The 225,256-nt window shown below is 59.6% G+C and carries 218 protein-coding genes and 6 pseudogenes (1 of these 224 cut by a window edge); 113 read left to right on the forward strand and 111 right to left on the reverse strand.

Annotated features, from left to right (window positions below; all coding sequences use genetic code 11):
* Window positions 1–63 precede the first annotated feature (63 nt).
* Window positions 64–1,326 carry a sigma-54-dependent response regulator transcription factor AlgB gene (gene algB, locus AAEZ06_RS14740; protein ID WP_502948035.1) on the forward strand — a complete coding sequence of 421 codons (1,263 nt, stop codon included), beginning with the start codon at window positions 64–66 and terminating at the stop codon, window positions 1,324–1,326.
* A gap of 10 nt (window positions 1,327–1,336) precedes the next feature.
* Window positions 1,337–3,124 carry a KinB sensor domain-containing domain gene (locus tag AAEZ06_RS14745; protein WP_149412748.1) on the forward strand — a complete coding sequence of 596 codons (1,788 nt, stop codon included), beginning with the start codon at window positions 1,337–1,339 and terminating at the stop codon, window positions 3,122–3,124.
* A 22-nt stretch (window positions 3,125–3,146) separates the two neighbouring features.
* Here the strand turns inward: AAEZ06_RS14745 and AAEZ06_RS14750 are convergent, their stop codons facing one another.
* The 6 genes from AAEZ06_RS14750 to AAEZ06_RS14775 all read right to left on the reverse strand — a co-directional run bounded on the left by AAEZ06_RS14750 (window position 3,147) and on the right by AAEZ06_RS14775 (window position 8,828).
* Window positions 3,147–3,950, reverse strand: a complete 804-nt coding sequence (locus tag AAEZ06_RS14750) for an N-acetylmuramoyl-L-alanine amidase (RefSeq protein ID WP_149412749.1) — start codon at window positions 3,948–3,950, stop codon at window positions 3,147–3,149.
* 99 nt (window positions 3,951–4,049) lie between these two features.
* Entirely contained in the window at window positions 4,050–6,155 is a 2,106-nt protein-coding gene (locus AAEZ06_RS14755; RefSeq protein WP_149412750.1) for a GGDEF domain-containing protein, read from the reverse strand.
* Window positions 6,152–7,030, reverse strand: a complete 879-nt coding sequence (locus tag AAEZ06_RS14760) for an endonuclease/exonuclease/phosphatase family protein (protein ID WP_149412751.1) — start codon at window positions 7,028–7,030, stop codon at window positions 6,152–6,154. Before AAEZ06_RS14760 ends, AAEZ06_RS14755 begins: the two co-directional genes overlap by 4 nt.
* A gap of 10 nt (window positions 7,031–7,040) precedes the next feature.
* Window positions 7,041–7,676 (reverse strand): thiol:disulfide interchange protein DsbA/DsbL, encoded by a 636-nt coding sequence (locus AAEZ06_RS14765; RefSeq protein ID WP_149412752.1) that lies wholly within the window; start codon window positions 7,674–7,676, stop codon window positions 7,041–7,043.
* A 200-nt stretch (window positions 7,677–7,876) separates the two neighbouring features.
* Entirely contained in the window at window positions 7,877–8,491 is a 615-nt protein-coding gene (locus tag AAEZ06_RS14770) for a c-type cytochrome (protein ID WP_149412753.1), read from the reverse strand.
* Window positions 8,492–8,537: 46 nt separating this feature from the next.
* Window positions 8,538–8,828: a c-type cytochrome gene (locus AAEZ06_RS14775; RefSeq protein ID WP_133100558.1), complete on the reverse strand. Its 291-nt coding sequence runs from the start codon at window positions 8,826–8,828 to the stop codon at window positions 8,538–8,540.
* 192 nt (window positions 8,829–9,020) lie between these two features.
* Between AAEZ06_RS14775 and yihA the strand changes: the two genes are divergently transcribed.
* The gene (gene yihA, locus AAEZ06_RS14780; RefSeq protein WP_149412754.1) at window positions 9,021–9,665 is read left to right on the forward strand and encodes a ribosome biogenesis GTP-binding protein YihA/YsxC; all 645 of its coding nucleotides are present in this window, start codon (window positions 9,021–9,023) and stop codon (window positions 9,663–9,665) included.
* 288 nt (window positions 9,666–9,953) lie between these two features.
* Here yihA and polA read toward each other — a convergent pair whose 3' ends face one another.
* Entirely contained in the window at window positions 9,954–12,725 is a 2,772-nt protein-coding gene (gene polA, locus AAEZ06_RS14785) for a DNA polymerase I (RefSeq protein ID WP_350614991.1), read from the reverse strand.
* 74 nt (window positions 12,726–12,799) lie between these two features.
* Between polA and AAEZ06_RS14790 the strand changes: the two genes are divergently transcribed.
* Both AAEZ06_RS14790 and AAEZ06_RS14795 read left to right on the forward strand, forming a co-directional pair.
* Window positions 12,800–13,090, forward strand: a complete 291-nt coding sequence (locus AAEZ06_RS14790; RefSeq protein ID WP_350614993.1) for a DUF2782 domain-containing protein — start codon at window positions 12,800–12,802, stop codon at window positions 13,088–13,090.
* 56 nt (window positions 13,091–13,146) lie between these two features.
* A complete protein-coding gene (locus tag AAEZ06_RS14795) occupies window positions 13,147–14,097 on the forward strand; it encodes a homoserine kinase (protein WP_149412757.1) in 951 nt (316 codons plus the stop codon).
* A gap of 31 nt (window positions 14,098–14,128) precedes the next feature.
* On the opposite strand, the gene AAEZ06_RS14800 is transcribed toward AAEZ06_RS14795, so the two are convergent.
* Window positions 14,129–15,058, reverse strand: coding sequence for a zinc ABC transporter substrate-binding protein (locus AAEZ06_RS14800; RefSeq protein ID WP_350614996.1), 930 nt, complete (start codon window positions 15,056–15,058; stop codon window positions 14,129–14,131).
* A 58-nt stretch (window positions 15,059–15,116) separates the two neighbouring features.
* Between AAEZ06_RS14800 and zur the strand changes: the two genes are divergently transcribed.
* From zur to AAEZ06_RS14820, 4 genes are read left to right on the forward strand one after another with little or no spacing between them, the layout of a single operon-like run.
* Window positions 15,117–15,599: a zinc uptake transcriptional repressor Zur gene (zur, locus tag AAEZ06_RS14805; RefSeq protein ID WP_149412759.1), complete on the forward strand. Its 483-nt coding sequence runs from the start codon at window positions 15,117–15,119 to the stop codon at window positions 15,597–15,599.
* On the forward strand, window positions 15,599–16,384 hold the full coding sequence (gene znuC / locus AAEZ06_RS14810) for a zinc ABC transporter ATP-binding protein ZnuC (protein ID WP_149412760.1): 786 nt from the start codon (window positions 15,599–15,601) through the stop codon (window positions 16,382–16,384). Before zur ends, znuC begins: the two co-directional genes overlap by 1 nt.
* Window positions 16,377–17,165: a zinc ABC transporter permease subunit ZnuB gene (gene znuB, locus AAEZ06_RS14815; RefSeq protein WP_149412761.1), complete on the forward strand. Its 789-nt coding sequence runs from the start codon at window positions 16,377–16,379 to the stop codon at window positions 17,163–17,165. Before znuC ends, znuB begins: the two co-directional genes overlap by 8 nt.
* Before the next feature lie 37 nt (window positions 17,166–17,202).
* On the forward strand, window positions 17,203–17,922 hold the full coding sequence (locus AAEZ06_RS14820; protein ID WP_350614999.1) for a PA5502 family lipoprotein: 720 nt from the start codon (window positions 17,203–17,205) through the stop codon (window positions 17,920–17,922).
* A 52-nt stretch (window positions 17,923–17,974) separates the two neighbouring features.
* Here AAEZ06_RS14820 and katE read toward each other — a convergent pair whose 3' ends face one another.
* On the reverse strand, window positions 17,975–20,116 hold the full coding sequence (gene katE, locus AAEZ06_RS14825) for a catalase HPII (RefSeq protein WP_149412763.1): 2,142 nt from the start codon (window positions 20,114–20,116) through the stop codon (window positions 17,975–17,977).
* A gap of 268 nt (window positions 20,117–20,384) precedes the next feature.
* Between katE and AAEZ06_RS14830 the strand changes: the two genes are divergently transcribed.
* The 3 genes from AAEZ06_RS14830 to AAEZ06_RS14840 are packed head-to-tail and all read left to right on the forward strand — an operon-like array spanning window position 20,385 to window position 22,891.
* Window positions 20,385–21,392, forward strand: a complete 1,008-nt coding sequence (locus AAEZ06_RS14830; RefSeq protein WP_149412764.1) for a methionine ABC transporter ATP-binding protein — start codon at window positions 20,385–20,387, stop codon at window positions 21,390–21,392.
* Entirely contained in the window at window positions 21,392–22,066 is a 675-nt protein-coding gene (locus AAEZ06_RS14835; RefSeq protein ID WP_149412765.1) for a methionine ABC transporter permease, read from the forward strand. Before AAEZ06_RS14830 ends, AAEZ06_RS14835 begins: the two co-directional genes overlap by 1 nt.
* A 51-nt stretch (window positions 22,067–22,117) precedes the next feature.
* On the forward strand, window positions 22,118–22,891 hold the full coding sequence (locus AAEZ06_RS14840; protein WP_149412766.1) for a MetQ/NlpA family ABC transporter substrate-binding protein: 774 nt from the start codon (window positions 22,118–22,120) through the stop codon (window positions 22,889–22,891).
* A gap of 54 nt (window positions 22,892–22,945) precedes the next feature.
* Here the strand turns inward: AAEZ06_RS14840 and AAEZ06_RS14845 are convergent, their stop codons facing one another.
* Genes AAEZ06_RS14845 through AAEZ06_RS14865 form a run of 5 tightly spaced genes read right to left on the reverse strand, consistent with a single transcriptional unit; the run spans window position 22,946 to window position 26,860 of the window.
* Entirely contained in the window at window positions 22,946–23,581 is a 636-nt protein-coding gene (locus tag AAEZ06_RS14845; RefSeq protein WP_350615002.1) for an SCO family protein, read from the reverse strand.
* Window positions 23,578–24,477, reverse strand: coding sequence for a heme o synthase (cyoE, locus tag AAEZ06_RS14850; protein ID WP_133100573.1), 900 nt, complete (start codon window positions 24,475–24,477; stop codon window positions 23,578–23,580). Before cyoE ends, AAEZ06_RS14845 begins: the two co-directional genes overlap by 4 nt.
* Window positions 24,465–25,544, reverse strand: a complete 1,080-nt coding sequence (locus AAEZ06_RS14855; protein ID WP_149412768.1) for a COX15/CtaA family protein — start codon at window positions 25,542–25,544, stop codon at window positions 24,465–24,467. Before AAEZ06_RS14855 ends, cyoE begins: the two co-directional genes overlap by 13 nt.
* A 10-nt stretch (window positions 25,545–25,554) precedes the next feature.
* Entirely contained in the window at window positions 25,555–26,154 is a 600-nt protein-coding gene (locus tag AAEZ06_RS14860; RefSeq protein ID WP_149412769.1) for a PA_0111/PP_0108 family redox-active disulfide protein, read from the reverse strand.
* Window positions 26,120–26,860, reverse strand: a complete 741-nt coding sequence (locus AAEZ06_RS14865) for an SURF1 family protein (protein WP_149412770.1) — start codon at window positions 26,858–26,860, stop codon at window positions 26,120–26,122. Before AAEZ06_RS14865 ends, AAEZ06_RS14860 begins: the two co-directional genes overlap by 35 nt.
* Window positions 26,861–26,945: 85 nt before the next feature.
* Here AAEZ06_RS14865 and AAEZ06_RS14870 point away from each other — a divergent pair, with 85 nt between their 5' ends.
* Window positions 26,946–27,149: a twin transmembrane helix small protein gene (locus tag AAEZ06_RS14870; protein ID WP_133100577.1), complete on the forward strand. Its 204-nt coding sequence runs from the start codon at window positions 26,946–26,948 to the stop codon at window positions 27,147–27,149.
* Window positions 27,150–27,155: 6 nt separating this feature from the next.
* On the opposite strand, the gene AAEZ06_RS14875 is transcribed toward AAEZ06_RS14870, so the two are convergent.
* The 4 genes from AAEZ06_RS14875 to coxB form a co-directional block, all read right to left on the reverse strand.
* Entirely contained in the window at window positions 27,156–28,043 is an 888-nt protein-coding gene (locus AAEZ06_RS14875; protein WP_149412772.1) for a cytochrome c oxidase subunit 3, read from the reverse strand.
* A gap of 34 nt (window positions 28,044–28,077) precedes the next feature.
* Window positions 28,078–28,629: a cytochrome c oxidase assembly protein gene (locus tag AAEZ06_RS14880; RefSeq protein ID WP_133100579.1), complete on the reverse strand. Its 552-nt coding sequence runs from the start codon at window positions 28,627–28,629 to the stop codon at window positions 28,078–28,080.
* A gap of 27 nt (window positions 28,630–28,656) precedes the next feature.
* A complete protein-coding gene (gene ctaD / locus AAEZ06_RS14885; RefSeq protein ID WP_149412773.1) occupies window positions 28,657–30,246 on the reverse strand; it encodes a cytochrome c oxidase subunit I in 1,590 nt (529 codons plus the stop codon).
* Between the two features lie 70 nt (window positions 30,247–30,316).
* Complete coding sequence (gene coxB, locus AAEZ06_RS14890; RefSeq protein WP_350615006.1) at window positions 30,317–31,444, reverse strand: cytochrome c oxidase subunit II; 1,128 nt, start codon at window positions 31,442–31,444, stop codon at window positions 30,317–30,319.
* 367 nt (window positions 31,445–31,811) lie between these two features.
* On the opposite strand from coxB, the gene AAEZ06_RS14895 reads away from it, so the two are divergent.
* The gene (locus AAEZ06_RS14895; RefSeq protein ID WP_149412775.1) at window positions 31,812–32,459 is read left to right on the forward strand and encodes a hypothetical protein; all 648 of its coding nucleotides are present in this window, start codon (window positions 31,812–31,814) and stop codon (window positions 32,457–32,459) included.
* A gap of 54 nt (window positions 32,460–32,513) precedes the next feature.
* On the opposite strand, the gene AAEZ06_RS14900 is transcribed toward AAEZ06_RS14895, so the two are convergent.
* The 6 genes from AAEZ06_RS14900 to AAEZ06_RS14925 all read right to left on the reverse strand — a co-directional run bounded on the left by AAEZ06_RS14900 (window position 32,514) and on the right by AAEZ06_RS14925 (window position 40,091).
* Window positions 32,514–34,055: a SulP family inorganic anion transporter gene (locus tag AAEZ06_RS14900; RefSeq protein WP_350615009.1), complete on the reverse strand. Its 1,542-nt coding sequence runs from the start codon at window positions 34,053–34,055 to the stop codon at window positions 32,514–32,516.
* A gap of 86 nt (window positions 34,056–34,141) precedes the next feature.
* Complete coding sequence (locus AAEZ06_RS14905; RefSeq protein WP_350615011.1) at window positions 34,142–34,873, reverse strand: carbonic anhydrase; 732 nt, start codon at window positions 34,871–34,873, stop codon at window positions 34,142–34,144.
* Between the two features lie 228 nt (window positions 34,874–35,101).
* Window positions 35,102–36,160, reverse strand: coding sequence for a PA0069 family radical SAM protein (locus AAEZ06_RS14910; RefSeq protein ID WP_149412778.1), 1,059 nt, complete (start codon window positions 36,158–36,160; stop codon window positions 35,102–35,104).
* 80 nt (window positions 36,161–36,240) lie between these two features.
* Complete coding sequence (locus tag AAEZ06_RS14915) at window positions 36,241–37,539, reverse strand: cytochrome c (RefSeq protein WP_149412779.1); 1,299 nt, start codon at window positions 37,537–37,539, stop codon at window positions 36,241–36,243.
* A gap of 12 nt (window positions 37,540–37,551) precedes the next feature.
* Entirely contained in the window at window positions 37,552–39,324 is a 1,773-nt protein-coding gene (locus tag AAEZ06_RS14920) for a GMC family oxidoreductase (RefSeq protein WP_502948034.1), read from the reverse strand.
* A gap of 14 nt (window positions 39,325–39,338) precedes the next feature.
* Window positions 39,339–40,091 (reverse strand): gluconate 2-dehydrogenase subunit 3 family protein, encoded by a 753-nt coding sequence (locus AAEZ06_RS14925; protein WP_149412781.1) that lies wholly within the window; start codon window positions 40,089–40,091, stop codon window positions 39,339–39,341.
* Between the two features lie 274 nt (window positions 40,092–40,365).
* Between AAEZ06_RS14925 and AAEZ06_RS14930 the strand changes: the two genes are divergently transcribed.
* Window positions 40,366–41,022: a dual specificity protein phosphatase family protein gene (locus AAEZ06_RS14930; RefSeq protein WP_149412782.1), complete on the forward strand. Its 657-nt coding sequence runs from the start codon at window positions 40,366–40,368 to the stop codon at window positions 41,020–41,022.
* 44 nt (window positions 41,023–41,066) lie between these two features.
* Here the strand turns inward: AAEZ06_RS14930 and AAEZ06_RS14935 are convergent, their stop codons facing one another.
* Window positions 41,067–41,339, reverse strand: a complete 273-nt coding sequence (locus AAEZ06_RS14935; protein ID WP_133100587.1) for a YheV family putative zinc ribbon protein — start codon at window positions 41,337–41,339, stop codon at window positions 41,067–41,069.
* On the reverse strand, window positions 41,336–43,387 hold the full coding sequence (prlC, locus tag AAEZ06_RS14940; RefSeq protein ID WP_149412783.1) for an oligopeptidase A: 2,052 nt from the start codon (window positions 43,385–43,387) through the stop codon (window positions 41,336–41,338). The genes AAEZ06_RS14935 and prlC overlap by 4 nt, the downstream gene beginning before the upstream one ends.
* A 102-nt stretch (window positions 43,388–43,489) precedes the next feature.
* Here prlC and AAEZ06_RS14945 point away from each other — a divergent pair, with 102 nt between their 5' ends.
* Entirely contained in the window at window positions 43,490–44,035 is a 546-nt protein-coding gene (locus AAEZ06_RS14945; RefSeq protein ID WP_149412784.1) for a gamma carbonic anhydrase family protein, read from the forward strand.
* Between the two features lie 8 nt (window positions 44,036–44,043).
* Window positions 44,044–44,697: an HAD family hydrolase gene (locus tag AAEZ06_RS14950; protein WP_149412785.1), complete on the forward strand. Its 654-nt coding sequence runs from the start codon at window positions 44,044–44,046 to the stop codon at window positions 44,695–44,697.
* Between the two features lie 118 nt (window positions 44,698–44,815).
* On the opposite strand, the gene AAEZ06_RS14955 is transcribed toward AAEZ06_RS14950, so the two are convergent.
* Complete coding sequence (locus AAEZ06_RS14955; RefSeq protein ID WP_350615018.1) at window positions 44,816–45,895, reverse strand: aminopeptidase; 1,080 nt, start codon at window positions 45,893–45,895, stop codon at window positions 44,816–44,818.
* Between the two features lie 59 nt (window positions 45,896–45,954).
* Here AAEZ06_RS14955 and AAEZ06_RS14960 point away from each other — a divergent pair, with 59 nt between their 5' ends.
* Both AAEZ06_RS14960 and AAEZ06_RS14965 read left to right on the forward strand, forming a co-directional pair.
* Window positions 45,955–46,368, forward strand: coding sequence for a PA0061/PA0062 family lipoprotein (locus AAEZ06_RS14960; RefSeq protein ID WP_149412787.1), 414 nt, complete (start codon window positions 45,955–45,957; stop codon window positions 46,366–46,368).
* Window positions 46,369–46,410: 42 nt separating this feature from the next.
* On the forward strand, window positions 46,411–46,839 hold the full coding sequence (locus AAEZ06_RS14965; protein WP_149412788.1) for a PA0061/PA0062 family lipoprotein: 429 nt from the start codon (window positions 46,411–46,413) through the stop codon (window positions 46,837–46,839).
* Here AAEZ06_RS14965 and AAEZ06_RS14970 read toward each other — a convergent pair whose 3' ends face one another.
* Entirely contained in the window at window positions 46,840–47,079 is a 240-nt protein-coding gene (locus AAEZ06_RS14970; RefSeq protein ID WP_149412789.1) for a DUF1161 domain-containing protein, read from the reverse strand.
* Between the two features lie 141 nt (window positions 47,080–47,220).
* On the reverse strand, window positions 47,221–47,652 hold the full coding sequence (locus tag AAEZ06_RS14975; RefSeq protein ID WP_149412790.1) for an OsmC family protein: 432 nt from the start codon (window positions 47,650–47,652) through the stop codon (window positions 47,221–47,223).
* A 221-nt stretch (window positions 47,653–47,873) separates the two neighbouring features.
* On the opposite strand from AAEZ06_RS14975, the gene AAEZ06_RS14980 reads away from it, so the two are divergent.
* The gene (locus tag AAEZ06_RS14980) at window positions 47,874–48,875 is read left to right on the forward strand and encodes an LLM class flavin-dependent oxidoreductase (protein ID WP_133100596.1); all 1,002 of its coding nucleotides are present in this window, start codon (window positions 47,874–47,876) and stop codon (window positions 48,873–48,875) included.
* A 62-nt stretch (window positions 48,876–48,937) separates the two neighbouring features.
* On the opposite strand, the gene AAEZ06_RS14985 is transcribed toward AAEZ06_RS14980, so the two are convergent.
* Complete coding sequence (locus tag AAEZ06_RS14985; RefSeq protein ID WP_133100597.1) at window positions 48,938–49,162, reverse strand: DUF1161 domain-containing protein; 225 nt, start codon at window positions 49,160–49,162, stop codon at window positions 48,938–48,940.
* Between the two features lie 118 nt (window positions 49,163–49,280).
* A complete protein-coding gene (locus tag AAEZ06_RS14990) occupies window positions 49,281–49,496 on the reverse strand; it encodes a dodecin (RefSeq protein ID WP_149412791.1) in 216 nt (71 codons plus the stop codon).
* A gap of 156 nt (window positions 49,497–49,652) precedes the next feature.
* On the opposite strand from AAEZ06_RS14990, the gene AAEZ06_RS14995 reads away from it, so the two are divergent.
* Window positions 49,653–49,979, forward strand: a complete 327-nt coding sequence (locus AAEZ06_RS14995) for an ElaB/YgaM/YqjD family protein (RefSeq protein ID WP_149412792.1) — start codon at window positions 49,653–49,655, stop codon at window positions 49,977–49,979.
* Here AAEZ06_RS14995 and AAEZ06_RS15000 read toward each other — a convergent pair.
* Window positions 49,976–50,872, reverse strand: a complete 897-nt coding sequence (locus AAEZ06_RS15000; protein WP_350615023.1) for a LysR family transcriptional regulator — start codon at window positions 50,870–50,872, stop codon at window positions 49,976–49,978. The genes AAEZ06_RS14995 and AAEZ06_RS15000 overlap by 4 nt on opposite strands.
* 114 nt (window positions 50,873–50,986) lie before the next feature.
* Between AAEZ06_RS15000 and trpB the strand changes: the two genes are divergently transcribed.
* From trpB to AAEZ06_RS15015, 3 genes are all read left to right on the forward strand, one after another.
* Window positions 50,987–52,228 carry a tryptophan synthase subunit beta gene (gene trpB, locus AAEZ06_RS15005; protein ID WP_133100601.1) on the forward strand — a complete coding sequence of 414 codons (1,242 nt, stop codon included), beginning with the start codon at window positions 50,987–50,989 and terminating at the stop codon, window positions 52,226–52,228.
* Window positions 52,228–53,037 (forward strand): tryptophan synthase subunit alpha, encoded by an 810-nt coding sequence (trpA, locus tag AAEZ06_RS15010; RefSeq protein WP_149412794.1) that lies wholly within the window; start codon window positions 52,228–52,230, stop codon window positions 53,035–53,037. Before trpB ends, trpA begins: the two co-directional genes overlap by 1 nt.
* A gap of 135 nt (window positions 53,038–53,172) precedes the next feature.
* The gene (locus AAEZ06_RS15015; RefSeq protein WP_149412795.1) at window positions 53,173–53,616 is read left to right on the forward strand and encodes an anti-virulence regulator CigR family protein; all 444 of its coding nucleotides are present in this window, start codon (window positions 53,173–53,175) and stop codon (window positions 53,614–53,616) included.
* A 60-nt stretch (window positions 53,617–53,676) separates the two neighbouring features.
* Here AAEZ06_RS15015 and AAEZ06_RS15020 read toward each other — a convergent pair whose 3' ends face one another.
* The 6 genes from AAEZ06_RS15020 to AAEZ06_RS15045 form a co-directional block, all read right to left on the reverse strand.
* Window positions 53,677–54,987 (reverse strand): MFS transporter, encoded by a 1,311-nt coding sequence (locus AAEZ06_RS15020; protein WP_350615026.1) that lies wholly within the window; start codon window positions 54,985–54,987, stop codon window positions 53,677–53,679.
* Between the two features lie 125 nt (window positions 54,988–55,112).
* Window positions 55,113–56,261 (reverse strand): galactonate dehydratase, encoded by a 1,149-nt coding sequence (gene dgoD / locus AAEZ06_RS15025; protein WP_149412796.1) that lies wholly within the window; start codon window positions 56,259–56,261, stop codon window positions 55,113–55,115.
* A gap of 46 nt (window positions 56,262–56,307) precedes the next feature.
* Window positions 56,308–56,928 (reverse strand): 2-dehydro-3-deoxy-6-phosphogalactonate aldolase, encoded by a 621-nt coding sequence (locus AAEZ06_RS15030; RefSeq protein WP_133100605.1) that lies wholly within the window; start codon window positions 56,926–56,928, stop codon window positions 56,308–56,310.
* A 1-nt stretch (window position 56,929) separates the two neighbouring features.
* The gene (locus AAEZ06_RS15035) at window positions 56,930–57,907 is read right to left on the reverse strand and encodes a 2-dehydro-3-deoxygalactonokinase (RefSeq protein ID WP_149412797.1); all 978 of its coding nucleotides are present in this window, start codon (window positions 57,905–57,907) and stop codon (window positions 56,930–56,932) included.
* A 177-nt stretch (window positions 57,908–58,084) separates the two neighbouring features.
* Entirely contained in the window at window positions 58,085–58,411 is a 327-nt protein-coding gene (locus AAEZ06_RS15040; RefSeq protein WP_149412798.1) for a DOPA 4,5-dioxygenase family protein, read from the reverse strand.
* Between the two features lie 31 nt (window positions 58,412–58,442).
* Window positions 58,443–59,393: a choline sulfate utilization transcriptional regulator gene (locus AAEZ06_RS15045; protein ID WP_350615029.1), complete on the reverse strand. Its 951-nt coding sequence runs from the start codon at window positions 59,391–59,393 to the stop codon at window positions 58,443–58,445.
* 103 nt (window positions 59,394–59,496) lie between these two features.
* Here AAEZ06_RS15045 and betC point away from each other — a divergent pair, with 103 nt between their 5' ends.
* From betC to AAEZ06_RS15060, 3 genes are all read left to right on the forward strand, one after another.
* Window positions 59,497–61,011, forward strand: coding sequence for a choline-sulfatase (betC, locus tag AAEZ06_RS15050; RefSeq protein ID WP_350615031.1), 1,515 nt, complete (start codon window positions 59,497–59,499; stop codon window positions 61,009–61,011).
* A gap of 15 nt (window positions 61,012–61,026) precedes the next feature.
* Entirely contained in the window at window positions 61,027–61,962 is a 936-nt protein-coding gene (gene choX, locus AAEZ06_RS15055) for a choline ABC transporter substrate-binding protein (RefSeq protein ID WP_350615033.1), read from the forward strand.
* Window positions 61,963–62,099: 137 nt separating this feature from the next.
* Window positions 62,100–63,668, forward strand: a complete 1,569-nt coding sequence (locus AAEZ06_RS15060) for a SulP family inorganic anion transporter (RefSeq protein ID WP_350615035.1) — start codon at window positions 62,100–62,102, stop codon at window positions 63,666–63,668.
* Between the two features lie 37 nt (window positions 63,669–63,705).
* On the opposite strand, the gene aroE is transcribed toward AAEZ06_RS15060, so the two are convergent.
* Entirely contained in the window at window positions 63,706–64,530 is an 825-nt protein-coding gene (gene aroE / locus AAEZ06_RS15065; protein ID WP_350615037.1) for a shikimate dehydrogenase, read from the reverse strand.
* Window positions 64,530–65,462 (reverse strand): oxygen-dependent coproporphyrinogen oxidase, encoded by a 933-nt coding sequence (gene hemF, locus AAEZ06_RS15070; RefSeq protein WP_350615039.1) that lies wholly within the window; start codon window positions 65,460–65,462, stop codon window positions 64,530–64,532. The genes aroE and hemF overlap by 1 nt, the downstream gene beginning before the upstream one ends.
* 157 nt (window positions 65,463–65,619) lie before the next feature.
* Here hemF and AAEZ06_RS15075 point away from each other — a divergent pair, with 157 nt between their 5' ends.
* Window positions 65,620–66,597: an NADPH:quinone reductase gene (locus AAEZ06_RS15075; RefSeq protein ID WP_350615040.1), complete on the forward strand. Its 978-nt coding sequence runs from the start codon at window positions 65,620–65,622 to the stop codon at window positions 66,595–66,597.
* Between the two features lie 105 nt (window positions 66,598–66,702).
* Here the strand turns inward: AAEZ06_RS15075 and tsaC are convergent, their stop codons facing one another.
* From tsaC to AAEZ06_RS15090, 3 genes are all read right to left on the reverse strand, one after another.
* Window positions 66,703–67,260: an L-threonylcarbamoyladenylate synthase type 1 TsaC gene (tsaC, locus tag AAEZ06_RS15080; RefSeq protein ID WP_350615042.1), complete on the reverse strand. Its 558-nt coding sequence runs from the start codon at window positions 67,258–67,260 to the stop codon at window positions 66,703–66,705.
* A 54-nt stretch (window positions 67,261–67,314) separates the two neighbouring features.
* Window positions 67,315–68,409 (reverse strand): DNA-processing protein DprA, encoded by a 1,095-nt coding sequence (gene dprA, locus AAEZ06_RS15085; RefSeq protein ID WP_350615044.1) that lies wholly within the window; start codon window positions 68,407–68,409, stop codon window positions 67,315–67,317.
* A gap of 64 nt (window positions 68,410–68,473) precedes the next feature.
* Complete coding sequence (locus AAEZ06_RS15090; protein ID WP_350615046.1) at window positions 68,474–69,274, reverse strand: peptidoglycan-binding protein; 801 nt, start codon at window positions 69,272–69,274, stop codon at window positions 68,474–68,476.
* A 134-nt stretch (window positions 69,275–69,408) separates the two neighbouring features.
* Between AAEZ06_RS15090 and def the strand changes: the two genes are divergently transcribed.
* From def to AAEZ06_RS15115, 5 genes are read left to right on the forward strand one after another with little or no spacing between them, the layout of a single operon-like run.
* A complete protein-coding gene (gene def, locus AAEZ06_RS15095) occupies window positions 69,409–69,915 on the forward strand; it encodes a peptide deformylase (RefSeq protein WP_149412811.1) in 507 nt (168 codons plus the stop codon).
* Between the two features lie 57 nt (window positions 69,916–69,972).
* A complete protein-coding gene (gene fmt, locus AAEZ06_RS15100) occupies window positions 69,973–70,932 on the forward strand; it encodes a methionyl-tRNA formyltransferase (protein WP_350615048.1) in 960 nt (319 codons plus the stop codon).
* Entirely contained in the window at window positions 70,929–72,239 is a 1,311-nt protein-coding gene (rsmB, locus tag AAEZ06_RS15105; RefSeq protein WP_350615050.1) for a 16S rRNA (cytosine(967)-C(5))-methyltransferase RsmB, read from the forward strand. The genes fmt and rsmB overlap by 4 nt, the downstream gene beginning before the upstream one ends.
* Before the next feature lie 23 nt (window positions 72,240–72,262).
* Window positions 72,263–73,636, forward strand: a complete 1,374-nt coding sequence (gene trkA / locus AAEZ06_RS15110; RefSeq protein ID WP_149412814.1) for a Trk system potassium transporter TrkA — start codon at window positions 72,263–72,265, stop codon at window positions 73,634–73,636.
* A gap of 18 nt (window positions 73,637–73,654) precedes the next feature.
* Window positions 73,655–73,966, forward strand: coding sequence for a hypothetical protein (locus AAEZ06_RS15115; protein ID WP_149412815.1), 312 nt, complete (start codon window positions 73,655–73,657; stop codon window positions 73,964–73,966).
* 73 nt (window positions 73,967–74,039) lie between these two features.
* Here AAEZ06_RS15115 and AAEZ06_RS15120 read toward each other — a convergent pair whose 3' ends face one another.
* Window positions 74,040–74,927, reverse strand: a complete 888-nt coding sequence (locus tag AAEZ06_RS15120) for a lysophospholipid acyltransferase (RefSeq protein ID WP_149412816.1) — start codon at window positions 74,925–74,927, stop codon at window positions 74,040–74,042.
* A 40-nt stretch (window positions 74,928–74,967) separates the two neighbouring features.
* The gene (locus AAEZ06_RS15125) at window positions 74,968–75,525 is read right to left on the reverse strand and encodes a DNA-3-methyladenine glycosylase I (RefSeq protein WP_350615053.1); all 558 of its coding nucleotides are present in this window, start codon (window positions 75,523–75,525) and stop codon (window positions 74,968–74,970) included.
* A gap of 81 nt (window positions 75,526–75,606) precedes the next feature.
* Between AAEZ06_RS15125 and glyQ the strand changes: the two genes are divergently transcribed.
* From glyQ to AAEZ06_RS15145, 4 genes are all read left to right on the forward strand, one after another.
* Window positions 75,607–76,560: a glycine--tRNA ligase subunit alpha gene (glyQ, locus tag AAEZ06_RS15130; protein WP_133100625.1), complete on the forward strand. Its 954-nt coding sequence runs from the start codon at window positions 75,607–75,609 to the stop codon at window positions 76,558–76,560.
* On the forward strand, window positions 76,557–78,611 hold the full coding sequence (gene glyS, locus AAEZ06_RS15135) for a glycine--tRNA ligase subunit beta (protein WP_149412817.1): 2,055 nt from the start codon (window positions 76,557–76,559) through the stop codon (window positions 78,609–78,611). Before glyQ ends, glyS begins: the two co-directional genes overlap by 4 nt.
* Window positions 78,611–79,150 (forward strand): D-glycero-beta-D-manno-heptose 1,7-bisphosphate 7-phosphatase, encoded by a 540-nt coding sequence (gene gmhB / locus AAEZ06_RS15140; RefSeq protein ID WP_350615174.1) that lies wholly within the window; start codon window positions 78,611–78,613, stop codon window positions 79,148–79,150. The genes glyS and gmhB overlap by 1 nt, the downstream gene beginning before the upstream one ends.
* A gap of 84 nt (window positions 79,151–79,234) precedes the next feature.
* Window positions 79,235–80,005 carry a lysophospholipid acyltransferase family protein gene (locus AAEZ06_RS15145; RefSeq protein ID WP_350615056.1) on the forward strand — a complete coding sequence of 257 codons (771 nt, stop codon included), beginning with the start codon at window positions 79,235–79,237 and terminating at the stop codon, window positions 80,003–80,005.
* Window positions 80,006–80,186: 181 nt separating this feature from the next.
* Here the strand turns inward: AAEZ06_RS15145 and AAEZ06_RS15150 are convergent, their stop codons facing one another.
* From AAEZ06_RS15150 to AAEZ06_RS15160, 3 genes are all read right to left on the reverse strand, one after another.
* Window positions 80,187–82,490 carry a CHASE2 domain-containing protein gene (locus AAEZ06_RS15150; RefSeq protein ID WP_149412819.1) on the reverse strand — a complete coding sequence of 768 codons (2,304 nt, stop codon included), beginning with the start codon at window positions 82,488–82,490 and terminating at the stop codon, window positions 80,187–80,189.
* Between the two features lie 18 nt (window positions 82,491–82,508).
* Window positions 82,509–83,495, reverse strand: coding sequence for a FecR family protein (locus tag AAEZ06_RS15155; RefSeq protein WP_502948036.1), 987 nt, complete (start codon window positions 83,493–83,495; stop codon window positions 82,509–82,511).
* Between the two features lie 404 nt (window positions 83,496–83,899).
* Window positions 83,900–84,151: a hypothetical protein gene (locus AAEZ06_RS15160; RefSeq protein ID WP_350615058.1), complete on the reverse strand. Its 252-nt coding sequence runs from the start codon at window positions 84,149–84,151 to the stop codon at window positions 83,900–83,902.
* 243 nt (window positions 84,152–84,394) lie between these two features.
* Between AAEZ06_RS15160 and AAEZ06_RS15165 the strand changes: the two genes are divergently transcribed.
* Window positions 84,395–85,114 (forward strand): response regulator transcription factor, encoded by a 720-nt coding sequence (locus tag AAEZ06_RS15165; protein WP_149412821.1) that lies wholly within the window; start codon window positions 84,395–84,397, stop codon window positions 85,112–85,114.
* A gap of 118 nt (window positions 85,115–85,232) precedes the next feature.
* On the opposite strand, the gene gyrB is transcribed toward AAEZ06_RS15165, so the two are convergent.
* From gyrB to dnaA, 4 genes are read right to left on the reverse strand one after another with little or no spacing between them, the layout of a single operon-like run.
* The gene (gyrB, locus tag AAEZ06_RS15170; RefSeq protein WP_149412822.1) at window positions 85,233–87,650 is read right to left on the reverse strand and encodes a DNA topoisomerase (ATP-hydrolyzing) subunit B; all 2,418 of its coding nucleotides are present in this window, start codon (window positions 87,648–87,650) and stop codon (window positions 85,233–85,235) included.
* Between the two features lie 3 nt (window positions 87,651–87,653).
* Entirely contained in the window at window positions 87,654–88,757 is a 1,104-nt protein-coding gene (gene recF / locus AAEZ06_RS15175; RefSeq protein ID WP_133100632.1) for a DNA replication/repair protein RecF, read from the reverse strand.
* A gap of 20 nt (window positions 88,758–88,777) precedes the next feature.
* Window positions 88,778–89,881 (reverse strand): DNA polymerase III subunit beta, encoded by a 1,104-nt coding sequence (gene dnaN, locus AAEZ06_RS15180; protein WP_149412823.1) that lies wholly within the window; start codon window positions 89,879–89,881, stop codon window positions 88,778–88,780.
* A 39-nt stretch (window positions 89,882–89,920) separates the two neighbouring features.
* Entirely contained in the window at window positions 89,921–91,441 is a 1,521-nt protein-coding gene (gene dnaA, locus AAEZ06_RS15185; RefSeq protein WP_149412824.1) for a chromosomal replication initiator protein DnaA, read from the reverse strand.
* A 585-nt stretch (window positions 91,442–92,026) separates the two neighbouring features.
* Here dnaA and rpmH point away from each other — a divergent pair.
* The 21 genes from rpmH to glmS all read left to right on the forward strand — a co-directional run bounded on the left by rpmH (window position 92,027) and on the right by glmS (window position 112,245).
* The gene (gene rpmH / locus AAEZ06_RS15190; RefSeq protein WP_003213577.1) at window positions 92,027–92,161 is read left to right on the forward strand and encodes a 50S ribosomal protein L34; all 135 of its coding nucleotides are present in this window, start codon (window positions 92,027–92,029) and stop codon (window positions 92,159–92,161) included.
* Window positions 92,162–92,174: 13 nt separating this feature from the next.
* The gene (rnpA, locus tag AAEZ06_RS15195; protein ID WP_371923895.1) at window positions 92,175–92,582 is read left to right on the forward strand and encodes a ribonuclease P protein component; all 408 of its coding nucleotides are present in this window, start codon (window positions 92,175–92,177) and stop codon (window positions 92,580–92,582) included.
* Window positions 92,575–92,820, forward strand: coding sequence for a membrane protein insertion efficiency factor YidD (gene yidD, locus AAEZ06_RS15200; protein ID WP_010465488.1), 246 nt, complete (start codon window positions 92,575–92,577; stop codon window positions 92,818–92,820). Before rnpA ends, yidD begins: the two co-directional genes overlap by 8 nt.
* 2 nt (window positions 92,821–92,822) lie before the next feature.
* The gene (gene yidC, locus AAEZ06_RS15205) at window positions 92,823–94,505 is read left to right on the forward strand and encodes a membrane protein insertase YidC (RefSeq protein WP_350615062.1); all 1,683 of its coding nucleotides are present in this window, start codon (window positions 92,823–92,825) and stop codon (window positions 94,503–94,505) included.
* A 79-nt stretch (window positions 94,506–94,584) separates the two neighbouring features.
* Window positions 94,585–95,955 (forward strand): tRNA uridine-5-carboxymethylaminomethyl(34) synthesis GTPase MnmE, encoded by a 1,371-nt coding sequence (gene mnmE / locus AAEZ06_RS15210; RefSeq protein WP_350615064.1) that lies wholly within the window; start codon window positions 94,585–94,587, stop codon window positions 95,953–95,955.
* 551 nt (window positions 95,956–96,506) lie between these two features.
* Window positions 96,507–98,399, forward strand: coding sequence for a tRNA uridine-5-carboxymethylaminomethyl(34) synthesis enzyme MnmG (gene mnmG, locus AAEZ06_RS15215; protein WP_350615066.1), 1,893 nt, complete (start codon window positions 96,507–96,509; stop codon window positions 98,397–98,399).
* Window positions 98,396–99,040, forward strand: coding sequence for a 16S rRNA (guanine(527)-N(7))-methyltransferase RsmG (gene rsmG, locus AAEZ06_RS15220; protein ID WP_350615068.1), 645 nt, complete (start codon window positions 98,396–98,398; stop codon window positions 99,038–99,040). Before mnmG ends, rsmG begins: the two co-directional genes overlap by 4 nt.
* Before the next feature lie 18 nt (window positions 99,041–99,058).
* Complete coding sequence (locus tag AAEZ06_RS15225; RefSeq protein ID WP_133100640.1) at window positions 99,059–99,856, forward strand: ParA family protein; 798 nt, start codon at window positions 99,059–99,061, stop codon at window positions 99,854–99,856.
* Window positions 99,857–99,865: 9 nt separating this feature from the next.
* Window positions 99,866–100,738, forward strand: a complete 873-nt coding sequence (locus AAEZ06_RS15230) for a ParB/RepB/Spo0J family partition protein (protein WP_149412830.1) — start codon at window positions 99,866–99,868, stop codon at window positions 100,736–100,738.
* A gap of 147 nt (window positions 100,739–100,885) precedes the next feature.
* Window positions 100,886–101,293, forward strand: a complete 408-nt coding sequence (locus AAEZ06_RS15235) for a F0F1 ATP synthase subunit I (protein ID WP_149412831.1) — start codon at window positions 100,886–100,888, stop codon at window positions 101,291–101,293.
* Window positions 101,294–101,309: 16 nt separating this feature from the next.
* Window positions 101,310–102,179 (forward strand): F0F1 ATP synthase subunit A, encoded by an 870-nt coding sequence (atpB, locus tag AAEZ06_RS15240; protein WP_149412832.1) that lies wholly within the window; start codon window positions 101,310–101,312, stop codon window positions 102,177–102,179.
* A gap of 133 nt (window positions 102,180–102,312) precedes the next feature.
* Entirely contained in the window at window positions 102,313–102,570 is a 258-nt protein-coding gene (gene atpE, locus AAEZ06_RS15245; RefSeq protein ID WP_002555987.1) for a F0F1 ATP synthase subunit C, read from the forward strand.
* A 57-nt stretch (window positions 102,571–102,627) separates the two neighbouring features.
* Window positions 102,628–103,098: a F0F1 ATP synthase subunit B gene (locus tag AAEZ06_RS15250; protein ID WP_149412833.1), complete on the forward strand. Its 471-nt coding sequence runs from the start codon at window positions 102,628–102,630 to the stop codon at window positions 103,096–103,098.
* Between the two features lie 12 nt (window positions 103,099–103,110).
* On the forward strand, window positions 103,111–103,647 hold the full coding sequence (locus AAEZ06_RS15255; protein ID WP_149412834.1) for a F0F1 ATP synthase subunit delta: 537 nt from the start codon (window positions 103,111–103,113) through the stop codon (window positions 103,645–103,647).
* Between the two features lie 21 nt (window positions 103,648–103,668).
* Window positions 103,669–105,213, forward strand: a complete 1,545-nt coding sequence (atpA, locus tag AAEZ06_RS15260) for a F0F1 ATP synthase subunit alpha (RefSeq protein ID WP_133100646.1) — start codon at window positions 103,669–103,671, stop codon at window positions 105,211–105,213.
* A gap of 50 nt (window positions 105,214–105,263) precedes the next feature.
* A complete protein-coding gene (atpG, locus tag AAEZ06_RS15265) occupies window positions 105,264–106,124 on the forward strand; it encodes a F0F1 ATP synthase subunit gamma (RefSeq protein WP_149412835.1) in 861 nt (286 codons plus the stop codon).
* A 27-nt stretch (window positions 106,125–106,151) separates the two neighbouring features.
* Window positions 106,152–107,531, forward strand: coding sequence for a F0F1 ATP synthase subunit beta (gene atpD / locus AAEZ06_RS15270; RefSeq protein ID WP_149412836.1), 1,380 nt, complete (start codon window positions 106,152–106,154; stop codon window positions 107,529–107,531).
* Window positions 107,532–107,575: 44 nt separating this feature from the next.
* On the forward strand, window positions 107,576–108,001 hold the full coding sequence (locus AAEZ06_RS15275; RefSeq protein WP_149412837.1) for a F0F1 ATP synthase subunit epsilon: 426 nt from the start codon (window positions 107,576–107,578) through the stop codon (window positions 107,999–108,001).
* Window positions 108,002–108,116: 115 nt separating this feature from the next.
* Window positions 108,117–109,484 carry a bifunctional UDP-N-acetylglucosamine diphosphorylase/glucosamine-1-phosphate N-acetyltransferase GlmU gene (glmU, locus tag AAEZ06_RS15280; protein ID WP_350615073.1) on the forward strand — a complete coding sequence of 456 codons (1,368 nt, stop codon included), beginning with the start codon at window positions 108,117–108,119 and terminating at the stop codon, window positions 109,482–109,484.
* 135 nt (window positions 109,485–109,619) lie between these two features.
* Window positions 109,620–110,387, forward strand: a complete 768-nt coding sequence (locus AAEZ06_RS15285) for a DeoR/GlpR family DNA-binding transcription regulator (protein WP_133100651.1) — start codon at window positions 109,620–109,622, stop codon at window positions 110,385–110,387.
* A 10-nt stretch (window positions 110,388–110,397) separates the two neighbouring features.
* The gene (glmS, locus tag AAEZ06_RS15290; RefSeq protein ID WP_149412839.1) at window positions 110,398–112,245 is read left to right on the forward strand and encodes a glutamine--fructose-6-phosphate transaminase (isomerizing); all 1,848 of its coding nucleotides are present in this window, start codon (window positions 110,398–110,400) and stop codon (window positions 112,243–112,245) included.
* A gap of 209 nt (window positions 112,246–112,454) precedes the next feature.
* Here glmS and AAEZ06_RS15295 read toward each other — a convergent pair whose 3' ends face one another.
* Window positions 112,455–113,417, reverse strand: a complete 963-nt coding sequence (locus AAEZ06_RS15295; RefSeq protein WP_350615075.1) for a bifunctional GNAT family N-acetyltransferase/nucleoside diphosphate kinase regulator — start codon at window positions 113,415–113,417, stop codon at window positions 112,455–112,457.
* Here AAEZ06_RS15295 and AAEZ06_RS15300 point away from each other — a divergent pair.
* Window positions 113,404–113,811 (forward strand): hypothetical protein, encoded by a 408-nt coding sequence (locus tag AAEZ06_RS15300; RefSeq protein ID WP_350615077.1) that lies wholly within the window; start codon window positions 113,404–113,406, stop codon window positions 113,809–113,811. The two genes, AAEZ06_RS15295 and AAEZ06_RS15300, sit on opposite strands and share 14 nt — an antisense overlap.
* 9 nt (window positions 113,812–113,820) lie before the next feature.
* Here AAEZ06_RS15300 and AAEZ06_RS15305 read toward each other — a convergent pair whose 3' ends face one another.
* The 6 genes and pseudogenes from AAEZ06_RS15305 to AAEZ06_RS15330 all read right to left on the reverse strand — a co-directional run bounded on the left by AAEZ06_RS15305 (window position 113,821) and on the right by AAEZ06_RS15330 (window position 119,549).
* Window positions 113,821–114,753: a phosphatidate cytidylyltransferase gene (locus AAEZ06_RS15305; protein ID WP_133100653.1), complete on the reverse strand. Its 933-nt coding sequence runs from the start codon at window positions 114,751–114,753 to the stop codon at window positions 113,821–113,823.
* 1 nt (window position 114,754) lies between these two features.
* Window positions 114,755–115,375: a lysophospholipid acyltransferase family protein gene (locus AAEZ06_RS15310; protein WP_149412492.1), complete on the reverse strand. Its 621-nt coding sequence runs from the start codon at window positions 115,373–115,375 to the stop codon at window positions 114,755–114,757.
* Between the two features lie 9 nt (window positions 115,376–115,384).
* Window positions 115,385–115,828 carry a hypothetical protein gene (locus tag AAEZ06_RS15315; protein WP_149412493.1) on the reverse strand — a complete coding sequence of 148 codons (444 nt, stop codon included), beginning with the start codon at window positions 115,826–115,828 and terminating at the stop codon, window positions 115,385–115,387.
* Entirely contained in the window at window positions 115,818–117,158 is a 1,341-nt protein-coding gene (locus AAEZ06_RS15320) for a phosphatase PAP2/dual specificity phosphatase family protein (RefSeq protein ID WP_350615080.1), read from the reverse strand. The genes AAEZ06_RS15315 and AAEZ06_RS15320 overlap by 11 nt, the downstream gene beginning before the upstream one ends.
* A gap of 2 nt (window positions 117,159–117,160) precedes the next feature.
* A pseudogene (locus AAEZ06_RS15325) lies at window positions 117,161–118,915 on the reverse strand (bifunctional alpha/beta hydrolase/class I SAM-dependent methyltransferase).
* Window positions 118,916–118,925: 10 nt separating this feature from the next.
* On the reverse strand, window positions 118,926–119,549 hold the full coding sequence (locus AAEZ06_RS15330; protein WP_149412496.1) for a CDP-alcohol phosphatidyltransferase family protein: 624 nt from the start codon (window positions 119,547–119,549) through the stop codon (window positions 118,926–118,928).
* Window positions 119,550–119,733: 184 nt separating this feature from the next.
* Here AAEZ06_RS15330 and hflK point away from each other — a divergent pair, with 184 nt between their 5' ends.
* The 8 genes from hflK to cfaB all read left to right on the forward strand — a co-directional run bounded on the left by hflK (window position 119,734) and on the right by cfaB (window position 128,937).
* On the forward strand, window positions 119,734–121,674 hold the full coding sequence (gene hflK / locus AAEZ06_RS15335; protein WP_350615082.1) for a protease modulator HflK: 1,941 nt from the start codon (window positions 119,734–119,736) through the stop codon (window positions 121,672–121,674).
* A gap of 9 nt (window positions 121,675–121,683) precedes the next feature.
* Entirely contained in the window at window positions 121,684–122,673 is a 990-nt protein-coding gene (gene hflC / locus AAEZ06_RS15340; protein ID WP_178114377.1) for a protease modulator HflC, read from the forward strand.
* The gene (locus tag AAEZ06_RS15345) at window positions 122,670–123,704 is read left to right on the forward strand and encodes an SPFH domain-containing protein (RefSeq protein WP_350615084.1); all 1,035 of its coding nucleotides are present in this window, start codon (window positions 122,670–122,672) and stop codon (window positions 123,702–123,704) included. The genes hflC and AAEZ06_RS15345 overlap by 4 nt, the downstream gene beginning before the upstream one ends.
* Window positions 123,701–125,611, forward strand: coding sequence for a cation-translocating P-type ATPase (locus AAEZ06_RS15350; protein WP_149412500.1), 1,911 nt, complete (start codon window positions 123,701–123,703; stop codon window positions 125,609–125,611). The genes AAEZ06_RS15345 and AAEZ06_RS15350 overlap by 4 nt, the downstream gene beginning before the upstream one ends.
* Before the next feature lie 117 nt (window positions 125,612–125,728).
* Window positions 125,729–125,983: a BufA2 family periplasmic bufferin-type metallophore gene (gene bufA2, locus AAEZ06_RS15355; protein WP_149412501.1), complete on the forward strand. Its 255-nt coding sequence runs from the start codon at window positions 125,729–125,731 to the stop codon at window positions 125,981–125,983.
* A gap of 62 nt (window positions 125,984–126,045) precedes the next feature.
* Window positions 126,046–126,891 carry an MNIO family bufferin maturase gene (gene bufB / locus AAEZ06_RS15360; protein WP_350615086.1) on the forward strand — a complete coding sequence of 282 codons (846 nt, stop codon included), beginning with the start codon at window positions 126,046–126,048 and terminating at the stop codon, window positions 126,889–126,891.
* Window positions 126,882–127,667 (forward strand): HvfC/BufC N-terminal domain-containing protein, encoded by a 786-nt coding sequence (locus AAEZ06_RS15365; protein ID WP_149412503.1) that lies wholly within the window; start codon window positions 126,882–126,884, stop codon window positions 127,665–127,667. Before bufB ends, AAEZ06_RS15365 begins: the two co-directional genes overlap by 10 nt.
* An 85-nt stretch (window positions 127,668–127,752) precedes the next feature.
* Entirely contained in the window at window positions 127,753–128,937 is a 1,185-nt protein-coding gene (gene cfaB / locus AAEZ06_RS15370) for a C17 cyclopropane fatty acid synthase CfaB (protein ID WP_149412504.1), read from the forward strand.
* A gap of 5 nt (window positions 128,938–128,942) precedes the next feature.
* On the opposite strand, the gene cls is transcribed toward cfaB, so the two are convergent.
* On the reverse strand, window positions 128,943–130,382 hold the full coding sequence (gene cls, locus AAEZ06_RS15375) for a cardiolipin synthase (RefSeq protein WP_350615089.1): 1,440 nt from the start codon (window positions 130,380–130,382) through the stop codon (window positions 128,943–128,945).
* Between the two features lie 130 nt (window positions 130,383–130,512).
* Between cls and AAEZ06_RS15380 the strand changes: the two genes are divergently transcribed.
* Complete coding sequence (locus AAEZ06_RS15380; protein WP_149412506.1) at window positions 130,513–131,034, forward strand: DUF3617 domain-containing protein; 522 nt, start codon at window positions 130,513–130,515, stop codon at window positions 131,032–131,034.
* On the opposite strand, the gene AAEZ06_RS15385 is transcribed toward AAEZ06_RS15380, so the two are convergent.
* From AAEZ06_RS15385 to folE2, 7 genes are read right to left on the reverse strand one after another with little or no spacing between them, the layout of a single operon-like run.
* Entirely contained in the window at window positions 131,031–132,368 is a 1,338-nt protein-coding gene (locus AAEZ06_RS15385) for a dihydroorotase (protein ID WP_149412507.1), read from the reverse strand. The two genes, AAEZ06_RS15380 and AAEZ06_RS15385, sit on opposite strands and share 4 nt — an antisense overlap.
* A 2-nt stretch (window positions 132,369–132,370) precedes the next feature.
* On the reverse strand, window positions 132,371–132,931 hold the full coding sequence (locus AAEZ06_RS15390) for a gamma carbonic anhydrase family protein (protein WP_149412508.1): 561 nt from the start codon (window positions 132,929–132,931) through the stop codon (window positions 132,371–132,373).
* Entirely contained in the window at window positions 132,928–133,350 is a 423-nt protein-coding gene (gene hisI, locus AAEZ06_RS15395) for a phosphoribosyl-AMP cyclohydrolase (protein ID WP_149412509.1), read from the reverse strand. The genes AAEZ06_RS15390 and hisI overlap by 4 nt, the downstream gene beginning before the upstream one ends.
* The gene (locus tag AAEZ06_RS15400) at window positions 133,347–134,231 is read right to left on the reverse strand and encodes a metal ABC transporter substrate-binding protein (RefSeq protein ID WP_350615092.1); all 885 of its coding nucleotides are present in this window, start codon (window positions 134,229–134,231) and stop codon (window positions 133,347–133,349) included. The genes hisI and AAEZ06_RS15400 overlap by 4 nt, the downstream gene beginning before the upstream one ends.
* An 11-nt stretch (window positions 134,232–134,242) precedes the next feature.
* Window positions 134,243–135,109, reverse strand: coding sequence for a metal ABC transporter permease (locus AAEZ06_RS15405; RefSeq protein WP_350615093.1), 867 nt, complete (start codon window positions 135,107–135,109; stop codon window positions 134,243–134,245).
* Window positions 135,109–135,777, reverse strand: a complete 669-nt coding sequence (locus tag AAEZ06_RS15410) for a metal ABC transporter ATP-binding protein (RefSeq protein ID WP_350615095.1) — start codon at window positions 135,775–135,777, stop codon at window positions 135,109–135,111. Before AAEZ06_RS15410 ends, AAEZ06_RS15405 begins: the two co-directional genes overlap by 1 nt.
* The gene (gene folE2, locus AAEZ06_RS15415; protein WP_350615097.1) at window positions 135,774–136,670 is read right to left on the reverse strand and encodes a GTP cyclohydrolase FolE2; all 897 of its coding nucleotides are present in this window, start codon (window positions 136,668–136,670) and stop codon (window positions 135,774–135,776) included. The genes AAEZ06_RS15410 and folE2 overlap by 4 nt, the downstream gene beginning before the upstream one ends.
* Window positions 136,671–136,799: 129 nt before the next feature.
* Here folE2 and AAEZ06_RS15420 point away from each other — a divergent pair, with 129 nt between their 5' ends.
* Window positions 136,800–138,011 (forward strand): N-acetylmuramoyl-L-alanine amidase, encoded by a 1,212-nt coding sequence (locus AAEZ06_RS15420; RefSeq protein ID WP_350615099.1) that lies wholly within the window; start codon window positions 136,800–136,802, stop codon window positions 138,009–138,011.
* Here AAEZ06_RS15420 and AAEZ06_RS15425 read toward each other — a convergent pair.
* Window positions 138,008–138,091: pseudogene (locus AAEZ06_RS15425) on the reverse strand (glutamine synthetase); the annotation flags it as partial. The gene AAEZ06_RS15420 and the pseudogene AAEZ06_RS15425 sit on opposite strands and share 4 nt — an antisense overlap.
* A 152-nt stretch (window positions 138,092–138,243) precedes the next feature.
* On the opposite strand from AAEZ06_RS15425, the gene dksA reads away from it, so the two are divergent.
* From dksA to AAEZ06_RS15445, 4 genes are read left to right on the forward strand one after another with little or no spacing between them, the layout of a single operon-like run.
* A complete protein-coding gene (gene dksA / locus AAEZ06_RS15430) occupies window positions 138,244–138,648 on the forward strand; it encodes an RNA polymerase-binding protein DksA (protein ID WP_149412515.1) in 405 nt (134 codons plus the stop codon).
* Between the two features lie 26 nt (window positions 138,649–138,674).
* Window positions 138,675–139,883 carry a zinc metallochaperone GTPase ZigA gene (gene zigA, locus AAEZ06_RS15435; protein WP_149412516.1) on the forward strand — a complete coding sequence of 403 codons (1,209 nt, stop codon included), beginning with the start codon at window positions 138,675–138,677 and terminating at the stop codon, window positions 139,881–139,883.
* Window positions 139,883–140,527: a DUF1826 domain-containing protein gene (locus AAEZ06_RS15440; RefSeq protein ID WP_149412517.1), complete on the forward strand. Its 645-nt coding sequence runs from the start codon at window positions 139,883–139,885 to the stop codon at window positions 140,525–140,527. Before zigA ends, AAEZ06_RS15440 begins: the two co-directional genes overlap by 1 nt.
* 45 nt (window positions 140,528–140,572) lie before the next feature.
* The gene (locus tag AAEZ06_RS15445; RefSeq protein ID WP_350615102.1) at window positions 140,573–141,535 is read left to right on the forward strand and encodes a CobW family GTP-binding protein; all 963 of its coding nucleotides are present in this window, start codon (window positions 140,573–140,575) and stop codon (window positions 141,533–141,535) included.
* Here AAEZ06_RS15445 and AAEZ06_RS15450 read toward each other — a convergent pair.
* Window positions 141,529–141,921: a DUF3301 domain-containing protein gene (locus AAEZ06_RS15450; protein ID WP_133100682.1), complete on the reverse strand. Its 393-nt coding sequence runs from the start codon at window positions 141,919–141,921 to the stop codon at window positions 141,529–141,531. The two genes, AAEZ06_RS15445 and AAEZ06_RS15450, sit on opposite strands and share 7 nt — an antisense overlap.
* A gap of 117 nt (window positions 141,922–142,038) precedes the next feature.
* Here AAEZ06_RS15450 and pdxY point away from each other — a divergent pair, with 117 nt between their 5' ends.
* The gene (gene pdxY, locus AAEZ06_RS15455; RefSeq protein ID WP_149412519.1) at window positions 142,039–142,911 is read left to right on the forward strand and encodes a pyridoxal kinase PdxY; all 873 of its coding nucleotides are present in this window, start codon (window positions 142,039–142,041) and stop codon (window positions 142,909–142,911) included.
* Window positions 142,912–142,973: 62 nt separating this feature from the next.
* On the opposite strand, the gene AAEZ06_RS15460 is transcribed toward pdxY, so the two are convergent.
* Complete coding sequence (locus AAEZ06_RS15460) at window positions 142,974–143,459, reverse strand: acyl-CoA thioesterase (protein WP_149412520.1); 486 nt, start codon at window positions 143,457–143,459, stop codon at window positions 142,974–142,976.
* A gap of 293 nt (window positions 143,460–143,752) precedes the next feature.
* Between AAEZ06_RS15460 and AAEZ06_RS15465 the strand changes: the two genes are divergently transcribed.
* Window positions 143,753–145,510 carry a cation:proton antiporter gene (locus tag AAEZ06_RS15465; RefSeq protein WP_149412521.1) on the forward strand — a complete coding sequence of 586 codons (1,758 nt, stop codon included), beginning with the start codon at window positions 143,753–143,755 and terminating at the stop codon, window positions 145,508–145,510.
* Between the two features lie 9 nt (window positions 145,511–145,519).
* On the opposite strand, the gene AAEZ06_RS15470 is transcribed toward AAEZ06_RS15465, so the two are convergent.
* The 3 genes from AAEZ06_RS15470 to uvrD all read right to left on the reverse strand — a co-directional run bounded on the left by AAEZ06_RS15470 (window position 145,520) and on the right by uvrD (window position 149,326).
* Window positions 145,520–145,927, reverse strand: a complete 408-nt coding sequence (locus tag AAEZ06_RS15470) for an SMI1/KNR4 family protein (protein WP_133100686.1) — start codon at window positions 145,925–145,927, stop codon at window positions 145,520–145,522.
* Between the two features lie 136 nt (window positions 145,928–146,063).
* Entirely contained in the window at window positions 146,064–146,933 is an 870-nt protein-coding gene (locus AAEZ06_RS15475) for a Tim44 domain-containing protein (protein WP_350615105.1), read from the reverse strand.
* A 209-nt stretch (window positions 146,934–147,142) separates the two neighbouring features.
* Complete coding sequence (gene uvrD / locus AAEZ06_RS15480) at window positions 147,143–149,326, reverse strand: DNA helicase II (RefSeq protein ID WP_350615107.1); 2,184 nt, start codon at window positions 149,324–149,326, stop codon at window positions 147,143–147,145.
* A gap of 278 nt (window positions 149,327–149,604) precedes the next feature.
* Between uvrD and AAEZ06_RS15485 the strand changes: the two genes are divergently transcribed.
* From AAEZ06_RS15485 to AAEZ06_RS15495, 3 genes are all read left to right on the forward strand, one after another.
* Window positions 149,605–152,478, forward strand: a complete 2,874-nt coding sequence (locus tag AAEZ06_RS15485) for an EAL domain-containing protein (protein ID WP_149412524.1) — start codon at window positions 149,605–149,607, stop codon at window positions 152,476–152,478.
* Window positions 152,479–152,640: 162 nt separating this feature from the next.
* A complete protein-coding gene (gene hexR, locus AAEZ06_RS15490) occupies window positions 152,641–153,507 on the forward strand; it encodes a transcriptional regulator HexR (protein ID WP_133100690.1) in 867 nt (288 codons plus the stop codon).
* Between the two features lie 177 nt (window positions 153,508–153,684).
* A complete protein-coding gene (locus AAEZ06_RS15495; protein WP_149412525.1) occupies window positions 153,685–153,879 on the forward strand; it encodes a PA3496 family putative envelope integrity protein in 195 nt (64 codons plus the stop codon).
* Here the strand turns inward: AAEZ06_RS15495 and AAEZ06_RS15500 are convergent.
* On the reverse strand, window positions 153,809–154,768 hold the full coding sequence (locus AAEZ06_RS15500) for a LysR family transcriptional regulator (RefSeq protein WP_178114376.1): 960 nt from the start codon (window positions 154,766–154,768) through the stop codon (window positions 153,809–153,811). The genes AAEZ06_RS15495 and AAEZ06_RS15500 overlap by 71 nt on opposite strands.
* 207 nt (window positions 154,769–154,975) lie before the next feature.
* Here AAEZ06_RS15500 and AAEZ06_RS15505 point away from each other — a divergent pair, with 207 nt between their 5' ends.
* Both AAEZ06_RS15505 and oadA read left to right on the forward strand, forming a co-directional pair.
* Window positions 154,976–156,391, forward strand: a complete 1,416-nt coding sequence (locus AAEZ06_RS15505; RefSeq protein WP_133100693.1) for an acetyl-CoA carboxylase biotin carboxylase subunit — start codon at window positions 154,976–154,978, stop codon at window positions 156,389–156,391.
* Between the two features lie 11 nt (window positions 156,392–156,402).
* Window positions 156,403–158,226: a sodium-extruding oxaloacetate decarboxylase subunit alpha gene (gene oadA / locus AAEZ06_RS15510; RefSeq protein WP_350615110.1), complete on the forward strand. Its 1,824-nt coding sequence runs from the start codon at window positions 156,403–156,405 to the stop codon at window positions 158,224–158,226.
* A gap of 75 nt (window positions 158,227–158,301) precedes the next feature.
* On the opposite strand, the gene AAEZ06_RS15515 is transcribed toward oadA, so the two are convergent.
* Window positions 158,302–161,274 (reverse strand): autotransporter outer membrane beta-barrel domain-containing protein, encoded by a 2,973-nt coding sequence (locus AAEZ06_RS15515; protein ID WP_350615112.1) that lies wholly within the window; start codon window positions 161,272–161,274, stop codon window positions 158,302–158,304.
* Window positions 161,275–161,502: 228 nt separating this feature from the next.
* Between AAEZ06_RS15515 and AAEZ06_RS15520 the strand changes: the two genes are divergently transcribed.
* The gene (locus AAEZ06_RS15520) at window positions 161,503–162,837 is read left to right on the forward strand and encodes a HipA domain-containing protein (RefSeq protein WP_350615179.1); all 1,335 of its coding nucleotides are present in this window, start codon (window positions 161,503–161,505) and stop codon (window positions 162,835–162,837) included.
* The gene (locus AAEZ06_RS15525; protein WP_149412530.1) at window positions 162,834–163,109 is read left to right on the forward strand and encodes a helix-turn-helix domain-containing protein; all 276 of its coding nucleotides are present in this window, start codon (window positions 162,834–162,836) and stop codon (window positions 163,107–163,109) included. The genes AAEZ06_RS15520 and AAEZ06_RS15525 overlap by 4 nt, the downstream gene beginning before the upstream one ends.
* 40 nt (window positions 163,110–163,149) lie before the next feature.
* Here AAEZ06_RS15525 and AAEZ06_RS15530 read toward each other — a convergent pair whose 3' ends face one another.
* The 3 genes from AAEZ06_RS15530 to AAEZ06_RS15540 are packed head-to-tail and all read right to left on the reverse strand — an operon-like array spanning window position 163,150 to window position 164,913.
* Entirely contained in the window at window positions 163,150–163,821 is a 672-nt protein-coding gene (locus tag AAEZ06_RS15530; protein WP_350615114.1) for a GNAT family N-acetyltransferase, read from the reverse strand.
* A gap of 10 nt (window positions 163,822–163,831) precedes the next feature.
* Window positions 163,832–164,278 (reverse strand): GNAT family N-acetyltransferase, encoded by a 447-nt coding sequence (locus AAEZ06_RS15535; RefSeq protein WP_350615116.1) that lies wholly within the window; start codon window positions 164,276–164,278, stop codon window positions 163,832–163,834.
* Between the two features lie 11 nt (window positions 164,279–164,289).
* Entirely contained in the window at window positions 164,290–164,913 is a 624-nt protein-coding gene (locus tag AAEZ06_RS15540) for an FMN-binding negative transcriptional regulator (protein ID WP_149412533.1), read from the reverse strand.
* 104 nt (window positions 164,914–165,017) lie between these two features.
* Here AAEZ06_RS15540 and pdxR point away from each other — a divergent pair, with 104 nt between their 5' ends.
* Entirely contained in the window at window positions 165,018–166,571 is a 1,554-nt protein-coding gene (pdxR, locus tag AAEZ06_RS15545; RefSeq protein ID WP_149412534.1) for a MocR-like pyridoxine biosynthesis transcription factor PdxR, read from the forward strand.
* A 33-nt stretch (window positions 166,572–166,604) separates the two neighbouring features.
* On the opposite strand, the gene AAEZ06_RS15550 is transcribed toward pdxR, so the two are convergent.
* The 6 genes from AAEZ06_RS15550 to aspA all read right to left on the reverse strand — a co-directional run bounded on the left by AAEZ06_RS15550 (window position 166,605) and on the right by aspA (window position 174,209).
* On the reverse strand, window positions 166,605–167,696 hold the full coding sequence (locus AAEZ06_RS15550) for a polyamine ABC transporter substrate-binding protein (protein ID WP_350615118.1): 1,092 nt from the start codon (window positions 167,694–167,696) through the stop codon (window positions 166,605–166,607).
* On the reverse strand, window positions 167,693–168,733 hold the full coding sequence (locus tag AAEZ06_RS15555; protein WP_149412536.1) for a histone deacetylase family protein: 1,041 nt from the start codon (window positions 168,731–168,733) through the stop codon (window positions 167,693–167,695). Before AAEZ06_RS15555 ends, AAEZ06_RS15550 begins: the two co-directional genes overlap by 4 nt.
* 156 nt (window positions 168,734–168,889) lie before the next feature.
* Window positions 168,890–169,882 carry an AraC family transcriptional regulator gene (locus AAEZ06_RS15560; RefSeq protein WP_149412537.1) on the reverse strand — a complete coding sequence of 331 codons (993 nt, stop codon included), beginning with the start codon at window positions 169,880–169,882 and terminating at the stop codon, window positions 168,890–168,892.
* Window positions 169,883–169,943: 61 nt separating this feature from the next.
* Window positions 169,944–170,930, reverse strand: coding sequence for an asparaginase (locus AAEZ06_RS15565; protein ID WP_149412538.1), 987 nt, complete (start codon window positions 170,928–170,930; stop codon window positions 169,944–169,946).
* A 69-nt stretch (window positions 170,931–170,999) separates the two neighbouring features.
* Window positions 171,000–172,451, reverse strand: a complete 1,452-nt coding sequence (locus AAEZ06_RS15570) for an alanine/glycine:cation symporter family protein (RefSeq protein ID WP_149412593.1) — start codon at window positions 172,449–172,451, stop codon at window positions 171,000–171,002.
* A gap of 333 nt (window positions 172,452–172,784) precedes the next feature.
* A complete protein-coding gene (gene aspA / locus AAEZ06_RS15575) occupies window positions 172,785–174,209 on the reverse strand; it encodes an aspartate ammonia-lyase (RefSeq protein WP_133100705.1) in 1,425 nt (474 codons plus the stop codon).
* 181 nt (window positions 174,210–174,390) lie between these two features.
* On the opposite strand from aspA, the gene AAEZ06_RS15580 reads away from it, so the two are divergent.
* From AAEZ06_RS15580 to AAEZ06_RS15600, 5 genes are all read left to right on the forward strand, one after another.
* The gene (locus tag AAEZ06_RS15580; RefSeq protein WP_149412539.1) at window positions 174,391–175,314 is read left to right on the forward strand and encodes a LysR substrate-binding domain-containing protein; all 924 of its coding nucleotides are present in this window, start codon (window positions 174,391–174,393) and stop codon (window positions 175,312–175,314) included.
* 255 nt (window positions 175,315–175,569) lie between these two features.
* On the forward strand, window positions 175,570–176,061 hold the full coding sequence (purE, locus tag AAEZ06_RS15585; protein ID WP_149412540.1) for a 5-(carboxyamino)imidazole ribonucleotide mutase: 492 nt from the start codon (window positions 175,570–175,572) through the stop codon (window positions 176,059–176,061).
* A 12-nt stretch (window positions 176,062–176,073) separates the two neighbouring features.
* Window positions 176,074–177,159: a 5-(carboxyamino)imidazole ribonucleotide synthase gene (locus AAEZ06_RS15590; protein ID WP_149412541.1), complete on the forward strand. Its 1,086-nt coding sequence runs from the start codon at window positions 176,074–176,076 to the stop codon at window positions 177,157–177,159.
* A 99-nt stretch (window positions 177,160–177,258) separates the two neighbouring features.
* Window positions 177,259–177,504, forward strand: coding sequence for a GlsB/YeaQ/YmgE family stress response membrane protein (locus AAEZ06_RS15595; RefSeq protein ID WP_149412542.1), 246 nt, complete (start codon window positions 177,259–177,261; stop codon window positions 177,502–177,504).
* 86 nt (window positions 177,505–177,590) lie between these two features.
* Entirely contained in the window at window positions 177,591–178,127 is a 537-nt protein-coding gene (locus AAEZ06_RS15600) for a DUF3299 domain-containing protein (protein WP_149412543.1), read from the forward strand.
* Between the two features lie 7 nt (window positions 178,128–178,134).
* Here the strand turns inward: AAEZ06_RS15600 and AAEZ06_RS15605 are convergent, their stop codons facing one another.
* Complete coding sequence (locus AAEZ06_RS15605) at window positions 178,135–179,034, reverse strand: D-hexose-6-phosphate mutarotase (RefSeq protein ID WP_149412544.1); 900 nt, start codon at window positions 179,032–179,034, stop codon at window positions 178,135–178,137.
* Window positions 179,035–179,109: 75 nt separating this feature from the next.
* Window positions 179,110–179,514 (reverse strand): acyl-CoA thioesterase, encoded by a 405-nt coding sequence (locus tag AAEZ06_RS15610; protein ID WP_149412545.1) that lies wholly within the window; start codon window positions 179,512–179,514, stop codon window positions 179,110–179,112.
* A 481-nt stretch (window positions 179,515–179,995) separates the two neighbouring features.
* Here AAEZ06_RS15610 and AAEZ06_RS15615 point away from each other — a divergent pair, with 481 nt between their 5' ends.
* From AAEZ06_RS15615 to AAEZ06_RS15655, 9 genes and pseudogenes are all read left to right on the forward strand, one after another.
* The gene (locus AAEZ06_RS15615) at window positions 179,996–181,285 is read left to right on the forward strand and encodes an MFS transporter (protein ID WP_149412546.1); all 1,290 of its coding nucleotides are present in this window, start codon (window positions 179,996–179,998) and stop codon (window positions 181,283–181,285) included.
* A gap of 217 nt (window positions 181,286–181,502) precedes the next feature.
* Window positions 181,503–182,492 (forward strand): phosphate ABC transporter substrate-binding protein PstS, encoded by a 990-nt coding sequence (locus AAEZ06_RS15620; protein ID WP_133100714.1) that lies wholly within the window; start codon window positions 181,503–181,505, stop codon window positions 182,490–182,492.
* 178 nt (window positions 182,493–182,670) lie between these two features.
* Complete coding sequence (locus tag AAEZ06_RS15625) at window positions 182,671–184,956, forward strand: ABC transporter permease subunit (RefSeq protein WP_350615125.1); 2,286 nt, start codon at window positions 182,671–182,673, stop codon at window positions 184,954–184,956.
* Between the two features lie 15 nt (window positions 184,957–184,971).
* Window positions 184,972–186,642, forward strand: coding sequence for a phosphate ABC transporter permease PstA (gene pstA / locus AAEZ06_RS15630; protein ID WP_149412548.1), 1,671 nt, complete (start codon window positions 184,972–184,974; stop codon window positions 186,640–186,642).
* A gap of 91 nt (window positions 186,643–186,733) precedes the next feature.
* Window positions 186,734–187,567 (forward strand): phosphate ABC transporter ATP-binding protein PstB, encoded by an 834-nt coding sequence (gene pstB / locus AAEZ06_RS15635; protein WP_065883786.1) that lies wholly within the window; start codon window positions 186,734–186,736, stop codon window positions 187,565–187,567.
* A 115-nt stretch (window positions 187,568–187,682) separates the two neighbouring features.
* Window positions 187,683–188,444: a phosphate signaling complex protein PhoU gene (phoU, locus tag AAEZ06_RS15640; protein WP_133100717.1), complete on the forward strand. Its 762-nt coding sequence runs from the start codon at window positions 187,683–187,685 to the stop codon at window positions 188,442–188,444.
* A gap of 167 nt (window positions 188,445–188,611) precedes the next feature.
* Window positions 188,612–189,511 carry a response regulator gene (locus tag AAEZ06_RS15645; RefSeq protein ID WP_149412549.1) on the forward strand — a complete coding sequence of 300 codons (900 nt, stop codon included), beginning with the start codon at window positions 188,612–188,614 and terminating at the stop codon, window positions 189,509–189,511.
* A 79-nt stretch (window positions 189,512–189,590) separates the two neighbouring features.
* Window positions 189,591–190,286, forward strand: a complete 696-nt coding sequence (locus tag AAEZ06_RS15650; RefSeq protein WP_149412550.1) for a M23 family metallopeptidase — start codon at window positions 189,591–189,593, stop codon at window positions 190,284–190,286.
* 25 nt (window positions 190,287–190,311) lie between these two features.
* Window positions 190,312–190,392: pseudogene (locus tag AAEZ06_RS15655) on the forward strand (outer membrane lipoprotein carrier protein LolA); the annotation flags it as partial.
* Here the strand turns inward: AAEZ06_RS15655 and AAEZ06_RS15660 are convergent.
* The 3 genes from AAEZ06_RS15660 to phoB form a co-directional block, all read right to left on the reverse strand.
* Window positions 190,391–191,731, reverse strand: a complete 1,341-nt coding sequence (locus AAEZ06_RS15660) for a hemolysin family protein (protein ID WP_149412551.1) — start codon at window positions 191,729–191,731, stop codon at window positions 190,391–190,393. The pseudogene AAEZ06_RS15655 and the gene AAEZ06_RS15660 sit on opposite strands and share 2 nt — an antisense overlap.
* 122 nt (window positions 191,732–191,853) lie before the next feature.
* Window positions 191,854–193,140 carry a phosphate regulon sensor histidine kinase PhoR gene (gene phoR / locus AAEZ06_RS15665; RefSeq protein WP_256666174.1) on the reverse strand — a complete coding sequence of 429 codons (1,287 nt, stop codon included), beginning with the start codon at window positions 193,138–193,140 and terminating at the stop codon, window positions 191,854–191,856.
* A gap of 140 nt (window positions 193,141–193,280) precedes the next feature.
* A complete protein-coding gene (gene phoB, locus AAEZ06_RS15670; protein WP_133100722.1) occupies window positions 193,281–193,970 on the reverse strand; it encodes a phosphate regulon transcriptional regulator PhoB in 690 nt (229 codons plus the stop codon).
* Between the two features lie 152 nt (window positions 193,971–194,122).
* On the opposite strand from phoB, the gene AAEZ06_RS15675 reads away from it, so the two are divergent.
* A complete protein-coding gene (locus tag AAEZ06_RS15675; RefSeq protein WP_149412553.1) occupies window positions 194,123–194,503 on the forward strand; it encodes a COG4315 family predicted lipoprotein in 381 nt (126 codons plus the stop codon).
* 74 nt (window positions 194,504–194,577) lie between these two features.
* Here AAEZ06_RS15675 and ubiA read toward each other — a convergent pair whose 3' ends face one another.
* Together ubiA and AAEZ06_RS15685 are read right to left on the reverse strand one after the other, a co-directional pair.
* On the reverse strand, window positions 194,578–195,468 hold the full coding sequence (gene ubiA, locus AAEZ06_RS15680; RefSeq protein WP_149412554.1) for a 4-hydroxybenzoate octaprenyltransferase: 891 nt from the start codon (window positions 195,466–195,468) through the stop codon (window positions 194,578–194,580).
* The gene (locus AAEZ06_RS15685) at window positions 195,468–196,031 is read right to left on the reverse strand and encodes a chorismate--pyruvate lyase family protein (RefSeq protein ID WP_149412555.1); all 564 of its coding nucleotides are present in this window, start codon (window positions 196,029–196,031) and stop codon (window positions 195,468–195,470) included. The genes ubiA and AAEZ06_RS15685 overlap by 1 nt, the downstream gene beginning before the upstream one ends.
* Window positions 196,032–196,227: 196 nt before the next feature.
* Here AAEZ06_RS15685 and AAEZ06_RS15690 point away from each other — a divergent pair, with 196 nt between their 5' ends.
* The 4 genes from AAEZ06_RS15690 to AAEZ06_RS15705 all read left to right on the forward strand — a co-directional run bounded on the left by AAEZ06_RS15690 (window position 196,228) and on the right by AAEZ06_RS15705 (window position 198,718).
* Window positions 196,228–196,395, forward strand: coding sequence for a rubredoxin (locus AAEZ06_RS15690; protein ID WP_032856748.1), 168 nt, complete (start codon window positions 196,228–196,230; stop codon window positions 196,393–196,395).
* 52 nt (window positions 196,396–196,447) lie between these two features.
* Window positions 196,448–197,596 carry an NAD(P)/FAD-dependent oxidoreductase gene (locus tag AAEZ06_RS15695; RefSeq protein WP_149412556.1) on the forward strand — a complete coding sequence of 383 codons (1,149 nt, stop codon included), beginning with the start codon at window positions 196,448–196,450 and terminating at the stop codon, window positions 197,594–197,596.
* Window positions 197,597–197,787: 191 nt separating this feature from the next.
* On the forward strand, window positions 197,788–198,063 hold the full coding sequence (locus AAEZ06_RS15700) for an HU family DNA-binding protein (protein WP_003177201.1): 276 nt from the start codon (window positions 197,788–197,790) through the stop codon (window positions 198,061–198,063).
* 274 nt (window positions 198,064–198,337) lie between these two features.
* Complete coding sequence (locus tag AAEZ06_RS15705; RefSeq protein WP_350615131.1) at window positions 198,338–198,718, forward strand: helicase; 381 nt, start codon at window positions 198,338–198,340, stop codon at window positions 198,716–198,718.
* Window positions 198,719–198,799: 81 nt separating this feature from the next.
* On the opposite strand, the gene AAEZ06_RS15710 is transcribed toward AAEZ06_RS15705, so the two are convergent.
* From AAEZ06_RS15710 to exbB, 6 genes are all read right to left on the reverse strand, one after another.
* Window positions 198,800–200,194, reverse strand: a complete 1,395-nt coding sequence (locus tag AAEZ06_RS15710) for an aminoacyl-tRNA deacylase and HDOD domain-containing protein (protein ID WP_350615133.1) — start codon at window positions 200,192–200,194, stop codon at window positions 198,800–198,802.
* Between the two features lie 77 nt (window positions 200,195–200,271).
* Window positions 200,272–202,347, reverse strand: coding sequence for an ATP-dependent DNA helicase RecG (gene recG / locus AAEZ06_RS15715; RefSeq protein ID WP_149412559.1), 2,076 nt, complete (start codon window positions 202,345–202,347; stop codon window positions 200,272–200,274).
* 7 nt (window positions 202,348–202,354) lie between these two features.
* Window positions 202,355–203,275, reverse strand: coding sequence for a hydrogen peroxide-inducible genes activator (locus tag AAEZ06_RS15720; RefSeq protein ID WP_149412560.1), 921 nt, complete (start codon window positions 203,273–203,275; stop codon window positions 202,355–202,357).
* Between the two features lie 127 nt (window positions 203,276–203,402).
* Window positions 203,403–204,149, reverse strand: coding sequence for an energy transducer TonB family protein (locus tag AAEZ06_RS15725; RefSeq protein WP_133100756.1), 747 nt, complete (start codon window positions 204,147–204,149; stop codon window positions 203,403–203,405).
* On the reverse strand, window positions 204,146–204,571 hold the full coding sequence (gene exbD, locus AAEZ06_RS15730; protein WP_133100757.1) for a TonB system transport protein ExbD: 426 nt from the start codon (window positions 204,569–204,571) through the stop codon (window positions 204,146–204,148). The genes AAEZ06_RS15725 and exbD overlap by 4 nt, the downstream gene beginning before the upstream one ends.
* A 6-nt stretch (window positions 204,572–204,577) precedes the next feature.
* Window positions 204,578–205,588, reverse strand: coding sequence for a tonB-system energizer ExbB (gene exbB, locus AAEZ06_RS15735; RefSeq protein WP_149412561.1), 1,011 nt, complete (start codon window positions 205,586–205,588; stop codon window positions 204,578–204,580).
* Window positions 205,589–205,782: 194 nt separating this feature from the next.
* Between exbB and AAEZ06_RS15740 the strand changes: the two genes are divergently transcribed.
* The gene (locus AAEZ06_RS15740) at window positions 205,783–206,640 is read left to right on the forward strand and encodes an SDR family oxidoreductase (RefSeq protein ID WP_350615136.1); all 858 of its coding nucleotides are present in this window, start codon (window positions 205,783–205,785) and stop codon (window positions 206,638–206,640) included.
* Between the two features lie 39 nt (window positions 206,641–206,679).
* Here AAEZ06_RS15740 and AAEZ06_RS15745 read toward each other — a convergent pair whose 3' ends face one another.
* The 6 genes from AAEZ06_RS15745 to AAEZ06_RS15770 form a co-directional block, all read right to left on the reverse strand.
* Window positions 206,680–207,423, reverse strand: a complete 744-nt coding sequence (locus AAEZ06_RS15745) for a hypothetical protein (protein ID WP_149412563.1) — start codon at window positions 207,421–207,423, stop codon at window positions 206,680–206,682.
* A gap of 70 nt (window positions 207,424–207,493) precedes the next feature.
* Window positions 207,494–207,874 carry a deaminase RidA gene (ridA, locus tag AAEZ06_RS15750; protein WP_003176922.1) on the reverse strand — a complete coding sequence of 127 codons (381 nt, stop codon included), beginning with the start codon at window positions 207,872–207,874 and terminating at the stop codon, window positions 207,494–207,496.
* Window positions 207,875–207,898: 24 nt separating this feature from the next.
* On the reverse strand, window positions 207,899–210,004 hold the full coding sequence (gene spoT / locus AAEZ06_RS15755) for a bifunctional GTP diphosphokinase/guanosine-3',5'-bis pyrophosphate 3'-pyrophosphohydrolase (protein WP_149412564.1): 2,106 nt from the start codon (window positions 210,002–210,004) through the stop codon (window positions 207,899–207,901).
* Between the two features lie 60 nt (window positions 210,005–210,064).
* Window positions 210,065–210,325 carry a DNA-directed RNA polymerase subunit omega gene (rpoZ, locus tag AAEZ06_RS15760; RefSeq protein WP_133100762.1) on the reverse strand — a complete coding sequence of 87 codons (261 nt, stop codon included), beginning with the start codon at window positions 210,323–210,325 and terminating at the stop codon, window positions 210,065–210,067.
* Between the two features lie 166 nt (window positions 210,326–210,491).
* Window positions 210,492–211,112: a guanylate kinase gene (gene gmk, locus AAEZ06_RS15765; RefSeq protein ID WP_149412565.1), complete on the reverse strand. Its 621-nt coding sequence runs from the start codon at window positions 211,110–211,112 to the stop codon at window positions 210,492–210,494.
* Window positions 211,113–211,124: 12 nt separating this feature from the next.
* A complete protein-coding gene (locus AAEZ06_RS15770) occupies window positions 211,125–211,988 on the reverse strand; it encodes a YicC/YloC family endoribonuclease (protein ID WP_149412594.1) in 864 nt (287 codons plus the stop codon).
* A gap of 252 nt (window positions 211,989–212,240) precedes the next feature.
* Here AAEZ06_RS15770 and rph point away from each other — a divergent pair, with 252 nt between their 5' ends.
* Window positions 212,241–212,963: a ribonuclease PH gene (gene rph / locus AAEZ06_RS15775; RefSeq protein ID WP_149412566.1), complete on the forward strand. Its 723-nt coding sequence runs from the start codon at window positions 212,241–212,243 to the stop codon at window positions 212,961–212,963.
* A 23-nt stretch (window positions 212,964–212,986) separates the two neighbouring features.
* On the forward strand, window positions 212,987–213,355 hold the full coding sequence (locus AAEZ06_RS15780; RefSeq protein ID WP_149412567.1) for a DUF4870 domain-containing protein: 369 nt from the start codon (window positions 212,987–212,989) through the stop codon (window positions 213,353–213,355).
* 62 nt (window positions 213,356–213,417) lie between these two features.
* Here AAEZ06_RS15780 and crc read toward each other — a convergent pair whose 3' ends face one another.
* Window positions 213,418–214,197 (reverse strand): catabolite repression control protein Crc, encoded by a 780-nt coding sequence (crc, locus tag AAEZ06_RS15785; protein ID WP_003176915.1) that lies wholly within the window; start codon window positions 214,195–214,197, stop codon window positions 213,418–213,420.
* An 82-nt stretch (window positions 214,198–214,279) separates the two neighbouring features.
* Here crc and pyrE point away from each other — a divergent pair, with 82 nt between their 5' ends.
* Entirely contained in the window at window positions 214,280–214,924 is a 645-nt protein-coding gene (gene pyrE / locus AAEZ06_RS15790) for an orotate phosphoribosyltransferase (protein ID WP_133100767.1), read from the forward strand.
* A 68-nt stretch (window positions 214,925–214,992) separates the two neighbouring features.
* Here the strand turns inward: pyrE and argB are convergent, their stop codons facing one another.
* From argB to coaBC, 5 genes and pseudogenes are all read right to left on the reverse strand, one after another.
* A complete protein-coding gene (gene argB / locus AAEZ06_RS15795; RefSeq protein WP_149412568.1) occupies window positions 214,993–215,898 on the reverse strand; it encodes an acetylglutamate kinase in 906 nt (301 codons plus the stop codon).
* A 22-nt stretch (window positions 215,899–215,920) separates the two neighbouring features.
* A pseudogene (locus AAEZ06_RS15800) lies at window positions 215,921–217,324 on the reverse strand (phosphomannomutase/phosphoglucomutase); the annotation flags it as partial.
* 30 nt (window positions 217,325–217,354) lie between these two features.
* Window positions 217,355–217,513, reverse strand: coding sequence for a hypothetical protein (locus AAEZ06_RS15805; protein WP_178114370.1), 159 nt, complete (start codon window positions 217,511–217,513; stop codon window positions 217,355–217,357).
* A 65-nt stretch (window positions 217,514–217,578) separates the two neighbouring features.
* Entirely contained in the window at window positions 217,579–218,034 is a 456-nt protein-coding gene (gene dut, locus AAEZ06_RS15810; RefSeq protein WP_133100770.1) for a dUTP diphosphatase, read from the reverse strand.
* 5 nt (window positions 218,035–218,039) lie between these two features.
* Complete coding sequence (gene coaBC, locus AAEZ06_RS15815; RefSeq protein ID WP_149412570.1) at window positions 218,040–219,248, reverse strand: bifunctional phosphopantothenoylcysteine decarboxylase/phosphopantothenate--cysteine ligase CoaBC; 1,209 nt, start codon at window positions 219,246–219,248, stop codon at window positions 218,040–218,042.
* 130 nt (window positions 219,249–219,378) lie between these two features.
* Between coaBC and radC the strand changes: the two genes are divergently transcribed.
* Window positions 219,379–220,053, forward strand: a complete 675-nt coding sequence (gene radC / locus AAEZ06_RS15820) for a RadC family protein (RefSeq protein WP_149412571.1) — start codon at window positions 219,379–219,381, stop codon at window positions 220,051–220,053.
* A 62-nt stretch (window positions 220,054–220,115) separates the two neighbouring features.
* On the opposite strand, the gene AAEZ06_RS15825 is transcribed toward radC, so the two are convergent.
* Window positions 220,116–221,708 (reverse strand): ABC transporter substrate-binding protein, encoded by a 1,593-nt coding sequence (locus AAEZ06_RS15825; RefSeq protein WP_149412572.1) that lies wholly within the window; start codon window positions 221,706–221,708, stop codon window positions 220,116–220,118.
* A gap of 458 nt (window positions 221,709–222,166) precedes the next feature.
* On the opposite strand from AAEZ06_RS15825, the gene rpmB reads away from it, so the two are divergent.
* Entirely contained in the window at window positions 222,167–222,400 is a 234-nt protein-coding gene (gene rpmB, locus AAEZ06_RS15830) for a 50S ribosomal protein L28 (protein ID WP_019410280.1), read from the forward strand.
* 11 nt (window positions 222,401–222,411) lie between these two features.
* Complete coding sequence (gene rpmG, locus AAEZ06_RS15835; protein WP_003176906.1) at window positions 222,412–222,567, forward strand: 50S ribosomal protein L33; 156 nt, start codon at window positions 222,412–222,414, stop codon at window positions 222,565–222,567.
* A gap of 167 nt (window positions 222,568–222,734) precedes the next feature.
* Here rpmG and AAEZ06_RS15840 read toward each other — a convergent pair whose 3' ends face one another.
* Complete coding sequence (locus AAEZ06_RS15840) at window positions 222,735–223,097, reverse strand: cupin domain-containing protein (protein WP_149412573.1); 363 nt, start codon at window positions 223,095–223,097, stop codon at window positions 222,735–222,737.
* Between the two features lie 229 nt (window positions 223,098–223,326).
* Between AAEZ06_RS15840 and AAEZ06_RS15845 the strand changes: the two genes are divergently transcribed.
* The 3 genes and pseudogenes from AAEZ06_RS15845 to AAEZ06_RS15855 all read left to right on the forward strand — a co-directional run.
* Window positions 223,327–224,820 (forward strand): aldehyde dehydrogenase, encoded by a 1,494-nt coding sequence (locus AAEZ06_RS15845; RefSeq protein ID WP_350615146.1) that lies wholly within the window; start codon window positions 223,327–223,329, stop codon window positions 224,818–224,820.
* A 40-nt stretch (window positions 224,821–224,860) separates the two neighbouring features.
* Window positions 224,861–224,941: pseudogene (locus AAEZ06_RS15850) on the forward strand (outer membrane lipoprotein carrier protein LolA); the annotation flags it as partial.
* A gap of 41 nt (window positions 224,942–224,982) precedes the next feature.
* A pseudogene (locus AAEZ06_RS15855) lies at window positions 224,983–225,256 on the forward strand (MFS transporter) (it continues 853 nt past the right edge of the window).

Raw genomic sequence — 225,256 nt, forward strand, 5'->3', positions numbered from 1 at the left:
GCGCAAGCGCTTGGGCTGGAAGACGCCGTACGAAGTGCATACAGGGGTGAGCGTTGCACTTATGTGTTGAATTCAGGTACCGTAGCTACCGCCAACAGCGCGGCCCAGGCCGATGCCTTGCTGCAACGTCAAGTTTTCGACCTGTGCTTCCTGGACCTGCGCCTGGGTGAAGACAACGGCCTTGATGTGCTAGCGCAAATGCGTATCCAGGCGCCGTGGATGCGCGTGGTCATCGTCACCGCCCACTCTGCTGTCGACACCGCAGTGGACGCCATTCAAGCCGGGGCTGCCGATTACCTCGTCAAACCCTGCAGCCCCGATCAACTGCGCCTGGCCACGGCTAAACAACTGGAAGTGCGCCAACTCTCGGCACGCCTGGAGGCCCTGGAAGGCGAAGTGCGCCAGCCCAAGGACGGCCTCGACTCCCATAGCCCGGCGATGATGGTGGTGCTGGAGACTGCTCGTCAGGTGGCCGGTACCGACGCCAACATCCTGATCCTCGGCGAATCCGGCACCGGTAAAGGTGAACTGGCCCGAGCGATCCACGGCTGGAGCAAACGGGCGAAGAAATCCTGCGTCACCATCAACTGCCCGTCGCTGACGGCCGAGTTGATGGAAAGCGAATTGTTCGGTCACAGCCGTGGCGCGTTTACAGGGGCCAGCGAAAGTACCTTGGGCCGTGTGAACCAGGCCGATGGCGGCACGCTATTTCTCGACGAGATCGGCGACTTTCCACTAACGTTGCAACCAAAATTGCTGCGTTTCATCCAGGACAAGGAGTATGAGCGAGTCGGTGATCCGGTGACCCGTCGCGCCGACGTGCGCATTCTGGCCGCTACCAACCTAAACCTGGAAGACATGGTCCGCGACGGTCGTTTCCGTGAAGACTTGTTGTATCGCCTGAACGTCATCACGTTGCATCTGCCGCCCCTGCGCGAACGCAGTGAAGATATCCTCACGCTCGCCGAGCGTTTCCTCGCGCGCTTCGTCAAGGAATACGCAAGACCGGCACGGGCCTTCAGCGATGAAGCACGTGAGGCGCTGCTCAACTACCGTTGGCCAGGCAATATCCGCGAACTGCGCAACGTGGTCGAGCGCGCCAGCATCATCTGTCCCCAGGAAAAGGTTGAGATCAGCCACTTGGGAATGGCCGAGCAACCGGCCAACAACTCACCGCGCATCGGCGCAGCGCTGAGCCTGGATGAACTGGAGAAAGCTCACATCGGTGCAGTGCTGGCCACCAGCGACACCCTTGACCAGGCGGCTAGAACCCTCGGCATTGATGCGTCGACGCTGTACCGCAAACGCAAACAATACAACCTGTGAGCTGTACTCTATGAAGCTTGCGATGAAACTGCGCACTCGGTTGTTCTTGAGTATTTCAGCTCTGATCACCGTTGCCCTGCTCGGGTTGCTGCTGGGTCTGGTGAGTGTCATGCGAATGGCCAAGACCCAGGAATCACTGATCCGCAGTAACTTCATCACCCTGGACCTGGGGCTAAAGCTGCGCCAGACTCTGGGTGACCAGTTAATGATCATGCTCAACGAGCGGCCGGACCAGGCCACACTACAAGCGTCCAAGCAGCAGTATTTCACCCTGCTGGCGCAAGGCATCGAACACGAACGCAAGGATGCCAAGAACAACAGCTTTACCCAGGCTAAAACCGATTATCTGAACTTCCTGCAAGCCTTCGAAGAAAGTGAAAATACGTCGCCATCGCTGCGCAACAACGACAAGCTCACCGCAAGCTTCAACGTGTTGCGCAACGGCCTGATCAGCGAACACAAGAAAGCCCTGGAAAACATCAACGATACTGAACAACAGTCAAGGGAACGGGCGCTATTGATTGCTGGCCTACTGGGGCTGGTGGGGCTGGCCGTGCTGATCATCGGCTTCATCACCGCCCACGGCATCGCCCAACGTTTTGGCGGGCCTATCGAGGCGTTAGCCAAGGCCGCCGACAAGATCGGCCAAGGTAATTTCGAGGTAACGCTGCCCATCTCCTCGGCGGCAGAGATGAACCTGCTGACCCGGCGTTTCGGCATCATGGCCGAAGCCTTGCGCCAGCATCAGGCAACCAACATCGATGAGCTGCTCGCCGGTCAGCAACGCCTGCAGGCGGTTCTCGACAGCATCGACGACGGTTTGTTGATGATTGACCGCCAGGGGCACCTGGAGCACCTTAACCCAGTGGCACAGCGCCAGTTGGGTTGGGACGCAGACCGCTTGGGACTGAGCCTTGGCGAAGCTCTCGGGCGTCCTGAGCTGGATGAACAACTGCACTTGGTACTTCGCGGCGGCAACCTGGAACGGGCGCCTGAAGACTTGGAAGTAGAGGTTGAAGGTGAACTGCGTCTGCTGACCTACAGCCTGACGCCCGTCAGCCATACCCAAGGGCATATCCTGGGAGCGGTGATGGTGCTGCATGACGTCACCGAGCAACGGGCCTTCGAGCGGGTGCGCAGCGAATTCGTGTTGCGCGCCTCCCATGAGTTGCGCACACCGGTCACCGGCATGCATATGGCGTTCGGGCTGTTCCAGGAGCGGGCGAAGTTCCCTCCCGAGTCTCGCGAAGCCGACCTGCTGAGCACGGTGAATGAAGAAATGCAGCGTCTGATGCAGTTGATCAACGACTTGCTGAACTTCTCCCGCTACCAGAACGGCCTGCAAAAACTCACCCTGGCGCCCTGCGATATCACCGATCTGCTTGAACATGCCCGCGCCCGGTTTACCGAGCAGGCTAATGTGCAAAACATTGAGTTACTGATCGAAGAGCAATCCCAACTCCCCAGGTTGCACGCCGATCAAGCGCAGTTGGAACGAGTGCTCGACAACCTTCTGGGCAATGCCTTACGGCACACCGCCGAAGGCGGACAAATCCGCTTGCAGGCACGCCGCCATGGCGAGCGGGTGATTGTCAGCGTCGAAGACAATGGCGAAGGCATCGCCTATGGACAGCAGGGGCGAATCTTCGAACCCTTTGTTCAGGTGGGACGCAAGAAAGGCGGCGCCGGCCTTGGCCTGGCGCTGTGCAAGGAGATCGTGCAACTGCACGGCGGCCGCATGGGGGTGTACTCGCGGCCAGGGCAGGGGACGCAGTTTTACATGGCGTTGCCGCTATAAGCTTGAACGGCAGGGTTCAAGCTTATAGCGTGCCGCTTGAAGCGTGCAGCTGACGCCCGTTCAACGCCTGCAAAATCGCCGCGCTTTCGGCGTCCGGTGTCCCGTCAAACAGCGACGCTCGGAAATGCATCTGGAACGCCGCCAGCACGTGCCGCGTGGCCACATCCAGCTCGCCTGTTTGCGGCGTCGCGTAGCCCAGTCGCGCCAACTCCTCCTGAAACCAGGTAATACTCGGCAGCTCGTTGGCATACTGCGCTTGAAAGCCCGCGACTACCTGGGCGTCCGGCCAAACCCCAAGCCCTTCATCGGCCAGGCGTTTCCAGGGGAACAACGGACCAGGATCCAGTTTGCGCAGTGGCGCGATGTCGCTATGGCCAATGATGTAGCGCGGGTCAATCTTGTTCCGCTTGCTGATGTCCTTGAGCAAGATCACCAACGACTGGACCTGCGCCTCGGAATAGGGATACCAGACACGGCCCGTCGGCGTATCGCGATAACCCTGATTGACGATCTCGATTCCGATGGAGCTGGAGTTGAGCCAAGTGCGGCCCAGCCATTCGCTTTCTCCGGCGTGCCAGGCACGCTGACTTTCATCCACCAACTTATAAATGGTGGCAGACGCATCGTCGCCAATCAGGTAATGGCTGCTGACCTGGCCATGAGTCAATAGCGCCAGCGAACGTTCCAAGGAAGTCGACGTATAGTGCACGATGACGAACTGCACACGGTTGTCGTAATTCGCCGAAGGATGGCTGGTATCCAGGCGAGGACCGCTCGCGCAGCCGGCGAGCATCAAAAACAGAAAGGCAGAGCACAGAAATTTCATGGCAGCAAACAGTACACTAAAGACGATAATGCAACAGTGTAACGTACCGCTTGCCGCCAAGAAGCCAAAAGCCAGCTTTTATACAAAATGGAACATTTTTCAGGCCATCTGCACCTGATTGCGCCCTGCGGCCTTGGCCCGGTATAGCGCCTCGTCGGCACGCTTGAGCGCCAAGTCACTGCGTTCTCCAGACTGAAACTGCGCCATGCCGATAGACATCGTGATTGTCACTCGCTCGCCCTTGAAGTGAAACGGACAGGCTTCGATGGCAGCACGCAGGGTTTCACCCAACGCCAACGCCTCGACCACGGTTGAATCAGGCATCAGCAGGACAAACTCCTCACCGCCAAAACGCGCGATAAAGTCAGTTGGCCTCAAGCGCTTGCTCAGCACGCTGGCAATGATTTTCAGCACCTTGTCGCCGGCCAGGTGGCCGTAGCTGTCATTGATGCGTTTGAAGTGATCCAGGTCCAGCATCGCCAGTGACAGACTATTGCCGCACTGATGCCAAGCGTTGACTTCATATTCCAGACGTTCGCTCCAGGCAGCGCGGTTGGGCAATCCGGTAAGCGGATCGATCAAGGCTTTCTGGCGCTGCACCTCAAGGTGCTCACGATAGCCCAAGGCCTCCTGCTCCATGTTGGCGACTCGTTCCGCCAAACCCTGCAATCGCGCGGCGACTTCGTGCTCGCGCTGGTCACGCTGCTGCTGGTGCTGGTCCATAGTGCCCAGCAACCCTTCAAGGTGGCTTTCCAGCACATGCTTGAGGCTGTCCAGGTCAGCAGCTTCCTGGACGCTGCTTTGCAGGCCATCCACCTGCTCGCGAATTTGCGTATCCAGCTCCCGTGCCGCCGTGCGGCTGTCGGCGTGCCCGTCACTGGCGGCCTGCAGGTTGCCCTGAAACGCTTCAAGACGCTCGTTAAGCTGCTTGAGGTAGGTCTCGAACTCGTGCTGACCGCTGTCGGTGATGGCCAGCATCAATACGGCCAAATCATCGAGGATCGGCAACAATTCGTACCAATTCAGTCCATGGGTGAGGCGCTCGCGCATGGCTTCGGCCTGGGGGCGGTAACGTTCAGGCAAGGCCAGGTCTTCCAGCAGGCCCAGCAGGGTATCTTCAATGTGTTTGGCCACTGAGCTGTAGGAAGGCTCAGGGGAGTCCGGCAGGGCGTAAATCACCTCTGGCTGCGGCCCTTCAGGGTCTATCTCGATCGACTCTTCAGCCATTACCGGCGGCAAGGACAGGCTACCGATCACCGTCAGTTCCGGCACGCTGGCCTGGACCTGCAGCGGTGGCGCCATGGCGGCGAGGGTACTCTGCGATGGCAGATCAGTCGCCACATCGACAGGTTGCTGCTGTTCTGAAACTTCGGCGACGTGCACCGGCACATCGATGAGCGGTGCCTGGGGCGCGGCGGCAATGAGTCGGGGAGTTTGCGGCGCATCGCTGGCGACCTTGACCGTGTCTATCATCGGCACACGCGCAGCATCAGGTACCGACTCAACGACCACAGGCGTCGCAACTGCCAGCGGTAGCGGGGCAAAGGCCCGCAACGCCTGTGTCAGTTCAGGCGCCAGGGCCGGCTTGGGCGGGCGGCTTACCTCGGCGGCAGGCTGTGGCTGGGCAGCAGGAGGCCGCGGCAAAGCCACCGTTGCCACCTGCGGCGCCTCTCCTGCGGCCTCTTTCGCGCCAAACAGGCGTTGCAACAGCCCAGGGCGATCGGGTTCGCCATCCACCTCCAGGTTATTCAAGGCTTGGCCTTGAAGGCCACTCAGCTCACTGAGCAGCAGCGGAATCTCCCGAGCCTGGCCAACGCGACTGTCCAACTGCTTGGCGAAGCTCTTCAGCGGGCGGCTCACTTCGCGGGGCAAGGGCAACGCCTGCAATTGAGTCACCAACGCCGTCAATGCCGTACCGATCTGATCAACACGGGTTTCGCGGCGCTGCTCGGAGTCCAGCACCGCTTTTTCCAGGCGCGGCAACAAAGCAGCCAATGCTGCGTCCATGTCGTCGGTGCGAACGACGTCACGCATCTCCTTCATGCACTGGTCAACCGCCCGATCAGTCCCCTCGGCCGCCAACGTGCTGCGCACCAGGCCACGACGCAACAGGTCGAGACGAGCGGCCCAACGGCGTTCGAGCTTTTCTTGTTGCTCGATGTTTAACAGGTACTTTTCTTTCCAGCGCTGGGCGTCGTCGCTCATGCAAGGGGTCCGCGAGGGCCAGGGCTCAACGCGGGCAATGCATCAGCCGTGAGCGAACCCGGCAGACGAATCTCTACCGCGACCGGCAGGTGATCGGAGATGGGTTGCGCCAATACCTGTACGCTTTCGAGTGTCAGGGTAGGGCTCAGCAGGATGTGATCAAGGCAACGTTGCGGGCGCCAACTGGGGAATGTGGCTTCAACTTGCGGAGCCAGCAACCCAAGGTCGCGCAACGGGGAATTCTGTAGCAGGTCACTGGCATGGGTATTCATGTCACCCATCAGCACCTGATGTTTGTAGTCGCCAATCAGCTCACGGATGTAGGCCAATTGCATGGTCCGGGCTCGAGCCCCTAGCGCCAGGTGCATCATCACCACCACCAGCGCCTCCGGCCCTTCGCCGAAACGCACGAGAATCGCACCGCGCCCCTTGGGGCCTGGCAACGGGTGATCCTCGATCGCCCACGGTTTCAAACGGCTGAGCACACCATTACTGTGCTGCCCGAGTTTTCCGAGGTTGCGATTGAGTTGTTGATACCAGTAGGGAAAGGCGCCCAACTGGGCCAGGTGCTCGACCTGATTGACATAGCCGGAGCGCAGGCTGCCGCCGTCGGCCTCCTGCAGGGCTACCAGGTCGAAGTCACCCAATAGATCGCCAATCTTTTGCAGATTGCCGGCACGCCCATTGTGGGGCAGCAAGTGCTGCCAGCCACGGGTCAGGTAATGCCGATATTTCTCGGTACTGATCCCCACCTGGATATTGAAGCTGAGCAGGCGCAGCCGGCTGTCTGCCGGCAGGCCCGTGGATTCCAGATGGTGTTCGTTGACCTGCGGATCATGCAGGCCTACGACGCGTTCGGTACCCCAACGCCGCATGGCGAGCCCCTTACTTGGCTGCGCGCTCTTTGGCGATCAGTTGGTCGGCAATGTTCAGGGTCTGCTCCGGACCACCGGAAGTGCCCAGGTCAAAGCGATATTTGCCGTTGACGATCATAGTTGGAACGCCTTGCACGCCGTACTTTTGCGCAAGCTCCTTGGCTTTGGTGATCTGACCCTTGATGGCAAAGGAGTTAAAGGTCGCAATAAACTTGTCCTTGTCGACACCCTGGGTGGCAACAAAGTTAGCCATATCGTCAACCTTGGTCAGTGGCTTGCGATCTTTCTGGATGGCCTCGAACACTGCGTTGTGGACCTTATGCTCGACACCCATGGCTTCCAGGGTCAGGAACAACTGGCCATGGGCATCCCATGCGCCGCCGAACATGGCTGGAATACGCACGAAGTTCACGTCCGATGGCAGCTTTTCGACCCACGGATTGATGATCGGCTCAAACGAGTAGCAATGCGGGCAGCCATACCAGAACAGCTCCACCACTTCGATCTTACCTGGCACGGAAACCGGCACTGGGTTGCTTAACTCAATATAGGTTTTACCCGCCTCAAGCGGCACATCGGCGGCTTGCGCGGTCATGCCGAAGAGGCTGGCAGTGACGAGAGCGGCGCTGAGGATCAGATTACGCATGCTTTACTCCTGGACAAATAAAGTCGCCTCGCGCGACCTTTATTCAGACAGGTCTACACGGGCATGAGTTCGTTAGTGTAACGGTAGCAGCCACAAAAAAGGGCGGCCTAAGCCACCCTTTTTATGCTCGCATCGATAGATTAATCGAGCGTTAACGTTGCAAGAGATGCATAGCCCCGCAACGTTTAGTCATCCCGGCCTTACTTGTGCAGGCCTTGGATGTAGCTCGATACCGCAGCGATGTCTTCGTCGCTCAGCTTACGGGCGATAGTACGCATGGTTTGAGCATCGCCATCGTTGGCACGGCCGCCGTCTTCCTTGCGGAAATCGGTCAACTGCTTGGCAATGTACGTAGCATGCTGCCCACCCAGATGCGGGAAGCCTGCGGCAGCGTTGCCGGAACCGTCCGGCGAATGGCAGCCGGTGCAGGCTGGTAGGCCTTTTGCCAGATCACCACCACGGAACAAGGCCTCACCGCGTTTTACAATTTTTGGATCGGCCGCACCCACACTGCCTGCCTGACTGGCGTAATAAGCCGCGATATCCGCCAGATCCTGATCACTGAGATTAGTCAGCAAGCCGGTCATTTCCAGGACAGTACGCTTGCCGTCCTTGATGTCGTGCATTTGCTTGGTCAGGTATTTTTCACCCTGGCCTGCGAGCTTCGGAAAATTGGGCGCCGGGCTGTTGCCATCCGGTCCATGGCAAGCACCACATACGGCGGCTTTCGCCTGGCCAGCAGTGGCGTCGCCTGCAGCATGGGCAACACCGGTGATGCCCAAGGTCAACAGCAGACTCACGATCAGTTTGTTCATCAGCTAATCCAACTACGGCTAAGGGTTAAAGAGTTATGGACCGGGTTTACTCGCTCATCCAACGGATGATGGCCTGGTAATCCTCGGTACTGCAGTCCATGCACAAACCACGCGGCGGCATCGCCTTGAAACCCTGGGTCACGTGCTGCACCAGCGTATCCATGCCTTGCGCCAGTCTCGGCGCCCAAGCGGCCTGATCACCCCGTTTGGGGGCGGTCGGCAACTGTCCGGCATGACAGGCCACGCAAGCGCGGTTGTACATGGCTTCCGGATCCTGTGTAGCCTGAGCGCTGTAAAACGGCATCAAGACACCGGCAGCTAGCAGCCATTTCGTCATACGACGACCTTTACAGGGTTTGAGAGCGTTTTGCGTTCTAATGCGCAATATAGGTCTTTCGCTCCCGCGAACTTCATCCTTCGCTTGGACAAAGCACACACAAAATCTGCGGCATTATATACTGGCGCTACTGAAACGGAAACGACACCGCTTGCCGCACCCATTCCCGGCACCGCCCACATCGGAAATCTCATGCAACTCAAGAACCCCATCCTCGGCCTGTGCCAACAGTCCACCTTCATGCTCAGCGCCGCCAAAGTCGACCAATGCCCCGACGACGAGGGCTTTGAAGTCGCCTTCGCGGGCCGTTCCAATGCCGGAAAATCCAGCGCGCTGAACACCTTGACCCATGCCAGCCTGGCCCGCACCTCGAAAACCCCTGGGCGCACACAGCTGCTCAACTTCTTCAAGCTAGACGATGATCGGCGTCTGGTCGACCTGCCGGGCTACGGTTACGCGAAAGTACCTATCCCGCTGAAGCTGCACTGGCAGCGTCACCTGGAAGCCTATCTGGGTGGTCGGGAGAGTTTGAAGGGGCTGATTCTGATGATGGACATCCGTCATCCAATGACCGATTTCGACCTGCTAATGCTCGATTGGGCAGTCGCCAGCGGCATGCCGATGCACATTTTGCTGACCAAGGCCGACAAGCTGACCTATGGCGCAGCAAAAAACACCCTGCTCAAAGTGCAGGCGGACATTCGTAAAGGCTGGGGTGATGCGGTGACGATCCAGCTGTTCTCGGCGCCGAAACGCCTGGGCCTGGAAGACGCCTACACCGTGCTGGCAGGCTGGATGGAGCTGGCGGACAAGGGTTCGGAAGCTGCTGGCGAGTAAAAGCTACAGGCAAAAAAAACCCCGGACTTCGCATGGGGAGGGGAAGTTCGGGGTCCAAGTTCCGGACCGCTAGGGCGGGATCCAGATATCTGCCAACACTTAACACAACATAGGAGCATTGAAGGGCTTCACCACCCATTCAGTAACTCTGAGTGACTTTTCATCGGTTAAGTTCCGGCGCTCCGGGAAACTATTGGAAATAACCGTCGGCTGTTTCCGATCTAAAAAGCTCAAAAGGGCGTGTTTGCGCGACAGCGTGCCGCAGCAAACGCCCTTCGTGGCGACTGATCAATGCGCCTCGTCCCAGTTATTGCCCACCCCGACTTCAACCAACAACGGCACATCCAGCGTCGCTGCGCTGCTCATGTGCAGGCGAATTTCCTCGCGAACCTTGTCCACCAGATCCTCGCGAACCTCCAGCACCAGTTCATCGTGCACTTGCAGGATGACTTTGGCGTCCAAGCCAGACTCAGCCAGCCAGTTATCAACCGCCACCATGGCTTTCTTGATGATGTCAGCGGCCGTGCCCTGCATTGGCGCGTTAATCGCCGTGCGCTCGGCGCCTTTGCGCAAGGCCGCGTTTTTCGCGTTGATTTCCGGCAAGTACAGGCGACGACCGAAAATAGTTTCCACATAACCCTGTTCGGCCGCCTGGGCGCGGGTGCGCTCCATGTACGCCAGCACGCCAGGGTAACGGGCGAAGTAGCGGTCGATATAGGCCTGCGATTGCTTGCGGTCGACGCCGATCTGCTTGGCCAGGCCAAAGGCGCTCATGCCATAGATAAGCCCGAAGTTGATCGCCTTGGCACTACGACGCTGATCAGTGTTAACAGCGTCCAGTTCCACGCCAAACACTTCCGCCGCTGTCGCCTTGTGCACGTCCAGGTCATTGCGGAAGGCGTGCAGCAGCCCTTCGTCCTTGGCCAGGTGAGCCATGATCCGCAGCTCGATTTGCGAGTAGTCCGCCGCCAGTAGCTTGTAGCCCTTGGGCGCGACGAAGGCTTGACGAATTCGTCGGCCTTCGGCAGTGCGGATCGGAATGTTCTGCAAGTTCGGGTCGCTGGAAGACAAGCGTCCGGTAGCCGCCACCGCTTGATGATAAGAGGTGTGAATTCGCCCGGTGCGCGGGTTGATCTGCTCCGGAAGGCGGTCGGTGTAGGTGCTTTTCAGCTTACTCATGGAGCGGTATTGCATCAGCACTTTGGGCAGCAGGAAATCCTGGTCTGCCAACTCGGCGAGCACCGCTTCAGCGGTGGAGGCCTGGCCCTTGGCAGTCTTGCTGAGAACCGGATAGCCGAGCTTCTCGTACAAAATCGCTCCCAGCTGTTTAGGTGAGCCTAGGTTGAACTCCTCACCGGCGATTTCAAAGGCTTCGCGCTCCAGGGCGACCATTTTCTCGCCCAGCTCGACACTTTGAACACCCAGCAACTTGGCATCCACCAGCGCGCCCTGGCGCTCGATACGTGCCAGCACCGGCACCAACGGCATTTCGATGTCCGACAACACGCTTGCCAGACTCGGGATCGCCGCCAGTTGCGCATGCAGGGTCTGATGCAAGCGCAAGGTCACATCGGCATCTTCGGCAGCGTAGGGGCCGGCCTGCTCCAGGGAAATCTGGTCAAAGGTCAACTGTTTGGCACCCTTGCCAGCAATGTCCTGGAAACTGACAGTGCTGTGGCCCAGGTATTTCAGGGCCAGGCTGTCCATATCGTGGCGGGTCGCGGTGGAGTCGAGAACGTAGGACTCCAACATAGTGTCGTAGGCAATGCCCTGCACCGTGATACCGCAACGCTGATCGCCGCCAATGGCGCAGTTAGCCAGAATATTCATGTCGAACTTGGCGTGCTGACCGACCTTGAGCTTGGCCGGGTCTTCCAGAATGGGCTTCAAGGCGCGCAGCACGGTGTCGCGATCCAGCTGATCAGGCACGCCCATATAGGAGTGGGTCAACGGGATGTAGGCCGCTTCATAAGCCTCGACTGCAAAAGACAGGCCTACCAGTTGCGCCTGCTGCGCATCAATACCGGTGGTTTCGGTGTCGAAGGCGAACAACTTGGCGCTGCCGAGCTTCTTCAGCCAGACGTCGAAACGCGCCTGGTCAAGGATGGTTTCGTACTTGATCTCGGTATCGACAACGACTGTGTCAGCTACTGGTGCCATCACGTCCTGACCGGCACGTTTGGCATCGCGCTGAACATCTTCGTACCAGCTCTTGAATTCCAGCAAGGTGTACAACTCAAGCAGCTTCTCGCGATCCGGCTCGATCAGGTGCAAGTCTTCCAGGCCAACATCCAGCGGCACATCGACCTTGATCGTCGCCAACTGGTAGGACAGGAACGCCATCTCCTTATGCTCTTCAAGCTTGGCGGGTAAGGCCTTGGCACCACGAATCGGCAGTGTCGGGACAATATCGAGCTGCTCATAGAGCTCCTTCAAGCCACCGTTGACCCCCACCAGCAAACCGGAAGCCGTCTTGGGGCCAATACCCGGGACGCCTGGAATGTTGTCGGACGAGTCGCCCATCAGCGCCAGGTAGTCGATGATCTGCTCGGGAGCGACACCGAATTTTTCCTTCACTCCCTCAACGTCCATGGCGCTACCAGTCATGGTATTAACCAAGGTAATGTGCCCGTCGACCAACTGCGCCATGTCCTTGTCACCGGTGGAGATCACCACTGGCCGGTCGGCGGCCGCGCTACTGCGAGCCAGGGTGCCGATCACATCGTCCGCTTCTACGCCTTCGACACACAGCAGGGGGAAACCCAGGGCGATTACGCTGGCATGCAGCGGCTCGATCTGCACGCGCATGTCATCGGGCATACTCGGGCGATTGGCCTTGTACTCGGCATACATGTCATCGCGAAATGTCCCGCCCTTGGCGTCGAACACTACCGCGAACGGGCTGTCCGGGTACTGCTTGCGCAGGCTTTTGAGCATGTTCAACACGCCCTTGACCGCACCGGTCGGCAGGCCTTTGGAGGTGGTCAGCGGTGGCAGCGCATGGAAGGCGCGGTACAGGTAAGAAGAACCGTCCACCAGGACGAGGGGGGCTTGGCTCATGAGCAGGATCAACCTTTTCGGCGGGTCAGGCGCTAGAATAGCCAGACCAATGACAACAAAGGGACAAGGTTATCATGCGCGCACTGAATCGCCTGTTGTTGACCGGCTTGATTACAATCGCTCCGATGGCTGCCATCGCGGCCGACACCGTCCCCTCGGGAGACCCGGACGTTACCATCCGCACCGAAGGCGACAAGGAGATTCGGGAGTACCGCCAAAACGGCTTCCTGTATGCGATCAAGGTCACCGTCAAGGGTGCCCCACCCTATTTTCTGGTGCGCGCGGACGGAACCGATGCGAACTTCATCCGCTCGGACCAGCCGGATATGCTGATCCCGTCATGGAAGATCTTCGAATGGAAATGATTTCTTAACTTTAATCGGCGCTGCGCACTGTGGCGCCCGTACTGGCAGTTTTAACCATGTCTGTGTTCACCCCCCTGGCTCGGCCCGAGCTGGAAACCTTTCTCGCCCCTTACGGGCTCGGCCGCCTGCTTGACTTCCAGGGGATTGCCGCTGGTAGCGAAAACACCAACTTCTTCATCAGCCTGGAAAAGGGCGAGTTTGTCCTGACCCTGGTTGAACGCGGCCCCGTCCAGGAAATGCCGTTTTTCATCGAGCTGCTGGACGTGCTCCACAAGGCCGGCCTTCCGGTGCCTTATGCCCTGCGCACCACCGACGGCGTGGCCTTGCGGGAATTGGCCGGCAAACCGGCACTTCTGCAACCACGCCTGGCAGGCAAGCACATCAAGGACGCCAACGCCCAGCACTGCGCGCAAGTGGGTGAACTGCTGGGTCATCTGCACCAAGCAACCCAGGCCAAGGTGCTGGAGCGCAAGACTGATCGCGGGCTGGACTGGATGCTCGACGAAGGTGCACAGCTGATCTCGCACCTCGATGAGGAACAGCGCCGCCTGCTGCAGGACGCACTGGACGAAATCCAGCAGCGCAAGGCGCAGATCCTGGCGCTGCCCCAGGCCAATATCCACGCCGACCTGTTTCGCGACAATGCGATGTTCGAAGGTACGCACCTGACCGGGCTGATCGACTTTTACAACGCCTGCTCGGGGCCGATGCTGTACGACGTGGCAATTGCCCTGAATGACTGGTGCTCGGATGCCGACGGTGTGATTGATGGCCAACGGGCACGGGCGATGCTGGGAGCCTATGCAGGTTTGCGACCGTTTACCGCCAAGGAAGCCGAGTTGTGGCCGACGATGTTGCGAGTGGCTTGCGTACGCTTCTGGCTGTCACGCCTGATCGCCGCCGAGACGTTTGCCGGCCAGGACGTGCTGATTCATGACCCGCGAGAGCTTCAGCAGCACTTGGCGCAACGCCAGCAGGTCAATACACCGCTGCCGTTCGCCCTGTAACAAACCGATTTTGCAGGGGCCTGCCTGGCTCCTACAACGACTCCAGGCACCCCGCTAGATCATTCCCCAACTTCTGCAGCACCTGCTCATAACCCTGAGCGGTAGCCGGCGTGTACCCTCCCAATGCATCCAGCTCTGCCAGCTTCACCGGCAAACCGGCCACCAACGTTTGCGCCAGGCGCGGACGCAATGGCGGCTCGCTGAACACACACGTCTTGCCAACTTCCTGCAAGCGGGCACGCATCGCCGCGACATGCTGTGCGCCGGGCTGCACTTCAGCGGCCACGCTGAACACGCCGGTGTGCTTGAGGCCGTAAGCATCTTCAAAGTAGTCGAACGCTTCATGGAACACGAAGTACGGCTTGCCGGCAACGCCAGACAAGCGCGCCTTCAAACGCACATCCAAGGCATCCAGACGGCCGTCAAAGGCTTGCAGGTTGCTCTGATAACGCTCGGCATTGGCCGGATCGGCAGCGCTGAGGTCCGCCGCCATGCGCGTTGCGATCACCCGGGCATTGATCGGTGATAGCCACAAATGGGCATCAAGGCTGCCAGGGCGATGATCGTGATCATGATCGTCGCCATCTTCGGAGTGGGAGTGGCCATCGTCGGCGAAGTGGCGCAGTTTAAGCCCTGGGAGGTCCTGAATGGCCACGGTCGGCAAGCTGCGACCTTTCAGGACTCGCGGCAGAAAGCCTTCCAGGTCGGGACCGATCCAATAAATCAGATCCACCGATTGCACACGCCGTACGTCGGAAGGACGCAGCGCGTAGTTATGAGGCGATGCTCCCGGTGGCAGCAACACCTCTGGGACCGCCACGCCGTCCTGCACAGCGGCCGCAATCAGTTGCAGGGGTTTGATACTGGTAAGCACCCGAACCTCGGCCTGAGCGGTGCCAGTAATGAATAAACTGGTGACGAAAACGACAAAAATGGGAAAAAGTCGGGACACGATAACCACTCAAGGGCGTAGGAACAGGTAACATAATAACGTCTCTCACAAATATCTGTCGCCGCTCATGCCCAAAACACCGCTTGCCAGCCGTCCCCATGACCACTCTCACTGCGTCCACAGCGCGCTGTCAGAGGCCGACGCCCTGTGCGCGCGTCAAGGCCTGCGCCTGACCGCCTTGCGGCGCCGGGTGCTGGAACTGGTCTGGCAAAGCCACAAGCCGCTGGGTGCCTACGACATTCTTGGCGTACTCAGCGAACAGGACGGCCGCCGTGCCGCACCGCCGACGGTCTATCGGGCGCTGGATTTCCTGCTGGAGAACGGCCTTGTGCATCGCATCTCCTCACTGAACGCCTTTGTCGGCTGCAATCACCCGGAACACGCCCACCAGGGCCAGTTCCTGATCTGCCGCGAATGCCACGCTGCCATCGAGCTTGAGCAAAAAATCATCAGCGACGCCATCATCAAAAGCGCCAGTGATGTCGGCTTCAACGTCGAAGGGCAAACCGTCGAAGTGGTCGGCATCTGCTCGGGTTGTCAGGGGGCTTGATGAGCACTGCGCTAATCCGCCTGGAGCAGGTCGGGGTCACGTTCGCCGGGCAAAGCGTGCTGGACAACATCCACTTGAGCGTCGAGCCAGGCCAGATCGTTACGCTGATCGGCCCCAACGGTGCCGGCAAGACCACCCTGGTGCGCGCCGTACTCGGCTTGCTCAAGCCCGACCGTGGCAGCGTCTGGCGCAAACCGAAGCTGCGTGTGGGCTATATGCCGCAAAAGCTGCATGTCGACCCGACCTTGCCGCTATCGGTATTGCGGTTCCTGCGTTTGGTGCCTGGCGTGGACCGCGCCCGTGTCCAATCTGCCCTGAAGGAAGTCGGCGCCGAACAAGTGATCGACAGCCCGGTGCAAAGTATCTCCGGCGGTGAAATGCAACGCGTGCTGCTGGCCCGCGCCCTGTTGCGCGAACCCCAGTTACTGGTACTCGATGAACCTGTGCAGGGCGTCGACGTCGCCGGCCAGGCCGAGCTGTACAGCCTGATCACCCGCCTGCGAGACCGCCATGGCTGCGGCGTGCTGATGGTTTCCCACGATTTGCATCTGGTCATGAGCACTACTGACCAAGTGGTGTGCCTCAATCGTCACGTTTGCTGCTCCGGCCACCCGGAACAAGTCAGCGGCGACCCGGCCTTTGTCGAGCTGTTCGGCAAAAACGCCCAGAGCCTGGCCGTCTACCACCATCGCCACGATCACGCCCATGACCTGAATGGCGCAGTGGTCGACGAAACCCCGGCCCCCCACACCCACGTTCACGGAGATAGCTGCAAGCATGGCTGATTTTCTGCTCTACGCCCTGCTGGCAGGCTTGGCTCTGGCACTGGTGGCGGGCCCGCTGGGCTCGTTTGTGGTCTGGCGACGCATGGCCTATTTTGGCGATACCTTGTCCCACGCCGCTCTGCTGGGCGTGGCCATGGGCTTTTTGCTGGACGTCAGCCCCACCATCGCCGTGACCGTCGGCTGCCTGCTGCTGGCGGTGCTGCTGGTGACTTTGCAACAGCGCCAGCCACTGGCGTCCGACACGCTTTTGGGAATTCTCGCCCCCAGCACCCTAGCGCTGGGGCTGGTGGTACTAAGCTTCATGCATGAAGTACGGATCGACCTGATGGCCTATCTGTTCGGCGACCTGCTGGCGATCAGCCCTACCGACCTGGCCTGGATCCTCGGCGGCAGCGCCGCGGTGCTCATTTTGCTGGTGACCCTGTGGCGCCCATTGCTGGCGATCACTGTCCATGAAGAGCTGGCCACCGTCGAAGGACTGCCCGTCGCAGCGCTACGCATGACCCTGATGTTGCTGATCGCCGTGGTGATTGCTGTCGCGATGAAGATTGTCGGCGTATTGTTGATCACCTCGCTGCTGATCATTCCCGCGGCAGCTGCCCAACGTCATGCCCGCTCTCCGGAGCAAATGGCGGCCGGCGCCAGCGTGCTGGGGATGATTGCCGTGTGTGGTGGTCTGGCGCTGTCCTGGTTCAAGGACACACCGGCCGGGCCATCGATTGTGGTCACGGCAGCCGCGCTGTTTCTGCTGAGTTTTGTCCTGCCCCGTCGAGGGGTGTAGACTTGCTCGCTTTTTGCGCAATTAGAGAGTCGCAGGAATGAAGCCGTTCACCTCCCGTTATCTGCTCCTTGCCGCATTTTCCCTGCTGCTGGGCGCCTGCCAAAGCACACCGCCCGTCGCCCCCGAGGTTCCGGATGCGCGGGCTACGGCCATCGCACAGCTGGAACAAAACCTCGCCAGCAGCGAACTGGCTACCGCCGAAGATCAACTTGCCGCGTTGCAGGCCCAATCGCCTAACGATCCGACGCTGGAACCCTATCAGCGTCAATTGGCCGAAGCCTACTTGCAGCGCAGCCAGATCGTCCTGCAAAAAGGTGATGTCAACGCCGCAGCCACGGCCCTGAGCCGCGCCCGGGCGTTGATGCCCAAGGCACCGGCGCTGACCGGTGGCGTCAACAGCGCCATCGCCCACGCCCGTAAAGCGGAACTGGATAAAGCCGAAGCCGCGCTGAAGGCTGCCGAAGCCAAGCCACCGGCCAAGGTCATCGACCCGGCCGCTGAAAGCACTACCGTGGCACTGAACCTCACCGACATTGAGAAATTGCGCCATCAACTGGATGCGATTGCCACCGATGTGGTGAATTACCAGTGCGACGTCAGCATCCAGGCGCCGCGCACCGAGGATTACCCGTGGCTGGCCACCTTGCTGACCAAACGGGTGAAACGGATTGACTCGGGGTATGACCTGAAGATTCACCGGCAAATTCTGAAAAATATCCCAGCTCAGGTTGTGCTGATTCCGCGCAAGCCGGACTGACGCCAATCACTGTAGGAGCGAGCTTGCTCGCTCCTACAGTTTTAATCGCAGTTTAGGCCGGAATAGCCTTGGCCTTAGGCTCCCGATCCCAAACCCGATGTTGGGCAATCGCCGCAAAAAACGCCTTCAACGCCTTGGCATCCCCGCCGACAATCAACCCCGCATCCACCTCCAGCTTCAACACATCCAACAATTGCTTCGCCTCGCCGGCCAACGCAATCGCCTTCAAATGCTTGTACGCCTCCAGCAGGTAATGCAGAGCCACGCCATCGCCGCTCAACGCCTGCACCGACTTCGCTCCGCCCGGCACAAACACGGCATCGAACGCCACAGACGGCGAGCCTTCCATCGACGCATCCACCGGCAGGCTCTTGCCATCGGCGGTGGTCACCGGTGCCGACGTCGGCCCCAGTAGCTTGGCGTGTGCACCTTGCGCCATCAGCGCCTTCTTCAACGCATCAATTGCTGCGCCATCAACTCCGTTGGCCGCCAGAATCGCCACTTTGCGGGTCTTGATATCACCCGAAAGCAAGTTGGCCTGGCTCAACGCCGGCGAACGCTCAGGAGCCGTCTTGCGCTCAGGCAGCGTGCCTTTTTTCGGCACTGGCAAGCCGAGGTTCTGCGCAACACGCTTGGCCAGTTCCAGGTCAATATTGGCCAGGATCTCGTTGACCTGACGGGCACGGATAAACTCGCGCTCCACTTTGCCCAACTCAAAGCTGTAGGCGGCAATGATGTGTTCCTGCTCGGGCTTGCTCATGCTGCGGAAAAACAACCGGGCCTGGGAGAAGTGATCGCTGAACGATTCACTGCGCTCGCGGATCTTGTGGGCATCGACGCGTTCTGGATAGGTTTCAAACCCGCCGTCTTGCGCAGCCGGCGGGGTTTCCTTCGGCCACCCGCCATCAATCGAGTTCGGCTCGTAGGAGGCGCGCCCCTTGTCGATGGTAGTGCGGTGCATGGCATCGCGCTGGCCGTTATGGAACGGCGATACCGGGCGATTGATCGGCAACTCATGAAAGTTCGGCCCGCCCAGTCGGCTGATCTGCGTGTCGGTATAGGAAAACAGCCGGCCTTGCAGCAGCGGATCGTTGGAGAAGTCGATGCCCGGTACGATATGCCCAGGGCAGAACGCCACTTGCTCGACTTCGGCAAAGAAATTGTCCGGGTTGCGGTTAAGCACCATCTTGCCCAGCGGCGTGATCGGCACCAGTTCTTCAGGAATCAGCTTGGTTGGGTCGAGAATGTCGAAGTCGAACGTGTGCTCGTCTTCCTCGGCGAGGATCTGCACGCCCAACTCCCATTCCGGGTAGTCGCCGCCCTCGATGGACTCCCACAGGTCGCGACGATGGTAGTCGGCATCTTTACCTGCAAGCTTTTGCGCCTCATCCCACACCAGCGAGCAGGTGCCAACGGTCGGCCGCCAGTGGAATTTGACGAAGCTGGACTTACCTTCAGCGTTGATCAAACGAAAGGTGTGAACGCCAAAACCTTGCATGCTTCGTAGGTTTTTTGGAATCGCCCGGTCAGACATCGCCCAAATCACCATATGGGCCGATTCCGGCTGCAGCGAAACAAAGTCCCAAAAGGTATCGTGGGCCGAACCGCCGGTAGGCATCTCGTTATGCGGCTCAGGCTTTACCGCATGGACGAAGTCGGGAAACTTGATCGCGTCCTGAATAAAAAACACCGGCATATTGTTGCCCACCAGATCGAAGTTGCCTTCTTCGGTAAAGAATTTCACCGCAAAACCGCGCACGTCACGCACGGTATCACCAGAGCCCCGAGGGCCCTGCACAGTGGAAAAGCGGGTGAAGACCGGGGTTTTATGGCCAGGGTCTCGCAGAAAACCAGCCTTGGTCAGCGCCGAATGGTTTTCATAGGTCTGGAAATAACCATGAGCACCGGTGCCACGGGCATGAACAATGCGCTCCGGGATGCGCTCATGGTCAAAGTGCGTGATTTTTTCACGCATGATGAAGTCTTCCAACAGCGAAGGGCCTCGGGAGCCGACCTTCAAGCTGTTCTGGTTGTCGGAGACTTTTACACCTTGATTGGTACGCAGCGCCTGGCCCGTTGCGTCGGAGCGGAATTTTTCCAGGCTGCGCAGCTTCTCATTGGTGTTGCCACGGTCCAGGGTGTCGGTACCCGCCAGTTCGCTCTTGGGCGGGGTCACTGGTTTTTTAGTGCTCATCAGACAAAAACTCCTCGTTTGCGTAGGCCAGAGCGATCCCCGGCTCTTTTTGAGCAAAACCCCAGGCACGGCACCTGGGTATTTCGAGTTGCTTAAGTAGTGACTGACACTGTTTTGGACCGTTCCTTTTTTATGACCTTTGATCGTGTTATTGCCAAATCGCTGGTCGGATGCGAAATAAATGCTAAGAGCCTCTATACGGACAGGCTAAAATGCGCGCCCGGCTAACCGCTGATCCCTTTTTAATGCGCCCCACAAGGTTCGCTACGTGATCGAGTTTCATAACGTCCACAAAACCTACCGGGTCGCCGGTAAGGATATCCCCGCGCTGCACCCCACCAGCCTGCGGGTCGAGAATGGCCAGGTGTTCGGCCTGATTGGTCACTCTGGCGCGGGAAAAAGCACGCTGCTGCGCCTGATCAATCGCCTGGAAGAGCCAAGTGGTGGCCAGATCAAGGTAGATGACGAAGAAGTCACCGCCTTGGATGCCAACGGTTTGCGCCGTTTCCGGCAGCAGGTCGGGATGATCTTCCAGCACTTCAACCTGCTGGCCTCCAAGACTGTCGCCGACAACGTGGCGTTGCCACTGATCCTGGCGGGCGAATTGTCGCGCCGCGAGATCAACCAGCGTGTTGCTCAATTGCTGGAGCGTGTCGGCCTGTCGGACCACGCCAAGAAGTACCCGGCCCAGTTGTCCGGCGGCCAGAAGCAACGCGTCGGCATCGCCCGCGCCCTGGCCACCAAGCCGAAAATCCTGCTGTGCGATGAGGCCACCAGCGCCCTCGACCCGCAGACCACCGCCTCAGTCCTGCAATTGCTGGCCGAGATCAACCGCGAGTTGAAGCTGACCATCGTGCTGATCACCCATGAAATGGACGTGATCCGTCGGGTTTGCGATCAGGTGGCTGTGATGGACGCCGGCGTCATCGTCGAGCAAGGCTCCGTGGCTGACGTATTCCTGCACCCCAAGCACCCGACCACCAAACGCTTCGTGCAAGAGTCCGAACAGGTCAACGAAGGCGAGCAGCGTGATGACTTCGCCCACGTTCCTGGCCGCATCGTGCGCCTGACGTTCCAGGGCGAAGCAACCTACGCGCCGCTGCTCGGTACTGTCGCTCGCGAAACGGGCGTGGACTACAGCATCCTCGCCGGCCGTATCGACCACATCAAAGACACTCCCTATGGGCAACTGACCCTGGCCATCACCGGCGGCGACATGGATGCAGCGTTCACCCGCTTCACCGCGGCCGATGTCCACATGGAGATCCTGCGTTAATGGACGATTTACTGCATTACTTCGACCAGGTTGACTGGACGGACATCTGGGTCGCCACCGGCGACACCATGCTCATGCTCAGTACCTCCCTGCTCTTCACCGTGCTGGTAGGCCTGCCGCTGGGCATTCTGCTGTTCCTGTGCAGCCCACGACAATTGCTGGAGCAGAAAACTACCTACTCGGTACTGGCCTTCGTGGTTAACGCGATACGCTCCCTGCCATTTATCATCCTGTTGATTGTGATGATTCCCACCACCGTCTTCCTTACGGGCACCTCCCTGGGCGTGGCCGGCGCGATTCCACCGCTGGTGGTCGGCGCGTCGACGTTCTTCGCCCGGCTGGTGGAAACCGCCCTGCGCGAAGTGGATCGAGGCATCATTGAGGCGACGCAGGCCATGGGCGCGACTACCCGGCAGATCATCATGAACGCCCTGCTACCCGAGGCGCGTCCCGGCATCATCGCGGCCATCACCGTCACAGCCATCGCGTTGGTGGGTTATACCGCCATGGCGGGCGTGGTGGGTGCCGGCGGCCTGGGCGACCTGGCAATCCGCTATGGTTATCAGCGCTTTCAGGACGACGTAATGGTTGTCACCGTGGTGATGCTGATCGTGCTGGTGCAAATTCTACAAACCATCGGCGACAAGCTGGTGACGCACTTTTCTCGAAAATAACGGCCATTCCCGGCCAAAAGTTGGCCAATGTCCGAATAAGGAGCTTGCTGGATGAAAAAACTACTGGTTGCTTTTGCCGCCGTTGCCGCGTTTTCCGCCCACGCCGCCGAGACCCTGACAGTCGCCGCGACGCCGGTGCCTCACGCCGAAATCCTCGAATTCATCAAGCCAGCACTGGCCAAGGAAGGCGTTGATCTGAAGGTCAAAGTCTTCACCGACTACGTTCAGCCGAACGTGCAAGTGGCCGAAAAACGCCTGGACGCCAACTTCTTCCAGCACCAGCCGTACCTGAATGAGTTCAACAAGGCCAAGGGCACAAACCTGGTGAGCGTTGCCGGTGTGCACCTGGAGCCATTGGGCGTCTACTCCAGCAAATACAAGTCCCTGGCCGAGCTGCCAGACGGCGCCAATGTGGTGATCCCCAACGACGCCACCAACGGCGGCCGTGCGCTGTTGCTGCTGGAGAAAGCCGGCCTGATCAAATTGAAGGACTCGACCAACATCCTGTCGACCATCAAGGACATCACCGAAAATTCGAAAGGCCTGAAATTCCGCGAACTGGAGGCCGCCACCATCCCGCGCGTGCTGACCCAGGTCGACCTGGCACTGATCAACACCAACTACGCCCTGGAAGCCAAGCTGGACCCGTCCAAGGACGCCCTGGTGATCGAAGGTAGCGACTCGCCTTACGTCAACATCCTGGTAGCGCGCCCGGACGACAAGGACTCGGACGCCATGAAGAAGCTGGTCGCAGCCCTGCACAGCCCAGAAGTGAAAGCGTTCATTCTTGAGAAGTACAAAGGCGCAGTATTGCCAGCGTTCTGATCCAAAGCTGAAACAACAAAAACCCCATCCTACTTACGTCGGATGGGGTTTTGTTTATTTACGCTGCAACAAACCTGGCAACTGCGCCACCAGCTTCTGGTTGTTCAGCGGCGCCCGGATAAAGCCACGCTGAGTACCGTCCGGGCCGACTAGCGCCAGGTTGCCACTGTGGTCGACGGTGTAGTTGGGCTTGCTGGTATCAGCAGGAATAAACGGGATGCTCACGGCGTTGGACACTTTCTGCACATCGTCCACATTGGCGCCCGTCAGACCCAGGAACTGCGGGTCGAAGTAACCCAGGTACTGCTTGAGCTGCGCCGGAGTGTCGCGATGGGGATCGATGCTGACCAAGACAATCTGCAGCTTATCCACCACATCCTTGGGCAGCTCACTCTTGAGCTGCCGCAACTGGGCGAGGGTGGTGGGGCAGATGTCCGGGCAGAAGGTGTAGCCGAAGAACAGCAGGCTCCACTTGTCCTTCAACTCGTTGATCACCACCGGCTGGCCGTCTTGGTTGGTCATGGTCACGGGCGGCAATTGACGACTTTGCGGCAACAGGATAATCCCTGCGTCGATCAACGCCGTCGGATCGCCCTGGCCCTTGCCAGACAGTACTTTGTTAACGGTCAGGCCCATGATCAACGCCACCAGGGCCACCAGAATAAAGACAGTTTTTTGAGTTCGAGTCATAGGTTCAACAATAAGTAGTGGTCTACGAGCAGGGCGATAAACAGTAAAAACAGGTACCAGATAGAGTACTTGAAGGTGTTGATCGCCGCGTGCGGCCGACTACCACGGTACAGCACCCAGGCCCACTGCAGAAAGCGACCGCCCAGAACCAGTGCACATCCCAGGTACAGCAACCCACTCATGTGGATGACATAGGGCATCAGGCTGACCGCCAACAGCGCGAAGGTGTACAGCAGGATATGCACCTTGGTGTAGTGCTCGCCGTGAGTCACCGGCAGCATCGGGATATCGGCCTTGGCGTATTCCTCCTTGCGATGAATCGCCAGGGCCCAGAAGTGCGGCGGAGTCCAGGCGAAGATGATCAGCACCAGCAGCAACGGTTCGGCGCTGACGTGGCCGGTGACCGCCACCCAACCCAACAGCGGCGGCGCGGCGCCAGCGAGGCCGCCGATGACGATATTCTGCGGCGTCGCCCGCTTGAGAAAGCCGGTGTAGATCACCGCATAACCCAGCAGCGAGGCCAACGTCAGCCAGGCCGCCAGCGGATTGGTAAATGCCAGCAGCAGCGCAAGCCCACCCACCGCCAGTGCCATGGCGAAGGTCAGGGCAGCGGCCGGTGATACCCGACCTTCGGCCAGCGGACGCTTGTGAGTACGCGCCATCACCGCATCAATGCGCCGGTCCACCACATGATTGACCGCGGCCGCACCGCCGGCACACAGGGCGATCCCCAGATTGCCAAAGATCAGTACCGTCCACGGCACGCCGGCGCGAGTGGCGAGGAACATGCCCACCAGCGAGGTGATGAGCATTAGCACCACCACCTTGGGCTTGGTCAGCTCCAGGTAATCACGCCAGATCGCCTGACTGTGGCGCTCGCCGATCAAGGTCGCCATGGCATCTCTCCTTTAATAGTTATGAGGCCCGAAACCTGTCGACGCGGGCTGAAGCGCCAGCCCCACGGCAGTTGATGCCTGACCCGGACCAGACTGGTTCGTGCGTGATAATTGACCAATACCAGCGTCAGCAATAAAGCTGCGCCGCCGGCGTTATGAGCGACTGCCACCGGCAGCGGCAAGTGGAAATAGACGTTGCTCAGGCCAAGGCTGATCTGTGCCGTCAACGCCACCAGCAGCAGACCAGCCAAGCGCGTCATGCCGACCGCCCTGAGCTGCCAGGCCAGGCCCAGCAACACGACCGCGACTATCACGGCGCCAATCCGGTGAGTCAGGTGAATCGCGGTGCGCGCATCACTGTCCAGTTGCCCTCCCAGGTAATTGGGGCCGATGTGCTGGGTCAGGTGAAAGCCATTGGCGAAATCAGCGGCCGGCCACCACTCCCCATGACAGGTGGGCAGGTCGATACAAGCCACCGCCGCATAGTTGGAGCTGACCCAACCGCCCAGGGCAATCTGACCGATCACCAGCACCAACCCGGCGGTGGCCCAATATTGCAGGCGCCTGGGCACAATCAGCGCCGGCAACACACCAGACAATCGCAAGGTCAGCAAAAACAGCAGGCTTAAGGTCGCAAATCCACCCAACAGGTGCCCGGTGACCACTTGCGGCCAAAGCTTGAGGGTCACCGTCCACATGCCAAACGCCGCCTGGGCGATCACCACCGCCAGCAGAAACAACGGCAACTTCAATGGCTGCCCCGGATGACGCCGATGGGTCCAGGCGCGCGCGGCCAGCAGGGCGATCAACAACCCCAGCGTGCCGGCAAAGTAGCGGTGGAGCATCTCGTTCCAGCCCTTGTCGGCCTCCACTGGAGCGTCCGGAAAATGCAGCTCGGCATGAGCCAGTTGGGCTTCGCTGTTCGGCACGCTGATAAAGCCGTAGCAGCCCGGCCAATCCGGGCAACCAAGGCCGGCATGGGTCAGCCGGGTATAGGCACCCAGCAGCACCACAATCAGTGCGAGCAAGGTGGCAAACAACGCGAGGCGAAATCCAGGTTTGGCCATGACGATGCCCTTATCCGATATTCGACAGTTTCAACAACAGGCGCAGGTCGTTCAGTAAATCCTTGCCCTTGACCCGAGCGTCATAGCGCAACACCAGGTTGCCGTGGGGATCAACTACCCACAGTTGGGCATCACCGCTGCCCTGGGCCGCAGCGTCCTTGTTGAAGGTCGGCAGGTCCAGCGGGTAGCGCTGCAATTGTGGGTACTCAACCTTGAGCTTTGCCTCGTACTCGGTACTCACCGGTTGCGCGACGGCCAAGGCATGACTGGCGCGGGAGGCATCGCGACCCAGGCCGATTTGCAGTTGGCGCGCCAGGTACACCAGTTGCTGGCAATCGTTAGCGCAAGCCGCAGGCGCGGTGACCAGCAACTGCCAGCGCTCCTCGCTTGCCTGCACACCGATGTCGGCGCGGGTCTGGCCATTGCCGATCAGTTCACCGTGATAGCTGCGGTTTTCCGGTACCCAGAACTGCAGTTTGTACATGAAGGTGGCCAGCACCATCGGGCCGATCACCATCAGCACGATCAGGATCAGTTGCCAGCGCCCCTTGCTACGACCGGGCAACTGCGACGCGTCAGATATGTTGAGTGGATTCATGGCCGCTCCCATGGTGCTTCTCCCTTGCGTTGTGCCATCCGAGGTAGAGGTAAAGACCGAACAGCGCCACCGCCATGGCGAACCACTGCACGGCATATCCCAGGTGTTTTTCCGGCCCCATGGCGACAACAGGCCAGTTGGTTTCGTAGGTCGCAGGACCCTCTTCAGCCCGCAATTCATAGGTAAACCCGCTACGCCCCAACTCCGCCCATAGCGTGTCGGGATGCAGCGCTGTCAGCAGTCGCGGCCATTGCGCACCCGCCGGGTCCGCGTGCAGCTGGAAGGTCGCGCCAGGAGCAACATAGACCCAGGCATCGACATTCAACGGTTGTTCGGGCGTGGTGAAGGCTGGCGGCGTGCGTCGATCCGGCCAAGGCAGCCAGCCGCGATTGAGCAGCAGCCAAAGACCGCTCGCCTGGTCATGAAAGGGTTGCAGCAACTCGACGCCGACCTTGCCGTCGCGCATGCGGTTATCCAGCAGCACGCTGTGGGCGGCGTCGAACTGTCCGCGCAGATGTACACGGCGAAAGGCCGGATCAGCACTGGCGCTCAATTGATCACTGCTCATCGGCTCGCCAGCACGGCGCTCGGCGTAGCTTTCCAGCAGCACCTGTTTTTCCTGCCCACGGGACAATTGCCAGAAGCCGAGCCACACCATCAGAGGCAGCAGCACAAACACCACCAGCGTCGGCGCAATCCCGGGGCGAAAACGTTTCATGGCGTTGCCGCAAAGGTCGACACTGCGCTGGCTATACTGAATCTCATTGCCCGCCCCTCCAAATAAAGAGTCCAGGAGCCTGACCATGCTCAAAGCAGCTATTGCCCTGATGCTGATCGCTACCGTTGTGAGCCTGTTCAGTGGCTTATTCTTTTTGGTCAAGGACGAGGGCAACTCCAACCGTCTCGTCACTGCCTTGACCGTACGTGTCGTGCTGGCCGTGATCACCGTGGTACTGATCACCTGGGGCTTCTACAGCGGCCAGTTGGTGTCCCACGCGCCGTGGTAAGGCGCCTCAGAGCACGTAAACGAAGAAAAACAACCCGATCCACACCACGTCGACAAAGTGCCAATACCAGCTGGCCGCCTCGAAGCCGAACTGGTGCTCAGCATTGAAATGCCCCCGCAGAACGCGCATCAGCATCACAAACAGAATGATGGTGCCGATGGTCACGTGGGCGCCGTGAAAACCCGTCAGCATGAAGAAGGTCGCACCGTACACGCCGGAACCCAACGTCAGGCCCAACTCCTTGTAGGCGTGGATGTATTCCTCGGCCTGAAACCCGAGGAATGCCATCCCCAGCAGAACGGTGATCGCCAACCAGATTTTCAACGCGCCACGATGACCCTTGCGCAGGGCATGGTGGGCGATGGTGATGGTCACGCTGGAGCTGACCAGCAGGATGGTATTGACCAGCGGTAGGCCCCACGGGCTGATGGTGCCTTCGGGTGCCGGGAAGAGTTTCGGGTCGGGGTTATTGAGCAGCGGCCAGGCGAACTCGAAGTTCGGCCAGAGCATGTGCGCCACACCCTTGGAGCCCTCACCGCCCAGCCACGGTCCAGACATGTGGCGCACGTAAAACAGCGCACCGAAGAAGGCGATAAAGAACATCACCTCGGAAAAAATGAACCAGGTCATGCCCCAGCGAAAGGAACGGTCCATCTGCGCGCTGTACAACCCGGCACGGCTTTCCTTAATCACCGCACCAAACCAGCCAAACATCATGTAGGCCAGTAACAGGCCACCGACGAAAAAGATCAGCGGGCCATGGGACTCCGGACGTGCCGCCTTGAGGTCGTTGAACCACACGCCCAGGCCGTACACTGTGACCAGCATGCCAATCGTGGCAATTATTGGCCATTTGCTTTGCGCTGGTACGTAGTACGTATCATGAGTTGGCATGTATTCGTTCTCCTAATCGAGCCCGCAGGCACGCCTAGCCGCCGGTATGGACAGCCACGGGCGGTTGGCGCGCGGTGATATCGAACAGCGTGTACGCCAGGGTCAAATGCTTCACATCCTTGGGCATGTCGCGATCGACAATGAAGCGCACCGGCATCTCGATGCGCTCGCCTGGCTGCAGCACTTGCTGGGTGAAGCAAAAACACTCGGTCTTGTGGAAGTACATCGCCGCTTCGGCCGGGGAAATGCTCGGGATCGCCTGCGCAGTCATCGGCTTATCGCTGGGGTTAAAGGCGACAAAAATCATCTCGTTGACCGCACCGGGGTTGACCACGATTTCGTCGGCCCTGGAGTGAAACTCCCAGACCATGTCGATGGCATTGGTGGAGAGAAACTGCACCCGCACCTGGCGCGACGGGTCGACAACCTGCGAGCCCTCGTACTGCCCGGCGGTCTTGCCGTTGATGCCGAACGCCTTGCACATCACGTCGTAGATCGGCACCAGGGCAAAGCCAAAAGCGAACATCGCCAGCACCAGGATCAGCAGACGCGTGACCAGCCGATTGAGGGGTATGGAGTCAGACATGACCACCTCCTGCACCCATCACGGTGTTCACTTGACCTCCGGCGGCGTGGTGAAGGTGTGGTACGGCGCGGGTGAAGGGATGCTCCACTCCAGGCCTTCGGCACCGTCCCACGGCTTGGCCGGCGCAGGCGGGCCGCCACGAATGCACTTGATGACGATGAACAGGAAGAAGATCTGCGTCGCGCCAAAGGTGAAGGCACCGATGGAGGAGACCATGTTGAAATCGGCGAACTGCAGGTTGTAGTCCGGCACCCGGCGCGGCATGCCAGCCAGCCCCACGAAGTGCATCGGAAAGAACGCCATGTTCATCCCCACAAACGACAGCCAGAAGTGCAGCTTGCCCAGGGTTTCGTCGTACATGTGGCCGGTCCATTTCGGCAGCCAGTAGTAGGCCGAGGCGAAGATCCCGAAGATAGCCCCTGGCACCAATACGTAATGGAAGTGCGCCACCACGAAGTAAGTGTCGTGGTACTGGAAGTCCGCCGGGGCAATGGCCAGCATCAGCCCGGAGAAGCCGCCGATGGTGAACAGAATCACGAAAGCTACGGCAAACAACATCGGCGTCTCGAAAGTCAGCGAGCCTTGCCACATGGTGCTGACCCAGTTGAACACCTTGACCCCTGTGGGCACCGCAATCAGCAGTGTCGCGTACATGAAGAACAACTCGCCCACCAGCGGAATGCCCACCACGAACATGTGGTGCGCCCAAACGATAAACGACAGGAAGGCGATACTGGCCGTGGCGTAGACCATCGAGGTGTAGCCGAACAGCGGCTTGCGCGAAAAGGTTGGGATGATCGAGCTGACGGCGCCGAAGGCCGGCAGAATCATGATGTACACCTCGGGATGGCCGAAGAACCAGAACACATGCTGGAACAAAACCGGGTCACCGCCACCAGCAGCGCTGAAGAAGCTGGTGCCGAAGTGGATGTCCATCAGCATCATGGTCACGCAACCCGCCAATACCGGCATCACCGCGATCAGCAGGAAGGCTGTGATCAGCCAGGTCCAGACGAACAGCGGCATTTTCATCAGGGTCATGCCGGGGGCGCGCAGGTTGAGGATAGTGGCGACCACGTTGATCGCGCCCATGATCGAACTGATGCCCATCAGGTGGATGGCAAAGATGAAGAAGGTCACGCTTTCGGGCGCGTAGGTGGTAGAGAGTGGGGCGTAGAAGGTCCAGCCGAAGTTCGGCCCACCGCCCGGAGAGAACAGCGTGGACACCAGCAGCAGGAACGCCGCCGGTAACAGCCAGAAACTGAAGTTATTCATACGCGGCAGGGCCATGTCCGGCGCGCCGATCATCAGCGGGATCATCCAGTTGGCCAGGCCCACGAACGCCGGCATCACCGCACCGAAGACCATGATCAGGCCGTGCATGGTGGTCATCTGGTTGAAAAACGCCGGCTCGACGATCTGCAAGCCCGGCTGGAATAGTTCAGCACGGATCACCATGGCGAACGAGCCGCCCAGCAGGAACATGGCGAAGCTGAACCACAGGTACATGGTCCCGATGTCTTTATGGTTGGTGGTCAGCACCCAACGCATCAAGCCTTTGGCGGGCCCATGAGCGTGGTCACCGGCATGGCCGTGGTCATCGATCACAGTGCTCATGGCCTTTCTCCTGCAAACGAGTGGGCGGGACGGTCAGCAGACCGGTTCAGGAAAGATGCAATGAAGGAAGTCATTTGCTTTCCGCCTGTTTGATGGCCAGCACGTCTTTGGGGGTGACCATGTCGCCTTTGTTGTTGCCCCAGGCGTTGCGTTCGTAGGTCACGACGGCGGCGATATCGACTTCCGAAAGCTGCTTGCCGAAGGCTGCCATCGCAGTACCTGGCTTGCCGTGATAGACGATGCTCAGGTGACCTTCCTTCGGTCCCGTGGCGATTTTCGAGCCCTTGAGGGCCGGGAACATTGGTGGCAAGCCCTGGCCTTCGGCCTGGTGACAGGCCACGCAGGTGGTGTGGTAGACCTTGTCGCCACGGGCCACGAGCTCTTCGAGGGTCCACTCCTTGGAGGTCAGTTCCTTGAGCTTGGCAGCCTCTTCCTTGCGCTCGCCGAGCCAGGTGTCGTAGTCGGCCTTGGACTTGACCTCGACCACGATCGGCATGAAGCCATGGTCCTTGCCACACAACTCGGCGCACTGGCCACGATAGATGCCGGGCTTCTCGACCCGGGTCCAGGCCTCGTTGACGAAACCAGGGATGGCGTCGCGCTTGACCGCGAAGGCTGGCACCCACCAGGAATGGATTACATCGGCGGCAGTCACCAGAAAGCGCACTTTGGCGCCCACGGGAATCACCAGCGGCTGGTCAACTTCCAGCAGGTAATGCTCGCCCTTGACTGCCTGGTTATGGATTTGCTCGGCGGGAGTGGCCAGGTTGCTGAAGAATTCGACGTCCTGACCCAGGTATTTGTAATGCCACTTCCACTGGTAGCCGGTGACCTGGATATCGATATCCGATTCACTGCTGTCGTAGATGTTGATCAGGGTCTTGGTCGCCGGAATGGCCATGGCCACGAGAATCAGCAAGGGCACCACGGTCCAGAGGATCTCCACCGTCGTACTCTCGTGGAACTTGGCCGCCACCTGCCCGGTTGAGCGACGATGGACGATCATCGACCAGAACATCGCGCCAAACACCACAATGCCGATCACCACACATATCCAGAAAATGGTCATGTGCAGATCGAACACCGCGTTACTTACCTCTGTGGCCCCTGGTGTCATATTCACTGTCCAGGCGGCTTGAGCCTGGCTGAATACTGACCACAAGAGTAGGCCCATCCAAACGTGTGGATGTCGCGTCATGCGGGTTCCCCTTATCGTTCTTGTTATCCCGCCGGTTTGCACCTGCGGCCAAGGGAGCGGCTTCCATATTGCAAACACACCGCCAAGCCTTGCCTGCTCATGCAGTCGGGCGTCATCAGCTAATTGCGTACAAAACCGAGTATAGACAGCGACCGCCACCTCGCAATGCGATCGGGCAAATGAACGGAAATGGACGAACGGGGCCGGCAAAATAGCTGACGGTGTGGGTTATCCGACGAACGATGGCAATTCGATATAACGCCGGCGCATAACCATGAAATAATTATGACAAATGCGTCTGAGGGGCTCGTATAAACGAGCTACCTTGTGTTTTCCCTTTTCCTACGCCTATTGTCCTGGAGCTTTCATGAACACCGCCGCATTGCGCGAGCAGATTTCCCGTGCCCATCAACATGAATCCAGCACTGGCCAGTTGACCCGTCAATTGGAAGTTCAGTTACCGCACCTGCACCCGGCGATTTCTCTGCCTGACGTCGACGCCAAGGGCGTGATGACCCGCTTTGTTGCCGCCTACATCGATCAGGTACCGGATTTGCTGGATGCCGCCAACGATGTGGCCCGTGAAGCCGGTATCGAAAGCCAGATCAAACCGGTGCTGAAAATCGCCGAACATTTCTTTCTCCAGCCGCCAGCGATCCTGGCCGGCCATGAAGGCCTGGATAGTTTGCTGGACGAGGCCTACCTGGCCCATCGCCTGGTGGAAGAGGTCAATGACCTGTACATCAAGCATTTCGGCCAGCCGTTGATTCCGTTGGATACCACGGTGGCCAATGTGATTGCTCATCAATTGATCGGTGAGACCTTCGCCAATCAACTGGACGAGGCAGTGCACCACGCGGTGGATGAGATGCTCAATGAAGAGAGCTTTGCCCTGGAGTCTGTCGAAGCCTACCGCGACAAGCTCAAGAGCCCGGACACTGAGGCAGCCTGGAAGCGCTGGCCGTGCCTGTCGCGGCAGTTGGGTGTTGGGTTAGATCTGGATCAGCCGGCCTGAATCCCTGGATAACGCCAGCGTCTGTGGCGAGGGGGCTTGTCCCCCTCGCCACTTTTAGACTGCGGCAGAACCGATTCCGGTAGTCGTCCGCACCCGGCCTTCCAGCCGCCGCTTCAACCCTCGCGCCTCGATCACCAGCGTCGAACCCTTGGCCGCATTGGCCCGCCCCCATTCTTCCAGCAACTCAAGGCAGGAGTGGTCCACGTAACTCAAGTTATTGAGCGGTACATGCACGGTGGTTCCCGCCGGCACCGTCGACAACACCTGGGTCAACGCTGGCACCTTGAGAAAGGTTGCCGCACCCGTCAGTCGCAACTCCATTTCGCCGTCCTTGGGCAGATCGATCAGGCTGATTTTCAGCCGTGAAGCCTTCCACGCCAGTTTGGCCAGGGTCAGCCCGAAGCCCACCAGTACGCCGGTCAACAAGTCGGTGAAAACGATCACCAGCGCAGTGGCCGCATAAGTGAACATCGGCATCCGACCGTAACGGGCCAGGCCACGGAAAGCCTTGATGTCCACCAACTTGATACCGGTGTACACCAACACACCCGCCAGGCTCGCCACCGGAATGCTTTGCAGCACACTGGACAGCAGCAAGACGAACGCCAGCAGCCACAGGCCATGGAACATCGCCGACAAGCGCGTAGTGGCACCGGCCTGGACGTTGGCCGAGCTGCGCACGATCACGCCGGTCATCGGCAACGCACCGACCAAGCCACAGAGCATGTTGCCCACACCTTGGGCCGACAGTTCCTTGTCGAAGTCGGAACGCTGGCCATTGTGCATACGGTCGACAGCGGCAGCCGACAGAAGGGTTTCGGCGCTGGCGATAAAGGCCACCGCGAAGGCTGCGATCAACAGATTGGGATCGGCCAGGTTCAGCAGGTCGCTGGGGCGCAGCCAGTCAATGGCGTCCGCCAGGTTTTCCGGCACTTCCACCCGCTTTACCTGTAATGCCAGCACCAGGCTGGTCACCGTCGCCAATCCCACACCGAGCAAGGCGCCTGGCACGAAGCGCAGCTTTTGCGGACGAAACTTGTCCCATAGCCACATCACCAGGATCGTCGATAATCCGAGCAGACCGGCCTGCCAGCCCAACCCGCCGCCCAGCGTCGGGATAGCCTGGATCAACGCTGCCGGGAAGCCGGCGAGATTATCCAGCCCAGAGGGTTTCGGTACGCCGTCGAGCATCACATGGACCTGCGACAGCACGATCAACACCCCGATCCCCGCCAGCATCCCGTACACCACCGCTGGTGCGGTAACACGGAACCAGCAACCCAGGCGCAAACGCCCGGCCACCAGTTGCAGAAAGCCCGCCAACAGCAGGATCGGCCCGAGCATGACCATGCCATGCTGGCGCACCACTTCGAATACCAGCACCGCCAGGCCCGCCGCCGGGCCGCTGACTTGCAGTGGCGAGCCAGCCATCCAACCCACCACCAGACCACCGATAATACCGGTGATCAGACCTTTGGCCGGTGGCATCCCCGACGCAATAGCAATCCCCATGCACAAGGGCAGGGCGACCAGAAACACAACCACGGAGGCCAACAGCTCCCGTGGCAGTACAGCTTTTAATTGAGCAGCACGCATGATGACTCTCCCGAGGCATTCGCCGGGCATGGAAAGGCCTGGCTGCTTCAACGGCAGCCATCGCGTTACCCGACATTGGGAATGTTTTAGAAGCGCGCTTTAGGCGTCGCCGAAGGGATCGGTTGGGTACCGTTCAACGGCAGGAACGCCCCTTTTTCCGCATCGTAGGCTTTGATTTCGCTGGTTTCGATGTTGTAGACCCAGCCATGGATAAACAACTGACCATTGGCAATGCGTGAGGCCACGGACGGGTGAGTGCGCAAATGCTGCAACTGGGCGATCACGTTTTCTTCAGTCAGCACATGCATACTTTCGACTTCGCTGGTGCAATGACAGTTGTCCTGGACCATGGTCTTGGCAACCTCGGCATGACGCAGCCAGGCTGCGACCGTGGGCATTTTTTCCAGGCTCAGCGGGTTGAGCACCGCACGCATGGCACCGCAATCGGAATGGCCACAAATGATAATGTGCTGCACACCCAAAGCCAGTACCGCGTATTCGATGGCGGTGGAAACACCGCCGTTCATCTGCCCATAAGGCGGCACGACGTTGCCGACGTTACGGGTCACAAACAAATCGCCAGGGGCGCTTTGGGTGATCAGTTCCGGAACGATGCGCGAATCGGCGCAGGCAATAAACATCGCCCTAGGGCTCTGGGCCGTGGCGAGCTTCTTGAAGAGTTCTTCCTGCTGCGGAAAGATCTCGTGATGAAAATGCAAAAAACCTTCAACAATATGTTGCAGCGCTGCATCGGCGGATTCCGCCTCGTGAGGGGCTGAAGCCGACGCAGCCAACGGCTGTTTATCCTTGTCACTCATGATTCATCCTCTTGGTTGGAGCAGGGGAGCTTTCCAGTTCTGTTCGGCGCGCAACCAGTGCAATAGTTGGAAAACTGCAAAACCAGAGGCGCCGACTCGTTAGTCACTCGATGAACACGTTAACTACCGAAACTTAACTCAAACTGAATCAACCGCTCTATCTCACGGTTCTCCGTGATGTCAAAGCGCGACTACTCAACCGTAAATAGTCCGCGTACCTGCATGAGTCTACAACAATGTCATTTGCCTGCCGGGCGGACAAAACGCTGTGCAGTCCAGATTAAACCCTTCCCGACGATTGAGTCCAAGTCGTTTGATCGCCTTGGCAAACCGCTGCGCCAACAGATCCGCAAACGGCCCTTCACCGCGCATGCGCACACCGAAGCGACTGTCGTAGACCTCACCACCCCGTACCTGACGCACCAGACTCATCACATGGGCTGCCCGCTGCGGATAATGGGCCGCCAGCCATTCCTCAAACAACGGCGCCACCTCCAGGGGCAGGCGCAACATCATGTAGGCCGCGCTCTGTGCGCCAGCCGCATGGGCTTCGGCCAGCAGGCTTTCCAGCTCGCTGTCGTTGATCATCGGGATCATCGGCGAACACAGTACCCCCACCGGAATCCCTGCCTCACGCATCACCCGAATGGCCCGCAACCGCGCCTTGGGCGCCGCCGTGCGCGGCTCCAGGATGCGCTTGAGTTCGTCGTCCAGACTGGTGAGGCTGATCATCACTGCCACCAACCGTTGTTGCGCCAGCTCGGTGAGCAGGTCGAGGTCCCGCAGAATCAGCGAGCCCTTGGTGATGATCGTCACCGGATGACGATAGCGCAGCAGCACTTGCAGCGTTTGCCGGGTGATCTTGTACTCGCGTTCGATAGGCTGGTACGGGTCGGTATTGGCCCCCAGGTTGATCGGCGCGCAGGTATAGCCCGGTTTCGACAGTTGCTGCTCCAGCACGTCGGCGGCGTTGGTCTTGGCAATCAATTTGGTTTCAAAGTCCAGCCCAGGGGACATGTCCCAATAGGCGTGGCTGGGCCGCGCATAGCAGTAGATACAACCATGCTCGCAGCCTCGGTAGGGGTTGATGGAGCGGTCGAACGGCAAGTCCGGGGAGTTGTTACGGGTGATGATGGTTTTCGCCATCTCGATACGGACTTCGGTGCCTTGGGTCGGTGGCACTTCCTGGTACCAGCCGTCATCCTCGGCCACGCTGACGGTGGGCGCGAAACGATTGTGCAGGTTGGTGGCGGTGCCCCGCCCGCGTGGCGGCAGAGGAGTGAACATGAAAGCGCCTATATACTGTTTTTTTATACAGTACAGAGGCGCAAGGTATCTGACCAGTGCCGTTGAGCGGCAAGCCCCAATCAGTGTTTTTGCGTCACCTGGCCAAGGTCGTCACCCGAGGTGCTCTGCATGTCGCTCTTGCGCAGGTCCGCCACTTCGCCGGCCTTCACCGGTGCACCTTTATTCCCCCAGCTACCGCGAATGAAACTAACCACATCCGCCACTTCCTCATCCGACAAGCGCCAGGCAAAAGCCGGCATGGTGAAGGTCGACGGCGCCGCATGAGTGGCCGGCAAGGTGCCGCCATTCAATACGATGTTGATCAACGAGGTGGCATCCGCCGTCTGCACGACCGGGTTGCCCGCCAGCGCCGGGAATACCCGCGTATAGCCATGACCGTCGGTACGGTGGCACGCCGCGCAGTTGTCGATGTAGACCGACGCTCCGCGCTGGCTGTCGTCACCTTTCAACAAAGCCTCGGCGACCTGTTTGTCGTACTGATGAGGTTGATCTTTTGGATCAACAGCCGGCAGGCTCTTGAGGTAACGGGCGATCGCGGTCAGGTCGTCTTCTGACATGTATTGCATGCTATGGACGACAACATCGCTCATGCCGCCAAATACTGCACTGCGGTCACTGCGACCGGTCTTGAGAAACTGCACCAGTTGATCCTCGCTCCAACTGCCCAGACCGTCCTTGTGATCGCCCCGCAGGCTCTTGGCAATCCAGCCTTCCAGCGGTGCACTGCCGGACAAAAACTCAGCCCCTTCAGAAGCACTCAGGGCTTTTTCCTGCATGGTCAGGGCGCGTGGCGTATGGCAGGCGCCGCAATGGCCGAGGCCTTCCACCAGATAGGCGCCTCGGCTGATCACTGGATCTGCCCCGGCCTGCGCCTGGTAATCCGAAGCATCGGGCGCAAACATCCAGCGCCAGGCTGCCAGCGGCCAACGCATGCTGAGCGGCCAAGGAATGTCGCTGTCCTTGTTCACTTGGGCGACCGGTTCAACACCCGTCATGAAGTAGGCATACAACGCCTGCATGTCGGTTTCGCTGACCCGTGAATAAGATGGGTAAGGCATCGCCGGGTAAAGAGTACTACCGCTTTTGGCGATGCCATGGCGCACGGCCTTGTCGAAGTCTTCAAAGCTGTAGTCGCCCAGGCCAGCCTTGTCCGGGGTGATGTTGGTGGAATAGATGATGCCAATGGGGGTTTCCATCGGCAGGCCACCGGCGAAGGGTTTTCCACCCTGGGCGGTATGGCAGGCCACACAGTCACCGGCGCGGGCCAGGTATTCGCCCTGTTTGATCAAATCATCCTGGGCGGCGCTTACCGAGCAACTGCTGAACAAGGCCAGGGAGGCGATAACGAATGCTTTCATGGTCATCGCTCCTTATGCCTGAACCAGCGGGCCGGGGTTTTTCAAGTACTGCTCGCGAATCGCCCGTGCCGACCAGTAGGTCAGCGCCGCTACCAGGCCCGTAGGGTTGTAACCCAAGCCTTGTGGGAACGCAGACGCGCCAGGGACGAACACGTTGTGCACATCCCAACACTGCAGGTAACGGTTCAAGGCACTGGTTTTCGGGTCGGTGCCCATGATTGCGCCACCGTTGAGGTGGGTGGTCTGGTAGGACGCAGTGTTGAAGTGATCACCCACCTTTTTACCCAGCAACGCGATGGCCTTGGGGTTCATCGCCTCGGCGATCTTGCCCATTTTCTCGACCATGAAGCGGTTCATCTTGATGTCGTTTTCCTGCCAGTCGAAGGTCATACGCAGCAGAGGCAGGCCGTAGGCATCGCGGTAAACCGGGTCCAGATCGAGGTAGTTGCCTCGGTAGGATTGATGGGCGCCGTGGGCGTCCATCGACACCTGGTGGGTGTAGTAATCGGCAGTAGCACGTTTCCAGGCACTGCCCCAAGCCGGGGTGCCGGGTGGGTTGGAGGTGCCGGCAATCGGTCGGCTCCCGGCCTGGTTGACCCACATCGGCGAACCACCGACAAAGCCGTGAGGCCCGTGGTCGAAGTTGTCGGCGTTGAAATCATCCACCGCCACGCCGTTGCCGCCGGCGCCGATAAAGTTGTTGGTGTGCACGTCTTTATCGAAGAAGGCCTTGATGGTGGCCATGTTCTGGTAGGCGAAGTTCTTGCCCACCACGCCTTCCCCGGAAATCGGGTCGTAGGGCTTGCCGATACCCGAGAGCAGCATCAAGCGCACGTTGTGGAACTGGAACGCGCCGAGGATCACCAAGTCCGCTGGTTGCTCGATTTCCCGGCCTTGGGCGTCGATGTAGGTCACACCGGTGGCTTTGCTCTTGGTGCTGTCGAGATTGACCTTCAACACGTGGGAGTTGGGCCGCAGTTCAAAGTTCGGCACCTGCTTGAGGGCCGGCAGGATGTTCACGTTCGGCGAGGCCTTGGAGTACATGTAGCAAACGTAGCCACTGCAGAAGCCGCAGAAGTTGCACGGGCCCATCTGCGCGCCATAGGGGTTGGTGTAGGGCCCCGAGGTATTGGCTGATGGCAGGTTGTAGGGTTTGTAGCCCACGGCATTGGCCGCTTGCTGGAACAGCTGCGCGGAGTAGGTATTTTTCTGCGACTCCAGGGGGAAATGGTTCGAACGGTCTGGCGCATAGGGGTTGCCGCCACGGCCTTCGCCCACCAACTGACCTTGCACCGTCCAGGCCTGGCCAGAGGTGCCAAAGACTTTCTCGGCGTAGTCAAAGAACGGTTCCAGCTCTTCATAGCTGACGCCGAAATCCTGGATGGTCATGTCCTTGGGAATGAAGCTTTTCCCGTAGCGCTCTTCGTAGTGGCTGCGCATGCGCAACTCGATGGGGTCGACACGAAAGTGCACGCCCGACCAGTGCAACCCCGCACCGCCGACACCATTACCCGGCAGGAAGGCGCCCAACTGACGATTAGGCAAGGCAACGTCATTCACGCTATGACGAATAGTCACCGTCTCCTTGGAGATATCCTGGAAGAGTTTTTTGCGAACGCTGTAGGTCAGTTCGTCAATAACTTGCGGGTAGTTGCCGTCCGGGTAGGTGTCCTGCATCGGCCCACGCTCAAGCGCAACAACGTGCAAGCCCGCTTCAGTCAGTTCCTTGGCCATGATCGCGCCGGTCCAGCCGAAGCCGACGATGACCGCATCCACTTTATTCATGATGGTCGCCACGCTTATGCCCTCTCGCCACGGATGGAAACAGCCGGGAAGGGGTATTGCTCGTTGCGTTCAACCCAATCCATGAAATCGGCGCGGGCGCCGGGGAAGCCGATCATGGTCCAGCCGACCATGCCTTTGTTGCCACCGTGGATCGGGTCGCAGAAGAACCCTTCCTTGGTGTTTTGCAGCAACAAGTTGAAGAAAATCTTCGACGGCACGGCGTCAAAATGCACAGCGGTTTCACCGCCGCCGGCTTCCAGGCGCTTGAGCATATCGTCCTGGGTAGCGCTGTCTTGCGCAGCAAAAGCTTTACCGTTGAACGCTTTCGACCACGCATCCGTGGCAGCAATACCTAGGCGATAGATTTCCTTGGGCACCAATTTGCTCTGCCAACCCATCTCCGGCGGTGCGTCGGCGTTGAACGGACCTTGCATAAACCACAGGGCGCCGCTGGCGTATGGGGTGTTCATCTGGCGGTCGATGTATTCCGGCGCACCGGCTTCCAGCGCACCAGGGCCTTGTGCATCAGCCGGGATCAAGCGAGCGACAGCGGCATTGATAAAGGCCCATTCTTCGGCAGTGAAATAGCTCGGCTCGTAAGCCTTGCTACTGACAGAGGCCTTGGCCGGACTGGCTTGAGCAGGCTCGGACGTAGCCATCAGCACCGAACCGCCCAGGCCCGTGCTGGCAACAGTGACCACCGGGATCAAGGTCAAGGATTTGCGCAAAAACTCACGCCGGGGGTTGTCTCGATCTTGATCAGACATGGTGGCACCTCATCATGTGGTCACAGGTTTGTCAGCCGCTTCTAAGGAGCGACTTATCGTTTTGGCAGAAAATGGGGATCCAAAGGACCCAAGGGGATAGAACACAGCGGCAATCAATAGTTACAAATGATAGCAGCCTAAGCATTGAGAGAATCGATTCAGCATTAAAAGACAGCAGCAGTTCACGATTCTTTGACGAGCACCTCACGCCGCATTGACCGCCCCTAGGCGAATCTGAGCCCATCAGCCATCTCCCTATTCGGTTACATCGCGCATGCTCAAGAATCAATTACTGCCGGCCTTATACATCGCGTGCATGGCGCTGTTCACCATCAGCCACGCCCAGGCTGACGACGCCGCACCCATTCGCTCACCGGAATGGGCACAGCCGGTGGGAAACCAATATAACCTGTATCAAATGTCACCTACGCTCTATCGCAGCGCGTTACCTGACAGCAGCGCGGTTCCTGTCTTGGAAAAACTCAAGATCGGTACAGTGATCAATTTTCTGCCCGAATCTGATGCCAACTGGCTGAAATCGCCGGGCATCAAACAAGTGCAACTGGCCTATCGCACCAACCATGTCGACGACAGCGACGTACTGGCAGCCCTGCGGGCCATTCAGGACGCACAAGCTGACGGCGCGGTGTTGATGCACTGCAAACACGGCTCCGACCGCACCGGGTTGATGGCCGCGATGTATCGGGTGGTAGTCCAGGGATGGAGCAAGGAAGACGCGCTGAACGAAATGACCTTGGGCGGTTTTGGCACCAGCAACGGCTTTAAGGACGGCGTTCGCTACATGATGCAGGCCAATGTCGACAAACTGCGTACAGCGCTGGCCAATGGTGATTGCAGCACCAGCGCGTTTGCACTGTGCTCGATGAAGAGTTGGATTAATACGGGGAGCAAGGAACCAAACACCTTGTAGGTGCGAGCTTGCTCCGGGCGGCGCAAGCTCGCTTCTACATGGAGTCAGTGTTTTTTCAGTTTCGGATTGGGGAAAAACTGCACCGCTTGCACCTTGGCATCCGGCACTTTCAACGCCGACGTGTTCACCCGCGTACCCAATTCCTTGGGCACCGACAGGCCTTGTTCATTGAGCGTGTCGGAGTAACCGCAGGCCACGCACTCGCGGTGCGGTACGTCGTCTTCGCTCCACATCATCAACTTGTCTGGCTCGCTGCACGCCGGGCAGACCGCCCCGGCGATAAAGCGTTTTTTGGTTTTCACAGGTCCGTCACTCATGCTGCCGCGTCCTCACTCAGGCCGCTGTGGCGCAAGAGTGCGTCAATCGAGGGCGCACGTCCGCGAAAGTCGACGAACAGCACCATCGGCGCCTGTGAACCGCCACGAGCCAGGATCGCTTCGCGAAATGCCCGGCCAGTCTCGGCATTGAGCACGCCGTCTTCTTCAAACTTGGAGAAGGCATCGGCGGACAGTACTTCTGCCCACTTGTAGCTGTAATAACCCGCCGCGTAACCGCCGGCAAAGATGTGGGCAAAGCTGTTAGGGAAGCGGTTGTAGGCAGGCGGGCGCATCACCGAGACTTCGTCGCGCACGCCTTCGAGCACTTGCAACACGCTGCGGCCATCACCGTGGGTGGCGTGCAGTTCGAAGTCGAACAGGGAGAACTCCAGTTGGCGCACCATCATCAGGCCGGACTGGAAATTTTTCGCCGCAAGCATTTTTTCCAGCAGGTCCTGAGGCAGCGGCTCACCGGTTTCGTAGTGACCGGAAATCAGCGCCAAACCTTCTGGTTCCCAGCACCAGTTCTCCATGAACTGGCTCGGCAGCTCTACCGCATCCCAGGCCACACCGTTAATACCGGACACGCCAGCATGTTCGACGCGGGTCAGCAGGTGATGCAGGCCGTGGCCGAACTCGTGGAACAGCGTCGTCACTTCATCATGGGTCAGCAGCGCAGGCTTGCCGCTGTCGGCCGGGGTGAAATTGCACACCAGGTTGGCCACCGGGCTCTGCAGCACGCCATCAATAGTGCGGCGCCGATCACGGGCGCCGTCCATCCAGGCACCACCACGCTTATTGGCGCGGGCATACAGGTCGAAGAAGAAGCGGCCGACGTGCTGACCGTTTTCCTTGATTTCGAACAGGCGAACATCCGGGTGCCAGGTGTCGAAGCCTTTCTGCTCGGCGATCTCAATGCCATACAGACGCTGGACAATGGCGAACAGGCCACCAAGTACCTTGTCGATAGGGAAGTAGGCGCGCAGGGCTTCCTGGGCCACGCTGTAACGCTGTTCACGCAGCTTTTCACCGTAGAAACCGCTGTCCCAGCTTTGCAGGTCCGGGCAGCCTTGTTCGGCGGCGTAGGCCTTGAGCTGTTGCAGGTCCTGGGTAGCAAACGGCTTGCTGCGCTTGGCCAGGTCTCGCAGGAAGCTCAGCACCTGGTCGCTGGACTCGGCCATTTTGGTGGCCAGGCTGAGTTCGGAGAACGAGGCGAAACCCAGCAGTTGAGCAAGCTCCTGACGCAGGTCGAGGATTTGTTCCATCACCGGGCCGTTATCGTTCTGACCGGCATTCGGGCCTTGGTCCGATGCACGGGTGCAGTAGGCGGCGTAGATTTCCTCGCGCAGGGCGCGGTCGTGGGCGTAGGTCATCACCGCGTAGTAGCTGGGGAATTCCAGGGTGATCAGCCAGCCGTCCTGGCCCTTGGCCTGAGCGGCGGCAGCCATCTGCGCCTTGGCAGAATCGGTCAGGCCGGCGAGGGTGGCTTCATCGGTGACGTGTTTGGTCCAGGCCTGGGTAGCGTCCAACAACTGGTTGGAGAAGCGGCTGCCCAGCTCCGACAGCTTGCTCTGCACTTGGGCGTAGCGTTTTTGCTGCTCTGGCGGCAAGTCGATACCCGACAGGCGGAAGTCGCGCAGCGAGTGCTCAAGAATGGTTTTTTGCGCCACATCGAAACCAGCCGCTTGCGGGCTGTTGGCCAAGGCTTCGAAAGCCTGGAACAACTCACGGTTCTGGCCCATCTCGGTGGAGTAAGCGCTCAACGCCGGCAGGCAAGCCTCGTAGGCTTCCCGCAACTCGGCGCTGTTGCACACGGCATTGAGGTGGCTGACCGGGCTCCAGGCGGCGCCCAGGCGGTCATTGAGTTCGTCCATGGCCAGGATCAGGCCGGCCCAGGTCGGATTTTTGCTCTGGCTTTGCAGGATGCCTTCGATGGCGACACGGTTGTCGGCCAGGATCTGTTCGATGGCCGGTTGCACGTGCTCGGCACGGATCGCCGAGAACGGAGGCAGGTCGTAGGACTGCAGAAGAGGGTTGTTCGCGCTCACGTTTGGCACCTTGGCTGAAGAAACATGTAAGAACAAAGATGGGGCCATCTTAATTACAATCAACGCCCACCGCAGCTATCAGCAGAAGAGAGAGAGCCTATCGTGACCCTTCGCACCTACCAGAATCACACGCCGGCCTTGGCCTCCGGGGCTTTTGTCGATGCATCGGCGGTGGTAATCGGCGATGTCGAAATTGGCGCCGACAGCTCGGTCTGGCCGCTAACGGTCATTCGCGGCGACATGCACCGCATCCGCATCGGGGCGCGCACCAGCGTGCAAGACGGCTGCGTGCTGCACATTACCCATGCCGGGCCCTTCAATCCTGACGGTTTCCCACTGCTTATCGGCGACGATGTGACCATTGCCCACAAGGTCATGCTCCATGGCTGCACGGTGGGCAGCCGGATTCTGATCGGCATGGGTAGCATCGTGATGGACGGGGCGGTGGTGGAAGACGAGGTAATCATCGGTGCCGGCAGCCTGGTGCCGCCAGGGAAAAAGCTTGAGAGCGGCTTTTTGTATGTCGGCAGCCCGGTAAAGCAAATCCGTCCGCTGACTGACAAGGAGCGGGCGTTTTTCACCTACAGCGCCGCGAACTATGTGAAGCTCAAGGACCTGCACCTGGCCGAAGGTTTCGACAAATGTTAAGAACACCCATGCACTACAAAACTGTTTTATTCGACCTGGACGGCACCCTCACCGACCCTCGGGAAGGGATCACCCGCTCGATCCAATACGCCCTCGCCAAACTGGGGATCGATGAGCCTGACCTGACCAAGCTGGAACATTTTATCGGCCCACCGCTGCTCCAGGCCTTCATGCAGTTCTACAGCTTCGATGAAGCCAAGGCGTGGGAGGCCGTGAATTTTTACCGCGAGCGATTCAAGGTCACCGGGCTGTATGAGAACCGCGTGTTCGACGGGGTCATGCCGCTGCTTGAGGCCCTTAATGGCCAAGGCCGGCAGCTATATGTCGCCACCTCCAAGCCCTGGGTGTTTGCCCGTGAGATCGCCCGGCACTTTGACTTCGCCAAACACTTCAAGGTGATCTACGGCAGCGAGCTGGACGGCTCGCGCACCAACAAGGTCGAGCTGATCGCCCACCTGATGGCCGAAGAAGGACTGAACCCGGCCAGCACCCTGATGATCGGCGACCGCAAGCACGACCTGATCGGCGCCCGCAGTAACGGGCTGGATGCGGCAGCGGTGGGTTATGGGTTTGGCAGTCATGAGGAGCTGAGTGCCGAGGCGCCGGCCTGGCATTTTGAAACCTTGGCGCAGTTGCACCAGGCGTTTTTGCCTCGGCCTTGAAATAATCTCGTAGCATCTGTCGAGCCCCTGCGAGGCTGTGGCGGGAGCGCCTCGGTCCTGGCGCCAGGCTCGATAGCGGCGGTGCGGCCGACCTAGCCTCGCAGGGGTTCGACAACTGCTACGGAGCTTCCAGTGCCTTCAGCGCCGCCTTGCGCTCATCCATCGGCAACCCACCCAACTTCTCCACCGCCCCGTAGAACTTCAGCCAATCCCCACCCGTCTGCCGGAACAACGCTGCAAACGCCGGCACCCATTGGTCATACAGGCCAAACGGCAATAACCGGGCGTTATTCATCGGCGCATTGATCCAGGCGTCATAGCGCTTGTCGCCCTGCCATTGGCTGTCGCGCACCTGCCGGTAATCACTGCGCAACCGATCAAATTCGGCAGCTTTGGCCTGACGCATCGTGTCCGCCGCCAACGGCTGCGCATATACACGTTCCAGGCGCTTGCGAGTGTCGAGAATCAGTTGGATAAACTGATCACGCTGCTTCAGCGCAGCGCTGCTAGTCGGCGGTAAACCACGGGCCGCACGCCATTGGCGAGTGCCCTCCTGCTCGACAAAGGTGGCAAATGACTCATTGAATTCAGTGTCGTCCTTCACATAGAACCGCTGATGGGCCAATTCATGAAAAATCAGCGTGGCCAGGCGCTCATCGCCCCAGCCCATCATCGAACTCATGATCGGGTCATTGAACCAGCCCAAGGTGGAATAGGCCTCGACGCCGCCAATCGACACGTCCATGCCTTGCTGCTGCAACAACGCCGCTTCACCCCGCGCAGCGCCCTGGCTGTAGTAGCCGCGATAGGCCACGCAGCCGGCAATCGGGAAGCAATGGTTCTGCGGTGACAGGGAAAATTGCGACGTGGCGAAGACATTCCAGACCACATAAGTCCGACCGATATCGGCGTACAGGCGATAGCTTTGGTTGTCCGGCAGGTGCAGCTGCTGGCTGGCAAAGGTGCGTGCTTTTTGCGACTGGACCAGGTGTTCGCGCAACACCTGGGGCCGGGAAGGGTCGGCGATCACCTCAGTCACCGCTTCACGGGCCCGAAGCAGTTGCCATTGGCCGCTGGCCAATTGGGTGTAATAGCCGACGCTTGAACAACCGTTGAGCAACAAAAATATCAGCCCCGGAAACAAAAGCCGGAAATGACGATCAAGTACCCCATGACGTGAACACCAACGTCCAACCATTACCGCCCTTCCTCGCAGAGTCTGCCCGCCAGACTATCTCGCTTGTACGGAGTTTCGCCATGCGCATGTTCATGCTTACGGGGGGCCTGCTGATCCTGACAGGCTGCGCCGGATTGCCCGACCCCGACCCGGCCCAGGCCTGGATTGACCTCGATAGCGGTCACAACACGGCGCTGCATGCGCTGGAAGTCGACGACAAGGCGGCGGTAGATAAACGCTTTTTTGAAGTGCCGCCTGGTCGCCACCAACTGACTGTTCGCTATCAGTTCGCCGTAGACACCACTAATATCGGCCCGGACGCCCAGCCGTTATGGCGAGATTGCCAACTCAACCTGACATTCAAGGATTTCAGCGCTGCAGAGCGTTACCAGATACAGGCTGGGAGCACCGGTTTTAGGCCCTGGGCCAAACTGTATGACCGTAATCACAGAGTCATTGCCCAGGCACAGCCCGCTGGCTGCCAGCGAAGTTGATCAGCGGTATGCTGGACTCCTTTCTACAGTCGAGTGCCCGCCATGCGTCAGCTTTTGTTACCCATAGCCGCGATTTTACTCAGCGCCTGCGCCTCGACCCCCATCCCTCCTGTCGACCCGCAGCAAGCCTGGGTCGACTTCGCTACCCCGACTCCGGGAGCCAAACTGGTAATGGCCCAACGCTTGGACGGTAAGTCCCTGAACGACGGGCGCTACTTCCAGGTACCACCCGGCAGCCACGAGTTAATGGTGCGCTTTGATTTCGAGGTGTATTCCGGCGGCGGCCTGGGTGGAGGACTGAGCCAACCTCAAGACCGAACCTGCTTCATCACCTTGCAGTACGACCATTTCGAGGCGGGCCAACGCTATCGCCTGGAAGGGCGCTCGTTGGCCTTCACCCCCAATATTCGGCTGTACAACGCCGCACGGCAATTGCTGGCCGAAGAACGCAGCATCAACTGCATTCCCTGATCAGTCGTTGTTTTTTTGGTAGATGATGGCCTTGGTACCGTTCTCACAGCTGCCGACGACCATGGCGATGTCGTGCTTGTCGGCTTCTTCCTTGGTCACGATTTCCAGGGTGTAGGACGGCACCGCATTGGCCTGGATCTTGACTTCAATCTCTTTCCTGAGCTCTTCACAGTCTTTCGGGGCTGCCAGCGCCGAAGTGGCCAGCACACCGCACATAATCGCCAGGGCAAAACGTTTCATGAGTGAAGTTCCCTAAATGCATTGCGCACGGGTGTGCGCCAAGGCTGCAGTCGAGTATTCGACCACAGTTATGAAGCGCGAGTGCTGATTTAACGCAGACAAAAGACCCTGGGAGGTCACTCCCAGGGTCGGGGGAGTTGATCAGCTTACGAGGGTGCCATCCAAGGTGATCGTGGCATTCAGCACCTTGGACACCGGGCACCCTTCCTTGGCCTTTTTACTCAGCTCATCGAACTGCGCCTGGCTGGCGCCCGGAATTTTCGCCTTGAGGATCAGGTGCACCGCCGTGATCGCAAACCCACCGTCTACCTGGTCCAGGGTCACTTCGGCCTGGGTGTCGATGCTGTCGGCCGTGAGCCCGGCGTCGCCGAGAATCATGGAAAAAGCCATGGAGAAACAACCGGCATGGGCCGCGCCGATCAGTTCTTCAGGGTTGGTGCCTTTGCCACCTTCAAAACGGGCCTTGAAGCCGTAGGGTGCTTCGCGCAAGACGCCGGTTTCGGTGGAGATGGAGCCAATGCCGGTTTTCAGATCACCTTCCCAATGCGCCGATGCTTTCTTTTTGATGCTCATAGCAGTCTCCTCGTGCCTGTGGTTTTCGGTTGCTTAGGGTTCTGAGGATAGAAGCTCTGGCAAAGTTCACCCTGTCGGACAAAGCCATTTATCGGGTGGGCAAATTCACGTCAGCTATTGAATCTCGGGTATATGCCCTCATTGCATAGAACACGCATCTGAAGCGGCAGGTTTTGGCTCGTCTAAAAAAGCCTGCGCCCCCCAACTGGAGAAGCAGACTTATGACCTCCCTGTCTGACGTGAAGTTTTCGACCCTCGACCTGGTACCCGTGCGCGCCAACGGCAGCCCGGCGCAATCATTGCGCAATTCACTGGACCTGGCCCAGCACGTGGAAAAACTCGGCTATCACCGCTTCTGGGTGGCCGAACACCACAATATGGATGGCATCGCCAGCTCGGCGACCTCGGTGTTGCTGGGCTACCTGGCCGGTGGCACTTCGACCATTCGCGTCGGCTCTGGCGGCGTGATGCTACCCAATCACGCGCCATTGGTGATCGCCGAGCAGTTCGGCACCCTGGAAAGCCTGTACCCCGGCCGGATCGACCTGGGCCTGGGCCGCGCCCCCGGTTCCGACCAGATGACCGCCCGCGCCCTGCGCCGCGAACGCTCTGGCAGTGCCGACGACTTCCCCAACGATGTCGCCGAGCTGATGGCGTATCTAGGCCCACGCACGCCCGACCAACGGGTGATCGCCGTACCCGGCACCGGTACCAACGTGCCTGTTTGGTTGCTGGGTTCCAGCTTGTTCAGCGCACAGCTGGCGGGCGAACGCGGCTTGCCTTACGCCTTTGCCTCACATTTCGCACCGCGCCTGATGCATGAGGCGATTCGCGTCTACCGCAATCACTTCAAGCCTTCGGCGGTGCTGGACAAGCCCTACGTGATGCTCGGCATTCCGCTGGTGGCCGCTGATACCGATGAACAAGCCGACTACCTGGCAACCTCGGTGTACCAGCGAATCCTCGCGCTGATGCGTGGGCAAAGCCTGGTGCAGCGCCCCCCGGTTAAAACCATGGACGGCCTGTGGCTGCCCCATGAAAAAGACGCCGTCGGCAGTTTCCTCGGCCTGGCCATGGTCGGCAGCCCGGAAAAGATCCGCGCCAAGCTGCAAGTGCTGGTGGAGCAGACCGGCGCTGATGAGCTGATCTTTACCTGCGACCTATACGAGCACGCCGACCGGATTCATTCCTACGAACTGCTGGCGCAGGTCATGAAGGGCTAAACCCCCAGGCGTAAAAAAACCGACGCACTTGCGTCGGTTTTTATGTCTGCAAGCACACGGAATCACCCGCGGTTGTAAACGATTTCCTTGGTGCCACCTTCACAGCTGCCGACGACCTCGCCATTAGCCGCTGCACCTTTGTCCACCACTTCAAGGGTATACCCCGAAGCGCCATTACCTTGGATCTTCGCGTCAATTTCGTTTTTCAGCTCTTCACAAGGTTTGCCCGCCGCCAGAGCCGTACCTGCAATGCTCAACAAACCTACCGCCAACAAAAAGTTCTTCATCCGTCACATTCCTTGCGCTGTTCGAAAAAAGTACGCCGGCCCTCGTCGAGCCGGCGCATCTAAAAAGCTGTAACGAAGTTTATGGCAATCGGCCAGCGCGCAAGTTCAACTGGCTCGCTCAACTGCTGGCAATACGAAAACCCACCTTGAGCGTGACCTGAAAGTGCGCAGCCTTGCCATCCTTGATGTGGCCGCGGGTTTCGGTTACTTCAAACCACTCCAGATGCTTGATGCTCTTGCTGGCCTCGGCCAGGGCATTGTTGATGGCGTCCTCGATGCTGGTTGGCGACGAGCCCACCAATTCGACTTTCTTGTAAGTGTGATGATCAGTCATGGTGCTTCTCCTAATGGGCGTAAATGAAGCCTAGCAGTGAATTCTCGTACTGCTTCTGGCGACTATCCCCACTCGAAAGTTCATATTTACTGCACTTTCTGAAGCCCCCGCAGTCGGAATCAACACACGCAACTCAATCACTCTAGGAGAGCCCACATGGCCAACACCTCTTTACGCAAAGCGTCATTGGAAAGCATGGAAGCCGAGATTTCGAGCCTGCTCAAATCCCTTGAAAGCCTCAAGGACGATGCATCGGACGAGTCGCTAAAAACCCTGAAGGCCCTGAAAAGCAATGCCGAGAACGCCCTGAGACATTCTCGCCACCTGATCAGCGATGCCTACGAAGAAGTCAAAGTCAAAACCCGTGAAACCGGTGTTGCAACGCGGGACTACGCACAAGAGCACCCATGGACTACCGCTGGCGTCGCCGTTGGCGCGCTGGGTCTGCTGGCAGCTTACTTGCTGTGCAAACGCGGCGACTAAACGTCCTGGCGCGCCAGCTCAGCCTTGAGCCACTGCGCCAGTTGCCGGGCGCGCCCATCGGCGGCGCGCTTGGGTAGCCACAACGCCAGTTGCGCCGGGGTTTCACTGAAACCCCACGGCGCAACCAGGCGCCCCGCCCGCAGATCCTCTGCAACCAGCGGTTCAGGCGCAATCGCCACCCCAAGACCTGCCACGGCCGCTTCCAGCAAATAATACAAATGCTCGAAACCTTGCCCGTACTTCAATGCGCCAGGCTCAATCCCGTGACGTTGCGCCCAACTGGGCCAGGCTTGAGGACGAGAAGTGGTGTGCAATAAATTTTCGTTGCGCAATGCCTCGGCAGGCGCCTGACGCAAACGCTCGTAGTGAGTAAAACGCGGGCTCATGACCGGGCCGATGCGTTCGCTGGTCAATTCATAGACCTGCATATCCGCCGGCCACGGTGGCTCGGCAAACACCAGCAGGGCGTCCAGCCCGGGGCGCCGTGGGTCGAGATCGCCTTCGCCCGCCGACAGGTGCAGTCGTAAGTCCGGCAACTCAGCGTTCAAACGGCCCAGACGTGGAATAAACCAACGCGCCAGCAAACTGCCTGAACAACCGAGGACAAACGGTGCATCGGCGCTGCTTTGTGTGAGTTCTGCGCAGGTATCTCTTAACCGCTCGAACGCCTCAAAGCTGGCGTCCCGCAGCCTGATGCCGGCATCTGTGAGTTTGAGCCCGCGCCCCTCCTTGATGAAAAGACTCACGCCCAAGTGTTCTTCCAACACCTTCAACTGTCGGCTGACCGCGCCATGGGTGACGTGCAATTGCTCGGCGGCCTGGCTGACGCTGTTGAGCCGGGCGGTGGCTTCGAACGCGCGCAAGGCGTTCAGCGGGGGAAGGTCTCGGCTCATGATATCTGTGAGTTTTCCTGACATGTTGTGGCGATCTTATCGGTTTTCACAGCCTAGCGTCAGGGGTAGAGTGACCGTCATTGCCTCTCACACGAATTCTTCCTGGAGCGCCCCATGACTCAGTCCCAGACCGATCTACGCAACGGCCCTGACGCCAATGGCCTGTTTGGCTCGTTCGGCGGCCGCTACGTGGCGGAAACCTTGATGCCGTTGATCCTCGACCTGGCCCGCGAATACGAAGCAGCGAAGATCGACCCGGCCTTCAACGAAGAACTGGCCTACTTCCAGCGCGATTACGTCGGGCGCCCAAGTCCGCTGTACTTCGCCGAACGCCTGACCGAATTCTGCGGCGGCGCCAAGATTTACCTCAAGCGCGAAGAGCTGAACCACACCGGCGCCCACAAGATCAACAACTGCATAGGCCAGATCTTGCTGGCGCGGCGCATGGGTAAAAAACGCATCATCGCCGAGACTGGCGCCGGCATGCACGGTGTGGCCACTGCCACCGTCGCCGCACGGTTTGGCCTGCAATGCGTGATCTACATGGGCACCACCGACATCGAGCGCCAGCAGGCCAACGTGTTTCGCATGAAGTTGTTGGGCGCCGAAGTGATCCCGGTAGTCGCCGGCACCGGCACCCTCAAAGACGCGATGAACGAAGCCCTGCGTGACTGGGTAACCAACGTCGACAGCACCTTCTACCTGATCGGCACCGTGGCTGGCCCACATCCATACCCGGCAATGGTCCGCGATTTCCAGTCCGTGATCGGCAAGGAAACCCGTACTCAGCTGCAAGCCCAGGAAGGCCGTCTGCCCGACAGCCTGGTAGCGTGCATCGGTGGTGGCTCAAACGCCATGGGCCTGTTCCACCCGTTCCTCGATGACACCAGCGTCGAAATCATCGGCGTCGAAGCCGCCGGTTACGGCATCGAAACCGGCAAGCACGCGGCCAGCCTCAACGGCGGCGTACCGGGCGTACTACACGGCAACCGCACCTTCCTGCTACAGGACGACGACGGCCAGATCATCGACGCCCACTCGATTTCCGCCGGTCTTGATTACCCTGGTATTGGTCCTGAACACGCCTGGTTGCATGACATCGGCCGTGTCCAGTACACCTCGGTCACCGACAACGAAGCCCTCGACGCCTTTCACAAATGCTGCCGCCTGGAAGGGATTATTCCTGCACTGGAAAGTGCCCACGCCCTGGCCGAAGTGTTCAAGCGCGCACCGACCCTGCCCAAGGATCACCTGATGGTGGTCAACCTGTCCGGCCGTGGCGACAAAGACATGCAAACCGTGATGCACCACATGGAGCATTCTCAACAAGAGCACTCCCAGCAGGAGAAACACTGATGAGCCGCCTGCAAACGCGTTTTGCCCAACTCAAGGAACAAAACCGCGCCGCCCTGGTGACCTTCGTCACCGCCGGCGACCCGGGTTATGACACCTCTCTGGCAATCCTCAAGGGCTTGCCGGGTGCCGGCGCCGACGTGATCGAACTGGGCATGCCCTTCACCGACCCGATGGCCGACGGCCCAGCCATTCAACTGGCCAACATCCGTGCGCTGACGGCCAAGCAGAACCTGACAAAAACCCTGCAGATGGTCCGCGAGTTCCGCCAGGGCAACAGCGATACGCCGTTGGTATTGATGGGCTACTTCAACCCGATCCACATGTACGGCGTACCACGCTTTATTAGCGACGCCAAGGAAGCCGGTGTCGACGGGCTGATCGTGGTCGACCTGCCACCGGAACATAACAGCGAGCTGTGCGACCCCGCCCAGGCCGCCGGTATCGACTTTATCCGCCTGACCACGCCGACCACCGACGATGTGCGCCTGCCAACGGTACTTAACGGAAGCTCGGGGTTTGTGTACTACGTGTCGGTCGCCGGGGTAACCGGTGCCGGTGCCGCCACCCTGGAGCACGTCGAAGAAGCGGTCACTCGTCTGCGTCGCCATACCGACCTGCCCATCAGTATCGGTTTTGGCATCCGCACCCCGGATCAAGCCGCCGCCATCGCCCGCCTGGCGGACGGAGTGGTAGTGGGTTCGGCGCTGATCGATCACATCGCCAACGCCAGCAACGACCAACAAGCGATTGATGGCGTGTTGACCCTGTGCGCGGCGCTGTCAGAAGGTGTACGTAACGCGCGCAAGTAAGCGTCTCGTAAGCTGTAGGTAAAGTTCCTGATACACAGGAATCAAGCCGCACAATTACGGCCTAAACAGCAAGACCAAGGGATTTCGAACCTCGTTCGAAATCCCTTTTTGTTGTTTGCGCAATGAGGAATACCCATGAAAATGTCCAAACGTATGATTATCGCGTTAGGCGTGCTGACACTCAGCGCCAGCGCCCTGGTGCAGGCCGCGCCACCCGACCAGCGTGGCGGACCTGATCGTGGCGGCCCCCAAGGCCAAAATGAGCAACGTGGCGATGACCATCGCGGCCCCCAGGGAAATCGCCGTGGCGGGCCGCCCCAGGACTTTGGTCCAGTGCGGGAAATTATCCGCGACAACCACGGACAATTCTCGCGCGGCGCGCCACCGCCACGGGGTATCCACTTGGTCAGAGGCCAGCCGCTGCCCCATGGCTACTACGGCGAGCGCCTGGACAATCGCGCCCTAGCGCACCTGCCGTATTACCAGGGCTATGAATGGCGGCGCTCGGGCCCGGATGTGGTGTTGATCGCCATCAGTACCGGGATCGTCTATCAGATTCTGGACGGCGTGCTGAACTGACGCCTAAGTGCTCTGGTGGTGAGGGAGCAAGCTCCCTCGCCACAGATACTCACCAGCTATCTACAGCTCAATGCGCTCGACCTTGCCCACCAGCAGGATGTAGGACAACGCCCCAAGCAACGCCAACACCGCGATGTAGGTAATCGCCGGAGCAAACGAATCGCCGCTTGCCAAAAAGCCGATGACGATAGGCGTGGTGATCGCCGACAGGTTACCGATGAAGTTGAACACACCCCCCGTCAGCCCCAGCAACCGTGCCGGCGCCAGGGTCGACACCAGCGACCAAGTGATCGAAGCCAGGCCATTACCGAAGAACGCCACGGCCAGGAAGGCGATAACCCATGCCGTCGAATCAACAAAGTTGGCGCCGATGATCGCCGTGGAAATCAACAACCCACCAATGATCGGCAACTTGCGGGCAAAACCCACCGATGCGCCACGGCGAATCAGCCAGTCGGAAAACAGCCCGGAGCACAGCACGCCGACAAATGCCGCCAGGAACGGCAGCGACGCCAGCAAGCCAGACTTGATGAAGTCCATGCCGCGATACTTCACCAGATAGGTCGGGAACCAAGTCAGGAAGAACCACAGGGTCGAGTTCAGGCAGAACTGCCCCAGGTAAATCCCCCAAAGCTTGCGCTTACTCAGCACGATACCCAGGTCGACCCAACTGAAAGGCGCCTTGCGTTTGGCGGTTTGCTCCTGGATATCCACCAGCCCACCGCCCTCGCGGATCAGCTCAATCTCGGCAGCGTTGACCCCTTTGAAATCCCTAGGCTCGCGGTATACCGCGTACCAGATCACCGCCCACAGAATGCCAACGACACCGGTACTGATAAACACCATGTGCCAGCCATAGTGATGCTGCAACCACGCCAGCACCGGCGTCAGGAACGCCAGGCCGACAAACTGCCCGGAGGTGTAGAAGCCGATAGCGGTGGCACGTTCGCGCTCGGGAAACCAGGTGGTGACCACGCGGCTGTTGATAGGGTAGGCCGGCGCCTCCAGGGCGCCGACGGCCATGCGCAGCACAAACAGGGCGATGAAGCTGGCGGCAAAACCGAGCATCACGGTAGCAATGGACCACAGCAGCAAGGCGACGGTGTACAGAATGCGTGGCGGCACTCGGTCCACCAGCCAGCCGCCGGGAATTTGCATGGCGGCGTAGGTCCAGCCGAATGCCGAGAAGATCAACCCGACATGCACCGGGTCGATGCCCAGTTCAGAGGTCAGGGCCGGAGCGGCAATCGACAGGTTGCTACGGTCCAGGTAGTTGATCACCACGGTGATAAACAGCAGGACCATGATGAAATAGCGCTTGCGGGTAGGCGTGACTAAAGAAGCCTGCCCGGTGAAGGATTCAGGTTGCATGGGGTGCCTCTTCTTATGGTTATTGAGGGCTGATGCCGGACTTACTGAATAAACCGGATTGAATGTGGGAGCTGGCTTGCCTGCTCCCACATTGACCGCACTTTTTCAGCAACTGAATGGTGTGCTTACCACTCCGCAAAACTGCCATCGGCATGACGCCAGATCGGGTTGCGCCAGCGGTGACCAATGGCCGCACGCTCGATCACATATTCCTCGTTGATCTCAATGCCCAGGCCTGGCCCATTAGGGATTTTCACAAAGCCCTGGTCGTAGTCGAAGACACCTGGGTCACGAACGTAATCGAGCAGGTCGTTGCTCTCGTTGTAGTGGATGCCCAGGCTTTGCTCCTGGATAAACGCGTTGTAGCAAACCGCATCCAATTGCAGGCACGCCGCCAGGGCAATCGGGCCCAGCGGGCAGTGCAGCGCCAGGGCCACATCGTAGGCTTCGGCCATGTTGGCGATCTTGCGGGTTTCGGTGATGCCGCCAGCGTGGGAAGCATCCGGCTGGATGATGTCGACGTAGCCTTCGCTGAGCACCCGCTTGAAATCCCAACGCGAGAACAGCCGCTCGCCCAAGGCAATCGGCGTACTGGTCAGCGGCGCCAACTCTTTGAGCGCTTCGTAGTTTTCGCTGAGCACCGGCTCTTCGATAAACATCAGTTTGTAGGGGTCCAGCTCCTTCATCAGCACCTTGGCCATGGGCTTGTGCACTCGACCATGGAAGTCGACACCGATACCGACGTTCGGCCCCACCGCATCGCGCACGGCAGCGACATTGGCCAGGGCCAGGTCGACTTTTTCGAAACTGTCGAGAAACTGCAGCTCTTCGGTGCCGTTCATTTTCACTGCGGTGAAACCACGGGCAACGGCTTCTTTTGCAGCACGCGCGGTGTCCGCCGGACGGTCGCCGCCGATCCACGAATACACGCGGATCTTGTCACGCACCTGGCCGCCCAGCAGGTCGCTGACCGACACACCCAACGCCTTGCCCTTGATGTCCCACAACGCTTGGTCGATGCCGGCCAAAGCGCTCATGTGGATCGCGCCACCACGGTAGAAACCACCGCGATAGAGCACGGTCCAGATGTCTTCAATGTTGCGTGGGTCTTTGCCGATCAAATAGTCGGAAAGTTCTTCGACGGCGGCCGCTACGGTATGGGCGCGGCCTTCAACCACGGGCTCGCCCCAACCGGTCACGCCCTGGTCGGTTTCAACCTTGAGGAAGCACCAGCGCGGCGGCACGATGAAGGTGGTCAGTTTGGTGATTTTCATCTTTTTATCTCTCTTGTCAGATGCAGCGCCGGGGCGCCAAACACATTCAGTTCAAGGCGTTCCAGGCGGCGACATAAGCCTGGGCGCGGCTCGCTACCTGATCGACGGTCATACCTGGTTTGAACAACCCCGAGCCCAGGCCAAAGCCTTTGACCCCGGCCTCCACAAACACCTGCATGTTGTCCGGCGTGATCCCACCCACGGGCAACAACACCGTGCCCGCCGGCAATACTGCAAGCCAGGCCTTGATCACCGCCGGGCCCATTTGCTCGGCAGGAAACAGCTTCAACACATCCGCGCCTTCGGCCAACGCCGCAAAGGCCTCGGTCGGCGTGGCGACGCCGGGCGACAGATAAAGGCCCGCGGCTTTCGCTGCGCGCAGTACCTTCGCATCGCTGTGGGGCATGACGATCACCTGGCCGCCAGCGGCCTTGACCTGCTCCACCTGCTCAGGGGTCAGCACCGTGCCGGCACCGATCAGGCAATCGGCCGGCAGGGTGTCGCGCAGGGTGCGGATGCTGGTGTAGGGATCTGGCGAATTAAGCGGCACTTCAATGACCCGAAACCCGGCCTGGTACAGCACCTGGCCGATAGCTGCTGCTTCATCCGGGCGCAGACCCCGCAGGATCGCGATCAAACCGTTGTGTGTCAGTGCTTGCTTGAGCATGTCAGGCCTCCAGTACAGGTTGAACGGATGCAGGCAGCAGCCCTGCGGCGACTGCCAACTGCCAAAGGCCACGCTCGGTGGCCTCCTGTGCCAGCGTCACGCGGGGGAAGCCGCAGAGTTCGAGGGCACGCTGATAGCGGGCGCACAGTTGAGAGTTGCCCACCAGAACGATGTCCGGCCACCGAGCGCGTAGCCCGGACAATTCGTGGCCGATCAGCAGCCCGGACAGATAGTCCGGTTGCTCGTCCGGCGCCAGTTCACCGGTCAACCCTAGGGTACGGGCGCTGAACAAGGTCGACAGCAAGCCCATCTGGCCGGCGGCCGACAACGCTACCTGCACACCTCGATCAAAGGCGGCTGCCTGAAAGTGTTTTGAAGGTTGTTGGGTGCGGCCCAGGATGCTGTGCTCGCTGAGCACGGCGAACAGTTCGCCAGTCATGAAGGTGTCAAAGTGGGTAATACAGCCACCCGCCACCTCGACCCATTTGGAATGACTGCCGGGCAGGCCGATCAACAGTTGGCTGTCGAGGCCGGCGGACAGGCTTTGCAGCACGCCAAGCACCTGGGTTTCTTCGCCGCGCATGACATTGGGCAAACTCGAGCGCTGAATCACACCAGGCACGATATGCACATCGACACCCCTCAGGCTGCGCACCACCTGCAGTGCCTGGCCAAGGGTGGCGACATCGGCGGGTGTGTCGCGGTAGGCCGCTTCGCTCCAGCCCTGGGCGCTGCCGACCATGCCGCAAGCGATGACGGGGAGACCGGGCTGGGCATCGAGCCAGTCGCCGCAGGCCGCATCAAATGCCAGCTCGAAACCATCGGTACAGCGAATGCCGGCGATGACCCGAGGCTCGCTGGGCAAATGCATGATCCCCGACGCCAGGGCGCGTCGTTCAAGGACCAGGCCCCCTGGGCCGAGTTTGTAAGCACGAAGGGAGCTTGTTCCCCAATCGAGCGCGATCAATTGCGCCGGCATCGCTTCACCTGAAGTGTGTGGGTGCTGAAAAAGCAGATGAGCGAATATAAACCTAGGGGCAGTAAAATCTCAATATATAAATAACAATCCCATATATCGGGCAACGACAAGCGAAGTGCTACAACTCTTTGCGCTTTTACCGCGAGCAAAAAGGGGATTCACGTGACAAGACGGTGGTTAAAAAATCGACAGATCCAAAGTACGCATCGCGCCCATCCAGATCGCGTACTCGGTATGGTCTTTCAAGTCATCGCCGGTCTCGGGGTGCAAGAACACCACCAAGCCTTTGCGATTAAGCGCCAGCCACGGCAGGACTACGCCAATGTATTCCGGATCAAATGCCAGCTGGCAGCTCCAGTCCGGGTGCGGGCCCACCGGGCGCTCATGCACGCGGCCCATGCGCAGCGGGAACAATTGCGCCGCTTCCTCACAGAGCTTGCGCGCCTGTGAGAGGGTGCTGGCGTCGAAATAGATGTGGGCGTGGTAGCCCTTGATACGTTGCATGACGAATTCCGAACTCAATAATTGGCAGATCCTAGACCGCAATGGACGGCAGGGCCAGACCGGCCAGCGATTGCGCGCTGCTGGCCTGCTCCGCCATTAGCCAGTCGACGAAACGCTCGATCAACTGGCCACGGCGTTTGCGCTGGGGAAGCACCACGTAATAACCAAAACGCGAAATCACCGTGTTGCCAATCGGCCGACACAACCACTTCTGCTCCAACAAGTTATCCACTAGGTGTCGCCAACCGATGGCCACGCCCTGGCCGGCAATTGCCGCCTGAATCAGCAGGGTGTAATTATCGAAACGCAATTGCCCCGGTGTCGGCGCGGTGGTGATGCCCAGCTCGCGGAACACGCCGCTCCAGTCAAACCACTGGCTGTTGTTTTCCTGACGCAGGTGCAGCAATGGGAATTCCAGCAGGCTTTGGGCGGGCAGCGGTAAGGCGCGGTCCTTGAGCAGCTGCGGGCTGCACACCGCAAACACTTCTTCATTGAACAGCCACAGGCTATCGCCTTGCTTGAAGCGACCATCGCCAAACAGCACGGCCACATCGATATCGCTGCGCAAGGTGGCGTGATTGCGTTCGCTGGTGACCAGGCTGACATCCACTTGCGGGTTGGCTTCATGGAAACGGTGCAGGCGCGGCATCAGCCAGTAGGCAGCGAAGGCAAAATCCGTCGCCACTTGCAGCACTTCGTGCTGGTCCTGCTGGGCGATGGCACTCAGGCCCTGGTTGATGTTCTGCAAGCCCGCCTGCACTTGCTCAAATAGCAGAGCGCCAGCATCGGTGAGTTCGATACCCCGGTAGATGCGATCAAACAAGCGAATCGCCAGTTGTTCTTCCAGGCGCTTGATCTGCTGGCTGATAGCCGGCTGGGTGGTGCCCAGCTCCATCGCCGCCGCCGTAAAGCTGCGTTGGCGCGCCGCCGCTTCAAAGGCACGCAGCAGGTCCAGTGACAGGCTACCAAGGGATTTATACATAAGCTGTGCTTATCCTAGACATTGCTTTACATGGGCTTTACCACGTTTTCCATGGCCTGCATGCTCATTCGCATAAACATCGACTATGGAATGCCGCGAAACCATGAAGCGCAAGAACATTCTTTTCATCATGGCTGATCAAATGGCCGCGCCGATGCTTCCGTTCTACGGTTCTTCGCCTATCAAATTGCCGAATCTGAGCCGCCTCGCCGCACAGGGCGTGGTGTTTGACGCTGCTTACTGCAATAGCCCACTCTGCGCGCCGTCGCGTTTTACCCTAGTCAGCGGACAACTGCCGAGCAAGATCGGCGCCTACGACAACGCGGCGGATTTCCCAGCTGACGTGCCGACTTATGCCCACTACCTGCGCCGCCTCGGCTACCGCACGGCCCTGTCCGGCAAGATGCATTTTTGCGGCCCCGACCAACTGCACGGCTATGAAGAACGCCTGACCAGCGACATCTACCCGGCCGACTATGGATGGGCGGTGAACTGGGATGAGCCGGACGTGCGGCCGACCTGGTACCACAATATGGCCTCGGTACTGCAAGCCGGGCCTTGCGTGCGCACCAATCAGCTGGATTTCGATGAAGAGGTGGTGTTCAAGGCCCAACAGTATCTGTTCGACCATATCCGCGAGGATGGCGACCAGCCGTTCTGCCTCACTGTTTCCATGACGCACCCGCACGACCCGTACACCATTCCCAAGCCGTTCTGGGACCTGTACGACGACAACGACATTGCGTTGCCCACAACGCCACCCCAGGGCGATCTCGACCCTCACTCCCAGCGTCTGCTCAAGGTTTACGACCTGTGGGACAAACCACTGCCGGTGGACAAGATCCGCGATGCGCGCCGAGCTTACTTCGGCGCCTGCAGCTACATCGACAGCAACGTCGGCAAGCTGCTGCAAACCCTGGAAGACACCGGCCTTGCCGACGACACCATCATCATCTTCTCCGGCGACCACGGCGATATGCTCGGCGAGCGTGGGCTCTGGTACAAAATGCACTGGTTTGAAATGGCCGCCCGGGTGCCACTGCTGGTCAGTGCGCCGGGGCAATTCAAGGCCGGCCGTGTGAGTGCGGCGGTATCGACCGCCGACCTGTTGCCGACCCTGGTGGAACTGGCTGGCGGCGAGCTTGACGCCCGTCTGCCACTGGACGGTCGCTCGCTGGTCTCGCACTTGCAAGGGCAGGGGGGGCATGACGAAGTGTTCGGCGAATATATGGCCGAAGGCACCATCAGCCCATTGATGATGATCCGCCGTGGTGCCTACAAATTCATCTACAGCGAAGACGATCCCTGCCTATTGTTCGATGTGCACAACGACCCGCGCGAACAGGAAGAACTCAGCCACTCACCAGTGCATCGGCCGCTGTTCGACGCTTTCCTGGCCGAAGCACGGGCCAGATGGGACATCCCGGCGATCCACCAGCAGGTGCTCGCCAGTCAACGCCGTCGCCGCCTGGTGAGCGAGGCGCTGGCCCAGGGCAAGCTGAAGAGCTGGGATCACCAGCCACTGGTGGACGCCAGTCAGCAATACATGCGCAACCACATCGACCTGGACGATCTGGAGCGCAAGGCACGTTATCCACAACCCTGCCAAAACCAATAAAACCTAGGGGAAGCCATGCAAAAGTTATCCACACTCCGGTTATCAAAAGCATTGGGCGTCGGGCTACTGGTGTTGAGCAGTGCCAGCGCGTATGCCGAGCAAAGTTGCGAAACAGTGAAGATGGCCGATCCGGGCTGGAGCGATATCGCGGCCACCAATGCCATTACCGGTTTTTTGCTGACCGGCATGGGCTACAAGGCCAAGGTCGATACCCTGGCGGTGCCGATCACCTTTGGCGGGCTCAAGGACGGCCAGGTGGATGTGTTCCTGGGTAACTGGATGCCGGCACAGCAGGGTTTCTATGACAAGTTCGTCGCCAATGGCGATGTGGTGCAACTGGCGAAAAACCTCGACGGCACCGAGTTCACCCTCGCCGTGCCGGATTATGTGTGGGACGCCGGGGTGCATGATTTTGCCGATTTGAATAAATTTGCAGAAAAGTTCGACAAGAAAATCTACGGCATCGGTTCGGGTGCGCCAGCGAACATCTCGCTGCAAGAGATCATCAAGAAGGATGACTTCAACCTCGGCCAGTGGAAACTGATCGAATCCAGCGAACAGGCGATGCTTGCCGAAGTATCTCGGGCGGTAAAAAAACAGCGCTTCGTTACCTTCCTCGGCTGGACCCCGCACCCGATGAATGTGCAGTTGAAAATGCATTACCTCAAGGGCGGCGAAAAGTACTTTGGCGATACGGGCAGCGTCTATACGCTGACCCGCAAGGGGTATGCGCAGGCCTGCCCCAACGTCGGCAAGCTGTTGACCAACCTGAGTTTTACCCAGGAGATGGAGAACAGCATCATGGCTGAGGTGGTGAACAACAAAGTCAGTAATGCTGATGCGGCGAAGGCGTGGATCAAGGCCAATCCGGCGGTTTTGGATAAGTGGCTGGAAGGGGTCAAGACCTTGGATGGCCAGGACGCGCTGGCCGCCATAAAAGCCAAGCTCTAACGACCCTGAGGCTAAAGCTGGCGAGGCTGCGCCTACGGTGTGTCAGATACACCGCAAACGCAGCCTCGCCGGGACTCGACAGCTGCTACGCATAGCCAACTGATACCCTGACCCAAACCTTTCAACCTGAGCCCGCCATGCCTTGGCCCAACCGCCATAAACTCTTTCCCTTCCTGAGCTGGCTCCCCCGCCAAACCCGCGCCAGCGTCGGGCGGGACGCTATCGTCGGCTTGAGTGGCGCTGTCCTGGCATTGCCGCAATCCATTGCCTATGCGCTGATCGCCGGCCTCCCACCGGAATACGGGCTTTACGCCGCGATCATTCCGGTGCTGATCGCCTGCCTCTGGGGCTCATCCTGGCACTTGATCTGCGGCCCGACAGCAGCGATTTCCATCGTGCTGTATGCCAGTGTCAGCCCACTGGCCGTGCCCGGTTCCCAGGACTACATCACCCTAACTCTGCTGCTGACGTTTCTGGCCGGCGTGTTCCAGTGGTTGCTCGGCATGTTGCGCTTTGGCGCCCTGGTCAATTTCGTTTCCCATTCGGTGGTGCTCGGTTTCACCCTGGGCGCCGCAGCGGTAATCGCCCTCGGCCAGTTGCCCAACCTGCTGGGCCTGGACCTGCCGAGCCAAGCCACCGCAATGAACAGCCTGCTGTCGCTGATCAACCACGCAGGGGACTGGGATCATTCGTCGCTGCTCTTGGGGTTGGGCACCCTAGTGGTGGGCGTACTGCTCAAATACCTGCTGCCGCGTTGGCCGACGCTGTTGATCACCTTGGCACTGGGCACTCTGGTGGCGTGGCTGTGGCCGGCGCTGTTCGGTCATGTCGCGCGGGTCAGTTCGTTTATTGGCCAACTGCCGCCGTTTAGCCCGTTGCCACTGGATCTGGACACGATCCTGCGCCTGCTGCCCAGTGCCGTGGCGGTGGGCATGCTGGGGCTGGTGACGAGCCTGTCGATTGCCCGCTCGTTGTCGGCCCGTTCGCAGCAATTGCTCGATGCCAATCAGGAAGTACGCGCCCAGGGACTGTCGAACATCGCGGGAGGATTTTTCTCAGGCTATTTGTCGGCCGGTTCCTTCACCCGGTCGGGGCTTAGTTACGAGGCGGGCGCACGCTCACCGCTGGCGGGAGTATTTTCGGCGCTGTGGGTGGCGCTGTTCGCCGTGTTCGGCGCGGCGCTGATCGCGCATATCCCGATCCCGAGCATGGCTGCCAGCATCCTGCTGATTTCCTGGGGGCTGGTGGATCATCGGGGCATTCGTGCGTTGTTCCGGGTCAGTCGTGCCGAGTTTTTGGTGATGAGCCTGACGTGCGTTGCCACGCTGTTGCTGGAGTTGCAAACGGCGATCTACGCCGGGGTGCTGGCGTCGCTATTTTTCTACCTCAAGCGGACTTCGCAGCCACGGGTACAACAGTGGCGTGACGGTGACGACGATGTACTGCGGGTCGGCGGGTCGATCTTTTTTGGCGCTAGCCATTACCTGCAGGTTCGACTGCAACGCTTGCACGGCGAACGGGTGGTGATCGAGGCGCAGCAGATCAACTTTATCGACTATTCCGGGGTGGAAATGCTGCACCAGGAAGCACGGCGATTGAGGGATTTGGGGCGTAGCCTGACGTTGCGCCGGGCCAGGCCGCAGGTGGTGGAAGAATTGAAAAAGCTGGAAGGGGCGGATAAGTGCCCCATCAACTTTGAAGATTGAATACCGCCCACTGTAGGAGCGAGGGGACGCCTAGTTCCTACAAAAGGGCCAACTGCCGGCGCAACTCAGCCAGCACCGGTGCCGAATCCGGCCGCACGCCGCGCCACAGCAAGAAGGCTTCCGCCGCCTGTTCCACCAGCATGCCTAAACCATCCATCGCTACCGCTGCGCCGTTTTCACTGGCCCAGCGGCAGAACGCGGTAGGTTCCTTGGCGTACATCATGTCGTAGCAAAAAGTCTTGCCGGGGTCGATCAAGCTGCTGGCAATCGGCGGCACATCCCCTGACAGGCTGGCGGACGTGGCGTTGATGATCAGGTCCACGGACTCGCGCAACCAGTCAAAGCCACTCGCGGAAACCGGACCAAGGTCGTCGAACAGTTCAGCCAGCAATTCGGCCTTTTCCACGGTGCGGTTGGCGATGATCAGCGACGCCGGCTGCTGTGCCAGCAATGGCTCCAGCGCTCCGCGCACCGCTCCGCCCGCGCCAAGCAGCAGGATGCGTTTGCCTTGCAGGCTGAACCCGGCATTGACTGTCAGGTCTCGCACTAGCCCGGCGCCATCGGTGTTATCTCCCAGCAGGCTGTCATCGGCCAACTTGCTCAGGGTATTCACCGCTCCGGCACGCTGGGCACGTTCGGTCAGGGTGTTGGCCAGGCGATAGGCTTGTTCCTTGAACGGCACCGTGACGTTGGCGCCACGGCCCTCAAGAAAAAATGCCTTGGCGCTGCCGGTAAAGTCGTCCAGCGGCGCCAGCAAGGTGGTGTAGTCCAGTTGCTCGCCGGTCTGTTGGGCAAACAGGCGATGGATCAGCGGCGACTTGCTGTGGCCGATGGGGTTACCAAACACAACGTAGCGATCCATCAGATCGCTACCTTGGGCGCGGCAATGCCCAGCCAATCGCGGTCTTGCAGGAAGTAATCGGTCAAGCGCGCCTCGATGCTGCCCGGCGCGGCTTTCCAGTCATAGCTCCAGCGCACTTGCGGCGGCAGGGACATCAGGATCGACTCGGTACGCCCGCCCGATTGCAGGCCAAACAGGGTGCCACGGTCATACACCAGGTTGAATTCAACGTAGCGCCCGCGGCGAAACTCCTGGAATTCACGCTGCTGCTCGGTATAGGCCAGGGCTTGGCGACGCTGGACGATGGGCAGGTAAGCGTCGATGTAGGCATCGCCGATGGCGCGCATGAAGGCGAAGCTGGTGTCGAAGTCCCACTCGTTCAAATCATCGAAGAACAAACCACCGATGCCTCGGGGTTCGTTGCGGTGTTTGATATGGAAATAGCTGTCGCACCAGGCCTTGTAGCGCGAATACACGTCCGGCCCGAATGGTGCACAGGCCTGTTCGGCAACCCGGTGCCAGTGGATGCAATCTTCTTCGTTGCCGTAGTAAGGCGTCAGGTCGAAGCCGCCACCGAACCACCAGACGGCTTCTTCACCTTCTTTTTCGGCGATAAAAAACCGTACATTGGCGTGGGACGTCGGCACATGAGGGTTGTGAGGATGGATCACCAGGGACACGCCCAGGGCTTCAAATCCACGACCGGCCAGTTCCGGGCGATGGGCACTGGCGGATGGTGGAAGGTTGGCGCCGAATACGTGGGAAAAGTTTACGCCGCCTTTTTCGATCACCGAACCGTTCTCGATCACTCGCGTGCGACCGCCGCCGCCGGCAGGCCGGGTCCAGGTGTCTTCGATAAAGCGAGTGTCGGCCTCGAAGGTTTCCAGGGCGCTGCAAATACGGTCTTGCAGGTCGAGCAGGTAGGCTTTAACAGCCTCGGTGCGGGTAGTCATGGCATCACCTTGAATCGGGCAAAGCTACTCGAAGCCGTGGGGCGTCGGCGGCAAATGGGCACACAGGATACCACCCCACCGAGAACAGCCACAGTTGACGAAGTTCAAGCTTAGGAGTCCGATAGGCCTTCGCGAAACCGACTAGAGGACAGTGCAGATGGCCAAACGTATCCAGTTCAGTGCCCATGGCGGCCCCGAAGTACTTGAGTATGTCGACTACACCCCGGCAGAACCCGGCCCGCAGCAAGTTCGTGTGAGCAACAAGGCCATTGGCCTGAATTTTATCGACACGTATTTGCGCAGCGGCCTCTATGCGCCACCAGCCTTGCCATCGGGCCTGGGCGCAGAAGGCGCCGGGGTGGTCGATGCGGTCGGCAGCGAAGTCACTCAGTTCAAGGTCGGCGATCGCGTGGCCTATGGCAGCGGTCCCCTGGGCGCCTACAGCGAATTGCACGTGCTGCCTGCCGCCAACCTTATTCATCTGCCGGACGACATCAGCTTCGAACAGGCCGCCGGTGCCATGCTCAAGGGCCTGACCGTGCAGTACCTGCTGCGCCAGACCTATGACTTGAAAGGTGGCGAAACCATTCTGTTCCACGCCGCTGCTGGTGGCGTCGGCTCCCTGGCCTGCCAATGGGCCAAAGCCCTGGGCGTGAAGCTGATCGGTACCGTCAGTTCGCCGGAAAAAGCCGCCCTGGCCAAATCCCTCGGTGCCTGGGAAACCATCGACTACAGCAAGGAAAACGTCGCACAGCGCGTGCTGGAGTTAACCGACGGCAAGAAATGCCCAGTGGTGTACGACGGTGTCGGCAAAGACACCTGGCTGACGTCCCTGGACAGTGTGGCGCCACGGGGTTTGGTGGTGAGTTTCGGCAATGCATCGGGCGCGGTAGACGGGGTCAACCTGGGGATTCTCGCAGCCAAGGGCTCGCTGTACGTAACCCGGCCGACCCTGGCAACCTACGCCAGCAATCCCAAGGATTTGCAGGCCATGGCCGATGATCTGTTTTCGATGATCAAGAGCGGCAAGGTGCGCATTGATATCAACCAGCGCTATTCGCTGGCCGAAGCGGCGAAGGCGCAGACGGAGTTGTCGGCGCGGCGTACTACGGGGTCGACGATTTTGTTGCCGTAAGGATTTAGGTCTCTGGGGCCTATGAGGGCCTCATCGCGGGCAAGCCCGACTCCCATGCATTCCAATGTGGGAGCCGGGCTTGCCCGCGATGGCCGCGACTCGGTCTTACGAAGGCCGCACCACCTTACCACTCGCCAGATCGCGGATCAGGCTCGGGTTCTTGCGCCCACCCAAGTTACCGCCCAACACCAAATCCACCTGCCCACGGAAATACTGCTCCACGCGAATCCGCGTGCGCGCCGCCGGGCGGCCCTGAGGGTTGGCCGAGGTGGAGATCAACGGCCCCACCAGCGAACACAAATCCCGCACCAGCGGATGATCGCTAACCCGCAACGCCACCGTGTCATGCACACCGGTAATCCACTCGGGCAACAAGTCCTGATGAGGCACCAACCAGGTATTGGGCCCCGGCCAGGTGCTGGCCATGCGGTCTATCCACAGGTCGGGGAAGTCCTCGAAGAGAAAATCGAACTGCCGGATATTGTCGGCAATCAGGATCAGGCCCTTATCCACAGACCGGCCCTTGATCGCCAGCAAACGATCCACGGCCTCCTCGTTCCATGGGTCGCAGCCCAGGCCCCACACCGCCTCGGTTGGATAGGCAATCACCGCGCCTGCGCGAATTTCTCGTGCGGCTTCTTGCACACGCCACCTGTTGACCATTGCTCACTCTCCGGACTAAAGCTCTGCGCAGTTTACCGATCTTCGTTACAAAACCTAACTGCGCGCAAGCCAGCGACCGCTTTCGCAGATCACCCGGCCTTCCAGCTCCAGTTCCGTAAGGGTTGCCAGCACCCGGGACAAGGCCAGGCCGCTGGCAATCGCCAAGGCTTCGCTGGTGTGGGGCGCGGCGTGCAGCAGCGCCACCAGCGGGTGAACAACCGGGATCGGCGCCGGGCGTGACAGTGCTTGCCAGCCGCGCAGGCCTTCAAGGATATGTTCGACGGTTTCCACCAGTGTTGCACCATCACGAATCAACTGATGGCAGCCCTTGGCCCCCGGATGATGGATAGAACCAGGAATCGCATACACCTCGCGCCCTTGCTCCGCCGCCAGCCGTGCGGTGATCAGCGAACCGCTGGCCATTCCGGCCTCCACCACCAGCACACCAAGGGACAGGCCACTGATAATCCGGTTGCGCCGTGGAAAGTTACCGGCTTGGGGCGGAGCGTCCAACGGGAATTCGGAAACCACGGCACTGCCTTGGGCAATCATCGCCTCGGCCAAGCGTCGGTGGCGCTGTGGATAAAAATTTTCCAGCCCAGTGCCCAGCACGCCGATTGTATGCCCCCCAACATCCAAAGCCGCCTGGTGAGCGGCGCCGTCGATGCCCAGGGCAAGGCCACTGGTAATGACAAAACCGGCACTCGCCAGGCTGCGGGAAAACGCGGCGGCGGTGTCCATTCCTGGCCTGGAGGCACGGCGGCTGCCGACCATCGCCAGCTGTGGCTTTTCCAGAATGCCCGGGTCGCCAGCGACGAATAATAGCGGTGGCGCGTCATCCAATTCTGCGAGCAGCGCCGGGTAGTCGGGGTGGTCCCACATCAGCAAATGCTGGGCCGGACGCTCTAGCCAGGTCAATGCCGCGCTGGCGCCGTCACGCACTTCCTCGCTGCGCCGAGCATCGGCGCTAGCCGCCTTGAGGCCCAGGGAGCGCCAGGCACTGGCCGGTGCACTGATGGCTTTTGATGCCGAACCAAACGCCTCGATGAGTTTTCGAAAACCCCTGGGGCCCAGTTCCGGCAGCCTGTGCAAGCGTAGTCGAGCTTCCAGTTCTGCCGGTGAAATTTCGCGGTTATTCGTCGGTAACATTTGATCATCCTTGATCATGAACAAGCTGTGGATAACTCTGTTGGTAACTTATTTAGCAGACTAATTATTGCACCGCGCCAGGACTCTGAAATCGGTCCATCACAGCCAGTGAGCGCGACGCGCTGAGGACCAAGCCGTAACTGAGCTTTTCATAGGTGCGAAACACCAGAAGAGTCCCGACGCGCTCGTCGGGAATCTTCACCGGTGTGCCTGTAACCCTGTCACGGACGGTTTCTCCGGTTTTCGTCACGGCCAGCAAATGACCTTGCGCCAGACCGTCGCGACGCCCCTTGTTCAGAATGACCGTATCAAACACCCCAATCTGCGTGACGCCACGGGGAACATCGATAATTTGTCCTGCAATGGCGTGAGCAGGCGCGTAAGCCAGCAAATTAGACATAACTTCGGGTAGTTGAGTGCTGAGCAGACGATCCCCCGGTCGTACCTCCTGGGTGACCCGTTGCACAGCCAGGGTGGTGACATCACCCACCATCACCACGCGGGCAGTGCCGATATCGTCAGCGTTGATCCCCAGCAGCTCCTGGCTGTCGGGGTCGGTAAAGACCTTGCCCTGGCGGAAGATGCCATAGCTGGGCTGCGCAGGGTCCAGGGCGCCCCGGGCATAAATGCGTTCGCCGTTGGCGCCCAGCACACGCCCGGCCTGCGCCCCGACAATGTAAGGCGCGCTGTCCAGCTCCTGCGACGTATCGAGGATGCGGTCATGCAGTAAAAAACGCTGGATAGCTTTCAGCGTCTCGCTGCCCAGCGGTTGCGGGTGTTGTGGGTAATTGCCGATGGACGGGGCCTGTATATTGGCCGTGACGGCCTGTGCCCACACCAGCAAGACGAGTAGCGATTTCCTCATGGGGTGAATCTCCTTTATTATGTACGTTCGCGTGAAACGCTAGGGCCTTCGCGGCTTTGCAGCGTTTACACCGGCAACCTGGGTCCATCCCGGTGCCGACTTGCCTTTACCTCACATGTGCAGCAATTACGCTTATGGCTATTTTGAACATCCTCGAATTCCCGGACTCGCGCCTGCGCACTATCGCCAAACCGGTGGCCGTAGTGGACGACGAAGTTCGTCAGTTGGTCGATGACATGTTTGAAACAATGTATGAAGCTCCGGGCATCGGCCTCGCCGCGACCCAGGTCAACGTGCACCTGCGCGTCGTGGTTATGGACCTGTCCGAAGATCGCAGCGAACCGATGGTGTTTATCAACCCAGAGTTCGAAACCTTGACCGACGAAATGGGCCAGTACCAGGAAGGCTGCCTGTCGGTGCCGGACTTCTACGAGAACGTCGATCGTCCGCAGCGCGTCAAGATCAAGGCCCTGGACCCTAACGGCAAGCCGTTCGAGCTGATTGCCGAAGGCCTGCTGGCGGTGTGTATCCAGCATGAGTGCGATCACCTCAACGGCAAACTGTTCGTCGATTACCTGTCCACGCTTAAACGCGACCGGATCAAGAAGAAGCTGGAAAAGAAGCATCGCCAGCAAGCTTGATTCCCCTCTTTCAAAGGCTTGCTGCGGCAAGCCTTTTTCTTTTGTGAGATGTTTCCCATGACCGAGCCACTGCGCATCGTTTTTGCCGGCACCCCCGAATTCGCCGCCGAACACCTTAAGGCCCTGCTCGCCAGCCCCTATGAGATCGTGGCGGTGTACACCCAACCGGATCGCCCGGCCGGTCGCGGGCAAAAACTGATGCCCAGCCCGGTCAAGCAACTGGCACTTGAGAACAACATCGTCGTGCTGCAACCGCCAACCCTGCGTAACGCCGACGCCCAGGCCGAACTGGCTGCACTAAAACCGGATTTGCTGGTGGTGGTGGCCTACGGTTTGATCCTGCCGCAAGTGGTGCTGGATATCCCTCGCTTGGGTTGCATCAACAGCCATGCTTCGCTGTTGCCGCGCTGGCGCGGAGCTGCGCCCATCCAGCGCGCGGTGCAAGCCGGTGATGCCGAGAGCGGCGTGACCGTGATGCGCATGGAAGCGGGCCTGGACACTGGGCCGATGCTGCTGAAAGTCACCACGCCGATCAGCAATGAAGACACCGGCGGCAGCCTCCACGACCGCCTGGCCGAGATGGGCCCTGCGGCCGTCGTCCAGACCATCGTCGGTTTGGCAGCGGGCACGTTGGAGGGCCAAGTGCAGGACGACAGCCTCGCCACCTACGCCCACAAACTGAACAAGGACGAAGCCCGCATCGACTGGAGCCTCCCGGCAGTGGAGTTGGAGCGCCTGGTTCGCGCCTTCAACCCATGGCCGGTTTGCCACAGCACCCTCAATGGCGAAGCCTTGAAAGTCCTCGCCTCTACCCTGGCCGAAGGCAAGGGCACGCCGGGCGAAATCATTGGCGCCAGCAAGGACGGCCTGCTGGTGGCCTGCGGCGAGCAGGCGCTGTGTCTGACCCGTTTGCAGTTGCCCGGTGGCAAGGCGCTGAACTTCAGCGATTTGTTCAACAGCCGTCGTGAGAAATTTGCAGCCGGCATCGTCCTGGGCCTTGCGGTGGACGCCCAATGAACCCGCGTCTGGCCGCCGCCAAGGCCCTGGCCGCCGTGCTCAACGGCAAGGCTTCCCTCAACAGTTCGTTGCCGATCCAGCTGGATAAAGTCGAAGACCGTGATCGCGGCTTCACCCAGGACCTGGCCTTCGGTACCGCTCGCTGGCAGCCGCGATTGTCGGCGTTAGCGGCCAAGTTGCTGCAAAAACCGTTCAAGGCTGCGGATGCCGATGTCGAGGCGCTGCTGCTGGTTGGCCTTTATCAACTGCTTTACACCCGCGTGCCACCCCACGCGGCCATCGGTGAAACCGTCGGTTGCGCCGACAAACTGAAAAAAACCTGGGCCAAGGCCCTGCTCAACGCCGTGCTGCGCCGCGCCCAACGGGAAAGCGAAGCGCTGCTGGCCGAGCTGGAACATGACCCGGTGGTGCGCACCGCCCACCCGCGCTGGCTGCAAAAATCCCTGAAAGCCTTCTGGCCTGAGCAATGGGAGGCCATCTGCGCCGCCAACAATGCTCATCCTCCGATGATTTTGCGGGTCAATCGGCGCCATAAAAGCCGTGACGCTTACCTTGTATTACTGAGCGAGGCAGGCATTGCCGCCACCGCCTGCGTCTACAGCCAGGACGGTATCGTCCTTACTGAACCTGGCGATGTGCGCAATCTGCCAGGCTTCGCCGAGGGCTGGATCAGCGTGCAGGACGAAGCCGCACAACTGGCCGCAGGCCTCCTGGACCTGGCGCCTGGTCAACGGGTTCTGGACGCCTGCTGCGCACCGGGCGGCAAGACTTGCCACATCATGGAAGTCGAGCCTGGCCTGGCCGGCGTAGTGGCGGTGGACCTGGAAGCCAAGCGCCTGGTACGGGTGCGGGAAAACCTTGCGCGCCTTGGTCTGAGCGCCGAACTGATCGCCGCCGACGGCCGCGACACCGCCGTTTGGTGGGACGGCAAGCCGTTCCAGCGCATCCTGCTGGATGCACCGTGTTCGGCCACCGGGGTGATTCGCCGCCACCCGGATATCAAGCTGACCCGCCAGCCCGACGACATCGCCGCCCTGGCCGTATTGCAAGGTGAGTTGCTCGATGCCCTGTGGCCGACCCTGGAAGTTGGCGGCATCTTGCTCTACGCCACCTGCTCCACCCTGCCCACCGAGAACACCGAAGTGATCGAAGCCTTCCTCGCTCGCACCAGCGGCGCGCGGGAGTTGGACCTCGACATCCAGGCGGGGATCAAGCAGCCTCATGGCCGCCAGCTGCTGGCCCAAGAGGGCGGTCACGACGGCTTCTACTACGCCAAACTGATCAAGATTGCCGCCGCACGCGGCTGAAATAGTTTTAAAGGAGTGACCGGATGAAAATCATCATCCTCGGCGCAGGGCAGGTCGGCGGCACGCTGGCCGAGCATTTGGCCAGTGAAGCCAACGACATTACCGTGGTCGACACCGACGGCGAGCGCCTGCGTGATCTGGGCGACCGCCTCGATATCCGCACCGTGCAGGGTCGCGCCTCGTTCCCGACGGTGCTACGCCAGGCCGGCGCCGACGACGCCGACATGCTGGTGGCCGTGACCAACAGCGACGAAACCAATATGGTCGCCTGCCAGGTCGCCCACACCCTGTTCCACACCCCAACCAAAATCGCCCGGGTGCGGGAAGCGGCCTACCTGACCCGCGCCGGCCTGTTCGACAACGACGCGATTCCGGTAGACGTACTGATCAGCCCGGAACAGGTGGTCACCCATTACATCAAGCGCCTGATCGAACACCCCGGCGCCCTGCAAGTGATCGACTTTGCCGAAGGCAAGGCGCAGTTGGTGGCGGTCAAGGCCTACTACGGCGGGCCCCTGGTGGGTCAGCAACTGCGCCAGCTGCGCGAGCACATGCCAAATGTCGAGACCCGGGTGGCGGCGATTTTTCGTCGCGACCGGCCGATCCTGCCCCAGGGTGACACGGTGATCGAGGCCGACGACGAAGTGTTCTTCATCGCCGCCAAGGCAAATATTCGCGCGGTAATGAGCGAAATGCGCCGGCTCGATGAGAGCTACAAACGCATCGTCATCGCCGGTGGCGGGCAGATCGGCGAACGTTTGGCCGAGGCCATCGAAAGCCGCTACCAGGTGAAGATCATCGAGATGAACCCGGCGCGCTGCCGGTACTTGTCCGACACCCTCGACAGCACCGTCGTACTGCAAGGCAGTGCATCGGACCGCGACCTGCTGCTGGAAGAAAACATCGCCGACGCCGATCTTTTCCTGGCCCTGACCAACGATGACGAAGCCAACATCATGTCGTCCTTGCTGGCTAAACGGCTGGGGGCGAAGAAGGTGATGACCATCATCAACAACCCGGCCTATGTCGATCTGATCCAGGGCGGCGATATCGACATCGCCATCAGCCCGCAACTGGCGACCATCGGCACTTTGTTGGCCCACGTGCGGCGCGGCGATATCGTCAGCGTTCACTCGTTGCGCCGGGGCGCAGCGGAAGCCATCGAGGCGATTGCCCACGGCGACTCGAAGTCGAGCAAGGTGATCGGTAAGGCAATCCGCGACATTGGCTTGCCGCCTGGGACCACCATCGGCGCGATCATCCGTGATGAAGAGGTGATCATCGCTCACGACGACACGGTGATCGCTACCGGCGACCACGTGATTCTGTTCCTTGTGGATAAAAAACATATCCGCGATGTGGAAAAGCTGTTCCACGTGGGACTGAGCTTTTTCTGATCAACCGGAGTGACCGATATGCTCGAATCCCTGGAAAAAATGCTCGCCAAGGGTGTGGATAACTCGCTGCTGCGCTTTGGGTTGGGCAAGGGTTATCTGGACCTGAAAGACAATGCCAAGGCGGCCGAGCATTTACAGCAATGCGTGGCGTTTGATCCGAAGTATTCGGCGGCGTGGAAGCTGTTGGGTAAAGCGCAGTTGGGGCTGGATGATCGCGCAGCGGCGCGACTGGCCTGGGAGCAGGGGATTGCAGCCGCGCAGGCCCATGGCGACAAGCAGGCAGAGAAAGAGATGACAGTGTTTCTGAAGAAACTCGATCGCCAGACTTGAATTACTCATGTGGCAAGCGGGCTTGCCCGCCCGCCACAATGAGCCTCACAGCCTCTAGAGGCTTGCGCCGGGCTTAGTACCACCGCGCCTCACCCGGCGGGCGTTTCTTGAAGCGTTTCATGCTCCACATGTACTGGCTCGGATACGCCCTCACATACCGCTCCACCACCTTGCTCATCGCTGCGCAGGAAGTTGCGGTGTCGGTGCTGTACATGTCGTCCGGCGCCGCTTCGAGAATCACTTTGTACCCCGAACCGTCCGGCAGCCGTAGCGCATGCAGGAACACGCCAACGGCTTTACCGCCCGCCAGCATGTTCGGCACAAACTTGCTGGTCAGCGCCTGAGTGGCGAAGAACGGCACGAAGATCCCGGCAGACTCTGCCGGCTCCGGATCAGCAGGAATACCCACCTGGCCACCTTTGCGCACTTCCTTGATGACACTGAGGATGCCTTCCTTGGTGGACGCCGCCACCCGGTTGCCCAACTGCACCCGCTGTTTGCGTAGCAAGTCATCCACCGCCTTGAGCTTGGGCGGACGGTAGAAAATGATCGGTTTGCACTGGTTGCAATAGAAGTGGTTCAACACTTCCCAGTTGCCCAGGTGGCTGGTGATGCCCACCACGCCTTTGCCGGAAGCCAACGCTTCGTGCAGCACTTCCAGGCCTTCGACTTCGCGCACCAGGTCGATGGAGCGCTGGGCCGGCCAGATCCAGGCACAGGCGCTTTCGGTCAGGGACTTGCCGATGTCCATCAGGCTTTGCCCCACCAGACGCTCGCGCTCGGCCGGGTCCATATCCGGGAAGCATTTGGACAGGTTGATCCGCACCGTGTCACGGGAGCGATTGGGGGTTTTCCACATGATCCAGCCAATGGCCGTCCCCACGGCTTGCACGGCGCGCCAAGGCAGCAGGGCAAACAGCCTCAGAGCGCCTACCAGCAAGGCGCCTTTAATCTTTTCCACAGGTCACTCCTGATGTTGTGCGGTGCGCAAAGCGACCATTCTAACCGCCGTTGGCGAGGGTAGCGTAACGATCACAGTCTAGGGTGTGGTCCATGACCATACCCGAGGCCTGCATGAACGCGTAACAGATGGTCGGCCCGACGAACGTGAAGCCGGCTTTTTTCAAGCCTTTACTCATGGCTTCTGCGATGGGCGTGACGGCCGGCACTTCGCAGCGATCCTTGAAATGATTGATGCTCGGCACGCCGCCGACAAACGACCAGAGAAACCCTACCGGGTCCTCCAAAGCCAGCCAGGCAACGGCATTGCGCCGGGCGGCATTGAGTTTCAGACGATTGCGGATAATTCCCGGATCAAGCATCAATGCCTCGATTTCTTCATCGCTTATCTGCGCCACCCGCTGTACATCAAAAGCGAACAACACCTTTCGATAGTGCTCGCGTTTGCGTAAAACGGTGATCCAGGACAGGCCCGCCTGGAACCCTTCGAGTAAAAGCAACTCGAACAAACCCTGCGCATCGCGTAGCGGCGTTCCCCACTCCTGATCGTGATAAGCCATGTACAGCGGATCTTCAGAACACCAAAAGCAGCGTGGCATAAGGCTCCAGGGGATGGTGGCGCGGCCGAATCGGGTATACTCCCGCTCTTTAAATCGCAGCCCAAGTAACAGGTGAATTTCGTGAGCCAGCCTACGCCAGCCGTGCGTACCTTCCAAGACTTGATCCTCGCCCTCCAGCAATACTGGGCCGAGCAAGGCTGTGTGGTACTTCAGCCCTATGATATGGAAGTAGGCGCCGGCACTTTCCACACCGCTACCTTCCTGCGGGCCATCGGCCCGGAAACCTGGAACGCCGCTTATGTGCAGCCCAGTCGTCGCCCGACTGACGGCCGCTACGGCGAAAACCCAAACCGCCTGCAGCACTACTATCAGTTCCAGGTGGTCTTGAAGCCTAACCCGGACAATTTCCAGGAGTTGTACCTGGGCTCATTGAAACATGTCGGCCTGGACCCGCTGGTCCACGACATTCGTTTCGTCGAAGACAACTGGGAATCGCCGACCCTGGGCGCCTGGGGTTTGGGCTGGGAAGTCTGGCTCAACGGCATGGAAGTCACCCAGTTCACCTACTTCCAGCAAGCGGGCGGCATCGAGTGCTACCCGGTGACCGGCGAGATCACTTACGGTCTTGAGCGCCTGGCCATGTACCTGCAGGGCGTGGATTCGGTCTACGACCTGGTCTGGGCTGACGGTCCGTTCGGCAAGGTCACTTATGGCGATGTGTTCCACCAGAACGAAGTGGAGCAGTCGACCTACAACTTCGAACACGCCAACGTCGAGAAACTGTTCGAGCTGTTCGACTTCTACGAAAGCGAAGCCAAGCGCCTGATCGAACTGGATCAGCCGCTGCCGTTGCCAAGCTATGAGATGGTCCTGAAGGCATCCCACACCTTCAACCTGCTGGATGCCCGCCGAGCCATCTCGGTTACTGCGCGCCAGCAATACATTCTGCGTGTACGCGCCCTGGCGCGTTCCGTCGCCCAAGCCTACCTGCTGGCTCGCGCCAAGCTCGGCTTCCCGATGGCGCACCCAGACCTGCGTGATGAAGTGTTGGCTAAGCTGGAGGCTGCACAATGAGTGCTCAAGATTTCCTGGTTGAACTGGGCACCGAAGAGCTGCCGCCCAAGGCACTCAATACCCTGGCCGACGCGTTTCTGGCCGGTATCGACAAGGGCCTGCAAGCCGCTGGCCTGGGTTATGAAGCCAAGAAGGTCTACGCCGCACCACGCCGCCTGGCCGTCCTGATCACCGCTTTGGCCACTCAGCAACCTGATCGCAGCATCAACCTCGACGGCCCGCCACGCCAGGCCGCCTTCGATGCTGAAGGCAACCCGACGCAAGCAGCCTTGGGTTTTGCCAAGAAGTGCGGCGTCGAGCTAAGCGAAATCGACCAGAGCGGTCCGAAACTGCGCTTCAGCCAGATCATCAAGGGCAAGCCAACCGCAAGCCTCTTGCCGACCATCGTTGAAGACTCCCTGAACGACCTGCCGATTCCCAAGCGCATGCGCTGGGGTGCCCGCAAGGAAGAGTTCGTGCGTCCGACCCAATGGCTGGTAATGCTGCTCGGTGACCAGGTCGTCGATTGCACCATCCTCGCCCAGAGGGCTGGCCGGGATTCGCGTGGTCACCGCTTCCATCACCCAGAAAGCGTGCGCATCACCGCGCCGGCCAACTACCTCAATGACCTTCGTGCAGCCTATGTGCTGGCGGATGCCAATGAGCGCCGCGAGCTGATCAGCAAGCGCACCGAAGAGCTGGCCCGTTCGCAGGAAGGCACCGCCATCGTGCCGCCAAGCCTGCTGGACGAAGTGACCGCCCTGGTTGAGTGGCCAGTGCCGCTGGTGTGCTCGTTCGAAGAGCGTTTCCTCGACGTGCCGCAAGAAGCGCTGATCACCACCATGCAGGACAACCAGAAGTATTTCTGCCTGCTGGACGTCGACGGCAAATTGCTGCCGCGTTTCATCACCGTGGCCAATATCGAGAGCAAGGACCCGCAGCAGATCATCGAAGGTAACGAGAAAGTCGTTCGCCCGCGCCTGACCGATGCCGAGTTCTTCTTCAAGCAAGACAAGAAGCAGAAGCTGGAAGACTTCAACCTGCGCCTGCAAAACGTGGTGTTCCAGGAAAAACTGGGCAGCGTCTACGACAAGGCTGTGCGGGTTTCCAAGCTGGCGGCCTACATCGCCCCACGCATTGGCGGCGATGCCACTCTCGCCGCCCGAGCCGGCCTGCTGTCCAAGTGCGACCTGGCCACGGAAATGGTCGGCGAGTTCCCGGAGATGCAAGGTGTTGCCGGTTACTACTACGCCCTCAATGACGGCGAGCCGCAAGATGTCGCCCTGGCCCTGAACGAGCAATACATGCCGCGCGGTGCGGGTGCTGAACTACCGACTACCGTCACCGGCGCAGCCGTGGCCATCGCCGACAAGCTCGATACCCTGGTGGGTATCTTTGGCATCGGCATGTTGCCTACCGGCAGCAAAGACCCGTACGCCCTGCGCCGTGCAGCCCTGGGCGTGCTGCGGATTCTGATCGACAAGAAGCTCGACCTCGACCTGACCCAGGCCGTGGTGTTTGCCGTCGGCCAGTTCGGCGCCAAGGTCAAGCAAGCCGGCCTGGCCGAGCAAGTGCTGGAGTTCGTCTTCGATCGTCTGCGTGCTCGTTACGAAGACGAAGGTGTGGACGTTTCGGTCTACCTGTCGGTTCGTGCCCTGCAACCGGGTTCGGCGCTGGACTTCGATCAGCGCGTGCAAGCCGTTCAGGCCTTTTGCAAGTTGCCAGAAGCTGATGCGTTGGCCGCCGTAAACAAACGTGTGTCGAACCTGCTGAGCAAGGCCGAAAACCTCGGCTCTGCTGAAGTCGATCCCGGCCTGTTTGCCGACGCCAAGGAGTTCTCGCTGAACTCGGCCATCGCCAAGGCGGAAAACGCGGTGAAGCCGCTGATCGCTGAACGCAACTACGCCGAAGCATTGGCGCGCCTGGCCACCTTGCGTGAGCCGGTCGATGCGTTCTTTGAAGCGGTGATGATCAATGCCGAAGATGCGGGCGTGCGGAAAAACCGCTACGCCATGCTGGCGCGTCTGCGTGGGTTGTTTATCAATATCGCTGACATTTCCGTACTGGGCTGATCATGTTGAAACTGCTGATTCTCGATCGGGACGGGGTGATCAACTACGACTCCGACGCTTACATCAAGTCGGTGGAGGAGTGGATTCCATTGCCCGGCTCGATCGAGGCCATCGCGCAGTTGAGCAAGGCGGGCTGGACGGTGGCAATCGCTACCAACCAGTCCGGCATCGCCCGTGGCTACTACGATGTTGCCACCCTCGATGCCATGCACGCGCGTTTGCGCACATTGGTAGCAGAGCAGGGCGGTGAAGTGGGGCTGGTGGTTTACTGCCTCCACGGGCCGGATGAGGGCTGCGCTTGTCGCAAGCCAAAACCGGGCATGCTGAAAACTATTGCAGAGTATTACAATGTGCCGTTGACGGGCCTATGGTTCGTCGGGGACAGTCTCGGTGACTTGGAGGCGGCCAAAGCCGTCGACTCACAACCAGTTTTGGTAAAAACCGGAAAAGGCGAAAAGACCCAGGGTAAAACCCTGCCGGTAGGCACCTTGATTTTTGACGATCTGGCGGCGGTTGCCACAGAACTTATCAACAACTAGCAGCACTTCTGACTTCCTGATCAAGGACTGTTCGGGAGCGCGCTTTTAACAGGCGGGCCTCGGCCCGCAACGGTAAATGCCGCCATGTCGATCTTGCAGGCCATCAGAACCTTCTTCTTTTACCTGCTGCTGGGCACCAGTTCCTTCCTCTGGTGCACCCTGAGCTTTTTTATCGCGCCTTTTTTGCCATTCAAGGCGCGCTATCGTTTCATTAATGTTTTTTGGTGCCGCTGCGCGTTGTGGCTGACCAAGGTGTTCCTGAACATTCGTTTCGAGATCAAGGGCGCCGAAAATGTCCCGGACACACCCTGCGTGATTCTGTCGAACCACCAAAGCACCTGGGAAACCTTCTTTCTGTCGGCGTATTTTTCGCCATTGAGCCAGGTGCTCAAGCGTGAACTGTTGTACGTGCCATTCTTTGGCTGGGCCATGGCTATGCTGCGGCCGATCGCCATCGACCGCGACAACCCCAAGGCCGCGCTCAAACACGTGGCGAAGAAGGGTAACGAGCTGCTCAAGGACGGGGTTTGGGTACTGATCTTCCCCGAAGGTACTCGCGTGCCGTTCGGTACGGTCGGCAAATTTTCACGCGGTGGTACGGCGTTGGCGGTCAACGCTGACCTGCCGGTCCTGCCGATAGCCCACAATGCCGGCAAGTTCTGGCCGAAGACGGGTTGGGCTAAACGCGCGGGCACCATTACCGTGGTGATCGGCGAACCGATGTACGCCGAAGGCAGCGGCCCGCGTGCCATTGCCGCGCTCAATGACCGTGCTTCGGCCTGGAATGAAGCACAACAAAGGGCCATGGGTTCGCTGCCGCCTTTGCCGGTTGCAGAAGATCAGACGGTGATTTGAGTTTCTGTGGATAAGCTGTGTACGGTTTGTTGGCGAATTGTAGTTTTTTTATTGTAGGCTGATGATTTACCTACATATTTCTCAAACTCATAAAACAACTGAAATAGTGCATAAGTTTTTTCAGCAGTAAAAAACCGGCCCTTGAGGCCGGTTTTTTATGCACAGGTAAAAAGCCTGCTATTTAGTCTTTCCAGAGGGGCAGTTGCAGCCTGAACACAGTGCCTTCGCCCACTACGCTCTCACACCCGATACGGCCAGCATGACGATCCACTACCGCCTTGACCATGGTCAGGCCCAGCCCCAATCCTTCGCTGCCCTGGGCAGAGGCGAAGCGTCGGTATTGGCTGAACAGATCAGGTAAATTCTCAGCGGCGATGCCTGGGCCTTGATCCTTGATACGACACTCCAAGCATTCTCCTGTGCTTTCGAGGCTCAAGGTGACGGTCGTACCGAACGGGCTGTATTTAATCGCGTTCTCCAACAGATTGAACAAGGCGCGAGTCAGCAGCGATTGATCAGCCCAGACCATTTCCTCGCCAGCCTCATCCAGGTCATTAACCAACTGGATGCCTTTCAACTGGGCCAGTAGCGCAACCTGGTCAAACGCATCGAGCACCAGCATGGCGAACAAGCTGGGCTGGAACTGATAGCCGTCGGATTCGGCTTTGGCCAGTTGGACAAACGACTCGGTCAGGTTCAAGGCGCGACGCACTTGTTGTTCTATTTGCACAAATACAGGTGCGACCTCTGGGGATTCATGGCGTTGGACATCCAGCAACGCAAGAATCGCCGAATGAGGCGCCCGCAGGTCGTGAGACAGGAAGCGCAACAGGGTTTCCCGCTGCTGCTGGGCATCACGCTCAATGCTCAAGTCTGTCAGGCTCAGCAGCCAGCCCAGAGCCACATCGCCATCCGCCGGCAGAAGCGGGGCAAGGTCCAGGCGCAGGCTGCGTTGCTGGGTGTCACGAAATTCGAGAATTTCCAGGGCAGACAGGGGCGGGCGAGTGCCATCCAGTAAAGGCGGATAGCCCAGCGCCGCGAGCTGTTCCAGCAGGTTCTCGGTAACCAGTTCACTACCAAACACATCACGGGCGATGCGATTGGCCAGCAGGATGCCGCCCCTCGGGTCTGTAATCAGCGTGGCCACCGGCAAACACTCCAGGCCATCGGCCATAAAACGTCGGGTGTCGCGAGTGCGGCTGACAGCTTGCTCCAGAGCGAAGATTCGGCCCTGCAACACATCGCCGTTACTGGCGGGCGCACGACGACGCTCCGGCAACACATTGGGCTCGCTGTCCAGGCGTGCCAGCTCCCAGCCGAAATAGGCCAGGATTACGCTCAGGCGACGCCAATTCCAGATCAGGTAGCCAAGCAGCAAACCGATCAGGCATGCCCCCGGCGACCACCAGCCACCCAGGCGCAACAGCCCCCAGGAACCAAGGAGCGCGGCGCTCATGCACCCTAGGGTCAACCACAATGCATAACGCGGGCGAAACAGCAGCAGGCCCAATAGCAGCGCAACCATCGAGGTGCCCATCAACGTAGCCAGCCAAACGGGCAAGACGGTGATGCTGCGCCCTTGCAACAGGCCATTGAGGATATTGGCCTGGATCTCGACACCTGATGTGGTGCCCACGCTGGCCGACAATGGCGTGACGTATCGATCCCCCATGCCAGGGGCGGTGGCACCCACCAGAATCAGGCGATCACGCAACAACTCAGGCGGGACTTCACCGCGCAAGACGCTGACGTAGGGCACACTGGGAAAGCCATCGTCGGTGTCGATGTAAGGAATCCGAATGGCATTTTCCCGCTGCCAATCGGCGCTGTCTGACGGGGCAGGCAACCCGGGCATTACCGCCTGCCGCCCGGTCAGTTCGAACGCCAGCCATGCCAATTGGGGTGTCATTCGTCCCGGCGGGCCTTCACTCAGATAAAGGCTGCGGACAATGCCGTCGCTGTCCGCTTCGACATTGATATGGCCGACGCCTCTTGCGCAATCGCGAAGGGGCAGCACGGGCAGGATTTGCGCCACCGGTTGACCGTAGCGAGGCATTCCTTCGCGGATCAGCGGCAGTAACACATTGCCAGCATCGCAGAGCGCCTGGGCCAGCCGTTGATCGTTGGCGAGATCACGAGCCGGTTCGCTGAAAATCACATCGAACAAAATACCGGCGGGTTTGGCGGCGCTCAGTTGGTCAATCAGGTCGGCATGCAGGCGGCGCGACCAAGGCCACTGACCCAGCTGCTTAAGACTGAGGTCATCGATGGTCACTAGCAGAATGCGCGGATCAACCGGTAAGGGAGCCAAACGGCGCAGGCTGTCATACAACAGATTATTGAGCGCAAGGCCAGGGCTCAGAGACAGGAATGCTGTCATTGGCAGCAGCAGCAGGCTGATACACAGCCACTCCCGGACCAGGCCGTAAAACAGCCGCTGAGCTTGAGTCGGCTGGCGCTTTTCAGCCCTGCGCCAAAACCTCACCAGCCTGTCGCCACAACGCTACTGCACACGGGTAGCGGGCGGGTAATAGAAAATGTCATAGACCCCGGCTTCCCCCTCCAGTCCCTGTTCATCAAAAGCAGATACGCGAACGTGATAAAACGATGCTTTTAATCCAGTGAAGCTCAAGTGCGGCTCGCTGGAAAAGTTTTCCTGCTTGATGTTCATAAACGCTTTATCAGTGGCCACTTGGGCACGATAACGCTGGGCACCCGGTTGCGGGCGCAGGTACAGGGTCCAGACCGGCGCATTGCCCTTCTGGCCGTCCTGGCCGATCAGCCTGGGCGCGTCCAGCAACTCTACAGTCTTGAGCTCGCCCTGTTTTTTGAGCAGTACACCTTGGCGGGCACCAACCTTCACTTCGCCTTCCACAGGACCTACCGGCAGCTGCTTTTTCGCTGTTCGCCCGGCAGTCGGCGGTTCCGTACGATTAACCGCCACTTGACCATTGAGCACCTCGACAACTGATTGCTCGTCATCGTTACGCACGCGAAAGTGGGTGCCACGCACCCCAAGCACACCCACCGGAGTCACGATCTGAAAACGATCATAGTCGCTGGCGCGCTTGAGCACATACGCCTCAACCTGACCCTGCTCCAGGATCACCTGGGGAATTGCCTGCTCTTGCACTAGGTGCAATCGAACTTGAGAGCTGGATGGCAACACGATTCGCGAACCATCCCCCAGCAGCAGACTGACAAACGCCGATGGGGAAGTTTTCACGCTTTCCTGCTCATCAATCTGCATGCCTTCCTCCAGCACGCTTGACCGTCCTTTGGCATCCAGCTTCCAGGCTTCGCCTGTAAGGTGCTGGACAACCGCAGGCAAGGGCTGTGCACGACATAAATGATTGTCATCAATGTAAGGCGCACGGACAGGAGCGGGCCGCGCCATGACGGACGGGCTACTGACACCGAGCGTAAAAATCAGGCCTGAGCCCAACAACAGGAAGAGGGCAGAGCGGTATCGGCAGGGAAAGAAGGTCATGGTGCTCATCAAGATTCTAGTTCTAATGGTTCATCAGAAAGCACGTTCAGAAAGCGTCTTGCGGCGGCAGGACCTTGAATGCTGCCTACGATACCCGATGACGCATCGCACTCGATAGCCGTAATGTCTGGCGCATTGGAAGTGATCGTCGGCTGGCCGGTGATCCATTGAAAATGGATGACACGTCCATGTGTCGACCGGATCAACAGTGTCGAATCCGGGGTGTACATCGAAGAGATACTGTCCCTCATATCCCTGCGACGGCAGTTCACGGCGAACCATGCACTGCGGTTGACACATCCAAGTGTCGCAGGTGCATCCCGCACGCCTGCTTGTGTCACACAGCAATAGAGAATTTACCTACAGCGACGACGCATAGAGGGATTTGCAACATTTGTTCAGATTTAGAATATCCACCGTTGGTTTTGCAGACGTACGCTGGCTTGTTGAAACTGCGCAGGCGCCTCTACGTTGCGAAGCCCTGCGTATCCCAGAGAGTCGCCCGACTCACTGGGCATGTGCAACTCATCGACCGGAATGGGTTGCACCGGATTGCAGGCATCAACCGTTTCCGTGCCTAGGCTTGCCGCGGTGGCCATCATCAACATCGTCCCCCACACACTGACCTTCTGCATGACGACCTCTCGTCCCGACATAGCATAAAACCTGATTGCCATTGATCCTTTTCCTGAAGGTCTTGAGCCGGTATCTTTCCAGCTGGGTATTCGCGATGTTCAACTGCCAAACGGCTATTTGATATCAGCGTACCGAGAGATCCAGGGATCTGAGAATTTGGCCATAATTGTTCAGATTCAATGGTCGGCATCTGCGCAGTAGTGCTCCCTCATGAAATCGAGCCGACGCCTCTGCTGTATTCTTCAAGAAGAAAGGACCCTCCCATGCGTGTCGCGATACTGGATGACGAACCTGCCGAATTACGGCGGGTGGAACAGACACTGCGACAAATCCCAAGCGCTTCGGAGCAGCCATGGACGCTGCATTGCTTCGAGCGCGGTGAAGACTTGCTACGCCAACTGCGCCGAGAAACCTTTGACTTGCTGGTGCTCGATTGGCAGCTACCTGATCTCAGCGGCCTGGCGATCCTGCGCTGGACCCGCGAACACCTGGACGCACCACCGCCAGCCATCATGCTCACCAGCCGCGATGCCGAGAGCGACATCGTCCAAGCGTTGAACAGTGGAGCGGATGATTACGTCAGCAAACCCTTTCGTCCCAATGAACTCAAGGCACGGGTCACAGCGGTCCTGCGGCGCCACGGTTTACAGAAATCCGCAGCAAGCGAAGTATTAACCTTCAATGACCTGACGTTTGATGACGCCGAGTTGACAGTTACGCGGGGGGGAAACCCTATCAACTTGACCGAGCGTGAATACCGACTAGCACGCTGCTTATTCGCTAACCTGGCGCGGCCACTGTCTCGTGAATACCTCTATGAGCGGTTTTGGACCCATGAGGAAATGGTGTCTTCACGGCCGCTTGATACCCATATCTATCGGCTGCGTAACAAGCTGGGATTGACGACTGACCGGGGATGGCAGTTGCTGACTATCTACGGGTATGGCTATCGGCTGGAGAGTGTGGCTGCCGCTAGCGCTTAATAAAAAGGCACCTTCTCAGATGTTCCACGTGGAGCATTTAGAAAATTTGCGATTCTTTACTCAATAAAAAAGGCCAACGCTAAGCGCTGGCCTTTTTTTGTTTTGCTTCGCAGCCTGATTAGAAGTCCAGGTTAGACACCGCCAAGGCATTGCTCTCGATGAAGTCACGACGAGGTTCAACCGCATCACCCATCAGGGTGTTGAAGATCTGGTCCGCACCAATGGCATCTTCGATGGTCACGCGTAGCATCCGGCGCTGGCTAGGGTCCATGGTGGTTTCCCATAGCTGATCCGGGTTCATTTCGCCCAAACCTTTATAACGCTGAATGGTGTGACGCTTGGTACTTTCAGCCATCAACCAGTCCAGGGCTTCCTTGAACTCCTTGACCGCTTTCTTGCGTTCGCCACGCTGAATATAAGCGCCGTCGTCCAGTAAGGTGCTCAGTTGCGCGCCGAGTGTGACAACAGTCTTGTAGTCATTGCTGCCGAAGAAGTCGCGGTTGAAGGTGACGTAGTTCGACAGCCCATGGGAGATCAGCTCGACCTCTGGCAGCCAGACGTTACGTTCACGGTCTTCACGCAGGCTGGCTTTGTAAACCAGGCCGGATTTTTCCACGGTGCGCAGACGAACTTCGTACTGGGCCAACCAGTCCTGCATCGCTGCATGATCGCCCAGTTGTTCGAGGCTGACTGCTGGCAGGTAGATGAAGTGCTCGGTCAGCTCCTGAGGGTACAGGCGCGACAAACGCTTGAGGGTCTTCATCACCATGCGGAAGTCGTTTACCAGACGCTCCAGCGCCGGCCCGGAGATTCCCGGAGCTTCGTCGTTCAAGTGCAAGCTGGCATCTTCCAGGGCCGACTGCGTCATGTACTCTTCCATGGCGTCGTCGTCTTTGATGTATTGCTCTTGCTTGCCTTTTTTCACTTTGTACAACGGCGGCTGGGCGATGTAGATGTAGCCACGCTCGATCAGCTCCGGCAACTGACGGAAGAAGAAGGTCAGCAGTAGGGTACGGATGTGCGAACCGTCGACGTCAGCATCGGTCATGATGATGATGTTGTGATAACGCAACTTCGCGATGTTGTACTCATCACGACCAATGCCACAGCCCAGAGCGGTGATCAAGGTGCCGACTTCCTGAGAGGAAATCATCTTGTCGAAGCGGGCTTTCTCGACGTTGAGGATCTTGCCCTTCAACGGCAGGATGGCCTGGGTGCGACGGTTACGACCTTGCTTGGCAGAGCCGCCAGCAGAGTCACCTTCCACTAGGTACAGTTCGGAGAGGGCAGGGTCCTTCTCTTGGCAGTCCGCCAGTTTGCCCGGCAGGCCAGCAATATCCAGCGCGCCTTTACGACGGGTCATTTCACGGGCTTTACGCGCCGCTTCACGAGCCCGCGCCGCGTCAATCATCTTGCCGACAACCAGCCTGGCTTCGTTCGGGTTTTCCAACAGGAAGTCGGAGAAGTACTTGCCCATTTCCTGTTCCACTGCCGTCTTCACTTCTGAGGACACCAGCTTGTCTTTGGTCTGCGAGCTGAACTTAGGATCAGGAACCTTGACCGAGATAATCGCGGTCAGGCCTTCACGGGCATCGTCGCCGGTGGTGGCAACTTTGTGTTTCTTCGCCAGACCTTCCGCTTCGATGTAGGTGTTCAGGTTACGCGTCAGTGCGGAACGGAAACCCACTAGGTGAGTACCGCCATCGCGCTGTGGAATGTTGTTGGTGAAGCACAACAGGTTCTCGTTGAAGCTGTCGTTCCACTGCAGAGCGATTTCCACGCCGATGCCGTCTTCACGCTGTACGTTGAAGTGGAACACTTCGTTGACCGGAGTCTTGTTGGTATTCAGGTATTCAACGAACGCACGCAAACCACCTTCGTACTTGAACAGCTCTTCCTTGCCGCTGCGCTCGTCCTTGAGGACGATGCCGACACCGGAGTTGAGGAAGGACAGTTCACGAATCCGCTTGGCCAGGATGTCCCAGCTGAAGTGGATGTTCTTGAAGGTTAGGTCAGAAGGACGGAAGTGGATCTGGGTACCGGTGGTTTCGCTTTCGCCAACGATCTTCATCGGCTCCTGCGGAACGCCGTGAACGTAGGTCTGTTCCCAGATCTTGCCGCTGCGACGCACGGTCAGCACCAGCAGTTCGGAGAGGGCGTTCACCACGGAAACACCTACACCGTGCAAACCGCCAGATACTTTGTAGGAGTTGTCGTCGAACTTACCGCCGGCGTGGAGCACGGTCATGATGACCTCTGCTGCCGAAACACCTTCTTCTTTATGCACATCTACCGGAATGCCGCGACCGTTGTCGCGCACGGTGATGGATTCGTCCGGGTGGATGATGATGCTGATGTCGTCGCAGTGACCGGCCAAAGCTTCGTCGATCGAGTTGTCGACCACCTCGAACACCATGTGGTGCAGACCGCTGCCATCATCGGTGTCACCGATGTACATACCGGGACGTTTGCGTACGGCATCCAAACCTTTAAGCACTTTAATGCTGGTCGAGTCGTACGTATGTTCTTCGCTCATGCCTTACTCCCGATGGTCGTGGGTCTGGGTGATACGGCCTTGTTCCACGTGGAACAAAGCAACTGGCGTTTCCGTCTGCCAGCCTTCCCTCAATAATTCATGGTCTACACAGGTGATAAACACCTGGCAGCGTAAGTCTTCCAACAAGCGGCATAGCGCGCGGCGGTGCTGCTCGTCCAGTTCGGACGGCAAGTCATCCACCAGATAAATGCACTGGCCTCGCCGAGCCTGGCTGACCAGATGCCCTTGGGCGATACGCAGCGCACAGACCACCAACTTCTGCTGACCGCGAGACAAAATATCTGCGGCGTTATGTGCACCTAATCTAAGGCGCAAATCAGCCCGTTGTGGTCCGGCCTGGGTGTGACCAATTTGCTGATCCCGCTGTAGAGAGGTAGCGAGCACTGCACTCAGTTCCCGCTCTTTGTCCCAACCACGGTAATAGCTCAGCGTTAAACCTTCGAGCTCTAGCAACTCACTCAAGGTTTGTTCAAAGACTGGTTTCAAGGCTTTGATATAGGCGCGGCGGTATTCATCTATTTCAGCGCTGGCCAGGCACAGTTCCCGGTCCCAGGCCGCTTGCGAAGCGGCGTCAAGTGTACCATGCCGCAGCCACGAGTTCCGCTGCCGCAAGGCCTTCTGCAGGCGCTGCCAAGTGGCCATGAAGCGCGGTTCCACGTGGAACACTCCCCAGTCGAGGAACTGCCTGCGAATTTTTGGTGCACCTTCCAGCAACCGGAAACTGTCGGGGTTGATCAATTGTAGGGGCAGTATTTCCGCCAGTTGCGCCGCACTGCGAGCATTTTGCCCATCAATGCGGATCTGAAATTCCCCCTGACGGTCGCGGGATATCCCCAGGCTGCTGTGACCGCCTTCCGCCAATTCGACCTGGCCGAATACGGTACACGCCAACTGCTCGTACTGAATCACCGGCAACAGACGCGCACTGCGAAAGGAACGGGCAAGCCCCAGCAAGTGAATGGCTTCCAGAACGCTGGTTTTGCCACTGCCGTTGGCGCCATGGAGAATATTGATGCGGGGAGAGGGGGAGAGGGTCACCGGGTGCAAATTGCGCACCGCGGTGACCGAGACGCGACTGAGGGACATCTAACTTCTGCTGAACATGATTACAGACGCATCGGCATAACAACGTAAGCCGAGTCGTCGTTGTCGGATTCTTGTACCAGTGCGCTGCTGTTGGAGTCGGACAGAATCAGGCGAACTTGTTCGGTAGTCATCACGCCCAGCACGTCCAGCAGGTAGCTGACGTTGAAGCCGATTTCCAACGAACCGCCGTTGTAGTCGACGCCTACTTCTTCTTCCGCTTCTTCCTGCTCCGGGTTGTTGGCCTGGATCTTCAGCTGACCGTTGGCCAGTTGCAGACGAATACCTCGGTATTTCTCGTTGGACAGAATCGCCGTACGGCTGAACGCTTCACGCAGGGCCTGGCGATCGCCGATCACCAGCTTGTCGCCGCCTTTAGGCAGCACACGCTCGTAATCCGGAAACTTGCCGTCGACCAGTTTGGAAGTGAAGGTGAACTCGCCGGTGGTTGCGCGGATGTGGTGCTGGCCCAGCACGATGCTGACATTACCATCCGGCTCAGTCAGCAGACGCGCCAGCTCAAGGATACCCTTACGCGGCACGATCACCTGGTGGCGATCCGGCTGACCAATATCGGCCTTCATAGAGCACATGGCCAGACGGTGACCGTCAGTGGCCACAGCGCGGATAATGCCTTCCGAGACTTCCAGCAGCATGCCGTTGAGGTAGTAACGTACATCCTGCTGGGCCATGGCGAAGCTGGTGCGCTCGATCAGACGGCGCAGCTTGCTTTGCCCCAGGCTACAAGTCAGCGAACCAGGACCTTCCTCCACAGTTGGGAAATCGTTCGCCGGCAGGGTGGACAGGGTGAAACGGCTGCGGCCGGCCTTGACTACCAACTTCTGCTCATCGACCTTGATGTCGATCAGCGCGTCGTTAGGCAGGCTCTTGCAGATGTCCATCAGCTTGCGCGCTGGCACGGTGATCTCGCCGGGTTCGGCGGGTTCTTCCAGCTGAACGCGACCAACCAGTTCGACTTCCAGGTCGGTACCGGTCAACGACAGTTGCTGGCCTTCGACAACCAGCAATACATTGGAGAGCACCGGCAAGGTCTGTCGGCGCTCGACGACGCCTGCGACCAGTTGCAGGGGTTTCAACAGGGCTTCGCGTTGAATGGTGAAATGCATGGTCTAGTCCCTTGCCTTAATAAGCTGCGCTGGTGTTCATCAAGTTGTCAGTGTACGCAGCAGGTTCTTGTAGTCCTCGCGAATATCCGCGTCGGATTCCTTAAGTTCATTGATCTTGCGGCACGCATGCAAGACCGTGGTGTGGTCGCGACCGCCAAACACATCACCAATTTCTGGCAGGCTATGGTTAGTCAACTCCTTGGAGAGCGCCATCGCCACCTGACGTGGACGTGCTACCGAGCGCGAACGGCGCTTGGACAGCAGGTCGGAAATCTTGATCTTGTAGTACTCGGCCACTGTGCGTTGGATGTTATCCACACTGACCAGTTTGTCTTGCAAGGCCAGCAGGTCTTTTAGCGATTCCCGAATCAGCTCAATGGTGATATCGCGGCCCATGAAGTGCGAGTGAGCGATGACACGCTTGAGCGCGCCTTCCAGTTCACGCACGTTGGAACGAATACGCTGGGCGATGAAGAACGCGGCGTCGTGGGGAAGATCGACTTTCGCCTGGTCGGCTTTCTTCATCAGAATCGCGACTCGGGTTTCCAGTTCCGGCGGTTCTACTGCAACGGTCAGGCCCCAGCCAAAGCGCGACTTCAAGCGCTCTTCCAGGCCTTCGATTTCTTTCGGATAACGGTCGCTGGTCAAGATGACCTGCTGACCACCTTCGAGCAAGGCGTTGAACGTGTGGAAAAACTCTTCCTGGGAACGTTCCTTGCGAGCGAAGAATTGAATGTCATCGATCAACAAGGCGTCGACGGAACGGTAGAACCGTTTGAACTCGTTGATAGCGTTGAGCTGTAACGCCTTGACCATGTCGGCAACGAAGCGCTCCGAGTGCAGGTACACGACCTTGGCATTCGGGTTCTTCTTTAATAGATGGTTACCCACAGCATGCATCAAGTGCGTCTTACCCAAGCCAACACCGCCATAAAGGAAGAGTGGGTTGTAACCATGCTTGGGGTTGTCGGCCACCTGCCAGGCGGCTGCACGGGCCAACTGGTTGGATTTACCCTCTACGAAATTCTCAAAGGTAAACGTCCGGTTTAGATAGCTGGTGTGCTTGAGCGCACCTTCAACCTGCACCGTGCGCTGTTCTGCGCGAATCGGTGCCTGTTGCGAACTGGCACCTGCCATCGGATCGAAGCTGTCACGGGACGGCTCTTCGTTCCTAGGCGCGTTTTTTTGCGAAAACGACTTTGATGGGCCAGCAGCAGGAGCTACCGCCGTGTGGTTGACCGGTGAAGCGGCAGCCTGAGCTTGCGACGCAGCCGCAGCCAACGGCGCATTCGGCGCGGCACGAGGCACCGAGCTGCGTTTGCTGCCTATTAATAAGGAGAGAACCGGGGCTTGCCCGTTGCCATGTTCATCGAGCAATTCGAGAACGCGGCTCAGGTACTTCTCGTTGACCCAGTCGAGAACAAAACGATTGGGTGCGTAGACGCGCAACTCGTCGCCTTCGGCTTCGACCTGTAGCGGACGGATCCAGGTGTTGAATTGCTGGGCAGGCAGCTCATCGCGCAAAAGCTCCACGCACTGCTGCCAAAGTTCCACTGACACGGAGATCCCCTAAGTTGAAAGCCGGTGAGGCAAAAACAGCCGCCATTGTAGCGGCCAGCCGTCTACTTATCCACATGTAGGTTGCTCACAGGACGCCAAGAATCAATGCCTTAACCGTAAAAAATGCGACCAATGGTCTGTGCATAAACTCTGTGGATAAGCGCCCCTAAGCCCGTTGTACAAGTGGGGGGGAAAGTCTGTGGGTAACTGGCCTGTGGATAACTAGCCATTCCACACACAGCTTATCCGACAGTGCAGCACAGGTAGAGCACCGTTTCTCCCCCGTGTTGTCATCCTCTGTACATCAAGTAAAACGTGGCCTTAAGGTGGTTATCCACAGAAGATGGCGTCCCTAGCTTTTATAAGCTTTACAGAAAAGCTTTAAATAACTTCCTTCTTTATTTTTATATCTATGGCATTGCTCACGAAAGCCGAACGACTCGGAATAGGTCCAGATGTGTCCAGATATCTAATTGAAGGAAAAGCGGGTTGGAAATTGACCTAGAGGCTTGCTTTCTCTAGAATCGCCGGTCTCTTAAAACGGGGGCCATTCCGGCCCGTTGTGGACGAACCAGGTAACACGCCATGAAACGTACTTTCCAACCAAGCACCATCAAACGCGCCCGTACTCACGGCTTCCGTGCTCGCATGGCTACCAAGAACGGCCGTGCTGTCCTGTCGCGTCGCCGCGCCAAAGGTCGTGCGCGTCTGGCAGTTTGATAATCCGGTACTGGTGGTGAGTCAGGACTTCAGTCGGGAAAAGCGTCTGCTAACCCCCCGGCATTTCAAGGCAGTCTTTGACTCCCCCACCGGCAAGGTTCCGGGGAAAAATCTCCTGCTCCTTGCGCGTAACAACGATCTGGATCACCCCCGTCTCGGGTTGGTGATTGGCAAGAAGAGCGTAAAGCTCTCCGTTGAGCGCAATCGCCTCAAGCGTCTGATGCGCGAATCGTTTCGCCTCCACCAGGACACTCTGGTTGGTTGGGATATTGTTATCGTCGCGCGCAAAGGCTTGGGGGACATAGAAAACCCCGAATTGATTCAGCATTTCGGCAAGCTCTGGAAACGTCTGGCTCGTACTAACAAGCCAGCACCAGCAGTCGGCACCGAAACTGTAGGGGTAGACAGTACTGATGCGTAAACTGGCACTCGTTCCGATCCAGTTTTACCGCTATGCCATTAGTCCGCTGATGGCCAGCCACTGTCGTTTCTACCCCAGCTGTTCCTGCTACGCGTATGAAGCCATAGAAAATCATGGCCTTCTGCGCGGTGGCTGGCTGACCTTTCGTCGTTTAGGTCGTTGTCATCCGTGGAATCCCGGTGGTTATGACCCGGTTCCACCTATCCCTACCTCCCGTTCTTCTTCGATGGCCGAGTAATCATGGATATTAAACGCACGATCCTGATCGTCGCCCTGGCAATCGTGACCTACGTTATGGTTCTTAAGTGGAACCAGGACTATGGTCAGGCTGCCCTGCCGACTCAGAATGTTGCTACCAATCAGGCTGCGCCGGCTATACCGGACACTCCGTTGGGTAACAATGCTTCCGCCAGTGCCGATGTACCCAGCGCAAATGCCGATAGCAGCACCCCTGTAGAAACGCAGGTGATCACCAGTAAAGACCTCATCCACGTCAAAACGGATGTGCTGGACCTGGCTATCGATCCACAGGGTGGTGACATCGCCCAGCTGAAGCTGCCGCTGTATCCACGTCGTCAAGACCATCCAGATGTTCCGTTCCAGCTGTTCGATAATGGTGGCGAACGTACTTATTTGGCGCAAAGCGGCTTGACCGGCACTGACGGTCCTGATGCTCGAGCTACCGGTCGTCCGGTTTATTCGACCGAACAAAAGACTTATCAACTGGCTGATGGCCAGAACCAGTTGAACGTCGACCTGAAATTCAGTCTCGATGGCGTCAACTACATCAAGCGTTTCAGTTTCACCCGTGGTTTGTACGATCTGAAAGTCACCTACCTGATCGACAACACCAGCGCCAAAGCCTGGACCGGCAATTTGTTTGCCCAGCTCAAGCGCGATGGCAGCTCCGATCCTTCTTCCAGCACCGCCACCGGCACCGCGACTTACCTGGGCGCCGCCCTGTGGACAAGTAACGAGCCGTACAAAAAAGTGTCGATGAAAGATATCGACAAGGCTGCGCTGAAAGAAACCGTACAAGGTGGCTGGGTCGCCTGGTTGCAACACTACTTCGTGACCGCCTGGATCCCGAGCAAGGGTGAAGCCAACCTGGTTCAAACCCGCAAGGACAGCCAAGGCAACTACATCATTGGTTTCACTGGCCCGGCGGTGACCGTCGCTCCAGGTGCCAAGGCTGAAACTAGCGCTACGCTGTACGCCGGTCCGAAAAGCCAGGCTGTGCTCAAAGAGTTATCCCCAGGTCTGGAACTGACTGTGGATTACGGCATTTTGTGGTTCATTGCCCAGCCGATATTCTGGCTGCTGCAACATATCCACAGCATCGTTGGTAACTGGGGCTGGTCCATCATCTTCCTGACCATGCTGATCAAGGGGATTTTCTTCCCTCTGTCGGCCGCCAGCTACAAGTCGATGGCGCGTATGCGTGCCGTGGCCCCGAAACTGGCCGCTCTGAAAGAACAACATGGCGATGACCGGCAGAAAATGTCGCAAGCCATGATGGAGCTGTACAAGAAAGAGAAGATCAACCCGCTGGGTGGATGCTTGCCGATTCTGGTGCAGATGCCGGTGTTCCTCTCGCTGTACTGGGTTCTCCTGGAAAGCGTGGAAATGCGCCAGGCACCGTTCATGCTGTGGATAACTGACCTGTCGATCAAAGACCCGTTCTTTATCCTGCCGATCATCATGGGCGCGACCATGTTCATCCAGCAGCGTTTGAACCCTACACCTCCGGATCCGATGCAGGCTAAAGTGATGAAAATGATGCCAATCATCTTCACCTTCTTCTTCCTGTGGTTCCCGGCTGGTCTGGTTCTGTACTGGGTGGTCAACAACGTGTTGTCGATCTCTCAACAGTGGTACATCACGCGTAAGGTCGAAGCGGCTACCAAAAAAGCCGAGGCGTAACTTACTCTGTGGATAACCACTCAAGACGCCCCCTAGTGGGGCGTTTTGCATTTTGTCACTTTTGTCCGGGTACCCGTTGATGAGCGCTCCTCGTGAAACCATAGCCGCCGTCGCCACCGCTCAAGGTCGTGGCGGTGTCGGTATCGTTCGTATCTCTGGGCCGCTCGCCGGCATCGCGGCTCAAGCCATCATTGGTCGCGAACTGAAGCCTCGGTACGCCCATTACGGGCCGTTCTTCAATGACAATGAAGAAGTGCTGGACGAGGGTATCGCCTTATATTTTCCGGGCCCCAACTCCTTTACCGGTGAGGACGTCCTGGAACTGCAAGGTCACGGCGGCCCGGTCGTGTTGGATATGCTGCTGCAACGCTGCCTGCAACTGGGCTGTCGCCTGGCCCGGCCGGGTGAGTTCAGCGAGCGGGCGTTTCTCAATGACAAGCTTGACCTTGCACAAGCCGAAGCGATTGCCGACCTGATCGAAGCCAGTTCTGCCCAGGCCGCGCGCAATGCCTTGCGCTCGTTGCAGGGGGCATTTTCCCTGCGTGTGCATAATCTCACCGAGCAGTTGATCAGTTTGCGGATCTACGTCGAGGCGGCGATTGACTTTCCGGAAGAGGAAATAGACTTTCTTGCCGATGGTCATGTCCTGGCGATGCTGGACAAAGTTCGCTATGAGTTATCCACAGTCCAACGTGAGGCGGGACAGGGTGCCTTGCTGCGCGACGGGATGACGGTGGTGATTGCCGGTCGTCCCAATGCTGGTAAATCCAGCCTGCTTAATGCCCTAGCGGGTCGGGAAGCAGCGATCGTCACTGAAATAGCCGGTACCACCCGGGATATTTTGCGTGAACATATCCACATCGATGGGATGCCGCTGCACGTTGTTGATACCGCTGGCTTGCGTGATACCGACGACCAGGTGGAAAAAATCGGCGTGGAGCGGGCACTCAAGGCTATCAGCGAGGCTGATCGGATATTGCTGGTAGTGGATGCGACGGCTCCAGAGGCTGTGGATCCTTTTGCCCTGTGGCCAGAATTTCTTGAACAACGGCCGGATCCGGCGAAGGTCACACTGATTCGTAACAAAGCGGACCTCACCGGTGAGCCCATAGCGCTGGAAGTTAGCGAAGATGGCCACGTGACCATCAGCCTTAGCGCCAAGTCTGCAGGTGATGGCCTGGAACTGCTGCGCGACCATCTCAAAGCGTGCATGGGCTACGAGCAGACTTCGGAGAGCAGCTTCAGTGCTCGCCGCAGGCACCTGGAGGCGTTGCGCCATGCCAGCACGGCCCTTGAGCATGGTCGGGCGCAGTTGACCCTGGCAGGGGCTGGAGAACTGCTGGCCGAAGATTTGCGTCAGGCACAGCAGCTATTGGGCGAAATTACCGGGGCATTCAGTTCCGACGACTTGCTCGGAAGGATCTTTTCCAGCTTCTGCATCGGTAAATAGACCCTCGTTACTCACAGACAGGCCATTCGTGCCTGCCTGTTCTGCCCGCTTCAGGGCATTCAATTCCAACTTCTGACAAGCGCTATCGGTTGCGACGGCTTTTTCGTGGGCGCGATTTGCTGCACCAAGCATTTTTCTGTGGATTAAGCCCTGTGAATAACCGCCCCTGTACTCGGTTGATAACCAGGCCTGAAAACTGAGGAAAACCACGACTGTGGATAAGTAGCTATTTAATCCACAGGCTTAAAGCACTTATCCAAGTGCCTTATCGGTACCTAACCACAGACTTTTGAATGCTTGTACACAAAGTAAATAAAGGCCTGTAGAGATCTATCCACAGAAAAGTGCCTCAGTATAAATAAACATAAAAACAAAGATTTAATATATTTCTCTCTTTTAATTTCTATTGTCTGTGATTCATCCACAGCTGGTTAAATTTTGTGCAAAGGGTTCTTTAGGAAGGGCTAAGTCCCTATACTTGCCGCCAGGGTTAGAAAACCTGAGCTCAACCCTTTCCTAATTACCCAATTGAAGCAGGCACGAGGTGCGTGGTGGATTTCCCTTCCCGTTTTGAAGTGATCGTCATCGGCGGCGGTCATGCCGGTACCGAGGCAGCACTGGCGTCAGCACGTATGGGGGCAAAAACCCTGTTGCTGACGCATAACGTGGAAACCCTCGGTGCCATGAGCTGCAACCCCGCCATTGGTGGGATTGGCAAAAGCCATCTGGTCAAGGAAATCGATGCCCTGGGCGGCGCGATGGCCATGGCCACCGATAAGGGTGGTATTCAATTTCGCGTGTTGAACAGCCGCAAAGGCCCGGCCGTGCGAGCCACTAGGGCTCAAGCCGACCGGATTTTGTACAAGGCCGCTGTCCGCGAAACCTTGGAAAACCAGCCCAACCTGTGGATATTTCAGCAAGCCGCTGATGATCTGATCGTTGAACAGGACCAGGTACGTGGTGTTGTTACCCAAATGGGTCTGCGTTTCTTCGCAGAATCTGTTGTATTGACCACCGGTACTTTCCTCGGCGGACTTATCCACATCGGCCTGCAAAACTATTCCGGCGGCCGCGCCGGTGATCCGCCTTCAATCGCCCTCGCGCAGCGTCTTCGTGAGCTGCCATTGCGGGTCGGACGTTTGAAAACCGGTACACCACCGCGTATCGATGGCCGTTCCGTGGACTTCTCGGTGATGACTGAGCAAGCCGGCGACACGCCGATCCCGGTGATGTCGTTCATGGGTTCCAAGGAACAGCATCCCAAACAGGTCAGTTGCTGGATTACCCATACCAACGCCCGGACCCATGAAATCATTGCCGCGAACCTCGATCGTTCGCCGATGTATTCCGGGGTGATCGAAGGCATTGGCCCGCGCTACTGCCCGTCGATTGAAGACAAGATCCACCGCTTTGCCGACAAGGAAAGCCATCAGGTCTTTATCGAGCCGGAAGGTCTGACCACTCACGAGCTGTACCCGAACGGGATTTCTACTTCCCTGCCGTTCGACGTGCAAATCCAGATCGTGCAATCGATTCGCGGCATGGAAAACGCCCATATCGTGCGTCCGGGCTACGCCATCGAGTACGACTACTTCGATCCGCGTGACCTGAAATACAGCCTGGAAACCAAGGTCATCGGCGGTTTGTTCTTCGCCGGGCAAATCAACGGCACCACTGGTTACGAAGAGGCCGGTGCCCAGGGTTTGCTGGCCGGGGCCAACGCGGCCCTGCGTGCACAGGGCAAAGACAGCTGGTGCCCGCGTCGGGATGAAGCGTATATCGGGGTGTTGGTCGATGATCTGATCACCCTGGGTACCCAGGAACCGTACCGAATGTTCACGTCCCGGGCCGAATATCGCCTGATCCTGCGCGAAGACAACGCCGACCTGCGCCTGACCGAAAAAGGTCGCGAGCTGGGTCTGGTGGATGACGCGCGTTGGGCTGCGTTCTGCAAAAAACGCGAAAGTGTCGAACTGGAAGAGCAGCGCCTGAAAAGCACCTGGGTTCGCCCAGGCACCGAACAAGGCGATGCCATTGCCGAGAAATTCGGTACGCCGCTGACTCACGAATACAACTTGCTGAACCTGCTGTCCCGTCCGGAAATCGACTACGCTGGTCTGATCTCGGTGACTGGCGGTGGTGCAGAAGATCCACAGGTCGCCGAGCAGGTCGAAATCAAGACCAAATACGCCGGTTACATTGATCGCCAGCAAGACGAGATTGCGCGTCTGCGGGCTAGTGAAGACACCAAGCTGCCTGTGGATATCGATTACACAAACATCTCGGGTCTCTCCAAGGAGATCCAGGGCAAGCTGGGGATAACTCGGCCGGAGACCCTGGGCCAGGCGTCCCGTATACCGGGCGTCACCCCGGCAGCTATTTCGCTGTTGATGATTCATTTGAAAAAACGCGGCGCGGGCCGTCAGTTGGAGCAAAGCGCTTGAGTTCGTTGGTCACCCTGCAACACGCCGAAGAGTTATCCACAGGTGCTCGCCAATTGGGCGTTGACCTGACAGAGGCCCAGCACGAATTGCTGTTGGGTTATCTGGCCCTGTTGATCAAATGGAACAAGGCTTACAACCTGACGGCGGTGCGCGATCCCGACGAAATGGTTTCCCGGCATTTGCTCGACAGCCTCAGCGTCATGCCGTTTATCGAAAACGGCCGCTGGCTCGATGTCGGCAGTGGCGGCGGTATGCCTGGCATCCCTTTGGCGATCCTGTTTCCCGAGTCGCAAGTGACTTGCCTGGACAGCAACGGCAAGAAAACCCGCTTCCTGACCCAGGTCAAACTCGAACTCAAACTCGACAACCTGCAAGTTATCCACAGCCGCGTCGAAACCTTCACGCCTGAACAGCCATTCAACGGAATCGTTTCGCGGGCGTTCAGCAGCATGGAGAACTTCAGTAACTGGACCCGCCATCTTGGCGACCGCGATACCCGTTGGCTGGCAATGAAGGGCGTTCATCCAAGCGACGAGCTGTTAGCATTGCCGGCAGACTTCCACCTCGATAGCGAACACGCCTTGGCCGTACCCGGTTGCCAAGGCCAACGCCATCTGCTGATACTGCGCCGCACGGCATGATTGGGAACACAAGCAAGAATGGCTAAGGTATTCGCGATAGCGAACCAGAAAGGTGGCGTGGGCAAAACCACCACCTGCATCAACCTCGCAGCATCCCTGGTCGCTACCAAGCGTCGGGTGCTGTTGATCGATCTCGATCCACAAGGCAACGCCACCATGGGTAGCGGTGTGGATAAACACGGCCTGGAAAACTCGGTCTACGACTTGCTGATTGGCGAGTGCGACCTGGCCCAGGCCATGCACTATTCCGAGCACGGCGGTTACCAACTGCTGCCGGCCAACCGCGACTTGACGGCGGCGGAAGTGGTGCTGCTGGAAATGCAGATGAAAGAAAGCCGTCTGCGCAGCGCCTTGGCGCCGATTCGCGAAAATTACGACTACATTTTGATCGATTGCCCGCCGTCGCTGTCGATGCTGACGATTAACGCATTGGTCGCCGCCGATGGGGTAATTATCCCCATGCAGTGCGAGTACTTCGCCCTCGAAGGCTTGAGCGATCTTGTGGATAACATCAAGCGCATCGCTGAACTGCTCAACCCGAACCTGAAAGTCGAAGGTTTGCTGCGGACCATGTATGACCCACGCCTGAGCCTGATGAACGACGTGTCAGCGCAGCTCAAGGAACACTTTGGCGACCAGCTTTACGACACGGTGATTCCACGCAATATTCGCCTGGCCGAAGCGCCAAGCTATGGCATGCCCGCGCTGGCGTACGACAAGTCATCTCGTGGTGCTCTTGCTTACCTCGCCTTGGCGGGTGAGATGGTTCGTCGTCAACGCCGCAACTCACGTACCGCTGCAGCCCAGCCAACTTAAGGAATCCTCATGGCCGTCAAGAAACGAGGTCTCGGACGTGGACTGGATGCACTGCTGAGTGGTCCGACTGTTACTTCGCTTGAAGAACAAGCGGTGCAGGCTGACCAGCGTGAGCTACAGCACCTGCCGCTGGACCTGATCCAGCGCGGCAAATACCAGCCACGCCGGGACATGGACCCCCAGGCACTGGAAGAACTGGCCCAGTCGATCAAGGCCCAGGGCGTGATGCAGCCGATCGTGGTGCGCCCGATTGGCGGCGGCCGCTTTGAAATCATCGCAGGGGAACGCCGTTGGCGCGCCAGCCAACAGGCCGGCCAGGAAACCATCCCGGCGATGGTTCGCGATGTGTCGGATGAAACCGCCATTGCCATGGCGTTGATCGAAAACATCCAGCGCGAAGACCTCAATCCCATCGAAGAGGCGGTGGCCTTGCAGCGTTTGCAGCAGGAATTCCAGCTGACTCAGCAACAGGTCGCCGACGCGGTGGGTAAATCTCGCGTTACCGTCTCCAACTTGTTGCGCCTGATCGCGCTTCCGGAAGTGATCAAAACCATGCTTTCCCACGGCGACCTGGAAATGGGTCACGCTCGTGCTTTGCTCGGTTTGCCGGAAAATCAGCAGGTTGAAGGGGCGCGACACGTTGTCGCACGAGGGCTCACCGTTCGTCAGACCGAGGCCCTGGTTCGCCAGTGGCTCAGTGGTAAACCAGAACCTGTCGAAGCCGCCAAACCTGATCCGGATATCGCTCGCCTGGAGCAGCGCCTGGCGGAACGCCTAGGCTCTGCGGTACAAATTCGCCACGGCAAGAAAGGCAAAGGACAATTGGTCATCGGATATAACTCTCTTGATGAGCTTCAGGGCGTACTTGCCCACATTCGCTGAAACATTTGCTTATGTAGCGCACAGTCGGAAATCACTACCTGGCTGTTGAATAGGGGCAGAACCGCCCCTATACTCTGCGCGCATTTTGTCGGCACAAATGATGCCAAGTTATTGATTCTGGCAGCCGACTATTGGGGAGCAAGAGTGATGGAAACCCGCACGCCACACACGTTGCCGTTCCATCGCTTGGCCGTTTTTCCGGTGTTATTGGCCCAATTTGTCATTTTACTGATCGCCGCATTGGCGCTTTGGTATTGGCATGGAGTCGTAGCCGGATACTCAGGACTCTGCGGAGGCCTGATAGCCTTGCTGCCCAATATGTATTTTGCTCACAGGGCCTTTCGGTTTTCCGGTGCCCGAGCAGCTCAAGCCATCGTCCGGTCTTTTTATGCCGGTGAGGCGGGCAAACTGATTTTGACAGCAGTGCTCTTTGCGCTGACGTTTGCAGGTGTAAAGCCATTGGCGCCGCTGGCTGTATTCGGCGTCTTCGTGTTGACCCAACTGGTCAGCTGGTTTTCGCCCCTGCTGATGAGAACAAGATTTTCGAGACCTTAGGGCGTTTGAGGCAACCATGGCAGAGACAACCGCTTCGGGCTATATCCAGCACCACTTGCAGAACCTGACCTTCGGTCAGCTACCCAATAGCGGCTGGGGCTTTGCTCACACCGCAGCAGAAGCCAAAGAAATGGGCTTTTGGGCTTTCCACGTCGATACCCTCGGCTGGTCGGTCGCATTGGGTCTGATTTTCGTCCTGATTTTCCGCATGGCGGCAAAGAAGGCGACTTCCGGTCAGCCAGGTGCTTTGCAGAACTTCGTTGAAGTATTGGTCGAATTCGTCGATGGCAGCGTGAGAGACAGCTTCCATGGCCGTAGCCCGGTGATTGCACCGCTGGCACTGACCATCTTCGTCTGGGTGTTCCTGATGAACGCCGTCGACCTGATACCGGTCGATTGGATTCCTCAGTTGGCCATCCTGATCACCGGCGATGCGCACATTCCATTCCGTGCCGTATCGACCACTGATCCTAACGCCACCCTGGGTATGGCCCTGTCGGTGTTTGCGTTGATCATTTTCTACAGCATCAAGGTCAAGGGCATCGGCGGCTTCATCGGCGAACTGACCCTGCACCCGTTTGGCAGCAAGAACATTTTCCTGCAAGCGCTGCTGATCCCGGTGAACTTCCTGCTGGAATTCGTCACCCTGATCGCCAAGCCAATCTCACTGGCACTGCGACTGTTCGGTAACATGTACGCCGGCGAACTGGTCTTCATTCTGATTGCTGTGATGTTCGGCAGCGGTCTGCTCTGGCTTAGCGGCCTGGGCATTGTTCTGCAGTGGGCGTGGGCGGTGTTCCACATCCTGATCATCACCCTGCAGGCGTTTATCTTCATGATGTTGACCATCGTTTACCTGTCGATGGCGCACGAAGAGAACCATTAAGACCAGTCTCGACTAGTCTGATGTCCTTCCCGGTGAAACGGGAAGGTGGCCCTTCAGGGCTATGAAACGATTTGTTTTACCACTTTAAAATCTAAAAAACCTAAACCATACGACGTAAAAGTCGGGAGGAAAGATGGAAACTGTAGTTGGTCTAACCGCTATCGCTGTTGCACTGTTGATCGGCCTGGGCGCCCTGGGTACTGCCATTGGTTTCGGCCTGTTGGGCGGCAAGTTCCTGGAAGGCGCCGCGCGTCAGCCAGAAATGGTTCCAATGCTGCAAGTTAAAATGTTCATCGTCGCCGGCCTGCTCGACGCCGTGACCATGATCGGCGTTGGTATCGCTCTGTTCTTCACCTTCGCGAACCCCTTCGTTGGTCAACTCGCTGGCTAATCACTCGAATTTTCGAGTTGATTAGAGTGATGGACAACGAACGAGCGAGGTGTTGGCGTGAACATTAATGCAACCCTGATTGGCCAGTCCGTTGCGTTCTTCATTTTTGTACTGTTTTGCATGAAGTTCGTGTGGCCTCCGGTCATCGCGGCTTTGCACGAACGTCAGAAGAAGATCGCGGATGGACTGGACGCTGCCGCCCGAGCAGCTCGCGACCTGGAATTGGCCCAAGATAAAGTGGGTCAAAAACTGCGCGAAGCAAAAGCTCAGGCAGCCGAAATCATTGAGCAAGCCAAGAAACGCGGTAACCAGATCGTTGAAGAGGCTGTTGAAAAAGCCCGTATCGACGCTGACCGTGTGAAGGTTCAGGCTCAGGCCGAGATCGAGCAGGAACTGAATAGTGTCAAAGATGCGCTGCGTGCCCAACTGGGTGCTCTGGCCGTCGGCGGTGCCGAGAAGATCCTGGGTGCCACAATCGATCAAAACGCGCACGCGGAGCTGGTTAACAAACTGGCTGCTGAAATTTAAGCGAGGGCGATCATGGCAGAATTGACCACGTTGGCCCGACCTTACGCTAAGGCAGCCTTCGAGCACGCCCAGGCCCACCAGCAACTGGCCTCTTGGTCAGCCATGCTCGGCCTGGCTGCAGCAGTGTCGCAAAACGACACCATGCAGCGCGTGCTCAAGGCCCCGCGACTGACGAGCGCAGACAAGGCCGCCACGTTTATTGACGTGTGCGGCGACAAGTTTGATGTGAAAGTGCAGAACTTCATCCACGTCGTTGCCGAAAATGACCGTCTCCCGCTTTTGCCGGAGATCGCCGCTCTGTTTGACCTGTACAAGGCCGAACAAGAGAAATCGGTAGATGTTGAAGTCATCAGTGCTTTTGCATTGAACCAAGAACAGCAAGACAAACTCGCCAAGGTTCTCAGTGCACGACTCGACCGGGAAGTGCGCCTGCAAGTTGCGGAGGATGCCACCCTGATTGGTGGTGTCATCATTCGCGCCGGCGACCTGGTTATCGATGGCTCGATTCGCGGCAAACTCGCGAATCTTGCCGAAGCATTGAAATCTTGAGTTTGAAGGGGCAGCAGAGCAATGCAGCAACTCAATCCTTCCGAAATAAGTGAAATTATCAAGGGCCGCATCGACAAGCTCGATGTGACCTCCCAAGCCCGTAACGAAGGCACTGTCGTCAGCGTATCTGACGGCATCGTGCGGATTCACGGTCTGGCCGACGTTATGTACGGCGAGATGATCGAGTTTCCGGGCGGCGTCTTCGGTATGGCTCTCAACCTGGAGCAAGACTCTGTAGGTGCCGTTGTATTGGGCTCCTACCAGACTCTGGCCGAAGGCATGAGCGCCAAGTGCACAGGCCGCATCCTGGAGGTTCCGGTTGGTAAGGAACTGCTGGGTCGCGTTGTCGACGCACTGGGTAACCCAGTTGACGGCAAAGGTCCGCTGAACAACACCGAGACCGATGCGGTCGAGAAAGTTGCTCCAGGCGTGATCTGGCGTAAGTCGGTAGACCAGCCTGTACAGACTGGCTACAAGGCTGTCGATGCCATGATTCCTGTCGGCCGTGGCCAGCGTGAGCTGATCATCGGTGACCGTCAGATCGGTAAAACCGCTCTGGCGATCGACGCGATCATCAACCAGAAAAACAGCGGGATCTTCTGCGTCTACGTAGCCATTGGTCAGAAACAATCGACCATCGCCAACGTGGTTCGCAAGCTGGAAGAAAACGGCGCCTTGGCTAACACCATCGTCGTGGCCGCCAGTGCTTCCGAATCCGCTGCACTGCAGTTCCTGGCACCGTACTCCGGTTGCACCATGGGCGAGTACTTCCGCGACCGCGGTGAAGACGCGCTGATCGTTTATGACGATCTGTCCAAGCAAGCAGTGGCTTACCGCCAGATTTCCCTGTTGCTGCGCCGTCCACCAGGCCGTGAAGCTTACCCAGGCGACGTGTTCTATCTCCACTCCCGTCTGCTGGAGCGCGCATCCCGCGTTTCGGAAGAATGGGTAGAGAAGTTCACCAACGGCGCAGTGACCGGCAAAACCGGTTCCCTGACCGCACTGCCGATCATCGAAACCCAGGCTGGCGACGTTTCCGCGTTCGTTCCGACCAACGTGATTTCCATCACTGACGGTCAGATCTTCCTGGAATCGGCCATGTTCAACTCCGGGATCCGTCCTGCAGTGAACGCCGGTGTTTCGGTATCCCGTGTGGGTGGTGCCGCTCAGACCAAGATCATCAAGAAGCTCTCCGGTGGTATCCGTACCGCTCTGGCTCAGTACCGTGAACTGGCGGCATTCGCCCAGTTCGCTTCTGACCTGGACGAAGCGACCCGTAAGCAACTTGAGCATGGTCAGCGCGTTACCGAGCTGATGAAGCAGAAGCAATACGCACCAATGTCGATCGCTGACATGGCGCTGTCGCTGTATGCCGCTGAGCGTGGGTTCCTGACCGACGTTGAAATCACCAAGGTCGGCAGCTTTGAACAAGCGCTGATTGCTTACTTCAACCGCGATCACGCCGAATTGATGGCGAAGATCAACGTGAAAGGTGACTTCAATGACGACATCGACGCTGGCATCAAAGCCGGTATCGAGAAGTTCAAGGCCACCCAAACCTGGTAAGCCGCAGCGGGGGCCGCGAGGCTCTCGCTTGCTAACCTGATAGGTGTTACATGGCAGGCGCAAAAGAGATTCGCAGTAAGATTGCGAGCATCAAAAGCACGCAAAAGATCACCAGCGCCATGGAAAAAGTGGCGGTCAGTAAAATGCGCAAGGCACAAATGCGCATGTCTGCTAGCCGTCCCTACGCGGAGCGTATCCGCCAGGTTATTGGTCATCTGGCCAACGCCAACCCGGAGTATCGCCACCCGTTCATGCTCGACCGCGAAGTAAAGCGTGTCGGTTATGTCGTGGTGAGCAGTGACCGTGGTTTGTGCGGTGGTTTGAATACCAACCTGTTCAAGGCCCTGGTCAAGGACATGGCGGTAAACCGCGAAAACGGCGTCGAGATTGATCTGTGTGTGATCGGTAGCAAGGGTGCGGCCTTTTTCCGCAACTTCGGCGGTAACGTCGTTGCAGCTATCAGTCACCTGGGTGAAGAACCGTCGATCAATGACCTGATCGGCAGCGTCAAGGTGATGCTGGATGCTTACCTGGAAGGCCGGATTGACCGCCTGTCCGTGGTATCCAACAAGTTCATCAACACCATGACGCAACAGCCTACCGTGGAGCAGTTGATTCCATTGGTGGCGACCCCGGAACAAGAACTCAAGCACCACTGGGACTACCTCTACGAACCAGACGCCAAAGAGCTGCTTGACGGCTTGATGGTGCGCTACGTGGAGTCGCAGGTGTACCAGGCGGTGGTCGAGAACAACGCGGCTGAACAAGCTGCGCGGATGATCGCGATGAAGAGCGCTACCGACAACGCCGGTGATTTGATCAGCGATTTGCAGCTGGTCTACAACAAGGCGCGTCAGGCTGCGATCACCCAAGAGATCTCGGAAATCGTCGGCGGCGCTGCCGCGGTTTAACGGTTCAAATATTCAGAGGATCCAGCTATGAGTAGCGGACGTATCGTTCAAATCATCGGCGCCGTTATCGACGTGGAATTCCCACGCGACAGCGTACCGAGCATCTACAACGCTTTGAAAGTCAAAAGCGATGCCGGCACCACCCTGGAAGTTCAGCAGCAGCTGGGCGACGGCGTGGTTCGTACCATTGCAATGGGTTCCACCGAGGGCTTGAAGCGCGGCCTGGAAGTCACTGACTCTGGCGCTGCCATCTCCGTACCGGTCGGTAAAGCGACCCTGGGCCGGATCATGGACGTCCTCGGTAACCCGATCGACGAAGCCGGTCCAATCGACACCGAAGAGCGCTGGGGCATTCACCGTCCAGCGCCATCCTTCGCGGAACAAGCGGGCGGCAACGACCTGCTGGAAACTGGCATCAAGGTTATCGACCTGGTTTGCCCGTTTGCCAAGGGCGGTAAAGTCGGTCTGTTCGGTGGTGCCGGTGTAGGCAAAACCGTAAACATGATGGAACTGATCCGTAACATCGCCATCGAGCACAGCGGTTTTTCCGTGTTCGCTGGTGTGGGTGAGCGTACTCGTGAGGGTAATGACTTCTACCACGAGATGAAGGACTCCAACGTTCTGGACAAAGTGGCACTGGTTTACGGTCAGATGAACGAGCCGCCGGGTAACCGTCTGCGCGTAGCACTGACTGGCCTGACCATGGCCGAGAAATTCCGTGACGAAGGTAACGACGTTCTGCTGTTCGTCGACAACATCTATCGTTACACCCTGGCCGGTACTGAAGTATCCGCACTGCTGGGCCGTATGCCTTCCGCAGTAGGTTACCAGCCGACCCTGGCCGAAGAGATGGGTACTCTGCAAGAGCGTATCACTTCGACCAAAAACGGTTCGATCACCTCGATCCAAGCGGTATACGTACCTGCGGATGACTTGACTGACCCGTCGCCAGCGACCACCTTCGCCCACTTGGACGCTACCGTCGTACTGTCCCGTGACATCGCCTCCCTGGGTATCTACCCAGCGGTCGATCCACTGGACTCGACTTCGCGCCAGCTGGACCCGAGCGTGATCGGCCAGGAACACTACGACACCGCTCGCGGCGTTCAGTACGTGCTGCAGCGTTACAAAGAACTGAAGGACATCATTGCGATCCTGGGTATGGACGAGCTGTCGGAAACCGACAAGCAGTTGGTATCTCGCGCTCGTAAGATCCAGCGCTTCTTGTCGCAGCCGTTCTTCGTGGCTGAAGTCTTCACCGGTGCCTCGGGTAAATACGTTTCCCTGAAAGACACCATTGCTGGCTTCAAAGGCATCCTCAACGGTGACTACGACCACCTGCCAGAACAAGCGTTCTACATGGTCGGCGGCATCGAAGAAGCGATCGAGAAAGCCAAGAAACTGTAATCCTGGCGCCCGGCAACGGGCGCTACTCAGGTTGAGGCAAGCAGATGGCTATGACAGTCCATTGCGATATCGTCAGCGCGGAAGGGGAAATTTTCTCCGGTCTGGTTGAGATGGTAGTAGCGCACGGCGAACTGGGTGACCTTGGTATTGCCATGGGTCACGCACCGTTGATCACCAGCTTGAAGCCCGGTCCGATTACTCTGACCAAGCAGGGTGGGGAAAAGGAGGTGTTTTACATCTCTGGTGGTTTCCTTGAGGTTCAGCCGAACATGGTCAAGGTTCTTGCCGACACCGTGCAACGTGCTGCCGACCTGGATGAAGCCTCCGCTCAGGACGCCGTCAAGGCTGCCGAGAAGGCCCTGAATGAAAAAGGCGCAGATTTCGACTACGGTTCTGCTGCTGCACGTCTGGCCGAGGCCGCAGCTCAGCTGCGCACCGTCCAGCAGATCCGCAAGAAGTTTGGCGGCTAAGCCGTCACGCCTCATGTGTGATTGATTAAAAAGGGTAGCCTCGGCTACCCTTTTTCTTTATTTGCAAAACACTTCTTTGGTCTGAAGTCTGACCGCCCAGGATTGGTAGCCATTCATGTCTCTCGAAATCGTAATTCTCGCCGCCGGCCAAGGCACCCGCATGCGTTCGGCGCTGCCCAAGGTGCTGCACCCGATCGCCGGTGACTCCATGCTCGGCCATGTTATCCATAGCGCCCGGCAACTGGCCCCCCAACGTATCCATGTAGTGATTGGCCATGGAGCTGACGTGGTGCGTGAGCGGCTGGCGGCGGACGATTTGAATTTCGTATTGCAGGACAAGCAACTGGGTACCGGTCACGCCACCGCCCAAGCCGTGCCTTTCATTAAGGCTGACACGGTGTTGATCCTTTACGGCGACGTGCCGTTGATTGAGGTGCAAACCCTACAACGCCTGCTCAAGCACGTGGTGCCCGGTCAAATGGGCCTGCTGACCGTTGAGCTGGATGACCCAACTGGCTATGGTCGGATCGTGCGCAATGCCGACGGCAAGGTCACCGCGATCGTAGAGCATAAAGACGCAAGCGAAGCCCAGCGCGTCATCACCGAAGGCAACACCGGTATCCTCGCTGTACCGGCTGATTGCCTGGAGGACTGGATGAGCCGCCTGTCCAATAACAACGTCCAGGGTGAGTACTACCTGACCGACGTGATTGAAATGGCTGTCAGCGATGGTCTGCTGGTTGCCACCGAGCAGCCCCACGACCCCATGGAAGTGCAGGGCGCCAACGACCGCAAGCAACTGGCCGAACTGGAGCGTCACTATCAGCAGCGTGAAGGCCGGCGCCTGATGGCGCTTGGTGTCACCTTGCGTGACCCGGCGCGTTTCGATGTGCGCGGCGATGTCACTGTGGGCCGCGATGTGCTCATCGACATCAACGTGATCCTCGAAGGCCGTGTGGTTATTGAAGATGACGTAGTCATCGGCCCGAACTGCGTGATCAAGGACAGCACCCTGCGCAAAGGCGTGGTGATCAAGGCCAACAGCCATATCGAAGGCGCAGTGATGGGTGAGGGTAGCGATGCCGGCCCATTTGCCCGTCTGCGTCCAGGCAGCGTGCTGGGTGCCAAAGCCCATGTGGGTAACTTCGTCGAACTGAAAAACGCCAATCTGGGTGAAGGCGCCAAGGTAGGTCACCTGACCTACCTAGGTGACTCGGTGATCGGTGCTCGCACCAACATCGGCGCTGGCACCATCACCTGCAACTACGATGGCGCCAACAAGCATCAGACCACCATCGGCGAAGACGTGTTTATTGGCTCCAACAACTCTCTGGTGGCCCCAGTGACCATTGGCGATGGTGCCAACACCGCTGCGGGTTCGACCATCAATCAGGATGTGGATAAGTCCCAACTGGCCGTAGCCCGCGCCCGTCAACGCAACATCGACGGCTGGAAACGCCCGGTCAAGACCAAGAAGACCTGAGTTATCCACAACCCCGCAAACCTGTTGGTCCGGTACGTCGGTCCAACAGGTTTTTTTATGCCTTGTGCTTGACGAGTTCCCGCCAATAGGTTTTGATTGCCTTCGTTATCTTTCGAACCGAAACTTATCATCACCATGTCGAAACGAAATACACCCCAACGACGTCACAACATTCTTGCCTTGCTCACCGAGCAGGGTGAAGTCAGCGTGGACGAACTGGCCAAGCGTTTCGAAACTTCGGAAGTGACCATCCGCAAGGATCTCGCTGCGCTGGAGAGCAACGGCCTGTTGCTGCGACGCTACGGCGGTGCGATCACCATGCCCCAGGAGTTGGTGGGTGATCCCGCCCAGCCTATCTCGGTCTACAAACGCGCCATCGCCCGTGCGGCTGTGAATCGGCTGCGCGAACATGCGCGGATCATCATCGACAGTGGCAGCACCACCGCCGCCATGATCCCCGAACTGGGCCATCAACCCGGCCTGGTGGTAATGACCAACTCGCTGCACGTGGCCAGCGCCCTGAGCGAATTGGAACACGAGCCGGTGCTATTAATGACCGGCGGCACCTGGGACCCCCATTCGGACTCGTTCCAGGGCCAGGTCGCCGAGCAGGTATTGCGCTCCTACGATTTCGACCAACTGTTCATCGGCGCCGACGGCATCGATCTACAGCGCGGCACCACCACGTTCAATGAATTGCTGGGGCTGAGCCGGGTCATGGCCGAAGTCGCCCGCGAAGTGGTGGTTATGGTCGAGTCCGACAAGATTGGCCGCAAGATTCCCAACCTGGAACTGCCCTGGAGCAGCGTCCATACCCTTATTACCGATGATCGCCTGCCGCTTGAGGCCCGCGACCAGATTCAAGCCCGCGGCATTACGCTGATTTGCGCGGCAGTCATCTAGGAGAGAAACCATGTGTGGAATTGTTGGCGCAGTCGCTGAACGAAACGTCACCGCCATTTTGCTTGAAGGCCTCAAACGCCTTGAATATCGTGGCTATGACAGCGCTGGTGTGGCGGTTTTTTCCAACGCTGGCAAGCTTGAGCGCATGCGTCGCCCGGGCAAGGTCGCTGAGCTGGAACAAGCCCTGGCCGGTGAGCCGCTGGTAGGTCGTCTGGGTATCGCCCACACCCGTTGGGCAACCCACGGCGCACCGTGCGAACGCAACGCCCACCCGCACTTCTCCGGTGACCTGGCGGTGGTTCACAACGGCATTATTGAAAACCACGAAGTGCTGCGCGAACAGCTCAAAGGCCTGGGCTATGTGTTCACTTCGGACACCGATACCGAAGTCATCGCCCACCTGCTAAACCACAAACTCAAGGACCACAGCGACCTGGCCACCGCCCTCAAGGCTACCGTCAAGGAACTGCATGGCGCCTATGGCCTGGCCGCGATCAGCGCCAGCCAACCGGATCGCCTGGTCGCCGCCCGCAGTGGCAGCCCGCTGGTGATCGGCTTGGGCCTGGGCGAAAACTTCCTGGCCTCTGACCAATTGGCCCTGCGTCAGGTCACTGACCGCTTCATGTACCTGGAAGAAGGCGATATCGCTGACATCCGCCGCGAAAGCGTGGCGATCTGGGACGTTAACGGTCAGCCGGTCGAACGCGAAGCCGTGCAGTACCGCGACGGTGCCGAAGCGGCCGACAAGGGTAAGTTCCGCCACTTCATGCTCAAGGAAATCCACGAGCAACCGTCCGTGGTGCAACGCACCCTGGAAGGCCGCCTGAGCCACAATCAGGTACTGGTTCAGGCCTTCGGCCCGCAAGCCGCTGAACTGTTCGCCAAAGTGCGCAATGTGCAGATCGTCGCCTGCGGCACCAGCTACCACGCCGGTATGGTCGCCCGTTACTGGCTGGAAGAACTGGCCGGCATCCCGTGCCAGGTGGAAGTGGCCAGCGAGTTCCGCTATCGCAAAGTGGTAGTGCAACCGGACACCCTGTTCGTCACCATCTCCCAGTCCGGCGAAACCGCCGACACCCTGGCCGCCCTGCGTAACGCCAAGTTGCTCTCTACAAAAGAAGGGGGCTACCTCGCCAGCCTGGCGATCTGCAACGTCAGCATCAGCTCCCTGGTGCGCGAGTCCGACCTGACCCTGCTGACTCAGGCCGGTCGTGAAATCGGCGTGGCGTCCACCAAAGCCTTCACCACCCAGCTGGTCGGTCTGTTGCTGTTGACCCTGTCCCTTGGCCAGGTTCGCGGCACACTCGCCGAAGGCGTCGAAGCCACCCTGGTGGAAGAGTTGCGTCGCTTGCCAACCCGCCTGGGTGAAGCCCTGGCCATGGACAGCACCGTGGAGAAAGTCGCTGAACTATTCGCCGACAAAAACCACACCCTGTTCCTTGGCCGTGGCGCGCAATACCCAGTGGCGATGGAAGGTGCCCTCAAGCTCAAGGAAATTTCCTATATCCACGCCGAAGCCTACCCGGCCGGTGAGCTGAAGCACGGCCCGTTGGCACTGGTGGATGACGATATGCCGGTGGTCACCGTTGCGCCAAACAACGAGCTGCTGGAGAAGCTCAAGTCCAACCTGCAGGAAGTCCGCGCCCGTGGCGGCCAACTGATCGTCTTTGCTGATGAGAAGGCGGGCATGACCAATGGCGAAGGCACCCACGTCATTAACATGCCGCACATCCACGACACTCTGTCGCCAATCCTCTACACCATCCCGTTGCAACTGCTGTCGTATTACGTCGCCGTGCTCAAGGGCACTGACGTTGACCAACCGCGCAACCTGGCGAAATCGGTGACAGTGGAGTAAGCCATTCAGGGATTACCCATACTGGTTTTAGAGAATTAAAACTGTCGTAGGTAGCTGATTGCTCGGATCAGTACCTGTTACAGGCATTCCCCAGCGCATATTCTCTGGACGCGGTTGCCTTGCTCCGATTTCCATATTGTTCAGAAAATTTCCTTTGGGGGATCCTCGCTTTCCATACCTGATGGACGAACACTGAGCAAAAGGCGCAATTATAGGTGGAAATCGCCCGCAGCCTCCGGCTGGTAAAGCACCTTCCTGATCTCAATCCGGCGGGTCCGATCAGAAATTCGCCAGTCGATGGCGTCCCCCTCCTGATAGCCCAGGATGGCGGCGCCAATGTCGGAATACACTGAATGCTTCCCTGCGTTGCTGTCCGCGTCTTTAGGGTAGACCAAGGCCACTTCGATCTCTTCGTCGTCCAGCTGCAGCAAGGCCCTAGAGTTCATCGTGACGACATTGCACGCCACCTGCTGCGGCTTGACGACAATGGCTCGCTCAAGCTCATGTTCGAGTTCAACAATGGCCGGGCCTTGCTCGAGCACGATTAGACTCTCGAGCCTGGCCTTGTCGATTTCAGTGATGTAGATCCTAGTGGAGTCGCCAATGGCACCTTCGCGCAAGAACTGGAGATAGCGCCCCGCCGTCATGGAAAATGACTTCAATGTCGGCGTTTCGCTCTCAAGCAGAAAGCCGCTGCGCAGAAAGGCTTTCAGCGAGCGCGCGTTGTCCGGGTGGATCTTGGCGATGAGCTTCTCGGCTCGCATGTCGAGGAAGGCCAGTTTCATTCCTTCGCGGATCGTACGGGCGCCAAGGTTTCGACCCCATTTGTCGCGGTCTCCAATGACCAGGACTATCTCGCAATTTGAGCCGGTCTTGATTAGACGGACAAAGCCCACCGGGGCGTCATGCCGGTCATAGGCCATGAAGAATCGGCCGCCCCGGTTGAATAGATGGGTCAGGATCGGCAATTGAGTCCGATCGATGGCTTGCTCGATGGAGCGGGAGACATGACGCGAATCGCTCAGATAGCAGGTGACGCGCTCATCCTCCAACCAATCCATCAGCGTCAGCGCGTGCGCCCGAGTAATTTCAGGGCACAGCGAAATGAAAGGCTTGTTCATCTTCATCACACTTATTTGTAAAGGATGGAAGCCCTTCATGGCTATGGTCATGACGGTTCTTCGGCAACCGGCTATTTTAAGACATAACGCGAGTAATGGCGAACATCATGGAGAGCTCGAGGAAACCATCGTTTTGCCGAACCCGAACCCGAACCCGAACCCGAACCCGAACCAGTCAAGCGCTCAAGCCTCGATGAAGCCGACTATCACTCAGAATGATCAGCGCTTCATCGTTCTGCCCCTTGATCCGACCCAGAGGCTCGCCGCAAGCGGCTCCATCAAAGGTACGTGGATGTCGTGTCATTACTGGTTGCAAGAGTTTTTCGGTTCCTTTATACGACGCTGCAGGCCCCGAAATACGGGCACCCTTCGCGACAGTTTTAATTCTCTAAATTCAATACCCAAGAAAAACCCCCGACAATCGGGGGTTTTTCTTTTGGTCTGATTAACGTTTTCAGGTCCACCAGTACCGCACGAGATGAAAGAAAATCGGCGCGGCAAAACACACAGAATCCAGCCGATCCAGCATCCCGCCGTGCCCCTCGATCATATGCCCCCAGTCCTTGACGCCACGGTCGCGCTTGATCGCCGACATCACGATCCCGCCGGCAAAGCCCAGAAGGTTTATCAACAGCGCAATCAGGAATGACTGCCAGGGATTGAACGGCGTGGTCCACCACAACGCCGCGCCAATGAGCGATGACAGCAGGATTCCGCCAACAAACCCTTCCACGGTTTTCGAAGGCGATAAATTGGGCGCGATCTTGTGTTTGCCAAACAGCTTGCCGCACACGTACTGCAACACATCCGACAGCTGCACGACGATCACCAGGTAGGCGATCAGCAGCAGGTTACGACCTTCATAGCCGACGATGTCCAGGGTCAGCAGCGCCGGGACGAAGGACACGCAGAACACTGCGATCATCAGCCCCCACTGCACCTTCGACGCCCGTTCCAGGAAGTGCGTGCTATCGCCGCCCAATGACGCGAGGATCGGCAGCAGCAGGAACACGTAGACCGGGATGAAGATTGAGAACAGCCCATACCAGTCGAAGTAGATCAGCAGGTATTGCAGGGGCAAGGCCAGGTAGAACGCCGCCACCAGCGCCGGGTAATCGCTGCGTCGGGTTGGCGTGAGGGTGAGGAACTCTCGCAGCGCATAGAACGACACTGCGTAGAACAACAAGATCACCGCGCCGGTGCCGAGCCAGAAGGCGATGCCAATCACTACCACCATCACCCACCAGGCGTTGATGCGAGCGTTGAGGTTATCGATCACCGCGTTGGGCGTGCCACGGCTGCGCAATTTGAGGATCAGGCCGATCAGCGAGGCGAGCACCAGGATCATGCCGATCCCGCCGAACAACATCAGGGTTTGGCTATCCATGTCAGGAATGCTCCGGGGCAAGGGCGAGCAAGGCGTCGCGGGTGCGGGCGAGGAACAGCGCCTTGTCTTCGCCGTCTTCCAATTGCAGCGGCGCACCAAAGCTGGTGGTACACAGCAATGGCAGCGGCAGGACGCGGCCCTTGGGCATGACACGGTTGAGATTGGCGATCCACACCGGTATCAACTCGGCGTGTGGGTAACTTTTTGCCAAGTGGTAGAGGCCGCTTTTGAAGGGCAGCAGGCCATCTTCCAGGTTGCGCGTACCTTCGGGGAAGATGATTAGCGAATCGCCATTTTCGAGGGCATCGAGCATCGGCTGCAACGGGTTATCCACAGGGTCTTTGCGTTCCCGGTCGATCAGCACACCGTTGAACACCCGATTGATGATGTAGCGGCGCAGGGCGCTTTTTTGCCAGTAATCGCTGCCAGCCACCGGGCGTGTGGCTTTGCGCAACTTGGGCGGCAAGGATGCCCACAGCAGCACAAAGTCGCCGTGGCTGCTGTGGTTGGCGAAGTAGATGCGCTGTACTGGCTCCGGCGCGCAACCGAGCCATAGGCTGCGCGCGCCAGTGACCGTGCGGGCCATGGAGGTAATCAGGGTGGCGACCACGGGTTCGAACATGAGGATTCCTTATCCGGCGAAGGGCAGCCAAGGGCTGGCCAGGATGACGGCCAATGTCAGCAGCACTTGCGCGGCCAGCAGGTACGCTTGTTTACGCAGCAGTTTCAGGGCACCGCGACGGCGTTCGGTCCAGGGCCGGCCGGCGCGCTTGGGCGATTGCAGGCCGAGGGTTTGCAGCGTCTGGTCCAGATCCTGGGTGCGTTCCACGTCACGGGCCATCAGGCTAAACAGATCGGCATCGAACGCCACTCGCAGGGCCCAGTACTTTTGCAGCAGTCCGAGGACAATCATCCACACGGCGAGGATCAGGCACACCGGGGTAATACTGGCCATTAACAGTTGCGCCAGGCCAAACAACACACCGAGCAAGGTCAGGCCTGTGGATAACTGATCCAGAGACCGGCCTCGACGCAGTAGGCTGGCAACCACCTGTAGTTCCATATCAGCGGGCATTGGCTGTCCTCAGATGGGGGGAAGGATGAGTGAGCATTTGCCCCAGTGCTTGGCGGTGGGCGGGGTGCAGGACCACACCGGGACGTGCTGTACGAATAATAGCCACTGCCTCGTCGACCGTTGCGGCGCGCCCGCTGTTCAGTAGCCAGGCAGCGACGGCGGTGGCGCTGCGGGAATAGCCGAGGGCGCAGCACACCAGCAGCGACCCGGCTTCGCGCAGGCGTTCGATAGCGTGAGCGGCGTCCAGACACTGCGTGGCGGTGGGAGCCGTGAGGTCCAGCACGGGCAGGCTGTAATAGGCGCGGCCCTGTGGATCAAGTGGCAACTCGGCGCACAGATCGACCACCGCTTTAAAAGAAGTTAGCTCGCTTGTCGTCGGAATTCGCCCCAGCCAAACGTTATCCACAACCTGATCGGCCTGTGGATGCTTGCGAGTCCACAACCGTGAGTTGATCCACGCGGCGCCAAGATACGGCGCGTACAACCAGCGTGACGCAGGACTGAGTTTTCCATCGGCGCGTTTTTGAAAGCCGGCGGCGTCCAGCAACAGATAATTGAACGCCACCAACAGCACCGCGACGGCGGGCCAGAGCAGCCACAACCACCAGCCACCGAAGGTAAACGCCGGGATAGCAAGCGCCAGTGCACCCAAGGCATAACGCATTCCCAGTTGCCAGCGCTTCGAATCCTCGGCCAGTTGTGTATCAAGCAGCGGGCTCGGATGTTCCAGTGGCCATAACCACACGCACAACCAACCCGCCAGCGCCCCTGTGGGTAAGTCGATAAAGTGATGTTGATAAGTGGTCAGCACTGAAATCCCGATCAAGGTGAACCAGCCATGCACCAGCCAGCGCCACACCCCTTGGGTATGGCGCTGGAACATGATCCACAGGATCACCAACAGCGCGATATGCAGCGATGGTGCCTGGTTGAACGGTTTGTCGAAGCCCGCCAGTACGGCGAACAGCCAGCCGAACACGCCATCCATTTCTGGCCGCTCGAAGGTAAAGCGTAACGGCCATACCAGGAAACAACTGACGGCAATCACCTGGGCCGTCAGCAAACGCAGGGCGTGCTGTTTCAGTTCATGACGGCTATTGGGCAGCAGCAGGGAGAAGCCGTAGAGCAGGTCAATCGACCAATAGGGCACGATGGTCCAGGCCCAGAACGGAATATGGGTTTCCCAGCCGAACACCATCGTGCCGACATCGCTGCGTTGGCTGGTGACCCACGTGGCAAAGCCGTAGGTGCTGAAAAACAGCGGCGCGAGCAATAGCAGCCATAAGACCGCAGGTTTCAATAAACCCTGCTCTCTAGGGGTAAGCCGCATGATCAGACCCGCTGCGCCAGGGAGACAGTGAAGATGCCCCATTCATCCACGCGCTGGGTGATCTTGCGAAAACCTGCCGCTTCCACCAGTTGATCCATTTCCGCCTGGCTGCGCCGACGCATCACCCAGGCCTGGCCTTGGCGGTGGCTGGTGAGGGCGCGGGCTATCAGTTCCAGTTGGGGGTGCCACGGTTGGCCGGTGTAGACCAGATATCCACCGGGTTCCACCGCTTCGGCAAGACCGGCCAGCGAACCGCCGACCATCGCGTTATCGGCGAACAATTCATACAGGCCCGAAACCACCGCCAATGTCGGCTTGGGCTCCAGTGCCGCTAGGTCCGCTCGGTCAAAGGCATCGCCTTTGACGAACTGGGCGATATCGCTCAAGCCTTTCTCGCGAATCAGCGCGCCACCGTCGCGCACGTTGATGTCGCTGTAGTCGCGCAGCAGGATCGATTCCGGCAACGGCGAAACGCCCTGCAACGCCTCCAGAATGTACCGGCCGTGGCCGGCGGCGATGTCGACGATGCGCACTTCGCGGCCGTCTTCCCGCAGCTTGGCCATGGTCAGGCGCAGCAGCTCTTCGACATTCAACTTGCGCTGGCGAATGCCGCGCCAGCCGATGGAGTTCAGGTAGTTGGTGTCGATCATCCGACCCAGCGCGCCCTTGCCGGTGGGTTTATTGCGATAGACGTAATCCAGGGTGCTCCCGGAGTCGAAACCAGTGTCGAAGCCCAGCTTCACGCCATCGGACAGCTTGCTGCCCAAGCCCATGCTGGCGCGGGTTATGCGCCAGTACAGATCGCGCAGTGAGTTGCGCGGCAGGGGGGCGGCGAGGGATTCGGATTCGGCGCAGGTCAGGCCGATCTTGTCGGCGTCCAGCAAGGATGCGCGATCCAGCGGGTGCTCAAAGTTTTGCAGGATAAACCGCTTGGCGCTGTTCACGGCCACGGCGCGGTCACGTTCGCCGAGGGTGTCGTGGAAGAAGCCGGGGAGGATGTGCAGTTCCTTTTTCAGGCTACCGAGGCGGTCGAAAAACTGCTGTTGGGGTTTGCGATGGACTACAAAGTCGGAGCCGGAAATCAGCAACTGGGTCGGCACCTGGATCGCCTGGGCATCGGCTACAACGCGGTCGGCTGCTTCGTACAGGCCCAGCAGCACATTCACCGAAATCGCCTTGGTGATCAGCGGGTCAGTGTCGTAAGAGGCGACCCGCTCCGGGTCATGGCTGAGGAACTGGGCCTTGACGTAGCTGTTGACGAAAAAATTGCCGCGAAACTTGCGCATCAGCGCCAGGCCCGGACGGGCGAAAGGCACGTAGAGCTTGACCTTGAACGCCGGCGAGGCCAGCACCAGAGCGCGGATCTTCGGCGCGTAGTCGTGCACCCAAGTGGCGGCGATTACCGCGCCGACGCTTTGGGCGATAACCGCGAGGTTTTCTTCTTCGATGCTGTAGGCGCCGCCGATATGGTCGCAGAAGGTCTGCACGTCCCGGGCGCTGGTGGCAAAGCTGGGGCTGTCACCGCGTTCGCCGGGGGACTGGCCATGGCCACGGGCGTCCCAGGCGAAGAAGTCGAATTGCGGCAGGTCCAGTTCATCCACCAGGTGGGCGATGCGCCCGGAATGCTCGTGGCCGCGATGGAACAGCAGGATCGCCTTGCGCGGTTCTAAGCCTGCTGGCGCAGTGGCGGGCCAGTGACGGTAGAAAAGCTCGACACCGTCATGGGTGCTGAAGGTGTGCTCTTACTGTTCACGCATCGCAAAATCCTTATGCAGAAGGGGAAATGTCTGATTGTTCTTTAAGACCTTGGCGCACGCGGTTGACCAAGGTGTAGGCGAGCAATGCGGCGACCAGCCACATCACCCCATCGACCCAACCAGTACCGAGCCAACCCAGGGCGACGCCGGTGGCCAGTACGCCGAGCACAAATGCCCGGTCACTCTTGCCCATCGGGCCGTCGTAACGCCGCGATGCACCGACCATCGGCCCCAGGACACCGGCGTATTCGCTGAACACCGCCAGCAAGGTCACCAGCAACACTGGCGCCAGGCTGACGCCTGGGATCAACGCAAACGGCAGGATCAACGCGCTGTCGGCGATCACATCACACAGTTCATTGAGGTAAGCGCCCAGGCGTGATTGCTGGCCGAACTCCCGGGCGAGCATGCCGTCGATGGCGTTCAGGGCCATGCGCAGGATCATCCACACCGGGATCAGCGCGAACAGCCAGAGGTGTTGGGCAAAACCTGCGATCAGCAGACCCACCAACAGGGAAATCACCCCGGCCAGCACGGTGATCTGGTTAGCGGTGGTGCCATTGTCGTAGAGGCGCTGGACCAAGGGGCGCAGCAGGTTCTGAAAACGCGGTTTGAGCTGATAGATCGAAATCATGAGTGGTGACGCTTCCTTGTCCGTGATCTCGCGAAAAACTTTCCGGAGTGTGACGATTTATCGCGGCGGGCACTAGTGATGGCTCGTGTTTATGGGGGCTTTGTCACGATCTCTGTGGTACCAAACAAAAATTTCACGCCGCGTGTTATATGGTAACGAATTGTTTCTTGATGGGCGTTTGGGGATGCGAGTGGATCTGGAAGCTGAAGGCGCTGCCATCGAAGGGCTGCCGCGTTTTCAGCAAGGGCTGTTTCATGCCCGGCGGTTAAGGCAGGCGGGCATTGGCCTGACGGCGGTGGCTGTCATCGGCTGGATGCTGGCGCTTTTTGTCGCGTTGTTTGCGCCGCTGTCGATCTGGCCGGTGGTGCTGATTAACTGTGCGTCGGCGTTGCTGGTGTTGGGGGCGGGTTTGCAGTCGGCGTGGTGGGTAGCTGACTGGCGTGCCCAGGCGCTGGAAGTGCCCACGCCTGAGTTGACTGAAACGCTGTCAGCGGTGGAGGAGACGACTTGGCTTGACCGCCAGCTGGGGCGCTTGCGCTACAGCGGAACGGGCCTGCTGGCGCAAATCGGCGCGCCGGTTATGTGGCTGTGCAGCTGGTCATTGCTGGCGTTGGTGAGCATCCAGCAGTTCTGGAACCTGGCATTGCCAGCCGCTGCGGTCGGGCAGGCCGCGAGTGTCGGCGCGGCGCTGGCGTTGATCCTGGCCTTCGGTTTGCTGGTGTTTGAAAGGCGCCTGGCCCAGGAGAGCACTGCCCAATGGCCGGAAGCGGCGCAGCTGGCGCAGTTGAGCCGGGTGGCGATCATTTGCCTGGTGATCAGTGGGATCTGTCTGCTATTTGCCGGTGAAACATCGGTGTGGCCATTGCGCCTGGCGGTGTTGATTGGCCTGTTGCCCGCCTTGGTGGCGCTGGAGTTCCTGCTGCGGGGCTTACTGTCGCTGTTCAGCCCGCGTCAGGCACTGCTTGAACCGCGCCTGATGGCGCAAAGCTTTATCGCCGGCATGCTGCGTTGGCCACCACAACCCTTGCTGGCCTTGCAGCACGAGTTGCACAACCGCTTTGGCATTGACCTGCGGCAGATATGGGCCTTTACCTACATGCGCCGCGCGTTTTTACCGGTTCTGGTGGCAGTGCTGGCTGTAGGGTGGTTGCTCACCGGTGTGCATGAAGTCGCCCTGCAAGGCCGTGGGATTTATGAACGTTTTGGCAAACCGGTGGAGGTCTTTGGCCCCGGCCTGCATGTCGGCTTGCCTTGGCCGTTGGGCCGTGTGCTCCCGGTGGAAAACGGCATGGTCCACGAACTGGCCACCAGCGTTGGAGAAACCACCGTCACCGATCTTGCCCCCGCCGAAGGCCCAGCGCCGCTGATCGCCAATCGCCTGTGGGACGCCAGCCATGTGAATGACAAATCCCAGGTCATCGCCAGCAGCAGCGGCGACAAGCAGAGCTTTCAGATCGTCAACATGGATGTGCGTTTTGTCTACCGCATCGGCCTGACTGATCAGGCCGCGCTTGCCGCCACTTACAACAGCGCCGATGTGCCGACGCTGATCCGCAGCACCGCCAGCCGCATCCTCGTGCATGACTTCGCCTCACGTACCCTCGACGAATTACTGGGGGAACAACGCACCAACCTCGCCGACGAAGTGGGCCGGGCGGTGCAGGCTGATCTGCAGAAACTCGACAGCGGTGTGGAGATTCTTGCCACGGTGGTGGAAGCCATTCACCCACCGGCCGGCGCTGCCAACGCTTACCACGGCGTGCAGGCCGCGCAGATTGGCGCCCAGGCGCTGATCTCCCGCGAGCGTGGAGCGGCCAGCGAGCAGACCAACCTGGCGCTGCTGCAAGCCAGTGTCGCCCGCGATCAGGCCCAGGCCACGGCCCATGAAGTCAGTGCTGGCGCTCAGGCGGCGGGCCTGCGCTTTCGCGCCGAACAAAAGGCTTACAAAGAAGCCGGCCAGGCCTTTGTGCTGGAGCAGTACCTGAGCCAACTGAGCCAGGGCCTGGCCCAAGCCAAGTTACTTATTCTTGATCATCGCTTGGGCGCCAGTGGTGCACCGACGATCGATCTGCGTTCTTTTACCTTGCCGGCCGACCCTTCGCTGCCGCGTAAAACCGTTCAATAAGGAGTCTGTCTGTTGAGCGCTCACTCTCACGATCATGGTCACCACCACGGCCACCATCATCACCATCACGGTGACGAACAAGCCGTCGGTCCTTTCCCCTGGCGGCGCATGGCCTGGGCCGTGTTGCTGGTGCTGTTCGCCATCGCCGCGGCTAGCCTGGTGCAGGTGCGTTCGGGCGAAGCGACGGTGATTACTCGCTTCGGCAACCCGTCGCGGGTGCTGCTGGAACCGGGCCTGGGCTGGCGCTGGCCGCAGCCGTTCGAGGCGGCAATCCCGGTGGACCTTCGCCTGCGCACCACCTCCAGCGGTTTGCAGGATGTAGGTACCCGTGATGGCCTGCGGATCATCGTCCAGGCCTACGTGGCGTGGCAGGTTCAGGGCGACGCCGACAATGTGCAGCGCTTTATGCGCGCGGTGCAGAACCAGCCGGACGAAGCCGCGCGGCAGATTCGTACCTTTGTCGGCTCGGCCCTGGAAACCACCGCCAGCAGCTTCGACCTGGCCAACCTGGTAAATACCGACGCCAATCAAGTGCACATTGCCGATTTTGAAGCGCAACTGCGCCAGCAGATTGATCAACAATTGCTCACCACCTACGGCGTGCGCGTGGTGCAGGTGGGCGTCGAACGGCTGACGCTGCCTTCGGTCACCCTGGCCGCCACCGTTGACCGTATGCGCGCCGAGCGGGAAACCATCGCCACTGAACGCACCGCCATTGGCAAGCGCGAAGCGGCGCAGATTCGCTCCGCCGCCGAGCGTGATGCACGCATCGTCCAGGCTGACGCTACGGTGAAAGCCGCCGACATCGAAGCGCAATCGCGCGTGGAAGCGGCGCAGATTTATGGCCGCGCCTACGCTGGCAACCCACAGCTATACAACCTGCTGCGTTCCCTCGACACCCTCGGCACGGTGGTGACGCCGGGCACCAAAATTATCCTGCGCACCGACGCCGCACCGTTTCGCGCCTTGGTGGACGGGCCCAAGGATGTCCAGCCATGAGTGACCGTGACACCCCAGACAGCCCATGGATTCAGGCCGGGCGCCTGACCTTCCTCGCGCTGTACGCGGTGACTGTGCTGGCAGCGCTGGCTTGGACATTCTCCAATGTGCGCCAAATCGACCCGCAGAACCGCGCCGTGGTCTTGCACTTCGGCGCCCTGGATCGGATTCAGAATGCCGGCCTGCTGTTAGCTTGGCCGCGGCCCTTTGAACAAGTCGTGCTGCTGCCCGCTGCGGACCGCGTGATCGAGCGTCGGGTGGAAAACCTGCTGCGTTCCGACGCCGCGATCCAGGCCGACCGCGTGGCCAGTTTCGCCACGCCCATCAGTGACGCCCTGGCCGGCTCCGGTTACCTGCTGACCGGCGATGCGGGCGTGGTGCAACTGGATGTGCGGGTGTTCTACAAGGTCACCGAGCCTTACGCCTTCGTATTGCAGGCTGATCATGTGTTGCCCGCTTTGGATCGATTGGTCACACGAAGTGCCGTGGCCCTGACGGCGGCGCGGGACCTGGACACGATTCTGGTGGCCCGCCCCGAACTGATCGGCGCCGACAACCAGGCCGCCGAACGTCGTGAGCGGCTGCGGGGCGATCTGGTGCAAGGTATCAATCAGCGCCTGGCGGATTTGGCCTCCACCGGCTTGGGCCTGGGCATTGAAGTCACTCGCGTCGATGTGCAATCGAGCCTGCCGAGCCCGGCCGTCAGCGCCTTTAACGCGGTACTCACTGCCAGCCAGCAGGCCGACAAGGCCGTGGCCAACGCCCGCACCGACGCCGAGAAGCTGACCCAGACCGCCACTCAGGACGCCGACCGCTCCGTGCAGGTGGCTCACGCCCAGGCCCGCGAACGCTTGGCCAACGCCCAGGCACAAACCGCCACCGTCGCCAGCCTTGCCCAGGTGAAGGACCCCGGCCTGCTGCTGCGGCTGTACCGCGAACGCCTGCCGAAGATCCTCGGCCAAGCCGGCTCCGTGACCACGCTCGACCCTAAAGATGATTCCCGCCTGATCATTCAGGGAGCCGAACAATGACCGCTCATTCTCTACCTTTGGAGCAGGCGCCCATGCTCTCATCGGCCGAACAACGCAGCGCCGCCCGGCAACTGACCTTGGCGATGCTCGCACTGGGTCTGCTCAGCCTGGGCCTGGTCTGGCGCTGGCTGGCGCCTGATCAAACCGGCGTCAGCCAACTGCTACTGGGTTTTGCCTCGCTGCTGGTGGCGGTGCCGGTGATGCGTTCGGCCTGGTACAGCCTGCGTTACCCGAGCCTGCATGGCATCACTGACCAACTGATTGCCTTGGCGATGCTGGGCGCCTGGGCCACCGGTGATCTGCTGACCGCCGCACTGCTGCCGATCATCATGATCTTCGGTCATGTTCTGGAAGAGCGCAGCGTCATCGGCTCCCAGGAAGCCATTCATGCCCTGGGCAAACTGACTCGTAGCCATGCGCGGCAGGTGCAGGCCGACGGCACGATTGTGGAGGTGGACAACGGCACGTTGAAGACCGGCGATATCGTTGAAGTGCGTGCCGGCGACCGGGTGCCCGCCGATGGCGTGGTGCTGTCGGGGCAGGCGAGCCTGGACACTGCGCCGATTACCGGCGAGTCGGTGCCTCTGGAGGCGAGCGTTGGCGTACAGGTATTTGGCGGGGCGATCAATCTGGACGGCTTGCTGCGCCTGGAAGTGACCCGCACCGGCAACGAATCGACCCTGGGCAAAGTCATTGCCCTGATGCAAAGCGCCGAGCGCTCCAAGCCGCCGATTACCCGGTTGCTGGAGCGTTATGCCGGCAGTTACCTGGTGCTGGTGTTGCTGCTGGCGGCGGTCACCTGGTTTGTCACCAACGATGCCCAGGCGATGTTGGCGGTGCTGGTGGCGGCATGTCCGTGTGCGCTGGTGTTATCGGCACCGGCCACGGCGATTGCGGGCATTGCAGTCGCGGCGCGTCATGGGATTCTGATTCGCAGTTCGGCGTTTCTCGAAGAGCTGGCAGACTTGACGTCACTGGTGGTCGACAAGACCGGAACCCTGACCTTTGGCACCTTGCGTTTACAGTCTATTGAGACCACCGAGCCCGACCGCCAGGTGTTGCTCAACCTTGCCGCCAGCCTCGGTTCGGCCAGCAGCCACCCGGTCAGCCGGGCATTGGCGGGGTTGGCAACTCAGGAACAAATGCTGGCGCTCGCGGATATTCGTGAGCGCCAAGGCCTGGGTGTCGTGGCGCAGACCGAACAGGGTGAAGCGGCCCTCGGTCGGCCTGAGTTGTTCGACCAACTGGGTATCGTCACCACGGCCGTGCCCAACCACGACGGCCCGATTGCCGGGCTAGCGCTCAACGGGCAATTTCTCGCCTGGCTGCTGCTGGCCGACAGCGTCAAACCGGAAGCGCGCCAGGCCATGAAGGAACTGCGAGAACTGGGCCTGGGTCGGCAACTGCTACTGACTGGCGATCGCCAGAGCGTGGCCGATAGCCTGGCGCTGGAAGTGGGCATCAGCGACGTCGAGGCCCAGGCCTTGCCGGAAGACAAGCTCAACCGTGTACTGGGGGAAATCAGCAGCGGGTTCCGGCCAATGGTGGTGGGCGATGGGATCAACGACTCCCTGGCGCTCAAGGCCGGTGTGGTAGGCGTAGCAATGGGCGCGGGCGGCGCGGATATCGCCCTGGCATCGGCGGATGTGGTGCTGATTGGCAGCGACCTGCGGCGCCTGGGCACTTGCGTACGCTTGAGTCGCCAGTGTCGGCAGACGTTGCAGGTCAACGTGATCATCGGCCTGGGCTGGACGCTGGCGATCGTGGTATTCGCGGCGTTTGGCTGGCTGGGCGCGGCGGGGGCGATGATTGCGGCGGTGCTGCATAACCTCAGTACCTTGCTGGTGCTGGGTAACGCTGGGCGGTTGCTGCGGTTTCAGGAGCCGTTGCTGAAGCTGGAAGAATGATTTTCAGAAAATATCGAGGTGCTCTGTAACGGCATTCGATGACCTCACTCTAGTGGTGTGTCGGGACTGAACAATCCGTTCAGCCGACGCCATTACCGATCATTGAGGAATACAAAAATGAACATCAAAAATGCCATTTCCGGTGCTGCCCTGGCTATCGCTGCCGCAACCATGTTTGCCGGTGTTGCCACTCAGGTACAAGCCGCCGATGAAGCGAGCGTTCATTGCTACGGCGTGACTTCCTGCAAAGGCATGAACGACTGCAAGACCGCTGAAAACGCCTGCAAGGGCCAGGCTGTCTGCAAGGGTCACGGTTTCAAGGCAATGACTCAGGCGGCCTGCGATAAGGCTGGCGGCAAAGTCGGCGAGTAACGGCGAATACGTGATTTCGCAGCGGTGTGCACGTCGCTGCGGACACTTTTCAGGAGTTCGTCATGTCTGCATCTATGCCTTGCCTGGGCTACGGCCTGGGATTACGTAGCGCTTACTACCAGGAGATTCTTGAACAGTCGCCGGACGTGGACTGGTTCGAGATCGTCTGCGAGAATTATCTGGTGCAAGGCGGCAAGGCCTTGTACTACCTGGACGCCATCGCCGAGCGCTACCCGCTGGTGATGCATGGCGTGTCCTTGTCCATCGGCGGGCCCCATGTCCTCGATATCGATTACCTCAAGCAACTCAAGCAACTGGCTGACCGGGTCAAACCGGCCTGGGTTTCCGATCACCTGTGCTGGAGCCGTGGCAACGCCCATCAGTTGCATGACCTGTTGCCGCTGCCTTACACCGAAGAAAGCCTCTATCACGTCGCTGCTCGTGTGCGGCAGGTACAGCAGGTTTTGCAGCGCCCGTTGGTGCTGGAAAATGTCTCCAGCTATGTACGAGCAAAGGCCGATGAATTCACCGAATGGGAGTTTCTCAATGCCCTGAGTCACCTCAGCGGTTGCGAGTTGTTGCTGGACGTTAACAATGTCTATGTCAGCTCCCGCAACCACGGCTTTGACCCCTGGACCTTTATCCGCAACCTGCCGCCCAAGAGCATCCGCCAGTTACATCTGGCCGGGCACATGGATTACGGCGACTACGTGGTCGACACCCATGATCATCCGGTGTGCGATCCGGTCTGGAAGCTCTATCAACAGACCCTTGAACACCTCGGCCCGGTGGCGACACTGCTGGAGCGTGACGACCACTTCCCGCCGTTTGCCGAGTTGCTCGATGAGTTGAACAAGGCCCGTGAACTGGGCGCAATTGCCCTGACCAGGAGGCCGTTATGCGCCTGATCGATTGGCAACAGGCGTTTGAACAGCACCTGCTGAGCGAACCCTCTGCGAGCAGTGGTTTTAATGCCACGTTGATGGGCGGGCCGACACTGGATGTCGAGACGGGATTGGCGATTTACCACAACGCCTACCTGGCGCGGTTGCAGGAGGTGATGCGTGGGGACTTCCCGGCGGTGTGGCACTGGTTGGGGGACGAAGAGTTTGCCGCGCTGGTGGCGGCCTATATTTCTCGCTATCCCTCGGCACATTTTAGTTTGCGCTGGTTGGGACAGCGGTTCGAACGCTTTATCGGCGAGCATCTGGTTGCCGAGCAAAGCGCTCCGCTGGTAGAGCTGGCGCGCCTGGAATGGGCGTTTACCCTGGCGTTCGATGCGCCGGAAGGTGAACCGCTGACTGTGTCCGATATGGCCGCGCTGGCGCCTGAGGAGTGGCCGGGGCTGCAGGTCGAACTGGCGCCGTCGGTGCAGCAGGTGTTGTGTCGCTTCAACAGCCTGGGCATCTGGCGTTCGGTCAAGGATCAGACCGGCTTTCCCGGCAGCCAGGAGCTGCCTTTGGCCGAGGTGTGCCTGGTCTGGCGTGACCGACATGTTTGCCGCTATCGCAGCCTGAAACCGGCCCAAGCCTGTGCTTTAGCCGCAATGGTCACTATCGGCTGGAACTTTTCAGAACTGTGCGCCGAGTTGGCAGTCAGTTATCAGGAGGGCGCGCCACTGCAAGCGGTTACCTGGTTGAAACAGTGGGTTCAGGACGGTTTGCTGCAGCTTCGTGCACCATAGAAAACGGCTATTAAATCGATAGCCTGCTGCTTTTCTTTGGATGGTCTACCCTCATTTCAGACGTCTGAAACAAGGGGGATTACTCATGCTCGCGCAACTTCCACCGGCCTTACAGAATCTTCAGCTTCCGTTGCGCCTGCGACTCTGGGATGGCCATGAATTCAACCTGGGCCCGGAGCCCAGCGTCACCATTGTGGTCAAGGACCCCATCGTGGTTTCGCAGTTGGCTCACCCCACGCTCGATTCTCTGGGCGCGGCCTTCGTCGAGGGCAAACTGGAGCTGGAAGGCTCCATTAGCGAAGTGATCCGGGTATGTGACGAGTGGAGTCATGCCTTGATCCATGACGAAGAAGAGAGTCGTCCGGTGCGCTCGATCCACGACAAGTCCACCGACGCGGCGGCCATTTCCTACCATTACGACCTGTCGAACGAGTTCTACCAGCTCTGGCTGGACCACGACATGGCTTATTCCTGTGGTTACTTCGAAACCGGCAGCGAATCCCTCGACCAGGCCCAACAAGACAAATTCCGCCACCTGTGCCGCAAATTGCGACTGCAGCCAGGTGAGTATTTGCTGGATGTCGGCTGCGGTTGGGGCGGGCTAGCGCGTTATGCCGCGCGGGAATTTGGGGTCAAAGTGTTCGGCATCACCCTGAGCAAGGAACAGCTGGAGCTGGCTCGCGAGCGTGTGATCGACGAAGGCCTGGAGGATCTGGTGGAGCTGCAGTTGCTGGACTACCGCGACCTGCCGCAGGACGGTCGTTTCGACAAAGTGATCAGCGTCGGCATGTTCGAACACGTGGGCCACGCCAACCTGGCTGAGTACTGCAAGACGCTCTTTGGTGCGGTGCGCGAAGGTGGTTTGGTGATGAATCACGGCATTACCGCCAAACACACTGATGGCCGACCGGTGGGCCGTGGCGCTGGTGAGTTTATCGGGCGTTATGTGTTCCCCAACGGCGAGCTGCCGCATCTGTCGATGATGACCGCCGAAATCAGCGAAGTAGGTCTGGAAGTGGTCGACGTGGAAAGCTTGCGCCTGCATTACGCCCGCACCCTGGACCATTGGAGCGAGCGCCTGGAAGACAATCTGGAAGCGGCGACGAAGATGGTACCGCAGCAAGCGCTACGGATCTGGCGGCTGTACCTGGCGGGCTGTGCGTATGCCTTTGCCCGGGGTTGGATCAATCTGCATCAGATTCTGGCGGTCAAGCCTCATGCCGATGGCAGCCATGAGTTGCCTTGGACGCGAGATGATCTGTACCGCTAGTGCGCCTACAAAATCGGTGAAATAAGCCGCGCGACCCGCATGCCCAGTTGTTGCAGGCGGCGGGTCTGGCGGCTTTCTTCCTGGCTGGTTTCGTGGGCCAGGGCGAAGTCGTCCATCAGCATTTTTTCCACTTGGCTGGCAAAGGCCTCATCCACCGTCAGCAACATCACTTCGAAATTGAGCCGGAACGAGCGGTTGTCCAGGTTCGCACTGCCGATGGCGCTGATTTCGCTGTCCACCAACACCACCTTCTGATGCAGAAAACCGGGCGTGTAGCGAAACACCCGTACGCCTGCGCGCACGGCTTCGATGGCATACAGGCTTGATGCTGCATAGACGATGCGGTGATCGGGGCGCGATGGCAGCAGCACGCGCACATCAACCCCGCGTAACACCGCCAGCCGCAGCGCCGCGAACACCGCCTCATCTGGGATGAAATACGGACTGGTGATCCACACCCGCTCGGTGGCGGCATGAATGGCTTCTACGAAGAACAGCGAGCAGGTTTCATAGGGGTCAGCCGGGCCGCTGGCCAGTAACTGGCAGAGTACGCCGTCATCGGGGTATGTGTCCGGCAGGATCAGCGGCGGCAGTTCCCGCGCGGCCCAGAACCAGTCTTCGGCAAAGGACTCCTGCAGGCATGCCACCACCGGGCCGCTGACCTGCACATGGGTATCGCGCCAGGGCGCGAGCGGAGGCTTCTTGCCCATGTACTCATCGCCGACGTTATGCCCTCCGACAAAGCCCACCAAGCCGTCCACCACCACTATCTTGCGGTGGTTGCGAAAGTTGACCTGAAAACGGTTGAGCCAGCCGCTGCGGGTGGCGAAGGCTTTGACGTTGACCCCGGCATCGCGCAATGGCTGTACATAACCGTGGGGCAGGGAATGGCTGCCGATGCGGTCATAGAGCACGTAGATGGCCACGCCTTCTGCGGCTTTCTGTTTGAGCAATGCCTGCAACTGACGGCCGAGCTCGTCGTCATGAATGATGAAAAACTGGATCAGTACCGCGGTTTTCGCCTCACGGATCGCTTCGAAAATCGCGCCGAAGGTGGCGTCGCCGTTGATCAGTAAACGCACCTGATTGTTCGCCAGGCACGGCATGCGCCCCAGCTTGGGCATGGCGCGCAGCGAGGCATAGGCTTGGGAGCTGCGGGCGGCCAGCGCTTCTTCCACCCACGGGCGCCAGTTCAGCTCGGTGATGGCTTTGTGCATTTCCTGGTTGGCCTGGCGGCGCGCCTGTATGTAGGCGTCGAAGGTGCTGCGGCCAAAGATCAGGTAGGGGATCAGCGTCAGGTAAGGAATGAACATCAGGGACAGGGCCCAGGCAATCGAGCCTTGGGCGGTCCTGACGGTCAGCACCGCGTGAATGGCGGCGATGGTGCCCAGGGTATGGAGCAATGCAATCAGGTAGCCGAGCAGGTGTGGGCCAAAAAAATCCATGGACGATGGTACTCCCGATGATTCCATGCCTAACAGACCATGTTCCGGTGCGAATGTCGCTATTTTATTCGCTGTGCAACACTGGCGCTTTTGCGGCGTCTAACGCCGACAATTGCCCAGGAGTTACCCGATGAATGCTCGTCTGCTTGGTTTGGCCATGGTTGTTGGTTTGTCGTTGCCAGTGGCGGCGCAGGCGCAGATGTTGGCGCCGGGGTTGTGGGAATTGACCACCAGCAACATGAAAGTCGATAACCAGAATCTGCCGGACTTGTCACTGATCCTTGGTCAGTTGAAACAACAGATGACCCCGGAACAACGCGCCATGCTGGAAAAACAGGGCATCGCCATGGCCGGCAAGGGCGTTCAGGTGTGCCTGACGCCGGCACAAGTGGCGTCCGACTCGATCCCCCTGACTGACCCGCAATCGGGCTGCAAGCAGGAAGTGACTGATAAAACCGGCAACCAGTGGAAATTCCGCTTCAGCTGCCCGAAAGCCCAGGGCACTGGAGTGGCAACGTTCCAGAGTCAGAAGGAATTCACCACCACAGTCAACGGCACCTTCAATGCCACCGGTATTCAGCAGAACGGCAGCCTGGATACCCATGCACAGTGGTTGGGCAGCAATTGCGGGACGGTTAAGCCTCGCGCCTAACGCAGAAAGTGCAAAGGCAAGCCCTGGCAGCTGTCATGTACCCGCTCGTCGTGCCAGGCCAGGTGCCCGGAGACCAGCGTGGTGCTCACGCTGTGGCGAAAGCTGCGTTCGGCGAAGGGCGTCCAGCCGCAGCGGGCAAGAATCGGTTGGCTGCTGACGGGTTTGCCGTGGGGTTCGGGTTTGATCAGCACCAGGTCGGCCCAATAGCCTTCGCGCAGATAGCCACGATCAGGGATGGCGAACAGGTCGGCGACCCGATGACTGGTTTTCTCCACCAGGGTGGCCAGCGGCAAGAGGCCGTCGGCCACTAACTCCAATAACGCAGGCATAGCGTGTTGCACCAGCGGCAAGCCCGATGGCGCCTCGCGGTACGGCTGCTGTTTTTGTGCCCAGGTATGAGGCGCATGGTCGCTGCCGATCACATCCAGGCGGTTGCTCAGCAGCGCCAGACGCAGGGCGTTGCGGTCGGCGCGGGACTTGATCGCCGGGTTGCATTTGATCTGATGACCTAGGCGCGCGTAGTCGTGGTCATCGAACAATAAGTGGTGCAGGCAGACTTCGGCGGTGATACGTTTTTCCGCCAGGGGTTTGTCTTCAAACAGTACCAATTCCCGGGCGCTGGTCAGGTGCAGCACATGCAGGCGCGTGCCGTGGCGGTGGGCCAGATCCACGGCCAGGGATGACGAGCGATAGCAGGCCTCGGCGTCGCGGATCAACGGGTGGGCCACGGCGGGGATGTGGTCGCCGAAGCGCCCGCGCAGGCGTCGTTCGTTGGCCTGGATGCTGGGGGTGTGTTCGCAGTGAGCGAGGAGGATGGTTGGTACTTCGGCGAACAGCTGCTCCAGAATCCGTGGATCATCCACCAGCATATTGCCGGTGGAGGCGCCCATAAACACTTTGACGCCTGCCACCTCTCGCGGATCAAGCGCGGCGACGGTGTCGAGATTGTCATTGCTCACGCCAAAGTGAAAACCGTAGTTGGCCACTGAATGCAGGGCGGCGCGGCGCTTTTTATCGGCCAATGCTTCCAGGGTCAGGGTTGCCGGTTGGGTGTTGGGCATGTCCATGAAACTGGTAATGCCGCCGGCCACGGCGGCGCGGGACTCACTGTAGAAGCTGCCTTTGTCCGGCGCACCAGGTTCGCGGAAATGCACCTGGTCGTCGATCATGCCGGGCAGTAACCACTGGCCCTGGGCGTCGATTTCTACGGTAGCGTTTTGCCCTTCGATGCTTGCGGCGATCTTCTCGATGCGGCCGTTGGCGACCAACAGGTCGGCGTCGAATTCCTGGCCTTCATTTACCAGGCGGGCGTTGCGGATCAGTAGGCGGCTCATGCTTAAAACTCGTTTTGCAGGGCTTTGTAACCGCGCACCAGATCAACGTTGGTACGGGCCACGTCTTCGGAAAACTCCGAGGCGCTGATGCTTACCGGCGGGAATTGCGACAGGTCGGTGTTGGGTCCGATGCGGGTGGTGGAGGGTACGTAGAAGGCGGCAGGCAAGTCGCGGCCGTCGACCACCGAGTTGTGCCGCACCACGCAGCCGTCACCGACCGCACAGTTGAATAGCACGCTGTTGAAGCCGATAAATACTCGATCGCCGACGGTGCAGGGGCCGTGGACGATGGAGCGGTGGGCGATGGAACTGAATTCGCCGATGGTCACCGCCGCCCCGGATTTGGAGTGGATCACCACGCCGTCCTGGATGTTGGAATTGGCGCCGATGGTGATCGGGTCCATATCGCCGTTGGTGTCCACCTCGTCGGCACGGATCACTGCGTAGGGGCCGACAAACACGTTTTCACCGATGATCACTTTGCCGCAGATGATTGCGGTTTTGTCGACGTAGGCCGACTCGGCAATCACCGGGAGATCGCCGGAAGGGTTCTTGCGGATCATGCTTGTTCCTCGATGGGCGCGGTGATGATGTGCACTTGGCCGTCAGCGATGGTGTTGTAGAAGCAGGAGGGCCGGCCGGTGTGGCAAGCGGGGCCCTGCTGATCGACGATCAGCAGCACAGCGTCGCCGTCGCAATCCAGGCGCGCTTCGATCAGTTGCTGGCGATGACCAGAGGTCTCGCCTTTGCGCCACAGTCGCTGGCGCGAGCGTGACCAATAGCAGACCTGCCCGGTGGCCAGGGTTTCGTCGAGGGCCTGGCGGTTCATCCAGGCCAGCATCAGCACCGTGCCGCTGCCGTGTTGCTGGGCGATGGCGGCAATCAGACCATCGTTGTTCCATGGCAGGGCACCGAGCACCTGATCGAGGGGAAAGCGGCTGCCGAGGGCCGCGTTTTCCAGATCGAGCATGGTCAGGGTCATGGCTTGCTCAAGGCGTCGTACAAGGTGTTGAGGTTGTATTCGAACAGCCCGGTAAAGGTACTGGCCGGACCTTCGGTTGTCAGGGCGTCCGAGTACAACGTGCCGCCGATATGGGCGCCGCTTTCGTCGGCAATCTGCTTGAGCAGGCGCGCGTCCTTGATGTTCTCCATGAATACTGCCTTGACCTTGGTCTGACGGATTTGGGTGATCAGCGCGGCGACTTCGGCAGCAGAGGGGTCGCGTTCGGTGGACAGACCTTGAGGTGCCATGAAGTCGATACCGTAGGCCTGACCGAGATAGCCGAAGGCGTCATGGGAGGTGACGATGCGGCGATTGCCCGGTGGTAGCGAACCTAACTTGGCCTTGGCTTCGGCCAGCAGGCGGTAGATTTCATTCAGGTAGACCTGGCTGTTGTGCTGGTAGTCCGCTTTGTTGGCTGGGTCCGCCGCGATCAGGGCTTTGGTGATGTTGTTCACGTAGAGTTCGGTGTTGGCCAGGTTGTGCCAGGCGTGTGGGTCGGGGATGGTGTCGCCATCTTCGTCCATGGTGCGAGGAATTACGCCTTTGCTGGCGGTAACCACTGTGGCCTTGGTCTCGGTGCTGGTGACCAGTCGATCCAGCCACGGTTCGAAACCCAGGCCGTTCTTGATAATCACCTTGGCCGTGAGCAGCGCCTTGGCATCGTCCGGGGTTGGTTCGTACGTGTGGGCATCGGCGTCAGGGCCGACCATGTTGCTGATCTGGATATGGTCACCGCCAACCTGGTGAGTCATGTCGGCAAGAATGCTGAAACTGGTGACCACCTGAAGCTTGTCCGCCGCCTGGACGGTCGCGAACGACAGCGCCAGCGAGACACTGAACAGCACGAGTAGAGCGCGCACCGGGAAACACCTCATTGGGATGTAAGCAAAGGCGGGCGGCGCAGCAAGCCGTGCACCGGACCGAAGACCACGGACAGCAGGTACAAGCCGCCAGCCACCAGCACAATCGCCGGGCCGCTGGGCAGCGAGCAGTAGAACGACAGCAACAAGCCAAGCCACACCGACAGGCATCCCAGCACCGCCGATACCACGATCAACACCGGCAGGCGCCGGCTCCAGAAGCGTGAAGCCGCTGCTGGCAACATCATCAAACCGACCACCATCAAGGCGCCGATGGCCTGGAAGCCGATCACCAGGTTCAGCACCACCAGGGTCAGGAACACGCCGTGGGCCAGCGGTCCGAGGCGGCTGACTGTTTGCAGGAACAGCGGGTCGAGGGTGTCCAGCAGCAGCGGTTTGTAGATCAACGCCATGGCGATCAGGCTGAAGCCGGACACCCAGATCATGCCGGTGAGGGTCGGCCCGTCCACCGCCAGGGCCGAGCCGAACAGCAGGTGCAGCAGGTCCAGGCGCTTGCCGGCCATGCCGAGGATTAGTACGCCGCTAGCCAGGGAAATCGGGTAAATGGCGGCGAGGCTGGCGTCTTCGCGAAGGCCGGTGCGGCGGGTGATCCACGCGGCCAATCCAGCCATGCTCAGGCCGGCCCCGAGGCCGCCGATGGTCAGGGCGGGCAGACTCAGGCCGGCGAACCAGAAGCCCAACGCCGCACCGGGGAGGATGCCGTGGGCCACGGCGTCGCCGATCAGACTCATGCGGCGCAGGATCAGGAACACGCCGAGTGGGGCGGTGCTGCAGGCCAGGACCAGGCCACCGAGCAATGCGCGCTGCATAAATACGAAGTCGTTGAACGGCATCCATAGGTGGGCGGCGATGTGCATCAGGCCACCTGCATCTGGGGTTGCTGACGGATCAATTCGTGACTGGGTGCCAGGACGCAACCGCTGTTCTTGATCTGCAATGCCTGGGGGATGTGTTGGCGCACAGCGGCCAGGTCATGACACACCACCAGCAGCGTTCGACCTTCGGCGTGCCAGGCATGGACATGTTTCCACAGCAACGCTTGGCCGTCTTCGTCAAGGGCAGCATGGGGTTCGTCGAGCAACAGCACAGGCGCTTCGGCCAGGCTCATGCGAGCGAGGAGGGCGCGTTGCAGTTCGCCGCCGGACAGGGCCATCAACGGGCGATGCTCCAGGCCGCTGAGGCACCAGTCGTCCAGTACGGCCTGAAGGCGTTGGCTGCGTTGTTGAGGTGTTTGTTTACTGCCCCAGAAGCCGGCGGCCACTAATTCTTGCAGGCTGATCGGAAACTGGCGGTCCAAGTGTTGCTGCTGTGGCAGGAATGACAGACTGCCGCGCCGTGGAGTTTCCAGTACGACTTTTCCGGCCAGAGGTTTCTGCAAGCTGGCGATGACTTTCAGCAGGCTGCTTTTGCCGGAGCCGTTGGCGCCGATCACACCGGTGAGGCTGCCTTTGGCCAGTTCGAAATCCACTGCAGGTGTTAGTGGTTGGCCAGGCGCCCCCCAGCGCAACGCTTTGCAACTGATCATGCGGATGCCCTCGTCCAACGGCTTTCTGCTACAGCGTCGTGAGCGTGCAGGCTTTCTGCGTGGACCACTTTCAAGTGGAAGGCGTGTACCGCGTCTGAACGTTTCAGCGCCATATTCAAGCGGCGGGCTGCGTCCTCACAGAACATCAGGTTCTGGCCGTTGGCCAAGGCGAAGGCTTGTTCGTCGGCCCGCTTCACGGCAGTTTGCACGGCGGTGCCGAGAGCGGCTTCGGCGGCATTAATCAGCTCAATCAGCGGCAGGTTGTGAGTGTTGCTTTGCAACTGGACCTGCAATTGCGCGCTGCTGCGCTGGCTGTGAGGTGTGGCGACGATGCCTTTCGTGCTGCCCAGCCAAGCCAGCACGTCCTCGTGTTGCAAAGGGGTGTTAGCGAAATCATCGACAAATTGCTGCTGAATCAACTGCCTGGCGAGCGCGGCCGAGCAAGGACAGGTTGACGAGTAGGTAACGTCAATTTTTAGTTCCACGTGGAACATCTGCTTTTCAAAACGCGCCTCGATGCTTACCGGATAATTTTTCCAGCCAGCCAAAGGACTGACCAGTGCATGGCGTTTGAGCAGTAAATTTGTGTGAATACGCAGGTTGGCGTTATGGGACAGACCTTCATGGCTATCGAGGAAGCGCTGCAACACTTGACGCAACAGCGCCGGTGTCAGGCTTTCTTGTTCAAGCATTTCCAGCGCCAGATACAGGCGCGACATATGAATGCCGCGCGCCTCACTGTCGTCGAGGCTCACACCTGCATCGGCCTTGGCATTCAGGCGCTGGCCGTCGATCAGGACAGGAAGGGCAATGCCGCACATGCCCACCCAGTCCAGTGGCAAGGCTTGGCGTGAAGCCTGCGCGGCGATATCCGGCAGAGTCAGCGCATTCATGAGCAGGTCCATCGTTGGGATTAAAAAGACATGTTATATTATAACTATTGTGGCGGCGATGGTTTTTCTGCTCCGGTCTTTTAATCAGTTATGTCGAGCACGGACGCTCCTTTATTTGCGGTGTAAGTCATGCACAGACGTCAACTCCTTAACCTGCTGCTGGCCAGTGCGGCATTCGTTTTGCCCTTCAGGGTTTCTGCCACGCAAATCCGCAATGCCCGGCTCTGGCGCTCGGACGAAAAACTGCGGGTGGTGTTCGATCTCAGCGGTCCGGTGCAATACAAGACCTTTTCCCTGACAGCCCCCGAACGGCTGATCATTGACCTTAGCGGCGCTGGCCTGAGCGGAGATTTCAGCCAACTGGCCCTGACCAACAGCGGCATTACCTCGATTCGCTCGGGACATTTCGGCAAGGGCGACACACGGATCGTCCTCGATCTTGCCGCGCCGATGCAGCTCAACAGCTTTCTCTTGGCGCCTCAGGATGGCCAAAGTCATCGCCTGGTGCTGGACTTGACCAATGCCACGAAAGCGCCTTTGCACATAGCTGCTGCCACAGCGCCGCTGATTGCTTCGGTGGGCAAGGCTCACCTGAAGCGCGACATCATCGTGGTGGTCGACCCCGGTCACGGCGGCAAAGATCCCGGCGCCATCGGTTCCAAGGGCGAGCGAGAAAAAGACGTGGTGCTGTCCATCGCCCAGTTGCTGGCCAAACGCTTGAAGCGTGAGAAGGGCTTCGACGTGAAACTGGTGCGCAACGACGACTTCTTCGTGCCACTGCGCAAACGGGTGGAGATCGCCCGCAAGCACAACGCCGACATGTTCATCTCGGTGCACGCCGATGCGGCGCCACGGCTCTCGGCGTCTGGCGCTTCGGTCTATGCATTGTCAGAGGGCGGTGCGACGTCGGCAACGGCGCGCTTCTTGGCTCAACGGGAAAACGGCGTTGATCTGCTGGGTGCCACTAGCCTGCTGAGTCTCAAGGACAAGGACCCGATGTTGGCAGGGGTGATCCTCGACATGTCGATGAACGCCACCATCGCCGCCAGCTTGCAACTGGGCAGCACCGTGTTGGGCAGTCTGGCGGGCATCACAACGTTGCATAAAAAACGTGTTGAACAAGCCGGATTCGCCGTGCTCAAGTCGCCGGACGTGCCGTCGATCCTGGTGGAAACCGGTTTTATTTCCAACCCCCGCGACAGTCAGCGACTGGTCACCCCCCGTCATCAACAGGCGGTGGCGGATGGGTTGTTTGAAGGTCTGCAGCGCTACTTCCAGAAGAACCCGCCAGTGAACAGCTACATGGCCTGGGCCCAGGAGCAGAAAAAAGGCCAGGTTTAACAGCCGGTAATACGGCTGCAGGTGAACTTGGCGCTGGACCCTCCGGAACTGGAGAACCGGTTGAGGCTGGTCCAGCCCACTCACCGGGTATAGAACACGTATTTCATAGAGTTCTCGGGGTACCGATGGTCCCAGCATTGCGCCCTTCGTCGTGGTGGGCAAGGAGGAATTGGCTTATTTGCATCGTTATACTATAACATTAAAAAACAGCCTGACCCGTGAACCTCTCCCAATGACCGAACAAGACCTCCTCGCTCAATCGCCCGCTTATTACATGAATGAAGCCCAGCAAGGTTTTTTCCGCGAGCTGTTGCTGGCGCAGCGTAATGAGCTGCAAGCGCGCATCGATGCCGAGTTTATGGTGCTGCGCGAGCAAGAACCCAACAGCGACCCAGCAGATGCCGGCAGCGCCGAAGAACAGCGCCAATGGCAACTGCGCCTGCTGGAGCGGGAAAAAAAGCTGTTGGACAAGATCGACGAAGCCCTGGAACACCTTGCCCGCGGTGAATACGGCTGGTGTCGCGAAACGGGTGAGCCGATCGGCCTCAAGCGCCTGTTACTGCGCCCCACGGCCACCCTGTGTATCGAAGCCAAAGAACGTGAAGAGCTGCGCGAACGCCATCAACGGGCGATTTGACCGGCCAACCTGATGAGGAATACCTGATGCCCAACCGTCTCCCCGTTACTGTGCTCTCCGGCTTTCTCGGCGCCGGTAAAAGCACGCTGCTCAACTATGTCCTGCGTAACCGCGAAAACCTGCGGGTGGCGGTGATCGTCAACGACATGAGTGAAATCAACATTGATGGCGGCGAGGTCCAGCGCGACGTCATCCTCAATCGCGCCGAAGAAAAACTGGTAGAGATGAGCAACGGCTGCATCTGTTGCACCTTGCGTGAAGACTTGCTCATTGAAGTCGGAAAACTCGCGAAGGAAGGTCGTTTCGATTACTTGCTGATCGAATCCACCGGCATTTCCGAACCGCTGCCGGTAGCCGAAACCTTTACCTTCCGTGACGAAGACGGCCAGAGCCTGGCGGACATCGCACGCCTTGACACGATGGTCACGGTCGTCGACGGCATGAACTTCCTGCTCGACTACCAGGCTGCTGAAAGCCTGGCGTCCCGGGGTGAAACCCTCGGTGAAGAGGACGAGCGCTCCATCACTGACCTGCTGATCGAACAGATCGAATTTGCCGACGTCATCCTGATCAGCAAGATTGATCTGATCAGCAGCAGCGAGCGCCAGGAATTGATGGCGATCCTGGCGTGCCTCAATTCCCAGGCGCACATCATCCCGATGGTCATGGGCGAAGTGCCGCTAGCGGAGATTCTCAATACCCGTCGGTTCGACTTTGAACGCGCGGCCCAGGCGCCAGGCTGGTTGCAGGAGCTGCGCGGCGAACATGTACCTGAAACCGAGGAATACGGTATCGCGTCCACTGCTTATCGAGCCCGTCGCCCGTTCCATCCCCAACGCTTTTTCGACTTTATCGACCGCCCGTGGGTTAACGGCAAATTGCTGCGCTCCAAGGGTTTTTTCTGGTTGGCCAGCAAGCACCAGGACGCGGGAAGCTGGTCCCAGGCCGGAGGCTTGATGCGCCATGGTTTTGCCGGACGCTGGTGGCGCTTTGTGCCGAAGAGCGAGTGGCCACAGGACGAAGAAAATGTCGCGGCAATCATGGGTAACTGGCAACTGAGCACCGGAGACTGCCGTCAGGAACTGGTGTTTATCGGGCAGAACATCGACTTTGCGAGGATGACTACTGAACTGGACGCTTGCCTGCTGACCGATGAAGAAATGGTCCTGGGCGTCGAAGGCTGGCGCTTGCTGGCTGATCCCTTTGGCCCTTGGTATGAGGAGGCTGCCGCCTGATGCTTGCACCGATAATGAAATTGCGCCCGGTGATCCGCCAGAGCCTGGGGAAACCCCCGGCCGTGCTGACCGACATCCTGGAAGACGGCGTGAACCTGGCGCTGTGGCAGCGTCAGTTGCCGCTGCATATCGCCGAGTTCGGCACCTTACTGCTATCGCGAAATGAGCCGTTGGCCGAATCGTTGGTCGTTGAACTGGCCAGCGAAGATGATGAGCCAAACTTGCGCAGTTTTGCGTCGAATTTCAGCGATATTGAAGGCTATGAAGGGTTTATCGCCGATGTGTCGTGGCTGATCAGCGGCTTTGCCTGTTTGCTCGGTGCCAAGCGCATTGGTGTGCGGTTAAGGCTGTTGGACAAAGCCATGTGCCCGCGTTTTCACGTCGATCATGTGCCGGTGCGGCTGATCACCACTTACGCGGGGATTGGCAGTCAATGGTTGCGGGAAGGGGTCATGGAGCGGCGGCACCTGAGTCAGGCAGACGCAGAACCCGAGCACAACATCGAGCAAGTCCATTGCGGGGAAGTGGCCTTGCTCAAAGGCGAAAAGTGGCACGGCAATGAAGGATTCGGCCTGATCCATCGCTCGCCGCAGCTGACGGGTGATCAACGACGGCTGATTCTGACGCTGGATTGGTTGGCGTAACCGGGTAGGATCAAACCTCTCTACACGGTCAGAATGATGTCCAACATGCTGCAGAACATCCCTACCCACGTGATTGCCGGCCCTTTGGGCGCCGGCAAGACCAGCCTGATCAAACACCTGCTCAGCCAACGCCCGGCCAACGAGCGCTGGGCGGTGTTGATCAATGAGTTTGGGCAGATCGGCCTGGACGCGGCACTGCTGACCCGCGATGACGACGGTATTGCCTTGGGCGAAGTGGCGGGCGGTTGCCTGTGTTGCGTCAATGGTGTGCCGTTTCAGGTAGGACTGGGCCGTTTGTTGCGTAAGGCAAAGCCGGATCGGTTGTTCATCGAACCGTCTGGGCTGGGTCATCCGGCGCAACTGCTCAAGCAACTACGCGAAGCGCCATGGCAGGACGTGCTAGCGGTCCAACCCTGTGTGCTGGTGCTGGACGCCCAGGCCCTGGCAGCGGGAAAACCGCTGCCGACCGCACAACGCGAGGCCCTGGCCAGCGCCGGTTTGCTGGTGTTGAACAAGGATGAGGGGCTGAGCGCCACGCAGCGCGCGATGATTGAAAATCAGTTACCCGCCTGTCCCGTTTACTGGACGCGCCAGGCGCACCTGCCTTTGGCGCAACTTCCGGGTCTTTCAGCACAGGCCGGCGCCGTTGTGGATAACTTCGAGGTGCCCAAGGGAGTGGCGCAGATGTCGGCGATCTGGAGCGATCCGGCCTTGCCGATCTGCCTGAGTCAGGCCCAGGAAGGTGGCTGGAGCATTGGCTGGCGCTGGCATCCGAGCCAGCAATTGGACCCGCAGCGTGTTCGGCAATGGCTGGAAACGCTGGACTGGCTGCGCGCCAAACTGGTTATCCACAGCCCTGATGGTTGGGTTTCAGCCAATGCTGTGGATAACACCACGATAACCTGGCAGTCCAGTGAGTGGCGTCGGGATTCTCGGGTTGAGTTGATTTTCAGCGAGGCACAGGACGTCGCCAGCTTGCAGCGCGGATTGGCCGATTGCCGTTACTGACGGCCCTTGCCGTGCTCCTGGCGCCACTGGCTCATCTCAATAACCTCGGCGCTGGGCAGTGGCGTCTTGATCTCGAAGGGGTAGGGCGCCAGTTCAATCTGCGCACTGTGGGCGCCAAACTGGGTGATGGTCCCAGGGTGTCGCGCCTCACCGGTCACGGTGAACTCAAAGTTGTAGACCCGCGCCAACCTCCGACGACCGTTGGCATCTTTCACAAAACCTATGCGTTTCAACGCCACGGCGCCATCGAGCAGTTCGATATCGAGCTTGGCGCAATGCTGCTTGACCCGTTCCAGCGCCCGCTCGCGCAGGCCGTGGTTGTGCCACACCCAGGCGGCAGCGGTCGCCAGCAGCATCAGCACGAAGATATTTCCCAGGGTCAGCATTCGATGAACTCCAACAAAGTATGACCAGCTTAACTGCGTCTCCGGTCTGTCGTACAGGCTGCGTTTAGTCGCATACTGCGCGGCCTGAATTTCAACGGTTTTATGGAAATCCCCTGCATGAAACGTACGCCTCATCTGCTTGCGATCCAGTCCCATGTGGTCTTTGGCCATGCCGGCAACAGCGCTGCTGTGTTCCCCATGCAGCGGGTCGGGGTGAATGTGTGGCCGCTCAACACGGTGCAATTCTCCAACCACACGCAGTATGGCCAGTGGGCGGGCGAAGTGTTGGCGCCGCAGCAGATTCCTGCATTGGTCGAAGGGATCGCGGCCATTGGCGAACTGGGTAACTGCGATGCGGTGCTCTCGGGTTACCTGGGCAGCGCGGCCCAGGGCCGGGCGATCCTCACCGGCGTGGCACGGATCAAGGCGATCAACCCCAAGGCTTTGTACCTGTGCGACCCGGTGATGGGTCACCCGGAAAAAGGTTGCATCGTGCCGCAGGAAGTCAGCGATTTCCTGCTGGACGAGGCCGCCGCCATGGCTGACTTCCTGTGCCCCAACCAGTTGGAACTGGACAGCTTTGCTGGCCGCAAGCCGCAGTCGCTGTTCGATTGCCTGGGCATGGCGCGGGCGCTGTTGGCTCGTGGGCCGAAAGCGGTGCTGGTCAAGCACCTGGACTACCCCGGCAAACTGCCGGACGGCTTCGAGATGCTGCTGGTGACTGCCGAAGGCAGTTGGCACCTGCGCCGGCCACTGTTGGCGTTTCCTCGGCAACCGGTGGGCGTGGGCGACCTGACGTCAGGCCTGTTCCTGGCGCGGGTGTTATTGGGAGATAGTCTGTTGGCAGCCTTCGAGTTTACCGCTGCTGCGGTGCATGAGGTGCTGTTGGAGACTCAGGCCTGCGCCAGTTACGAGCTGGAACTGGTGCGGGCCCAGGATCGAATTGCACATCCACGAGTGCGCTTTGAGGCTACGCCGATAGGGCTGTAGATACTCTTGGTTAGCGGTCAAGTGGTCGCAAGTGTTTTCGCGAGCAAGCCAGCTCTTACATCCTACGGCCCGTCGGCCTTGACTTCCTGATACCGCTTCTCCAGCTCTTGGCGAATCTGCCGACGCTGCTTGGCCTGCATAAAGCGGCGCTTGTCTTCACTGTTCTGCGGCTGAAACGGCGGTACGGCCGCCGGCTTGTACTGGTCGTCGACCGCGACCATGGTGAAGAAGCAGCTGTTGGTGTGACGCACCGAGCGCTCGCGGATGTTCTCGGTCACCACCTTGATCCCGACTTCCATCGATGTATTGCCGGTGTAGTTGACCGAGGCCAGGAAGGTCACCAACTCGCCGACATGGATCGGCTCGCGAAAAATCACCTGGTCCACCGACAAGGTTACAACGTAGCGTCCGGCGTAACGGCTGGCGCAAGCGTAAGCCACTTCGTCGAGGTACTTGAGCAGGGTGCCGCCGTGGACATTGCCTGAGAAGTTGGCCATGTCAGGGGTCATCAATACCGTCATCGACAGCTGGGCGTTTCCGGGTTCCATAGCACACTCACGGTTGTAGGCATTGGTTGGGGAGGCACCTCTGCGGGTGCTTGAATCTTTGCAGAGCCATCTCTAACGGGACGCCGGGACGCGGCTTGTCGTCACGCCTGGCTCTATCTGTTTCCATATATTGCACCGGCTTTTCGCCGGAAGTCGCGGTGTTACCCTTGAAAAGCCCACTTCACGGGCATTTCTTACGTTCAAGGCCGACTTTTCCTTCCGCTCATTGCGACCCGTTTGAGTAGCAGCGTGGGAGCCGGGAAAGCGCCAGTACCCTCAAGGAGCCCCTCGCCATGCACGCCATCAGCTTTATCCAGGACTTGGCCGTGATCATGCTGGTGGCGGGCGTGGTGACGGTCCTATTTCATCGCCTCAAGCAGCCGGTAGTCCTGGGTTATATCGTTGCCGGTTTTATCATCGGCCCGCACACCCCGCCATTCGGCCTGATCCACGACGAAGACACCATCAAGACCCTGGCCGAGCTGGGGGTGATCTTCCTGATGTTCTGCCTGGGCCTGGAGTTCAGCCTGCGCAAGTTGTTCAAAGTGGGTGCTACGGCGTTTATCGCGGCCTTTCTGGAGATCATCCTGATGATCTGGATCGGCTACGAAATTGGCCGCTGGTTCGATTGGAATACCATGGATTCGCTGTTCCTCGGCGCAATCCTGGCCATTTCCTCGACCACCATCATCGTCAAGGCCCTCAACGACCTGAAGATGAAAAATCAACGGTTTGCCCAGTTGATTTTTGGTGTGCTGATCGTCGAAGACATTCTCGGTATCGGTATCATCGCCTTGCTGTCGAGCATCGCCGTCAGCGGTACGGTCAGCTCCGGCGAAGTGTTTTCTACGGTCGGCAAACTCTCGCTGTTTATGATCGTCGCCTTGGTCATCGGCATTTTGCTGGTGCCACGGTTGTTGGCGTATGTGGCAAAGTTTGAAAGCAACGAGATGCTGCTGATTACCGTACTGGGCCTGTGTTTTGGTTTCTGCCTGTTAGTGGTCAAGCTGGAATACAGCATGGTGCTGGGGGCGTTCCTGATCGGTGCGATCATGGCCGAGTCCCGGCAGTTGGTGAAGATTGAGCGCCTGATCGAGCCGGTTCGCGACATGTTCAGCGCCATCTTCTTTGTCGCCATCGGCTTGATGATCGACCCGCTGATCCTGGTGCAATACGCCTGGCCGATTGCGGTGATTACCGTTGCGGTAGTGCTGGGCAAGATGCTGTCCTGCGGCCTTGGGGCCTTTATCGCCGGTAACGATGGCCGAACGTCGTTGCGTGTGGGGATGGGGCTGTCACAGATTGGCGAATTCTCGTTCATCATCGCCGCCTTGGGGATGACCTTACAGGTCACCAGCGACTTCCTCTATCCGGTGGCGGTCGCCGTTTCGGTGCTCACCACACTGATGACGCCCTACCTGATTCGTGCCGCCGACCCGCTGTCATTGAAGATTGCCGCCGTGATGCCCCTGCGTATGAGCCGAGTGTTCGGCATGTATGGCGAATGGCTACGCAGCATTCAGCCCCAAGGCGAGGGCGCGATGCTGGCGTCGATGATCCGCAAAATCATTCTGCAGGTGGGGGTCAATTTAGCCTTGGTGATCGCGATTTTCTTTGCTGGAAGCTATTTCGCGGTGCGCATTGGCGATCTGTTGCAAGGCTGGATCAGCGATCCAAGCTGGCAAAAAGCGTTGATCTGGGGCGGGGCATTGCTGTTGTCGCTGCCGTTCCTGATTGCGGCATACCGCAAGCTCAAGGCGTTGTCGATGCTGCTGGCGGAGATGAGCGTCAAGCCGGAAATGGCCGGGCGGCACACCCAGCGAGTGCGCCGGGTGATCGCTGAAGTGATCCCGGTACTCTCGCTGCTGGTGATCTTCCTGCTATTGGCAGCCTTGTCGGCCAGTATCTTGCCGACCAACAAGTTGCTGGTGCTGATCGCCGTGGTGACGGCTGCGGTGGCCGCCGTGCTCTGGCGCTGGTTCATCCGCGTGCATACGCGGATGCAGGTTGCCTTGTTGGAAACCCTGGATAACCACAAGGACACGTTGTAGGAGCAGGGCTCAGCTTTCCAGCCAGACGTCCCGCGCCCAGTGCCAGACCGATTCCCAGGTTTCTTCGGTGACGATCTCTTCTTCGCCGGACCACAGTACGACGGTGCCGTCTTCTTCGACGCAGTAATAGTCGTCGCCGTCTTGGCAGATTGGGATCAGTTCGCGAGAAACGCCCATATCCCAAGCGGTCGCACAAACGTCCGGCAGATAGGTGTGGGACTGTGGGTCGGTAACGGTCACAGGCTCCAGGCTGCCATAAACCACGTCGCTGACAGTCAGCAAAAATTCTTTGAAGACAAAGGGGATATTGATGAACAACTGTTCTTCAATCTCCACCAGGTCGTCGTCGTCAGGCAGTTCCAGAGGAACCGGGACAGGTTCGTTAGCTTCACGCAATTGTTCGATGACTTCTTCCACGGCCGGGATCCTCGTGCTAGTTGGCGCGGTTTATAGGGGCGCTTTATACAGTAGCTCGCTATAAGTGCAACCGTGAAATGGAAAACCCCGGATAAGTCCGGGGTTTTTGTTACTGCCTGCTCAACGCGTGTGGGGATCAGCTGTTCTGACGGATACCGGCCACCAGCCAAGGCTGGTTTTCGCCTTGCGGACGTTCCATGTTCCAGCTTTCGCTGAACACTTCGCCCTGGTCGAAACGTGAGGTCTTCGACACACCACTGAATGTCAGGGTGGCGATGGTCTTGTCGGCGCGATCATCTACACCTTCAAGTTGTACGCGCAGGTCGTCGATGTAGGTCGACTGGAAGGCGTCGCCCAGGTCGGCACGTTCGCGCTTGAGGAACTCCAGCAGTTGTGGGGTCACGAACTCAGCGATCTTGTCCATTTCGTTGGCGTCCCAGTGTTGCTGCAGGGACTGGAAGTGGTTGCGGGCCGCCTCAACGAAACGCTCTTCGTTGAACCAGGCTGGCGCATTGATCACCGGACGAGCGGCGGCAGGTGCTGCCGAGCCGCCGAAGATCGAGCCCATGGCTGGTTTCTGCTCGAACGCTTCACGCTGCATTGGCGCGCCGGCTGGAGCCATGTGCTCCTGCTGCTTGCGACGACGAGCGGCGATAAAGCGGAAGATCACAAAGGCGATGATGGCCATGATCAGGATGTCGAAGATCTGCATGCCCTGGAAGCCGCCGCCCATGAACATGGAAGCGAGCAGGCCGCCGGCAGCGATACCGGCCAGAGGGCCCAACCAGCGCGAAGCACCGCCGGCCTTGGCAGCAGCGCCAGCGGCACCGGCCGCGCCTGCGGTTGCAGCGGCACCGCCGGCACCGGCCGATGGCGCCATTTGGCTGGTCTGGTGGCTCGGCGCGGCGCCGGAGCTTTTGCCGCCACCAAAGCGCTTGGCGTTGGCGTCGAGGCTCATCGTCAGGCCGATGCACAATGCCATGGCGATGCTAAGAAAACGTTTCATAAAGGGAGTTCCCATTTGTGGACTGCACGCGCGCCATGTTGCACAGGTGTAATGTCAGTGGCTAGCGGCATAATGTTTCGGGCTTTTGCGTAAGACCGATACAGAATGATCTGTAGGACGTATTACAGATATTGGCCCATCTCCCATAAAAACAAGGGGCGGGCCATACACCTTCATGTTTGGAGCCGTTTGTAGGGGCGAGGGGATGCCTACACGGCTTCCAGCTTGGCGTAACCCAGCATCAACCATTTACTGCCTTCGGCAAAGTTCACCTGCACCCGAGCCTGGGCCCCGGCGCCTTCGAAGTTGAGGATTACACCTTCGCCGAAGATCGCGTGCTTGACCTGCTGGCCGAGGCTGAATGGTGTCTCCGGGATTTCCGCACCAGCGAACATGCTGCTGGAATTCTGCTGTTGGCCGCCACCGAACGGCCGGCTGACGCTGTTGGACAGCCGCACTTCCTGAATCAGCCCCTTCGGCACTTCGCGTACGAAGCGTGACACTTTGTTGTAGGTCTCGCTGCCGTACAGGCGTCGGGTTTCTGCGTAGGTCATCACCAGGTTCTGCATGGCTCGGGTGATGCCGACGTAAGCCAGGCGGCGCTCCTCTTCCAGGCGTCCCGGTTCCTCCAGGCTCATCTTGTGAGGGAACAGCCCTTCTTCCATGCCCACCAGGAACACGTAGGGAAACTCCAGGCCCTTGGCGCTGTGCAGTGTCATCAGTTGAACACTGTCTTCATACTCATCGGCCTGGGTATCGCCAGCTTCCAGCGACGCATGCCCGAGGAAGGCCGCCAGCGGCGACAGCTCGGCATCTTCTTCGCTGTTTTCGAAGGCACGGGCGGCACTGACCAGCTCCTCAAGGTTTTCTACCCGAGCCTGGCCTTTCTCGCCTTTTTCCGCTTCGTGGTAGGCGATCAGGCCGGATTGCTCGATCACTGTCTGGGTCATCAGGTGCAGGGGCATTTCCATGCACTTGGCGGCCAGGCTCTCGATCAGCTCGACAAACACGGCCAACGCACCGGCGGCGCGGCCGGTCAGGCCTTTATTGGCGATCAGCAAGCGCATGGCTTCCCACATCGACACATCGCTGTGGCGGGCGTGATCACGAATGGCTTCGATGGTCTTTTCGCCGATGCCCCGGGCTGGGAGATTGATCACCCGCTCCAACGCCGCATCGTTGCCACGGCCTTCCAGCAAGCGCAGGTAGGCCATGGCGTTCTTGATTTCGGCTCGCTCGAAGAAACGCTGCCCGCCATAGATGCGGTACGGGATGCGTTCGCGCAGCAAGGCTTCTTCCAGCACCCGCGATTGGGCGTTGGAGCGATACAGAATGGCGATTTCGCTGCGGGCCAGCCCGGTTTTCAGGGCGCTTTCAATGGTTTCCACCACGTAGCGCGCTTCGTCGTGTTCGTTGAAGGCGGCATACAGGTTGATTGCTTCGCCTTCATCGCCGTCGGTCCACAACTCTTTGCCCAGGCGTCCGGTGTTGTTGGCGATCAAGGCGTTGGCGGCCTTGAGAATCCCAGCAGTGGAGCGATAGTTCTGCTCCAGGCGAATGGTTTCTGCGTCTGGAAAGTCATCGGAGTACTGGTAGATGTTCTCGATCTTCGCGCCGCGCCAGCCGTAGATCGACTGATCATCGTCGCCCACCACCATCAAGCTGTCGCCGCCCTTGGCCAGCAAGCGCAACCAGGCGTACTGCACGGCGTTGGTGTCCTGGAACTCGTCCACCAGCACATGGCGGAAGCGCTTCTGATAGTGCGCCAGCAAACCGGGGTGGTCGCGCCACAGGTCGAGGGCGCGCAGCAGCAGTTCGGAGAAGTCGATGACGCCGGCGCGCTGGCAGGCAACCTCGTAGGCTTCATAGATGCTGCGCATGGTCGCCAGGAACAGATCGCCGCTGGCCTGGATATGTTGCGGGCGCAGGCCTTCGTCTTTCTGGCCGTTGATAAACCACTGGGCCTGACGGACCGGCCAGCGCTGTTCGTCCAGGCCCAGCTCGCGGATTACCCGCTTGACCAGGCGTTGCTGGTCGTCGCTGTCGAGAATCTGGAAGGTCTGGCTCAGGCCGGCTTCCTGCCAGTGGGCCCGCAACAGGCGGTGCGCCAGGCCGTGGAAGGTACCGACCCACATGCCGGCCGGGCTGATGCCCATCAACTGCTCGATGCGATGGCGCATCTCGGCAGCGGCCTTGTTGGTGAAGGTCACCGACAGGATCGAATGAGACGAGGCGTTTTCGACCTGGATCAACCAGGCGATACGGTGCACCAGCACTCGGGTTTTACCGGAGCCAGCACCGGCCAGGACCAACTGACGGCCAACGGAGGCCGCTACAGCCTGGCGTTGGGCATCGTTGAGAGAGTTCAGCAAAAGGGAGAGATCATCGCGCATCGGCGCATTCTAGGGTGCCGGGGGAAGGTGGGCAAATCCCAATGCCCGGTGGTCGAAGGAAAAACCGCCAGCGATGGGCACGGGGCAAACAATCCAGTTGCGGTGATGACCGGTCGGTCAACCTCTGTAGCCCGCGCCCCGCCTCACTCAAGCCCTCTGGCCTCAAGGTTTGCGGCCATTTATTACACTGTTTTTATGACGTGGGGCAGTTTGGTCTGCCCGCTTGCTTGTGTATGCTCCGTCGACGTTTCGGGCTCACCATTATAAGAACGCTGCCTATGACCCTCAGCACTAACCCGCCAAGCACCTCCGTGGCGCCTGCGCAGGTTATCCGCAAGCACTACGCCATGGAGATGGCGGTCGAGCGCACGCGCCTGTTGTACCAAGGCTCGCTGCTGCCCACCTTATTGATGTTACTTAACGGTCTGGTCTGCGCCTGGTTGCTCTGGAGCCCGCAGCGCTACGTGTTGGTCAGCATTTGGCTGGTATGGCTGCTGGCGCTGGTAGCCTTGCGGGTGATCCAGGTGGCCGCGTTCGATTGCGCCATGCCCAATCGACAGGCGCAGCCGATCTGGCGCCGCATGTTCATGTTGGGCTCGGCCGTCAGCGGCCTGACTCTGGCCAGCGCCGCCATCACCCTGGTGCCGGTGGACAGCTTTGCGCAACAGGCCTGGGTATTCGGCCTGATCGGCGCGGCAACACTGTCGGCCAGCGTCGCCTATGCGGTGAGCCTGTCGGCATTCCTGTCGTTTGCCTTGCCCTGCCTGGTGCCGGCCATCGTCTATCTGTTCTGGAGCGGCGATCCGCAGCTGCAAGGTTGGGGGTTCCTGGGCCTGATTCTGCTGGCGTCCCTGAGCGTGGTGGCGTGGCAGGTCAACCGTTTGATCCAGCGTGGACTGCGTCGCCGCTTCCAGAATCAGGCGTTGATCGAGCACTTGCAGCAGGCCCAGCAGCGCAGCGAACAGTTGAATCAGGATCTGGTTCGCGAAGTCGAGCAGCGGCGTCAGGTCGAGCAAGAGCTGCGTAAGGCCCAGATCGGTTTGCAGAACCGCGTCGAGCAGCGCAGCCAGGAACTGGACGCCGCCAGTTTGGCCTTGAGCAAAAGCGAGGCGCGCCTAGCGTTGGCGTTGCAGGCCAGCGAGTTGGGCCTGTGGGACTGGAACCTGCAGAGCGACGAAGTCCACCACACCCAGCTCAAGGAGCTGTTCGGCCTGGAGCCGGAATATGTCACGGCGATGCTTAGTCACCTCAAGCCGCGCTTGCACCCAGACGATTTACCGCTGCTCAAGCGCGCCCTGGTTGAGCATTTGAAAGGTCGCAGCGAGGACTATCTGGTGGAGTACCGGGTGCGCCATGGCGACGGCCATTGGGTCTGGATCCAGGACCGCGGCCGCGCCGTGGAGCGCTCGGCCAACGGGCGCGTCACTCGTATGCTCGGCACCCGGCGCGACATCAGTGCTGGCAAGGTTCTGGAAGAACAGCTACGGCTCGCATCGACGGTATTCGAGGCGGCCAGTGAAGGCATTGTGATTCTTGACCCCAATTACGCGTTGATCGCCGTCAACCAGGCGTTCAGCCGCGTGACCGGTTTTGAAATCGACGACATGCTCGGACGCAATGTCGTCGAGTTGCCTAGCAGCCGCGATGCCCGGCGCCACTTTCCGGCGATCCGCCAAGCCTTGCAAAGCCAAGGCACCTGGCAGGGTGAACTGGTAGAGGCACGGAAAAATGGCGAGCTTTACCCGCAGTGGCTACAGCTGAACGTCGTACGCGATGTTCGTGGAAACGTCAGTCATATCGTAGGCTTCTTCGCCGATCTGTCGGCGCGACGCGAATCCGAAGAGCGCATGCGCTACCTCACTCACTATGATGAGCTGACGGGGCTGGCGAATCGTTCGTTGTTTCGCGAGCGGCTACGCGAAGCCCATCAGCGAGTGCGCCAGGGCGGTCGCAGCCTGGCTTTGCTGCACATCAACCTGGATCGGTTCAAGCTCCTCAATGACAGCCTTGGCCACGAAGTCGCCGACCAGCTGTTGCAAAAAATGGCCCGTCGGCTGATCAACGCCTTGCCAGAAGCCGACACTATTGCCAGGCTTTCCGGCGATGAGTTCGCGGTGTTGTTTGACGCCTACGGCAGCTTGTCGAGCCTGGCGCGGGTGGCGACGCGCCTGCTGGCCAAGCTGCGGGTACCGGTGACGGTGGAAGGGCATGAGCTGGTGGTCAGTGCTTCCATGGGCGTCAGCCTGTTGCCGGATAATGCACGGGAGGTTTCCGCGCTGGTCAGCCAGTCGAACATGGCGATGCAACATGCCAAACATCTGGGCGGCAATAATTTCCAGTTCTATACCGACAGCCTGCAAGCCAGCACCCTGGAGCGCTTGCAGTTGGAGAACCAGTTACGCAAGGCCATTGATGAGCGCCAGCTGAAGGTGTTCTACCAGCCCAAACTGTGCCTGGTGACGGGCAAGATGAACGCCGCCGAAGCGCTGGTGCGCTGGGATCATCCGCAGTGGGGCAGCGTGCCGCCCGGCGATTTCATTGGCTTGGCGGAAGAGACCGGATTGATTGTGCCTTTGGGTGAATTCGTCCTGCGCCAGGCCTGCTGGCAGGCGTGCGAGTGGCAGCGCCAGGGGCTGGCGCCGATCCGCGTGTCGGTCAACCTGTCGGTACATCAATTACGCCAGGGCAAGCTGGTCAGCCTGGTGCGCCAGGTGTTGGAAGAAACCGGGCTGGCGCCGCAGTGCCTGGAACTGGAGCTGACCGAAAGCCAGTTGCTCGACAGCGTTGAGCACATCATCTCCACCTTCCAGCAACTGCGCGACCTGGGGGTCAAGCTGGCCATCGACGATTTTGGCACCGGCTACTCGTCCCTCAGTTACCTCAAGCGCATCCCCGTGGACTACGTGAAGATCGACCAGACGTTTATCCGGGGCCTGGGCCAGGGCCGCGAAGACGCGGCGATTACCCGGGCGATCATCGCCATGGCCCATGGCTTGTCCCTCAAGGTGGTGGCCGAGGGCGTGGAAGATCAGCAGCAGCTGGATTTTCTCAGGGCCGAGCATTGCGATGAGGTGCAAGGCTATTTGATCAGCCGGCCGATGGAGGCCGAAGGGTTGGCGGATTTGTTACGGAAAAATGCAGATTTTCGATAGTGGAGTCCAGGCCGCACTGCCGGCTACAAAGAGCCTGCCCGCTAAATCAGGGGGCAGCAGGGCGATTAAGTGATGCATCGAACGGGCAAACCAGCAATTCTTGTAGTATAACTACAAGCTTGCTACATCCCCGGCATCAGCCAATAACAAGAGTCCTTCCCTTTGAACCTGTTGCAACATATCGCCCAGTCGCGCCACCTGTTACGCAAATCGGAACTCAAGGTTGCCGATCATGTGCTGCTTGACCCTGCGGCCGTGATGCACAGTTCCATGGCGGACCTGGCCCACAGCGTCGGAATCAGCGAGCCAACCATCGTGCGCTTCTGTCGCGCCATCGGTTGCTCCGGGTTCCAGGACTTGAAGCTGAAGCTGGCCCAGAGCCTCGCGGCCGGTGCGAGCTTCGGGCAGTTCGCCATTCACGAAGACGACTCGGTCGCCGACTACAGCCTGAAAATCTTCGACACCACCTTGCACACCCTTATGGAAGTGCGGGAAAAGCTCGATCCGGTGGAGTTGCAGAAGGCGGTGACGGCCATGTCCCAGGCCCAGCGCGTTGAGTTTTATGGCTTTGGCGCGTCCGGCGCGGTGGCGGCGGATGCCCAGCACAAATTCTTCCGCTTGTTGCTGACAGCTGCGGCCTACAGCGACCCGCATATGCAGGCGATGTCGGCGGTGACGTTGAAGCCTACTGATGTGGCGATCTGCATTTCCCAGTCCGGGCGCTCCAAGGACCTGCTGATCACTGCCAACCTGGTGCGTGAAAGCGGCGCCTCGCTGATTACCTTGTGCCCGAGCCAGACGCCGTTGGCGGAGTTGTCGACGATCAACCTGGCGATCGACGTGCACGAAGACACCGAAATCTACACCCCGCTGACTTCGCGTATCGCCCACTTGGTGGTGATCGACGTGTTGGCGATGGGCGTGGCCATGGCCCGCGGCCCGAGCCTGGTCAACCACCTCAAGAGCGTCAAGCGCAGCCTGCGCAGCCTTCGCTTGTCGCCCAAGTCGGTCAAAGCCCTCGACGACTGAACGTGGCTCAGGCCGAGATGGGTCGCAGGTTTTAGGGCTACTGCGCAGCCCAGCGCGGCGATCCGACAAGCCCGCTCGCCGCAGGGCAACTTTCACATCCCTGTCATCCCCACGCCGCTAAATCGTCATCCGAAGGGCCCACTCTGAACTCCCCGTACTCGCATAGGGAGACTCGAAATGGCCCGGCAATACGAAGAAAGCAGCACCCTCAAGACTCGTCGCCAACAGGAAGACCAGCGCCGCATGGCGTTCCGTCGCGCAATTGAAGACCACTGTGACCAGCGCCAATTGCTCCAGGACATCACCGACTATCCGGAACTGCATTGGCAGGCGCCAGCGGCAGCCCTGCGAAGCGCTCAGCCAGGGCGCTGATCTGCACTCGCTCGCTGCGGATAAAGCCCAGAAACGCATGGGCCACTGGTGACAGGCGCTTGGCTTTGGCCTGCACCAGGCACCAACTGCGGTACAGCGGCAGTTCTTCTACCGGCAGCTCCTTGAGCCCGCCGGTGGCCAGTTCCAGGTTCAGGGCGTGGCGCGTCAGCAGCGCTACGCCCAAACCTGCGACTACGCATTCGCGCTGCGCCTCCGCCGAGGCCACTTCCACCGTCTGGGTGAAGTGCACGCGTTTTTCCTTGAAGTACTCTTCGCAGGCTTTGCGCGTCCCGGAGCCGGGTTCGCGCACTAGCAGCGTGTACGGTTCAAGATCCTGCAAGCGCAGCGTTGCTTGCTGACTCAGCGGGTGATCGGGCAGGGCCACCGCCACAATCGGGTTGTTGAGAAATGGCAGGAATTCCAGGCCCATGTCCTGGGGCACCATGGACATGATGACCAAGTCATCGCGGTTGTCGGAAAGCCTTCGAATCACTTGGGCGCGATTGACCACCGTCAGTTGCAGGTTAACTTCTGGATGTTGGCGCTTGAAGGCGGCGAACAGGTGCGGCACGAAATACTTGGCGCTGGACTCCACCGCCAGCTTTAGTTGGCCTTGCAACGAGCCCTGCATGTCCGAGAGCTGCATGTCGAGGTTTTCCAGGCGCCCGAAAATATCTCGGCTGGCCCGTTGCAGGGCTTCGGCGGCTTCGGTCATGTAGAGCTTTTTGCCGACGTAATCGAACAGCGGCTGACCTACCAGCTCTTCCAACTGCTTGATTTGCAGGCTGACGGCCGGTTGAGTGAGTGACATTTCCTCGGCTGCACGGCTGTAGGAGCGTAAATCACAGACCTCATTGAAAATCTGTAACTGACGCAATGTCATACGCATCAATGACTTACGCATTAATACAACGCTCCAGTAGGCTTCTATTGCGCTGACTATAAGTCTTTACTTATACACAACCCAATTATTATTGATTTTTGTTAATCCCTACATGCGCATAGTGTGTGTCACGCGACTGGCTTGAAACATCTGGTCACGCGCCGACCTGGTCTAGCAGGTCGAAGGTAGCCATCGGCTCAAGGGAATTTCCAAGTGATAACAAAGATCCTGATCGCCAACCGTGGTGAGATTGCCGTACGTATCGTGCGTGCCTGCGCCGAGATGGGTATCCGTTCGGTCGCGGTCTATTCCGATGCCGATCGCCACGCTCTGCATGTAAAGCGTGCCGACGAGGCCCACAGCATCGGTGCCGAGCCCCTGGCCGGCTACCTGAACCCGCGCAAGCTGGTGAACCTGGCGGTGGAGACCGGTTGCGACGCGCTTCACCCCGGCTATGGCTTCCTCTCGGAAAACGCCGAGCTGGCAGACATTTGTGCCGAGCGCGGTATTAAATTCATTGGCCCGTCGGCAGAAGTCATTCGCCGCATGGGCGACAAAACCGAAGCCCGCCGCAGCATGATCAAGGCCGGCGTGCCGGTCACGCCTGGCACCGAAGGCAACGTTGCAGACATCGCCGAAGCGCTGACTGAAGGCGATCGCATCGGCTACCCGGTGATGCTCAAGGCCACCTCCGGTGGTGGCGGTCGCGGTATTCGCCGCTGCAACAGCCCTGAAGAACTCGAACAAGCCTTCCCCCGCGTCATTTCCGAAGCCACCAAGGCCTTCGGTTCGGCGGAAGTGTTCCTGGAAAAATGCATCGTCAATCCCAAGCACATCGAGGCGCAGATCCTCGGTGACAGCTTTGGCAACGTCGTACATCTATTCGAGCGCGACTGCTCGATCCAGCGTCGTAACCAGAAGCTCATCGAAATCGCTCCAAGCCCGCAACTAACCCCTGAACAGCGCGCCTATATTGGCGATCTGTCCGTGCGCGCCGCCAAGGCCGTGGGCTATGAGAACGCCGGTACCGTGGAGTTTTTGCTCGCCGAAGGCGAGGTGTACTTCATGGAGATGAACACCCGGGTGCAGGTGGAACACACCATCACCGAAGAAATCACCGGCATCGACATTGTCCGTGAGCAAATCCGCATCGCCTCTGGCCTGCCGCTGTCGGTCAAGCAGGAAGACATCCAGCACCGTGGTTTCGCGTTGCAGTTTCGCATCAACGCCGAAGACCCGAAAAACAACTTCCTCCCCAGCTTCGGCAAGATCACCCGTTACTACGCTCCCGGCGGCCCCGGCGTGCGCACCGACACGGCGATCTACACCGGCTACACCATTCCGCCGTACTACGACTCCATGTGCCTGAAGCTTGTGGTCTGGGCGTTGACCTGGGAAGAGGCCATGGACCGTGGCCTGCGCGCCCTGGACGACATGCGCCTGCAAGGCGTGAAGACCACCGCCGCGTACTACCAGGAAATCCTGCGCAACCCGGAATTCCGTAGCGGCCAGTTCAACACCAGTTTTGTGGAAAGCCACCCTGAGCTGACCAACTATTCGATCAAGCGCAAACCCGAAGAGCTGGCCCTGGCCATCGCCGCCGCCATCGCCGCCCACGCAGGCCTGTGAGGAATACAACAATGTCCAAGACTCCTGTTTCCAAAAAAATATTCGTAACCGACACCATCCTGCGCGACGCCCACCAATCGTTGCTGGCGACCCGCATGCGCACCGACGACATGCTGCCGATCTGCGACAAGCTCGACAAAGTTGGCTACTGGTCCCTGGAAGTCTGGGGCGGCGCGACTTTTGACGCCTGCGTGCGCTTTCTGAAAGAAGACCCGTGGGAGCGCCTGCGCAAACTGCGTGCGGCGTTGCCTAACACGCGCCTGCAAATGCTCCTGCGCGGCCAGAACCTGCTGGGCTACCGCCACTACAGCGACGACGTGGTCAAAGCCTTCGTCGCCAAGGCCGCGGTCAATGGCGTCGACGTGTTCCGCATCTTTGATGCGATGAACGACGTGCGTAACCTGCGGGTCGCCATCGAAGCGGTGAAGGCCGCCGGCAAACACGCCCAGGGCACTATCGCCTACACCACTAGCCCGGTGCATACCATCGGCGCGTTCGTGGCCCAGGCCAAGCAAATGGAAGCCATGGGTTGCGACTCGGTGGCGATCAAGGACATGGCTGGTCTGTTGACCCCGTACGCCACGGGCGAGTTGGTCAAGGCACTGAAGACCGAGCAAAGCCTGCCAGTATTCATCCACTCCCACGACACCGCTGGCCTGGCCGCGATGTGCCAACTCAAGGCCATCGAAAACGGCGCCGACCATATCGACACCGCTATCTCCAGCTTCGCCTGGGGCACCAGCCACCCTGGCACCGAGTCGATGGTCGCCGCCCTTAAAGGCAGCGAATTCGACACCGGCCTGGACCTGGGGTTGTTGCAGGAAATCGGCCTGTACTTCTATGCCGTGCGCAAGAAGTACCACCAGTTCGAAAGCGAATTCACCGCCGTCGACACCCGCGTGCAAGTCAACCAGGTGCCGGGCGGGATGATCTCCAACCTGGCCAACCAGTTGAAAGAGCAGGGCGCACTGAATCGCATGAGCGAAGTGCTGGCCGAAATTCCACGGGTTCGTGAAGACCTCGGCTTCCCGCCGCTGGTAACACCGACTTCGCAAATCGTCGGTACCCAGGCGTTCTTCAACGTGCTGGCCGGCGAGCGCTACAAGACCATCACCAACGAGGTGAAGCTCTACCTGCAAGGCGGCTACGGCAAGGCGCCGGGCACCGTGAACGAAAAACTGCGGCGTCAGGCAATTGGCAGCGAAGAAGTCATCGACGTGCGCCCGGCGGATCTGCTCAAGCCGGAAATGACCAGGTTGCGCGGCGAAATCGGTGCATTGGCCAAGTCCGAAGAAGACGTGCTGACCTACGCCATGTTCCCGGACATCGGGCGCAAGTTCCTCGAAGAGCGTGAAGCCGGCACCTTGACTCCGGAAGTGCTGTTGCCGATTCCCGAAGCCGGCGGTGTCGTTCGTGCTGGCGGTGAAGGCGTGCCGACTGAGTTCGTCATCGATGTTCACGGTGAGAGCTACCGCGTCGACATCACGGGTGTCGGCGTCAAGGCCGAAGGCAAGCGCCACTTCTATCTTTCCATCGACGGCATGCCGGAAGAAGTGGTGTTCGAACCGCTCAACGAGTTTGTCGGTGGCGGCACCAGCAAGCGCAAACAGGCCAGCGAGCCGGGCCATGTCAGCACCGCGATGCCGGGCAATATCGTTGATGTGCTGGTCAAGGAAGGCGACGTAGTCAAGGCCGGCCAGGCCGTACTGATCACTGAAGCGATGAAGATGGAGACTGAAGTCCAGGCGGCGATTGCCGGCAAGGTCACCGCCGTTCACGTGGCCAAGGGCGACCGGGTCAACCCTGGCGAAATACTGATCGAAATCGAAGGCTGATACACAGCCTTCGAAACTACCGTTTAAACCTCGGGGGGCATGTGCCCCCTTTTTTTCGCCTGGGATAAGGGTATTTCAGAAAGCCATGGTCCATTGGCCCATGACGCCATGATTGCGGCTGTTACTGCCTATTTCGCCACTGTAGCCCACACCGATGGTATGGCGGGCTGACAAGCCGACATCCAGCCCGGCTTCGAGCATGAGACTGTCACGATCCAGGGCGCTACCTTCGACATTGAACCCCGTGCCACCCATCAGGAAGGCCTGGCGGGTGCTGCTGTCGACGTCGCCGTAGGTGTGTTTCCAGCCGGCACTGGCTCGCGGCGTGAGGCTGATGCCGTTTTCCAGCTGGCTCAGGTGCGCCAGGCGCAGACCGAAGGTGCTGCTGACGTTGTCCTGGGTTTGCCCGTCGACATGCAGGGCGGCGGCGCCGCCTTTTTCGTTGTAGCTGTCACGGTGGTAGCGCTGATAACCGAGGTTGGCGAACGGCTCGGCACTCAGGCGCCCGCTGCCCATGGCGTAGCCCAGTTCGACGAAGGCTTGTTGGCTGTTGGCGTCGTAGTCGCCTTTGGGGCGGTCGCTGAAACCGTTGAAGGCCACGGTGCGTTTGCTGTCCCCTTGGTGCCCGCTGTACGCAGCACCCAAGCGCAAGGCCAGCGGCCCGCTTTGGCGCATGGCGTAGACGCCGGCATGCCAGCTGTCTACGCTGCCGTCGACACCGGTGGTGTCCAGATCCGTCTTGGAGTAGCCGCCCAATACGCCCACGCGCCACTCAGGATTGAGCGCCCAATCGGCGCCGAGCACGCTGCCCTTGGTGCGTTGGGTCAGGCCGTCGCTGGCGTGGTCGCCGTCGAGCTTGCCGTAGCTGCCGATACCTTGCAGCCACAGGCGGCCCTGGGCGTTCGGATCGTTGAGATTACGCGCCGCAGCAGGAACACCGCTGGCGGCGAGAACCGGCGTGTCCTGCTGATCAAGACCCACCAGCAGCCCTGCGCCGCCACCCAATTGATGCATGGCCGCGAGCATGCTGCCGCCGACTTGGGCGCTGGCACCCAGGGTGGCGCTGGTCAGGTTGGCAGTGCTGCTGCCGGCCAGTTGCTCAATGGCCGCGCCCGCGCTGGTGTTGGTGGTGTTGAGCAGGGCGTTATACAGCGCGTTGTTCTTGCCCAGGCTCGCCAGGCTGTTGGCGGCACTGGTGCCGTTGCCGGTGCTGGCGAGCTGATTGAAGGCCACGTCGTTGCGGGTGTACGTCAGGCCGACCTGAGTGGCGCTGTAATCCAGGGTCGGGGTGAGGAAGGCATAGTCGCTGGTGACCTTGGCGAAGCTGCCGTTGATGCTGCCCGCTTGCAGCACCGTGTAGTGGCTCTGCCACGGGTAAGTGCCGCTGCCGGGATTGACCGCCAGGGTCGCGCCATTGAGGTTGGCGGTACCGCCGACCTTGATCGGGGCGCTGCTGCCGTCGGCGTTGACGCCATAGGCAAGGGTCGAGCCGCTGGTCATGGTCAGGTCGCGGGTGATGGTGGCGGTGCCGAGGGCGGTATTGGTCTGCAATGTCCCTTTTACGAGCAAGCTGGCGACACTGCCGCCACCGGCATAAACCCCGCCTTCATCGACGGTCATATTGCCGCTGATCCCGCCTTGGTTGATCAGCTTGGCACCACTGAAAATCTCGCCGCCGTCGCTGAAGTCACCGCTGCCGGTAAGGGTCCAGGTGCCTTGTTTGACGTTCAGCCATTCGAAGTTGCGACTGTCACCGAAGCTGGCGCCGGTCGCGTCATCCATTGTGAGGCGGTCGTACCCGGTGCCGCCGTCGACCACGCCGATAAAACGGCTGCCATTGCGCAGTATCAGGCTGTCATCGCCGCCGCCCAGGTCCAGGGCCAGGCCGTTGCTGCCACTGATGAGGCCTGCGTTGATCACGGTGTCGGCAAACTCGCCGACGAACTTCACGCCATAGCCATCCAGGCCCTGGAGGGTGCCGTGGTTTTCCAGGGTGGTGGCCGTCAGTCCCGAACCGTCGCTGCCGTCGTCCACGAGGATCGCGTTGTTGGCGCCACTGACCAGCGCACCGACACCATTGAATACATAGCCGCCGCCAAGGGCGATGCCTTCACTGCCGTTGGCAAAACCGTTCTTGTCGACGCCACCGGCCCCCACACCCTGAATTACTCCGTAGTTTTCGATATGGGCGATCTTGTCGATGTCCACGCCGTCACCGTCGCCATCGGGTTGCAGTCCGGAGAACGCTCCGGTGATGGTGCCGTGGTTGATCACCGTGCCGTCGCCGTCGGAACCAAAGCCCGAGCCATTGCGACCGATCACTGTGCCGTAGTTGGCCAGCGTTGCACCCAGGTCAGTGGTGATGCCGTGACGACCACCGGAAATGGTCCCGTAGTTGGTTACGGTTACGCCGCTGGCCGAATCAATGTCGACACCGTCGAACTTGTCATCCCGGGAGTGAGTATCGCCGGTGGAAATTTCGCCGTAGTTGGTGATGTTAGCGTTGGCACCGGTTTTCATGCCGTCACTGGCCTCACCACGAATCAGCCCGCCTGCGCGGTTGATGATGGTGGTGCTGACGTTGCTGCTGCGGATCGCGTCCAGGTCCAGGCCTTGGCCGGTGGTGGAGCGAATGGTGCCGCTGTTATCGATCAACAGGCTGCCGCTGGCGAAGTTGCTGTCGATGCGCAGCGCATCATTGGCGCCCTGGATCACCCCGCCTGCGCGGTTGTAGATGCTGTAAATGCGGGCGTTGGCAAGGTCGCCCGCACTGTCGATGGCCCGGCCACCGGTGGACGTGATCTTGCCCGCGTTGTCGATTACCACGCCCTTGGCGCTGGTGCCGTCCTTCAAGGTGACAGCAACTTTGGCGGTGGTGATGCTGCCTGGTGCCGAGATCGTCAACGAATCACTGCCACCCAGGGTTTGCGCGGTGGTGGTGGGTGTGTCGATCTGTACCGTCTTGACTGGGGCCGGGGCCGCTTCAATGTAACTGCTGCCGGCCAGCAAGGTGATGGCGAGCGCAAGACGATGGGGCAAAAAGGGCATGGCGGACGACCTTGTTGTAGGAAACGAGTCGACCTGTATAGCGCAGGGTTTTTACAGGATTATGTCGGGGAGATGACGGGTAAAGGATCTGCACTTTAATGCGGTTTTTTCGATGTCTGAACGACAAGTACGCATTTTATTGCGTCTATCAGTCTGCATAGATTAGATTTATGCACTATATTGCAAATCAGCCGACCTTAACTGATATTTAGGCGCATTAAATTGCAGATGGAATCGACTTTTAAACTGACGCTACAAGTTTTTGATGCCGGACTTTGGCAGGACGCAATGATCCTGGAGTTTGCCGAACCGCAAAGCGGTTTTGCCAGCCCTTGCCGTTTTGGATACGAGTCTGCCTATCTGGCTGATCACCTGGACCGAATTGAAACCCTGTTTGCTGCGTCAGTCAGCGTCAGAGTGCCGCCAACCTGGGGGCAGGAGTCGCTCAAGCATGCCCCCGCCTTCCTGTACGACATTGCACCGGCAGGTGCTGCCAAACGCTTCCTTTTAAATCGTATGGCCGGTGAAAAGCCTGACGGCATCAGTGCCGACTTGTTTCTGCTGGCGCGCAGTACGCCTGCTCCCATCGGGCATATGCGTATCAAGGAATCTGTTCGGGGGGAGGGCGGTCGGCCCGCCATCGGATTTGCACGCCAAGACGTCATCGAGCGTGATAACCGCTTCCTCGAATACGCCTATGAACAAGGTGCGGCCATTGGCGGTGCGACGGGTGCGGGCGGCGAGGCGCCCAAATTGCTCATGACTCAAAATCATGACGGGCTTTTGTATCCCGATGCGGTACTGGATGACGACCAGGTCAGCCAGCATTGGTTTATCAAGTTCGCTCGCAATCAAGGTTTACAGCGGGACCAAGATATTCTCAGAAGTGAATACCACTACTACAGGGCCCTGCAGTCGCTTGGGATTGAGACCGTCGCAGCCCAGGGGCTGGCGCTGGAGGAGGCCTCCAAGCCCAGTTTATGGATGCACCGATTTGATCGCGCAGTTGGCGTCCAAGGCGTGGAGCGTTTCGCGGTCGAGTCGATTTACTCGGCGGCAGGTGTCACGGCGCCCGGCAGTTCCATGGGCCATGTGAAGGTGGTGCACCTGTTGGTCGATTTATGGAAAGCAGCTGGCCAGGATGGTCAAGTGGCCGATTTGGTCGCCGATTATCTACGGCGCGACTTGCTGAACAAGATATTGGGGAACTCGGATAATCATGGGCGCAACACGTCCATCATCCGTGGGCAAGACAGCTTGCGCCTCGCGCCTATTTACGACCTGGCACCCATGGTCATGGATGATGAAGGCATCACCCGCACAATGAAATGGCCCGGCCTACTGGAAGTGGCGGGAGACATCAACTGGCGTGGTGTTTGCGAGGCCCTTTCGCAGGTGGTTGAACCCATTCAGGCCTTCGAACGGCTGCGCCAAGATGCCGAAGTACTGAGGGCTTTGCCGGACATTCTGGTTGCCAGTGGCTTGCCACAGGTGACCTGGAGTCACCCGCGCATCGCCCTGCGCGACTTGGACCAACGTCTGACCGACTGGGGGCTGAGATGAGTCTTTCCATTGAGCAACGTGCACTCGTCATCGAGAGCATCGAGCAAGGGCTGGCCCAAGGCACACTCGAAATAGGCGAAGCCGTACGCCGCCTGCGAACCGAAGTCACCGGCCTGCACCAAAGCCAGTTCGCCAAGATGTGCAAAATTTCTGTGCGCACCTTGGTGCATATCGAACATGGTGAGGGTAATCAGACGCTGAAATCGTTGAATGCGGTGTTCAGGCCGTTTGGATTAAAGATGGGGGTGGTGAAGGTTCGGCGCAGTATCTAGGCGACATTGATCGTTCTCACGAGTGGGAACGATCATTTGGCTAGCTGCGGCACTCAACCAGCGTCTTCAGTTGGCCCGAACCTGTCTGATTCTCATCCGAAAGCCACCGCTTGAATCCCGCCCCAATCGCTGGCCATTCCGAGTCCAGGATCGAATACCACGCTGTATCCCGATTCTGCCCCTTTACCACCATGTGCTGGCGAAACACGCCTTCAAAACTGAAGCCCAACCGCTCGGCCGCGTACTTGGAGCGGGCGTTGCCGTTGTTGCACTTCCACTCCAGGCGACGGTAGCCCAGTTCAAACGAATGCTTGGCCAGCAGGTACACCGCCTCGGTGCTTTTGGGCGAGCGCTGCATCGGTGCGCCGAAGGTGACGTGGCCGATTTCGATGCGGCCCTGGGCCGGGACGATGGACATCAGGCTGAGGATGCCTTGCACGTCGCCACTGGCGCGGTCGATCACGCAGAAGAAGTACGGGTCGCTGTTGGCCGCGTGGTTGTTCAACCAGGTATCGAAGGCGCCGCGCTCGGGGAAGGGGCCGTAGGGTAAATAGTCCCACAGTTTGGGATCGGCACCGGGGCCTTCGAGGGCTTGCCACAGGCCGTCGCCGTGGCGGACGGGGTCAAGCTTTTCCAGGCGGATAAAGCGCCCCTCGATGAGGGTAATGGTGGGTGCGGGAGCCCCTTTCCAGTCTGCAAGCGTTGTTGTCATGCGGCTCTCCTTAAAGACCTTTGCGAAACTGAATGAAGCCGGGGCGTTCGGCAATGCGTTCGTACAATTGGATGGCCGTGGCGTTGGTCTCATGGGTCAGCCAGTGGACCTTGCAACAGCCATCGGCCTTGGCGGTGGCGTAGACGAATTCGATCAGCTTGCGGCCTATGCCGGTGCCCCGTTGCGCTGGGTCCACCAGCAAGTCCTGCAGGTAGCAGGAGTTCTCGATGCTCCAGTTGGAGCGATGGTAGATGAAGTTGACCATGCCCACGGCCGTGCCGTCTTGCCAGGCCAGGGCCGAGTGAGTTGGCTCGTTGGCGTTGATCAGGCGCTGCCAGGTGCTCTGGCTGACGGCATCCGGCAGTTCGGTGTTGTAGAAGCGCAGGTACGCCTGCCACAGCGCCAGCCAGGCAACCTGGTCGGTGGCGCTAACCTGGCGGATCTCGATCGGGCTCATGATGGGGCTCCTTAAGGAATGAGTCGGGCGAGGGTCTGGTCGCGCACGTCGGTGCTGGCGGCCAACCCTTCACGAACACCGGCGATATCCGCCGCGCTGCGGTTTTGGCTGAGTTTGCGTTTGCCTTCCAGGCGCTGGATCGGCAGGGCGAAGCCGACGATGGCCTTGAGCATGCCTTCAATGTAGTCGGCCGGCGCGTCAGTCACCTTCCACGGCTGGGCACGGCCAGACTCGTGACGGTCGGTCAGGGCGCTGACCAGGGTGAGCAAGCGCTGGGCATCGGTGAACACCTCAGCCTGGCCGTAAGCATGCACCGCCAGGTAATTCCAGGTGGGCACCACTTTGCCGTGCTCGGCCTTGGCCGGGTAAAACGCCGGGCTGACGTAGGCCTCGGCGCCGGCAAAAATCACCAGCGCCTCGCTGCCATTCTGCAGGTCCTGCCACTGCCGATTGGCCTTGGCCAAGTGCCCGTACAGCGTGCCGCTAGGGCCTTCATCGGGGTTGAGCAGCAGCGGCAAGTGGCTGGCTTGCAGGCCATGTTCACCAAACGTCACCAACTGCGCCAAGCGTGTGTGCTGGATCAGTTGCTGCAATTGGGGCAAATCGTCGAGGGTGAAGGCACGGGGTGTGTACATGAAGATTTTCCTTGGCGAATGGTTACATCCTAGGCAGGCTAATGGTTCGTTGTAAGAGCCATCTTTGGTAAATTTGATAGGTCCAATTTTCTGGAATGCCTGCTATGCCTCCGATAGAGCCCCCACTGTCGTTCAACCCCGCCGGCATTGAGCTGGACCGTCGCCAGGGCCTGACGCACCAGCTTTACCAGGTGTTGCGAATGCGGGTGCTGGATGGGCGGCTGGTCAGCGGAACCCGGCTACCGGCCAGCCGCGACCTGGCGATGGCGCTGTCGATCTCCCGCAACAGCGTGGTGCGCGCCTACGACCAGCTCTACGCCGAAGGCTTTATCGAAGGGCGGGTCGGCGACGGGACTTATGTGGCTCAATTGCCGCAAACCCCAGGGGCAGCCAAAAAACTATCCACAAAACCATCCACAGGGTTATCAACAGGCTTATCCCCAGCCTTATCCACAATTGCACCGAATTCACCTGGATTTTCATCCAGTGAAGTTATCCACAGCCCGGCGTTGGGGCGGCTGGAAAACAACCATTTGCCCCTGCCACCCACCGGCCCGCCGCGGGCTTTTCGCGTCGGCGTACCGGCCTTCGATCTGTTCCCGTTTGACGTATGGGCCAAGCTGAGTGCGGCTTTCTGGCGCAAGCCAGACCTGCAGCAACTGTGTTATGGCGACCCGGCGGGGGATGAGCGACTGCGTGGGCTGATAGCGGCCTACCTGCGCAGTTCCAGGGGTATGCAATGCACGGCTGAGCAAATAGTGATCACCAGCGGCGCGCAACAGGCAATTAGCCTTTGTGCACAGCTGCTGGTGGCGCCTGGGGACACGGTGGCGATTGAAAATCCGGGCTATCGGGCGGCAGGTCACGCCTTCGCCATTGCCGGGGCGAAACTCCACGGCGTGGCGGTGGACAGTGACGGCATCGACTGCACCGCATTGAATGCACTCAGTGCTTGTCACCTGGCCTACGTCACACCGTCCCATCAGTACCCGATGGGCGTGGTCATGAGCCTGGCCCGGCGCCTGGAATTGCTGGCCTGGGCCGAGCGCAGCGGCGGCTGGATCGTCGAGGACGACTATGACGGCGAATACCGCTACAGCGGCGCGCCCCTGGCACCGTTGGCGGCCTTGGACCGCAGCGGGCGAGTGCTCTACGTCGGTACCTTCGGCAAAGTCGCCTTTCCCGCGCTGCGCCTGGGTTACCTGGTGCTTCCACAGGGATTGGTGAATGCCTTCGCCCAGCGCCGCGCCGTGGACGTGCGGCACTCGGAAGTCAGCACTCAGGCGGTAATGGCCGAGTTCATGGCGGCGGGGCATTTTCAGCGACACATCCGGCGCATGCGTCGCGCCGCGCTGAGCCGGCGCAACGCCTTGCTGGCCGGCTGGCCCGTCGATGTGCCAGGCGTGGGCAGCCTGCCCAACGTCATGGCAGGGCTGCACCTCACGGTACGAGTCGACAGCCTGGCCCGTGAGCATGAGTTGCTGGACCAGGCCCGCGCGGTGGATGTCGAGATCAATGGCTTGAGCAATTATTGGCTGCCCGACTCCAGCACTGCGCCTGATCAGCGCGCCGGGCTGGTGTTGGGTTTTGCTGCTGTGCCCGAGGCCGCCATCGCCGCTGCGCTGGTGCGGTTGCGCAGGGCGTGGCAGGTCCGATAACGCACCGAGTGCTCAACCTTGAGGGTGTGTGGCTCAGGTCCCGGATTTGATCTTGGTCCAGACGCGGGTCCTGGCGCGTTCGGCGTCACGGCCCAAGGGTTTCAAGGTGTACAGCGTGGCCATTGCTGCCTCGGTGGGGTACAGGTTGGGGTTGTTGCGGATCGCCGGGTCGACCAACTCGGTGGCATCCTTGTTGGGGTTGGGGTAGCCGACGAAGTCGCTGACGGGAGCAATCACCTGGGGTTGCAGCAGGTAGTTGATGAAGGTGTAGGCGTCCTGCGGGTTTTTCGCGCCCTTGGGAATGGCGAGCATGTCGAACCAGATCGGCGCGCCTTCCTTGGGCAGGCGCATGTCCACGGTCACGCCGTTCTTCGCCTCCTTGGCGCGGTTGGCGGCCTGGGAGAAGCTGCCGGAGTAGCCGACCGCCACGCAGATGTCACCGTTGGCGATATCTGCCATGTACTTGGAGGAGTGGAAGTAGGTGATGTAGGGGCGGATTTTCATCAGCAGCGCTTCGGCCTTGACATAGTCCTTGGGGTTGCTGCTGTTGGGGTCCAGGCCCAGATGCTGCAAGGCCAGGGGCAAGATTTCCGAAGGCGAATCCAGCAGGGCGACGCCGCACTGCTTGAGCTTGCTGATGTTCTCTTCCTTAAAGATCAGGTCCCAGCTGTCCACCGGCGCGTCGGTTCCCAGCGCGGCCTTGACCTTGTCCGGGTTGAAACCGATGAGGATGGTGCCGTACATGTAGGGCACGGCGAATTTGTTACCGGGATCGTTGGTTTCGATCAGCTTCATCAACTTGGGATCGAGGTGGTTCCAGTTGGGTAACTGGGCGCGGTCCAGGGGCTGGAACACCCCGGCCTCGATCTGCTTGGCCAGGAACACATTGGACGGTACCACCACGTCATAGCCGGAGTTGCCGGTCAAAAGCTTGGCTTCCAGGGCTTCATTGGTGTCGAAGATGTCGTAGACCAGCTTGATCGCAGGGTTCTGCGCCTTGAAATCCTCCAGGGCCTTGGGGGTGATGTAGTCGAACCAGTTGTAAACCCGCAGGGTTTTCTCTTCGGCCTGGACGGTGCCCCCAAGGAGCGCAGCGCACAGGAGCAGATACTTGAGCGTGTTCATTGTGCAGATCCCTCGTGTTCAAAACCTTCGAGTACGTTGACGGCATTGATGCCGATTTCTTCCACGGCGTAGCCGCCTTCCATCACGAACAGCGTCGGCTTGCCCAATTGGGCGATGCGTCGGCCCATCGCCAGGTAGTCCGGGCTGTCGAGCTTGAACTGGGAAATGGGGTCGTCCTTGAAGGTGTCCACGCCTAGGGAGACCACGATGATGTCAGCGCCGTAGCGGTCGATCTCCTGGCAGGCCTGCTCCAGGGCCGCGCTCCAACTGTCCCAGCCTGAACCTGCCGGCAGCGGATAGTTGAAGTTGAAGCCTTCGCCAGCCCCTTCGCCCACTTCGTCGCCATAGCCCAGGAAAAATGGAAACTCCGCCTCCGGGTGGCCGTGGATCGAGGTAAACAGCACGTCGCTGCGCTCATAGAAAATCGATTGGGTGCCGTTGCCGTGGTGGTAATCCACATCGAGGATCGCGACCTTTTTATGGCCTTGGTCGAGAAATGCCTGAGCGGCGATGGCGGCGTTGTTGAGGTAGCAATAGCCGCCCATCAAGTCGCCGGCGGCGTGGTGTCCCGGTGGACGGCACAGGGCAAAGGCGCTACGGGCGCCTTGTTGGATGGCCTGTTGAGCCGTCAGCGCCACTTGAGCGGCGCTGTAGGCTGCTTGCCAGGTGCCGGCGGTGATCGGCGCGCCACCGTCGAAGCTGTAATAACCCAACTGGCCATGCAGGCTAGTGGGCAACACGCGGCGCAAGGTGCGGGCAGGCCAAGTGTAGGGCAGCAGGTCGCCGTCCTGGCCAAATTCGGTCCAGCGTTGCCAGGCACCTTTGAAGAAGTCCAGGTAGTCGCGGCTGTGGATGCGTTGCAGCGGTGCCAGGCCAAAGTCCTGGGGCGCCCGCACCGGGCCCAGGTCGCGATCCTTGACCCGTTGCAGTACATGGTCGGCCCGGGAGGGCATTTCGAAGCAGGGCATCAATTGCCCGTCCATCAACTCGCAACGGCCGTGGTGCAGATGATGATCGTCTGAGTAGATCGTCAGCATATTGTTGTTCTCCAAAGGCTCACGGGTGTGCCTTGCAGTGTTGCGGCGTGCCGGGTTTTGGAGAACGGCAGGGGCGGCCAAAAGGGGATCAATATGGCCAATGTATGTGTCCGTTATTCGCCCCTCAATGAAGCAGCCGCGCCCACCCATGGCGCATCAAGGCCGAAACTGACTCGGTGCGACTCCGCTCCAGCGAATAAAGGCATGCCGGAAACTGGCGGTTTCGCTGAAACCCAGTTGCTCGGCGATCCGGTAGATCGGCAGTTCATCCGCTCCCAACAACTGTTTGGCCCGCTCGAAGCGTAGCTCGTCCAGCAGTTCCTGGTAGCTGCAGCCCAGGTCATGGAGATGGCGGCGCAAGGTGCGGGGGGAACAGTTCATCTGCTCGGCCAATCCATCAATGCCCGGTGCCGCGTTTAATTGTGCGCCGAGCAGCAGGCGCACCCGCCCCAGCCAGGCCTGGCGTCCGGTGAACTCGGTGTTTTGCTTGCGGCAGCGCTCGGCCATGGCCTGGTGGGTGATGGCATCGGCCAGGGGCAATGGCTGATCAAGCCAGTGCCGGTCGAAGGCGAAGGCATTGGCGGTGGCTTCAAACTGCAATGGGCAGTCGAAGCTCTCGGCATAACGCGTCTTGTAGTCGGGGGCGCAGTGTTCGAACCGGGCGCCGAGCAAGGGCAGGGGCTGGCCAAGCAGATCGTCACAGATGACTTTCAGCGAGACCAGGCAAAACTCGACATTGAACTCAGTCAGCGCCGGATTTTCCCGATAATCGCTGGCAGTGAACCAGATCCGTTGGCCGTCTTCCTCCAGGCGCAACTCAAAAAGTGTTCCCAACAGCGCCGGGTAGCGCAGGGCCTGGCGCAAAGCGTCACCGAAGGTGGCACTGGTCAGTAGCGCATAGCCAAGTATGCCGTAGGACGACACATGCATGCGCTGGCCCAGTTCCAGGCCGATGTCTCGGCGTAGGGCCACGGCATTGGCGCAGACACGCATCTCCTGATTGGTGGTGATGCGCGTGTCAGCACGGCTCAAGTCCGCGCCACAGATACCGCTGCCGGCCAGCAGCGCCTCGCTGGGTACGCCTTCGGCCTTGAAGGTATTGAGTACCAGTGAGACAGCGTTGAGGGTGGTGAGGTGAGAGTGAAGCATGGAGGCTTCCAGCCAATGGTTGGCTGGAAGAGAGCAAGTTACATGCCGCAGCCGCTGACGATCAGTTCAGCTCGCCACACAGGTCCAGTTCCACCAGTCGGCGGATTTCGGCGGATGCAAGCCCGGCACCGATCAATGCATTGAGCTTGCCGAACGCTGCTTCACGGGTCATGCCGCCGCCCGACAACACGCCAACGCCACGCAAGCGGCTGCCGGCCTCATACACATCCAGCTCCACACCGCCTTCATGGCATTGGGTAATCGCCACGACCACGACGCCCTGATCCCGGGCCCGCTTGAGGCTGGCGAGAAACTCAGGGTTATCGCTGGGCCCGGTGCCGCTGCCAAAACATTCCAGCACCAGTGCTTGAATGCCGCTGTTGATCAGGCCATCGAGTTGCGCAGCGTCAATGCCGGGCACCAGGGGCAGCACGCCGACGCTGGCGAGTGCTTTATCGTGACGATAACTCAGGGCCTGGGGAATTGAATCGGCCTTGGCCACGCCGCTGTTGCGCTGCAAGGTGGCAAACGGATGCCGGCCAAAACTGCGAATCTTCGCGCAGCGGGTCGGGGCCAAAAGCTCGCCATGGAAGTACAGCTGAACACCCGGCGCCAGGCCGTTGCCCAGGGCAACCAGGGCACCACTGACGTTTTCCCAGGCATCGCTGTCGGGCACGCCGGCCGGCAACATGGAACCGGTGAACAGCACCGACGCCGGCAGGCCCAGCAGTTGGAAGCTCATGGCGGCCGCGCTGTAGGCCAGCGTGTCGGTGCCGTGCAGGATGAGCACGGCATCGTAGCCTTCATCCACCGCTTCGATCACGGCGATACGCAAACGCTGCCAGTAGGCGGGGGTCATGTTGGCGCTGTCGATTAGCGGCGACATTTCCCGCAAGCGCCAGGCGGGCACTTTGAGTTGAGGTTGGCTGGCGAGGTAATCGGCCATCCGCGCTTCAAAACCGGAGGCAGGGACCAGGCCGTTGGCGCTGGCCTGCATGCCGATGGTGCCACCGGTGTAGAGCACCATGACGTTGTGTGAAGGGGGCATCGAAAAAATCTCCTGAACGAGTACACCGCGTGGCCCAGAGCATGCCCAAGGCCACGCGGCGTGTCACCTTTAGCGTTGCGCTTGGGCGACCGGTTCAGCGCTGGCCTGCGACGTTGGCGCAGGCTTCAGCGGGGTGGCTGGCCAGGCGTTCAAGTCCAGGTCCAGATCCGGGAACTGGCTGGAATCAAATACCGGGGTCTTGATACCCGCAGCGCGTTGGTCGTCGTAGTCGCGCAGGATGCGCATGGCGATCTTGAACAGCAGCGCCAGGGCGATCAGGTTGACGAACGCCAGCATGGTCATGGTGATGTCGGCGAAGGCAAACACCGTGCTGAGGTTTTCAATAGAACCCCAGAAAATCAGCACCAGCACCAGGGCGCGATAGCCGATCAGTGCCTTGCGGTTTTCGCCGATCAAGAAGCGCAGGTTGCTCTCGCCCAGGTAGTAGTTGTACAGAATCGAGGTGAACACAAACAACGCCAGGGCTACCGAGATGAACATCCGGCCCCAGTCACCGACCACCGCCGCCAGGGAGTTCTGGGTCAGGGCAATGCCGTCACCTTCAAAGCCCGGCGTGTAGAAACCCGAGAGCAGGATCAGCAACGCGGTGCAGGTGCAGATGACGAAGGTGTCGAGGAACACGCTGAACGCTTGCACGACGCCTTGAGCCACCGGGTGTTCCACCGAGGCCACGGCGGCGACGTTGGGCGCACTGCCAAGGCCGGCTTCGTTGGCAAACACGCCGCGTTTCACACCCATGATGATGGCGCTGCCCACCAGGCCACCAAAAGCCTGGTCCAGGCCAAAGGCGCTCTTGACGATAGTCATCAGCATGGCCGGCACCTGGTCAAATTGCAGCACAATCACGTACACGGTCACGGCGATGTAGACCAGGGTCTTGATTGGTACCAGCAAGTCGGCAATCGAGGCGATCCGCTTGATCCCACCGACGAACACCAGGCCCAGCAGCACCGCCAGGCCCAGGCCTGTGTAAGTGGTATCGAGGCCAAAGGCGTTGTTCAGCGAGTGGGTCACGGCATGGGCTTGCAGGCCGTTGAAGGCAAAGCCGAAGGTCACCAGCAGCAGGAACGCCATGACCATCCCCAGCCAGCGCTTGTGCAGGCCATGCTGGATGTAATAGGCCGGGCCGCCACGGTATTGGCCCTCGGAATCGCAGCGCTTGTAGAGCTGGCCGAGAGAGCACTCGATAAAGCTTGAGGACATGCCCACCAGCGCGGTGACCCACATCCAGAACACGGCGCCGGGGCCGCCCAAGGTTACGGCGATACCGACGCCGGCGATGTTACCGGCACCCACTCGGCCGGCGAGGCTGAGCATCAGTGCCTGGAACGAGCTGAGTTGGCCAGCGCTGCTTTTCAGGCTGTTGCCAAACACCGAAAACATATGAAAAAAGTGACGCAGTTGAACGAAACGCGAGCGGATCGTGAAGTAACCACCGAGCCCGACAATGAGCACGATCAGTACTTTCCCTGAGAGGAAGTCGTTGATGACTTCAAGCATGGAGTATTCCTCGCTGATTTTTCTAATGGCAAACCCTGAACGGCGCGATTCGCCGCAATGCACCAGGCAGTGCACGACGGTTCGACCCAATCCTTTTTGCGGGTTGTTATTCATGCGGCTTTCGCACATCCCAGGGGCTCGTTACCGCCGACCACTGACGCGAAGAGGGGCGGCACTATACCTAGGCGAGCGCTATACGTCTGCACGGGGCGATTAAAGGTTTCAGCTACACGCTTTCATCAGGCAAAAAAAAGGGCCTGGAGAATGAATCTCCAAGCCCTCAAAAGGTGAGAGGTGTCTAGTCCCTCAACCTGGTGAGCGGTGCAGCAGCGCTTAGGCCTTCAAGGGCACCAGGCGCGGGGCAATCATGTTTTCCGGGCGCAGGATGTCGTCGAGCATGGCGTCGTCGAGCAAGCCTTCTTCACGCACCAGTTCCAGCACGCCGCGGCCGCTTTCAAGGGCGATGCGGGCGATGCGGGTGGCGTTTTCATAGCCGATGTACGGGTTCAGCGCGGTGACCAGGCCGATGGAGTGCTCCACCAGCTCGCGGCAGCGGGCTTCGTTGGCGGTGATGCCGACGATGCAGTGCTCGCGCAGCATGTCCATGGCCCGTTGCAGCAGGCGGATCGAGTCGAAGATCTTGTAGGCGATCAGCGGCTCCATCACGTTCAGTTGCAGTTGGCCGCCTTCGGCCGCGATGGTCAGCGCCAGGTCGTTGCCGATAATCTGGAACGCCACTTGGTTGACCGCTTCCGGGATTACCGGGTTGACCTTGCCGGGCATGATCGAGCTGCCTGGCTGGCGCGCCGGCAGGTTGATCTCGTTGATCCCGGTGCGTGGGCCGCTGGACAGCAGGCGCAGGTCGTTGCAGATCTTCGACAGCTTCACCGCAGTACGCTTGAGCATGCCGGAGAACAGTACGAAGGCGCCCATGTCGGAGGTGGCTTCGATCAGGTCGGCAGCCGGTACCAGCGGTTGACCGCTGATGGTCGCCAGACGCTGGACGGCCAAGGCCTGGTAACGCGGGTCGGCATTGATGCCGGTACCGATGGCGGTGCCGCCCAGGTTAACTTCGGTCAACAGCTCCGGCGCCATGGTTTTCAGGCGCGCCAGGTCTTCACCCAGGGTGGTGGCGAAGGCGCGGAACTCCTGGCCGAGGGTCATCGGCACGGCGTCTTGCAGTTGGGTGCGGCCCATCTTCAGGACGTGGTTGAACTCGACGCCCTTGGCGGCGAACGCCTGGATCAGGCTGTCGAGGCTGGCCAACAGTGCGTCGTGGCCCAGCAGCAGACCCAGGCGGATCGCGGTCGGGTAGGCGTCGTTGGTCGACTGCGCCATGTTCACGTCGTTATTGGGGTGCAGGTATTGGTATTCGCCCTTGCTGTGGCCCATGGCCTCCAGCGCGATGTTGGCGATGACTTCGTTGGCATTCATGTTGGTTGAAGTGCCAGCGCCGCCTTGAATCATGTCCACCACGAACTCTTCGTGGAAATCGCCGCGGATCAGGCGGGCACAGGCTTCGCTGATGGCAGCGTGCTTGGCTTCGCTGAGCTGGCCCAACTCGCGGTTGGCGTCAGCGGCGGCCTGTTTGACCATCGCCAGACCGACCACCAATTTGGGGTAATGCGAAATCGGAACGCCAGAGAGACGGAAGTTATTCACTGCTCGCAGGGTCTGGATGCCGTAATACGCTTGAGCAGGTACTTCGAGTACGCCAAGCAGGTCTTTTTCGGTACGGAATGATGCAGCGGAGGACATGACGGAAATCATCTCAATATGGACCCGGGCTAGGCCGGAACGCTGTGAATGCTAGGCTTGCAGAAGATTTTGGGCCAATGCTATTAAGCACTGGCCTATGCATAAACGGCATAATGTCGGTGTGACCCGGCTATCATGTCGAACGTGTGAGCCAAAATGGTGCGTGTCCGGGGAGGACGAGATGAATCTGGAAAGCAAATGGCTGGAAGACTTTAGCGCCCTGGCCGCCACCCACAGCTTCTCCCAGGCGGCAGAGCGTCGCTTCGTCACCCAGCCGGCGTTCAGTCGACGCATTCGCAGCCTGGAGGCAGCGCTGGGGCTGACGTTGGTCAATCGCTCGCGCACGCCGGTTGAGCTGACAGCGGCGGGGCAGTTGTTTCTGGTGACGGCGCGTACCGTGGTCGAACAGCTGGGTGAAGTGCTGCGTCACCTGCATCACCTGGAAGGCGGGCAGGGCGAAGTCATGCAAGTGGCGGCGGCGCACTCACTGGCGCTGGGCTTCTTTCCGCGCTGGATCGCCCAGTTGCGCAACGAAGGCTTGAACATCGCGACGCGGCTGGTGGCCACCAACGTTGGCGACGCCGTACATGCACTGCGTGAGGGCGGATGCGATTTGATGCTGGCGTTCTACGACCCGGACGCGGCGATGCAGATGGATGCTGAAATCTTCCCGTCGCTGCACCTGGGCAACACCGAAATGCTCCCCGTATGCGCCGCTGATGCTGACGGCAAGCCGCTGTTCGACCTGGAAGGCGAAGGCAGCGTGCCGCTGCTGGCCTACAGCGCGGGGGCGTTTCTCGGGCGCTCGGTGAATTTGCTACTGCGCCAGCGCGCGCTGCGCTTCACCACCATTTATGAAACCGCCATGGCCGACAGCCTTAAAAGCATGGCCCTGGAAGGCCTGGGCATCGCCTGGGTGCCGCGCTTGAGCGTGCGCGCCGAACTGGCTCGGGGGGAGTTGGTAGTCTGTGGCGGTCCGCAATGGCATGTGCCGCTGGAGATTCGCGTGTACCGCTGTGCGCTGGTGCGCAAGGCCAATGTGCGGTTGTTGTGGCGCAAGTTGGAAGGTGGCGTGGCGCAGAGCTCCCCGGCGGAACTCGGTTGATGTGGGCGCTGGCTTGCCAGCGCCCACACTGATTTACGGTGTTTTCGCTGACCTTGGAGTCAATAAAACCACCGATTCAGGGTGTAAGACAGATGGTCGTCCAAGGGGCTGTTTATCTACAGTATTACGGTATACTGCGCGGCCTTCGGCCGGTCCAACCGGCCCTAATTCGTACAACAAGCCACGCCGGATTTCCCGCGTGGCTTGTTTGTTTTTTGACGCGCCTGCGGGCGCCCAGAGAGAAGAGGCACGACGATGAGTGCATTGGTTGGCGTGATCATGGGCTCCAAGTCCGATTGGTCCACCCTTAGCCACACCGCCGATATGCTGGAAAAGCTCGGCATTCCTTATGAAGTGAAGGTGGTCTCCGCCCACCGCACGCCAGATTTGCTGTTCCAGTATGCCGATGAAGCAGAATCCCGTGGCATCGAGGTGATCATCGCCGGTGCCGGTGGCGCAGCTCACCTGCCGGGCATGTGCGCGGCCAAGACCCATCTGCCTGTACTCGGCGTGCCGGTGCAGTCGTCGATGCTCTCGGGCGTGGACTCGCTGTTGTCCATCGTGCAGATGCCGGCCGGTATTCCGGTGGCAACGCTTGCGATCGGCAAGGCTGGTGCGATCAACGCAGCCTTGCTGTCCGCCAGCATCCTGGGCGCCAAGCACCCGCAGTTTCACGTGGCACTGAAAAAATTCCGCGCTGAGCAGACAGACAACGTCCTGGACAATCCAGACCCACGCATCGCCTGAGGTTGTTGATTGATGAAAATCGGTGTAATCGGTGGCGGCCAACTGGGCCGCATGCTGGCCTTGGCGGGAACTCCGCTGGGGATGAACTTCGCTTTCCTTGATCCTGCGCCGGACGCTTGCGCGGCTGCCCTGGGTGAACACCTTCGGGCTGACTACAGCGACCCGGATCACCTGCGTCAATTGGCCGAAGAAGTCGACCTGGTGACCTTCGAGTTCGAAAGCGTCCCAGCCGAAACCGTGGCCTTCCTGTCGCAGTTCGTCCCGGTGTACCCGAGCGCCGAAGCCTTGCGCATCGCTCGCGACCGCTGGTTCGAAAAGAGCATGTTCAAGGACCTCGGCATCCCGACACCGGCATTCGCCGACATCCAGTCCCAGGTGGATTTGGACGCCGCCGTCGCTGCCATCGGCCTGCCCGCCGTGCTGAAAACCCGCACCCTGGGTTATGACGGCAAGGGTCAGAAAGTCCTGCGCACCGCCGCCGATGTGGTCGGCACCTTTGCCGAGCTGGGCAGCGTCGCCTGTCTGCTGGAAGGCTTCGTACCGTTCACCGGTGAAGTCTCGCTGATCGCCGTGCGTGCTCGCGATGGCGAAACCCGCTTCTACCCGCTGGTGCACAACACCCACGACAGCGGCATCCTCAAGCTGTCTGTGGTCAGCACCGACCACCCGCTGCAATCCCTGGCCGAAGACTATTCCAGCCGAGTGTTGAAGCAGCTGGATTACGTCGGCGTGATGGCGTTCGAGTTCTTTGAAGTCGACGGCGGCCTCAAGGCCAACGAAATCGCCCCGCGGGTGCACAACTCCGGGCACTGGACCACCGAAGGCGCCGAGTGCAGCCAGTTCGAAAACCACCTGCGGGCGGTAGCGGGCTTCCCTTTGGGCTCGACGGCCAAGGTCGGCGAGAGCGCAATGCTCAACTTTATCGGTGTTGTCCCGCCTGTGGACAAGGTCATCGCCATTGATGACTGCCATCTGCACCACTACGGCAAGGCGTTCAAGGTCGGGCGCAAGGTCGGTCATGCCAACCTGCGTTGCGCGGATCGCGCGACCCTGGAGCAGCAGATCCTCAAGGTCGAGGCGCTGATCGCCGAACAATAAGCCATGAGTTGGCGGGAACCATTGGTATCCGCCATCCTCTGATTGCAGGATGCCAAAGTCTGACTAGGCTCTAGCTAAATTCATTCAGAGGGAAATGCCATGGGTATTATTGGAACCATTTTTATCGGTTTGATTGTCGGCCTGCTGGCACGTTTCCTGAAACCAGGCGACGACAGCATGGGCTGGATCATGACCATCCTGCTGGGTATCGCCGGCTCCCTGATTGCTACCTACGGTGGCCAGGCGCTGGGTATCTACCAGGCTGGCCAGGGCGCCGGCTTCTTCGGTGCGCTGATAGGTGCCGTCGTGCTGCTGGTGATCTACGGTCTGCTGAAAAAGAAGTAATTCAGCGACCATGCCCTCTGCGCTGCGCAGGCGCAGAGGGCTAGAATGCCCGGCGACTTTCGTCCTTTCTTTTGCCGAGCCCCTCCATGCGCCGTCTTCTGTTGACTGTTCTTTTACTGGGCACTGGCCTGGCCCATGCTGGCGAGCTGCCGGAAACCGACTGGCTGGAACTGATGCCCAAGTCGGACCAGAAAGCCCTCGAACAAATGCCGGATATTGACCACGACTCCCCCGAAGCCAATGGCACCTTTACCGACAAGGGTGGCTTGAAGCAGAGCAAGGGTTTACCGGCGGTGATGTATTCCACCAAGACCGTGGCCGCGATGAACGGCAAGAATATCCGCATCGGCGGTTATCCGGTGCCGCTGGAAACCGACGCCAAGGGTCGCAGCACGCTGTTCTTCCTGGTGCCGTACCCAGGCGCGTGCATTCACGTACCGCCGCCACCGCCCAACCAATTGGTGCTGGTGCGTTATCCCAAGGGATTGACGCTCGATGACATCTATACACCGCTGTGGGTGACCGGCACGTTGAAGGTGGAGACGGTCAACAATGACTTGGCTGATGCGGCTTATGCGCTGGATGCAGGGAAGGTGCGGGTGGTCAAGGAGTCGGACTTGTAGGCGCGATTTACAAGGCGATACTGGTGATGCTCACACCCAAGGTATGGCTCTCACCTGGTGCCAAGGTCGCCACGTCGTCCATCACATTCGCCGTCTCGATGCACAGCATGCGCTGCCAGCCGTCGTCGGCCATGTCGCTGAAGGCCTTGGCCCGTTCGGTCCACGGGTTCCAGATCACCGTTGAGCGCGAGCCGGTGCTGGTCAGCTGGATGCGACGCTGCCAGTCTGGGTCGACAATATTCAACTGCGCGGGTGTGTCGAGGTAGATGCGGTCGGTTTCGCCGGTAAAGTGCAGCAGGCCTGACTGTTTCGCGGTGTTCCAATCATTTGTGGTGTCGATGTAGTCCAGGCCGTCGAGGCCTTTGACCTGCACATTGCGCACATCGCTGACGGCGAAGTAACTGTGCAACGCCTGGCTGATGGTCACGCTGTCGGTGCCACGGTTATGGCTGGTCAGGCGGATATGCAGTTGATCATCCAGCAGCAGGCTCATCTTCAGGTCGACCTGATGGGGCCAGCCAGGGAAACCACCCTCGGGCACCGGCAGCACGAATTCCACTCGTAGCGCCTCGCCTTCGCTTTCGATGCCTGCCAATTCCCAGTCTACCGCTCGGACGAAGCCGTGAGCCCCTGCGGGCTCGTTGCTGTGACGCATGGCCTGCACGCTTTGCGGGTTACGGTCGAAGATGCCGAACCACGGCCAGCACACCGGCACGCCGGTACGGATGCCTTTGCCTGTCTTGAATACTGCTTCATCGTTGGGCCAGATCACCGGCTTCTCGCCCAGACGCTGGTAGCTGATGATGTGCGCGCCTTGTTGGGCTACCAACAATTCAGTGCCGTCGTGGCGTATGCGCCAACAATTGAGCTCATCCAGTTTCACGGTTTCAACGTCGGGCATAGACATAGGCGCACACTCTCAATGAAAGGCGATTGGGCAAGGACAGGCAATGGGCAATTGACCGTCAAAACGCAGCGATGTTTAACGCGCCCGCGACGGAACCGACCGAGTGCGGCCGCTGCCATCAATGGCAACAAACACAAATACCGCCTCGGTGACCTTGCGCCATTCGCTGGAGAGCGGGTCATCGCTCCACACTTCGACCATCATCTTGATCGAGCTGCGGCCGATTTCCAGGGCCTGGGTGTAGAAGGACAGCTGCGCGCCGACCGCCACCGGGACCAGGAAAGCCATGCGATCAATTGCCACGGTCGCCACGCGTCCGCCGGCGATCTTGCTGGCCATTGCCGTGCCGGCCAGGTCCATTTGGGCTACCAGCCAACCGCCGAAGATATCGCCGAAACCGTTGGTTTCACGCGGCAGGGCGGTGATTTGCAAAGCGAGATCGCCTTGCGGGATAGGATCTTCTTGTTCGAGTTCGATCATGCCGGGGGTGCCTCTGACCCGTGACGCTTTTATGGGTGTTTCAAGTGGATAGCCGACTGTTGGAAAAACGTTTCAGCACAAACATACTCCGTTCGATACGTTTCTCGTAAGGCGTACTAAAGGGAAACTCTGCCAAACCGGCTGGGGGCACCCAACAGCGTTTTGGCACAGCAGCCCCTCAAGGATGCGGGTTGCGCGCTTGCAAGGGCCGAGTATATCGACACGTTGTCGCCACGACGACCTCCAGGGGCTCATTTGGTCGGCAAATAGCAGCTGTAATGGGGCTTTTTACGGCAACTGTGCTCGTACTCTTTTCCTGCCACCGGCGAAAACGACACCGGCGCGGGATTATTTCGGACATTTGAATGGTTGAACGGGTCAGCGCTGTGCTTTTTCAAGCGATTTGCTATCTTGCCGAACCCGCCCTGGCTCAGCCAGCGTTACCGGGCTTGCCGTTCTGACTAATAAGAGAAGCCTTGCCATGTCCTCCGTGCCCGCAAGCAGTGCGCCAACGTCGCGCCCGCTGACCCGCAACGACTACAAAACCCTGTCGCTGTCTGCCTTGGGCGGGGCGCTGGAGTTTTACGACTTCATCATCTTCGTGTTTTTCGCCACCGTGGTCGGGAAACTGTTTTTCCCGCCAGACATGCCCGAATGGCTGCGCCTGATGCAGACCTTCGGCATCTTCGCCGCCGGTTACCTGGCGCGGCCGTTGGGCGGCATCATCATGGCCCACTTCGGCGACCTGCTGGGTCGCAAGAAGATGTTCACCCTGAGCATTTTCATGATGGCCGTACCCACTCTGATCATGGGCCTGCTGCCGACCTATGCGCAGATCGGCCTGTGGGCCCCCGTTCTGTTGCTGCTGATGCGAGTCATCCAGGGCGCGGCGATTGGCGGTGAAGTGCCGGGTGCGTGGGTGTTCGTCTCCGAACACGTCCCGCCACGGCATATCGGTTATGCCTGCGGCACCCTGACCAGTGGCCTGACCGCCGGCATCCTCTTGGGCTCCCTGGTGGCCACCGCGATCAACACCCTCTACACCCCGGAGCAAGTCTCCGATTACGCCTGGCGGATCCCGTTCCTGCTGGGCGGTGTGTTCGGCCTGTTCTCGGTGTACCTGCGTCGCTGGCTGCACGAAACACCGATCTTCGCCGAAATGCAGCAACGCAAGACATTGGCGGCTGAATTACCGTTGCGCGCCGTGTTGCGTGACCACCGTGGCGCTATCGTGCTGTCGATGCTGCTGACCTGGCTGCTGTCCGCCGGCATCGTCGTGGTGATCCTGATGACGCCAACCGTGCTGCAGACCATCTACCACTTCAGCCCGACCGTATCGCTGCAAGCCAACAGCCTGGCGATCGTCACCCTGAGCCTGGGCTGTATCCTCTCTGGCGCTCTGGCGGACCGTTTTGGTGCCGGCCGCGTGCTGATCGCCGGTTGCGCACTGTTGCTGGCAACGTCCTGGACCCTCTACCACAGCCTGCTTAATCACCCGGACTGGCTGTTCCCGCTGTACACCCTGACCGGCCTGTTTGTCGGCGTGGTCGGCGTGGTGCCTTACGTGATGGTCAAGGCCTTCCCGCCGGTGGTGCGCTTCAGCGGTTTGTCGTTCTCCTACAATGTGGCCTATGCAGTATTTGGCGGCCTGACGCCGTTGGCGGTGTCGTTGCTGATGAAGGAAAGCCCGATGGGCCCGGCTTACTACGTCGCCGTCATTTGTGTGATGGGGATGTTGGTGGGTGGATACCTGTGGAAAAAAGGGCGCTAAACATCCCTTGAAGGCTGCTACATAACCCTGTGGCGAGGGGGCTTGCCCCCGTTGGGCTGCGCAGCAGCCCCAAAGCCAGCCGCCTCGTCCTTCCCTATCAGTTTTTGCGTCCAATACTGGCCTTTCATCTAATTGTCACATTACAGACATAGAGTGTTCACACGGCCTGCCGATACTTGGCCCCGATCCAACTATCCCTATCTGCTAGGAGTAAGGCATGAAACTGAAGCGTTTGATGGCGGCAATGACTTTTGTCGCTGCTGGCGTTGCGACTGCCCACGCGGTGGCCGCTGGTGTTGACCCTGCAATCAAGTCCTACACCAAGACCACTGGTGTGTCGGGCAACTTGTCCAGCGTTGGTTCCGATACCCTGGCTAACCTGATGACCCTGTGGGCCGAGTCCTATAAAAAGGAATACCCGAACGTCAACATCCAGATTCAAGCCGCTGGGTCGTCCACAGCGCCACCGGCGCTGACTGAAGGCACCGCTAACCTGGGCCCGATGAGCCGCAAGATGAAGGACAACGAGCTGCAGGCCTTCGAACAGAAGCACGGTTACAAGCCAACCGCTATCCCGGTGGCTGTGGATGCCCTGGCTGTGTTCGTGCACAAGGACAACCCGATCCAGCACCTGACCATGGAGCAAGTCGACGCAGTCTTCTCCGCGACTCGTCTGTGCGGCGCCAAAGCTGACGTTAAAACCTGGGGCGACCTGGGCGTGACCGGTGACCTGGCCAACAAGCCAGTGCAACTGTTCGGTCGTAACTCGGTATCCGGCACCTACGGCTACTTCAAGGAAGAAGCCCTGTGTAAAGGTGACTACAAGCCAAACGTCAACGAACAACCAGGCTCGGCTTCGGTCGTGCAGTCCATCAGCTCTTCGCTGAACGGCATCGGTTACTCGGGCATCGGCTACAAGACCGCCAGCGTGAAGACCGTGGCCCTGGCCAAGAAAGGCAGCGATAAGTTTGTCGAAGACACCGAAGAAAACGCCCTGAACGGCAGCTACCCGCTGTCGCGTTTCCTCTACGTTTACGTCAACAAAGCCCCGAACAAGCCTCTGGCCCCGCTGGAAGCTGAGTTCGTGAAGCTGGTTCTGTCCAAACAGGGCCAGGAAGTTGTGGTGAAAGACGGCTATATCCCACTGCCAGCCAAAGTTGCCGCCAAGGCACTGGCTGACCTGGGTCTGACAGAAGGCGGCCAATAAGCCTCCAGTAAAACTGCCTTGAGCCTGGACGATGTCTCGGCTCAAGGCCCGGGCGGGGTCTGTAAGACCTGGACCCCGCCTCCAATTTTTCGGTCCGCTGCCAGCCCTGCTACGCGGCGGATTTCTTGCGTCACTGCATTGTCATCTTTCTGTCATACAGAATCGCTAGGGTGTGCGCATGAATGATCTGGCCAATTCCACCATGACGACGACTTCTCCTCCCAAGCGCATTGACTTCAATACGCCTGAGCTGCAACGCAAGCGCCGCATTCGCGCGCTCAAGGATCGCCTGACCCGTTGGTACGTCCTGATCGGCGGCCTCGCCGTTCTGGGCGCGATCACCTTGATCTTCTTCTTCCTCGCCTATGTGGTTGCGCCACTGTTCCAGGGTGCCAGCCTGACCAAGGAAGATGCCCTGACGCCTGCCTGGATACAGGGCGCCGGCAAGCCGCTGATGATCTCCCTGGAAGAGCAGAACCAGGTCGCCATGCGGATTTCCGACAAGGGCCAGGCGCTGTTCTTCAGTGTCGACAGCGGTGTCGAGTTGACGCGGGTCAATCTGCCGCTGCCGGCCGGTGCCAGCGTCGTCTCCTTTGCTGAAGACCAGCCGGGCAGCCCGCTGGTGATCCTCGGCCTGTCCAACGGCCAGTCTCTGGTGTTCCGCCACACTTACAAGGTGACCTACCCGGACGGCAAGAAGACCATCTCGCCTGCCATCGAATACCCTTACGGTGAAGCGCCGATCGTCCTCGACGAGCTGGGTCGCCCGTTGGAGCACGTTGCCCTCAACGCCACCGACACCTCGCTGGTGGTGGCCGGTTCCGCCGGTGCCTTCCTGAACGTGTTGTCCCTGAGCCGCGAAGAAAACATGATGACCGGCGAAGTCACCAGCGAGCAGAAGCGCATCGAGCTGCCGCAAATGACCGAGCCGGTGAAAGCCATCTTCGTCGACCCGCGCCAGCAGTGGCTGTACGTGATCAACGGTCGCGCCCTGGCCGATGTGTTCAGTCTGCGGGACAAGAGCCTCAACGGTCGCTACAAACTGTTGGAAGACGGTGCAAGCGAAGTGACGGCCAGTACTCAACTGGTAGGTGGCATCTCGCTGATCATCGGTACCTCCAAGGGTGGCCTGGCCCAGTGGTTCATGGCCCGAGACCCGGACGGCGAGCAACGCCTCAAGCAAATCCGCACCTTCCAGATGGGCACCACGCCGATCGTTGAAATTACCGCTGAAGAACGTCGCAAGGGCTTCGTTGCCCTCGACGCCTCCGGCAAGCTTGGCGTGTTCCACAGCACCGCCCACCGCACCTTGCTGGTGGACCCGGTCGTGGAAGGCCAAGGCATTTTCGGCATGTCGCCACGGTCCAACCGCATCATCGTTGAAGCGGGCGGTAAGCTGCAGCCGTTGCTGCTGGACAACCCGCACCCGGAAGTTTCCTGGAGCGCGTTGTGGAGCAAGGTTTGGTACGAAAACTACGACGAGCCTAAATACGTCTGGCAATCGACCGCCGCCAACACCGATTTCGAACCCAAGATGAGCCTGGCGCCACTGACCTTCGGTACGCTCAAGGCTGCGTTCTACGCCATGCTGCTGGCCGCGCCCTTGGCCATCGCTGCCGCCATCTACACTGCCTACTTCATGGCGCCGAGCCTGCGCCGCAAGGTCAAGCCGGTGATCGAGTTGATGGAAGCGATGCCGACGGTGATCCTCGGTTTCTTCGCCGGCCTGTTCCTTGCTCCGTATGTCGAAGGGCACCTGCCGGGGATTTTCAGCCTGCTGATGCTTATGCCGATTGGCATCCTGGTGGCTGGTTTTACCTTCAGCCGCCTGCCTGAGTCGATCCGTCTACGAGTCCCGGATGGCTGGGAAAGTGCGATGTTGATCCCGGTGATCCTGTTTATTGGCTGGCTCTCGCTGTACATGAGCCCGTACATGGAAACCTGGTTCTTCGGCGGCGACATGCGCATGTGGATCTCCCACGACCTGGGCATCACCTACGACCAGCGCAACGCCCTGGTAGTGGGCCTGGCCATGGGTTTCGCGGTGATCCCGAACATCTACTCCATCGCCGAAGACGCCGTATTCAGCGTGCCCCGCGGTTTGACCCTAGGCTCCCTGGCCTTGGGTGCCACGCCGTGGCAGACCATGACTCGCGTGGTGATTCTCACCGCCAGCCCTGGGATTTTCTCGGCACTGATGATCGGCATGGGCCGCGCAGTAGGTGAAACCATGATCGTGCTGATGGCCACCGGCAACACGCCGATCATGGAAATGAACCTGTTCGAAGGCCTGCGCACCCTGGCGGCCAACGTGGCGGTGGAGATGCCTGAGTCGGAAGTTGGCGGTAGCCATTACCGCGTGCTGTTCCTCTCGGCGATGGTGCTGCTGCTGTTTACTTTCGTCATGAACACCCTCGCCGAGCTGATCCGTCAGCGTCTGCGCAAGAAATACTCGTCGCTTTAAGAAAGGTAGAAGTCTGTGAAACAGAACTCCCTGAATGGATGGTTCAAGAGCGGCGCCCCTGGCGTCTGGATCAGCGGTGGCGCGGTGTCCATCGCGGTCATCATGACCATCGGTTTGCTGGCTGTAATCGCCGTGCGTGGTTTGGGCCACTTCTGGCCGGCTGACCTGATCCAGGCCAGCTACGACGTACCGGGCCAGGCTAACCATATGGTCATCGGCGAAGTGGTGCAGAAAGAACAAGTGCCCCGCGAACGCCTGAAAAGCGCCGGTTTACCGGTGCCGGACCAAGGTCCTGAATTCATGACCCGCGAGCTGATCAAGGTCGGTAACCGCGACTTGAACGGCAATGACTTCACCTGGATCGTCGGTGAGTGGCTGACCAACCAGACCACGCCGGTCGAGTTGATGGCTATCGAGCGTCGCGAGTGGGGCAATTTCTACGGCACCCTGGTCAACGTCAAACAGGACGGTAAGGTCATCGCCGAAGGCGCGGCGGCCTGGCCGGAACTGCAAGCCCGCGTGGGCCGGGTCAACAAGCTCGCCGCCGACCTCAAGAGTCTTGAGAAGTCGGACATCGGGGCGATCAACGCCGGTCTGGAACGCATCCGTTTGCACGGTCGCAAGCTGGAAATGGAAGGCAAGCTCGACGCCGCCGCCCAGGCCGACATGGATGCCGATCGCGCTGAATTGAATGCCCGTTACAAGGATATCGAAGCGCGCCTGGACGAGTTGCACACCCAGTTCAACCGCGACGCCCTGACCGCCCGTGATGCCAATGGCAAAGAAGTGGAAATCGGCATCGGCAAAGTGGTTCACGCTTACCAGCCGAACGCCATGGGCTACATGACCAAGGTCGGTTTTTACTTCAGCAAGATCTGGGAGTTCCTCAGCGACGACCCACGGGAAGCCAACACCGAAGGCGGGATCTTCCCGGCGATCTTCGGCACCGTGATGATGACCTTGATCATGGCGATTATCGTGACGCCGTTCGGTGTGCTGGCGGCGGTTTACTTGCGTGAGTACGCCAAGCAGAACACCTTGACACGGATTATCCGTATCGCGGTGAACAACCTGGCCGGTGTACCGGCAATTGTCTACGGTGTGTTCGGCCTGGGCTTCTTCGTCTACGTGCTGGGCGGTTCGGTGGACCGGCTGTTCTTCGCCGAAGCCCTGCCGGCGCCGACCTTTGGTACGCCGGGCCTGCTCTGGGCGTCCCTGACCCTGGCGCTGCTGGCAGTGCCGGTGGTGATCGTGGCGACTGAAGAAGGCCTGGCGCGGATTCCCCGCACCGTGCGTGAAGGCTCCCTGGCATTGGGCGCGACCAAGGCGGAAACGCTGTGGAAGATCGTCCTGCCGATGGCCAGCCCGGCGATGATGACCGGCATGATCCTCGCTGTGGCCCGCGCCGCTGGCGAAGTAGCGCCGCTGATGCTGGTGGGTGTGGTGAAACTGGCACCGTCGTTGCCGCTGGACGGTAACTATCCGTACCTGCACCTGGACCAGAAGATCATGCACTTGGGCTTCCATATTTACGATGTCGGCTTCCAGAGCCCCAACGTCGAAGCCGCACGGCCGCTGGTGTACGCCACCGCGCTGCTGCTGGTAATGGTGATCGCCACGCTCAACCTGTCGGCGGTGTGGATGCGTAACCACCTGCGCGAAAAATACAAAGCGCTGGATAGTTAAGCTCCCACAGGAGACGGCACCAGACACTGAATCAAGTAAGCCGCTGACCCAGCGGATCAACGAAACGAATTGGTAGCACAGGGAGCATCCCATGCAACACGAAACCCATTCCCACGGCATCAACATGTCAGCCCTGGGTCGCGACAAGCAGAGCCTGAGCCTCGCCCAGGAAACCGTGGCCATCGAAGTCCCGGGCCTGAGCCTGTACTACGGCGACAAGCAGGCGCTGTTCGACGTCAGCATGAACATCCCCAAGCAGCGCGTGACTGCCTTTATCGGCCCGTCCGGCTGCGGTAAGTCGACATTGCTGCGTACCTTCAACCGGATGAACGATCTGGTGGACGGCTGCCGCGTGGAAGGCGCGATCAACCTCTACGGCACCAACATCTACCGCAAGGGCGAAGACGTGGCCGAGTTGCGTCGCCGGGTGGGCATGGTGTTCCAGAAGCCCAACCCGTTCCCCAAGACCATCTACGAAAACGTGGTCTACGGCCTGCGCATCCAGGGCATCAACAAGAAACGCATCCTCGATGAAGCCGTGGAATGGGCCCTCAAGGGCGCGGCGCTGTGGGATGAAGTCAAGGACCGCCTGCACGAATCGGCCCTGGGCCTATCCGGCGGCCAGCAACAACGTCTGGTGATTGCCCGCACCATCGCCGTGGAACCGGAAGTGCTGCTGCTCGACGAACCATGCTCGGCACTCGACCCGATCTCCACGCTGAAAGTCGAAGAGCTGATCTACGAACTGAAATCCAAATTCACCATCGTTATCGTGACCCACAACATGCAACAGGCCGCTCGGGTGTCCGACTACACCGCGTTCATGTACATGGGCAAACTGGTGGAATTCGGCGACACCGATACCCTGTTCACCAATCCGGCGAAGAAGCAGACCGAAGACTACATCACCGGTCGGTATGGCTAGTAGGGGCAGTTGCGAGCCGCAAGCTTCAAGCGGCAAGTAAGAGCGATTTTACGGAACGACATACATCAGCTTGCAGCTTGTAGCTTGCGGCTTACAGCTTTTGCGGAGCAAACGCATGATTAGCAAAGAAGGCCTTACCCATCACATCTCCGCGCAGTTCAATGCCGAGCTTGAGGAAGTGCGCAGCCACCTCCTGGCCATGGGCGGGCTGGTGGAGAAGCAAGTCAACGACGCCGTCACGGCGCTGATCGAGGCCGACTCGGGCCTGGCCCAGCAGGTGCGCGAGATTGATGACCAGATCAACCAGATGGAACGCAACATCGACGAAGAATGCCTGCGCATTCTCGCCCGTCGCCAGCCGGCGGCGTCTGACCTTCGGTTGATCATCAGCATCTCCAAGTCGGTGATCGACCTGGAGCGGATCGGCGACGAAGCCACCAAGATCGCCCGTCGGGCCATCCTGTTGTGCGAAGAAGGCGAAGCGCCGCGTGGCTACGTGGAAGTGCGTCATATCGGTGATCAGGTGCGCAACATGGTTCGTGATGCCCTGGACGCTTTTGCCCGCTTCGACGCCGACCTGGCCTTGTCGGTAGCCCAGTACGACAAGATCATCGACCGCGAATACAAAACTGCTTTGCGTGAACTGGCCACCTACATGATGGAAGACCCGCGCTCTATCTCGCGGGTGCTGAACATCATCTGGGTCCTGCGCTCCCTGGAGCGTATCGGCGACCACGCCCGTAATATCTCGGAATTGGTGATCTACCTAGTGCGTGGCACTGACGTGCGGCACATGGGTCTCAAGCGCATGAAGGCCGAAGTTGAAGGCACAGCCGATCAAATCCCTAATGTTCCAGGCGTTTCTGACGATAAGTAAGATTGCCCGAGAAATAAACGCCCGGCCTCTGGTCGGGCGTTTTCGTTTGTGGCGTATGAATTTTGCGCTGCGGACGCAGGTAAGGTCCCGGCGTGACTGAAGAGTTTTGGCGAAATGCCATCAGCGAAGCGCTATGCTTGCCGGGGTTTTTATAGGATGAAGGGTCGATGAGCAAAGTCAGTGTGTTGGTGGTGGATGACGCCTCGTTTATTCGCGACCTGGTGAAGAAGTGCCTGCGCAACTACTTCCCCGGTATCAAGATCGAAGATGCGGTGAACGGCAAAAAGGCCCAGGCCATCCTGATGCGCGAAACCTTCGACATGGTCCTGTGCGACTGGGAAATGCCGGAAATGTCCGGTCTGGAACTGTTGACCTGGTGCCGTGAACAGCCTCATCTCAAAGCCATGCCATTTGTCATGGTGACCAGCCGTGGCGATAAGGAAAACGTAGTCCAGGCGATCCAGGCCGGCGTTTCCGGCTATGTCAGCAAGCCCTTCACCAACGAACAGTTGCTGAGCAAGGTCAAGCAGGCACTGAACAAGATCGGCCGCCTCGATGCGCTGATCGCCAGCGCCCCGACCAAGATGAACTCGGCCTTCGGCAACGACTCCCTGAGCGCGCTCACCGGTGGCAAGCCCGAAGCGGTCAAGCCAGCCCCGGTGGCGGCGCCCAGCAAAGGACTGCTCAACAGCCCGCCCGTGCAAGCGCCGGCAGCAGCATCGGCGGCCAGCGGTCGCGGCCAGGGCCAACTGCGCCTGTCCAGCGGCACCCAGCAATGCGTGATCAAGGCCCTGAGCATCAAGGAAGCGCTGCTGGTGGTGCGTCGCGGTGAAGTCTTGCCCCAGGTGCTGGAAAGCGCGGTGCTCGACCTTGAACAGGGCGACAACGCCGAAGTGGCCCGTCTCAACGGCTACCTGCATGCCATCGTCGCCTTTGAGCCCAAGCCCGACAGCGACTGGCTGCAACTGACCTTCCGCTTTATCGACCAGGATGCGCAGAAACTGGACTATATCTCCCGGCTGATTGCCCGCGGCACGGCGCAGAAGCATTTTGTACCGGGTGCATGATCTCCCCGAATGACCCCACACAGCGTTGTCATGATCCCTTGTTAGCCTGCCATTCAGTCGTTCTCGGCAGGCCTACCTTATGCTCGCGCGCTCAGTGCTTTTCTGTGGACTGCTCACGGTCGCCACGTCGGCGATGGCCATGACCCTCTACAAATCTACCGATGCTAACGGCGTCGTCTTTTTCAGCGACCGACAGACGTCGGGGGCGCAGGCGTTTGTATTCCAGGATCGGATGATCGAGCACCCTAAGCGCCAGGTACTCTACCCCCAAAAGCATCAGAATCGGCTGCAAGCCCCGTCCGCCCGTACCCCATCCTATCGTTACCCCTTGCCTTGGCAGGGTGGCCCATTTCGTCTGACCCAGGGCGCGAACGGCACCTTCAGCCATTGCGACGTCAAGAGCCGCTACGCCATGGACATCGCCATGCCCGAAGGCACGCCGATCATCGCAGCGCGGGGCGGGGTGGTGGTGAAAACCGAGAATGACCAGGCCGGACGTGGCAGTGATCCGTCGGGCAACTTCGTGCGGGTGTTGCACGACGATGGCACGATGGGCGTGTACCTGCATCTCAAGCAAGGTTCGGTCAGCGTTTGGGAGGGGCAGCGCGTGGCGGTGGGCAGTGCGCTGGGGCTGTCGGGCAATACCGGTAACAGCAGCGGGCCACACCTGCATTTTGTGGTGCAGCGCAACACCAGGTTGGGGTTGGTGTCGATTCCGTACGAGTTCAATCAGCCGGTGCAGGCTTTGCCCAACTTTGCGTTGGGCACGCCATGAGGCTGTAGGAGCAAGCTTGCTCGCGATGGTCGTTAACGATGACGCGGGGAACCTGGCACCCAACGGCGCTCTCTGGTTCTTCGCGAGCAAGCTCGCTCCTACAGTTAATCGAGCATCAGCACCTTGGCCAGCACGATCTTCGGCCCTTTCATCTTCTTGATGATGATGCGCAAGCCTTCGACTTCCAGCACTTCTTCCTCTTCCGGCACCCGCTTGAGGGTTTCGTAGATCAGCCCGGCGAGGGTTTCGGCTTCGATGTGGTCCAGGTCGATACCCAGCAGGCGCTCGATCTTGAACAGCGGCGTATCACCACGTACCAGCAACTTGCCCGGCTGGTAGGCGAGAATGCCGCGCTCGGCCTTGCGGTGTTCGTCCTGGATGTCACCCACCAGTACTTCCAGCACATCTTCCATGGTCAGGTAGCCGATGATATTGCCGTCGGCTTCCTCCACCAGGGCAAAGTGCGCACCGCCCTTGCGGAACTGCTCCAGCAATTGCGACAGCGGCATGTGCCGGGAAACGCGCTCCAGCGGGCGGGTCAGTTCGGCCAGGTTGAACGACTCGGGAATATGGTCCAGGGCCGCCAATTCCAGCAGCAGGTCCTTGATGTGCAGCAGGCCGACGAATTCGTTACGCACCGCGTCGTACACCGGGTAGCGGCTGAATTTGTGGCGGCGGAACAGCGCCAGGATTTCCTTGAGCGGGGCGTTGAAATCCAGGGTCACCAGGTCTTCCCGGGAATTGGCCCAGTCCACCACTTCCAGTTCGCCCATTTCCACGGCCGAGGCCAATACGCGCATGCCTTGGTCGCTGGGGTCCTGGCCACGGCTGGAGTGCAGGATCAGTTTCAGTTCTTCGCGGCTGTAATGGTGATCATGGTGCGGGCCGGGCTCGCCTTGGCCGGCAATGCGCAGGATGGCGTTGGCGCTGGCGTTGAGCAGGTAGATCGCCGGGTACATGGCCCAGTAGAACAGGTACAGCGGCACGGCGGTCCACAGCGACAACAGCTCGGGTTTGCGAATGGCCCAGGATTTGGGTGCCAGTTCACCGATCACGATGTGCAGGTAGGAAATCACGAAGAAGGCGGAAAAGAACGACACGCCCTTGATCACTTCGGTCGATTCGACGCCCATGGCACCCAGCAGCGGTTCCAGGATGTGCGCGAAGGCAGGCTCACCGACCCAGCCCAAGCCCAGGGAGGCGAGGGTGATACCCAATTGACAGGCCGAGAGATAGGAGTCGAGCTGGTTGTGCACGGTGCGCAGGATCTGTCCGCGCCAGCCGTTGGAGTGGGCGATGGCCTCGATCCGGGTGGAGCGCAGTTTGACCATGGCAAATTCCGCAGCAACGAAAAAGCCGTTGAGCAGTACCAGGACCAGTGCAAAAAGAATCATGCCGAAATCGGCGAAGAGTGTCGCGAGGGTGATACTAGGGGAAGGGTCCATGATGGGGTTTTGCGGGTTCCGTCGAGTCAAAAAGGATGAACAGGTGGGCCTGAAAGGCAGGCTCAAGACTACCAATGTAGCGGCTGAACCGGCGCTTGCCTAGTGCCCGCTGCCGGGCGGGGCTACTCGTTCTGGCTGACCACCCGCGAGCGTGTCACCTGCGCCGGCGGGAAATGGCAGGTAAACGTACTGCCTTGACCTGGCACGCTGCCGATTTCCAGGCGTGCGCGATGGCGCAGCAGCACATGCTTGACGATCGCCAGGCCCAGGCCGGTACCACCCGTGTTGGAGTTGCGGCTGGAGTCGACGCGGTAGAAACGTTCGGTCAGGCGTGGCAAGTGCTTGCTGTCGATGCCAATCCCCGAATCCTGCACGCTCAGGTGTGCGCCCTGGTGATCGGCCCACCAGCGGATACGGATCGTGCCCTTGTCCTGGGTGTATTTCACCGCGTTGAACACCAGGTTGGAAAAGGCGCTGCGCAACTCGCCCTCGCTGCCCTTGAGCAGGACCGACGGGTCGGCCTCCAGCGAAATGCTCTGTCCGCGCTGCCCGGACAAGGCTTGGGCGTCGCTCTTGATGGTTTGCAACAGGCTCTGTACCGGCACTGGCTGGTTGTCCGAGGGGTAGTCGGTGGCTTCCAGCTTGGCCAGCAGCAACAGGTCGTTGAGCAGGGTTTGCATGCGTGAGCCTTGCTGCTGCATCTGCTGCAGGGCACGGCTCCAGCGCGGGTTCACCTCTTCGACGTTATCCAGCAACGTCTCCAGGTAGCCGCAGATCACCGTCAGTGGCGTGCGCAGTTCATGGGAGACGTTGGCGACGAAATCCTTGCGCATCTGTTCCAGTTGATGGATACGGGTGACATCGCGCACCAGCATCAGATGCTCGTTATTGCCGTAGCGCGTCAGGTACAACTGGATGCGCACTCGGTCGTTGGTGGGCGATGGAATCTCCAAGGCCTCTTCAAAGTTGTCCTGCTCGAAGTATTCCTTGAAGCGCGGATGGCGCACCAGGTTGGTCACCGGTTGGCCACTGTCCTGGGGCGTCTTGAGGCCCAGCAGGGTTTCGGCGGCGCGGTTCCACCATTCTAGGTTGCCGTCGCTGTCGAGCATGATCACCGCGTCTTTCAGCGCGGCGGTGGACTCCTGGACCCGGTCGATCACTGCCTGCAGGCGCCCGCGCACCCGTTGGTCGCGGCGTTGCAGGTGGTAGATGCTGTCGAACACCTCGCCCCACAGGCCGTAGCCGTCGGGTGGCGCTTCGTCGGGTTTATGCTGGCGCAGCCACTCGTGCAGGCGCAGCAATTGCTTGAGGGTCCAGCCCAGGTAGAGGCCGAGGCCGACGGCCAGGCTCCAGCCGTAGAAGCCGCTGACCAGGCCCACCAGCAGACAGCCGGTGATCAACAGGAGCATGTGGCGGATCAGGGTGCTGTGCCAGTTTTGGTTCACTTTGCGTCCTTCGGAGCAGTTGCAAGTTTCAAGCTACAAGCGGCAAGTCAAAGCGATGCGGCTTTTGACTTGCCGCTTGTAGCTGGCAGCTTCCCGCTGCCTTATCAGCTTTTTGTTGAAAACCGATAACCGGTGCCGCGCACGGTTTGTACCAGATTCTCGTAGGACTCGCCCAAGGCTTTGCGCAGGCGGCGAATATGCACGTCGACGGTGCGTTCTTCCACGTACACGTTGCCGCCCCAGACCTGATCCAGCAGTTGCCCGCGGGTGTAGGCACGCTCCTGGTGGGTCATGAAAAATTGCAGCAGACGGTATTCGGTGGGGCCCATCTCGGCAGGTTTGCCATCGATGGTGACGCGGTGGCTGATGGGGTCCAGCAACAGGCCGCCAACTTCGATAGGCGCTTCGCCATCGGTGGGCCCGGCGCGGCGCAATACGGCTTTCAGGCGGGCGACCAACTCCCGTGGGGAAAACGGCTTGGTGATGTAGTCATCGGCGCCGACCTCCAGGCCCTGGATCTTGTTGTCCTCTTCGCCCTTGGCAGTGAGCATGATGATTGGGATATCCCCGGTCAGCTCATCGCGCTTGAGGCGCCGGGCCAGCTCGATGCCAGAAGTGCCGGGCAGCATCCAGTCCAGCAAAATCAGGTCTGGCTTGCGGTCGACGATAATGGCATGGGCCTGCTGGGAGTTCTCCGCCTCCAGGCAGTCATAGCCGGCCATTTCCAACGCAACGGCGATCATTTCGCGAATAGGCGCTTCGTCGTCAACGATCAGAATGCTCCTGCCAACCATGCTAAGTCCTCTTGTCATTTAACTGTCTTGCGCCGCATTAGATAACGGAATTATTGCAGTCGTGTGACAGTATTTTAGTAGCCTGCGCAATCGGCGCTGTCCTGAACTACGCTTTGGGTCCGAATCCTGACAACTACAAAAGGAAGGTTCCGATGACTCACAGTACTTTTTCCTGGAAAGTCCTGCTGGTAACGACGGCGTTAACGCTGCCGACACTGGCGTTTGCGGCTGATCCGGCGATGACCAAAGACGGGATGTTGGTGGATCACGAGGGCATGACGCTCTACACCTTCGCCAAGGATGCCGACGGCAAGTCCATGTGCAATGACAAGTGCGCTACCAACTGGCCACCGCTGATGGCTGAATCCACCGACAAACCCATGGGCAAATGGACCGTGATCACCCGTGACGACCAAAAGAGCCAATGGGCCTACAGCGGCAAGCCGCTCTACACCTTCGTCATGGATAAAGCGGCCGGTGACAAGACGGGTGATGGCAAAATGGATGGGGCGTGGAAAGTCGCCAAACCTTAATCCACGTCGCCCTTGAGATCATCGCGGGCTCGCCCGCGATGGTGTCGGCCCAGACACCACACATCCAGCGGGGCTCAACGAAACCCGTAATCCGCCACAATCCCGACAAAAATCGCCAACCCTGCCCAGTGGTTGTGCAAAAACGCCTTGAAGCACTTCAGCCGGTCCCGGTCACGGGTGTACCAAAACTCCCAGGCAAAGCACGCCGCCGCTGCCGCCAGTCCCAAGTGGAACCAGCCACCCAACTCAAAGCGCGACCCCGCCAGCAGCAGGCAAACCAGCGCCAGTCCCTGCAAGGTCAGGATGATCACCCGGTCGGCGTCGCCAAACAGAATGGCTGTGGATTTGACCCCGATTTTCAAGTCGTCTTCACGATCGGTCATGGCGTAGTAGGTATCGTAACCCACGGTCCACAACAGGTTGGCGATGTACAGCAACCAGGCGGTGGCCGGCAGGCTGCCGGTCTCGGCGGTGAACGCCATTGGCATGCCCCAGGAAAATGCCGCGCCCAGCACCACTTGCGGGTAATAGGTATAGCGCTTCATGAAGGGGTAACTGGCGGCCAACGCCAGGCCGCCCAACGACAGCCAGATAGTCATGGAGTTGGTCAGCAGCACCAGCAGGAAACTGAGGGTCATCAGTACCGCAAAGAACACCAGCGCCTCTTTCGAACTGATCTTGCCGCTCACCAGTGGCCGCTGTTCGGTGCGTTTCACATGGCCGTCGACCTTGCGGTCGGCCCAGTCATTGATCACGCAACCGCCGGCCCTGGTCAGCACCACGCCGAGGACGAAAATCACGATATTGGTCAGGGACGGCGAACCCTTACCGGCAATCCATAGCGCCCAAAGGGTCGGCCACAGCAGCAGGTAGATGCCGATAGGCTTGTCCATACGGGTCAGTTGAATAAAGTCCCAGGCCCTGGGGTTCAGGCGGTTCAAGGATTTGAGCAGACGCTGGTACATCAGCAATTCTCCGGGTGTTGGTGCACCGCCTGCCACAGGCTCGGCAGGAAGATTTCGGCCACCAGCACGCTCAGCGGCCCGCGATCAAAGCGCGAGCGGCGCGCCCACAGTGCACTGGCTTGCGCGGCCTGCGGCAGCCATTCCCGTGGGTACTGGCAGACCTCAATGGCCTGGCGCGTAAACGCCTGGTCACAGAACAGCAATTCCCCCAGCGAGCGGCTGCCCAACGCATCCATGTTCAAACCGCCATCCTGCAAGGCGCTGCGGGCCGCCACGCTGCGGGCGAACACCCAGGCCTGGCCGTGGCCGCGCAAATACACCTCGCGCACCCAGCCAATGCTTGAGGGAGGCAGGTCGAGGGCGGCGCATTCGTCGTCTCGCAGCGGCTGCCAGCCTTCGAGCAACGGCGTCACGCTGAAAGCGTCATTGGACAGGCGCGTCAGGCGCCGCGTCAGCGAGCCTTCATCGAATAGCCAGTCGAGGGCGGGCGGTGCGGGCAGGGGGCTTAGAAGGCTCTGGGTCAGCCATTGGCAAGCATCGGGAAGGGTGATTGAGTGCGGCACAGTGGGTCAGTATTGGCAGCAAAAGAGGCGGTGAGCTTACCATGGCGCCCCGGACTTTTGCCGGGCGCCGCCGGGGCCACGCGTCGAACATGCTTGCATCTGTGCGTCCCGATCAGTACAAAACGCCCTGAGCCGCACGGCAAGGCTGGATCTATAGACTGTCGGCCAACAAGCCTGGACCCTGAGGAAGCGAGTAATGAAGAAGTGGCAATGTGTAGTCTGCGGCCTGATCTACAACGAAGCGGACGGTTGGCCGGATGACGGAATCGCCCCAGGCACCCTGTGGCAGGACGTGCCCGAAGACTGGCTGTGCCCGGACTGCGGCGTCGGCAAAATGGATTTCGAAATGATCGAAATCGGCTAACTCTTTGAATTTAAGAAACGATTTTAAAAAAACGTATTACAAGGAGAAAGGAATGAGCGCACCTGTCGTCATCGTCGGTACGGGTTTGGCCGGTTACAACCTGGCCCGGGAGTTTCGCAAGCTCGATAGCGAAACCCCGCTGTTGCTGATTACCGCCGACGACGGGCGTTCCTACTCCAAGCCCATGCTCTCCACCGGCTTTGGCAGGAACAAGGAAGCCGATGGCCTGAGCATGGCCGAACCAGGGGCCATGGCCGAGCAACTCAAGGCCGAAGTGCGCACCCATACGCGCATCAGCGGCATCGACCCCGGCCACAAGCGCCTGTGGATCGGCGAGGAAGCGGTGGCCTATCGCGACCTGATCCTCGCCTGGGGTGCGCAAACCGTGCGGGTGCCGGTGCAAGGCGACGCCTCGGAGCTGATTTTCCCGATCAACGACCTTGAAGATTACGCCCGCTTTCGCGCGGCGGCAGCCGGCAAGCGCCGGGTCTTGCTGCTGGGTGCCGGCCTGATAGGCTGCGAATTTGCCAACGACCTGATCCTCGGCGGTTACGAAATCGACCTGGTGGCACCCTGCGAGCAGGTCATGCCGACGCTGCTGCACCCGGCGGCAGCTGCAGCGGTCCAGGTTGGGTTGGAAGGCCTCGGTGCGCGTTTCCACCTGGGGCCGGTGCTCAATCGCCTGCAACGCAACGCGGAAGGCCTGGAAGCCCACCTATCCGATGGCGAAGTGATCCAGTGTGACTTGGTTGTGTCCGCCATCGGCCTGCGCCCGCGTGTAGACCTAGCCGCCGCAGCCGGCTTGCAGACCAACCGTGGGATCATGGTCGACCGTCATCTCAAGACCTCCCACGCCAATATTTACGCCCTGGGCGACTGCGCCGAGGTCGATGGCCTAAACTTGCTCTACGTGATGCCGCTGATGAGCTGCGCCCGTGCCCTGGCCCAAACGCTGGCGGGCAACGCCACGGCAGTCAATTACGGCCCGATGCCGGTCACCGTGAAAACCCCGGTCTGCCCGCTGGTGGTATCGCCACCACCACGGGGCACCGAAGGCGTCTGGAGCGTCGAGGGGCAGGGCGCCGATATCAAGGCATTGTGCCGCGATGCCAGTGGTCGCTTGCTCGGCTACGCCCTGACCGGCACTGCCGTTATGGAAAAACTGGCGCTGAACAAGGAGCTTCCGCCGTTGCTGGCGTAAATACCGGTCGTTCTGTCGGAATAAGCACGCTTTTGCCCGTAGAAAGGTCGCCGCGAGACTGGCGCAGGCTCCGATGGCATGCCATTCTCACTCCCGTCTGCCGCAGAGTAGAGCCTGCGGCGCCTTGGGCGCTGCTCCGTCAGAGAGCGGCACGGACATAACAACAAAAAACCGTCAAAGAGGCTTCACTTATGCGTAAACCAGAACTTGCAGCCGCTATTGCTGAAAAAGCTGATCTCACCAAAGAACAAGCCAACCGCGTACTCAACGCCGTTCTTGAAGAAATCACTGGCGCCCTGCATCGCAAGGACAGCGTCACCCTGGTCGGCTTCGGCACCTTCCTGCAGCGCCACCGCGGCGCCCGCACCGGCAAAAACCCGCAAACCGGCGAGCCGGTGAAAATCAAGGCGAGTAATACCGTGGCGTTCAAGCCAGGTAAATTCTTGAAAGACAGCGTCAATCCTTAAGTAGCGAAGTACGCGCGCCGCACATAGCGAGCGTGGAATGAAAAATGGGCACGCCGACTGGGTCGGGTGCCCATTTTTTGTGGGGCAGTGTATTCCCCTTTAAATGAAACCTAGCTGATTGGGCACCGATTCCTTGCCCTAACGTCTGAGCAAAGTTGTTGCTATAAGCGGTAAACGCAAGCCGATCTCCTGCTAACGCGGGAGATCGGTAGCGTTCTGCGCGCAAATCGTTAAACTGCTGCGGCCACCCAATAATTACACTGAGGCCGTGTGCATGAAATTTCGTTTTCTTCTGTGGATGCTGGGCCTGTTGATGGGCAAAGCTAGCCGCAACAATCCTGCGTTCCAGCAACAGCTGGGTGACAAGGACCTGGCGTTTCAGCTGCAGACCCTCGACGGCAAGGTTGCCCGTCACTTCATCGTCAAGAACCAGCGCATCACCAGCCGTTCGGGTGTTCACCCCGAGCCTGCGTTCGCTATCGTCTTTAAAGATGCCGCCTATGGTTTCGCCACGATGCAGGCGAAGAACAAGCAACTGGCGTTCATGACGGGCATTCAGGACAAGTCGATCCAGATCAAGGGCAACCCGGCACTGGTGATGTGGTTCCAGGGGTTGACCAAGTATTTGAAGCCGAAGAAAAAGCCGAAGGCATAAACAGAGTCGGAGCAGCTCCATGTGGCGAGCGGGCAAGCCCGCTCGCCACAACAAGCTCTTTGCCCAAGAGGCTGTTTAGCCCTAGCTGAACTGCGAAGCCAATTCGCGCAACAACACTTCCGCATCCAACACCTTGCTCACCACATCCTCTGCCTTGTCCCGGGCCAGGCCCAGGCGCTCCAGCAGTTCGTCCGGGATTTCTTCATCCGGCCCGGACCCAATGCCTCGACTGCGCAGCAGGCGCACGGCCAGGCACACCAGGTTCGGGTATTCGGCGTATTGGCCGTCGTAGGTTGGATCGTGCTGGAAGCGCAGGGCTGTGGATAACTCGTCCGGCATATCCCAGTAGCGCATCAGCCAGGCGCCGATCTGTTCGCGGCTGATCCCCAGCAGGTGCTGCTCGATGTAGCTGTGGCACAGGTGCGGGTTGACCTCCAGGTGCCGGCAGATTAGCGAGAAGTGCGGCGGGAAGACGTGGGCCAGCAACAGGTAACCAAAGTTGTGCAACAGACCCGCCAGGTAAGTCAGGCCTGCTTCCGGGCGTTGGGCGCGGGGCATGGCGCGGGTCAGGCCTTCGATTACCGCAGCGGTGTAGATCGACTGATGCCAGTACGGCGTTGCGTGTTGCGGGTGGTCTTTGGGCAGGCTCAAGGTCTTGCCCAAGGCCAGGCCGAGGGCCAGGTTGATTACCAGATCAAAGCCAAGCACGCGGACGATGGCGTCTTCCACCGAACGAATCTTGCCCGGCGAGGCGTAGTACGGCGACGCCGCCCAGCTCACTACTTGCGCGGCCAGGGCCGGATCGGTTTCCACCACGCCGGTGATGTCGTCGATGGTGGCGTTGGGGTCTACCCGCAGCTTGATGATTTTCTGCGCCGTGTCGGCCAGGGGTGGAATCTCGATGGTCTCTTCCAGGCGTTGCTGGATGCGCCGGGCGGTGAAGGCCTGTACCGCCTGGGTGATTTCTTGGCGGTCGTCGTTCGGTCGGTCAAGGTTAGGCTGGATGCTGCTCAGGGGCTCGCCGAAGTTGGCGGCGCTGGCTTTGGTCAACATGCTCTTGAAGGCTTCGCTGGAGATTTGCAGCAACACACCGGCCTCGCCCGAGTGAACCAGCAAGGTTGGTTCGCGCAGCAGGCTTTCTTCATACAGGCACGGCGAGCTGGTCAGCGGCGGCAGGCCAGGCAACAGGCTCAGGCTGTGCTTGCCGAGCATGCGCTCAAGGCGTTCCTGAGACACAGCGGTGAGTCTGCGACCTGTCAATTCAGTGAGGCGATTGAGGTCCAGCAACTGGCTCTGGGGAAACAGCACCATCAGCGCGCCCACGGCATCATCGAGCAGCACTGCTTGAACCTTTCGTGCAGGGTTCAGGCCAGGCTGTTCGGCGACTTCCGTGTAGCTGATGGCGAGTTTTGCGAGCAGAGCCCGAATGACCGAAGGTGCGGTCGGCGGGGCTGTGGCGAGGGCAACTTCTGGCATGGCCTGATCCAATTTCCTACAGTCATCGGAGTATAACCAGCTTGATGCGGGTGAGGGTCGACTAAGTGATTGTGCCGTCACACTTGGCCGTATTGCTGCCCATGCCTTAACCAGCGATCGAGCAACGGGCTGACGTGTTGCGGCCAGCGCTCCAGCAGCGCCTGGGCGGCGTCCCGTACGGCAGGCAGCAAGTCGGCATCGCGCATCAGGTCGGCGACCTTGAATTGCAGCAGGCCGGTCTGGCGGGTGCCGAGCATCTCGCCGGGGCCGCGCAGTTCGAGGTCTTTTTCGGCGATCACGAAACCGTCGTTGGTTTCGCGCATGATTCCCAGGCGTTGGCGGCCGATCTGCGATAACGGTGGGTGGTATAGCAGCACGCAGTGGCTGGCGGCGCTACCCCGGCCGACGCGACCGCGCAACTGGTGCAACTGCGCCAGGCCCAGGCGCTCGGGATTTTCGATGATCATCAGGCTGGCGTTGGGCACGTCGACACCGACTTCAATCACGGTGGTCGCCACGAGCAACTGCAGGTGTCCAGCCTTGAATTCGGCCATCACCGCGGCTTTTTCCACCGGCTTCATGCGCCCGTGAATCAGCCCGACCTTGAGCTCGCCCAAGGCGCTGGTGAGGTCTGCGTAGGTGGTTTCGGCGGCCTGGCAGGTGAGCTCTTCCGACTCCTCGATCAGTGTGCACACCCAATAGGCCTGACGCCCTTGCGCGCAGGCGTCGCGTACCCGTTCGATGACTTCGACGCGGCGGCTGTCGGTGATCAGCACCGTATTGACTGGAGTTCGGCCTGGCGGCAGTTCGTCGAGAATCGAGGTGTCGAGGTCGGCATAGGCGCTCATGGCCAGGGTGCGCGGGATCGGCGTGGCGGTCATGATCAACTGGTGCGGGCTCATCCGTCCACCCGCGCCCTTTTGGCGCAGCGCCAGGCGCTGCTGCACGCCGAAGCGGTGTTGTTCGTCGATGATCACCAGGGCCAGGTTCTTGAATTTCACCTCATCCTGGAACAGTGCGTGGGTACCGACCACCATGGGTGCACCGGCTGCGACCTGCTCCAGAGCCGTTGCACGGTTCTTGCCTTTGAGCTTGCCCGCCAGCCACGCCACTTCCAGGCCCAGGGGTTCGAGCCAGCGCTTGAAGGTGATGAAGTGCTGCTCGGCAAGGATCTCAGTGGGCGCCATCAGCGCCACCTGATAACCGGCCTCCAGGGCTTGTAGTGCAGCGAGGGCGGCGACCACGGTCTTGCCGGAGCCTACGTCACCTTGGATCAGGCGCAGCATCGGTTCTTTCTGGCTGAGGTCGTAGGCGATCTCATTGCCGACCCGATGTTGGGCACCGGTGGGCGCAAAGCCCAGGTTGGCCAGGTATTGCGCCGGCAGCCGGGTGGCTTTTGGCATTGCTGGCGCGCGCAGAGAGCGCATGCTCTCGCGCAGGCGTTGCTGGGACAGTTGGTGAGTCAACAGCTCTTCGAACGCCAGGCGATGCTGGGCCCAGTGATGACCGAGGGCCAGTTCGTCGACGTCAGCGTCGGCCGGCGGATGGTGCAGGTAACGAATGGCGTCATCCAGCGGCGCTAATTGGTAATCCCGCGCCAGTTCCTCGGGCAGCCAGTCGGGCAAGCTTTTGGGGCCGAGCAGGGTCAGGGTTTGCTGGCATAGCTGGCGCAGACGCTGTTGGGTCAGGCCTTCGGTGAGCGGGTAGATCGGCGTAAGAGTCTGGTCCACCGGCGGTGGTTCGTCGCCAGTAATGGCGCGGTATTCCGGGTGGTAGATTTCCAGCCCCGAGGCACCGGGGCGGGCTTCGCCGTAGCAGCGTACGCGGGTGCCGCGCTTGAGGCCTTCTTTCTGGGCGTTGCTGAAATGGTAGAAGCGCAGGCTCAGGCCGCCGGTGCCATCTTGCAGGCGTACCACCAAGCTACGGCGCTTGCCCATCACCACATCGGCACCGCTGACGGTGCCTTCGATGACCGCGTCCTGCCCAGGGCGCAAATGGCCGATGGGCACCACGCGGGTACGATCCTGATAGCGCAGGGGCAGGTGGAACAGTACGTCCTGGAGGTTTTCCAGGCCGACCTTGGCCAGTTTTTCGGCCATGGCTTCACCGACACCCTTGAGTGCCGTCACTGACACCTGCGACAACTCGGTCATACGGCCCTTAGCTCGCAGCGGGCGGCTTGGCCACCGAACACAGGCGGATCGAGTCGGCGAGGATTTCAATGGCTTTCGGGCGCGGGAAGCTGGCGCGCCAGGCAATCGCCACGGTGCGGAACGGCACCGGCGGCGTCAGTGGGCGCACGGCAATCACGCCGGGGGCGTAGTGATGGCTGTCCACCGCTGACAGCGGCAGGATCGAAATGCCCAGGCCGGACGCCACCATATGGCGGATGGTTTCCAGGGAGCTTGATTCCACGGTGGTGTGCTTGGCGCCGTCGTTGCCTTTGGTCAGGGTCGGGCAGGCTTCCAGTACCTGGTCGCGGAAGCAATGGCCTTCGCCCAACAGCAGCAGGCTCTTGTCGTTGAGCAGGGCGGCGTCGATGGTGTCTTTTTGCGTCCATGGGTGGGACGCCGGCATCAGCACGTAGAACGGCTCATCGTAGAGCGGGAGGGTCAGCACGTCCGACTCGTTGAACGGCAGGGCGATAATGATCGCGTCCAGTTCGCCGTTGCGCAGTTTGTCGCGCAGCACGTGGGTGAAGTTTTCTTCGATATACAAAGGCATCTGCGGCGCGACGCGGTGCAGTTGCGGAATCAGGTGCGGGAACAGGTAGGGGCCGACAGTATAGATTGCGCCGACTTTCAGCGGTGCTGTCAGCTGGTTTTTGCCGGCCTGTGCCAGTTCGCGAATGCTTTGGGCTTGCTCCAGAACCTTCTGGGCCTGGGCGACGATGCCTTCGCCGACCGGGGTCAGGCGCACGGCGCTTTTGCTGCGCTCGAAAATCAGCACACCGAGTTCGTCTTCAAGCTTTTTCACACCCACCGACAAGGTCGGCTGGCTGACATGGCAACGCTCGGCCGCGTGGCCGAAGTGCTGCTCTTGGGCGAGGGTTACGATGTAGCGTAATTCTGTAAGAGTCATAGCGGGCGTCCATGAGGTTGCGGACCAAGCATACCGGCTGCAATCGATAGACGCACGTTATGTAGTAGCCAGCTTGTTCGCGAAGAACGTAATAACCCCGCGGGGTAGCAGATACCCCGCGTTGTTGTTACCTGCGACGTTTCTCGATGTTGTAGACAAACGGAGCAACGATTTCGATGCTGCCGTTTTTCAACATGTCGGCAGGTGGCTTGGGCAGCGGCTGGGCACGACGGATCATGTCCAGGGTGGCGCGGTCCAGGTCGGCGTTGCCGGAGCGGCCCACCAGCTCATAGGACAACACCTTGCCTTCGGCATCGACCACGAAACGCAAGCGGTTCAAGCCTTCTTTGCCCCGTGACTGGGCGCCTGGCGGGTACTTCTTGTACTTCGCCAAGTGGCCGAGCAAGGTGCTTTCCCAGGTAGCCTTGGCAGCAGTCTGCTGCGGTGACGGGCCGGGTTGAGGTTGAGCCGATTTTTCCGTAGGCGCGTTGTTCTGAGGGCTCTCGCTCGGCGGGTCTTCGGAAGGTTTTTCCTTGGGCGGCTCGGGCTTCTTCTCAGGCTTGGGTGGTTGTGGTTTTGGCTTGGGCTTGACCGGCTTGGGTACCGAAATCGTTGGTTTCGGTGCTTCGGCCAGCTTCGGCAATAGCAGCTCTTCCACCGGCGCAGGCGGTTGCGGCGGCGTCACCACCTTCGGCGGGGCCGGAGGGGGTGGCGCCGGCATCGGTGCCAGGTCGATGACCATGGCGGCCGGTGGCAGCTGGACCGTATGTGGCGCCGACCACTGGAGCGCGATGATAATCGCGACGGCGTGGACGCCCAGCACGACGGCGAGGCTTGTGCCATAACGCGTCAGTTTGTGGCGCGTCGTGATCATTTCTTGGCTGCCGTCTCAAGTCCGACCAGGCCTACCTTGAGGTAGCCGGCTGCCCGTAGGGCATCCATCACGTGCATCAGGTCGCCATAGTCCACGCCTTTGTCGGCCTGGAAGAAGATGGTCGTGTCTTTCTTGCCCTGGGTCTTGGCGTCGAGCACAGCGCCCAGGGTTTCGGATTTGACTTCTTCTTCGCCCAGGAACAGGCGCTGGTCGGCCTTGACGCTGAGGAACACCGGTTTCTCTGGCCGTGGCGCAGGTTTCGCGCTGGAGGCGGGGAGGTCAACCTTGATGTCCACCGTGGCCAAGGGTGCTGCCACCATGAAGATGATCAGCAGCACCAGCATCACGTCGATAAACGGCGTGACGTTGATTTCGTGGTTCTCGACGAGTTCGTCGTCGCCTTGATTCAAATGCAGGCCCATGGCCGATTACCCCACTTTCACCATGTGCGGTTGCGAGCTGCGCTCGGTAGGCTGGTGATCGAGGTCACGGCTTACCAGCAACAGGACTTCTGCCGACGCATCCGACACCTGAGCCTTGTATCCGGCGATCGAGCGGGCGAAGACGTTGTAGATCACCACCGCAGGAATCGCCGCCACCAGGCCCAGGGCCGTTGCCAACAGGGCTTCGGCGATGCCGGGAGCAACCACAGCGAGGTTGGTAGTCTGGGTTTTGGCGATGCCGATAAAGCTGTTCATGATGCCCCACACGGTACCGAACAGGCCGACGAAAGGCGCGGTGGAACCGATGGTGGCGAGGACGCCAGTACCGTTGCTCATGTTGCGACCGCAAGCTGCAACCAGGCGCTCAAGACGGAAGCTCACACGCTCCTTGATACCTTCTTTTTCGCGGCTGTTGGCCGACAGGCGCATCTCTTCCAGTGCGTCGTGGACCAGCAGGTGTGCCAGGGTGCCCTTTTTCGCCGCGCTTTCGCTGGCTTCCTTAAGGGTGGTGGCTTTCTTCAGGTTGACGATTTCAGTGCGAAGGCGGCGTTTGGCGCCCAGCAGTTCGAAGCCCTTGGCGATCCAGATGGTCCAGGTGATGATCGAGGCGATGGCCAGGCCGATCATCACGATCTTCACGATGATGTCGGCGTTCTGGTACATGCCCCAAGGCGACAGGTCATGGGCCATGCCCAGGGTGTTGTCTTCTTCCAGCACAACGCCGGTTTCGTCATCCGGAGCAACGCCGTCGGCTGCGACCGGGTCGGTGGCCGCAGGTGCGGCAGCCGGAGCGCCAGGCGCTGCTGCGTTGTGTTCTGGTGCTGGAGCCACCGCTGCCGGCGCGGTGGTAGCTGGCTGGGCAGCCGGGGCGGCTGCATCGGCGAACGCAGCGGTCGGTGCCAGCAGAACGCTGAACAGCACCGCAGCGATCGCACGCGAGAAGCGGGATGGACTGTGAGGCTTGGTTGGCGAAGCGGGGATTTTATTGCGCGTCATGCTGGCCGGACCTGAGAGAAAAAATGAGTGGTTGTCCTGCCAGACCGGAGCGGAGCGGGTCGAGGACAAATGGGTGGTTATTATTGCAAGTAATTCTTGTTAACAAAAGTAATACAGTTACTTTATTTCTCAGTTTGCTAGCCGCTGGTCGTCTGTGAAGGCTAATCTTGACCATTTAAGAATGGAGTTTTGTGATGTCTGCGCCTTCTGTTGTGATTGCCGGTTGTGGCGATGTTGGTAGCCGCCTGGCCACCCAATTGCTGGCCTCGGGGTGGGAGGTTCATGGCCTGCGGCGTGATATTTCACGCCTGCCTGAAGGGGTGATCGGCATTGCCGGTGATCTGTTCATTGAAGACTGCCCGGACACCTGGCCAGTGGGCGGGGTGGATTACCTGGTGTATTGCGCGGCTGCTACCGATCACGATGAGGCAGGCTATCGCGCCGCTTATGTTCAAGGGTTGCAACATGTGCTCGATTGGCTGAAAGATTATGGCCAGGAGCCCAAGCATCTGTTGTTCGTCTCCAGCAGCAGTGTCTACGGGCAGCAGAACGGTGAGTGGGTCGATGAAAACTCGCAGACTCAGGCAGGCGGCTACTCGGGCCAGGTCATGCTGGAGGCTGAACAGGTCGCGCTGAAGAGCGGCGTCCCGGCCAGCGTAGTGCGCTTGACCGGCATTTACGGCCCAGGTCGCGAATGGTTGTTAAGCCAGGTGCGCCAGGGTTACCGCGTGGCGATTGATCCACCCTTGTACGGCAACCGAATACACGTCGATGACGCGGCGGGCCTGTTGGCCTTTCTGTTAAGGCATGTGGAGCAGGGTGGTTCGCTGGATGACTGCTATATCGGCGTCGACGATGCGCCTGCGCCATTAGCTGAAGTGGTGGGCTGGTTGCGTGAGTACCTGGGCGTCACTGAGTGGGCCGAGGATGCCAGCGTGCGCCGTGCCGGCAGCAAGCAGTGCAGCAACGCACGGGCCAAGGCGTTGGGCTGGGTGCCGACTTATCCAAGTTATCGCGAAGGGTATGCGGCGATTCTTGAGGGCGGGCGCTGAGTGTCAGCCAAAGAAAAAGGAGCCTCGGGCTCCTTTTTTTCATTGCTTTTCCAGCAACCACTGCCGCGACCCTGGAGTAAACGAAGGCACTTCGTCAGCCTGAGAAGTATTGATGGCCTGGAAGATCTCCAGTTGCGCACCTTTACGGGCAAAAATCCACGGGTTGCCCTGGCCGCCTTGTTGCAGCCAGATGCTGTCGTAGCCGCCGCTCATGGAGGCGCAATCGCCAGCCAGGCACAGCGAGTACTGGTCTGCTCCTGGCAAACCGGTCACTTGGCCGCTGGCTTGAAATTGCACGGTGGCGCCTTGGCCGTCGCCACTGGTGATTTTCCAGGTGCCGCCCATATAGGCCGAGTACAAGGCTCGTTCAAAGTTGGCGCCCAAGGGTGCACCTTCGGGGGCGGGGTCCTGGGAGCGATCGAATAGTTGCTCCGGCTCGTTGTCGTTGGCGACTTGCAACAGTTGTTTGCCATCGCGCTTGAGCTCGGTGGTGGAGCTGCCATAAAAATCAACACTCCAGGCGCCGGACTTTTCGCCCAGCAGCTTGCCTTCAGGGCGTTCAAAACCATTGAAGTAGCGCGCCTGGTTGGCCTTGGTGTTGACCTCCCATTCGAGGTTCGGACCATAGGCCTGCAAGGCTTCACGCAAAGGGCCGCCCTTGGACGCTGTATCAATGGCGACTTGGTTGATCCAGGTGCCGCTGACATCAAGGTCGGCAGGATTGCTGGCGCAACCGCTGAGCAGCAGGGCAAGCAATGAAGAGGCAACGAGCGCTTTGCGCATTACAAAATCCTTTCAAAACGAAGTCGGCGCAACCGTCTTTTTATAGAGAAGAAGAGCTGCGCCGGGTGTTTTACTCGATGACCAAAATCGCGTCCATCTCAACCTGTGCGCCCTTTGGCAGAGCGGCAACGCCGATGGCGGCGCGGGCTGGGTACGGTTGTTCGAAGTACTTGCCCATGATCTCGTTGACCTTGGCGAAGTGGCTCAGGTCGGTGAGGAAGATGTTCAGCTTGACGATGTCCTTGAACGAACCGCCAGCGGCTTCGGCGACCGACTTGAGGTTTTCGAAGACTTGTACCGTCTGGGCTTCGAAGCCTTCAACCAGTTCCATGGTTTTTGGGTCCAGGGGAATCTGGCCGGACATGTAAACGGTGTTGCCTGCCTTGATCGCCTGGGAATAAGTGCCGATGGCTGCAGGTGCCTTGTCGCTGGTAATTACTGTCTTGGTCATGAATGACTCCTTGTAATGGGTGGGCTACGCACGCATGCGAGTGATGCGGATGACTCCGGTCAGGGCACGCAGTTTCTTGATCACGCGGGCCAGGTGCACGCGGTCGTGCACGCTGACCACCAGTTGGACCACGCTGATGCGACCATCGCGCTCGTCCATGCTGATTTTCTCGATATTGCCGTCGGCTGCGTTGACGCTGCTGGCCAGCAGGGCGATCAGGCCGCGCTGGTGTTCCAGCTCGACCCGCAGCTCGACGTTGAATTCGCCGGTGACATCCTTGGCCCAGGACAGCTGGATGCATTTTTCCGGGTTGTGGCGGATTTCGCTGATATTGCGGCAGTTATCCAAGTGCACGACCATGCCTTTCCCCGCGGACAAGTGGCCGACAATGGGGTCCCCCGGAATCGGCGTGCAGCACTTGGCGTAGCTGAGCACCAGGCCTTCGGTGCCGCGAATTGCCAGTGGGCCTTCGGGACTTGGCAGCTGTTCGCCTTCGCCCAGCAGGCGGCGGGCGACTACATAGGCCATGCGATTGCCCAGGCCGATATCTTCAAGCAGGTCTTCGATCAGTTCCTGGCGGTACTCGTGGAGCATCGCCTGTATGCGCTCTGCCGGGATTTTTTCCAGGGAGCTGCCAAAGCCGTTGAGCACCTTGTTCAGCAGGCGTTCGCCCAGGCTGATGGACTCGGAACGACGCTGCAGCTTCAGGGCATGGCGAATATGGGTGCGCGCTTTGCCGGTAACCACGAAGTTGAGCCAGGCCGGGTTTGGGCGTGCGCCGGGTGCGCTGACGATTTCCACCGTGGAGCCGCTTTGCAGCGGTTCTGACAGCGGGGCCAGGCGGCGGTTGATCCGGCAGGCAATGCAGCTGTTGCCCACGTCGGTGTGCACCGCATAGGCGAAGTCGACCGCAGTGGAGCCTTTTGGCAGCTCCATGATCCGGCCTTTGGGCGTGAAGACGTAGACCTCGTCCGGGAACAGGTCGATCTTCACGCTTTCGATAAATTCCAGGGAGTTGCCGGCGCGTTGCTGCATTTCCAGTACGCCCTTGACCCACTGGCGGGCGCGGGCATGAGTGCCCTTGGGCTGCTCGTCGCCGCTGGATTTGTACAGCCAATGGGCGGCGATGCCGTTGTTGGCCATCTCTTCCATTTCCCGAGTGCGGATCTGGATCTCGATCGGAACCCCGTGCATGCCGAACAGCGTGGTATGCAGCGACTGATAGCCGTTGGCCTTGGGAATGGCAATGTAATCCTTGAAACGTCCCGGCAGGGGTTTGTACAAATTATGTACAGCACCCAGTACGCGGTAGCAGGTATCGACCTTGTCGACGATAATCCTAAACGCGTAGACGTCCATGATCTCGTTGAAGGCTCGACGCTTGCCGCGCATCTTCTTGTAGATGCCGTAGATGTGTTTCTGCCGGCCGCTGACTTCGCCTTCGATCTCGTCGATCGCCAGGCAATGGCTCAGGGACTCTTCGATCTTGTTGACGATTTCCTTGCGATTGCCCCTGGCGCGCTTGACTGCCTGGTAGATGCGCGCGGAACGCATTGGGTACATCGCCTTGAAGCCGAGGTCTTCGAATTCGATACGAATGGCATGCATGCCCAGCCGGTTGGCGATGGGCGCGTAGATTTCCAGGGTTTCCTTGGCGATACGCCGGCGTTTTTCACCGGACAGCACTTCCAGCGTGCGCATGTTGTGCAGCCGGTCAGCCAGCTTGACCAGGATTACCCGGATATCCCGAGCCATGGCCATGGCCATCTTCTGGAAATTTTCCGCCTGGGCTTCGGCCTTGGTCTCGAAATTCATCTGGGTCAGTTTGCTGACCCCGTCGACCAACTCGGCCACGGTTTCGCCAAATTGCGCACTGAGCGCTTCCTTGGCAATACCGGTGTCTTCGATCACGTCATGCAGCATCGCAGCCATCAGGCTCTGATGGTCCATGTGCATGTCGGCAAGAATATTGGCCACCGCAAGAGGATGGGTGACATACGCCTCGCCGCTGCGCCGGCGTTGGCCGTCGTGGGCTTGTTCGGCGTAGAAATACGCTCGGCGGACCAGGTTGACCTGGTCTGGGCCGAGGTAGGTCGATAAGCGATCGGCGAGGGCGTCTATGCTCGGCAAAGGAATGACTCCTGCCGCAAGCGTTGACCCCGCGCCGTGCTGCGCCGACCTGGCATAGGCTTAGACGGCCTCGTTGGACTCGTCCTCGAACGCGAACAGTGGTTCGTCTTCAACGATTTCGGCGTTGGCGATGAACTCGTAGCTCATCAGGCCAGCCGCGATTTCGCGCAGGGCCACAACGGTAGGCTTGTCGTTTTCCCACTGCACTAGGGGCTCTTTGCCGCCAGTGGCCAGTTGACGGGCACGCTTGGTAGAGAGCATGACCAGTTCAAAGCGGTTTTCCACGTGGTCTAGGCAGTCTTCAACGGTTACGCGGGCCATGGTATTCCTCGGAGCGAATGCAATATGCGCGCTGCCCGGTTGGGCGAGCGGACTGAACAGTTTAAAAAATCACCAGCGTTTAGGGAAGCGCTGATTTTCACCGGCCATCGCAAACGCGCTGCAAGTGCCAATGTAAGGCCCTTGCAGCGGCTTTGGGAAGAGCCTGTCAGCCGAGCAATTCGGCCAATAATTTGCCAAAACGTTGTTGCTGGCGTTTTTGCTGGAGCTGATTGGCACGAAAAATCGACTTCAGGTCCTCCAGTGCGTGGGCAAAATCGTCGTTGATGATCAGGTAGTCGTAGTCGACGTAGTGGCTCATTTCGCTGACGGCTTCGCGCATGCGGCCTTCGATGATCTCGTCGCTGTCCTGGCCGCGATTGGTCAGGCGCTGGTGCAAGGCTTCAAGAGACGGCGGCAAAATGAAGATCGAGCGGGCTTTGGGCATCAGTTGACGCACTTGCTCGGCACCCTGCCAATCGATTTCCAGGATCAGGTCGTGGCCTTCGTCCAGGGTCTGCTGCAAGTGGCTTTGCGAGGTGCCATAGAGGTTGCCAAATACTTCGGCACGCTCCAGGAAGTCACCGTGTTCGATCATCTTCACGAACTCGCTGCGTTCGACGAAGTGATAGTTCACCCCGTTTGCCTCGCCAGGGCGCATGGCGCGGGTGGTGTGGGAGACCGAGACACGGATCTCCTGATCAGTGTCGGTCAGGGCCTTGACCAGGCTGCTCTTGCCCGCGCCCGAAGGGGCGGAAATGATGTACAGGGTGCCGGTGCTGTGGGTCATGTCGGGGTAGCCTTACTCAATATTCTGTACTTGTTCGCGCATTTGCTCGATCAACACTTTGAGGTTGACCGCAGCGGTGGTGCTGCGCGGATCGAAGGCCTTGGAGCCTAGTGTATTGGCTTCGCGGTTGAGTTCCTGCATCAGGAAGTCCAGGCGCCGACCAGCGGCACCGGCGGACTTGAGCACGCGGCGAACTTCCACGATGTGGGTGCTCAGGCGGTCGAGCTCTTCGGCGACGTCGCTCTTTTGCGCCAGCAGGACCATTTCCTGCTCCAGGCGCACCGGATCAAGTTCGGCCTGCATGTCGGCGAAGCGGTCGAGGACCTTCTGGCGCTGGGTGGCAAGCATCTGCGGCACCAGCTCGCGCAGGATGACTACGTCTTCTTCTATGGAGGTCAGGCGCTCGTTGATCAGCCGGGCCAGTTCGGTGCCTTCGCGCTCGCGGCCGGCCTTGAGTTCCTTAAGGCCTTGGGTGAATAGGGCCAGGGCTTCAGCGTTCAGGGCTTGTGGGTCGGTGGCGTCAGCCACCAGCACGCCGGGCCAGGCCAGGACTTCCAGGGGGTTCAACGCGGCGGGTTGCTTGATCAGGCTGGCGATGGTTTCGGCGGCGGCTACCAGTTGTGCGGCCCGTTCGCGGTCGACCTGCAGCGGCTTGCCGGTAGTCTCCTCGGTAAAGTGCAGGGTGCATTCGAGCTTGCCACGGGACAGGCCCTGGCGCAGCGCTTCGCGGACCGCGCCTTCGAGATCGCGAAAGGACTCCGGCAAGCGCAGGTGCGGTTCCAGGTAGCGGCTGTTGACCGAACGCAGCTCCCAGCTCAGGGTGCCCTGGACGCCGGCTTTTTCGACGCGGGCAAAGGCGGTCATGCTGTGCACTATGGAGGTACCTCGCGATGCAGTCCCGCAAACCGTGGGGTAGGGCGGGCTGATGGGTGAATTGAAGCCGACAGGCTGCGAAGGCGCAGGATTGTAGCGCAACGCAACGAGCGGCCCCAAACGCTGGCTGTGACAAAGGGTTGAAGGCACGCTTCAGAGCGCTTCTTGGTAACCGGATTTTTTAGAACTGCCCAGGCGCGGCTGGCGGCTCTATAATGCTCGGCAGTTTTTCGTCCTCCGTACAGGTGTTCCCCTATGAAACGTCCAAGTGGTCGCGCTGCCGATCAGCTCCGCTCGATCCGCATCACCCGCAACTACACCAAACACGCCGAGGGATCTGTACTGGTCGAGTTTGGCGATACCAAGGTTATCTGCACCGTTAGTGTCGAAAATGGCGTACCGCGCTTCCTCAAGGGCCAGGGCCAGGGTTGGTTGACCGCCGAATACGGCATGCTGCCGCGCGCCACTGGCGAGCGTAACCAGCGTGAAGCCAGCCGCGGCAAGCAAGGCGGCCGCACCCTGGAAATCCAGCGCCTGATCGGGCGTTCCCTGCGTGCGGCGCTGGACATGACCAAGCTGGGCGACGTCACCCTGTACGTCGATTGCGACGTGATCCAGGCCGACGGCGGCACCCGTACCGCGTCCATCACCGGTGCGATGGTTGCTCTGGTCGATGCCTTGAAAGTGATCAAGAAGCGCGGCGGCCTGAAAGGCGGCGATCCACTCAAGCAGATGATTGCTGCAGTTTCTGTAGGCATGTACCAGGGCGAGCCTGTGCTGGACCTGGACTATCTTGAAGATTCGGCTGCCGAAACCGACCTCAACGTGGTGATGACCAATTCCGGTGGTTTCATCGAAGTCCAGGGCACGGCCGAAGGCGCGCCATTCCAGCCAGCCGAGTTGAACGCCATGCTGGCATTAGCCCAGAAAGGCATGACCGAACTGTTCGAACTGCAGAACGCCGCTCTGGCTGACTAAGCAGCGCCCAAGGAGGCAAGGCCATGAGTGACAGTCAGCTTCCACAGCCAACACCGAGCCAGGAAGTTCGCCAGTGGGCGATGTTCTGTCACTTCGCGGCGTTTCTGGGGATGTGGTTTCCGTTCGGTAACCTGCTGGGACCGTTGATTCTGTGGCAGGTCAAGCGTGAGATGGACCCGTTCATCGACGCCCAGGGCAAGGAAGCGTTGAACTTCCAGATCACCGTGGCCATTGCTTCGGCGATTTGCTACCTGCTGATGTTCGTGCTGATTGGCTTTGCGCTGCTGGCGTTGGTATTGATCGGTGCGCTGGTACTGACCATTATTGGTGGGATCAAGGCCAACCAGGGGATTCCCTATCGGTATCCGTTTACCTGGCGGATTGTTAAATAGGCGCCCACAAAAAACAAAAAAGCCGACAGCGATGTCGGCTTTTTTGCATCCTGGAATCGACCTTAGATGGTCAAGGTCCAGTCGTAGTCCACGATCAGCGGCGCGTGCTGCGAGAACCGTGGTTGACGCGGCAAGCGTGCACTGCGAACAAAGCGGCGCAGGCCAGGGGTCAACAACTGGTAGTCAAAACGCCAGCCCAGGTTGAGCATCTCAGCCTGTTCGTTGTCCGGCCACCAGCTGTACTGGTCACCTTCGCGGCTGACTTCGCGCAGGGCATCAACATAGCCCATGTTGCCGACAATCTCGTCCATCCAGGCCCGTTCCGGCGCCAGGAAGCCCGGGGATTGCTGGCTGTCGCGCCAGTTCTTGATATCCAGCTTTTGTTGCGCCACGTACAGCGAGCCACAGTAAATGTACTCGCGACGTTTGCGTCGCTGTTTATCCAGATAACGGGCGAAATCGTCCATTAGCTTGAACTTTTGGTTCAAGTCTTCATCGCCGTTCTGCCCTGATGGAAGCAGCAAGGTCGCGATGCTGACCTTGTCGAAATCGGCTTGCAGGTAGCGCCCGTAGCGGTCGGCTGTCTCGAAGCCGAGGCCGCTGATGACCGCCTTGGGTTGCAACCGCGAATACAAAGCCACGCCACCTTGGGCGGGAACTTCGGCATCACAGGCATAAAGGAAGTAGCCATCCAGTTGGAAGGCTGGGTCGTCCAGTTCAAAGGCGGAGGCGCGGGTGTCCTGCAGGCAGATGACGTCGGCATTCTGGGCTTGCAGCCAACTGAGCAAACCACGCTCGACTGCAGCCTGAATACCATTGACGTTCACACTGATGATCCGCATAAATGGCCCCAAAAATCGCGTGCGTGTATGATACACGCCGTCTACCTAATTAGCTAAATCCGTGGTATCTGAGGCTTTTTTCATGCAGGCGTATCAACGCGATTTCATTCGTTTTGCCATCGATCGCGGTGTTTTGCGCTTCGGTGAGTTCACTCTCAAATCCGGGCGCACCAGCCCGTACTTCTTCAACGCGGGCCTGTTCAACTCGGGTTCTGCCCTGGCGCAGTTGGGTCGTTTCTATGCGGCGGCCATCGTTGAAAGCGGTATTTCCTTCGACGTGCTGTTCGGTCCGGCCTACAAAGGCATCCCGCTGGCCGCCGCGACCGCCGTGGCCCTGGCTGAGCATCACGGCCGGGATTTGCCGTGGTGCTTCAACCGTAAGGAAGCCAAGGCCCATGGTGAAGGTGGCAGTCTCGTAGGTGCTCCGCTGACTGGCGATGTGCTGATTATCGATGACGTGATCACCGCTGGTACGGCGATTCGTGAAGTGATGCAGATCATCGCATCCCAGGATGGCGCCAAGGCCGCCGGGGTGTTGATCGCCTTGAACCGCCAGGAGCGAGGCAACGGTGAGTTGTCAGCGATCCAGGAAGTGGAGCGTGACTTCGCGATTCCAGTGGTCAGCATCGTATCGCTGAACCAGGTGTTGCAGTTTCTGGCAGATGATCCGCAGCTCAAGCAGCATTTGCCGGCAGTGCAGGCGTATCGCGAGCAGTTCGGCGTCTGATTTTTCCCGAGCAATAAAAAAGACCCCGCCCAACAAGGTTGAGCGGGGTCTTTTTGTTTCAGCGCTGTTTAAGGGCGCTTGCGATTACTGATCAGCGTACCCACACCGGTGTCGGTGAAGATTTCCAGCAAAATCGCATTTGGAACCCGGCCATCGAGAATCAGCGAGCTGCCGACGCCGCCTTGCACCGCTTCCAGCGCGCAACGAATCTTCGGCAGCATGCCGCCGTAGATGGTGCCGTCGGCGATCAGGTCGTCCACCTGGTGGGTGGTCAAGCCGGTCAGGACCGCTCCCGACTTGTCCATCAAACCGGCGATGTTGGTCAGCAGCATCAGCTTCTCGGCCTTCAGCGCCTCGGCCACCTTGCCGGCCACCAGGTCGGCGTTGATGTTGTAGGACTCGCCGTTGGCACCCACGCCAATCGGCGCGATCACCGGGATGAAGTCGCTCTTGACCAGCAGATTCAGCAGGTCGGTATTGATCCCGATCACTTCACCCACTTGGCCGATATCGATGATTTCCGGCTGGGTCATTTCCGGCGTCTGGCGGGTGACGGTGAGCTTCTTTGCCCGGATCAACTCGGCGTCCTTGCCGGTCAGGCCGATTGCGCTGCCGCCGTGACGGTTGATCAGGTTGACGATGTCCTTGTTCACCTGGCCGCCGAGAACCATCTCCACCACGTCCATGGTCTGCGCGTCAGTCACGCGCATGCCATCGATGAAGTGACTCTCGATGGACAGGCGCTTGAGCAGGTCGCCGATTTGCGGGCCGCCACCGTGAACTACCACCGGGTTGATCCCGACGGCTTTCATCAACACGATGTCGCGGGCAAAGCCGGTTTTCAGCTCTTCGCTTTCCATGGCATTGCCGCCGTACTTGATCACCAACGTCTTGCCGACGTAGCGTCGAATGTAAGGCAACGCTTCGGAAAGGACCTTGGCGGTGTTGGCGGCGGCTTCGCGTTCGAGGGTCATTCAGGGCTCCGGTGCAAAAAAATCAGAACGGTAGTTGGAGATCAGGGGCAACACGTTGCAACTGGGCGTGGAAGACATCCTTGATGCGCTGCAGCTCAGCCTCGGTATCCGCTTCGAAACGCAGCACCAGCACCGGCGTGGTGTTGGACGCGCGAACCAGGCCCCAGCCTTTGGCGTAATCGACTCGCACGCCATCAATGGTGGTCAGGTTGGCGCCTTCGCCCCATTGCGCATCGTGCAGTGCGTCAATGATGCTGAATTTGCTCTCTTCGGTCACATGGATATTGATTTCCGGCGTAGAAATATCGTCCGGGAAGGTCGCAAACAGGTCTTCGGCGGTGAATTTCTCCTTGCTGAGGATCTCCAGCAGGCGCGCGGCGCTGTAAATACCGTCGTCAAAGCCGAACCAGCGCTCCTTGAAGAACACGTGCCCGCTCATTTCGCCAGCCAACAGGGCACCGGTTTCCTTCATTTTCTTTTTGATCAACGAATGACCGGTCTTCCACATTAGTGGGCGACCACCGTATTCCTTGATCAGCGGTGTCAGGCGGCGGGTGCATTTGACGTCGAAGATGATCTCAGCGCCAGGATTGCGTGCCACCACGTCGCGGGCGAACAGCATCAGCAAGCGGTCCGGGAACACGATATTGCCGGTGTTGGTCACCACGCCAACACGGTCGCCGTCGCCATCGAACGCCAGGCCCAGGTCAGCACCGGTTTCCTTGACCTTGGCGATCAAGTCCACCAGGTTTTCAGGTTTGCCCGGGTCCGGGTGATGGTTGGGGAAATTGCCATCGACGTCGCAGAACAGCGGGATTATTTCGCAGTTCAGGGCTTCGAGCAGTTGCGGGGCGATCACGCCAGCTGCGCCGTTGCCGCAGTCCACCACCACTTTGAGGCGTCGGTCGAGCTTGATGTCGCGGGTGATTTCGTCCGAGTAGCGCTGAAGAATGTCGACCTTGGTGATACTGCCCTTGCCGCTGGTCAGGTCGTTGGTCTTGAGGCGGGTGTGCAGGGCCTGGATCTGTTCGTTGGCCAGGGTGTCGCCGGCAATCACGATCTTGAAGCCGTTGTAGTCCGACGGGTTGTGGCTGCCGGTGAGCATCACGCCCGACTTGCCAGCCAGCACATTGGCGGCGTAGTACAGCGCTGGGGTTGGCACCAGGCCGACATCGCTGACATGGCAGCCGCTGTCGGCCACGCCCTGAATCAGTCGCTCCACCAGCTCAGGGCCGGACAGTCGCCCGTCACGGCCCACGCAAACGTTGGGCTCGCCCTGGGCCAGGCTCTGGGAGCCAATGGCGCGGCCGATCCAGTAGGCGGTTTCGGCGGTCAGGGTCTTGGGAACGACGCCACGGATGTCGTAGGCGCGGAAGATGCTGTCGGGAAATGTCGGTGCGACGTGGGCTGCGTTGCTCATCACTGGGAAACTCCATCGATACGGGGCTGGACAGGCCTAAATGTTGCTGACCGGCAGGCTCAGACTGAAGGGTATGACGGCATTTTTGGCATAGAGTTCGTGGTGCAAAAGTGCCACCTGCGCAGCGGAACCACTTCCCTTACCGCTTAATACCTTGATTTCACAAGGCAAATCTTCTTGATAGGCGCTGCGCATTATTCATCCTGAAAGCCATGCGTTGGCTGCGGGCCGGGCAGGGTGCCCGGCCTGGATCAGCGTGGTCAGTGGCTGCCGGAATGCCCGAAACCACCTGCGCCGCGTTGGGTTTCGTCGAACTCTTCAACCAGTTCAAAGTGCGCCTGCACGACCGGAACCAGCACCAACTGGGCAATGCGCTCGCCGACCGCGATGTTGAAAGCGGTCTGGCCACGGTTCCAGCAAGACACCATCAGTTCGCCCTGATAGTCCGAGTCGATCAGGCCCACCAGGTTACCGAGGACGATGCCGTGTTTGTGGCCCAGGCCGGAGCGCGGCAGGATCAGTGCAGCCAAGCCGGGATCACCCACATAAATTGACAGGCCGGTAGGGATCAGCAGGGTCTGGCCAGGCTCAAGAACGGTGTCCTGCTTGAGCATGGCACGCAGGTCGAGGCCGGCGGAACCCGGTGTGGCGTAGGCCGGCAGCGGGAATTCGTTGCCGATGCGGGGGTCGAGGATCTTGGCTTGCAAAGCGTGCATGGAAATTAAACCTGGTTCAGCCGTTGGGCGATAAAAGAGATCAGTTGGCGGGCAATCTTGCCTTTGCTGGTCTGGACGAAAAGGGTGGCGTGCAGTTCGCGGTCGATCACGCTGCAGGCGTTTTCCTCGCTGTTGAAGCCGATGCTTGGGTTGGCGACATCATTGGCAACGATCAGGTCGAGGTTTTTGTCTTTCAATTTGCGAGCAGCATAGTCCAGCAGATGCTCGGTTTCGGCCGCGAAACCGACGCTGAACGGGCGATCTGGATGGGTGGCGATAGTCGCCAGAATATCCGGGTTGCGGACCATTTGCAGGAGCAGGCCGTCGCCGCTCGTAGGGTCTTTCTTGAGTTTTTGTGGAGCAATGACTTCCGGGCGGTAGTCCGCGACCGCTGCCGAGGCGATAAACAGGTCGCAAGGGATTGCCGCTTCGCAGGCCGCGAGCATGTCACGGGCGCTGACCACGTCGATGCGGGTGACACGGTCAGGCGTTGGCAAGTGCACGGGGCCGGTGATCAAGGTGACGCGAGCGCCGGCTTCTACCGCTGCTTCGGCCAGGGCAAAGCCCATTTTTCCGGAGCTGTGGTTGGTGATGTAGCGCACCGGGTCGATGTTTTCCTGGGTCGGACCTGCGGTGATCAGCACGTGCTTGCCGGTCAGGGCCAGGTGCTGGAAACACTCGGCGGCGCACAGCGCCAGGTCAGTGGCTTCGAGCATGCGGCCCATGCCCACGTCGCCGCAGGCCTGGCTGCCGGATGCCGGGCCGAAGACCTTGAGGCCACGGCTTTGCAGCAGTTGGGTATTGGCTTGGGTGGCTGGGTCGTGCCACATGGCCTGGTTCATCGCGGGAGCTATGGCGACGGTAGCGTCGGTGGCCAGCACCAGCGTGGTCAGCAAGTCATTGGCGATGCCCTGTGCCAGGCGGGCGATCAGGTCGGCGGTGGCGGGCGCGATCAGCACCAGGTCGGCCCACTTGGCCAGCTCGATATGGCCCATGGCGGCTTCCGCCGCCGGGTCCAGCAGGTCCAGGTGAACCGGGTGCCCGGACAGGGCCTGCATGGTCAACGGGGTGATGAACTCGCTACCGCCACGGGTCATGACCACGCGCACTTCGGCGCCTTGGTCCAGAAGCCGGCGAACCAGTTCTGCGCTCTTGTAGGCGGCAATGCCGCCGCCGACGCCGAGAACGATGCGTTTCCGATACAGACGCTGCATTGGCTTGCCTTTCCAGTTCAGTGATGGCGTTGCGATGCCCCCTCCCCAGGTGAAATCGCACGCAAAAAGATGGGCTAAGATAACACAGCGACCGCCACGCAACAGCGGCGCACATGCACACGGAGGTGCTATGAGTATTCGCGATTGGCCCGCGGCGGAGCGCCCGCGGGAGAAACTTTTGGAGTTGGGTGCGGCAAATCTTTCCGATGCCGAATTGTTGGCGATTTTTCTGCGCACCGGGGTGGCGGGCAAAAGTGCGGTGGATCTGGCGCGTCATCTGCTGAAGCAGTTCGGCAGTTTGCGTGCTCTGCTGGAGGCCAAACAGGCGCAATTCAGCCAGCACCTGGGGCTGGGCCCGGCGAAGTTTGCCCAGCTCCAGGCCGTGCTGGAAATGGCCCAGCGCCATCTGGCCGAGCGCCTGCGGCACGATTCGGCGTTGGAAAGCCCAATGGCAGTGCGCGATTACCTCAAGGCGCTGTTGCGCCATGAACCCCACGAGGTATTCGGCTGCCTGTTTCTCGATTCAAGGCATCGGGTGTTGGGTTTTGAGAAGTTGTTTCAAGGCACCATCGACAATGCCACGGTGTACCCAAGGCAAGTGGTCAAGCGTGCCCTGGCCTATAACGCGGCTGCGCTGATCCTGTGTCACAACCATCCTTCCGGGAGCGCCGAGCCAAGCATTGCCGACCGCAAGCTGACGAAGCTTTTGCAAAAAACCCTGGAGTTGGTCGACGTGCGGGTACTGGACCACATCATTGTTGGCGACGGGGATCCGTTGTCCATGGCCGAGTACGGGTGGATGTAGAAAGGCAGCTGCAAGGGGCAAGCTGCAAGCCTCAAGTTAGCTTGCAGCTTGCAGCTTGCAGCTTATGGCTTGACGCTCACCTGCGAGTAATCCTGACGCCCGAACGGGCTGACCTGATACCCCTCGACATTTTTGCGCGTCAGGGCAAAGGCCGTGGGGTGTGCGAGCGGCAGCCACAGTGCCTGTTGCTGGATCTGCGCCTGTGCCTGTTGATACAGCTTGCTGCGCACCCCTTGCTCGCTGGTGGTCTTGCCGGCGCTAATCAGCTTGTCCAGTGCGGAGTCGCAATAACGGGCGAAGTTGGTGCCGGATTTCACCGCCGCACAGGAGAACTGCGGGGTCAGGAAGTTATCCGGGTCGCCGTTGTCGCCCGCCCAGCCCATGAACAGCAAGTCGTGTTCGCCGGCCTTCGCGCGGCGGATCAGCTCACCCCACTCGATCACGCGTATTTCGGCCTGGATGCCAATTTTAGCCAGGTCCGCTTGCAACAACTGAGCGCCAAGGCTTGGGTTGGGGTTGAGCAAGCTGCCTGAAGGTCGGGTCCAGATAGTAGTTTTAAAACCGTCCTTGAGGCCGGCTCTTTCGAGCAGCACCTTGGCCTTGGCGACGTCCTGGGGATAGCCTGGTAATTCCTTGGCATAGCTCCAGGTATTAGGTGGGAAAGGGCCATTGGCGGCTTCGGCAGTGTCTTCGAATACCGCTTTGAGGTAGCTGGCCTTGTCGAAAGCCAAGTTGATCGCCTGACGTACTTCTGGCTTGTCCAGAGGCGGATGCTGGCTGTTGATAGCGACGAAGGCGGTCATAAAGGCAGCGGTTTTTTCTACCTTGAGTGCAGCGTCCTGCTGGGCTTCGCCAATATCCAGGGGCTTGGGCGACAGGGCGATCTGGCACTCGTTGCGTCGCAGCTTTTGCAGCCTGACGTTGGCGTCTGTGGTGATGGCAAAGATCAAGTTATCCACAGCAGGTTTACCGGCGAAGTACTCCGGGTTGGCCTTGTAGCGGATAGATGCGTCTTTCTGGAAACGCCCGAAAATGAACGGCCCGGTACCGATCGGTTGGCTGTTGAGCTTTTCCGGGGTGCCAGCCTTGAGCAATTTATCGGCGTATTCAGCCGGGTATATCGAGGCAAAACCCATACTCAGTGCGGCCAGGAACGTTGAGTCGGCATGGTCCAGGGTAAAGCGCACGGTCAGTGGGTCCAGCGCATCGATTTTCTTGATCAGTGCCGACAGTTGCAGGGATTGCGCATGCGGGAAGCCGCTCTGGGCGATCTTGTGCCACGGATTGGCCGGATCGAGCATGCGCTCGAAGCTGAAGCGCACGTCTTCAGCGGTCAAGGTGCGACTTGGGCTGAAATACTCGGTGCGGTGGAATTTAACACCTGGGTGCAGTTTGAAGGTATAGGTCAGGCCGTCTGGCGAGACGTCCCAGCTGTCGGCCAGGCTGGGAGTCAGTGTGCCGCTGGCGGCGTCGAAGTCCACCAGGCGATTCATCAGCACGTCTGCCGAGGCGTTGGTGGTGGTCAGCGAGTTGTATTGCACCACGTCGAACCCTTCGGGGCTGGCCTCGGTGCAGACGCTCAAAGTGGTGGCCGCCAAGGCCTGCGGAGCAAGAAAAAGCGGGGCTAGCAATAGCGGCAGGGCAGCGAGGCGCATGGTCGGTTTCCTTTGCAGATCGAAGGCCCATCTGCGAGTGCAGTCTGGAAAAGTCCTACCGTAGTGGGCTGATTGATAAATGACTAGCCCATTTTTGCCTGTGCTTTTGCCTCAAATGCTGTTTTGATGGCGTCTCAGGTCGTTTTGCCGGACATCTTACGGTGTGCGCAAGCGCTGTAAATCATTCTGTGCGACGAGCGGTTCACTCGTGCAGCGGCCCACCCTGGCAACGGTTCAGGCGTTTGTGGGCGAGATTTATACCGGTAAAAATACACGGACTGTTGTTGCACTTGGGTCTTTCTGGTATAAAGCAGCGCTCTTTTCTAGGGGCCCGGTTCCTTCGCTAGTAGGTGTAGCCGGTAAGACCCTAAAGAAACGCGGCGCCTGGCGCCAAATGACTGAGAGATTAAGCGGCCAACCCATGCCGGGTTGGGCATGTGGTTTTAGAGGGCTGAGGCATGTCGAGAGTCTGTCAAGTTACCGGTAAGGGTCCGGTGACTGGGAATAACATTTCCCACGCAAATAACAAAACCCGTCGTCGTTTCCTGCCTAACCTGCAGCATCACCGCTTCTGGGTTGAAGAAGAGAAACGTTTTGTTCGTCTGCGCGTATCTGCTAAAGGCATGCGCATCATCGACAAGCGTGGCATCACTGTCGTGCTGGCCGAAATCCGCCGCGCTGGCAAGATTTAAGGAGCTATATCATGCGTGAATTGATTCGAATGATCTCTAGCGCCGGTACTGGTCACTTCTACACTACCGACAAGAACAAGCGTACTACCCCGGACAAGCTCGAAAAGAAAATGTTCGACCCGCGCGTTCGCAAGCACGTGATCTACAAAGAAGGCAAAATCAAGTAATTGGTTTTCTTTCTGAAAAAAGCCCGCATCTCACGATGCGGGCTTTTTTTTGCGCTCGAAAAGCCCTCGCTGCGCAGCCGCAGTAAAAAGGCCCCTGCCGCTTTGCCTTGGACCCAAGGCATCGCAACAAAATCTCGTAGAAGGTGTATGTCAGGGCGGTAGATAAATCAGGCCTTTTGTTCAAACACTACATAGATCTTGCGGCACGCCTCCAGCACTTCCCAGGTGCCGATAAAACCTGCCGGAATCACGAAGCGATCACCGGCGCGCAGGGTCTTGGCGTTGCCGTCGACATCTCGCAGTACGGAAACGCCCTGTACGATTTCGCAGTATTCATGTTCGCTGTAGTTGACCTTCCATTGCCCAACGGCACCTTCCCAGACCCCAGCGCTCATCTGGCCACATGGACTGTTGTAGTGGTTGTAGACGGTTTGCTCGGGATCGCCCTTGAGGATTTTTTCCGCGGCCGGGCGATAGCGCTCGGGCTCGGTCTTGGCCTGGCTGAAGTCGACGATATTCTGAATGTTCATGTGCGTATCCCGTCTGGCCTGCGGATGGAGGGCTCAAAGTCTATGTTTATTAAAATGAACATCGCAAGGGTGTTTACCGCTGTTGTGTCAAATATATTGAAACATCCCCGGCGGCTGGTTTAGGGTGGTGGGTGCCTTGAGCCGAACAGCTGGCTGGCCGGGCAGCATTCTTCAAAGGTACCCGAGCACCATGCCGGGCCCTTGTATTTAATAAGAGGAGGACACTCGCATGACCACCCTGACCCGTGCCGACTGGGAACAACGCGCCAAGGATCTGAAGATCGAAGGTCGCGCCTACATCAATGGCGAATACACCGCTGCCGTCTCCAGCGAGACCTTCGAGTGCATCAGCCCGGTCGATGGCCGCCTGCTGACCACCGTCGCCAGCTGTGACGTCGCCGACGCCCAGCGCGCCGTTGAAAATGCCCGTGCCACCTTCAATTCTGGTGTCTGGTCGCGCCTGGCGCCAAGCAAGCGTAAAACCACCATGATCCGTTTCGCAGCACTGCTCAAGGCCAATGCCGAGGAGCTGGCGCTGCTGGAAACCCTGGACATGGGCAAGCCGATCAGCGATTCCCTAGGCATCGATATCCCTGGCGCCGCGCAAGCCCTGAGCTGGAGCGGCGAAGCCATCGACAAGATTTACGACGAAGTCGCTGCCACGCCCCATGACCAACTGGGTCTGGTGACCCGTGAGCCGATCGGGGTGGTTGCTGCCATCGTGCCGTGGAACTTCCCACTGATGATGGCCTGCTGGAAGCTGGGGCCGGCGCTGTCCACCGGTAACTCGGTGATCCTCAAACCGTCCGAAAAATCGCCGCTGACCGCCATCCGCATCGCCGCCCTGGCCGTCGAAGCCGGTATCCCCCAAGGAGTGCTCAACGTGCTGCCGGGCTACGGCCACACAGTGGGCAAGGCTTTGGCGTTGCACATGGACGTCGATACCCTAGTGTTCACCGGTTCCACCAAGATCGCCAAGCAACTGCTGATCTACTCCGGCGAATCGAACATGAAGCGCGTGTGGCTGGAAGCCGGCGGCAAGAGCCCGAACATCGTGTTTGCCGATGCCCCGGACCTGCAAGCCGCTGCCGAATCCGCTGCTGGCGCCATTGCCTTCAACCAGGGCGAAGTCTGCACTGCAGGTTCCCGCTTGCTGGTCGAACGCTCGATCAAGGACACCTTCCTGCCGCTGGTGATTGAAGCGCTCAAGGGCTGGAAGCCGGGCAACCCACTGGACCCTGCGACCAACGTCGGCGCGCTGGTGGATACCCAGCAGATGAACACCGTGCTGTCGTACATCGAGTCCGGGCATGCCGATGGCGCCAAGCTGGTGGCCGGTGGCAAGCGCATCCTGCAGGAAACCGGTGGCACCTACGTTGAGCCAACGATTTTCGACGGTGTGAACAACGCGATGAAAATCGCCCAGGAAGAAATCTTCGGCCCGGTGCTGTCGGTCATTACCTTCGACAGCGCTGAAGAAGCCATCGAGATCGCCAACGACACCCCGTACGGCCTGGCCGCTGCGGTGTGGACTGCCAACATCTCCAAGGCGCACCTGACCGCCAAGGCCCTGCGTGCCGGTAGTGTATGGGTCAACCAATACGATGGCGGGGATATGACCGCGCCATTTGGTGGCTTCAAGCAATCGGGCAACGGCCGCGACAAGTCGCTGCACGCGTTCGACAAGTACACCGAGCTGAAGGCGACCTGGATCAAGTTGTAAGTAACCCCGGCGATCCCCTGTAGGAGCGAGCTTGCTCGCGATGGACTTGAACGATGACGCGGGCATGCTGAATGCACGCAGCGCTCTCAGGTTTTTCGCGAGCAAGCTCGCTCCTACAGTTCGTTTACGGTCTGAAAAATAATTATCCACAGGAGCATGTAAATGCGTTGGGCGACTTACTTCGCCGTCCTGGCCTCAGTGTTGAGCGTCGGCCTCGCCCTGGGCATGAGCATGCCGCTGGTGTCCCTGCGCCTGGAAAGCTGGGGCTACGGCAGCTTTGCTATCGGTGTCATGGCGGCGATGCCGGCCTTCGGTGTGTTGTTGGGGGCCAAGGTGTCCAGTGGCCTGGCCTCGCGGTTGGGCACGGCGAACCTGATGCGTCTGTGCCTGTGGGCCGGTGCGATTTCCATCGGCTTGCTGGCGGTATTGCCCAGCT

Origin of the sequence: Pseudomonas sp. HY7a-MNA-CIBAN-0227 (assembly GCF_040310325.1) — a bacterium.
Classification (GTDB): Bacteria; Pseudomonadota; Gammaproteobacteria; order Pseudomonadales; family Pseudomonadaceae; genus Aquipseudomonas.

Bases quoted from the DNA above. Each gene is read 5' to 3' on its own strand.
- betC (WP_350615031.1), top strand. From the start codon at position 59,497: ATGAAGCGCAAGAACATTCTTTTCATCATGGCTGATCAAATGGCCGCG.
- ridA (WP_003176922.1), bottom strand. From the start codon at position 207,874: ATGACCAAGACAGTAATTACCAGCGACAAGGCACCTGCAGCCATCGGC.
- AAEZ06_RS15615 (WP_149412546.1), top strand. From the start codon at position 179,996: ATGTCCTCCGTGCCCGCAAGCAGTGCGCCAACGTCGCGCCCGCTGACC.
- AAEZ06_RS15475 (WP_350615105.1), bottom strand. From the start codon at position 146,933: ATGAAACGTTTTCTTAGCATCGCCATGGCATTGTGCATCGGCCTGACG.
- atpD (WP_149412836.1), top strand. From the start codon at position 106,152: ATGAGTAGCGGACGTATCGTTCAAATCATCGGCGCCGTTATCGACGTG.
- AAEZ06_RS15525 (WP_149412530.1), top strand. From the start codon at position 162,834: ATGAGTCTTTCCATTGAGCAACGTGCACTCGTCATCGAGAGCATCGAG.
- AAEZ06_RS15725 (WP_133100756.1), bottom strand. From the start codon at position 204,149: ATGATCACGACGCGCCACAAACTGACGCGTTATGGCACAAGCCTCGCC.
- pstB (WP_065883786.1), top strand. From the start codon at position 186,734: ATGCAACACGAAACCCATTCCCACGGCATCAACATGTCAGCCCTGGGT.
- AAEZ06_RS15275 (WP_149412837.1), top strand. From the start codon at position 107,576: ATGGCTATGACAGTCCATTGCGATATCGTCAGCGCGGAAGGGGAAATT.
- AAEZ06_RS14950 (WP_149412785.1), top strand. From the start codon at position 44,044: ATGCACTACAAAACTGTTTTATTCGACCTGGACGGCACCCTCACCGAC.
- phoU (WP_133100717.1), top strand. From the start codon at position 187,683: ATGATTAGCAAAGAAGGCCTTACCCATCACATCTCCGCGCAGTTCAAT.
- AAEZ06_RS15605 (WP_149412544.1), bottom strand. From the start codon at position 179,034: ATGTCTATGCCCGACGTTGAAACCGTGAAACTGGATGAGCTCAATTGT.
- AAEZ06_RS15450 (WP_133100682.1), bottom strand. From the start codon at position 141,921: ATGCTGACCCTGGGAAATATCTTCGTGCTGATGCTGCTGGCGACCGCT.
- trpB (WP_133100601.1), top strand. From the start codon at position 50,987: ATGACTCAGTCCCAGACCGATCTACGCAACGGCCCTGACGCCAATGGC.
- AAEZ06_RS15420 (WP_350615099.1), top strand. From the start codon at position 136,800: ATGCACAGACGTCAACTCCTTAACCTGCTGCTGGCCAGTGCGGCATTC.
- yidC (WP_350615062.1), top strand. From the start codon at position 92,823: ATGGATATTAAACGCACGATCCTGATCGTCGCCCTGGCAATCGTGACC.
- AAEZ06_RS15485 (WP_149412524.1), top strand. From the start codon at position 149,605: ATGACCCTCAGCACTAACCCGCCAAGCACCTCCGTGGCGCCTGCGCAG.
- AAEZ06_RS15705 (WP_350615131.1), top strand. From the start codon at position 198,338: ATGAAATTTCGTTTTCTTCTGTGGATGCTGGGCCTGTTGATGGGCAAA.
- coaBC (WP_149412570.1), bottom strand. From the start codon at position 219,248: ATGCAGCGTCTGTATCGGAAACGCATCGTTCTCGGCGTCGGCGGCGGC.
- dprA (WP_350615044.1), bottom strand. From the start codon at position 68,409: ATGTTACCGACGAATAACCGCGAAATTTCACCGGCAGAACTGGAAGCT.
- oadA (WP_350615110.1), top strand. From the start codon at position 156,403: ATGTCCAAGACTCCTGTTTCCAAAAAAATATTCGTAACCGACACCATC.
- AAEZ06_RS15590 (WP_149412541.1), top strand. From the start codon at position 176,074: ATGAAAATCGGTGTAATCGGTGGCGGCCAACTGGGCCGCATGCTGGCC.
- dnaN (WP_149412823.1), bottom strand. From the start codon at position 89,881: ATGCATTTCACCATTCAACGCGAAGCCCTGTTGAAACCCCTGCAACTG.
- AAEZ06_RS14795 (WP_149412757.1), top strand. From the start codon at position 13,147: ATGTCTGTGTTCACCCCCCTGGCTCGGCCCGAGCTGGAAACCTTTCTC.
- AAEZ06_RS15580 (WP_149412539.1), top strand. From the start codon at position 174,391: ATGAATCTGGAAAGCAAATGGCTGGAAGACTTTAGCGCCCTGGCCGCC.
- AAEZ06_RS14970 (WP_149412789.1), bottom strand. From the start codon at position 47,079: ATGAAACGTTTTGCCCTGGCGATTATGTGCGGTGTGCTGGCCACTTCG.
- polA (WP_350614991.1), bottom strand. From the start codon at position 12,725: ATGAGCCAAGCCCCCCTCGTCCTGGTGGACGGTTCTTCTTACCTGTAC.
- argB (WP_149412568.1), bottom strand. From the start codon at position 215,898: ATGACCCTCGAACGCGAAGCCGCCGCCAACACCGCCAAGGTCCTTTCC.
- AAEZ06_RS15285 (WP_133100651.1), top strand. From the start codon at position 109,620: ATGTCGAAACGAAATACACCCCAACGACGTCACAACATTCTTGCCTTG.
- pyrE (WP_133100767.1), top strand. From the start codon at position 214,280: ATGCAGGCGTATCAACGCGATTTCATTCGTTTTGCCATCGATCGCGGT.
- aspA (WP_133100705.1), bottom strand. From the start codon at position 174,209: ATGTCCTCCGCTGCATCATTCCGTACCGAAAAAGACCTGCTTGGCGTA.
- rph (WP_149412566.1), top strand. From the start codon at position 212,241: ATGAAACGTCCAAGTGGTCGCGCTGCCGATCAGCTCCGCTCGATCCGC.
- znuC (WP_149412760.1), top strand. From the start codon at position 15,599: ATGAGCACTGCGCTAATCCGCCTGGAGCAGGTCGGGGTCACGTTCGCC.
- AAEZ06_RS15710 (WP_350615133.1), bottom strand. From the start codon at position 200,194: ATGCCAGAAGTTGCCCTCGCCACAGCCCCGCCGACCGCACCTTCGGTC.
- AAEZ06_RS14860 (WP_149412769.1), bottom strand. From the start codon at position 26,154: ATGGGAGCGGCCATGAATCCACTCAACATATCTGACGCGTCGCAGTTG.
- tsaC (WP_350615042.1), bottom strand. From the start codon at position 67,260: ATGGTCAACAGGTGGCGTGTGCAAGAAGCCGCACGAGAAATTCGCGCA.
- gmk (WP_149412565.1), bottom strand. From the start codon at position 211,112: ATGACCCACAGCACCGGCACCCTGTACATCATTTCCGCCCCTTCGGGC.
- AAEZ06_RS15445 (WP_350615102.1), top strand. From the start codon at position 140,573: ATGCTGCAGAACATCCCTACCCACGTGATTGCCGGCCCTTTGGGCGCC.
- AAEZ06_RS15825 (WP_149412572.1), bottom strand. From the start codon at position 221,708: ATGCGCCTCGCTGCCCTGCCGCTATTGCTAGCCCCGCTTTTTCTTGCT.
- AAEZ06_RS15780 (WP_149412567.1), top strand. From the start codon at position 212,987: ATGAGTGACAGTCAGCTTCCACAGCCAACACCGAGCCAGGAAGTTCGC.
- AAEZ06_RS14900 (WP_350615009.1), bottom strand. From the start codon at position 34,055: ATGCGTGCTGCTCAATTAAAAGCTGTACTGCCACGGGAGCTGTTGGCC.
- AAEZ06_RS15000 (WP_350615023.1), bottom strand. From the start codon at position 50,872: ATGAGCCGAGACCTTCCCCCGCTGAACGCCTTGCGCGCGTTCGAAGCC.
- AAEZ06_RS15125 (WP_350615053.1), bottom strand. From the start codon at position 75,525: ATGCCACGCTGCTTTTGGTGTTCTGAAGATCCGCTGTACATGGCTTAT.
- AAEZ06_RS15460 (WP_149412520.1), bottom strand. From the start codon at position 143,459: ATGGAACCCGGAAACGCCCAGCTGTCGATGACGGTATTGATGACCCCT.
- AAEZ06_RS15030 (WP_133100605.1), bottom strand. From the start codon at position 56,928: ATGCTCAAGCAAGCACTGACACACAACGGTTTGATCGCGATCCTGCGG.
- AAEZ06_RS15650 (WP_149412550.1), top strand. From the start codon at position 189,591: ATGCTCGCGCGCTCAGTGCTTTTCTGTGGACTGCTCACGGTCGCCACG.
- folE2 (WP_350615097.1), bottom strand. From the start codon at position 136,670: ATGAATGCGCTGACTCTGCCGGATATCGCCGCGCAGGCTTCACGCCAA.
- dut (WP_133100770.1), bottom strand. From the start codon at position 218,034: ATGCACGCTTTGCAAGCCAAGATCCTCGACCCCCGCATCGGCAACGAA.
- AAEZ06_RS14765 (WP_149412752.1), bottom strand. From the start codon at position 7,676: ATGCGTAATCTGATCCTCAGCGCCGCTCTCGTCACTGCCAGCCTCTTC.
- AAEZ06_RS15840 (WP_149412573.1), bottom strand. From the start codon at position 223,097: ATGAACATTCAGAATATCGTCGACTTCAGCCAGGCCAAGACCGAGCCC.
- AAEZ06_RS14905 (WP_350615011.1), bottom strand. From the start codon at position 34,873: ATGAGTGACAAGGATAAACAGCCGTTGGCTGCGTCGGCTTCAGCCCCT.
- AAEZ06_RS14985 (WP_133100597.1), bottom strand. From the start codon at position 49,162: ATGAAGAACTTTTTGTTGGCGGTAGGTTTGTTGAGCATTGCAGGTACG.
- AAEZ06_RS15320 (WP_350615080.1), bottom strand. From the start codon at position 117,158: ATGCGGCTTACCCCTAGAGAGCAGGGTTTATTGAAACCTGCGGTCTTA.
- atpG (WP_149412835.1), top strand. From the start codon at position 105,264: ATGGCAGGCGCAAAAGAGATTCGCAGTAAGATTGCGAGCATCAAAAGC.
- AAEZ06_RS15700 (WP_003177201.1), top strand. From the start codon at position 197,788: ATGCGTAAACCAGAACTTGCAGCCGCTATTGCTGAAAAAGCTGATCTC.
- AAEZ06_RS15740 (WP_350615136.1), top strand. From the start codon at position 205,783: ATGTCTGCGCCTTCTGTTGTGATTGCCGGTTGTGGCGATGTTGGTAGC.
- AAEZ06_RS15300 (WP_350615077.1), top strand. From the start codon at position 113,404: ATGGCTATGGTCATGACGGTTCTTCGGCAACCGGCTATTTTAAGACAT.
- hflK (WP_350615082.1), top strand. From the start codon at position 119,734: ATGCGAGTGGATCTGGAAGCTGAAGGCGCTGCCATCGAAGGGCTGCCG.
- AAEZ06_RS15035 (WP_149412797.1), bottom strand. From the start codon at position 57,907: ATGCCGGCGCAATTGATCGCGCTCGATTGGGGAACAAGCTCCCTTCGT.
- hemF (WP_350615039.1), bottom strand. From the start codon at position 65,462: ATGACTACCCGCACCGAGGCTGTTAAAGCCTACCTGCTCGACCTGCAA.
- AAEZ06_RS15160 (WP_350615058.1), bottom strand. From the start codon at position 84,151: ATGTCGGGACGAGAGGTCGTCATGCAGAAGGTCAGTGTGTGGGGGACG.
- AAEZ06_RS15465 (WP_149412521.1), top strand. From the start codon at position 143,753: ATGCACGCCATCAGCTTTATCCAGGACTTGGCCGTGATCATGCTGGTG.
- AAEZ06_RS14775 (WP_133100558.1), bottom strand. From the start codon at position 8,828: ATGACGAAATGGCTGCTAGCTGCCGGTGTCTTGATGCCGTTTTACAGC.
- AAEZ06_RS15155 (WP_502948036.1), bottom strand. From the start codon at position 83,495: ATGACCTTCTTTCCCTGCCGATACCGCTCTGCCCTCTTCCTGTTGTTG.
- glyS (WP_149412817.1), top strand. From the start codon at position 76,557: ATGAGTGCTCAAGATTTCCTGGTTGAACTGGGCACCGAAGAGCTGCCG.
- AAEZ06_RS15625 (WP_350615125.1), top strand. From the start codon at position 182,671: ATGAATGATCTGGCCAATTCCACCATGACGACGACTTCTCCTCCCAAG.
- AAEZ06_RS14920 (WP_502948034.1), bottom strand. From the start codon at position 39,324: ATGAATAAAGTGGATGCGGTCATCGTCGGCTTCGGCTGGACCGGCGCG.
- phoB (WP_133100722.1), bottom strand. From the start codon at position 193,970: ATGGTTGGCAGGAGCATTCTGATCGTTGACGACGAAGCGCCTATTCGC.
- AAEZ06_RS15020 (WP_350615026.1), bottom strand. From the start codon at position 54,987: ATGCAACCTGAATCCTTCACCGGGCAGGCTTCTTTAGTCACGCCTACC.
- rpmG (WP_003176906.1), top strand. From the start codon at position 222,412: ATGCGTGAATTGATTCGAATGATCTCTAGCGCCGGTACTGGTCACTTC.
- AAEZ06_RS14855 (WP_149412768.1), bottom strand. From the start codon at position 25,544: ATGGCCAAACCTGGATTTCGCCTCGCGTTGTTTGCCACCTTGCTCGCA.
- AAEZ06_RS14990 (WP_149412791.1), bottom strand. From the start codon at position 49,496: ATGACTGATCATCACACTTACAAGAAAGTCGAATTGGTGGGCTCGTCG.
- AAEZ06_RS15610 (WP_149412545.1), bottom strand. From the start codon at position 179,514: ATGATCGAACTCGAACAAGAAGATCCTATCCCGCAAGGCGATCTCGCT.
- AAEZ06_RS14770 (WP_149412753.1), bottom strand. From the start codon at position 8,491: ATGAACAAACTGATCGTGAGTCTGCTGTTGACCTTGGGCATCACCGGT.
- rpmH (WP_003213577.1), top strand. From the start codon at position 92,027: ATGAAACGTACTTTCCAACCAAGCACCATCAAACGCGCCCGTACTCAC.
- AAEZ06_RS15295 (WP_350615075.1), bottom strand. From the start codon at position 113,417: ATGACCATAGCCATGAAGGGCTTCCATCCTTTACAAATAAGTGTGATG.
- znuB (WP_149412761.1), top strand. From the start codon at position 16,377: ATGGCTGATTTTCTGCTCTACGCCCTGCTGGCAGGCTTGGCTCTGGCA.
- AAEZ06_RS15560 (WP_149412537.1), bottom strand. From the start codon at position 169,882: ATGCTTCACTCTCACCTCACCACCCTCAACGCTGTCTCACTGGTACTC.
- AAEZ06_RS14895 (WP_149412775.1), top strand. From the start codon at position 31,812: ATGAACACCGCCGCATTGCGCGAGCAGATTTCCCGTGCCCATCAACAT.
- AAEZ06_RS15310 (WP_149412492.1), bottom strand. From the start codon at position 115,375: ATGTTCGAACCCGTGGTCGCCACCCTGATTACCTCCATGGCCCGCACG.
- AAEZ06_RS15225 (WP_133100640.1), top strand. From the start codon at position 99,059: ATGGCTAAGGTATTCGCGATAGCGAACCAGAAAGGTGGCGTGGGCAAA.
- AAEZ06_RS14845 (WP_350615002.1), bottom strand. From the start codon at position 23,581: ATGACTCGAACTCAAAAAACTGTCTTTATTCTGGTGGCCCTGGTGGCG.
- AAEZ06_RS15515 (WP_350615112.1), bottom strand. From the start codon at position 161,274: ATGCCCTTTTTGCCCCATCGTCTTGCGCTCGCCATCACCTTGCTGGCC.
- AAEZ06_RS15550 (WP_350615118.1), bottom strand. From the start codon at position 167,696: ATGAACACGCTCAAGTATCTGCTCCTGTGCGCTGCGCTCCTTGGGGGC.
- cyoE (WP_133100573.1), bottom strand. From the start codon at position 24,477: ATGGCGACCTTGATCGGCGAGCGCCACAGTCAGGCGATCTGGCGTGAT.
- cls (WP_350615089.1), bottom strand. From the start codon at position 130,382: ATGGATTTTTTTGGCCCACACCTGCTCGGCTACCTGATTGCATTGCTC.
- trpA (WP_149412794.1), top strand. From the start codon at position 52,228: ATGAGCCGCCTGCAAACGCGTTTTGCCCAACTCAAGGAACAAAACCGC.
- AAEZ06_RS15540 (WP_149412533.1), bottom strand. From the start codon at position 164,913: ATGTACACACCCCGTGCCTTCACCCTCGACGATTTGCCCCAATTGCAG.
- AAEZ06_RS14820 (WP_350614999.1), top strand. From the start codon at position 17,203: ATGAAGCCGTTCACCTCCCGTTATCTGCTCCTTGCCGCATTTTCCCTG.
- AAEZ06_RS15060 (WP_350615035.1), top strand. From the start codon at position 62,100: ATGCCTTGGCCCAACCGCCATAAACTCTTTCCCTTCCTGAGCTGGCTC.
- AAEZ06_RS15230 (WP_149412830.1), top strand. From the start codon at position 99,866: ATGGCCGTCAAGAAACGAGGTCTCGGACGTGGACTGGATGCACTGCTG.
- AAEZ06_RS15345 (WP_350615084.1), top strand. From the start codon at position 122,670: ATGAGTGACCGTGACACCCCAGACAGCCCATGGATTCAGGCCGGGCGC.
- pdxR (WP_149412534.1), top strand. From the start codon at position 165,018: ATGCCTCCGATAGAGCCCCCACTGTCGTTCAACCCCGCCGGCATTGAG.
- AAEZ06_RS14910 (WP_149412778.1), bottom strand. From the start codon at position 36,160: ATGTTCACTCCTCTGCCGCCACGCGGGCGGGGCACCGCCACCAACCTG.
- AAEZ06_RS15075 (WP_350615040.1), top strand. From the start codon at position 65,620: ATGGCCAAACGTATCCAGTTCAGTGCCCATGGCGGCCCCGAAGTACTT.
- AAEZ06_RS14975 (WP_149412790.1), bottom strand. From the start codon at position 47,652: ATGAGCATCAAAAAGAAAGCATCGGCGCATTGGGAAGGTGATCTGAAA.
- AAEZ06_RS14840 (WP_149412766.1), top strand. From the start codon at position 22,118: ATGAAAAAACTACTGGTTGCTTTTGCCGCCGTTGCCGCGTTTTCCGCC.
- pdxY (WP_149412519.1), top strand. From the start codon at position 142,039: ATGAAACGTACGCCTCATCTGCTTGCGATCCAGTCCCATGTGGTCTTT.
- yihA (WP_149412754.1), top strand. From the start codon at position 9,021: ATGCAACTCAAGAACCCCATCCTCGGCCTGTGCCAACAGTCCACCTTC.
- AAEZ06_RS15165 (WP_149412821.1), top strand. From the start codon at position 84,395: ATGCGTGTCGCGATACTGGATGACGAACCTGCCGAATTACGGCGGGTG.
- AAEZ06_RS14865 (WP_149412770.1), bottom strand. From the start codon at position 26,860: ATGAAACGTTTTCGCCCCGGGATTGCGCCGACGCTGGTGGTGTTTGTG.
- AAEZ06_RS15570 (WP_149412593.1), bottom strand. From the start codon at position 172,451: ATGCTTGAAGTCATCAACGACTTCCTCTCAGGGAAAGTACTGATCGTG.
- AAEZ06_RS14995 (WP_149412792.1), top strand. From the start codon at position 49,653: ATGGCCAACACCTCTTTACGCAAAGCGTCATTGGAAAGCATGGAAGCC.
- AAEZ06_RS15565 (WP_149412538.1), bottom strand. From the start codon at position 170,930: ATGCCCCCTTCACACAACGTCATGGTGCTCTACACCGGTGGCACCATC.
- cfaB (WP_149412504.1), top strand. From the start codon at position 127,753: ATGCTCGCGCAACTTCCACCGGCCTTACAGAATCTTCAGCTTCCGTTG.
- AAEZ06_RS15645 (WP_149412549.1), top strand. From the start codon at position 188,612: ATGAGCAAAGTCAGTGTGTTGGTGGTGGATGACGCCTCGTTTATTCGC.
- AAEZ06_RS15535 (WP_350615116.1), bottom strand. From the start codon at position 164,278: ATGAGCCCGATCGAGATCCGCCAGGTTAGCGCCACCGACCAGGTTGCC.
- glmU (WP_350615073.1), top strand. From the start codon at position 108,117: ATGTCTCTCGAAATCGTAATTCTCGCCGCCGGCCAAGGCACCCGCATG.
- ctaD (WP_149412773.1), bottom strand. From the start codon at position 30,246: ATGAGCACTGTGATCGATGACCACGGCCATGCCGGTGACCACGCTCAT.
- AAEZ06_RS14880 (WP_133100579.1), bottom strand. From the start codon at position 28,629: ATGTCTGACTCCATACCCCTCAATCGGCTGGTCACGCGTCTGCTGATC.
- AAEZ06_RS15235 (WP_149412831.1), top strand. From the start codon at position 100,886: ATGGAAACCCGCACGCCACACACGTTGCCGTTCCATCGCTTGGCCGTT.
- AAEZ06_RS15660 (WP_149412551.1), bottom strand. From the start codon at position 191,731: ATGGACCCTTCCCCTAGTATCACCCTCGCGACACTCTTCGCCGATTTC.
- AAEZ06_RS15675 (WP_149412553.1), top strand. From the start codon at position 194,123: ATGACTCACAGTACTTTTTCCTGGAAAGTCCTGCTGGTAACGACGGCG.
- AAEZ06_RS15040 (WP_149412798.1), bottom strand. From the start codon at position 58,411: ATGCAACGTATCAAGGGCTACCACGCCCACATCTATTTCGACGCCAGC.
- AAEZ06_RS14930 (WP_149412782.1), top strand. From the start codon at position 40,366: ATGCTCAAGAATCAATTACTGCCGGCCTTATACATCGCGTGCATGGCG.
- AAEZ06_RS15385 (WP_149412507.1), bottom strand. From the start codon at position 132,368: ATGAGCCGCCTACTGATCCGCAACGCCCGCCTGGTAAATGAAGGCCAG.
- exbB (WP_149412561.1), bottom strand. From the start codon at position 205,588: ATGACGCGCAATAAAATCCCCGCTTCGCCAACCAAGCCTCACAGTCCA.
- AAEZ06_RS15520 (WP_350615179.1), top strand. From the start codon at position 161,503: ATGGAATCGACTTTTAAACTGACGCTACAAGTTTTTGATGCCGGACTT.
- AAEZ06_RS14875 (WP_149412772.1), bottom strand. From the start codon at position 28,043: ATGCCAACTCATGATACGTACTACGTACCAGCGCAAAGCAAATGGCCA.
- AAEZ06_RS15620 (WP_133100714.1), top strand. From the start codon at position 181,503: ATGAAACTGAAGCGTTTGATGGCGGCAATGACTTTTGTCGCTGCTGGC.
- AAEZ06_RS14925 (WP_149412781.1), bottom strand. From the start codon at position 40,091: ATGTCTGATCAAGATCGAGACAACCCCCGGCGTGAGTTTTTGCGCAAA.
- AAEZ06_RS15805 (WP_178114370.1), bottom strand. From the start codon at position 217,513: ATGCGCAGCGCCTATCAAGAAGATTTGCCTTGTGAAATCAAGGTATTA.
- hisI (WP_149412509.1), bottom strand. From the start codon at position 133,350: ATGACCCTGACCATGCTCGATCTGGAAAACGCGGCCCTCGGCAGCCGC.
- AAEZ06_RS14760 (WP_149412751.1), bottom strand. From the start codon at position 7,030: ATGCGGCGTTGGGGTACCGAACGCGTCGTAGGCCTGCATGATCCGCAG.
- glmS (WP_149412839.1), top strand. From the start codon at position 110,398: ATGTGTGGAATTGTTGGCGCAGTCGCTGAACGAAACGTCACCGCCATT.
- coxB (WP_350615006.1), bottom strand. From the start codon at position 31,444: ATGACGCGACATCCACACGTTTGGATGGGCCTACTCTTGTGGTCAGTA.
- gyrB (WP_149412822.1), bottom strand. From the start codon at position 87,650: ATGAGCGAAGAACATACGTACGACTCGACCAGCATTAAAGTGCTTAAA.
- AAEZ06_RS15115 (WP_149412815.1), top strand. From the start codon at position 73,655: ATGCTCGAATCCCTGGAAAAAATGCTCGCCAAGGGTGTGGATAACTCG.
- AAEZ06_RS15015 (WP_149412795.1), top strand. From the start codon at position 53,173: ATGAAAATGTCCAAACGTATGATTATCGCGTTAGGCGTGCTGACACTC.
- dgoD (WP_149412796.1), bottom strand. From the start codon at position 56,261: ATGAAAATCACCAAACTGACCACCTTCATCGTGCCGCCGCGCTGGTGC.
- AAEZ06_RS15390 (WP_149412508.1), bottom strand. From the start codon at position 132,931: ATGATCCGCAAGAACCCTTCCGGCGATCTCCCGGTGATTGCCGAGTCG.
- uvrD (WP_350615107.1), bottom strand. From the start codon at position 149,326: ATGCGCGATGATCTCTCCCTTTTGCTGAACTCTCTCAACGATGCCCAA.
- def (WP_149412811.1), top strand. From the start codon at position 69,409: ATGGCTATTTTGAACATCCTCGAATTCCCGGACTCGCGCCTGCGCACT.
- AAEZ06_RS15720 (WP_149412560.1), bottom strand. From the start codon at position 203,275: ATGACTCTTACAGAATTACGCTACATCGTAACCCTCGCCCAAGAGCAG.
- AAEZ06_RS15045 (WP_350615029.1), bottom strand. From the start codon at position 59,393: ATGTATAAATCCCTTGGTAGCCTGTCACTGGACCTGCTGCGTGCCTTT.
- AAEZ06_RS15555 (WP_149412536.1), bottom strand. From the start codon at position 168,733: ATGCTGACGATCTACTCAGACGATCATCATCTGCACCACGGCCGTTGC.
- AAEZ06_RS15530 (WP_350615114.1), bottom strand. From the start codon at position 163,821: ATGACAACAACGCTTGCAGACTGGAAAGGGGCTCCCGCACCCACCATT.
- aroE (WP_350615037.1), bottom strand. From the start codon at position 64,530: ATGGATCGCTACGTTGTGTTTGGTAACCCCATCGGCCACAGCAAGTCG.
- AAEZ06_RS15440 (WP_149412517.1), top strand. From the start codon at position 139,883: ATGCTTGCACCGATAATGAAATTGCGCCCGGTGATCCGCCAGAGCCTG.
- bufB (WP_350615086.1), top strand. From the start codon at position 126,046: ATGTCTGCATCTATGCCTTGCCTGGGCTACGGCCTGGGATTACGTAGC.
- exbD (WP_133100757.1), bottom strand. From the start codon at position 204,571: ATGGGCCTGCATTTGAATCAAGGCGACGACGAACTCGTCGAGAACCAC.
- katE (WP_149412763.1), bottom strand. From the start codon at position 20,116: ATGAGCACTAAAAAACCAGTGACCCCGCCCAAGAGCGAACTGGCGGGT.
- AAEZ06_RS15405 (WP_350615093.1), bottom strand. From the start codon at position 135,109: ATGCACATCGCCGCCCACCTATGGATGCCGTTCAACGACTTCGTATTT.
- AAEZ06_RS15305 (WP_133100653.1), bottom strand. From the start codon at position 114,753: ATGGATAGCCAAACCCTGATGTTGTTCGGCGGGATCGGCATGATCCTG.
- zigA (WP_149412516.1), top strand. From the start codon at position 138,675: ATGCCCAACCGTCTCCCCGTTACTGTGCTCTCCGGCTTTCTCGGCGCC.
- recF (WP_133100632.1), bottom strand. From the start codon at position 88,757: ATGTCCCTCAGTCGCGTCTCGGTCACCGCGGTGCGCAATTTGCACCCG.
- AAEZ06_RS15410 (WP_350615095.1), bottom strand. From the start codon at position 135,777: ATGATCAGTTGCAAAGCGTTGCGCTGGGGGGCGCCTGGCCAACCACTA.
- trkA (WP_149412814.1), top strand. From the start codon at position 72,263: ATGAAAATCATCATCCTCGGCGCAGGGCAGGTCGGCGGCACGCTGGCC.
- atpB (WP_149412832.1), top strand. From the start codon at position 101,310: ATGGCAGAGACAACCGCTTCGGGCTATATCCAGCACCACTTGCAGAAC.
- AAEZ06_RS15500 (WP_178114376.1), bottom strand. From the start codon at position 154,768: ATGCGTATGACATTGCGTCAGTTACAGATTTTCAATGAGGTCTGTGAT.
- rpoZ (WP_133100762.1), bottom strand. From the start codon at position 210,325: ATGGCCCGCGTAACCGTTGAAGACTGCCTAGACCACGTGGAAAACCGC.
- zur (WP_149412759.1), top strand. From the start codon at position 15,117: ATGCCCAAAACACCGCTTGCCAGCCGTCCCCATGACCACTCTCACTGC.
- AAEZ06_RS15090 (WP_350615046.1), bottom strand. From the start codon at position 69,274: ATGAGGAAATCGCTACTCGTCTTGCTGGTGTGGGCACAGGCCGTCACG.
- AAEZ06_RS14750 (WP_149412749.1), bottom strand. From the start codon at position 3,950: ATGAAATTTCTGTGCTCTGCCTTTCTGTTTTTGATGCTCGCCGGCTGC.
- AAEZ06_RS15330 (WP_149412496.1), bottom strand. From the start codon at position 119,549: ATGATTTCGATCTATCAGCTCAAACCGCGTTTTCAGAACCTGCTGCGC.
- AAEZ06_RS14755 (WP_149412750.1), bottom strand. From the start codon at position 6,155: ATGAGCGACGACGCCCAGCGCTGGAAAGAAAAGTACCTGTTAAACATC.
- AAEZ06_RS15145 (WP_350615056.1), top strand. From the start codon at position 79,235: ATGTCGATCTTGCAGGCCATCAGAACCTTCTTCTTTTACCTGCTGCTG.
- ubiA (WP_149412554.1), bottom strand. From the start codon at position 195,468: ATGTACCAGCGTCTGCTCAAATCCTTGAACCGCCTGAACCCCAGGGCC.
- AAEZ06_RS15495 (WP_149412525.1), top strand. From the start codon at position 153,685: ATGGCCCGGCAATACGAAGAAAGCAGCACCCTCAAGACTCGTCGCCAA.
- AAEZ06_RS15315 (WP_149412493.1), bottom strand. From the start codon at position 115,828: ATGCCCGCTGATATGGAACTACAGGTGGTTGCCAGCCTACTGCGTCGA.
- fmt (WP_350615048.1), top strand. From the start codon at position 69,973: ATGACCGAGCCACTGCGCATCGTTTTTGCCGGCACCCCCGAATTCGCC.
- yidD (WP_010465488.1), top strand. From the start codon at position 92,575: ATGCGTAAACTGGCACTCGTTCCGATCCAGTTTTACCGCTATGCCATT.
- AAEZ06_RS14955 (WP_350615018.1), bottom strand. From the start codon at position 45,895: ATGGTTGGACGTTGGTGTTCACGTCATGGGGTACTTGATCGTCATTTC.
- atpA (WP_133100646.1), top strand. From the start codon at position 103,669: ATGCAGCAACTCAATCCTTCCGAAATAAGTGAAATTATCAAGGGCCGC.
- rpmB (WP_019410280.1), top strand. From the start codon at position 222,167: ATGTCGAGAGTCTGTCAAGTTACCGGTAAGGGTCCGGTGACTGGGAAT.
- AAEZ06_RS14935 (WP_133100587.1), bottom strand. From the start codon at position 41,339: ATGAGTGACGGACCTGTGAAAACCAAAAAACGCTTTATCGCCGGGGCG.
- AAEZ06_RS14980 (WP_133100596.1), top strand. From the start codon at position 47,874: ATGACCTCCCTGTCTGACGTGAAGTTTTCGACCCTCGACCTGGTACCC.
- AAEZ06_RS15255 (WP_149412834.1), top strand. From the start codon at position 103,111: ATGGCAGAATTGACCACGTTGGCCCGACCTTACGCTAAGGCAGCCTTC.
- recG (WP_149412559.1), bottom strand. From the start codon at position 202,347: ATGACCGAGTTGTCGCAGGTGTCAGTGACGGCACTCAAGGGTGTCGGT.
- mnmE (WP_350615064.1), top strand. From the start codon at position 94,585: ATGAGCGCTCCTCGTGAAACCATAGCCGCCGTCGCCACCGCTCAAGGT.
- AAEZ06_RS15845 (WP_350615146.1), top strand. From the start codon at position 223,327: ATGACCACCCTGACCCGTGCCGACTGGGAACAACGCGCCAAGGATCTG.
- rsmB (WP_350615050.1), top strand. From the start codon at position 70,929: ATGAACCCGCGTCTGGCCGCCGCCAAGGCCCTGGCCGCCGTGCTCAAC.
- AAEZ06_RS15690 (WP_032856748.1), top strand. From the start codon at position 196,228: ATGAAGAAGTGGCAATGTGTAGTCTGCGGCCTGATCTACAACGAAGCG.
- choX (WP_350615033.1), top strand. From the start codon at position 61,027: ATGCAAAAGTTATCCACACTCCGGTTATCAAAAGCATTGGGCGTCGGG.
- AAEZ06_RS14790 (WP_350614993.1), top strand. From the start codon at position 12,800: ATGCGCGCACTGAATCGCCTGTTGTTGACCGGCTTGATTACAATCGCT.
- AAEZ06_RS15380 (WP_149412506.1), top strand. From the start codon at position 130,513: ATGAATGCTCGTCTGCTTGGTTTGGCCATGGTTGTTGGTTTGTCGTTG.
- dksA (WP_149412515.1), top strand. From the start codon at position 138,244: ATGACCGAACAAGACCTCCTCGCTCAATCGCCCGCTTATTACATGAAT.
- radC (WP_149412571.1), top strand. From the start codon at position 219,379: ATGAGTATTCGCGATTGGCCCGCGGCGGAGCGCCCGCGGGAGAAACTT.
- AAEZ06_RS15365 (WP_149412503.1), top strand. From the start codon at position 126,882: ATGCGCCTGATCGATTGGCAACAGGCGTTTGAACAGCACCTGCTGAGC.
- AAEZ06_RS15350 (WP_149412500.1), top strand. From the start codon at position 123,701: ATGACCGCTCATTCTCTACCTTTGGAGCAGGCGCCCATGCTCTCATCG.
- purE (WP_149412540.1), top strand. From the start codon at position 175,570: ATGAGTGCATTGGTTGGCGTGATCATGGGCTCCAAGTCCGATTGGTCC.
- AAEZ06_RS14870 (WP_133100577.1), top strand. From the start codon at position 26,946: ATGCTCAAAGCAGCTATTGCCCTGATGCTGATCGCTACCGTTGTGAGC.
- AAEZ06_RS15695 (WP_149412556.1), top strand. From the start codon at position 196,448: ATGAGCGCACCTGTCGTCATCGTCGGTACGGGTTTGGCCGGTTACAAC.
- AAEZ06_RS14915 (WP_149412779.1), bottom strand. From the start codon at position 37,539: ATGAAAGCATTCGTTATCGCCTCCCTGGCCTTGTTCAGCAGTTGCTCG.
- bufA2 (WP_149412501.1), top strand. From the start codon at position 125,729: ATGAACATCAAAAATGCCATTTCCGGTGCTGCCCTGGCTATCGCTGCC.
- AAEZ06_RS14960 (WP_149412787.1), top strand. From the start codon at position 45,955: ATGCGCATGTTCATGCTTACGGGGGGCCTGCTGATCCTGACAGGCTGC.
- AAEZ06_RS14965 (WP_149412788.1), top strand. From the start codon at position 46,411: ATGCGTCAGCTTTTGTTACCCATAGCCGCGATTTTACTCAGCGCCTGC.
- AAEZ06_RS15600 (WP_149412543.1), top strand. From the start codon at position 177,591: ATGCGCCGTCTTCTGTTGACTGTTCTTTTACTGGGCACTGGCCTGGCC.
- AAEZ06_RS15745 (WP_149412563.1), bottom strand. From the start codon at position 207,423: ATGCGCAAAGCGCTCGTTGCCTCTTCATTGCTTGCCCTGCTGCTCAGC.
- atpE (WP_002555987.1), top strand. From the start codon at position 102,313: ATGGAAACTGTAGTTGGTCTAACCGCTATCGCTGTTGCACTGTTGATC.
- crc (WP_003176915.1), bottom strand. From the start codon at position 214,197: ATGCGGATCATCAGTGTGAACGTCAATGGTATTCAGGCTGCAGTCGAG.
- AAEZ06_RS15595 (WP_149412542.1), top strand. From the start codon at position 177,259: ATGGGTATTATTGGAACCATTTTTATCGGTTTGATTGTCGGCCTGCTG.
- AAEZ06_RS14745 (WP_149412748.1), top strand. From the start codon at position 1,337: ATGAAGCTTGCGATGAAACTGCGCACTCGGTTGTTCTTGAGTATTTCA.
- AAEZ06_RS14835 (WP_149412765.1), top strand. From the start codon at position 21,392: ATGGACGATTTACTGCATTACTTCGACCAGGTTGACTGGACGGACATC.
- phoR (WP_256666174.1), bottom strand. From the start codon at position 193,140: ATGCTCCTGTTGATCACCGGCTGTCTGCTGGTGGGCCTGGTCAGCGGC.